This window comes from Roseobacter sp. OBYS 0001 (genome assembly GCF_019654895.1).
GTDB classification, from domain to species: Bacteria; Pseudomonadota; Alphaproteobacteria; order Rhodobacterales; family Rhodobacteraceae; genus Roseobacter; species Roseobacter litoralis.
On the sequence record NZ_BPES01000002.1, the window covers coordinates 111,851 to 338,965 of the forward strand.

A 227,115-nucleotide genomic window follows, 5' to 3' on the forward strand; every position below is an offset into this window, starting at 1 on the left:
CCCAACCCAGTGCGATGTTGAGACCAACAGCCGCCAGTGCGAAGATCACCGCGCGCGTGGCCAGCGTGATTGTGAAGGGTTCATCCACCAGCAGCGCCCAGATCGGCACGGCGCACAGGCCGATCAGCACGACACTATTGACCCCACGTTCAGAAATCACGCGCGCGCCCCATATAGCCCCGTGGGTCGCCAGATCAGCACGGCGCCCATCAAAATGTAAATCGCCATGGAGGCCAACGCCGACCCCGCCGACGTGGCAGTGGAAGCATCGGTAAAGAGCTTGAACAGCTCAGGCAGGAAAATACCGCCCAACGTGTCCGTCAGGCCCACCAGCAAAGCACCGACAAATGCCCCCTTGATAGAGCCGATACCCCCGATCACGATGACCACAAACGCGAGGATCAGCACGGGTTCGCCCATGCCGACCTGCACGGATTGGATCGCCCCGACCAGTGCGCCCGCCAGCCCGGCCAACGCCGCGCCAAGTGCAAACACCAGCGTGTAAAGACGCGAGATATCCACCCCGAGGGCCGCGATCATCTCGCGGTCATTCTCGCCCGCCCTGATCTGAACACCGATGCGCGTGCGGTTAATGAGCAACGCAAGCCCCAACCCCACGCCAAGCCCCACGGCAATCAGAACAAGCCGGTAAAGCGGATATTGAATGCCACCCGGCAGGGACACAGGCCCCGACACGGCATCAGGAATATCCAAAAACAGCGGAAAAGAACCGAAGACCCACCGCGTTCCTTCTGAAAAGATCAGGATCAGCGCAAAGGTGGCCAGCACCTGATCAAGGTGATCCGTGGCGTAAAGCCTGCGGATGACAACGGTTTCGATCAAGACGCCCGCCATCGCAGCAGCGGCCATCGCGGCGATCAGTGCAAGCAGGAACGACCCCGTCAGCCCGGCCACAGCCGCCGCCGCAAAAGCCCCGATCATATAGAGCGATCCGTGCGCAAGGTTGATCAGCCCCATAACGCCAAAGATCAGCGTCAGGCCAGCCGCCATCAAAAACAGCATTACGCCGAATTGCAGACCGTTCAGGACCTGTTCAATGATCAGAATTGTGGACATGGTTATTTATACCGGTCCGGGTGCAAGGTCACACCCGGACCAAGGCGTTGCTTACATCTTGCACTCAGCCGCATAGGCATCTGCATGGTCTTCAAGGGCGACGCCGATGATCTTGTTGGTAAAGACATCGCCTTCCTTGATGACCTCGCGGGCATAGATATCCTGAATGGGGTGGTGGTTGGGCCCAAAGGCAAAGTCACCGCGTGTGCTGTCGAAGTCCGCCGCCTTGAGTGCTGCGCGGAAGGCATCCGCATCCGCAGGGCTGGCCGTTGCGAGCGCAGAGATCAGCAGGTTTGCCGTGTCAAACCCTTGGCTGGCATAGAGTGACGGCAAACGCCCGTATTCCGCCTGAAATGTCTCGACAAAGGCGGCATTGGTCGGGTTGTCGATGTCCTTGCTCCACTGCGATGTGTTCACCACACCAAGGGCTGCATCACCAACGGCCTGCAGGATGCCCTGATCAAAGGAAAACGCAGGACCAACCACAGGGATATCAATGCCACTGTCGGCATATTGCTTGAGGAATGAAATCCCCATGCCACCGGGCAGGAAAAAGAACACGGAATCCGCCCCGGACGCGCGGATTTGCGCAATCTCGGCGGCGTAATCGGTTTGACCCAGTTTGGTGAACAACTCCCCAGCCAATTCACCGCCAAAGGTCCGCTTGTAGCCCGTCAGCGCATCCTGACCGGCGGGATAGTTTGGAGCGAGGATAAAGCTGTTGGAATAGCCCGCAGAAGTGGCATAGGCACCAGCGGCCTCGTGCAGGTTATCGTTTTGCCACGCGACGTTGAAATAGTTCGGATGGCATCCCTTACCCGCCAGTGCGGATGGACCCGCATTGGGCGACAGGTAAAACTTGCCCTGTGCGACAGTCGCCGGGACGACGGCCATGGCGAGGTTCGACCAGATGATACCGGTCATTACATCGACCTTCTCGGACTGGATCATCTTGTCGGCCAGTTGCACGGCGATATCGGGTTTGCGCTGATCGTCTTCGATCACGACCTCGATGTCGTCACGGCCCGACTGTTTCACCGCGAGCATGAAGCCGTCGCGCACGTCGATACCAAGCCCGGCGCCGCCCCCCGAAAGGGTCGTGATCATGCCGACCTTGACGCCTTCTGCCGATACGCTGCCTGCCATTGCAGCCAATGCCGCAGACAGAATGAGTGATTTCACCTTCATCTTGATTTCCCCTGTTTTTCCCGGGTGGTTTTTGGTCGTCTGACGCATCGCATCCACCCCTGCAACTGCGTCGATTGTTCATATCCCGCAAGACTTGAGCAGAAACAACAGGGATTTGCCAGCCACCGCAGGACAGAATTGGCCAAAAACTGCGCGCACGACTGCGAACGTGAGATGAAACTGCGTGCACCGACCCCATCCTGCCATGCACACACGTTTCCCAAGAACACGTCATATCCAGATATTCAAAGGTCGCACACAGGCTTGTCTTGCGTTTCTATTCGCGTAAAGATTGCAGGGATGGCGGCCTCTGAGAACGGGCCTTAATTGGGAACCGGGTGCAAGACCCGGACTGCCCCCGCAACTGTAAGCAGCGAAAACGGCCAGAGCGCCAAAAGCTGCAAGTCAGGATACCAACCATCATTCTGCAACTGCCGGAACATTCCGGCCATATAAATGCGTCGGGTGGACGCGAAAGGAAGTAAACATGCATATCGAACCGGGCGTCATGGACGGCGCAAAAATGGTACTGGCCTATGGGACGGCGGCTGCTGCTGCGGGCTATTCCCTCAAACTGATCAATGATGATCTTAAGACCCATTCGGTGGTCTCCTTTGCCCTGCGCTCCGTGATTGCCGCGATCGGGGTGTTTATCTTCTTTGAGATCTTTCCGCATTTCGCGGTCGGTATCTCGGAAGTGCACATCATTCTGGGCACGACGCTGTTTCTGCTGCTTGGGTCCGGTCCCGCCGCGCTTGGCCTGGCGGGCGGTCTGGCGATCCAAGGATTGTTTTTCGCACCTTCCGATGTGCCGATGTATTTCGTCAATGTCTCGACGCTGCTGTTCCCACTGTTTGCGGTGGACGCGCTGGCCAAACGGGTCATTCCACAGACAACGGCCTATGTCGATCTGCGCTATATGGATGTGCTGAAAATGTCGGCTGTCTATCAGGGCGGCGTTGTCGCCTGGGTGGCCTTCTGGGCGATCTACGGGCAAGGCGTCGGGGCCGACAACCTCTCGGCGGTGACAAGCTTTGGCGTGGCCTATCTGCTGGTCATCCTGATCGAACCCTTGGCCGATCTGGCAGCGCTTGCCGGTGCCAAGGGCCTGCGCGCAATGACCGACCGGGGTATCTTTACGCACCGTCTGCATAACGCGGCCACATAACAATGCCTTTGGACCGTGGCGCAACGGCGCGCCGCGGTCCCTTCTCTGCACTGACCTGTTGCACGGTTTCTATCCATGTTCAGAAATGGCCAGCAACCCAAGTGCCGCGATGGTTGGGGCATCCTTGATCTGCCCAGCGCGGATCATGTCATGTATCGCCTCAAGACTGAACGACGCGGTCTGCATATCCTGTTCTTCTTTGTCGCGATTTACGCGCCCCTCTTGCAGCCCAGTTGCCAGAAACGCGTGAAATCCCTGATTTGAAAACCCACATGCTTCGAAAAGATGCCCCAATCTCGTGAGGGAGTGTGCAAGATAACCAGTCTCCTCCTCCAACTCGGCAAGGGCGACCTTTTCCGGGTCCGTGCCCGGCTTGGTTTCCCATGACCCTTGCGGAAATTCCCAATAACGCCCGCCCACCGGATAGCGAAACTGCTGCACCAGCTGAAACCGCCCATCTGCATGCTGCGGGACAATCAGGACAAAGTCATCCTTGTCAACGACGCCGTAAATCCCGTTTGATCCATCAGGGAAAGTCACCACATCTTCATGGACTTTCATCCATCTGTTTTCATAAACGGTGCGGCGTGACTGCCTTTTTATATCACTCATCGCAACACTCCCCTTCAGGTGCATATGCCATATCTTGAACCGGCCCTGCGGGCAGTGATTTGAAATCCGGCACACTCAGGTCTTTCCAATAGATCACACCCGCGATTTGATCCTGCCCGACGCGGCAGCCCACATGCAACGTCAAACGATAGCGTGATCGCCAATTGCAATTTCACCGCCTCATGGTAGGCAAAGTCTGATCACACCTGACCCGGAGCCATCCATGGATTTGCATGCTGACTTTTCGCAACGTGTTGTTGTTCATTCCAACAAGGTTGAGTGGCACCCCTCTCCGATGCCCGGTGTTGACCGGCGAATGCTGGACCGGATCGGGGGTGAGGTCGCGCGCGCCACGACAATCGTGCGGTACGCGCCCAACAGCCGCTTTTCGGAACATACCCATACCGGCGGCGAAGAATTCATTGTCCTGGACGGGGTGTTTTCCGACGAGCACGGCGATTTCCCGGCGGGGTCTTACGTGCGCAACCCGCCGACATCGGCCCACTCCCCTCATTCCGACGCAGGCTGCACGATCTTTGTGAAACTATGGCAATTCCAGCCGGACGATCGCACCCATGTCGTCGTCGACATGAACAAAATGGAATTTATCCCCGATGCGACCCGCGCGGGGGTGGGCGTCATGACCCTGTTCCACGACGATCAGGAAACGGTGCGCGCAGAAAAATGGGCCGCAGGCACTGCAGTTTCGATGGACTTGCCGGATGGTGGCGAGTTTCTGGTGCTGGAGGGCAGCATGACCGAGGGCGGCGATCAGTTGCAACAGGGATCATGGCTGCGCCTGCCCTGCGCAAGTACCCTGAACGCCACAGCGGGCCCGAAAGGCGTGCGCCTCTGGGCCAAACTGCGCCACATCCAACACGCAAAGCCCCCGGCCCCGTGACACCTCGGCATCGCGCCGATGTTGTGATCGTTGGCGGCGGCATTGCCGGGCTTTACCTCGCGGAACAGCTGCATCAGGCGGGCCGCGATTATCTGCTGATTGAAAGTCGGGACAGGCTGGGCGGTCGGGTGCTGAGTGAAACGGTCAACGGTGCCGCCTATGACCTTGGTCCGGCGTGGTTCTGGGCGGGCCAGCCGCGCATTGCAAGTCTGATATCACGCTTTGACCTGCCGGTTTTTGAACAATACGCGCAGGGTGAATTCCGCTTTGAGGATGCGCAGGGTCGCATACAGCAAGGGCGCGGCGCAGCGTCCACGCAGGGTTCATTTCGAATTGACGGCGGTATGGGCACGCTTTGCACTGCGCTCGCGGGTCAGATTGATCCGTCGCACATCCTGCTGAACACCAAAGTGCAGCATCTGTCGCGATCAGATGGCGACATCCTCATAGGCTGCGAGGCAGGCGCAGAGATCCAAGCGCGGTCCATGGTTCTGGCGATACCGCCGCGCGTCGCCGCATTCCTTGATTTCTCCCCTGCTCTGCCCACAGCGGCGACAAAAACGATGGCCGCTATTCCGACATGGATGGCAAGCCAAGCGAAAGCCGTCATTTTATACGATGCGCCGTTCTGGCGTGACATGGGGCTGTCTGGTGATGCGATGAGCCACAAGGGACCGATGGTGGAGATCCACGACGCAAGCACCGCCACGGGCAGTGGCGCAGCCCTTTTTGGTTTCATCGGTGTGCCCCCGGACCGCCGCGATCAGCAGGTGCTCAATTCAGCTATTGTTGATCAGCTCATCCGCCTTTTTGGATCACGAGCCGCATCCGCGAATGCGGTTCTGATCAAGGATTGGGCAGCTGACACCAACACCGCGACACCGGCGGACCACGCGCCACTGACAACACATCCGCAATACGGCCTTCCCCCTGCACTTGCCGGGCTTTGGGATGGCAGGTTGATCTTTGGAGGAACCGAGTTCGCCGCCACGTTTGGCGGATACCTCGAGGGCGCATTGGAAGCTGCGGATGCCGCTTTGGTTGAAAGCATGCTACACTGACCATAACTGGCATGCACGGCCCCGCAACAAGGATCATGGAATGCAAAAGCTCAAGATATCTGCCGCTGATCTGGTCAGCGCCGCCCGCGCGCGGATCAAGGAGATCGAAACCCCCGACCTGATCGCCATGATGCATGACCCGGATGTGGTGATCGTCGATATTCGGGATCCGCGTGAAAGAGAGCGGTCCGGCTTTATCCCCGGCAGCTATCACGCGCCGCGCGGCATGATCGAGTTCTGGGTCGATCCTGAAAGCCCGTATTTCAAGGACATCTTTGGCCAGTCCAAGACCTATGTGTTCCACTGCGCGTCGGGCTGGCGCTCCGCACTGACGGTCGCGCAGTTGCAGGACATGGGGTTTGACGCCGCCCATCTGCGGGAGGGGTTTTCCACATGGGAGAAGCAGGGCGGGCCGGTCGCCTTTGCCGATAAGAAAGATTGACCGAACGATGGATTGCCAGGCATGGTCCGGCAAAGGATCCGCCCGCATGAAGGTCCGCATAAAGGATAGACAATGACCGCTGTGAATTTAGACCAACACCCCGACGTGACGGCCTTTTTTGACGCGCAGTCCAATACCATCAGCTATCTCGTCAAGGACCCGGCAAGCACCGCCTGCGCCGTTGTCGATGCGGTCATGCAATTTGACTACGCCTCTGGCCGTCTGAGCTATGACAGCGCGGATGAGATCATCGCGGCGATCAAAGCGCAGGGGCTGACGCTTGAGTGGATCATCGAAAGCCACGTGCATGCAGATCACCTGTCGGGCGCACCCTATATTCAACAAAAACTCGGCGGTAAGATCGGCATCGGTGAGCACATCACCGAAGTGCAGGACACCTTTGGCAAAGTGTTCAATGAGGGCACTGAGTTTGAACGTGATGGCTCGCAATTCGACAAGCTGTTTAAAGATGGCGACCGGTATCGCGTGGGGGAGATGACGTGTTTTGCCCTCCACACGCCGGGGCATACGCCAGCCTGCATGGTGCATGTGATGGGCAATGCGGCCTTTACGGGCGATACGCTGTTCATGCCGGACGGTGGTTCGGCGCGCGCGGACTTTCCCGGCGGGGATGCGGGCCAGCTCTATGATTCCATCCAGCGCGTGCTGAGCCTGCCGGATGATTTACGCCTGTTTGTGTGTCACGACTATGGGCCCGGCGGCCGCGCGATTTCATGGGAAACGACCGTGGGGGAACAAAAAGCCGGCAATATCCATATCGGCGGCGGCACCTCGCGCGATGAATTCGTGAAAATGCGTGAAGCGCGCGATGCGCAGCTCTCCATGCCCTCGCTGATCATTCCGTCGCTGCAGGTGAATATCAGGGCGGGTGAAGTGCCGCGGGATGCAAACGGTAACATGACGCTGAAAATACCGGTCAACAAACTTTGACAGGGCACCGGACCTAGACTTTTAGACCATTTCATTTGAAGGAAAGATATGCTCATCTACGCGTCAACAGTGGCGTGGATGAAGGAAAAGACCCATGGATCTCAAAGATGAAATCGTGATCAATGCACCGAGACAGGTGGTCTATGACGCGCTTAATGACGCTGAAATCCTGAAGGAGTGCATCCCGGGCTGCGAGGAATTACACAAACATTCCGACACCGAGCTTGAGGCCAAGGTCGTGCTGAAAATCGGCCCGGTGAAGGCAAAATTCAAAGGGAATGTGACCCTTTCACCGGATGCACCACCTGAGCACTTTTCACTCAAAGGCGAGGGCAATGGCGGGGCCGCAGGTTTTGCCAAAGGGGGGGCCGATGTCACCCTTGAAGAGCACGAAGAAGGCACGCTGCTGCGCTATGACGCACATGCAGACATTGGCGGAAAGCTCGCACAGCTTGGCAGTCGACTGGTTCAGGGGACCGCCAAGAAACTGGCAGGAAAATTCTTTGCCAACTTGGCCGAGCATGTCGGCGAAAAATCATAAACCTTTGATCCGTATGTGTTAACTTTGCGATGAACCCACATGCTGATCCCAGTAACGCAATTTAAAGGCGACAAAGCCTCGGGTTTTCTATTTCAAACGTTGGATAATGCGTGCATTATCACGAGCGTGTGACCACAAATCACGATATAAAGGAGAAGCCTTTTGCGATTTACGAAACAGCTTACCATCAAAGCACTTGCCGTCGCTGCTGTGACGCTCGCGTCAAGCGCTGCAATGGCACAAGATGAAAAGCCGAACATTCTGGTCATCTGGGGTGACGACGTAGGGCAATCAAACATTAGCGCCTATACGATGGGTCTGATGGGCTACCGCACGCCAAACATCGACCGGATCGCTGATGAAGGTATGATTTTCACCGACTATTATGGTGAGCAATCCTGTACGGCGGGGCGTTCTTCTTACATCATGGGCCAATCTGTGTTCCGGACGGGGCTGTCAAAAGTCGGTCTGCCCGGTGCAGAGCTTGGCATGCAGGAAGAAGACCCGACAATCGCGGGCCTGCTCAAGGCGCAAGGCTATGCAACAGGTCAGTTTGGCAAGAATCACCTTGGTGATCGCGACGAGCATCTGCCAACCAACCACGGTTTTGATGAGTTCTTTGGTAACCTTTACCACCTGAACGCAGAAGAAGAGCCAGAGAACATCGACTATCCGGGTGATGCAGTCATGCCCGATGGCCGGACGTTCCGTGAAACATTTGGCCCGCGCGGTGTGATCAAATCCTCTGCCGATGGCGAGATTGAAGACACCGGACCGCTGACCAAAAAGCGGATGGAAACCGTAGATGACGAAACGGTCGCAGCCGCGATTGATTTCATCAAACGCAAAGAAGCCGAAGGCACCCCTTGGTTCCTTTGGTGGTCCGGGACGCGCATGCACTTCCGCACACATGTCAGCGATGAGCGTCAGCAGGCGGCCAACGAGTTGGTTGGCAAACCCGTTGATGAATATACTGCGGGTATGATCGAACACGACATGCATATTGGCCAGTTCCTTGACGTACTGGACGAGCTTGGAATCGCAGATAAAACCATCGTGCATTATTCAACGGATAATGGCCCGCATATGAACACATGGCCGGATGCGGCGATGACACCCTTCTTTGGTGAGAAAAACACCAATTGGGAAGGGGGATGGCGTGTGCCCTCCATGGTGCGCTGGCCCGGTCTGATTGAGCCGGGATCGGTGTCGAACTCCATCATGCACCATATGGACTGGTTGCCGACCTATCTGGCAGCCGCCGGACGCCCGACGGTCAAGGAAGAGCTGCTTGACGGCATCACCGTGGCCGAAGTGGGCGGTGGTCGCGAATATCGCGTGCATCTGGATGGCTACAACTTCCTGCCGTATTTCTCGGGTGAGGTGGATACAGGACCCCGTCAGGAGATTTTCTATTTCTCCGATGATGGCGACCTGACGGCATTGCGCTTTAACGACTGGAAGTTGATCTTCCTTGAGCAGAAAGCCTACACAACTCTGCGTGCATGGGCCGAACCATGGACCGAATTGCGTCTGCCGCTGATCTTCAATTTGCGGCGCGATCCCTATGAGCGCAGCTACCGCACGTCGAATACATATTGGGACTGGTTGATCGACCGCGCCTATATGTTGGTGCCGGCGCAGGCCTATGTGGGTCAGTTCCTTGAGACCTTCCAGGAATACCCGCCACGCCAGAAAGCGGCGAGCTTCAGCCTCGAACAGGTCATGGAAAAGCTGACCGCATCACCGGGTAATCCGTAAGAAACCGGATGTTTGCAGAAATCAGGTCGCGCAGGAAACTGCGCGGCCTTTCTTCACCTTGAAATCACCAATCACGAGGTAACCGCTATGCGTGGACTTCTGTTTTCAGCCGCGATTTGTCTGGCCACATCGCCTGCCCTGTCCGACCCTTTGCCGTCATGGGGATCGACCGAAAACAAATCGACTATCATCTCATTTGTGGATTCCGTAACGGACCCAACGTCGCCGGACTATGTCACCCCTGCCGACCGGATTGCGGTATTCGACAACGACGGCACGCTCTGGGGCGAACAGCCGGTCTATTTTCAGCTTATCTATGCGCTTGATCGGCTGAAGACCAAGGCCGAAGCAGACCCGTCGATTCTAACGTCGGACATCCTGAGGGCAGCTGCCGAGGGCGATCTGGAAACCGTCGCTGCAGGCGGTGTCGAAGGTTTGCTGGAAATACTCGCGGTCAGCCATTCGGGCATGTCGGTCGAGGCGTTTCAGGACGATGTCCGCGCTTGGTTGGACGAGGCGCGCCATCCGACAACCGACATGCGCTATGATGCGATGATCTACCAGCCGATGCTGGAATTGCTAAGCTACTTGCGTGACGAAGGGTTCCAGACGTGGATCGTTTCCGGTGGCGGCGTGCATTTCATCCGTGCCTTTGCCGAAAGTGCCTATAACATCCCGCCCGAGCAGGTAATCGGCAGTGCGGGGCCAACGGAATATGTCGATGGCCAGGTGATGAAACTGCCCGGCATTGATTTTGTTGATGACAAAGAGGGCAAGCCCGTGGGCATCGACAGCCGCATCGGCAAACGCCCCATCATCGCGGGAGGCAATTCTGACGGCGATTTCGCGATGCTGGAATATACCACGGCAGGCGACGGGCCGCGTCTGGGGATACTCGTGCATCACACAGATGCAGAACGGGAATTCGCCTATGACCGCGAGGGTCATATCGGCGTGTTGAACCGGGGGTTGGATGAAGGTCCGGACCGGGGTTGGGTCATTGTCGATATGGCCAGAGACTGGGAACAGGTCTGGCCAGAATGAGCGCGCGCAGTGATATCGACGCGCTGATTGAGCGGATGGGCGAGGCCATCATCGGTCAGCGCGATGTGATCGAGCGGTTGGTCATCGGCTTGTTGGCCAACGGCAACCTGCTGGTCGAAGGGCTGCCGGGGCTGGCAAAGACGCGCGCAATCAAGGCGCTGGCCAAGAACCTGCAGTGCGATTTCAGCCGCATTCAGTTCACGCCGGATTTGCTGCCATCTGACGTCACGGGCACCGAAGTCTACTATCAGAAAGAGGGCGGGTCAGAGTTCAAATTCGAACCGGGGCCGATCTTTGCCAACATCGTGCTGGCGGATGAGATCAACCGCGCACCTGCCAAGGTGCAGGCGGCCCTGCTTGAGGCCATGGAAGAACGACAGGTGACGGTTGCCGGCACCACCCACCCGATGGAGCCGCTGTTCATGGTGATGGCCACCCAGAACCCGGTCGAGCAAGAAGGCACCTATCCGCTGCCCGAAGCGCAGATGGACCGTTTTTTGATGCATGTGAACATCACCTACCCCCCCGTCGAGGACGAAGTTCTGGTGATCCGTCTGGTCCGCGGCGAAGAGGCGGCGGCCTCAGCAACGCCTGACGACAAGGTCAAGGCCGAGAAACCCGCGCCGATCTCGCAATCGAGCGTGTTTGAGGCGCGCCGCGAGATTGTCGCCATTCATGTCTCTGACGCGATGGAGCGGTACATGGCCGATCTGGTGAATGCCACGCGCATTCCGGAAGCCTTTGGCGATGACCTCAAACGATGGATAGAAATCGGGGCGAGCCCGCGAGCATCTCTGGCGCTGGATAAATGCGCGCGCACTCATGCTTGGCTCAAAGGTCGTGATTATGTCGATCCGCAGGACGTTCGGGCGATTGCACCTGATGTGTTTCGCCACCGCCTCGGCCTGACCTATGAGGCGCAGGGCGAAGGGGTCTCCCCCGATCAGGTCGTCGCGGAGATACTGGCGCAGGTGGCCTTGGCCTGAGGGGGTATGCATGAGGGATATTCCGGCACGCATTCGCACCAATACCCTGCCCGACCCTGCTCCCGTTCCGGCGGGCTTGGATACGCGCATTCATGTGACACTGCCCCATCTGCGCGGGCTGGAAGGCCCTGCGCGCGGGCTACATTTCCTGCCCCGACAACCTGCGCGGTCGGTCTTGAACGGGCGGCACACATCGCGCTTGCGGGGCCGGGGCCTCAACTTTGAAGAGCTGCGCGATTACATGCCTGCGGATGACGTGCGTTCCATCGACTGGAAGGTCACGGCGCGCACCGGCAAACCCTATGTGCGCGTCTTCACCGAGGAACGCGACCGCCCCACCCTGATCGTCGTTGATCAGCGCATGTCGATGTTCTTTGGCTCCGTGTTGAACATGAAATCAGTGACCGCCGCCGAATGTGCAGCCCTTGCCGCCTTTGCCATTCTGGAACAGGGCGACCGCGTGGGCGGTATCGTCTTTGGTGACGACCTGCGGGCAGAGATCAAACCTGCGCGCAGCCGTGCCGCATTGAACAGGTTTCTAAGTGCCATTGCCTCGGCCAATCAATTGTTACGACCCGAGGCTCCGACCGTGCCACCGCAATCGATCAATCAGGTGCTGGGCGCGGTTGCCCGGATCGCGCCGCGCAACCATCTTATCATCGTACTCAGCGATTTTGACGTGATCGACGACCAGACCCGCAAACTGGTTAGCGGTCTGTCGCGCCACAATGACCTGATCCTTGGGTTGGTGACGGACCCGTTTGCCGACGACCTGCCGCCGGATGCAAAACTTGTGATCACCGATGGGGTTTTGCAGGCGGCGGTGGATATGTCGGACTCCCAAGTGCATCGGGACTTGTCTGAATTTGCCAAACGCCGGATTGCTGAAATCGTTGACTGGCAACGGCAATTCGGCATTTCCGTTTTGCCGCTGACCTCGGCGGAGGACAGCTTGGTCCAGATGCGCCGTCTCATGGGACTTGGTCGGCGATGAGTGAAGAGACCCCATCCACCGACGCACCGACCAGCCTTGTCGACCTGATCAATAAACTGGTCGAACCGGTCGAACCAGCGCCCATTTCCATGGTCCCGCAAACCGGCGGATGGGTGGTGCTGGCGGTGGTGTTGATCTTGGTCGCACTTTATGTCGTCCTTCGCACCCGCGCCCATTTGCAACGCAACGCCTACCGCAAGGCAGCCTTGTCCGCGCTTGAGCAGGCAGGCGATGACGCGGCCGCAATCGCGACCATTCTGCGCAGCACGGCATTGGCCGCCTTTCCACGTGCGCAGGTCGCCAGCCTGAGCGGCCCCGAATGGCTGGCGTTTCTGGATCGTTCTGCGGGTATGGATGACTTCAGGAACGGCGCAGGGCAGGTCTTGGCCACCGCCCCCTACGCATCGCCTGCGCGCGCCGATCCCGCACTGCGGGAGGCTGCGAAGAACTGGGTGCGACGACACCAACGGCAGGTTTCGGCATGATCTCATTCGTCTTCCCATGGGCGTTTCTGGCCTTGCCACTGCCGTGGCTCATCTGGCGGTTCGTGCCCGCGCATAAGGAAACCGTCCCTGCCATCCGCTTCCCGTTTTTCCGGCAAGTGATCTCTGAGGCGCAGCTGACCCCGGCAAAGGGCGCGGTGATCATGCGTCGCAGTTGGCTTCAGGTCATCGCCGCCAGCCTGATCTGGATCCTGCTGGTGATCGCCATCTCGCAGCCCGAACGATTGGGCGCACCGATTGAGACCTCTAAATCCGCACGGGACCTGATCTTGGCGATTGACATATCCGGTTCGATGGACACGCGCGATTTCACCGACGCAAGCAACGAAAACGTGCAACGGCTGGCCGGGGTGCGCGATGTGGTGCGGGCTTTTGTCGAGGGGCGCGAGGGTGATCGCATGGCGCTGATCGTTTTCGGCAGCAAGGCCTATCTGCAAAGCCCGCTGACCGAAGACACCGGCACCATCGTAGAATTGCTGGACCAGACCGAGGTGGGCATGGCCGGGCCGCACACCGCCATCGGGGATGCCATTGGCCTGTCGATCCGCACGTTCGAGGCCAGCGAAATTGAACAGCGTCTACTGATCCTCCTGTCGGATGGTGCGGATACAGCCAGCCGGATGAGCCCGCTGAATGCCGCTGAAATCGCGCGCGGTGCCGGGGTGGAGATTTTCACGATTGCCGTCGGTGATCCCGATGCGACCGGGGAAAACCGCGTGGATGTGGCCGCCTTGCAAGATATCGCAAACCGCACTGCGGGGTCCTATTTCTTTGCTGCGGATCAGGCGGCGCTGGACGAAATCTATGCGCGGATTGATGAACTGGCCCCGCGCCTGACCGAGACACAATCATTCCGTCCGCGCCAGACGCTGCACCACATTCCCCTGATCCTTGCCATGTTCATCGGGATCGGAACAGTCGCGCAGTTGCAACTCGCGTCACATCGAAAGATGCGGGCATAATGGGCGACTTCCTTTTCATAACACTGGCCGAAATGCTGCGGGCGTTTCATTTCATCCGACCCTTTTTCCTGCTGGCCCTTCCGGTGGTTCTGGGGCTGTGGTGGATGGTGCGCAGGGGAGCCGTTCGCAAGGATCAAGACACGGACGGCATCAGCCCGCACCTGAAGAAAGCGCTGACAGTGGGCGAGGCGCAGGGCCGTCGTTTTACGCCCATCGATGGTGTTGCCGCGGCCATGATCCTCACCGTTCTGGCATCGGCGGGGCCCACGTGGTCGCGCATGCCTGATCCGTTTGTGTCCCCGACAGCGCCCGTGGTCATCGTGCTGAAAAACGCCGCCAGCATGGAACAGACGGATGTGGCCCCGTCGCGGCTTGAACTGGCAAAATTCAAAATTCGTGATCTGCTTGAGATGCGGGCGGGGGCGCGCACGGCATTGATTGCATATGCGGGTTCGGCGCATCGCGTCGTCCCCTTGACCGAAGACGCGCAGATCATGGTGCCGTATCTCGAAGGGCTGACGCCTGATGTGATGCCGCAGGAAGGCAATAATGCGCAGGATGCACTGGCATTGGCGATGGAAATCCTTGCGACTGAGGACGCGCCGGGCGGTATTCTCTTTCTTCTGGATGACCTTGATCCGCAAGACGTGAGTGCCATTACACAAGCGGGTGCAAATGCGGTTGTGCTGCATCAGATCCTGCCCAGCGGCACAAACAGCCGTGGCCTTGATATGGTGGACGGCGCCCCGGTGATCCCGGTCACCGTCGATGATGCAGACCTGCGCCAGATTGATCGCACGCTGAACGCGGCCTACCGCGCGGCCGTACTCGAAACCAGCACCCAGCCCTGGCATGATCGCGGATGGATCTTTGCCATTCCGGCGGCTTTGCTCTGTCTGATCTGGTTCCGCCGGGGGTGGACAATGAAATGGGCCGTTGTTGTGCTCGTCACGATGACCGGGGTACTTCAGCCGCAACGCGCCGCCGCCGAGGGTGTCGCGGACTGGTTTCTGACCCCGGATCAACAGGGCCAGCGCGCATATAACAGGAACGAATTCAAACGCGCTGCAGAGCTTTTTCAGGACCCGATGTGGCAGGGATATGCCATGATGCGCGATGGGCAATACGACAAGGCCGTTGAAGTTCTCGCCCGCATTGAAACAGCAGAAGCCGCGTTTGCGCAGGGTTTGGCGCACATCCGAAACCGCCAGTACCGCGATGGGGTACGTGCCTTTGAAACCGTGCTTGAACGCGATCCGGACTATCCGGGTGCGGCAGAAAATCTCGCGACAGCACAGGAAATTGTCGACTACATTGAGACTGTGCAAGAGCAATCAGATACAGGCGAAGAGGCAGGCATTGGCGCGGATGATACCGTGTTCGATAACGAATCCGAGCGGGGCGCCGAGACGCAGATTGAGGCTTCGGACCCGGATGAATTGGGAATGCTCTCGGCTGAACAGTGGATGAACACGGTTGATACGCGCACCGGAGATTTCCTGCGCCAGCGGTTTCTGATCGAGCAAAACAGGAGCATCGAATGACGCGGCTTCGCTCTTTGCTCTTCAGCCTTGTTTTAGGGTTCTGCGCTGGGACGGCTTTGGCACAGGATCCTCTGGTTGAAGTTGATTTTGAAGAGAACACGACCATCCCGGGCCAACCGCTGTCCTTGCGTGTGACGGTCCTTGTGCCCACGTGGTTGCCCAAACCAGTAGTGTTTCCTTCGCTCGAGGCACCCAACATCCTTGTGCAATTGTCGGAAGGGTCGACCAGCCCGGTCAGCCGCACGATTGAGGGTGAGACATGGTCCGGTGTCTCCCGGCGCTACCACGTGACGCCCATGGTGCCCGGTCGGGTGCAAATCCCGGCTCAAGAGTTGAGCGTGACATGGGCCGAGCCAGGTAAGACAGACCCGTTGCAACAGAGCTTCACCCTTGAGCCCATCGTGATCGAGGGGCGCGTGCCAGAGGGGGCGGAAGACCTGTCCCCCTTTATCGCGGCACAGAACCTGACGCTGACGCAGGAGGTGAGTGAGGCAGAGATGCCGCTTAAGGCGGGCGAGAGTGTTACCATTACGCTGAGCGCCGAGATCGAGGGGACCTCGGCGATGTTTCTGCCGACCCTTCTGCCAGTGATTGACCTCAAGGGCGTCGCTGTTTACCCGGCAGAACCGATCATTCAGGATAAAGAAGAGCGCGGAAAACTGAGCGGTACGCGCACGGAAAGCGTCACGCTTGTTGCGCAAAGCAGTGGCGGCGGGACGTTTCCAACGATTGAGCTGGCTTGGTTCAACCTCGGGTCAAAGGACATCGAAACAGCCAGCACAGATGGGTTTGAGGTAACGGTCGATGCGCCCCCTGCGCTGGTTCAAAATGCTGATCCGCGTGTTCTGGTTCTTTTTGCTGTGGCGGGATTGATAACTGTTGCCCTGTGTTTTGCGATCTTTCGTCGTATATCCCCAAAGCTGCGCGCGGTTCTGGAGGCTCGACGGGTGCGCACAGAGGCGTCGGAACCCTCGGCCTTTGCCAAAGTACTTCACGCGGCGAAGGCCCACGATTATGATGAGCTACTGCGTCATCTTGATGTCTGGGCGTCGCGGTCTCACGCCGATCCGCGCGCACAGGTGGCCTTGCAGTCCGCTCTTTGCGCATTGGGTGCGGCGCGGTATGGTCCAACGCAGACCTCACAGAGTGATGCCTGGAAAACGCTCAGCGCTGTCTTGCCGCAAGTGCGGGCCAAAGTTCTCAAGGCTGATCAAAGAAACCACAATCTGCCCCCACTGAACCCCACAGAGTCTCAGAGCCAAAGACTGGCCTAACCTGAAAGTTACCTGTTTCATGTTGCGATTTACGCTCAGTGTTTTGATATTGGCGGTGCTTTCTACAGGGGCCAGCGCGCAAGCGGTGCCGGATCAGACACCCGCCTATGTCGGATCGATGGAATGTCGCGATTGCCATACCGACGCGGCAAAGGCCTGGGAGGGATCGCATCATGCCAAGGCATGGACGGCACCCACGGCTGACAACATCCTGGCCGATTTCAACGATACCGAATTCCGTCATGACGGGACCCTGACCCGGTTCCGTGTCGAGGATGGCAGGCACCACATCACAGTGACGGAAAAAGACGGCGTGACCACCGATTATACCGTTCATTCCGTCGCGGGGATCGAACCCTTGCAGCAATATCTGTTGGAAACAGAGCCGGGCCGCATCCAGAGTTTCGATGTGGTCTGGGACACGGTCAAACAGGAATGGTTTCACCTTTACCCCGATCAGGACCTGCCGCCGGATGACGGGTTACACTGGACCGGGCCCTACAAAAACTGGAATGCGCGCTGTGCAGAGTGCCACGCGACCGGCTTTGAAAAGAACTATTCGCCGGTGACGCGCAGCTATTCATCAATCCCGGTCGAGATCGGTGTGGGATGCGAGGCATGTCACGGACCCGGCAGTGCCCACATCGAGTGGGCCGCAGGCAAGAGCCTCGAAGAACCTCTGACCGGGCTAAGCGAGTATCGCCTGACCATTGATTACAATGCGGGAACGGAAACCGTCTTGCAGCAATGCGCCAGTTGCCATTCCCGTCGCGAGGCGCATTTCGATGGTAACCCCGTGCCCGGCATCCCGTTCGATGATGCCTATGCCCTCGCGCTGCTGCGCCCCGGAGCCTACCACGCAGATGGCCAAATTCTGGATGAGGTCTATGTCTACGGCTCTTTTCTGCAATCCAAGATGTATCAACAGGGTGTAAGCTGCTCAAACTGTCACGAGGCGCATTCGGCTGAACTCAAGGCGGAAGGGAACGGCGTCTGCACGCAGTGCCATTCGCCAGCGGGAAACCCTAGTTTCACGACGCTTGATCCCAAGAATTACGATGATCCCTCCCATCACTTTCACGAGGTGGGAACCGAAGGCGCACAGTGTAAAAGCTGCCACATGATCGAGCGTGTTTACATGGGTGTGGACGGGCGGCGCGATCACAGTTTCCGCATACCGCGTCCGGATATATCGCTTGAGACCGACAGCCCGAATGCCTGCACAGATTGTCACAGTGATCAGTCCTCCGCCTGGGCGGCGGCCGCGATCGAGGAATGGTATCCCGACAGTGAAAATCGCGGTTTGCACTACGGGCAGGTGCTGGCCGCAGGGCGCGCCAATGCGGTTGCGGCGCGTGGTCCCCTGACCAATCTGGCTGGTGACGCCACGCAGCCGGGCATCGCGCGCGCCACGGCACTCTGGTTGCTGGAACAATCGGGCGACGAAACTCTTGGGGCGGAACTTTCCCCCATGCTGAATGATCCGGACCCGCTTGTCCGCGCCGCAGCGGCCAGCGCCCATGGGCTTTTGCCACCCACCGAACGCGCCGCTCAGCTGGCACCTGCGCTGGATGATCCACGCCGGATGGTTCGGATCGAAGCGGGAAAAACGCTGCTGGATGTACCGCGATCTGCCCTGACGCCAAGCGCGTCTGAGAAGCTCGGCGCGGCGTTGCGGGGATGGCAGGCAGGCCTGCTGAACCGCGCGGATTTCCCGGAGACGCATATCATTCTGGCAGGCACCGCGTTGACGATGCGTAATTTCGAAGGTGCCGAAAGGGCCTTTCGCGAGGTCGTCCTCATGGACCCGCAACGCGAAGAGGCTTGGGTGATGCTCGTGCGGATCGCTGATGCTGTGCGCGGCCCGCAAGCCGCCGCACAAGTGTTGGATGAAGCGTTACAAGCTGTGCCGGGCAGTGACACGCTGAATGGCATGCGATCGGAGTCGCTCTTGCCACCACAATAGAGGCCGACCTTACATAAAAGTGGTGACATACGCCCCAAAATGGCAACACTTCGGTGAGAGCGCGAAACCCGCGTGTCTGACAAACTGGCTTGACAGGCGCGCGCCTATTCGCCTCTATGACCTAAGTAACCGAATGGTGCATTTTGGGAGGACATCATGAAGAAAATGATAAAAGGCGCTTTGATCGCCAGCACATGCCTTATGGGTGCGGCACAGATCGCGCAGGCAGAAGATGTAGAAGTTCTGCATTGGTGGACGTCGGGTGGTGAAGCCTCCGCCCTGAATGTCCTCAAGCAAGACCTTGAAGGACAGGGGATCGGCTGGACCGACATGCCCGTTGCGGGCGGCGGCGGCGAACAGGCGATGACCGTTTTGCGCGCACGGGTTACCGCAGGAAACGCCCCCACGGCGGTGCAGATGCTGGGTTTCGATATTCTGGACTGGGCCGATCAGGGTGCATTGGCGGATCTGAACGCCACTGCTGCTGAACAGGGCTGGGATGACGTGGTGCCGGACGCATTGAAAGCCTTTGCCAAAGTCGACGGCAAATGGGTTTCGGCCCCGGTCAATGTGCATTCGACCAACTGGGTCTGGGCCAATAAATCCGTGCTGGATGCCAATGGTATCGCCGTGCCGGAAACATGGGATGATTTCGTCGCGGCTGTGAACACGCTGAGCGCTGCAGGCATCACACCGATCGCGCATGGCGGACAAGCCTGGCAGGACGCGACCGTATTTGACGCGGTGGCCATGTCCACGGGCGGACCCGAATTCTACAAAGCCGCCTTTGTCGATCTTGATCCCGACACGTTGAACAGCGACACGATGGTCGAAACCTTCAACCGGATGGCTTTTATCCGCGACAATGTGGATGATAACTTCTCGGGCCGTGACTGGAACCTTGCCACCGCCATGGTCATGAATGGCGAAGCTGGTTTCCAGATGATGGGCGACTGGGCCAAGGGCGAATTCCTGAATGCGGGTAAAGTGCCGGGCGAGGATTTCCTCTGCTTCCGCTTCCCCGGCACACAGGATCAGGTCACCTTCAACGCGGATCAGTTCGCGATGTTTGATCAGGGGGGCGAAGTCTCTGCTGAACAGGCTGCCTTGGCCAGCGCGATCCTGTCGCCGTCCTTTCAGGTGGCGTTCAACAAGGTCAAAGGCTCCGTGCCTGCGCGGACCGACGTCGATGGCAGCGATCTGGATGCCTGTGGTCAACAGGGGATGAAAGACCTTGCAGCCGCCGCGTCCAGCGGCAATCTGTTCGGCTCCATGGCGCATGGCCATGCCGCACCAGCATCTGTGAAAAACGCGGTATACGATGTGGTCACCGCGCACTTCAATGGCGAATATGATGCGGCCACCGCTGCAGAAGAACTCGCCACCGCTGTAGAAATCGCTCAGTAATACGAAATGGCCTGATCCCTGACTGGGGTCAGGCCTTTGCCAACGGGGGACCCTATGGCGGACACGTCCAGCCCGGACATGCGCACGCGTTTGCAGAACTGGTTGCCCAAACTGGTTCTTGCGCCGTCTTTTGCGTTGGTTCTGTTCTTTGTCTACGGGTTCATCGTTTTCACGATCTATCTGAGCTTTTCTGACAGCCGGTTGTTGCCATCCTATGGGCTGGTCGGCTGGGAAAACTATTCCAAACTTTTCCGGCTCAGCCATTGGGAAACCGCGATCACGAACCTCGCGATTTTTGCCACGCTATATATCGTGATCTGCTCAGTCATCGGGTTGCTTCTTGCGATCCTGCTGGATCAGAAAATCCGTGGCGAAGGGATGCTGCGCCCCATTTACCTTTATCCGATGGCGTTGTCTTTTATTGTCACGGGCACGGCGTGGAAATGGATGCTGGACCCCGGCATCGGCATCGAGAACACGATGCATCTGTGGGGCTGGGAAAGTTTTGCCTTTGACTGGATCAAGAACCGGGACTACGCGATTTACACGGTTGTGCTGGCGGCGGTCTGGCAAAGCTCCGGCTTTACCATGGCGATGTTTCTGGCGGGGCTGCGCGGCATCGACAATGAAATCCTCAAGGCGGCGCAAATGGATGGCGCCTCCAATTGGCAGCTATACCGGCGCATCATCATTCCGCAATTGCGCCCGGCGTTCTTGTCGGCCTTTGTCATCCTGAGCCATCTGGCGATCAAATCTTACGACCTCGTGATTGCCCTGACCGGCGGTGGGCCGGGTCGCGCCACCGAACTGCCTGCCACGTTCATGTATTCCTATACCTTCAGCCGCAACCAGATGGGCATCGGCGCATCCTCAGCCGTGATCATGCTGATGACGGTCGCGGCGATCATGGTGCCCTATCTCTATGCCGAACTGAAGGAGAAGAAGTAATGGCCATCGCTTCTTCTGAAAACGCCATGCGCAGCGGGCGCTTTTCCCGAACCTTGATTTACCTGCTGCTGCTGCTCTTTGCGCTCTTCTACCTCTTGCCGCTCTTCGTGATGTTGGTGAACTCACTAAAACCGCTGAGCGAAATCACCGGGGGCAATATGATGGCCCTGCCCGATGTCTGGACGATCCAACCGTGGCTGTCTGCGTGGTCCACCGCTCAGATCGGGGTCGATCCGACGGGGTTGAAACCCTATTTCCTCAATTCCATCGCGATGGCTTTGCCCGCTGTTTTGCTCTCGACTTTTTTCGGCGCGTTGAACGGTTATGTCCTGACCAAATGGCAGTTTCGCGGCCATAATATCGTTTTTGGCTTGCTGCTCTTTTCCTGCTTCATTCCGTTTCAGATCGTTCTTATCCCAATGGCGCAAAGCCTCGGTGTGCTGGGTCTTGCAGGGTCCACTGCTGGCCTGATACTTGTGCATTTTGTATACGGCATCGGTTTTACCACACTCTATTTCCGCAACTACTACGCCGCCTTTCCGACGGAACTGGTGCGGGCCGCGCAAATTGATGGCGCGGGGTTCTTCCGTATCTTCTGGCGCATCCTGTTACCTTCGTCGGGTCCGATCATCGCGGTCAGTTTCATCTGGCAGTTCACCAATATCTGGAACGACTTTCTGTTCGGGGCCAGCTTTGCGGATGCCGACAGCCAACCGATGACCGTGGCGCTGAACAATCTGGTCAGTTCTTCGACTGGGGTGAAAGAATACAACGTGCATTTTGCCGGTGCGATCATGGCGGCCCTGCCGACGCTGGTCGTCTATGTTGTTGCCGGGCGATATTTTGTCCGCGGCCTGATGGCCGGGTCAGTAAAAGGATAAGACATGGGTTTTCTGGATATCGAAAACGTCACAAAATCCTATGGGAGCACCGAGGTTCTGCATCAGGTGGATGTCTCCGTGGCTGAGGGCGAATTTCTGGTCCTGGTGGGCCCATCCGGCTGCGGAAAATCGACACTGTTGAACATGATTGCAGGGCTGGAAGACATCACCAGCGGGACCATCGCGATCAAGGACCAACCGATGAATGGCGTGCATCCGTCCAAGCGCAACATCGCGATGGTGTTTCAGTCTTACGCGCTTTACCCGAATATGACCGTTGGGCAGAACATCACCTTTGGTCTTGAGATGCATGGCGTCCCCAAGGATGAACGCGCCGCTGCGATGGATAAGGTCGCGGATATGTTGCAGATCACGCCATTGTTGAACCGCAAACCCGGTCAGTTGTCCGGTGGGCAACGCCAAAGGGTTGCGATGGGTCGTGCGCTGGTGCGCAACCCGGATGTGTTCCTGTTTGACGAACCGCTTTCAAATCTGGATGCCAAGCTGCGCGTCGACATGCGCACAGAGATCAAGAAACTCCATCAGCGGCTTGGCACGACCATCGTTTATGTCACCCATGACCAGATTGAAGCGATGACCCTGTCCACGCGGATTGCCGTGATGAACGGTGGTTATGTTCAGCAACTGGGCACCCCCAAAGAAATCTACGACGATCCTGCGAATGTGTTTGTGGCCAGCTTCATGGGCTCACCTTCGATGAATCTCATACCGGCAATTTTGCGCCGGACGGGTGGGGCCGCAGTGGCCGAAATCACGGATGCCACCGGCGCACCAGTGTTGCTGCCCGTTGCGGTCGATCAGGGGCAGGACGGCAGCGCAGTCCTGTTGGGCATTCGCCCTGAAGCAGTGACGGACCCGGACGGGGCTGACAAAAAGGCACGTAATGTGGTGTCGTTGAAGAACCGCATCGATGTAACCGAGCCTGCAGGTTCAGATACTTTCATCACGACCCGTTTTGGCGGCAAAGATGTGGTCGGCCGCATGCGCGCCGATGCAGAGGCATACCCCGGCGAAATTGCAGAATTGGCGCTCAACATGGACAAAGCGGTGCTTTTCGATCCCAAGACCGAAGACCGGTTGCGGTGATGCACCAGAGCCAGCAAGCGATCAGGGGTCAAAGAACGGCATGACGCTGAGCTATTGGAATAAGCAGTTTCAGTTTTCCAAGCTGCTGCCGGACTTTCAGAACTGTCTGGACGGTATGCAAACCCGCAGCGAAAGCATCGCCGACGTTCTTTCATTGCAGCGGCACGCCTATGGGAGACACCCGCGACAATGGGTCGAACTCTCGGGCCAACCGACGCGTGGTAATGTGTTACCGGTGTTCATCCACGGTGGTTATTGGCGCGCGCTTGAAGCAGAGCGGCATCGCTTTGTCTTGCCACCGCTCAAGACATTGAACGGCGCCGTAGCCAATGTCGAATACCGCCTGATGCCGGAGGTCGGCCTCAAAGATATAGTTGAGGACGCTTGCGCCGCCCTCCAACTCCTTAAGCAGCAAACAGGGTGCCAGCTGTTTCCAATTGGTCATTCAGCGGGCGGCCACCTTGCTGTTATGGCGGCGCGGCTGCTGCCGGATGACGTGGTCGGGGCGATGGCAATCAGCGGGCTATACGAGCTAGAGCCCCTGCACTGGTCGTTCCTGCGCGACGAAATCGGGCTGACCACGGACAGTTTCGAAGGGTGTGAGCCACAAAAGTTGTGGGCAGGGCACGATGCGTCACATCTTGTTTTGGCTGTCGGCGCAAACGAAACCGCAGAATTCCACCGTCAGGCGCAGGTGTTTGCCGCATCTCATGGTGCGCAGGTTATGCAGGTTCCCGGCGCACATCACATGAGCGTTCTGGATGATCTGGCGCAAACGGACGGAGTTTTGCACGAGGTTTTGCGCGCGCTTGACACTTTCAAGGCAGACCGGGGCCTATAGGGTATCAGCGCGAACCAGCCGCATGATCGTATCGAGGTTAAAGGCCAACCGCTCTTTCAGTGCCTCAGGCGTCATCAGATCACGTTCAAACACAATCGTTCCGGTGAAACGGTTGGTCAGGTAGTAATAGCCAATCGCGGCAATCGTGATGTTAAGCTGCGTGGCATCAATACCCGGACGGAAAACGCCCTCCTTCACACCGCGATCCAACAGGGATTGCATCATGGCAACGAATTTGCGACTGGCGACGGCGATCACTTCGGACTTCTTGAGGTGGCGCGCGCGGTGCAGGTTTTCGCTGTTCACCAGCGTGATGAACTCGGGGTGCTTCAAGTAGTAATCCCAGGTGAACCGCACGAGGTGTTCCAGCGCTTGTTCCGCAGGCATGCTTTCGAGATCCAGCTTTTGCTCAGCGTTCCTGATGTCGAGGTATGCCGCTTCGAGTACAGCTTTGAACAGCTTCTCCTTGGAGCCGAAGTAGTGATAGATCATGCGTTTGTTGGCTTTGGCACGCTCTGCAATCTCGTCCACGCGCGCTCCGCCCAGCCCATGCTTGGCGAATTCCTTTTTTGCAGCCTGCATGATGCGGAGTTTGGTCGCATCTGCGTCACGTGTTTTGCGCTTTTCGGTCACTGCTGTTTTTACCCTGATCATTGGTGCGAAACACGATGTCACCCTATGACAAACTGCGACGAGCGTCAAAGACCAGCAGGTGTGTCGCGCGGCTTCACTATTCCTCGTTGTTTATGTTCTTTTTGCACTGAAAGGTAACTGATAAGTGCATTGCATATCGGTTACTTTGGACCGGACCGGCCGGTGCGAAAAAACGTTCAAGGCTTGTGGAACGGGGGCGAATATATGATGCGTGCAGCAATATTGATGAGACCGGGACGTTTTGAACTGCAAGACAGGCCGGTCCCGACCCCGGGCACGGGCGAGGTTTTGATACGCATCGCGCGTGTGGGCATCTGTGGCACCGACATTCATATTTTTAACGGGCATTATGCGGCGGATAGTCTGCCAATGATTCCGGGTCATGAATTCACGGGTACGATTGAGGCCCTCGGTCCTGACGTGACCGGGCTGCGTATCGGTGACAAGGCAGTCGTTGATACAAATGTTGGCTGTGGCACCTGTTACTGGTGTCGCCGCAATGAAATTCTGAACTGCCCTGAGATGCGCCAGATGGGGATCAGCATGGACGGGGCCTTTGCCGAATACATCGTGGTTCCTGCCCGGCTGGTTATCCCGGCACCTGCGCATATGCCGTTTGAGGTGCTCGCGCTGACCGAACCGCTGGCCTGCGTTGTGCGCGCTGCGCGGAAAGCCAATGTGACCTTTGGTCAATCCGTCGCCGTGCTGGGCGCGGGTCCGATCGGGCATTTGCATGTGCAACTGCTGCGCACCATTGGCGCGGCGCCCATCATTGTGACGGATATTTCGCCGGACCGCGTGGCGCTTGCGCTCAGACACGGTGCAGATGTCGGGGTCAGTGATCCCGCCGACGTCAAGGCCTGCGTGATGCAAGCGACCGAGGGGCGCGGCGCAGATATCGTGATTGAAAGCGTGGGGCTACCAGCGCTTTACCAACAAGCGTTGCAGTTGATCCGCAAGGGCGGCCATGTGGCAGCCTTTGGCCTGACCGGCGCGGGCGCGGTATTGCCTGTCGATATTCTGACGACTATTTTGCAGGAAAACTCGATCAAGGGGTCCGTTGCAGGCTCCGGGCAGGATATGCATGACGCGCTGAATTTTCTGGTGCATGGTCGGATTGATCCCACGCCGTTTCTGGGGGCGGAATACGCGCTGGACGACATTCAGACCGCATTTGACACATTCAAGGATCGACCGGATGATCTGAAAACGCAAATTGTCCTGTCGGATTAAAAAGGGAAAACGATCATGTCCATCACCACCGAAAGCTACACCTCCGCCCCGAATGGCAAGATACCCAACAGTCGCTTTCCCCTGCTGGTGCATCGCAATGCCGTGCCAGGTGGCAGTGCCGAGGCGATCAAAACGCGCTTTCGTGAAAATGGATGGTCGAACAACTGGGACTATCCAGGCGTATACGAATATGCCCATTTCCATTCGACAACGCATGAATGCCTTGGCTGTGCGCGGGGATGGATGGAATTTAACCTCTCGGTGGGCGATGGCGGTTGGACACAGGTGCGTATCGAAGCGGGCGACGTGATTGTCATGCCTGCCGGTGTCAGCCACGAAATGATCGGCCAGTCAGAAGATATTCACATGTGCGGTGGCTATCCCGATGGGCGCGATTGGGATGACATACAAGAAGAATTCCTCAGCGACGAAGATTACAAACGCGCCTGCAAGCGGATCATGATGCTGCCCATTCCGGCCCGCGATCCGGCGACAGGCAAGGCGATGCCTGAATGGCACGGCGCACCCTCCTCTGTCGATGGTGGCTGGAACGACTGGCGGCATGCGCTCGACAAACGGGAGTGAGCACCGGACTTGATTATGTCCAGTATTGCCTGTACCAAATAACCATGTGGTTACTTATAGGCACCCCTGATCATGAGCGCTTTCTGCATAAAAGGCCGCACAGTGTGGGCATGGGTCGCCTTGCCTGACCCTGATGTCGACATTGACCTTCAAACGCGCAGTATGGGGGCCGCATAAGGTGGCGCAGGGCTATGACTATATCATCGTGGGCGGTGGATCAGCCGGGTGCGTTCTTGCCAACCGTTTGACGCAAGACGCAAGCGTCCGGGTGTTGTTGCTGGAGGCAGGCGGCAATGATCGCCATCCGTTCATCCATATGCCCGTCGGGTTCGCAAAGATGACGACCGGCCCGCACACCTGGGGCCTGACGACCGCGCCGCAGAAACACGCCAACAACCGCGAAATTCCATATGCGCAGGCGCGTGTCATCGGCGGTGGATCGTCGATCAATGCCGAGGTTTTTACCCGTGGCCACCCCAGCGATTACGACCGCTGGGCGCAGGAAGAGGGCTGCGACGGCTGGGCATTTGACGATATCCGCAAGTATTTCATCCGCTCCGAAGGCAACACGGTTTTTGCAGGTGAGTGGCACGGTACGGAAGGTCCCTTGGCGGTATCGAGCCTGAATGCGCAACCGATGACCCTTGCATTCGTGCGCTCCTGTCAGGAACGGGGCATCCCCTTCAACCCCGATTTCAACGGCGCGGTGCAGGAAGGCGCTGGCGTCTATCAGACCACCACAAGGAATGCGCGGCGCTGTTCTGCAGCGGTGGGGTATCTCAAACCGGTGATGCATCGGCCCAATCTGACCCTGCGCATGAATGTTCTGGTCAAGCGCGTTGTCGTTAATAAGGGGCGTGCGACGGGCGTCGATATCTGGTCCGCCAAAACCGGCGCTGAGACGGTGCACGCGGATCAGGAGGTCATCGTCACGACAGGGGCAATCGGCACGCCGAAGCTGATGATGTTGTCGGGGCTGGGACCGGCGGCGCACCTCAAGGCCCATGGGATAGACGTGCAGGCGGACTTGCCGGGCGTTGGCGAAAACCTCACCGATCATTTTGGTATTGATATCGTGGCGGAATTGAACGGACACGACAGCCTCGACAAATACAACAAACCGCATTGGGCGCTTTGGGCGGGCTTGCAATACATGGCTTTTCGCACCGGTCCCGTGGCGTCCAATGTGGTTGAGGGGGGTGCCTTCTGGTATACGGATCCCACCGCCGCAACGCCCGATTTGCAGTTCCATTTTCTGGCCGGGGCCGGGGCTGAAGCGGGTGTGCCATCTGTGCGACCCGGCGCGTCCGGCATTACCCTCAACAGCTATACGCTACGGCCCAAATCCAGAGGGACGGTGCGGCTGCGCTCGGCTGACCCAAAGGATACGCCGATCATTGACCCGAATTTCCTGAGCCATCCGGATGATCTGAAAACCTCTGTCGAGGGCGTTAAAACAAGCCGGGAGATTTTCGCGCAACCCAGCCTGCAAAAGTACATCCGCGCTGTGCGCTTTCCCGATGACAGCGTGCAAACACAGGCAGAGTATGAGGCCTATGCGCGCGCCTTTGGTCGCACCTCATATCACCCGACGTGCACGTGCAAAATGGGGTCTTCCGATGACCCGATGGCGGTGGTTGATCCACAGTTGCGGGTGCGCGGCGTGGACGGTCTGCGCCTATGCGACAGTTCAGTCATGCCGTCCCTGATCGGATCAAACACCAATGCCCCGACGATTATGATTGGCGAGAAAGCCGCAGATATGATCCGCGGCAATCACTGACATCGGCAGAGCATCCGGGTCAGTCGAAATCGGGAGCCCATGGCACGATATCCTTGCTCACGATGCGGTAATTCATATGCGTCATCCGCTCGATCCGCGTCATATCGACCGAGGACAACGTGAAATCCATCACATCGAAGTTCGCCGCGATATTCTCGGGTTTGGTGGACATCGTGTTGATGCTGACACCCTTTTGCAGGATCCAGCGCAGCACGACCTGTGCCGCGGTTTTGCCATAGCCTGCGCCAATCTCGGCAAAGATCGGATGTTTGAACACCTCACCTCGCGCAACTGAACAGTAGGACGACAGCGGGATGCCGGTTTCGGATGCGGCGGCCAGCATGACGTCTTGGTTCAGCAGCGGGTGGAATTCGATCTGATTTGTCACAAGGGGCGTTTCGATAATCTTGGTCGCATCGCGCATCATCTGGACTGTGTAATTCGACACGCCAATGTTGCGGGCCATGCCCCGTTTATGTGCTTGTTCCAGCAAGGTCAGCGAGCCTTCGATCTGGAAATCCGCAGGCGGCCAATGCAGCAGCAAAACGTCCACGTAATCCAACTGCAAGGCTTTCAGGCTTGCCTCCACAGAGGCGAGGAATTTCCCCTCATCAAAGTTATCATTCTCCACCTTTGTCGTCACGCAGAGCGTATCACGCGGAATGCCCGTTTCTTTCAGAGCGGCACCGGTCTCGGCTTCATTCCTGTACATCTGCGCGGTATCAAACGCGCGATAGCCAACTTCGGCGGCAGTGAGAATGGCGTCTCTGCATGCGGCACCTTTGAGAGGATAAGTACCAAAAGACCGTTGGTTTGTATTTTTGAAATAGATGTTCATGACGCGCCTTTCATATCGAGGATATTTGTAACTTAATAGTTACTTATTTGAAAGTATGAAAGAGTCTTGATCGTATGGTGGATTGTGGGCATAGTCTTTTAACCAAACAGTTACTTAAAATACATCGCTGCAATGCCACGGAAGTTTCTATGCCCAAGATTATGACAGCACGCGATGCGGCTGACCTCATCCCCGATGGTGCCACTGTGGCAGTTAACTCCTCCAGCGGGCTGTGCTGTCCCGATGCCGTTCTGAAGGGCATCGGCGAGAGATTTGACGTGGTCGGGCACCCACGGAACCTGACCACGATTCACCCCATCGCGGCGGGTGATTTCTTTGGCACCAAGGGCGTGGATCACATCGCGAAAAAGGGCTGTCTATCGCGGATTATTGGTGGCTCCTATCCGTCGGGTCCGACCAAGGCGGAACCCCCGTTGATATGGCAGATGATCGTGGCCGAAGAGGTCGCAGCCTATAACGTACCGTCCGGTATTGTCTTTGACATGCTGCGCGAGGGGGCGGCAAAGCGGCCGGGTGTCTTGACCAAAGTGGGTATGGAAACCTTTGTCGATCCGCGGCTTGAAGGCTGCGCGATGAACGGTGAGGCGCGCAAGACACCGATCGTTCAGCTGCGCGATTTTGAGGGCGAGGAATGGCTCTATTTCAAATCGATCCAGGCTGACGTGGCGATCATCCGCGCTACAACCGCCGATACACGCGGCAACCTCAGTTTCGAACACGAGGGGGCCTACCTTGGGGCGATGGAAATGGCACTGGCCGCGCGCAACAGCGGGGGCACGGTCATCGCACAGGTCAAGCGGATTGCGGCGGCGGGGTCCATTCGACCCCATGATGTGACAGTACCGGGCATTCTGGTCGATGTGATCGTTGAGGCGCCGGATCAGTTACAAACCACCGCAACGGAATATGACCCGGCGATCTCAGGCGAATTGACCCGACCGATGGACAGTTTCAGCGCTGTGGATTTCAACATCGGCAAGGTGATCGCGCGCCGTGTTGCGCTCGAGATGCAACGCGGCTGGGCAGTGAACATCGGGTTCGGGATATCGGCAAATGTACCGCGTATTTTCGTTGAAGAGGGCTGCCACAATGACGTCACCTGGATGATCGAACAGGGCGCAGTCGGGGGTGTGCCGCTGCTTGATTTCAAATTCGGCTGCGCGGCCAATGCCGAGGCCTTTGTCTCCTCACCGCATCAGTTCTGCTATTTTCAGGCGGGTGGCTTTGATTGCTCGCTCTTGTCATTCCTCGAGGTTGGCGCGGATGGGTCGGTGAATGTCTCGCGCCTGTCAGCGGTGCCGCACCGCACTGCGGGGGCGGGCGGGTTTGTGGACATCACCGCACGCGCAAAGAAAATCGTCTTTTCGGGGATGTTCAATGCCGGGGCCAAAATGCGGATCGAGAACGGCGAAATCGTGATCGACCAAGAGGGCAAAGTAGCCAAATTTGTTGATCAGGTGGATCAGGTGTCTTTCTCAGGCAAACGCGCCATCGCGCAGGGGCAGGACATCACCTATATCACCGAGCGCTGCGTGATGAAGCTGGACGAACAGGGTCTGATCGTGACCGAAATTGCACCCGGCCTCGATATTGACCGGGATGTGGTTGGTCAGGCGGCGACGCCTCTGCGCGTGGCACCGGACCTCAAGGTCATGGATGCCGGTTTGTTCCGCGACGCGCCGATTGATCTGGCCGGGCGTTTGTCGGCATGATTGATCTAAGCGTTCAGGATGGCATCGCGCGATTGGTTTTGAACCGACCGGACAAACTGAACGCGCTTACCGCTGAAATGTGCGATATGCTGGCCACCAGATGCCGGGAAATCGAACGCAGCACCGCCCGCATCGTGATCCTGTCGGGCGCGGGCAAAGCGTTTTGTGCAGGTGGCGACATCGAAGCCTGGGCCGGTGAAACGCCCGAAGCCTTCGGGGATCATTGGGTGCGGGATGGGCACATCGCGTTCGATGCGCTGGCCCGATTGACCGTGCCGGTAATCGCACAACTGGACGGTCACGCGCTCGGTGGCGGCCTAGAACTGGCTGCCTGCGCCGACCTGCGCATCGCGGAGCAGCACATCAAGATCGGTCAGCCGGAAACCGGGCTTGGTATCATTCCGGGGTGGTCTGGCACACAACGTGCGGTACGCCGGTTTGGTGGCCAAGTCGTCCGTCGCATGGCGCTCTTCGGTGAAGTTTTTGACGCTGAAGAAGCCCACCGTCTGGGCCTCGTCGATCATGTGACTGCCACGGGTGCGGCGCATGTTCTGGCAGAAGGTCTCGCCGCGCGTGTGCTGAGCCGTGGGCCGCAGGCGACGAAACTGACCAAGATGCTGATCAATGCCGCAGATCGCGAAGACCCGGAGCGTATCGCTGAGGCTTTGGCAGGGCGTATCGCAGCGGGCACGGATGAATTGCGCGAGGGCCTGTCGGCTTTTCGCGAAAAACGAAAACCAGATTTCTCCTGAAAGGACACAGATATGATCCGACATTTTGTTCACCTGCGTTTTCGCGCGGATGTTACCGAGGCTGAAAAGATGTCTCTCTATGATGCTCTCTCGGGCCTTTCGGGTCATATAGACGGCATCGTGGATTTTCAGCACCGCAAGAACGTCTCGGTCGAAACCCCGCTCGTGCGCGGATTCCTCGACATGTTCTGGTTCGACTTTCGCGACATATCTGTGCGGGACGCATATCTGGTCGATCCGGAACATCAGGCCATCGGGGCACGCATCGTCGCAACACTTGAGGGTGGCGCAGAAGGCGTGTTTGTCTGTGACGTCGAGCTGTAAACGGGCCCAAAGCGTCATGCGAAAAACCTGAATCACGTAACGCTGCCTGAAACCAAAGATTTCAACGCGTTACGTGATACTTGATGTTTCAGGTATTTCGTCAAACGCTCTAAAGGTCGAAAATAAGACCGTTTTCGCCTTCCTGAACAATGTCACCATGCTGGTTCATGGCCTGTGCCGTGATCTTTGTAATGCCGCGCTTACCGGTTGCGGTCAGGCGTTTTTCACGGATTACAAACTTTGCAGAAATCGTATCACCGGCCAGAACCGGCGCGACGAACCGCCATGTCCAGCCCAGTGAGGCCAGCGCGTCAAAACGGGCTGGCGCGTTGTTTTTCAATCCATCAATGACGGCCAGAACCAACAATCCATGGGCGACGCGCCGTTCGAACCCTTTGGCCTGCGCAGCCGCGTCCGACATATGGATTTCGTAGGTATCGCCGCTGACACGCGCAAAATCGTCTATTAACTCCGTCGTAATCACCCGTGCGCTTGTCACGAGGCAATCACCGCTTGCCAGATCGTGATACCCGTACCTGCCCGGCGAGAGGTTCATACCGGCACCGGCGCGTCGGTGCGCAGCAGCCCTTCGTGTTTTAGCTCGGCCCAGAAATCGGCAGGAATTTCATGGCGGAACCAATTCAGGTTCTGCTCCAACTGCGCGATGGTCCGCGTGCCTGCGATAAAGGATGGAATTGCGGGGTGTGCGACAACGAATTGCAAGGCCGCTGCGGGCAATGGCACCTGATGGTCCGCACATACCGCCTCGATCTTTGCGACGCGCTCCATGATCTCTGCAGGGGCGGGCGCATAGTTGTATTTGGCACCCTCACGAGCACCCGTTGCCAGAATTCCGGAGTTGAAGCCACCACCGACAACGACTGCGGCACCGCGCGCTTCACACATCGGCAAGAACGTATCCTGCGCCTCTTGCTCCAGCAGTGTGTAGCGCCCGGCCAGCAGGAAACAGTCAAAATCACGCGCCTCAAGGGCCGCCTGACAGACCTGCCATTCGTTTACGCCGACGCCAATCGCTGAAACGACACCCTCATCGCGCAATTTGGCCAACGCTTTCCACGCGCCATCCATGGCCTGTTTAAAGACGTCTGGCTGCGCGTCGCCACGGGTAAAAACGTCGATATCGTGGATAAAACAGATATCCATCCGCTCAAGCGCCAACCGTTGCAGGCTGTCTTCAAAGGCGCGCATTGTGCCATCATAGGTATAGTCAAATTCAAGATTGAAAGGGGCCGCGTTCGTCCATGGCGCAAAGTCGATATCACTCCGCTTTGCGGGAATGAGGCGGCGCCCCACCTTTGATGACAGCACCAGATCATCGCGGTTTTTCCACCGCAGCGATTGGCCTGTTCGCAGTTCGGCAAGGCCGTGGCCGTACATGGGGGCTGTGTCATAATACCGGACGCCTGAATCCCATGCCGCCTGAAACATGCCGTCGGATGTCTCTTCGTCAATCTCGCGGAAAATGTTGCCCACCGGAGCTGTGCCAAACCCGAACGCGGTGACCTCAAGATCAACCCGGCCGAATTTATTCTTTGTCGCGGGGTCCATCCCATATCCTTCCGACTAAGTAACCATATGGTTAATTGTGGCGGCGCAGGCAGCGCAAATCAAGTCTTGAATCGCTTGACGCCTGTTGGCTGACTTCCTAATAGTAACTGAACGGTTACTATTTGACGCAGGAAAGGGGCCCTAATGTTTTCGACTGAAGTACACGCCCAGGTGCGTCAGATGACACGCCAGTTTGCCGATGACGTGATCCGTCCCGTAGCCGAAGAACTGGACCGCGACGAACGCTTTCCAGCCGAGATTTACGCGCAGATGGCGCAGCTGGGATTGTTCGGCATTTGTGTACCCGAAGCGATGGGCGGCCCCGGCATGGATACGCTGGCGTATGCTATCGTGATGGAAGAACTGTCGCGCGGCTATGCCTCTGTTGCGGATCAATGCGGGTTGGTCGAACTGATTACCACGCTCTTGGTCGCGCATGGCACACAGGCACAGCGCGACATGTGGCTGCCTGATATCCTCGCGGCAAAAACCAAGGTTGCCTACTGCATTACCGAACCCGAAGCGGGCACCGACGTGTCCGGCATCCGCACAACAGCCGTGCGGGACGGGGAGGGATGGCGGCTCAACGGCGGCAAGATATGGATTCACAACGCGCCTGTCGCCGATCTGGGTTTTGTTCTGGCCCGCACCGATCCTGAGGCCGGGCATCGCGGCATGTCGATTTTCGCGGTGGATCTGCACGCTGATGGCGTGGCGCGCGGTCCCAAGGAACATAAGATGGGTCAGCGTGCATCACCGGTGGGGCCGCTGCATTTCGATGATGTGAAACTGCCAGCTCACGCCCTTTTGGGTGCGGAGGGGCGTGGTTTCCACATGATGATGTCTGTCCTTGATAAGGGCCGTGTGGGTATCGCGGCTCTGGCGGTCGGGATCGGTCAGGCCGGTCTTGACGCTGCGGTTGAGTATGCAGCACAGCGCAGGCAATTCGACAAGGCGATCTCGGAATTTCAGGGGGTGCAGTGGTTACTTGCGGATATCGCCAAAGACGTGGAGGCGGCGCGATTGCTCGCCCATTCGGCGGCCCATAAAATCGACATCGGCGCGGATGCGACCAAGGCCTGTTCCATGGCAAAGTGTTTTGCCGGTGACATGGCGGTTGCACGTTCTGCCGATGCGTTGCAGGTTTTCGGAGGCTCAGGCTACATCAAGGGGTTTGAGGTGGAACGGCTGTATCGCGATGCAAAGATCACCCAGATTTACGAGGGGACAAACCAGATTCAACGCATGATCATCGCGCGTGAGCTTTTGGCAAAAGGGGCGGATGCATGAGACAGGTTGCATTGGTCACCGGGTCATCCCGAGGGATAGGGCTGGCCGCCGCCAAGGCGCTGGCCCGCGAGGGGTTTGCAATCGCCCTGAACGGTCCGGAGGATGACGATGAACTGGCCGCAGCCATCGCAGCGATCAAAGAGATAGGCGTGCCAAGTGTCGCCGTCCCGTTTGACGTCAGCGATCTGACCGCGCATCAAGCGGCCCTGACACAGGCCGAAGAAGCGCTTGGGCCTTTGACGACACTGATCAACAATGCGGGTGTCGGTGTGATCAATCGGGGTGACATGCTGGACGTCACAGAAGAAAGCTATGATCGCTGCATGGCCGTGAACACGAAAGCGGTGTTCTTTCTGTCGCAGTGCTTTGCCAAGCGCCTGTGCGCCCGGACCCGGCCTGCGCAGCTGTTTCACTCCATCGTCAATATCAGCTCTGCCAATGCCATTGCCGTGGCGACACCCCGGTCGGAATACTGTGTGTCCAAAGCCGCTGCCGCGATGGTGACGAAAACGCTGGCCGTGCGCCTCGGGCCTGAAAACATCGCCGTTTACGATGTGCAGCCCGGTTTGATTGAAACCGAGATGACAGCCCCGGTGATCGCGCAATATGAGGCGCGCGCGCGCGAGGGTCTGACGCTCTTTCCCCGCGTGGGTCAACCCGATGAAGTGGGCATGATCATTGCGTCGCTCGCGTCCGGGAAACTTCCCTATACCACCGGTCAGGTGATTTCGGCTGATGCAGGCATGCTCGTTCCCCGTTTTTGAGGTTTTCCATGAAAATTGCGCTTCCTGATCCTGATGGTACCCTGAGCGATTACGCCCTGCATGGCACGCCAATTGCACAGGCAACGCTGACACCCGATGCGGCGCGCGTGGTGTTTTCGGCGGCGCATGTGGTGGCGGATCCGTTTACATCAAATGACCCACTGGGACCCGCGACCGTGGATTGGGACGCAACAATGGCATTTCGTCGCCACCTTGCCGGGTTGGGCATGGGCATCGCCGAAGCGATGGATACCGCCCAACGCGGGATGGGTCTTGATTGGCCGGGCGCGTTGGAACTGATCGCGCGCACAAAATCCGAACTCCCCGACGCGCTGGTCTTCAATGGCTGCGGCACGGACCAGCTTGCCCCGCAGGACGCGAACACCCTTGATGATGTGATCGCCGCTTATCTGGAGCAGGTCGAAGCGATCCAGAAACTGGATGGTCGCATCATTCTGATGGCAAGCCGCGCGTTGGCCCGTGTCGCGCAAAGCCCTGATGATTACCTGAGCGTTTACGCCAAGGTGCTTGATGCCTGCGATCACCCGGTGATCCTGCATTGGCTGGGGCCGATGTTTGATTCGCAGCTGGCGGGGTATTGGGGGGGCAGCACGTTTGAGGGTTGTCTGGACACCTGCCTGAACATGATCGCCGCGAACACGTCCAAAGTGGACGGGATCAAGATTTCACTGCTCGACAAGGACAAGGAAATCACCATGCGGCGACGCCTGCCGGAGGGCGTCAAAATGTACACGGGCGACGATTTCAACTACCCCGAACTGATCGAGGGCGACGAGATGGGGTATTCGCACGCGCTGCTGGGCATCTTTGACCCGCTTGCCCCCGCTGCGACCCATGCTGTGTCGCAGCTGACGCAGGGCAATGCCGCGCAGTTCCGGGCCACGCTGGACCCGACCGTGCCGCTGGCGCGCCAGATTTTCCGCGCCCCCACGCAGCATTACAAAACCGGTGTGGTTTTTCTGGCGTGGCTGAACGGGTTTCAGGATCACTTCATCATGCTGAACGGGGCGCAGGCGGCGCGGCCCCTGCCTGATTTCGTGACGATTTTTAAACAGGCCGATGCCTGTGGGTTGTTGCAGGACCCGGAATTGGCGGTGGCACGAATGAAAAGACTGCTCGCCATCTATGGAGTCCTGTGATGCGTGATTTTTCGAAAGACCTTTCGGCGCTGGCGCTCAATACCGCAACGCTGGGTCACAACCTCGACGGCTATGGGGCCGGGTGGTCGACTGAAGCCGTCATTGATGCCTGTGGCGCGCGCGGCTTCGGTGGCATTGTGTTTTGGCGGCGCGAAATTGGTGCATCCGCGCAGCAGATCGGTGATCGCGTCCGCGCTGCCGGGCTGGAGGTGGCGGGGCTGTGCCGCTCGCCATTTTTGACAGGACCTTTGGTACCGGGCGATGACGCCGCGATCATGGATGATTTTCATGCGTCCATCGACATGGCCGCCGGGCTTGGCACCGAAGTGCTAACGGTTGTCACGGGCGGGATCGACCCCGGCACCAAAGGGCCGTTGGAAAGCCAAAAGCGCGTGGCGGATCGGGTGGCGCGCGCCGCTGAATATGCCGCCGCGCGCGATGTGAAACTGGCGCTTGAGCCGCTCAATCCGATGTTTGGTGGAAACCGAAGCTGCATATTCACCGTCAGGGATGCCCTGCAGGTGTGCGACTGGATCGGATTGGATAACGTAGGGCTTGCGATCGATGTCTACCACGTCTGGTGGGACAGCACGTTGGCCGAAACGATGCCGCGCGCCAAGGGCAAGGTGCTGGGATACCACCTATGTGACTGGCGGGTTGAGACGCGGGATACGCTGTTGGATCGCGGTATGATGGGCGATGGTGTGGCCGACCTCAAAGCGCTGCGCCAGCTGGTCGAGAATACCGGGTACAAAGGATATTGCGAGGTCGAGGTATTCAGCGCCGAAGACTGGTGGAAACGGGACCCAAATGAAGTGCTGGATGTGATTGCGCAGCGGTTCCGCAGCCTCTGCTAGGACCTTTCCAGCGCGTCTGCGGCCCAGACTAGCACCTGCACGCGCCCATCGCGTCCGCGAATGGTAACATCAGTGGTATAGGCTGACCCCTGCGGACCGCCATCCGTCAACCCGACGGCAAAATCGCTGCTCGCAACCACAACGGCCTTTTCCGTCTTGGCCACTTCCATCAAACGGCTGGCAAGGTTCACATTATCCCCTGTCACGGTCACCTGCTGGTGGCTTTGCGCGCCAAGACGCGACAGAGTCACCGGTCCGCTGTGTAACCCGATGCGGCAGGACAATGCCTCATCAGGCGTTTGCGGCAGCGATTGGCGCGACAGCGCATGTACCAGATCAAAGGCACTGGCCAGAGCGTCGTCGGCGTATGATTTGTGCCGGTCCGGTTCCAGCCCGAACACCGCCAAAGCCCCATCGCCCATATAGTTGAACACACTGCCGCCGCGCGCCTCAACCGTTTGGGCGGTCAGCTTGTGAAACATCGCCAGCAGGTTTCGCGTGCCATCCTGCCCAAGGCGCTGCGAATGGCCTGTAAAACCCGTTAGATCTACGAAGAGCACCACAAGATCCCGTTCAATAGGTTCCATCAAATAATTGGGGTCACTTTCAATTCTCGCCGCAAGGGCGGGCGATTGAAACTGGCGTAACGAAGCGACAGATCGTTCAGATTTCCGGGCCTGCAGGTTTTCCTGCATATAGCGCAGGCCGGACGCGGCCATCGCGGGCGGCAATGCGGCAGCAAGCGGTAGCGCCCCGCTGAGCCAAAGGCCCGATGCAAACGCCAGCGTGATGGACGCAAGGAACATCAAGACAAACACGGCAGCAACGGGGACCCCGCGCGACAACGGCCAGAATAGCACGCTGGCCACACAGAAGAGTGTCAACGCAATCGCCAACGCGGCGTCCCACTGACGCGTTTGCGCGTTGCGCCTCAGCGTTTCACCGCCGTTAAGCTGTGAAATCGCGGTCGCGATCACCTCCATGCCCGGCGTGTTCTCATCAAAGGGGGTCGCAAACCTGTCCCCCATGGCAGAGGCCGAAAAGCCCAGCACCACCAGCTTGTCGGACAAAGCGTCCGGCGCGGTGCCACTGATCAGATCGCGCGCGCTGTAGGTGGGCACGGACCCTTCAGGCCCGAGATAGCGCAGCGGCATGTTAAAGCCGAAATCCAAGGGGATATCCCGTGCACCCAAAGTCAGCTGCGTCTCACCGAAAACCGCATTCTCGCCGCTGAAGGAAAGCGTTGCGAGCAGAGGAAGAGAGGGGACAAGGCTGCCCTCCACTTCGATCAACAGGGGCGCATATCGCGGTGTGCCGCTGGCGTCGGTGGACAGGTTGACCAGACCTGCCTCGGCGACCACACCAAATGCAGCTTGCGGCCAGATGATGCTGTCGGCGGTCGTGCCTTCTGATCCAAAGCGTGCCGCCGCCGCGATAGATGAAGGGATTTCACCCAGCGCCGCCGCAAGCGCTGCATCATCAAGCGCGGGTCCCGGATCGGCAAGCAAAACATCCAAGGCCAAAGCCCGCGCATCGCTTTGGGCAATATTCGAAATGATCCGCGCCAAAAGCTGCCGCCGGCTTTGCAGTTCCGCCGGAGCGGCAGCGAGCGTTTCATCATCTATGGCGACAATCACGATGTCTGACGCGGCTGCGCGTGGTCCAACCAGGACGTGCCGTACATCCAAAAGGCGATGTTCGAGCGGGTCAAAAAAACCCGCGCGGCCGGACATATAGGGGATGATCAGGGTCAACACCCAGAACAGCGCCAAAGTCACAGCACCAAGGGGCAAGGCCCATTGGCGCACCCGGCCCGATGTCATCTGCCAAATCGGGAGAGCAAGGATGCCGCGCGGTCGCTGGGCCACGCGGTAACGGCAAACTCAACCGCATCCCCGACATCAACACCTTCGCCCGGGCCAAGCGTTACGGTTGACGCATCGGACGCCTTGCTGACAGACACGCTGCCTTCGATCACGAAAACCGATGTACTGTCTTGGCTTGCATCCACAACATAGGTGGTGCCCCGCACAGCAGCGATAGCATGGGGCGTGCGAATTTGGGTTGGCGCACTGCCGGGCGTGACCTCGATCAGGATTGCGCCGTTTTTCAGTTCAATTTCCCGTGGCGGCGCATCCCCTGCCCGCTCAAAAATCGTGACCTCTGCGCCGGATTCGCGTTCTACCACCAGCGCATCGCCGCAGGTGATCTGTTGCCGGTTGGGACTGGTGAGCGCGGACCACGCGCACGCCTGATCGGCCTGCACCGGCACCGCTGCAATCATCAGGCTGATACAGGCCAGAGCAAGGGCGATGGTTGGGCGCGCGGATTTCCATCTGTAATACATACGCATTTCCTATTGGTCTTTTGAAATCAAACTACGGACGTGCAAACCCAAAACCGTTTTCGGGTTCATAACCTGTGATCTGTTCAGCCTAATGCAAAGCAGCCCTGCCAGCCAGTTCAATTCGCGTCAGACGAGAAGGGCATCCATCAGTTGGGCAACTATGCAGCATTACCTTCGAAATTGCGGGCTTGGCGTGTATAGATCGCACAGCGCGCCGCTTTGGAGACCCTTTTGACCGGATCAGAGAAAAAACCACTGCGCGTTCTGAGCTGGAACGTTTTTAATGAAAACCCTGACGCCGCACGTATTGCAGACGCTTTGACAGCACTCAATCCTGACATCGCGCTTTTTCAAGAGGCGTTGCCTGCGCATATCGCCGTGATCAAAGCCAGTTTTCCATATGTGAGTGTCGCGCGGGATTATGCGTTAAAAGGCGAGTTATGCCATCTTGTGATCGCGAGCAGGTTTCCCACGAGACGCGAAACCATCCTGTTTCACTCAGATACGTCCAAACCTGCGCCAACCCGTTGGGCGCGCCATGCGGGCTGGGTCGAGTTTCTGGACAGCCTATCGGTCGATGTGATGGCCCCCGACGCGCGCCCCTTCAGGGTTGTCAATCTCCACACCAGTGCGGGTGTGTCACCTTCGGCCCGGCAAGCGGAACTGGCTGAAACGCAAAGTCATTTTGATTGCGAAGGCCCCTGCCTCGTCGCAGGTGATTTCAACAGTTACGCCGTGCCATGGCTCGCGCCGCTTCTGGCCATCCCCCTGCATTATCGTCCCAAGGACTGGCTGATTTTCGAACGCAGAGCGCTGAACGCATGGTTTCAGCGGCGGGGTTTCGCGCCTGCGGTACATGGAGTCACTTTTCCTAAATTCCGCCTGCAAATGGATCAGCTGTTTACTCGCGATATCACGGTGGAAACTGCGGTCATAGAAAGACGCCTGTGGGGGTCCGACCACAGACCTCTCTCGCTGGAAATCAACCCATGAGGATGGCGGCTTACCCTTCCACTTCGCGTCCGAGTTTCCCTTTGAGCATCTGGATCAGCATCAACCCTGCCCAGATAAACGCCACCTGATAGAGCACAAAACACACCACGCCCAAGATCAACATCCTGATGGATTGCTGCATTTTCGGCCAACTCAACGGCCAGACTTTCATATCACCAAGTTTGTCGCGCAGCGCTGCCTCATCAAGCCCATAGAAATTAATCACGGCCTGTTTTTTATCCGGATCGTCCAGCGCACGGCTCACCCTGTCGCGCGCCTCTTTTGCGGTATCTCGCAGAACAACCGCCAGCACGACGGTGACCATCGACAAAACGATCAGAACGAGAGGGCCGCCGACTAGGGAATTGGGGTCCCGAAAACCGGTCACATCAATCGCAGAGGTAAAGGTTTGGATGTCCCCGAAGAGATCGGCGAAAAACCCTGCGAAACTCTCCAAAGACGGGGTGAACATGTCCCTCAATGCAACGATGAAATCCTGAAACAGGAACTGATAGATGTTTTCAAACTCAGTCTGGCGCAGAAACTCATTCTGAATGCGCATCGCAAAAGCGACCAGAAAACTGATGATCGTGACATAGATGCAGGGGCGAAAAATCTGCTCAAGGTTTTCGAACCCCATACGCCCATTCGGGTCCTGCGAGGACAGTTTTGGCACCAACCACAGGTCAAACGCACCGTTTCTGAGGCGTTGAATCGTCAGCGCGAGCGCAAGCACGTAACAGTAGTAGATCATCAGCAGGCATAACTCGACCAGCAGCAAGGCGTATACGTAAGCGGAAAACCCCCAGTTCATTGCGAACGACGGGCTGCGCATGTCGGTAGGGGCTGTGATCTGCGTGGCTTGCGCAAAAATGGCCGCTATGGACCAGTCGACTTCCTGCCCGGATGTATCCTGACAAACAGCAGGAATCGTGATCCCCGATGCCGTGAGCAAATCACCCGTCATCAGCGGCATATGCACCACACAATACCAGTCCAGAACAACGACCGTGCCGACCAGCAAGGCAACGACCATCCCGGCAAGCGAGAAACACGTCCAGATCAAACGCACCATCCGGGATACTCCCCGGTTCATCTCACTGGATGTGTCTGACAGATCAAACTGCCAGTCCCGGTTACAGAACATACGGTCCTGGATCATCTGACGAAATGTGCGCTGGAGGTTTTGCACCGAGGTGAACGCAAAGAAAAACGCCAAGGGCATCATGATGGACAGGCTTGGCCACCAATTCAGCGCGTGACCATAGCCGACCTGTTTCTCAAGACACTGGTCGGTTCCAACAAGATCGTCCGGACAAGGCGCTGCCTCGACCGTACCCCTGAGAATATAATGCGTCACATCCCCAAGGTTCAGCACGTAAACAGCAGCAACGATCGGCACAACGCCCAGAAACAGCGCAATGAACAGCACGACAAAAGGGTCAACACCCCAGAAACGACGTCCAATGCGCACAAACCATGGCTGGGTGTCAAAGATGTTTTGCAGCGCTTGCGTCTGATCCGCAGGTTGTGCCTGATCCCTGCTCATCATCGGTCCTTTGCCGTGCGGCGGACAATCTCGGTAATGCGTTTGCGCAAGGCAAAACGCGGCTTCATCAGGTGGAAAGTTACTACCATAAGATCTGACCAAAAATGTCTTTACGTGTAGCTATTGCCTTAGGATTGAATAGAATTATCGTAATACACCTCAGAGCATAGCATAAATTGCAATCACGTGTTTATTTTTTACCGAACCACGCAAACACATCAGAATTTCTTGACGGCGGGGCAAGACGCTTTGATAAACAACATAGTATTTGAATATAACTTGAGTAATGCAAAATAGCGCCGCTGAATCCATCGCCGAAGAACTGCTCTACATCACAGGGAAAGCCTTGCTTGAGGCGGATTTTCAGATGTTCAGTGAGTGTTTCAGGCTCCCCCAGATGATGGAAACCGTTGACGGGCGGCGATTGATCACGACCGAGGCTGAGTTTCAGTATACGTTCAACTCGGTGCGGCGCCATTTACATGACTGCGGCGTGGTCGATTTCGCTCGTACCGTGGTATCGGCAAAGTTTCTGGATGCTGACACGATCGGCTCAACGCATGTCTCCAGCCTGCTTGGCGCGAATGGACAAGAACAGGCACAACCCTATCCCGTTTATTCGGTGATCCGACGGCATGGCAACACATGGCGGATTGTCTCGTCTCTTTATGCGATTCTCGATAACCCAGCTTACAACGAAGCCCTCATGGCCAAGCCGGATTACTCTTCCACCGAACAATAAAGGGCGGGTTTTTTCGTGAGCGACCACCGGGGGGGCAACGTGACCTTAGAGTGACCGGCAAGGACACGTGCCTCACCCCCTAATCCCACAAAACTGCATTGAAGCGTTCCCACGGGACTGACCCATATTTACCCCCGGACGCATTCGCAAAGTTGCGATCCTTTGCCAAAGACTTTCGAACAGAAGACAGATTCTGCGCCCTGCGCTATCTCAATGGTCTCTAAGGGGGGAATGGCGCAGGCACGCTACAAAAAACCGAAGCCCCAGACGGAGGCTTCGGCAAAAAATAGCTGCTATGATGCACGCTTTTTTACAAGGAACGGACTGAACCACAAAGACTTGCGGGTCAGTCATTTGCCCCCAGCGTGTCATTGCACTGGCATTTTATTTTGACGTCTTGGCCCAAAGGCATCCTGCGCCATGCCAAAAGGGTCATATCTTGATCAGCTGGGCAGCAAAACACCGTCAATGACGTGGATGATACCGTTGGACGCCATAACATCCGGGCTGATCACTGTCGCCTTGTTGATCTTGACGCCATTACGGCCGTCATAGTGCAGATCGCTGCCTTCGACGGTGGCAACGGATCCGCGCTTGCCAATGATATTAGCCGCCGGAACCCGACCTGAAACGACATGATAGGTCAAAATTTGGACCAGCTTATCTTTGTTCTCAGGCAGGAGCAGGTTTTCAACAGTACCAGCAGGCAAAGCAGCAAATGCCTCATCCGTCGGCGCAAAGACAGTGAAAGGTCCGGGAGATTTCAACGTCTCGACAAGTCCTGCGGCTTGGACCGCGGCAACCAGCGTCGTGAACGATCCGGCGGCCACAGCCGTATCAACAATATCGGGTGTCCTGCTTGTCGTCATGCCGCAGGCCGACAGACCCGCCAGCCCTGCAAAGCCAACTCCTGCTTTCAGCGCGCCGCGCCGTGAAATCATGTGTACCATTCGTCATTTCCTTTCATTCCAACTGCATAAAACAGTGCGTGTGTAATTTTCACACAAAACCAAATAACGCGCATACTTCAACAATCAACGATCTTGTGGAATTTTTTTACACTGGGTAGTCTCACGTGATGAACGCGACCGGATCAGATGGGTTTTTGCTGCTGCTCAAAGGGCTGATGCGCCCGCTTGTGCGCACGTTGATCAGTCGCGGCGTTACAGCCCCTGCATTTTATAAGTTGCTCAAGTCGGTTTATGTCGATGTCGCCTATGAGGAGTTTCGCCTTGGCGGCACGGCCCCGACAGACAGTCGGGTGTCGCTTTTGACCGGAGTCCATCGTCGGGATGTGCGTGCCATTCTATCAAGCGATGATGATGCGTGGAAAACGGCGCGCGGCAAATCCGCGACTTTCGCGACAGTCCTAAGCCAATGGATGACGCGCCCTGAGTATCAGGATGACACAGGCCAGCCCATAAGCCTGCCCAAGACATCCGATAACAGCCCGAACTTCGAAGCACTCGTTCGCGAAATCAATACGGACATCCGACCGCGCACGATTCTTGACGAACTCACCCGACAGGATCTGGTCCATGAAAGCGCCGACGGACTGTTGAGAATAAGTGAGGGTGCGTTCGCAGGGCCAAGGTCTGATCACGACAAACTGGTGTTTTTTGCCGCCAATGTTGGTGATCACCTTGCAGCCGCCTCACAAAATCTGCTTTCGGAGGATGCGCCCTTTCTGGAACGTGCCGTGTTTTACAATCGGTTGTCGCCCGCGTCTGTGGACCAGATCGAAGAACACGCAGGTCAACTGGCGCAAAATATGCTCGAGACGCTCAATGCACAAAGCAGTGTGTTGCAGCAAACCGACCAAGATGGGACGGGAGCAAAAGAACGATACCGGTTAGGCGTTTACTTTTACCGGGAACCATCAGGCGCTGATCCATCCAAACCAAAGGACGAAACAAGTGAGACAGAAAACTAGAAGGGACATCCTTTCGCTTCTGGGGTCGACAGTCCTCTTGGCCTCTTGCGCACCAGCCGTGGTCACGCGCGCCGGCAATGATCCCTTTGAAGGTGGCATCGGAGGCACCGGTATCGTTGGCGTTCTCACGGGTTTTGGCAGTCTGCTGATCAATGGCGTCACGGTCGATGTGGCCCGCACAACCAGATACACCACCAGCTTTGGCGCGACCTCACTCGACGCTCTGGTGCCGGGCATGTCCCTGACCGTTTATGCACAGCGACGTGGTGACAGGCTTGTGGCAAAGGATGTCTTTGTCAACCATCTTTTGATCGGCACGTTGCGCGCGCATCAGGGCGCTCTGCATGTGAATGGCGTTTCCGTGCAAGCGCCCAGTGCGATACATGCCCATACACTGACAGGTACTCGCGTCGCTGTCAGCGGTGTGTGGTCAGCATCTGGTGTCATCGCCAGCCGGATTGACCCGGCAGGGATGGACAAAGACATGATCGCGGGCACCATCACCCCTGTGGACGAGGGCATCAACGGGATTGGCAGCGTGCGCCTTGACGCACAAGGGGTCAGGCTCATGACCGGGCAATATGCGGCAGTTATGGGAACCTCCAACGACGAGGGATTTAATGTCCAGAGTATCGGGAATGGACGATTTGCCCGTGCCACCAGTCTGAGAAACCTGTCCGTTGAGGGGTATCTCGAACCCATCAACACCCAACCAGGATTCAGGATTGCGGGGCTCGGTCATAGTTTCGCCCGCGATGTTTCCCTCGGATCTATCGGCGCTCGGCGCGCGGTGTATTTCGGACGCTATGACGGTCTGTTTGGCGCGTCCAGAGGGTATATTGTGCCCGAAGACATGGATGCGCGGCGCAAACTGCTGAACCGTGGCATTTCTGAAGGGTTCGACGGACCGGTTATTGAGATTTGAATGGGCTCGGAGCGGGGCTGTCTGTGCACAAACCGGACGGTTTCCCTTCAACAAATGGTGATGCACAGGCCAGACCCGGTTGCTGTATCCGGTTGAAACCGCCACACTCTGGTCGGTGCAAACAGCATCTGAACCGGTGACCCTATGTAACGGACCGACGCATTCAAAAGGAAATACAATGAGTAAACCAAATCCGGGCACTGCCGTTGCACAGATAACAATTCCTACCGTCGATGGCGGAACGATCACGCTGGGACAGCCCAAAGACAGGTGGAGCATGCTGTTTGTCTATCGCGGACGTCATTGCCCCCGGTGCAAGCGGTTCCTCAACAAGCTGAATGCGGTATTGCCAGCATGGACCGACAGAATGGATGTCGCCGTGGTTTCTGCCGATACACGGCAAAAAGCGCTGGACGATCAAAAAGAATTTGGCTGGAACTTCGAATTGGGTTTCGATTTGAGCGAAGACCAGATGCGCGCCTTGGGCCTTTACGTGTCAGAACCCTTGTCAGAAACCGAAACAGATCGTGTTTTCGCAGAGCCGGGCGCATTTGCAATCCGACCCGATGGCACCCTGATGCTGGTTGAAATTTCGAACGGACCCGCGGCACGGCCTGATCTTGAAGAATTGCTGGACGGCATGATCTTCAACATTGAGAACGACCGCCCGGTGCGCGGCACGGCATGATCAAAAGTAGCAGAAACGCACTTCTGTGTGATACGTGTTTCTGCCCATTCCACAATCGATTTAGCCAGTGTAAATTATTTTGGTTTACACCCGCACAGAGTTTTAATGAGGGGATATTTTGAGATGCTGACACGGCGACATTTTCTGCAGACGTCTACGGCGTTGTTTTCGACGTCAGTCTTGGGGGCGGCCAGCGCTACCGCTGCATCGGCAAGCAGCAATTGGTCGGCATGGGATGCGCGGGTCACACCGGCAAATTACAACCCTGCCACAACGAACCCTTGGGGTTTGCATCCACGCTTTTTGCCCGTTCGGGTTGAGGCAAACAGCGGGCTTGTGCCCGGCGATATCCACGTTGATGCAGTTGCGCGCTATTTGTACCACGTTCAGGGCGATGGTACTGCGATGCGCTACGGCGTCGCGATTGCGCGGGGCAATCTGTATGAACCGGGCGTTTTTACAATCCGGCGCAAGGCGCGCTGGCCCAAATGGACGCCAACGGCTGATATGATCCGCCGCGATCCGGAGCTTTATACTGAGTTTGCCGACGGAATGCCCGGTGGACCGGGCAATCCGCTTGGGGCGCGGGCGCTGTATCTATACGAAGGGAACCGTGACACCTATCTCAGAATTCACGGCACGCCGTCACCCAGATCCATCGGCAGCAGGGCGAGTTCCGGATGCGTGCGTATGGTCATGGCGCATATCATCGGTCTTTACGAAGAGGTGTCGCCGGGCGCTACTGCACATCTCTATCCTGCCGAATCCTATGTAACGGCAAACAGCTAGGCCTGCGGTCTGGTGCAAATGGGCCGCCCTTCGGCGGTGCGCAAAGGCAGCATTGTCGTCTCAACCGGGCCGGAATGTCGGTACCAGTAACAGCCGTCTGCTTCTTTCAGCTGAACCGAATTCAAATCCTGGTTCGGGGCTGCCATTGCAACGATTTCTTCGGGCAGGTTTCGAATGAAGCCGGCATTTCCGCCAGTCGTAGCGGTACAGGCACCAAGGCCAAACAATCCAATAATCAGCAAAATAAGCCTGCTTTTCATAGCTCTTTCCTATAACCGCTCTGTACGCAGAGTACCTGCGCAACATCAGACTACCAGCCCAAAATTAAAGGAACTGCTCGCCTGTCCTGCGATCAATTTGACACAAAATGCGTTAAGATTGAATTGTCAGCGCATGTAGAGCGAAAAATAACGGCGCGCGCGCAGTTTCACCTGATTCCACCATCCGCCCCTACGGCAGGGCGCGCAACGTACCCCGCTCAATGATTTCGCAGGCAAAAAGCCGGGCCTCGGGGTGACGGTCAGGTTGCTCCAGCATTGCCATGACCAGCTCGACCGAGCTGTCGATGATCTGAGGGATGGGCTGACGGATCGTCGTTAAATCTATGTTTTGCCAGCGCGACATTTCCATGTCGTTTAAGCCGATGATGCCAATGTCCTCGGGGACGCGCATGCCGCCCTCGCGGATTGCGGTTAATGCGCCGATCGACAAAACGTCGTCGCCACAGAAATAGGCCTCGGCAGGGGCATTCTGCAGTAATGAAAGCATCTCATTGCGCCCGGCGTCAAAGGAATAGGCAGTGGCAAAGCTGTCTGAGACGGTGACATCATCTGCCGTCCGGATCACCTCCAGAAAACCTGTGCGGCGGTCTATTGTCGACGTTGCATCAGCCGGACCGCCAAGAAAGCCCAGCCTCTTGTAACCACGCGCGATCAGGGTGCGCGCTGCCATACGTCCGCACTCGATATTATCGATGCCGACAACATGGACGCGGGGCGCATGAGCAAATTTACCAAATGAATGCACCACGGGTATTTGCGATTTCTGAAAGGCCAGCGAGAATTCTTGGGAAAGGGTGGACGAGGCGACAATCACCCCATCAACCGAATATTGCCGCAAAAGCCGCAGCGAATTGGCCGGATCCGTTTCATCGGTAAGGTTGACCAGCAGCGGACGCAGGCCACGGTCCTGCAGGCACCGCGTAAAAAGGTCAAAGACCTCCAGAAACACCGGGTTGTGAAAATTGTTCGAGATCAGACCAATGAGTTTGGTGCGCCCGGTGGTCAAGGACGAGGCCAGCGCGTTGGGGCTATAGCCCAAATCGTTTGCGGCTTTCTCAACTTTGGCCCGGGTTTTTGGCGAGACCGATGCCCCCACGGTAAACGTGCGCGACACCGCAGAGCGCGAAACACCGGCCCGTTCGGCCACATCTTTTAAAGTTACACTCATTCCGACCTTTTACTCTCAGCAGCACGGCTCAATCTGATCACAGGCTTTGATTTCTTGCAACCGGTTGCAAAAATATTGAACCTGTGCTTTCTTCCTGCCGAAGGCGTAGGAAAACGTCCTTTGTTTAGGCTCAAAATTGCCAGTTCTGGGAGGAACAATGAAACATTTCTTGAAATCCACACTTGCCGCGGCCGCTCTGGCCATTGCGACGCCTGCGCTCGCGACAGACATTATTGTCGTCAGCCACGGTCAGGCCTCTGATCCGTTTTGGTCCGTTGTCAAAAACGGTGTTGAGAAAGCAGCTGCCGATACGGGTGCGAATGTTGAATATCGCGCCCCGGAAACATTCGACATGGTGGCGATGAGCCAGTTGATCGACGCGGCGGTGAATCAGGAACCCGATGGCATCGTGGTGTCGATTCCCGATGCGGATGCGCTTGGCCCATCCATCGAAAAGGCCGTTGCAGCGGGTATCGCCGTGATTTCCATGAACTCCGGCTCTAACGTGTCCAAAGGTCTGGGCGCGCTGCTGCACGTCGGACAGGAAGAATTCGACGCGGGCAAGGCCGCCGGAGAAAAGATGGCAGAAATGGGCGGCACCAAGGCCCTCTGCGTGAACCATGAGGTTGGCAATGTATCGCTTGATGATCGTTGCGCCGGGTTTGCCGAAGGTTTCGGTGGTGAAGTCATCGTACTGCCAACAACGAACGATCCATCAGAAATCGAAGCCAAGGTTAAGGCCTCGCTTGATTCCGACGAATCCATCGACACGGTCATGGCACTGGGCGCATCACTTGCTGGCGAGCCTGCGGTTGCAGCCGTCAAAGCCGTTGGCGGTGAAGGCAGCATCCGGGTTGGGTCATTCGACCTTTCCGCTGGTTTCCTTGAATCCGTCGCAGCAGGCGAAGCCGCCTTTGCAATCGACCAACAACAATACCTGCAGGGCTATCTGCCGGTCGCGTTTCTGGCGCTGCATGCGCAATACGGTCTGATCCCGGGCGGCAACGTCCCATCGGGTCCAAACCTGATCACGGCTGACAAGGCCGCACAAGTGGTTGAGTTGTCCGCCAAGGGCATTCGCTAAACGCACTTAAAGCGGGGCCCACACGGCCCCGCTTTTTTCAATACATACATTTTTCGGGAGGGAAAAATGCCCACAGATGCCGCCGTTGACGAGCGCATAAAGGAAGAGTCCTTCTTTTCGCGTATGATGAAACGTCCTGAACTGGGTGCAATTGCCGGGGTCATTCTGGTCACGGTGTTTTTCCTGATTACCGCTGACCCGGCCATGTTCACTCTCGCTGGCTTTATGAACTTCATGTCCCCTGCATCGCAGCTTGGAATTCTCGCGATTGGCGCGGCCCTGCTTATGGTTGGCGGTGAGTTCGACCTCTCCGTAGGGTCCATGGTGGCCTTTACGGGTCTGTTTTTCGGGGCCTGTGTTGTGACCTTCGGACTGCCCCTGATCATCGCCATTCCCGCCACGCTGATCTTTGCAGCCGCCGTGGGCGCGGGGAACGGGCAGATCGTTCTGGCAACGGGCCTGCCCTCCTTCATCGTGACACTGGCGTTTCTGTTTATTTTTCGCGGGTTGTCTCTCGTCGGGCTGAAATGGGCGACCGATGGATCCACCCAATTGCGCGGTGTGCGCGATGCGACAGAAAACGACTGGCTGACGCCGATCTTTTCGGGTGACGCCTTTCCCGGCTTTTTCACCAAGCTGGCAGAGATGGGCATGATCGATACCTTCCGCAACGGCACGCCAAAAGTCACCGGTATCCCGGTTGAGATCATCTGGTTTGTCATCATCGCTTTGCTGGCCACATATGTGTTGCAAAAGACACCTTTCGGAAACTGGATCTTTGCATCAGGCGGGGATGCCAATGCGGCTTCCAATTCCGGTGTTCCGGTCAAACGCGTCAAGCTGATCCTCTTCATGGTGACTGCAACCTGCGCGGCGCTTGTGGCCATCATCACCGTGCTCGACAGCGGATCAACCGACGCACGGCGCGGGTTCCAAAAGGAATTCGAGGCGATCATCGCGGCGGTCATCGGGGGCTGTCTGCTGACGGGTGGGTATGGTTCCGCGATTGGGGCCTTCTTTGGCGCGATCATTTTCGGGATGGTACTGATCGGGTTGACCTACACGGACATTGATCAGGATTGGTATCTCGTCTTTTTGGGCGGCATGCTTCTGGTTGCTGTTCTCTTCAACAACATGATCCGCAAACGCGTCACGGGGGAGCGTTGATATGAATACGCAAACAACAGACGCACCCATCGTTCAGATGGAAGATATCGAAAAACACTTCGGCAATGTGATTGCCCTTGCCGGGGTTTCTTTCAACATCCTGCCCGGGGAATGCCACTGCCTGCTGGGGGACAATGGCGCGGGGAAATCCACCTTCATCAAGACCATGTCCGGCGTTCATAAACCCACCAAAGGCCGGATCATGTTCGAAGGGTCGGAAATGAGCTTTGCCAGCCCGCGTGATTCTATGGAAGCAGGCATTGCCACGGTCTATCAGGACCTCGCGATGATCCCGCTGATGTCAGTGACGCGGAACTTCTTCATGGGGCGCGAGCCGACAAAAGGCGCAGGGCTTTTCAAACGCTTTGATACGGATGAAGCCAACGACATCACCATGGCCGAGATGAAAAAGATGGGCATCAACCTGCGTGCGCCGGATCAGGCGGTTGGCACTCTGTCGGGCGGGGAACGCCAGACGGTGGCCATCGCACGTGCGGTTTATTTCGGGGCCAAGGTGCTGATCCTTGATGAACCCACATCCGCGCTGGGGGTGCGTCAGACGTCCAATGTTCTTGCGACCATCGACCGCGTGCGCAAGGACGGGATCGGCGTGGTCTTCATCACCCACAACGTCCGTCACGCGATGGCTGTGGGTGATCGCTTCACCGTGCTGAACCGGGGAAAGACTCTCGGCACGGCAAAGCGGGGCGACATCACACCGGATGAGTTGCAGGACCTGATGGCGGGCGGTCAGGAAATGGCCAAACTCGAAGGGTCGCTTGGCGGGACCATATGAGCGCACTCCTGCACAAACCAATGGGCCGTTCCGGAAAGGTGCATGACATCACGCCGGAACGCGCGGGCTGGGGCTATGTTGGCTTTGGTCTTTACCACCTGTCTCACGGGGAGACTGCGGCAGAGGAAACGGGTGATCGGGAGGTTATTATCGTCCTGGTCGAAGGCAAAGCCCGCCTCTCTGTCGCGGGGTCCGATTTTGGTGAGATGGGTGAGCGAATGTCGGTGTTTGACCGCACGCCGCCGCATTGCATTTACGTGCCCGGACAAAGCGACTGGACCGCCACAGCGACAACCGATTGCGTCGTGGCAATCTGCAGCGCACCTTGTATCGCGGATTATCCAGCGGCGCGCTTGGGACCTGAGGGGATTGAACTGACACCACGCGGCAAGGCCCAGAATACCCGGTTTATCAACAACATCGCCATGGAAGGTCGCGACGTGGCCTCCAGCCTGCTGGTCACCGAAGTCTTTACCCCCGCTGGCAACTGGTCGTCCTATCCCAGCCACCGCCATGACGAAGACGACTATCCCCGCATGACCTATCTCGAAGAGACCTATTACCACCGCCTGAACCCCGCGCAGGGATTTGGCGTGCAGCGGGTTTATACCGACGACCGCAGCCTTGATGAAACCATGGCCGTCAGCGATGGCGATGTGGTCTGTGTGCCGCGCGGGCACCATCCCTGCGGCGCGCCCTATGGCTATGACATGTATTACCTGAACGTGATGGCAGGTCCCTTGCGCAAGTGGCGGTTCGAGAATGATCCTGACCACGACTGGATCGCGCAAAAGGACGCGGACTAGTGCTCAAAGGAGCATGGCAATGACCCAAGTATCCAAAAGTACCGTCGGTTTTTACACCGAAGCGGACTGTGACCTGAACGATTTCGCTTCGCTGACAAGCCAACAGACCACTCCCGATACTGTGCCGTTGGCCTCTGAGGTTTGCAAAAATATCCCCGTTTATGACATGGCGCTCCGCGGCGGTATGCTGGAAACTGTGCAAACCCGTCGTGAATTGATGGCGGAATGGGCGCAGGTTCTGCAGCGTGGCGCCGGTGTCATTGTATTGCGAAACGCTTGTGCGGACACCTCTGCGATTGATGATGCGACTGTGATCTATGAACGCATCATTGCGGATGAAAAAGCCGCGCAGGGAGGGGCGGCAGATCACTTTGCGGCCGCAGGGTCCAATGATCGGATATGGAATTCCCTGCAAAAACTCTGCGAGGCAGACCCGGATGTCTTTGTGCGGTATTTTGCAAACCCCGCCATCGATGCCGCCTGCGAGGCATGGTTAGGGCCGAAGTATCAAATGACGGCGCAGGTCAATGTCGTTCATCCCGGTGGGTCGGCACAGCAGGCGCATCGCGACTATCATTTGGGGTTTCAGACAGCTGAAATCAGCGCCGCCTATCCTGCCCATGTGCACGACCTGTCCCCGCTGATGACCCTGCAGGGCGGGATAGCGCATGGGGACACACCGCTGGAGAGCGGCCCGACCAAATTGCTCCCGTTTTCGCAGCTCTACCGTCCCGGATATGCAGCGTGGCGGCGGGCTGATTTTCGCGCCTACTTCGAAGAGAGCTACGTGCAATTGCCCTTGGCCAAGGGGGATGCGCTCTTTTTCAACCCGGCCCTGTTTCATGCCGCGGGAGCCAACGGTAGTCGTGACATCCACCGCATGGTGAACCTTTTGCAGATTTCCTCCCCTTTCGGTCGCGCGATGGAAACGGTTGATCGCACAAAGATGAGTTTGCTTGCCTTCCGGTCCCTGAAAGAACTGTCGTTGGCTGATGCTGCATTGCATGCTGCGATTGCGGCGACCGCCGAGGGATATTCCTTTCCCACAAACCTCGACAATGACCCGCCCACGGGTGGTCTGGCACCACCAAGCCAGCAGGATCTCCTGAAAACAGCGCTTGGCGAAAATTGGAACCAGCACCGTTTCGAAGCGGCGCTGACGGCGCAAGACGCGCGTAAAGATGCCTGACTGACAGATCAGAGTGCCAGATACCCAACACCAGCAAATGCGATAAGACAGCCGGACCATTGCGGGGGTGTCATGCGTTCTTTCAGGAAGGTCCAGGCCAGCAGGATCGTCAAAAGCCCGAACATGGACGAGGTAACAGAGGCATATTCCGGATTTGGCATCTTACCTGCAGACAAGACGGACAACAGCGCGACGCCGTCAAGTATGCCCATCCCCACCAAAGGCAGCAGCGCTTTGCGTCCCGGCCAGAAGGTGGCGCGCCGCATCATGATCACGCCCATCAAAAGGCTCAGCGCAGTGAGGCGGGCAATGAGCGTTGTGGGCAGTTCACCGGATAAATCCGCCGCAAGCTGTCCCAGTTTGAAGGTCGTTGCAAAACCAAAGGCCGACACCAGCGACAGAATAATGGTGCGCTTGATCGGCGGAATGTCATCGTCACTTTGATCGGACAAGGCTGCAACCAGACCCACACCAACAACAATCGCCAAAACCGCGAGGCCCTGCGCGGGCGTGACTGTGCGACCGCTGGCAACGGCATAAACAAGCGACAGAATGGGAAAGGACGCGATGATCGGGGCAACAAGCCTGACCGGGCCCCGCTCGAACGCATAGTACAACCCAAGGCTGGCGATCAGAAAGGCGACACCTGCGCCCAGCGACAGCAAAACGCCTGTGCCAGAGACGAAAAAGCCGCCTCCCAGTATCAAAATTGCCGTCAGCTGGAACAAGGCTCCGACGCAAAGCACCACAAACAGCGCTGCCAACAAGGGCACGGACCGGCTAAGATAACGGATGGCAATATCGTGCAGGCCCCAGCAAAAGGCGGCGATCAGACCCAAGCCTAACGCTGTCATATCGGGCCGTCCAATGTGGCAGAGATGTTGGTCAAAATGCGCACTGCTTGTGTTCCGCCCCTTAGCTTTCTGCTGCCTAGACCTGTCGCATGACAGAACAGACTGCAAGAGATTATCGGAATCGAGGGCGGATGGCTCTTTCTGAGTGGAACGCCCTGACCATTTAGCGTTGGTTTATATGTGCAATGCAGTACTCAAACCAAAGATTGTTGCCATATGGCATTAATATGTGTATAAGTTGCCAAAAAGGTGTTGATATGTCTTTGCAGCCACTTGAAACAAAGGCGCAGGAATTTGCGCCGCAGCCGATCACCGCTGAGGAAGGGGCCGCACTGTTGCGCGCCGTTCTGCGTCTGTTTGGCAAATGGGCCATCACGGATGAAGACGCGGCAACGCTGCTGGACCTGCCCGTGCGAACCTACCGTCGCTGGAAGGCGGGACAGCCCGGCCGGTTGGACCGCGATACAAAGGCGCGGCTTTCCAACATCCTTGGCATTCACAAAGCACTGCGCATTATTTTCCGGGATACGGACCGGGTTTACGCGTGGGTCAAGGCCCCGAACACAACCTTTGCCGGACACTCCGCACTGGAGGTCATGCTGGGGGGTGAACTTACGGATTTGATGCGCGTGCGCCGCTATCTGGATGCGGAGAGAGGTGCTTGGTAGAGCCATCCATCACGCATGTGGACTGGCCCCGTGGCGTGCGCATCATCCGCAGCACCTATCCCCCCATCGACCTGTTCGAAGACATCGCAGATCCCGAAGACTGGCCCCTGTTGATCTCGGCTGAGCAAAAGACGAACCCGAGACTGATGGAAAGCATCGGCACCCTTGATCTGATCCCACCGGACCGGCGTGTTGGTGGACCCGGCGCAAGCTACCTGATGGCCCCGTTCACGCACAGCAGTACCGATCGCCCAAGCCGGTTTTCCGATGGCAAGCTGGGCGTACTATACATCGCCAGTGATTTTGAAACTGCGGTCAGGGAGACGACATACCATCATGCGGCTTTCATGTCGGCCACGGCTGAACCACCGGGCTGGACATCCCAGTTTCGCGAACTGTGCATGGCTGTGGATGCAGATCTGCACGACATCCGAACTGTGAACGAAACCATCCAACCGTTTTTGCATCCCGACAATTACCTGCCCGCACAAGGTTTCGCCGCGCAACTCAGAGCGTCGGGTAGTCAGGGAATTGTCTATCCCAGTGTGCGCGGTGACGGGGAATGCGTTGGACTTTTCTATCCCGACCTCGCCCATTCACCGGTTCAGGGACGCCATCTTGATTATCATTGGAACGGGTCATGCGTCGATCTGGTCCGTGATGCAGGAAGTGGCGATGTCTATCGCGTGGTGAGGTAGGTCGCCTGCCACTACCGCTTAGATTTAAAAGAAGACTGGCATTGATCCGGGTCTTTCAGCAAGGAACCGCTGAACTGTGCACGGCCCGAGCATGAAACCACTGTTACACTGCTGAAAAACCGCGCAGCCAAGCAAAAAACCGCCCCTCGTAAAACAAGCCCATTTGCCAATTAGGAATTCCCGCATTACGGGAATTTGTATCCGTAAGAGATATCGACGCTTAGCCCACGCAACGGGTGAAAGCCCGCCTAATGCAGGGAGAATACAAATGGCCACCGCTATAACCGGAACAAATCTCAATGATACAGCGCGTATCGGCAGCGGCGCGCAGGCCGTTGAAATGGGGACCGGAGACGACCGCATCATTTCCTATGGCGATAGCGGTGAGCCTGATCCCGCCCAGACCAACGGTGCGCAGGGTCGCGTCACGCCGCCGAATACGCAGTCCGGCGATGATATTCTGACCGGTGGCGCAGGCGCTGACATTTTCGAATTCAGGGCCTTGCTGAATGCCACAACCGAGGTGATCACGACCCATACCTGGCCATCCGGTCAGGTGGATTGGGCCGGGGTCGCGGGCGAAAACGACAATGTGCATGACCATTGGGTCGAAGGCTTTGGCCTCGATACCATCACCGACTACAGCAGGGCCGAAGGGGACCAGATCAAGATATCCGGCCACACCATGACGCTTGAGGGTATTACATATGGCACAGATGCGGGCGGTTCCTATTCGCTGATCACTTTGTTCAGCCAGCAAGGCAATGGCGGGGCTGGCGGGGCAAATACGGCAACCGGCGCCCATGACGAAGACCCTCTGGGCCAGATCAAGGTCTATGGCGACCGCATTTTTCGCGGGGATCTGGACATAGAGCGCACCAATGACGGCATTGACCGGCTTACCCATGCTGACAGTGTTTTTGCCCCTCTGAACGCGGGCGTGACCCGGATCGTGGCCAGCAATACCGATGACACCGACTATACGGGTTCTGCCTATACACAGATGGATCGCGTGACCATCGGTCAGGGCTCACAGGTCGTGGATACCGGCGGCGGAAATGACGTGATCTTCAGCTTTTCCGACGGGGATGAACCTAATCCGGCACAGACAAATGGAGCCGCCGGGCGCGTCACTCCTGCGATTGGCGCGGGGCAGTCAAACGACGTGATCTCCGGCGGTCAGGGGCAGGATACCTTTGCCTTTCGGCTGCTGCTGAACGCCAAAGATGACGTGTTGGACGCATATACCCGCACGGATGGCTCCGTGAATTGGCGCGGGGTCGCGGGCGAGAACGACAATGTGCACGACCACTGGGTTGAGGGGATTGGCAAGGATGTGATCCTTGATTTCTCGGATCAGGATGGGGACAGCATTGATATTCGCGGCCATACGGTCGAGGTCGCGACCATCACCTACGGCGCTGACACGCTTGGCGATTTCAGCCTGATCACCCTGCGCTCTCAACAGGGCGACGGGGGCGCAGGCGGGACCAACACTGCAACCGGCGCCCATGACGAAGACCCGCTGGGCACGATCAAGGTCTATGGCGACAAGGTGACGATGCAGGATATTTCTGTCAGGGCAGATGTTTTTTACGGCATCGATGCGCTTGAGGATATCAAAGCCTCTGAACGCGACGGGTTTGCAGACAATACCCTGCCAGATCTGGCAAATCCGCTGTGGGGGTTGGACAGCCCATGGACCATCAACAGCACATTCACCGGCACGCAGCACAGCAACCAGTTTCACGCCGGGAGCGGGACGCAAACCATTCTGGCAGGCGACGGCAATGATCGGATTATCTCATACGGCGATGCGGGCGAACCCGACCCGGCACAGACGGATGGCAGCGTCGGGCGGGTGAACCCGAAACTGGGCAGCGGCGCGTCAGATGACTATCTCAGCGGGGGTGCGGGTGCCGACCGTTTCGAGTTTCACGCGCTGCTCAACGCGACCGCAGAGGTCATCGCACAGCACACATCGGTCACTGGCAATATCAATTGGCGCGGCGTGGCGGGTGAAAACGACAACGTGCATGATCACTGGGTAGAAGGGTTTGGCAACGACACAATCCTCGATTATTCCAAAAGTGAGGGCGACAAGATCGTGTTGCGCGGGCATACCGTCGAAATTGACGGCATCACCTATGGGCAAGACGCGCGCGGCACCTTTTCGACCATCACTGTGATCAGCCAGCAAGGCAACGGCGGGGCGGCAGGGGCGAACACTGCCACCGGCGCGCATGACGAAGACCCCCTTGGCACGATCAAGGTTTACGGGGATCGCGTGAACACGTCAGACATCACCGTACAGCGCGATGGTATTTTTGATGGCGGTGAACGATTGACGATGGCTGACCAGCTGCTGGAGTACAACGGCGGCGCGCAGGTTTTCCAAAGCGCGCGACATCAGGAAGAAATCATCACGGCCCCGGTCGGTATTCTAACGGTGGACCGGGTCGAGATAGGCTCCGGTGCGCAACAGGTTAACGCGGGGCCCGGCAATGACGTGATCCGTATCTACGCCGATGGCGGAGAACCCGGACCGGCGCAGACAGGTGGTGCCGGACGCGTGACAAGCCCGGTGGCCCCTGCCCTGTCCAAGGATGTGGTAAGTGGCGGGCAAGGCAGCGACAAATTCATCTTCAACTATCTGCTGGACGCCACGGATGTTGTTCTGGCGCGCCATACTACGGATGATGGAACGATCAACTGGCGTGGCGTCGCGGGTGAAAATGACGCCGTGCATGACCATTGGGTCACAAGCGGCGGTAATGATGTGCTGCTGGATTACTCAAAACAGGATGGTGACGCGATCGAACTGCGCGGCCACACGGTCGAACTTGCGCGGATCACCTACGGCGAGGATGGCGGCGGTGATTTTTCAACGCTGCACATCCGCTCGCAGCAAGGACCCGGTGGCGGCGCACATGACGAAGATCTTTTGGGAACCGTCAAAGTCTACGGTGACAAGGTCAGCAAATCCGATGTCACAGTAACCGCCAGCGGCGTGTTCGATGGGGTCGATATCTTTGAACCGATCCTGAACCAGCCCAACCATATTGTCGGCAACGACGGTGCCAACAAGCTGTCAGGCACCGGAAATGCCGATAACATCCATGGCAAAAAGGGCAGCGATTTCATCACCGGGGGGGACGGGAACGATTTCATTTTTGGCGGTGCTCAGAACGATACGCTCTTCGGTGGGAACGGCAACGACTGGATCGAGGGCGGACAGGGTATGGACGCCTTGTTTGGAAAGCTCGGAGCGGACACGCTTGTGTCGACCAACGGCCGTGACGACATGACCGGCGGGGGCGGGTCCGATACCTTCTTGTTCATGGAAACATCGCGCGGTGGGCAGATTCTCGACTGGCAAGATGGCGCGGACACCATAGATTTTTCGCGTATGGACGCTGTTCAGAGCCTCGGCGATCTCAATTGGGACCGTCTTTCTGACAGTTCCATTCGAATTGAGTTCACCAATGATGGCGGCGTTGCCAGTGGTGTCACTGTTTTCAGCACGAACAATTTCTCCCTGACCGCGGAAGATTTTGCGTTCTAGGGTGATAGACAGTGTGGTGTGTCCAAACCTGTGCAGAGGGGTATTTCTGAGACCTAAAACCACGGGGGATCAGGTGAATTCCTCAGCATGGCTGTCCTGATCCGTGTTCATATTGTCCTTGATGGCCGTTCTCGCATGGGCGTGGGCGTCGAGGTTAGCGTCAATAAATGCATCATCGAACACCGCACCTGCAGCCGCATCCGGGGATTCAAGTTTCAGCGCCTTGGCCCGAATGCGGTTGAGAATATTCACGGCCTTGGCAAGATCGGTCCACTTGCCTGCCGATATCCTGAAGTCATTCCGCGTAGCCGCCGCGCCGTTGTTTGTCCAATTGCTCCATTGTGCCGCAAGCTGGTCAGCGCCAGCGGTAATGTGGGTTCTCATTTGCGAGAACTTGACAGATGCGAATGGCAGATCGCCGCCCGGGTTGACGGACGGAATCGCGAATAACGTATTTTTCACCTCTTCATGAAAGCGCACCACGGCATCAAAGGTCGGCCCTTCTCCATCGGGATCATAGGTCAGCATCAAATTATCAAAGTTCGCACCAGCTGCAAGATCAAGATCTGAGTTGAACGCGTTGACGATTTCATTCGCTTTGAGTTTGTTCTGGGACAAAACCTCTGTGTTGACCCCTCCAAAAGCCCAGATCGCGCCTGCCCTACCATGCTTTACCAGATAATTCTTTATCGGTGAGTTCACCAAGGCCGCCGCCATGAAGCCCGATGTGATCGTAAAGTGGTAATCCGGTGTATCGGCATTCTGCGCATTCAGGGCACCATGGGTCAGACCTCCGGCATCGATAAGACCGGCGCCTGCCATTTTGATTTTCTTTGTCAGATGGACCGGCGCGTATTTCCCACCGTGGGACCTGCCGGGTTCCAGAAAGGCCAGAGTTTCGGCAGCACCGCTTTGATCAGCGCTCACAGTTTGCTCGCCAAGTCTTGTACTGACGCGGTCACGTTGCAGAACAGGTTGCGATGACATTTGCCGTTGTGCGACCTGCTGTCCATTCGGTGCAGATCGCGCAGCACTCAGGCCAGTGCTGTTGTTGGCCAGCGCCTGCAGTGTGGCCAAACGTGACACAAGCGGGCTGGTATTTGCGCGTTGTTGCAGGGCTGTCTTCACGGGAGGTGCCGGTCGTCTGTCGACATCGCCCGACTTGAAGGGCTGCCGCGTTGTTTTCTGCGGGGTCGTCGTTTGCGTATCTTTTACGTTGGCGTGCATTTGCCTGTCATTATGCGCGCGCTGTCACGCAAAGCAAGCTTCACCTCATAGTTGATTTATTTTCGCGCATTGCATGCAAAGGGGGAAATCCATCCGAAAATCCTAACAAAACTTTAAGACTTCGGCCGATGGCATAAGCCGGCGGCAAGGCTTTTGAGGAAGGATGCAGGCTGTTCAAACCTTTCTCATGGGAATTCACATGGCCGATATCTCAAGCAGCTTGTCAATGCCGTTCATCCAGCCAAGCCAAGCCCAAAAACACGTCACCCACAATGAAGCGCTGCGTATTCTTGATGTCGTGACGCAACTGGGCGTCGCGGCCGATGATCAGACAACACCGCCGACGTCTCCGACCGACGGAACACGCTATATCATCGATGCAGGCGGGATCAATGAATGGGCCAATCATGAGGGCGAAGTTGCCCTGTTTGAAAACGGTGCCTGGCGGTTCTTTGTCCCGCGGGCCGGGTGGCGCGCCTACGTGATCAACCGCGATGCGCTGGTGGTCTATGACGGCGCGGAGTGGATCGATCTGGACAGTCCCGAGCTGGAAGAAATCGAAACCTTCGGGTTGGGAATGAATACGCTTCCCGGCACACCGTTTTCTGCCAAACTCAACGCCGCGCTCTGGACGGCCCTGTACCGTGCGGATGGCGGCACTGGCAGTCTGTTGAAAACACTCAACAAGGAAACCAGCGCTGATGACAGCGGTTTTGTTTTCCAACAGGGTTTTCAGACCCGTGCGCTGTTTGGCCTGTTTGGGTCAGACAATCTGCGCGTGGCGACAACGTCCGATGGCACCAATTTTCTGGATGCGCTGATTGCGGACAACGCCACGGGAATTGTCGATCAGCCACGCTTGCCACGCTTCAAGGGTGTTACGAATTTCGACAATTTCTGCCCGGCCGGGACATGGACCAAAATTGCCATCAACGATCTGGAATATAATGAACAGGCCGTATTTGACGCTGCAACAAATCAGTTCATCGTGCCGGTCGATGGTACGTATCAACTTGGCGCTTTACTGACCTTCAAGGCCGATTCCAGCAGCGCTGCGCGCATGGGCGCCCAGTTGCTGATTGATGGTATCACCCCCATCACAGGGTCGGAGGTTGAGAACACAGCCGCCCATTTCAACGGGCGCACAACGATTTCGATCCAGACACTGGCCAGCCTGAGTGCGGGCAGCACCGTTGAACTGCACGGGATCATGCGGTCTCAGCCGGGCTATTTCATGGCGGACCGTACGGATTTCTGGGGCTTCAAGGTGGGCTAACCCACCCGGTTTGAGCAGAGTGTGGCGGGTATACAGGCAAAATAGTGCTCGCCATACGGCGTTTGAGGCCTATTCGCCGGTCCAATCCGGCATTGGCTTTTTGTCAATAAACGCGTTGATCCCTTCGGTCGCATCCCGCGCCAGCATGTTTTCCGCCATGGCTGCACCTGCGTAGGCATAGGCCGCATCAAGGGGCATATCACACTGCGCATAGAACGCTTTCTTGCCGATTTTGATCGCTACAGGTGACTTATCGACGATGGTCTGCGCCATCTGACGTGTCGCCGTTTCGAGGGCGTCGGCTGGAACAACACGGTTTATCAGGCCGATCTCCTCAGCCCTTGATGCGGGTAGAAACTCGCCCAGCAAGAGCATTTCCATTGCTTTTTTGCGCGGCACGTTGCGCGACAGGGCGACCATCGGCGTGGAACAGAACAGGCCGATGTTGACGCCCGACGTGGCAAAGCGGGCATCCTCAGCCGCGATGGCCAGATCACAGGTTGCAACCAGCTGGCATCCGGCGGCAGTGGCGATCCCTTTCACTTCGGCAATCACAGGCTGCGGCAGATTTACGATCGACAGCATCATTTTCGAACAGGTCGCAAAGAGCGTATTGAAATACGCGGACCCCTTGTCGGCATCTGCGCGGCGTGCGCTCATTTCCTTGAGGTTGTGACCGGCACAAAAGTGGTTTCCCGCCCCGCGCAAAATCACGACCTTTACGTCATGGTTCACGGCAATACCGTCCAAGGTGCTTTGCAACCCTGCCAGCATATCTTCGGAAAGCGCGTTCAGCGTTTGCGGTCTGTTCAGCGTTATCGTCGCAATACCACCCTCGACTTGCAGTTCAACGGGCGTGTTCTGGATGTCTTTCATCGATGCCTCCCTGACGTATACCGCCATCAAAGCGGATCATCCGGTCAAGTTGCAAGCAGTGATATCGCGCGCCGCAGTGGTTTTTTGTAGATTTTGGATCTGAGGCACCTGTTCATGCCCGGTAATCCATTGGCTATGCGGCACAGGGTCCTTGGCTTTCAAAAGGAACAGCGACGCAACCTGCGCATAAGATCCATACACATACCCGCCATTGCGCGTCAGAACCACATCGCGCCGCTTGTCGTAAAACCCCTGTAACCGATACCACGGCAGCGTCGGATAAGCATGGTGCACTGCATGCAGGTTATTTTTCAGAAACAGGACAGACAATGGCCCGCGATCTTCGATGATCACACTGCGACAGCGGGCCTTTTCATGGGCCTGATGCTCCAGAAACGTGCGGATCTTGAGGATAGCGTGGCTGAAATACACCGCCGTCGCATAGAGCCAGAACGGCATCTCACTCATCCAGATCAACCACAGCACAACGGGGACAAGCCCTGCGAAGTGAAACAGATAGGCGACCAGGATTTCACGGTTTCCATTTTTGATCTGCTGTGCGTCATGCTTGTAAAAGGTGATCAGACCAATAACGGGGCCAACCGACATGCGGCCCAGCAAAGTATTGTTCCATTTATATAATTTCTGACGAGCCTCCGACCATGTATTCCACACGGCAGGATCAGTGTAATTCGTTTCCGGATCATCATAAGGGTCGGTGAGCGACGGATCGTGGTGATGGGCCAGATGCGTCGTTTTGAACCTCAGATACGGGATCAGCAAGCCCATGGCCGGAAAAACCAAGGCTGTGTTTGCGGCCGTATTTCGAAACGGATGACCATGCAGCACTTCGTGATTGAAAGAGGAATACAGCGTCAGTGCAACGGTCAGCACCACCCCCGAAAGGCCCAACCCAAGCACGTCCGCGTAGAATGTAGACCCTGTGACACCGCCATAGCAACAAAGACAGACAAGTAGCGTTTGCCATTGGACATGGATTTTTCGAGGTGTCAAAACAACCCTTTCTCAGTGCGGATTTTCGGCTTTCTGGTCCGTATCTTTTGAGAAATGGTGCTGTGCGACAAGCGCGTGTTTGTGCATGATTAGTGTAACATACGAAGCGTTCACAAATTTTTGTTGTGTTTTCACAACATTTGTATTCCTTTATCACAATGGATAAACGCGACCTTTCCCGATTGTTCAAAGAACGCCTCAGCAGCCTGATCGACTCGCATACCGAGGGGCGCGGCCATTTCATGCGCTCGGTTGGCATTGACCGCTCTGCCATGAGTCAGTTTTTGAACCCCGACACGGATCGTTTGCCGCGCGCGGAAACGCTGCGCCGCATTGCGACGGTCAGCGGAGTCTCCGTCGATTGGCTTCTTTGTCTGGAAAACGCGCAAGAGGGTCGGCAAGAGGTTGCAGAAAGCGTTCAAATCGAGAAAGAGACTCAAGCCGACGGCTCAACCCCACTGGATCAATGGCGTAATGAGGCAGCGGGTTTCAAACTGCGCACGGTGCCCTCTACCCTGCCCGATATCATCAGTATTGCGCCCGATGTTTCGGACAGGTCCAGCGTGGAAGACGCCCGTGGGGGTGGCGTTGAAAATGTGCTGGAACGTATATCGCTGAACGACATGGATATTGAAGTCGCGATGCCGCTGCAAACGCTGCAGGATCTGTCGGCGCGTACCGGTCTGTGGCGCGGCACATCGCGAGACCGGTGTCACAGCCAGTTGGCCCATATGGCCCGCATCTGTGCCGACCACTACCCGGCCCTTCGCCTGCACGTTTATGACGGCGCAGAGGTTTTTTCAGCACCATTCACCGTCTTTGGGAATCAGCGTGTGGCTCTCTATATCGGCGGCGCTTATCTGGTGGTGAGCAGCGCGGATCAGGTACGTGGCTTTGCCCGGCAGTTCGATCGGTTGGTGCGGCGCGCGGTCATAAGCTCTGACAAGGTACACGTGACGCTTAAGGAACTTGCCGACGCTGTCTGATACGCAACCGTGCGACAGATCACAGCGTATTCAAAGAACCACCCATTCACAGTGTTGGCGTGGCGCGTTACGCACCTGCTGCGCCAGCGCTTTCACCTTGAAATGCGACAGGGCAAACAAACTACTTGGTCAGGTGGCTTTGCTCTGCTCCGGTGCTTCATGCGCGTTGCTGCCCATACCGTCGGGGATGATTTCAGCGTCTTCGATGATATCGCCCGTCTTTTCTTCGGGCTTCTCTTCCAAAGCACCCACGATCAGCGGTAACATCTGTACCCCGCCTGGCATGGCCATCTCTGACAAAGGCGGTGCTTTCCACGCCAAAGTATCAAAACTCTCGCAATTTTCGCAGAACGGGCCCCATTCCTGATGGATATGCTGGCAATTGTCACAGATCCACTGTGGTCCGCGCGACACGGTCAGCGCTTTGGCCAGCCATCCGCGCACAACGGTATCGGGTGCCCCCTCGCCCCGCTCAATCGCAGCCATCAAGGTAACGGAGCGCGCCGTTGCATCCGTTTCCGCCAGATCGCCCAAGGCACGCCGCGCTTCGGGGAAATCCTCATTGGCGATATGAAGTTCAGCCAAAAGCATCTTGGTTTCCGGATTTTCAGGCTTGATCCGCGTGATCGCCATAAAGCGCTTGATGCGTTCCGCCGGTGTTTCATTCGGCTCAATCGCAGCGAAAGCCGCTGCAAGGTCAGGGTGCGGATGCACTTCCCACGCTTTTTTCAGCAAACGCACAGCAAGACGCGGACGGTTCTGTTCAACATAACCGCCAGCGGCCATCACGGCTGCCGGGATCAGATCTGGCGACAGCTTGTTCGCCTCAATCGCCTTTTCCTGCACGTCGATGGAACTCTGATCAGACAGGATATCCTTGGCCTCCGACAGGGCCAGCACCGCATCGCGCCTTTTGTGCACATCACGCGGCAGATTTCCGTATTTCAGCTTTGCGCTCAATGTCTTGCGCGCACCGGACCAATCCTCTTTCTGAGCTTGCAGACGCAAAAGAACATCCTGCACTTCTTCGTGCTTTGGCTTGATCGCAAAGGCCTTTTCAGCCAACTGCAACGCGGTATCCGTGTCACCATCCGCCAGCTTTTGTTTCATGATACCGCGCACGCCGACAAAGCGCGTCGCGTCTGTCGTCACCAGCTTTTTATATGTTTCCTCAGCCTTGCGACGATCGCCAGCCATTTCAGCCGCCTGTGCCACAAGCAGGTTGGTGAGTTCCGGCTTATTGAGGTAACGCTCGGCTTTCACGGCCTTGGTCATCGCAACGCGACCCTCGCCACTGGCCAGCGCCATCAACCCTTCGGACAACGCCTGAAACCCTTTGCGTTCGCGGCTGCGGTCGAAATAGCGCGAAATCGCGGTCTCATCTCCCGATAAGAACCGCAGACATGCCACCAATAACGACAGGAGCTTGAGGAACAGCCACACCGCAAAGACCAAGACGGCCGCGGCGATCACGGATTGGATCGGGCTAAAGGTAAATTCGGTGCCCATCACCTGAACCTGAACGCCACCTTCGCTTTCCAAAAGATAAACCGCGCCCAACGCCAGAGCGGCGACCGCGACAACGAACAGGATAATCTTTATCAGGGACCAAAGCATCAGTGTCTTCCTTAATTGCTGTTCAGGCTATCAGCCAATTCGTTTGCCGCGTCCTGAGCAGCTTTGCGCGACTGTGCAGCATCCAGCCAGTCGGCCATGACCACCTTAGCCGCTTCGGGCAGCCCATCCGCTTCGGTCAGCGCCGTTTCAAGATCGCCGTTTTCAACAGCAGCCTGCATTCTCGACAAAACCGCATCGGGGTCAGACCCTTCGCGTGGCGTCACGGAGCGCATATTCAACTGGCGCTGAAAAAAGCCCGTGATCCCAACAACCTCGGATTCCGGTGTTTCCGAACGCGCTGCCGTCAATGCCGAGCGGGCAACATCGGGAAAGTCCTCTCTCAAGACCCCCATTGTCGGCACGCCATTTTCCGCAGCTTCCTGCAGCGGTGAAGGCACCTCAACAGGCGTCACCGCCTCAAGATCGGCCAGAGCAGTGCCAAACGGCTGGCCACTGTCGACAGCGGTTACGACCCGCGTCAATGCCGCGCGCGCCAATATCTGCGCCGCTTCCTTGGCAGCACCTGCCTCGGCAGCCTCTGCACGTTCGGCCAGTGCTGCGATCTCTTCATTCTGCGCTTCAAGCGCCGTCTGCAAGGATGCGATGGCTTCGTTTGCCTCAGCATTATCGGTCTGGATCGTCACCGGTTCCTGATTTTCCAAAGCGGCGATTGTCGCAGTCAGGGCAGCGATATCTGCTTCCAGCTCGGCGATAACATCAAGCGTCTCGGTCGTGTCCACTGCTTCAAGGGCATCCAGTCGCACCGCTTGCGCCTCAATCAAGGCCGCCTGCGCGGCAGCACGTTCAGATGCTTCAGCCGACGCCGCTTCAAGTGCGGTGATATCAACCACAGTACGCTGCATGGATGCTGGCAAATATGCATCCAACGTGTCACCACGCCCCGCGATAAAGCCGATCAATGCGGCAACCACACCGCCAAAAATCGCGGGCCACATACTGCCACGCACAACTTCGGGCTGCGGCTGAACGACTGGCTTTTGCACCGCTTCCGGTTCAGGTTCCTCGGGTTTTTCCTCGACCGGGTTCGCATCGGTTTCCTTGTCCCAAGGACTTTCGGATTTCTCAGCGGTATCTGCTTCCAGCTCTTTCTCGTTGGATTTGTCCGTGTCGAGCCAAGCCTCGTTTTCCACAGCATCGGATTTTTCATCCGTTTTGTCCTCGGCGTCGTGTTCTTTCAGCGCATCAACCGTCTCGACGGGATCGACCGTTTCGCTTTCGGTCGTCGCTGCGGCAATTTCCGCAGGCTTCTCGTATTCGGTCAGGTCATCCTTGGCATCCACATCAGACGGAGTTTCGTCCAACACAGGCTCTTTTTCCGGGAGCTCCTGCGCCTCTGGTTCTTGTTTCAAAACACCGTCAGCGTCTGGAATGTCGGTGGCGGTGGTGACGATTTCCTCCGCCTCAATTGGTTTCTCGACGCCTTGTTCAACCGTTTCAGTTGCCTTGTTGGGCTTTCGTGATTTTGCCAAATCTTCCACCTTTTCGAATCTTCACAGGCGTATGCTGTTAAGGAACCTTACCCCTGCCGCTCTGGCCTCTCAACCCAAGCTGTCGTTTAGTATAAGGTATTCCACACAAACTGCCATGGATTTTGCGGTGGGTTCCTGCGCAACCATCAGCTGCGAAACCGCTATTTCTTCTAAAGAATCCGCGACCGCCGAACTCATTGCAATAATATACAACTTCGGATGAGCCGGTGCCATCGCTCCAAAATGTGCAGCGGTACGTGGCGAAAAAAGCGGCACTATGACGGGCGTTTTTGCCTGCAGAACCGCTAACGCCTCCGCCGAAAAGGGTAAAAGACGTTGGTCATAGAGCGGCACATTCATGACATTCAAACCCGCAGCCGACAGCTCTTTGGCGACGTTTCCACGCACGAAAACCCCTGAATAGTGATGAATTTCACCTTGGGGCTGTTGGGTCAGCACGTATTCTTTCAAACCCGTGACTGTCGCACCTGCAAAAACACCATCCCATCCATGTGATTGCGCCAGTTCGGTCGTTTTTCGCCCCACGCAAAACGCGCGCCGCCCGTTTCCGTTAGGCGCAAGTTTCACGCCATTGGCAGAGGTGAAAATCGCATGCTGCGCGCCAGAGCAGTCAGCGCTTTGCTCTATCGGCGTGATCTCAAGAAGCGGGCTGCGAATGAATTCCAGACGATCGCGGACATTTGGTGCAATGCCCGCTTTAAACACGGAGTTCGATCCCTTTGGTCGCGTCAGGATCACAGGAATTTTTTGCACCGCCTTTGCCACCCCCCGGCATTGTTTGCGCCTCGCTTCGGTGTTACCTGCCAAGTCAAAGGCATGCAACGGGGGCTTGAATGGGCCACACTCAGACAGTTCTTGCGCTGGAAAGCAGTTGTGATGACACAGCCGCCGCCGTGCTGCGTAAAAACGCATCCGGCGAGACACAGATTTTATCCTCGATTGTGCGCGGACAGGATGGCCTGCATGCGGCCTACGGTGGCGTTGTCCCCGAGATTGCGGCCCGCGCGCATGCGGAAATTTTGGACCTCTGTGTCGAGGAAGCACTGGATGTTGCGCAGACGCCCCTGCAGGACATTGACGCGATTGCTGTCACTGCGGGTCCCGGCCTGATTGGCGGTGTGGTGTCAGGCGTCATGTGCGCCAAGGGCCTCGCTCTGGCGACGGGCAAACCGCTTTATGGCATCAACCATCTTGCGGGCCATGCGCTGACCCCTCGATTGACGGATAGTGTCCCGTTTCCCTATCTGATGCTGCTCGTATCGGGGGGGCATTGTCAGTTCTTGCTCGTCAAAGGGCCAAATGATTTCAAACGCATCGGTGGCACGATTGACGATGCACCGGGGGAAGCCTTTGACAAGATCGCGCGGCTGCTGGCTTTGCCGCAACCGGGCGGCCCTTCGGTGGAACAGGCGGCACTGCGGGGGGATGCGAAACGGTTTTCCCTACCGCGCCCGATGCTGGACCGCCCGGGGTGCGACATGTCATTCTCAGGCTTGAAAACCGCAGTTCTGAGGGCGCGCGACGGGTTGGTGCGGGATCAGGGCGGGCTTTACCCACAGGATCAGGCAGACCTGAGCGCGGGCTTTCAGGCCGCAGTCGTTGATGTTCTGGCGGAAAAAACGAGCCGCGCGATGCAGCAATATCATCAGCTTTCACCGAGTACGGCGACACTATGTGTCGCTGGTGGTGTCGCAGCAAATATGGCAATTCGTGCCAGATTAGAGACGGTTGCGCGGGACAATGGGGCCGGTTTTGTTGCGCCGCCGCTTGCCTTATGTACCGATAATGCCGCAATGATCGGCTTTGCCGCACTTGAGAGAATGGCAGACCATCCGCCCGATGATCTGACACTTGCCGCCCGTCCAAGATGGCCGCTTGATGCAAAAAGCCCCGCAATGCTCGGCAGCGGCAAAAAAGGGGCAAAGGCATGAGTGTCGGCGTATTGGGTGCGGGCGCTTTCGGCACGGCTTTGGCCATCTCGCTTGGTCAAACCGCCCCGGTCCTGTTGTGGGCGCGCGATGCCAAACAGGCGCAGTTGATGCACCAAAACCGCGAAAACAAAGCGCGTCTGCCCGGATTTTTTTTGCCGGCAAATGTCGTTGTCACATCAAACCTCGCCGACCTGCAAAAATGCGACGTGCTTCTGTTGGCCGTGCCAGCGCAAAAGCTGCGCCAGTTCCTGCGTGGCGTTGACCAGATGGTTGCCGGAAAAACGCTTGTCGCGTGCTGCAAGGGCATTGAGCTTGAGACCGGCATGGGGCCCGTCGATATCGCGCGTGAAATCTGCCCGCAGAGCGAACATGCGATCCTGACCGGCCCAAGTTTTGCCAATGACATTGCAAAAGGGCTGCCGACCGCGCTGACGCTGGCCTGCGCCAACCCGAATCGCGCGCGCGATTTGCAGCAAGAGCTGTCAAACAGCACGCTGCGCCTGTATCGCACCACCGATGTGACCGGCGCGCAATTGGGCGGGGCGCTGAAAAACGTCATCGCCATTGCCTGCGGTGCCGCCATCGGTGCGCGGCTCGGCGAAAGCGCGCGCGCCGCGCTGATGACCCGTGGAAATGCGGAAATGCAGCGTTACGCGCAATTCAAAGGCGCAGATCCAGCCACTCTGTCCGGGCTGTCCGGGTTCGGCGATCTGGTGCTGACCTGCACATCGGACCTGTCCCGGAATTACCGGTTTGGGTTATCACTGGGTGCGGGTAAGGCGTTTGATCCCGAGACGACTATTGAGGGTGCCGCGACCGCTTGCGCTGTGGCGCGTGATGCCCGTGAGAACGCCCTTGATTTGCCAATCTTATCCGTGGTTGCGGCACTTGTGGAAAACAGGTTGGATGTCGCAGATGCCATGGCCACACTTTTGTCCCGTTCACTGAAGGAAGAATAACATGCTCGTCGCTCTCATTGCTCATGACAAACCGGGTGCATTGCCCATTCGTCAGGAAAACCGCCCCGCGCATGTGGAATACCTCAAATCCAGCGCGGCCGTGCAACAGGCAGGCCCCTTGCTGAATGACGCCGGCGAGATGTGCGGTTCTCTGATCATTCTGGATGTGGCGGATATGGATGAAGCGCGAGCCTGGGTCCAAGGTGACCCCTATGGCGCCGCTGGACTATTTGCGTCGGTCGATCTGATCCCTTGGAACCGGGTGATCGGCTGATGGCCTATTGGTTGTTCAAATCGGAACCGTCGACCTGGAGTTGGGACGATCAAATGGCCAAAGGTGAGGCGGGCGAAGAATGGGATGGCGTGCGCAATTATCAGGCCCGAAATTTTATGCGCCAGATGAAGGTTGGCGATCTGGGTTTCTTTTACCATTCGCAAAAAGAGAAATCCATTGTTGGGATTGTTGAGGTGATCGCAGAGGCGCATCCGGACAGCACAACCGAGGATGAACGCTGGGACTGCGTGGACATCAAGGCCGTGCGGCCCGTGAAGACACCTGTGAGTCTGGAGGCGGTAAAGCAAGACGAGAGGCTGGCCGACATGGCGCTGTTGAAAATGTCCCGGTTATCGGTGCAGCCCGTTCAGCCCGAGGAATGGGCGGTCATTTGTGACATGGCGGGTGTGCCTGACGCCGGTCAAGGAAGCCAGCAGGGTTGAATAAGGCTTGGGTCCAGTACGGTACATTATGAGTGGTTGCGGCTCGAAGCAGTGCGAAGGTCCTGATGAGGGTGATCGGCGCATTTCGCGATAGTGTCGGAACTCACAACTGTCTGAAATGCGAATTCGCTTTCGCGCATCCGGCGCGTTCATCTAGGCACAATGTGAAAGGTGTTTTTACCGGGCTTGGTCCTAAACAGGTTCTTAAACTGAAAAAGGGTCCTGCGCATAAGCCAGAACCCTTCTTCACCCCACGTGCTCCCTAGTCCACCACACGTGTTTGAATTTGGTCCTGGCCATACTGGCCGGGTGCTTTATTGATAGCCCAGCACATAAATAAGTGCAATTCTTCAATAGTTTAAAAGCCGTACAAAAAAGAAACGCCTCTTTAACAAAAGAGGCGTTCAACAGATCAATATCGGTTTTGACTATCCGTAGACAGCCTCTTTTCCAAAATGCTTGGTCAACATGTAATACACCACAGCGCGGTATTTATTCCGCTCGGATTTACCATAGGTCTCGATGACTTTATTGATGGCTTCCATCAACTCAGGACCATCGGCAAGACCAAGTTTTTTCATCAAAAACTTTTCTTTGACGGTTTCCAGTTCCGATGCCTGACTGCTGGCGACCGTTGATGCATCCGCGTTGTAAATCGCAGGCCCACACCCAATGGTCACTTTGGTGAGGAGGTCCATATCAGGCTCCATCCCGCATTTGTTCTTCAGATCTTCTGCATATTGCGCGATCAGATCGTCCCGCTTACCCATAATAAAATTCCCTCGTTGGTTAAAAGGCCGTCAAACTTGGGCCTCAACCGAAATGATAGGACCTGATGGACCATCGAAAAAGGGATAATTTACCACAGTTTTCCCCATAAGCGGATTTTCCCGATCCTTGGGGTCACAGGATGTGTCTCCCGGGCAGCATAAAAACGCCTCCCGGAAACCACTTGGCCTATTCTGCATGCCGGTCTGAAGTCAGTACCGGTAGTGTTCCGGCTTGAAGGGACCTTCCGGTTTCACACCGATATACGCCGCTTGCTCCGCGTCCAGCGAGGTTAGTTTCACGCCGATCCGGTCAAGGTGCAAACGCGCAACTTTTTCATCCAGATGTTTGGGCAGGATATAGACCTCGTTGTTATACGCATCCCCACGGGTCCAGAGTTCGATCTGGGCGAGCACCTGATTGGTAAAGGACGCGGACATCACGAAAGACGGGTGCCCGGTCGCGTTGCCGAGGTTCAGCAAGCGCCCCTCGGAGAGCAAAATGAGACGATTGCCATTCGGCATCTCGATCATGTCTACCTGCTCTTTGATATTAGTCCATTTGTGGTTCTTGAGCGACGCAACCTGAATTTCATTGTCGAAGTGGCCAATGTTCCCGACGATCGCCATGTCTTTCATGGCGCGCATATGTTCAATGCGGATCACGTCCTTGTTGCCGGTCGTGGTGATAAAGATATCGGCGGAATCGACCACATCTTCGAGCAAGACAACCTCAAAACCGTCCATGGCCGCCTGCAAGGCGCAGATCGGGTCAACTTCGGTGACTTTTACACGGGCACCCGCACCGCTCAAGCTGGCGGCGGAGCCTTTGCCCACATCGCCATATCCCATGACGACCGCGACTTTGCCCGCCATCATCGTATCTGTGGCGCGGCGGATGCCATCCACCAGAGATTCCTTGCAGCCGTATTTGTTGTCAAACTTCGACTTGGTGACAGAATCGTTCACATTGATCGCAGGGAACGGCAATTGCCCTTGTTTGACGAGATCGTAAAGACGATGCACGCCGGTTGTCGTCTCTTCGCTGACGCCCTTGATCTGATCGCGGATTTTCGTAAACCAACCCGGGGACGCGGTCATACGTTTTTTGATCTGCGCCTTGATCGCCTCTTCTTCTTCTGATGTCGGCACAGGGATAATTTCTTCGCCTGCCTCGGCGCGCGCACCAAGCAGAACATACAACGTAGCATCGCCGCCATCATCAAGGATCAGGTTCGGACCATCCTCAAACATGAATGACCGGTCCAGATAGTCCCAGTGTTCTTCCAGGGACTGCCCTTTAATCGCAAATACCGGCGTCCCACCCAAGGCGATGGCTGCAGCGGCGTGATCCTGCGTGGAAAAGATATTGCACGACGCCCAGCGCACATCAGCCCCCAAGGCAACAAGCGTTTCGATCAGAACTGCGGTCTGGATCGTCATATGGAGCGAGCCAACAATGCGTGATCCTGCCAGCGGTTTGCTTTCGCCGTATTCCTCGCGCAGCGCCATCAGGCCCGGCATTTCGGTTTCGGCGATATCAAGCTCTTTACGGCCAAATTCAGCAAGGGCGATATCTTTTACGACATAGTCTTTGGTCACGCGGGCACTCCAAGGCTCTGAATGATCTTTGCCGCTGCTCTACCACCCGTTGCAGGGCGCTGCAACAGAACGAATACCAACAATTATCCACATCCTGTGAACCAGCATAATCTTCATGGGTTTGCCCTGCGTCTGTGACACTGAAAAGCTGAGTGCTGGACAATATCTTTCACTTCTTTAGGAATAAGCGCAGAGTGTCCTGAGCCCGACCCCGCCAGCGACATATTTTGAAAAAGCAACGAGCAAACGCCCGGCTATGTCCACAGCACCCACAGAGTCATTTCAGGTCAGGTTAACGGCATCGCGCCCGCCGCGCCACAAAAGGGCGATTGTCTTTTGTTGCGACCAGAATTACCTCGCTTTTGCGTCACATGCTGCGGCGCAGATTGCATCGCTTGTGGAAAAGCCGGCATTCGACATCTGTATCTGTTACGGTCAGCAGGCAGTTGTGCTTCCGGAAAGTCTTGCCGGATTGGGAATACGGCTTTGTCACATAGATGTCGGCGACGTCTTTGATGGCCTGCGTCTGGATAAGGGCAAGACGCATGACGTATACTTGCGCATCGCCCTGCCGACCGCTTTTGCCGGTGAATATGATAAAATACTTTATCTGGGTTCGGATATTTTCATTCGAGGTGGTGATTTCAATGCGCTTCTTGATATTGACGTCGCACCACATTGCATCGCATCGGTTCGCGACAACGTGCAATGGCGCACACCGAACCGGCAAAACAAACGGAATACAATCAAGGGGATAGTTCCGTCTGCATACTTTAATGCAGGGATAATGCTAATGGATGTGCATGCCTATACCGAACAGGAGCTGATGCGGCGTTGCATCGAATTTGGCCGCGCGCGCCGTCAGGATTTGAAACGTCATGACCAGAACCTTTATAATGCGGTGCTGCAAGACGATTGGGCCGAAATAAGCCCCGTCTGGAACTGGCAGTATTCATGGTCAACGCGACTTTTTGCAGTTTTCGCATATCCGAACATCATACATTTCATCGGGCCCGCGAAACCATGGAAGGACCAGAGCGGACAGTTCGAACCGCGCTTTGCTGACTCATTTGCCCGTTTTATCAGGACACACTTTCCAGACTCCAAGCAAGTGGAAACGGGGGGTAGAAGGCTCGCACCAGACAGTATGAAAATGACGAAAATGCTAATCAAACATCTGATATCGGCGCGAAAGATAGCGCGCTTTCTCTCGAGATTTCCTGATGAATTGACGGTCCACCGATGAAGCGGGCCTGGCAAAGAATGCTGTCGGGGCGCAGGCTGGATCTACTCGACCCCACGCCCGTTGACGTCGAGATAGAAGACATCGCGCGCGGTCTTGCCTTTGTGGCACGCTGGAATGGTCAGACCAATGGCGTGCATGCCTATTCCGTTGCGGAACACTCTCTATTGGTAGAGACGCTTTTTACCCGCATCACCGGCAAGGCACCCCCCAAATGGCAGTTGGCCGCCCTTTTGCATGATGCCCCTGAATACGTGATTGGCGATATGATCTCGCCGGTGAAAGCCGCCGTTGGACCGGGGTATGAAGCGCTGGACGTACGGTTGATGGCAGCCATCCATCTGCGGTTTGGTCTTCCCGCTGTCATCCCTGTTGCAGTGAAGCGTCAGATCAAGAAAGCCGACAAGATCAGCGCCTGGATGGAAGCCACGCAGATCGCCGGTTTTTCCGAAGACGAAGCCAGCAAGTTTTTCGGCAAACCAGATCACAAGGTCATGCAGGGGTTGGAAATTACCTTGCGCGCCCCGGCTGAGACGCGGCACGCCTTTACCGCGCGCCACAACGAATTGCTGGCGGCGATGCCATGATAGATGTACGGCGTGCGATGGTTCTTGATTGCAGGTCAATGGCGCGCCTGCTGAACGCCATCATTGAAAAAGGCGGCACCACCGCGTTGACGCGCCCAGTCACAGCCGATGACATTGCAGAACGAATGGAAAGCAACGCAGATCGTTCTGCCTGGCATGTAGCCCTAGATAGCGAGGAACAGGTTGTCGGGTTTCAATGGATCATGCCGAACCTCAAGCTGCCATCTGAAGCGGTTGATATTGCGACTTTCGTGCAACTTGGACAAACTGGGCTTGGCATCGGTTCTGCGTTGTTTACCGCAACTGCGGGTGCCGCCAAGGACCTCGGCTATGAATGGATCAACGCGACGATCCGCGCGGATAATGACGGCGGGTTGACCTATTATCAAAGCCGCGGCTTTCGCGATTGGGCATTTGACGAAAACGTGGCATTAGCCGACGGTCAGCGCGTCGACAAAATCAGCAAGCGTTTTGACCTGACCTGAGAGCTCAGCGCGGGCTGCGCTTGGCCAGAATGCGTTGCAGCGTCCGGCGATGCATGTTTAACCGTCGCGCCGTTTCACTGACGTTACGGTCGCAAAGCTCATAGACCCGCTGAATATGTTCCCAACGCACTCTGTCCGCACTCATCGGGTTTTCGGGCGGTGGCGGCAGATCGTCACCCGTCGCCAGCAATGCGTTCACGATATCCGTCGCATCCGCCGGTTTCGACAGATAATCAACGGCACCGATTTTTACGGCAGCCACAGCCGTTGCAATCGCACCATATCCCGTCAGCACGACGACCCGCGTATCCGGGCGTTTTTCGCGCAGAACTTCGACCACATCGAGGCCATTGCCATCCTCAAGCCGCAGGTCGACAACGGCAAAGGCCGGAGGCCGCGCGGTCGCAATGGCACGCCCGGCAGCGACCGAGCCTGCTGTTTCCACCTGAAAGCCGCGCTTTTCCATCGCTTTTGCCAGACGGCGCAGGAAAGGTTCGTCGTCATCCAACAAAAGGATGCTCTTGTCGTCACCTAACTCAATCGGGTTCATATCCGGCATATCCGCTCTTTCCTGCACACTTAGTGTCCGTTCGGATATATATGTGGCGCAAAACCCCACAGGTCAAATAAGTTTAACCGATAAGGCTATGACGGTTCACGCATTCTCTACGAAACAGGCGACCGTTTCGGCCATTTGTTCTGGTGCAACCTCGCGGCGAAAGAACTCCACGAAACCGTGTTCTGGCAGGACGAGGTAACTGAACGTCGAATGATCCACGAGGTAAAAATCCTCATCGCCCTCGTGCGCTTTGTAATACGTCCGATATGCGGTGCTGGCTGCTTTGACTTGCTCCGGTGATCCCGTCAGCCCAATCATCCGTTCATGCATATTGGCTGCAAAATCACCGACAACCTCCGGCGTGTCCCGCTTGGGGTCGATCGAGATGAAAACCGGGGTCACGGACATGCCGTTCTCCTCCAGAACCTCCACGGCCACTGCGTTACGTGCCACATCCAGCGGGCAGACATCCGGGCAGAATGTATAGCCAAAGTAAAGGATGGATGGTTCCGTGATGACATCGGCGTCCGTGACCACGTCACCCTGCGCATTCACCAGCTCAAAAGGTCCGCCCAAAGCACCTGCACCCCCTGCAACGGTGCTTGATCGGCATTGCGCAAACTGATCGTCACTTTTGGACGACTGCGTTGCAATCCACAGACCACCCAAAACGCCGACCACACCAGCGACAGAAATCAAAGCGATGAAACGCGTATTCATGAGCATCTCCTTCAGAGGCAAGGGTTGATCCTAGATAGGTGCAGTCCTACCGTGTTTGAAGGACAGTGCAACTCAACAACCGGTGATATTTTGGCAGATCTGAACCTCAGGCCCTTTTCTGACGATAGGCGCGCGAATTGGATCAGACTTCGGACGCTTATCTTGTTGCGCTGGTTCGCCATCGCCGGGCAACTGGCTGCCATCACCGTGGCGCAAAAGATGTATGGGTTACAGCTTGAACTGGGCTTGTGCTATCTGGCAATTGGGGCCTCCGCCATCGCCAATCTTGTGGCCACCTTTATCTTTCCGGAAAACAAGCGCCTGACCGAAAGTCAGAACATGCTGACGGTCCTTTTCGATCTGCTTCAGCTGAGTTTTCTGTTGTTCCTCACCGGCGGTCTGCATAACCCGTTTGCCCTGCTGATGCTTGGGCCCGTCACGATTTCAGCCGCTGTTCTGACATTGCGCTCGACAGTATTTTTGGGCGGTACGGCCATCATTCTCGTGTCGCTTCTGGCACAATTCAATTTCCCGCTGCGCACCGAACAGGGGTTCATCCTTGCGATGCCTGACGTGTTTTTGTTCGGGAACTGGATCGCGCTGATCATCGCGATTGTCTTTATTAGTGCCTATTCCATACGGATCACCTCCGAAATTCACTCCATGTCTGACGCCTTGTCCGCCACACAGATGGCCCTGTCGCGCGAACAAAAGCTGACGGATTTGGGCGGTGTTGTTGCCGCCGCTGCGCATGAACTTGGGACTCCTCTTGCGACCATAAAACTGGCCAGTGGCGAATTATATGACGAACTTTCCGACCGCTCGGACTTGCAAGAGGATGCCGCGTTGATCCGCGAACAGGCGGATCGATGTCGCGACATCCTGCGCGATATGGGGCGCGCCGGAAAAGATGATCTGCACCTGCATCAGGCCCCTTTGCGCGCAGTCCTCGAAGAAGCCGCAGAACCCCATATGGACCGCGGCAAGGAGATTATTTTCCAGATCATCGGGCCGGAAATTGCGCAGCCCACAATCCTGAGGAAGCCCGAAATCATTCATGGCGTGCGCAACCTGATCCAGAATGCGGTTGATTTTGCAAAGTCTCAGATTTGGGTTGAGGCCAGTTGGGCGCAGGACACGATCTCGCTCAGGATCATGGACGATGGGAATGGGTTTCCGCCACATTTGCTTGGTAGAATCGGCGACCCCTTCATGAAACGGCGCAGGTCGGCATCTGAAAAAGGCGCGCGACCGGGGTATGAGGGCATGGGGTTGGGGCTTTTTATCGCCAAAACGCTTCTTGAGCGCTCGGGCGCTGAACTCAGCTTTGCCAATGGGCGCGAGGAATCATCCTCGCAGGGGGGCGGGATCGGTGCCGTAGTCGAGGTCAAATGGCTGAGGCGACAGATTGATGCACTTGAAGGAGATCGCCCTGTGACCAAGGGTGAAAACCAACGTTTCGCCGTTTAGAGGCGCGGCACAGACGGCTTCATTAACCGTGAATTAACCAAGCCGTGGGAAGCCTGTAGTGTACTTTTGCACGGGGCTGATTATCGATGGAAGTCTTTGACATTGCTGCAGTCGCGGGTGCCGCTGTCTTAAGCATCTTGGTGGCGGTTTATTGGATGTTCAGCAGGCAGCAACAAACTGCTTCTGACAATAGCGTCCTGCCGGGCAATGCTGAGCACTGTGTTTCTCTCCTGTTTGAAGATGAAAACCTTGAGCATGCCTCTGATACAGCGGCAAAACTCTATAAATTGATACCCGGGCGGGACGATTGGTCCGGCATGCGGGAACGGCTGATCAATCGCTTTCCAAACCTGCCGGAACGCCCCCTGCTGGCCCAGGCGGGTCAGACGACCGTGCCCGCGCGCGACCTTGAAGACGCAGCCGTTCTTGAGCTGACGCGCACAGGCACATTCACGCGAATCAACATGATCGAAAGCGAAGTACAAACATCAGCACAATCACTGCGTTTCAAAAACCTTCAGCAGGAAATAGAAGACCTGCGCAGGGCCAGCGACACAACACCGCATGCAATCTGGCAGGTCGACTCCGAAGGGTCGGTAACATGGCACAATGCGGCATATACCGCTCTGTACAAACGGCTGCACCAGACAGAACCGGACCCCTGCAAACCGGTTTTTGACATTGCACCCTCCTTTCATGAAACAGCGGGGCGGCAACGTGTGTCGGCCCAATTGCCGGATAATGACCACAAAGACTGGTATGACGTGAACGTGGCCAGCGTTGGTGACATCATGATTTTTCACGCGGTCGATGTGAATGCTGTGGTCAAATCCGAGGCCGCCCAGCGCAATTTTGTTCAGACGCTGGCGAAGACCTTTGCGCAGCTATCCATCGGCCTGGCGATCTTTGACCGGAATGGACAATTGGCGCTGTTCAATCCTGCACTGATTGATCTGACCGAATTGCCTGCGGATTTCCTGAGCGGGCGTCCGACGCTTATGTCTTTTTTTGATCGGATCCGCGAAAACAGGCGGATGCCGGAACCCAAAAACTACCACTCATGGCGTCAACAGATCACCGAGGTAATTGCCGCTGCAACAGATGGTCGCTATCAGGAAACCTGGACGCTTGAGACCGGGCAGACATATCGTGTCAGTGGCCGTCCGCACCCGGATGGTGCCATTGCGTTCTTAATCGAAGACATCAGCGCCGAAGTCTCTCTGACGCGAAATTTCCGCGCAGAGCTTGAGCTTGGCCAATCGTTGATGGACACGTTCGACGAGGCAATCGTTGTCTTTTCTTCAACCGGCGTCCTGACATTCTGCAATCTGGCGTACCGTGAACTTTGGGGCCTTGATCCTGACAATTCGTTTGCGGATGTGACGATCAACGATTCAGTCGGCGCTTGGCAAGAAAACTGCGCGCACAACAAACTCTGGGAGGGGTTGATCGATTTTGTCCTCGATTTTGGCGAAAAAACCTCCTGGCACATGACAGCATCACTGCTGTCCGGCGCAGAGGTCAAATGCACTGTTTCGCGCATCTCCTCTGGTGCTACTGTCGTTCGGTTCGCCGTCATGGGGAATGGCACGCCGCCCGCCTTGGAACATCTGTCAGACGCGCATTCTGACTAAACCGCAGCAAATCCGCTTGCAGCCCGCACCCCGCGCGGTAAGCATGCGGTATGGCTTGTCACACCTGCTCATTCACCGTTGGTTCTGCTGAACAAACCGCGCAACGCGCTGTCGCGCTGGGCGCATTGTTACGGCCCGGTGATACCATTTTACTCGATGGCGTTGTTGGCGCCGGGAAGACCCATTTTGCCCGGCATTTGATTCAATCGCTTTTGGACGTAGCAGAAGACGTGCCGTCCCCTACCTTCACCCTTGTGCAAACGTATGACACGCGGTCAGGGTCGCTGTGGCATGCGGACCTGTATCGGCTTTCATCCGTTTTCGAGATTGAAGAGCTTGGCCTCACCGAAGCCTTTGAAACAGCAATTTGCCTGATCGAATGGCCTGACCGTTTGGCACAACTCACGCCGAATGACGCACTGACCATCCGGTTTGCCCAAGGCGCACCTGAAAACAGCCGCACCCTGACGGTTGATTGGACAGATCCGAAATGGGAAGCCGTGGTATTGAGCTGGAAAGCGTCATGACACGCGCAGCACAAGCCAAAGCGTTTATCGCACAGGCGGGCTGGCAAGACGCCCATGTCACGCCCCTTGCCGGTGATGCATCAAACCGCAGATACGACAGGCTGATCCGCCCAGATGGCGCAACAGCCGTCCTGATGGATGCGCCGCCAGCCAACAACACGAATGTCAGCGCTTTTGTGCAGATCGCGACCTACCTTCAGACGTTGGGGTTGAGCGCGCCACGTATCATGCATGAAGATTTCGACGCGGGTTTCCTGTTGATCGAAGACTTGGGCGATACCCTCTTTACACATCAGATCGCGGACAACCCTGCCCTTGAAGAGTTGCTGTATGAAACATCTGTGGACGTGCTGACACACCTTCACCAAGGCGCACCCCCAAAACTCGGTTCATACGCGTCCGCAATCACCATACCTCTCGCTGCGCTGGCCTATGACTGGTATCAACTTGGCGCAGTGGGCACCTTGGACCACGACGCAAAACGTGACTTTATATCAGTGTTAGAGCCGCTTCTTGCACAATATGACATCGACCTGACCGTCCTGATCCAGCGTGATTACCACGCCGAAAACCTGTTGTGGCTGCCAGACAGAACTGGCGTTGCACGGGTTGGATTGCTCGACTTTCAGGATGCCGTTCTGGGTCATCGCAGTTATGATCTGATGTCGGTCCTGCAGGACGCACGACGCGATGTTGATCCTCAGCTTGCGACGGATATGAAAGCACGCTTTGTCGCGCAAAACGCCTTGGATCCGCAGGCGTTTGACGCAGCATATGCCGTCTTTGGCCTGCAAAGGAACATGCGCATTCTGGGTGTATTTTCACGTCTTTGCATGCGGGATGCGAAAAGCCACTACGTCGATTTCCTCCCCCGCGTTTGGGGTCACCTCATGACCAACCTGAACCATCCGATGCTTGAACCTGCAGCGGAATTGATCGGAGCCACCTTACCAGAACCGACCCGCGACATCTGTGCCACACTCAAATCAAAGAGCGGTCAATGGGCTGGTCGGTAATGCTCTTTGCGGCAGGCTTCGGGAACCGGATGAAGCACCTGACCGCTGATCGCCCCAAGCCGATGGTTGAAGTTGCGGGCCGCCCTTTGATTGATCATGCACGCGCGCTGACCGACGCATTGCCTGCCGAGACAGTCGTTGCAAACCTGCATTACAAGGCAGAGATACTCCAAGCACATCTGCACAACACAAATGTCCAGACGATTGCGGAAACGCCAGATATTCTCGAAACCGGAGGCGGTCTGCGCAATGCGTTGCCCTTGCTTGGGCCCGGTCCGGTCATGACGCTGAACACCGATGCCATCTGGCAAGGCCCCAATCCACTGGACCAGTTGCAAAAAGCGTGGGACCCTGTCCGTATGGACGGTCTTTTGATGTGTATCCCGCCGCAAAACGCTGTTGCCTATGACGGGCCCGGCAATTTTCTGATCGGGCCGAGCGGTCAAATCAAACGAGGGGACGGCGGCATCTACAGCGGCGCGCAGATTGTCAAAACCGAACGGCTGGCCGAAATTGATCGCGCATCGTTTTCGCTGAATATTCTATGGGACATGCTAATGGCCGAAAACAGGCTCTACGCAGTTGAATATGAGGGTCTGTGGTGTGATGTCGGCCATCCACAGGGTGTGACTAACGCCGAGACGCTGCTTGGATATAGACATGTTTGAAGACAGCGACACGCCCCGTGTCTTCGGTCTGGCACCGGGCGTTGATTTCCCCAAAGGTCTGATGCAGGGGCTTCTGGAACGGGTCAGCCAAACAGCACCGGAAGAGCTCGCGCGGGTGCAGGTAATCGTCAACACGTCACGCATGCAGCGGCGATTGCGCAGTCTTTTCGATGCAGGCCCCGCCCGTTTGCTGCCGAAAATTCATCTGGTGACGCAGTTGGATCAACTGGCGCCCGGCATCGCCGTTCCGCCTGCTGTCAAACCTTTGCGCCGACGGCTTGAGCTGATCGCACTCGTGGCGCGTCTCATCGAGCAGCAAAAAGAGCTGGCCCCGCGCACATCGCTTTACGATCTCACCGACAGCCTCGCGGCGTTGATGGATGAAATGCAGGGTGAAGGCGTCACAGCCGACACGATCAACGGCCTCGATGTTTCTGATTTATCCGGCCACTGGCAGCGCACCCAGACTTTCATTCGCATTGCGCAAGACTACCTGTCGCGGACAACCACGACCCCAGACAAAGAAGCGCAGCAACGCCAGTTCGTCTCTGCGCTGGCCGATCGCTGGGCCATAGATCCGCCCCGGCACCCCGTTATTCTGGCCGGATCGACGGGATCACGCGGCACCACGATGTTGTTGATGGAGGCGATTGCCCGGTTGCCTCAGGGTGCGCTGGTCTTGCCGGGGTTTGATTTTGACATGCCACGCCAACAGTGGCTGCACCTTGATGATGCGCTGCTTTCAGAGGACCACCCGCAATATCGGTTCTACAAACTGATGCAGCATATCGGCGTTGGACGCTCAGATATCTCCCCTTGGCACAACGCACCGCCGCCTTCCCCTGCGCGCAACGCGCTGGTGTCGCTTTCGTTGCGCCCGGCTCCGGTAACCGATGCGTGGCTGACCGAAGGACCCAAACTCCACACCCTGAACGAGGCCACCCAACAGGTCACATTGCTCGAAGCCCCCAGCCCCCGCAGTGAGGCGCTGGCCATTGCCCTGCGCCTGCGCAAGGCGGTCGAAGACGGACAAAAAGCTGCTGTCATTACACCGGATCGGATGCTGACGCGGCAAATCACGGCAGCGCTGGATCAATTCGACATCCTGCCCGACGATTCCGCTGGCGCGCCCCTGCACCTCAGCCCACCCGGCCGGTTTCTGCGGCATGTCGCAGCGCTGTTTCATCGCCGTCTTGATGCCGAAGCCCTGCTGACCTTGCTCAAACATCCGTTGACACATAGCAGCACAAACCGTGCTGAACATATTCTGAACACGCAACGTCTGGAGCTTCGCATCCGGCGGGATGGACTGCCCTACCCCGACGCGGACAGCATTCAGATTGCCCTGTCAGGCGTTTCGCCGAACCCGGAACATCAAAACGCGGTTGATGTCTGGGGCACATGGGTCGGGCAAACCTTTGCCTCGGTGCAGACCAGCGGTGAGCAACCGCTAACCCATTGGGCGCAAGCCCATATGGCGCTGGCGGAGGCAATTTCCAGCGGTCCCTTCGGTCACGATACCGGTGAAATCTGGAAACAGAAAGCTGGACAAGAAGCCCTTAAGGTCATGACAAACCTCGCTGATCTGGCGCATCACGGCGGCCCGATGACTGCGTCTGATTACGGTAACCTTGTGGGCGCGCTGCTGTCCGAAGGCGAAGTGCGCGACCGTGATGCCCCGCATCCTGACGTTATGATCTGGGGGACGCTAGAAGCGCGCGTGCAGGGGGCTGATCTCGTTATTCTTGCGGGTCTTAATGACGGGACATGGCCCGAAGCGCCAACGCCAGATCCATGGCTGAACCGCGCGCTGCGTCATCAGGCAGGCTTACTTTTGCCGGAACGTCGGATTGGGCTTGCTGCGCACGATTATCAGCAAGCCATCGCCGCACCTGAAGTCTGGCTTACGCGCTCAATCCGCTCTGATGATGCGGAAACTGTCGCATCGCGTTGGGTCAATCGACTGTGCAACCTGCTGTCGGGTTTGAAGGGTCAGGACGGCCCTGCCCTGCTTGAAGCGATGAAGAATCGCGGCACCTTCTGGCTTGATCAAACGGTACTGCTTGAAAAGGTCGAACCCGCAGCCCCGGCCGCGCGCCCCGCCCCGCGCCCGCCGTTGGACGCGCGCCCGAAACGTCTGGCCGTTACGGACATCAAACACCTGATCCGCGACCCTTACACGGTCTATGCCAAACACGTTCTGAGGCTGCGTAAACTGGGCCCGCTGGTGCAAAGCCCGGATGCCTTGTTGCGCGGCACGGTTTCGCATCAGGTCATGGAGGACTTTGTACGACGCACGCTGGCTGACCCGGCGACTCTGACCGCACAAGACCTTGTCGATGTCGCGCATGAAGTTCTGATGCGCGATGTACCCTGGCCCGCCGCGCGTGCCTTGTGGCTGGCCCGGCTGACGCGCATTTCCGAGTGGTTCGTTGTGAATGAGCGCGCGCGCCAACACATCGGCATGCCCGTCGCTTTTGAGGAAGGCGCAGTCGGTAAGATGGTCTGGCCGGATATCAAATTCACCCTGACCGCGCGCGCCGACCGCATTGACCAGACAGAGGATGGCGATGTTTTGATCTACGACTACAAAACCGGATCGCCGCCTACGGTCAAACAGCAGACACTTTTTGATAAGCAGTTGCTGATCGAAGCTGCGATGGTGGAACAGGGCGCGTTTGAAAAGCTGGGGCCGCAGAATGTGGCACAGGCGACTTTCATCGGGTTAGGCTCGAATCCAAGTGAAGTTCCTGCGCCCTTGGACAGCGAACCGCCCGCACAGATACTGGCCGAATTACGCAAACTGGTGCTGGCTTACAAAGAGATGGATCAAGGGTTCACAGCCCGCCGCATGATGGAAAAAGATCAATACGGCAGCGACTATGACTTGCTGTCACGCTACGGCGAATGGGATGTCACGCAAGACCCTGTTCCGGAGGATTTGTCGTGAGCCCCCGTCACCCGGCCACACAGGCGCAGGTCGATGCAGCGCGACCGGATGCCTCTACCTGGCTTGCGGCAAATGCCGGGTCGGGCAAAACGCGCGTGCTGACGGATCGAGTGGCACGACTGTTGCTCGATAAGGTCGAACCGGAACATATTTTGTGCCTGACCTATACCAAGGCGGCGGCCTCCGAGATGCAAAACCGCCTGTTCAAACGCTTGGGCGAATGGGCGATGTTGGAGGACGCGGCGCTGGCCGAAGCGCTACGCGATCTTGGGGTCGAAACGGCGGTGGATGCCGAGAAATTGCGCAAGGCCCGCACCCTTTTTGCGCGCGCCATTGAAACCCCGGGTGGTCTGAAAATTCAGACGATCCATTCGTTTTGCGCGTCACTGTTACGGCGTTTTCCACTGGAAGCTGGCGTAAGTCCCCAGTTCAGTGAAATAGAAGAACGCGCGGCGGACCTGCTGCGCGCTGAAATCATCGACACGATGGCGCAAGGGCCGGATGCTGGCCTGATTGCAGATCTGGCACGACACTACACAGGTGAGGATTTCGAAAAACTCGCAAAAGCCGTGGTTCAGAACAAAGACGGCTTTCGAAATCCCTTGTCATGGGCTGAGACACTGGCGCTCTTTGATCATCCCGCGGACCTCACGACACAGCAGATCGAAGATCAGGTCTTTCTGGGTGGCGAGGACGCACTTCTTGATGCGCTCATTGCGCCCATGCTGGCAAAGGGCGGCAACGATGCCAAAGCAGCCGCTAAGCTTCAACAGATCCCTGCCCTGAATTTCCGGTCGCTGCCGGCGTTGGAGCAGGTATGCTTAACCGGACCCACGGCAAAATCGCCCTTCAGTGCCAAAATCGGCACTCTGCCGACCAAACCAACGCAGGCCATCGTTTCTGACGCAATGCCCGCGTTCGATGATTTCATGGGACGTATTGAAATTGCGCGTGATGCACGCATCGCCTTGCTGGCGGCGCAAAAGACCCATGCGCTGCATCGGTTTGCCGCGTCGTTTCTACCGCTTTATGAAGAACAGAAAACCCTGCGCGGGTGGCTGGATTTCGATGACCTGATCGACCGGGCGCGGGCCTTGCTCAATGACGAAAAGGTGGCCGCCTGGGTCCTGTTTCGCATCGACGGGGGCATTGACCACATTCTGGTGGACGAGGCACAGGACACCAGCCCAGCGCAGTGGGACGTCATTCGTAAACTCGCCGCCGAGTTCACCACAGGCGAGGGCGCGCGCACCGAAACGCGGCGCACTGTCTTTGTTGTGGGCGATAAAAAACAGTCGATCTATTCGTTTCAGGGTGCGGACCCGCGTGAGTTCGATCGGATGCAGTCAGAGTTCGAATCGAAGATCCGAGCCGCCGAACAGCTGTTTCAAAACAAAACCTTGGCATTCTCATTCCGGTCGGCCAGCGCCATTCTCGACGTGGTTGACCGCACTTTTGACGGGCAGGGAGACGCCGGGTTTTCGACGGACGAACAGCATATCGCCTTTAAGGATACACTGCCCGGTCGCGTGGACATCTGGCCCGTCATCGAACCTCAACCCGCCGAGGAAGATCCCGCCTGGCATGACCCGATTGATCGCAAGGCCGCGCATCATCACAGCGTCATTCTCGCCGAGCGCATCGCGACGCAGATCAAGGCGATGATCGCACACGATACCATTCCAGACGATCAGCATTCGGATGGTGAAATCACCCGCCGACCGGTCCAGGCTGGCGATTTTCTGATCCTCGTGCAGCGTCGCTCGGTCCTGTTCACTGAAATTATCCGTGCCTGCAAAAACGCTGGTTTGGACATCGCCGGGGCAGATCGTCTCAAGGTCGGCGGTGAACTTGCGGTTCGTGATCTAGCTGCGCTCCTGTCTTTTCTGGCGGTGCCCGAAGACAGTCTTTCTTTGGCATCCGCACTCAGATCACCCCTGTTCGGCTGGTCCGAGAAAGAGCTGTTTCAGCTTGCCCATTACAGGGAAAAGGACCACCTGTGGCAGGCTCTGCGCACCCAAGCAGACGCCTATCCTGAAACCCTCAAGGTGCTGCGCGATCTGCGGGCGAATGTGGATTTTCTGCGGCCCTATGATCTGATCGAACGTATCCTGACCCGCCACAAGGGGCGTCGCAACCTGCTGGCCCGCCTTGGGGTTGAGGCAGAGGACGGCATCAACGCACTCCTGTCGCAAGCCCTTGCTTATGAGCGAAACGCAGTGCCCAGCCTCACCGGGTTTCTGGTTTGGATGGAAACGGATGATCTGGAAATCAAGCGACAGATCGACAGCGCGTCCAATCAAATCCGCGTCATGACCGTGCATGGCGCCAAAGGTCTGGAAGCGCCCATCGTGATCCTGCCAGACAGCGGCAAACGCAACAATCCGGTGCGCGACGATATTGTGACGCTGAACGGCAAACCCGTCTGGAAGACACCCGCCAATGATACCCCTGCAGCGTTGGCCACGAAACTCGATGACATTGCGACGGCACAGGCGGCGGAACGATTGCGGCTCTTGTATGTGGCTCTAACACGGGCGGAAAAGTGGTTGATCGTTGCCGCAGCGGGTGAACTCTCCAAGCAGAACGACACGTGGTATCAGCGGGTGGATGCGGCCGTTGATGCAGCGGGCGCGCATTTGGTGGACATGCATGGGCTTGCCGTCAAGCGGCATCAGAAAGGCGATTGGGACGCCTTACCACTGACCGCAGCAAACCCCGGCGCGCCAATGCAAACCGCCCTTGATCCCTGCTTGACGACGCAGGCCCCGGCGCGGGCGCCACTGCGCGAAACCGTGTCGCCCTCTGATCTAGGCGGCGCCAAGGCGCTGCCCGGCGAGGCCGGACAGGACGAAGAGGCCGCCAAAGCCTATGGCACATCCGTGCATCTGTTTTTGGAACATCTGTCTGCCGCTGACACTGTCGACTGGCCCGCGCTGATAGATATTCTGTCAAATAAAGGCGATCCCGGCCTGCTGCGCGCGGCAAGCGAAGCCAAAACGGTTTTGCAAAACCCGGACCTTGCGCATCTCTTCACAGCGGACAGTCTGGCCGAAGTCGCAGTGACCGCCGAGTTTGGCACCGCGCGGCTGCACGGCATCATTGATCGGCTGATCGTCTCTGACACGGCCGTTTTGGCGGTGGATTTCAAGACAAACCAGACCGTGCCCTCTCAGCCCGCCGCCTGCCCTGAGGGGATTTTACGGCAAATGGGCGCATATACACATGCGCTGAAACAGGTTTACCCGGATCGAAAAATTGAAACGGCAATCCTGTGGACACGTAATTGCACGTTGATGCATTTACCGCACGATATCGTGACGCAGGCGTTACAAAACACTCTATATCTTGACGACAGCGCTACGCCTACATAGGTTCAGCTCTCAAACCCAGCCTGTCGAGGAGAAGACAATGGCCACCCTTGCTGTTACGGACGATACGTTCGACGCCGAAGTGAAAAATTCCGATATCCCCGTCGTGGTGGATTTCTGGGCTGAATGGTGTGGCCCCTGTAAACAGATCGGCCCATCGCTGGAAGAGTTATCTGCCGAGATGGATGGCAAAGTGAAGATCGTCAAAGTGAATGTGGACGAGAACCCGAATTCCCCTGCTCAGATGGGCGTGCGCGGTATTCCGGCACTGTTCATCTTTAAGGACGGGCAGGTCGTTTCGAACATGGCCGGCGCAAAACCCAAAGCCGCCCTGCAAGGCTGGATCGAAGACAACATCTGATCTGCACCAAGTGAAATTCGAAATAGGCGTCCAGAATGGGCGCCTTTTTTGTTGCCCTTGTGCATTTCCGACCCCCGCGCCATATAACATCGCAACACCACGCAGGAGGCCAGGATGGCACGAAACGAATTTCCCGGATGGCATGGAACCACAATAATTGGCGTGAAAAAAGACGGCGAAGTCGTCATTGCCGGTGACGGGCAGGTTTCTCTGGGGCAGACCGTGATAAAAGGCACCGCGCGCAAGGTGCGCCGCCTTTCGCCCGGCGGGTTTGATGTTGTCGCGGGGTTTGCCGGCTCAACCGCCGACGCCTTTACCTTGCTGGAACGGCTGGAAGCCAAGCTTGAAGCGACACCGGGGCAACTGGCCCGTGCCAGTGTGGAGCTGGCCAAGGACTGGCGCACCGACAAATACCTTCAAAAGCTTGAGGCGATGTTGATCGTGTCGGATGGCAAAGACATCTTTGTCATCACCGGTGCGGGCGACGTGCTGGAGCCTGAACACGATGTTACGGCAATCGGGTCGGGCGGCAATTATGCACTGGCCGCCGCACGCGGCATGATGGACAGCAAGCGCACCGCCGAAGAAGTGGCCCGTGACGCCATGGCGATTGCCGCCGACATTTGCGTTTATACCAACGGGAACCTGACGGTCGAAAAAATCAGCGCATGATTGGCAAGGATGATATCCGCGCAGCGGTTGGGGCGGGTATCCTGTCTGAGGCGCAAGCCGCATCGCTCACCTCGCTGGCCGACAGCAGACGTGGCGCGCGCGAAAACCTCAAGCCCGGCGACGAACCCTTTGAGCTTTTTCGTGGGTTCAATGAGATTTTCATCGTCATTGGCCTTGGGATTCTGGCAATTGGCTGGGTGGGTATCATCAGCTTTGGCGCGCTCGAAAACATATCCTCCGTTCAGACCTACATGATTGTGACAAGTGTCTTGGGCGCAGTCGTCATCTGGCTGTTGTCGGAATATTTCATCCGGCGCAGACGCATGGTCGCCCCCGCTATTGCATTGTCTTTGATGTTTGGCGGCAATGCCCTTTATGGATTCACCAGTAGCTTTGGTGAGTTGTTCATGCTCGCTCAGGAAGACTACAGCAGCATGCCTTTGCCTTTGGCGCTTTCGACCTTTGCCTTGCTGCTTTTCTGGTTCCGTTTCCGCGTCCCCTTTGCGCTGGCTATTATCGCTCTTTGCGCCTTTTTAGTCTCTGTTTTGATCGCGGGAAACAGCGCGGGCGCGCCAGAGGGTCTGCGTTCGATGTTCTTGCTATCTGCCGGGGGTCCCTTTGCATTCATCACGCTGGGTCTGGGCCTGATCGTGTTTATGATCGCCATGGCTTTTGACATGTCTGACCCGCACCGCGTCACGCGGCGCTCTGCGAATGGGTTCTGGCTGCACGTTGTGGCCGCACCCGCCTTGGTCAACACTATTGCGCTGAGCCTTCTGGCGCAGTCGGCAGGGTGGAGCAATCTGATGCTGGTTCTGGTTCTGACCCTCATTGCCCTGATCGCAATTGTCATCGACCGGCGTTCCTTTCTGATCGCTGCCATTGGCTATATTGTCATTCTCAGCAGTACGGTCTTTGACGGACAGCAAGCAGTCTTCACGGTTTTCGGGCTTGGGGTATTTCTGGTGTTTCTGGGCGCAAGGTGGGAGCGTATCCGCACGTTCCTGATGAAACGGCTGCCCGGTTTTATCCCGCGTCACCGTTTGCCACCTGCGGACTAATAACAATTCGGATCTTTGTCAGCGGTCTAAAAAACGCAAGAAACAGCCTTCTTGGTTGCCGTTTTCGCGCTTGATCCTTACATGCCCTGTAACAAACCATCTCAGGATAGACCTTTGACTGACCTTACACCCCGTGAAATCGTTTCCGAACTTGACCGCTTTATCATTGGACAGAATGACGCAAAGCGTGCCGTTGCTGTGGCCCTGCGCAACCGTTGGCGGCGCAAGCAGCTCGGGGATGACCTGCGCGATGAGGTTTATCCGAAAAATATCCTGATGATCGGGCCCACCGGGGTCGGCAAAACAGAAATCAGCCGACGCCTCGCGAAACTCGCCCGCGCGCCCTTTCTGAAAGTCGAAGCAACAAAATTCACCGAAGTGGGTTATGTCGGCCGTGATGTGGAGCAGATCATCCGCGATCTGGTGGACAATGCCATCAGCATGACGCGTGACCTTATGCGCGACGACGTAAAAGCCAACGCGCATCTGGCTGCTGAAGAGCGGGTCATTTCAGCCATTGCAGGCGAAGATGCACGCGAAAACACACGCGAGATGTTCCGCAAGAAACTGAAATCCGGCGATCTTGACGATACCATCATCGAACTGGATGTCGCCGATACGTCCAACCCCTTTCCCACCATGGATATTCCCGGCCAGCCCGGTGGCAATATGGGGATGATGAACCTTGGTGATATCTTTGGCAAAGCGCTGGGGGGACGCACCACGCGCAAGAAACTGACCGTTTCCCAAAGCTACGACGTGCTGATCGGAGAAGAAGCGGACAAGCTGCTGGATGATGAAACCGTAAACCGCGCGGCGATCGAATCCGTTGAGCAGAATGGCATCGTCTTTCTGGACGAGATCGACAAGGTTTGTGCCAAATCCGATGCACGAGGCGCTGATGTCAGCCGCGAGGGCGTGCAGCGCGATCTGCTGCCCCTGATCGAAGGCACCACCGTCAGTACGAAACACGGTCCGATCAAAACGGACCACATCCTGTTTATTGCCTCCGGCGCTTTTCATATCGCCAAACCGTCTGACCTGCTGCCGGAACTTCAGGGTCGCTTGCCGATCCGGGTTGAATTACGCGCCCTCACCGAAGAGGATTTCGTGCGCATCCTGACGGAAACGGACAATGCGCTGACCCTGCAATACACAGCCCTCATGGGCACAGAAAAAGTCACCGTTTCCTTTACCGAAGACGGCATCGCGGCCTTGGCAAAAATTGCCGCGGAAGTGAACCAATCCGTCGAGAACATCGGCGCACGCAGGCTCTATACAGTGATGGAACGTGTGTTCGAAGAGCTGTCGTTTTCCGCGCCCGAACGCGCAGGCGACGAAATAGTCGTTGATGCAGCCTTTGTGGATGAAAACCTCGGCGCACTTGCGAAATCCACGGATGTGAGCCGCTACGTTCTTTAGCACTTCCCAAAAGCGCGCCCGCCTGCGACACCGACCCCATGGGATATCTGCGCTTTGTCATTGAAAACAGGCTGTTCCTGCTGGCGGGGTTTTTGCTGTGCTTTACCTCCTCCTTTGGGCAGACCTATTTTATTTCACTCTTCGCGGGTGAGATTAAGGGCAGCTTTTCCCTGACGGACGGGGATTGGGGGGCCATCTATACCATCGGCACCACTTTATCCGCGATCACGATGATCTGGGCCGGGGCGCTGACGGATCGCTTTCGGGTGCGGCAGCTGTCTTTTGGTGTCATGATTTTGCTGGCACTGGCCTGCATGGCGATGGCCTATGTGCCAAACGGTTTTCTGCTTGTCTTTGTGATCTACGCCTTGCGTCTGATGGGGCAGGGCATGATGTCTCAACTGGGCGCGGTTGCGATGTCGCGCTGGTTTATGGCGACACGCGGCCGGGCGATTTCGCTTGCCTCGATGGGGTTTGCTGTTGGTCAGGCCGTTCTGCCGATCCTTTTTGTCGCTCTGCTTTTGCAGGCTGACTGGCGCAACCTGTGGATCGTCGCTGCTGTCTGCATCCTCTTCCTGATCCCCGTGATGCAAATACTCCTGCGTCAGGAACGCACGCCGCAATCCATGGCGGAAACGGCGCAAAGCCTCGGGATGCACGGCAAACACTGGACGCGGGGCGAATTGCTGCGCCATCCGCTGTTTTACATGATGATCCCCCTCGTTCTTGGCCCCGCCGCCTGGGGCACGGCGCTGTTTTTCCAGCAGGTCCACCTGACGGAGGTCAAAGGGTGGAGCCTTGTGTCCTTTGTCGCCCTGATGCCGATCTATACCGTTTCAACCATCGCCTTTACCTTCATCACCGGATGGGCGGTGGATCGGTTTGGCGTCAAATGGGTCGTGCCGTTTCAGATGCTGCCGTTTGCCTTGTCTTTCGCGGTTCTGGCTTTCGCAGATACGATCTGGATGGCCGGTGTGGGTCTCGTTATTTTTGGCATCGGGCAGGGCATGCAAGGCACGGCGACCACTGCGTTCTGGGCCGTGTTTTACGGCACGAAACACCTTGGCGCGATCAAGGCCGCTGCCGCCGCGTTGATGGTGTTTGGATCTGCGATCGGGCCGGGTATCACCGGCGCTTTCATTGATCTTGGCATCGATTTCCCCGATCAAATGATACCGATTGCGCTATTTTATGTCGGGGGCGCGGTCCTCGCGGGCCTTGGCATATTGCGGTATCAGCGCGATTTGCCCCGCTAACGCCCCCGCCGTAGATAGACGTAATATGCACCACCGCCCCCGTGACTGATATGCGCCTGACTGACCTGCATCACCACCGACGCCAGCGGCGGCGTGGCCAGCCATTGCGGTGCCTGATGCCGCAGCACCCCGTGGCGCACAGGGATCGGGCCGCCTTCGTCGCGGTTTTTGCCCTTGCCGGTGATGACCAGAACCAACCGCTTGCCCGCGCCATGGGACGACAGGATAAAACGTGACAACGCCGTATGCGCACGATCCAGCGTCATCCCATGCAAATCAATGCGGCCTTCGGGTTTTAATTTACCCCGGTTCATCTTGCCAAACGTCTTGCGGTCCATCTGCACCGGTGCAGTTTTCAAGCGGTCCGGCAAAGAGGGCGCAAGATCATATTCAGTCTTGCGCGACGCCGGTTTTGGGGGTGTTTTACCATCAAGCTTTATTTCAACGGGCAGATGCACATCCCGTTTTACCGGCTGAGGCGCATAGGCCTCGGGATCAAAGGTTTGCGTGCGCCGCAGGGCTTGCGTGTTTTCGGTCACTTTCTGCCAAAGCTCGACCTCATCTGGTTTCAGACGCCGCCGGGTCATTGGAGCGCTTCCGGTACCATTGCATATGCGCGTTGGATCGGCAGCAGGACAATCATGCGACCGGGGTCCCTGAGCCGCCCCGCTGCCCGACCGGCCTGATCCCCTGTGCCAAAGAAAATATCGGCCCGTTGCGCCCCTTTGATCGCGGATCCCGTGTCTTGTGCGATCATGAGGCGACGCAGCGGGTCAGCCCCGTCTTTCTCGATCCAGACCGGCGCGCCCAGCGGCACAAAAGCGGGATCAACTGCAATCGTGCGCAACGTCGTAACCGAACGGTTCATCGCGCCCAATGGGCCAAGGTGCCCCGGCACCTCACTGACTTCGCGGAAAAACACATAAGATGGATTGTGGTACAAAAGCTCTTTGCCGATGTCAGGGTTGCGCCGAACCCAGTTTTTGATCACCTGCGCACTGACCTGATGTGGCTGGTAGACACCGCGCCGAACCAATTCTGCCCCGATGGATCTATATTCATGGCCATTCTTGCCACCATATCCGACCCGCAATTTGGACCCGTCTGACAAGTTTATCCGACCTGAGCCCTGAATTTGGAGAAAGAACAATTCCACAGGGTCATCGACCCATGCGATTTCGAGGCCGCGGCCTTCCAGCTTGCGCTCCTCAAGAAGCTCGCGGCGGCTGTACCATTTCTCAACCTCGCGGGCTTCGGGAGGCAATGCGTAAAGCGGGTAGCGATATTTGGCGGAGGGTCGACGTGCGCCGTCCAGTTCCGGTTCAAAATACCCGGTAAACATCCCGTCTTTGCCGTCTTCAATCAGGACGGGACGAAACAGTAATTCAAAAAAACTGCGGGGGTCGGGGTTGGAGGTGGCGTAGGCGCAAACGGCTTGCCAGTCAGGGTCGTCCAAATCAGCGCAGGTGTTCTGGAAAACGTCCAATGCAGCGGCGTGATCGTCTTCGGCCCATCCCTGCATCTGATCGAACGACAAAACAGTGACGCGCGTATCAGACAAAACCGGGCCCATCATGGAAAGGAGCCCGGCGCTGATGGCAGCGCCAAAGGTTCGCCACCTCACCCGTCTGTTGAAACAAGTATCCAATTTGGGTCGTCCGACCCCATGGGGCGCGCAAAGCTCCATGTGTCTTTCTGGCGTTTGACCTCGGTGAGGCTTCCTTCGATGATCTCGCCTTCGCTGTTGCGCACAGCAGACGTCAGTTCGGCCGTGAAGCGGATCGTCAATTCACCTTCGTTGGTCTCAGGATCAAGCGTCGCATCCATCAGTTTCAATTCCCGCACACCGATGAACGACGCTTCGATCGTCAGCCCCTGATCCTCGCGCGCCGCAACACCGTCAACGAAAGATTCGTATATATCCTCGGCGAGGAAGGGTTGGATGTCGGCCAGCTCACCGTTTTCGTAGCCCATCACGATCATCTCATAGGCACCGCGCGCGCCACCAAGGAATTCGGTCACATTGAATCCCGGCTCAAGCCGTTTCATATTCGCCAACGCCTCGGCTGCATCGCTGTTTTCCTCGACATGGTCCGTGATATCCAGATCCGGCCCACCTTCTATGACCTCGAAATCACGCATCGGTGCGCTGTCCGACATCGGCGTCTGTGACGGCCCCGGCTCGAATCCATCTCGTGTTCCCAGCACGTTTTTCAGGCGAAAAATCAGAAAGACAGCGATACCGGCCAAAACCAGAAGCTGTATTAAAGGCGAAGAGTTCATAACGACCTCGAGTCAGACGAAGATGGAAACAATGTGCTAGACGCCTTATGTAGGTGCACGAGTGCATCAAGTCCACTGTCCGTCGTACGAAAGGGAGTACCAAAATGTGGCTGTTTATAGCCTTTCTCGCGATACCTTTGTTAGAAATCGCTTTGTTTATCCAGATCGGCGGCGCAATTGGCCTTGGCTGGACGCTGGCAACGGTGGTCGTCTCCGCTGTTCTCGGGACGTTTCTTGTTAGGAATCAAGGGGCTTTGGCCCTTGGGCAGGTGAAATCGTCCTTTAACCAGATGCAGGACCCGACAGAGCCTTTGGCGCATGGTGCAATGATTCTGTTTTCGGGCGCCTTATTGCTAACGCCGGGATTTTTTACAGATACGATTGGATTTTTATTGTTGATCCCCGGCGTTCGCGCCAGTGCCTTTCGCGCAATTAAGGCCCGTATGAACATCACAACCTTTGAAGCGGCGAACCGTTCGCATGGCCCGAAGCACCCCGGACGCGGCCAGCCAGACAATGTCATCGATGGCGATTACACCGAAGTTAAACCTGAGGCAGATCAAAACAAACGCCCCTCAGGCTGGACCGACCATTGAGAACCACAGACCAAGCTGGTAAGCGTCTTCAAAATTTATTTTAGGAGCGCGCAATGGCTGAAGAAGATGAAGTGAAAACAGAAGCGAACGGACAACAACAGGCCCCGCAAATGCGGGTTCTTGGCCAGTTCATTCGCGATATGTCCTTTGAAAACATTATGGCACAAAAAGGGGCGCCATCTGACGCACAGCCTGACGTGCAAGTGCAGGTCAATCTGGATGCGAAAAAACGCACTGCCGACAATCAATACGAATCCGCCATCAAGCTGAATGTGACATCAAAGGTCAAAGACGGCGACGCGACACTCTTTGTTCTGGAACTCGACTATGTCGGTATTTTCCACGTGGACAATGTGCCGGATGAGCAATTGCACCCGTTCCTGCTGATCGAATGCCCCCGGATGATTTTCCCGTTCCTGCGCCGCATCGTCAGCGACATCACACGGGACGGTGGCTTTCCACCGCTCAACCTCGAAAACATCGACTTTTTGTCGCTTTATCGCAACGAGCTGGCCCGGCGTCAGACGAGCGAAACACCCAAGATGGACGCCTGAACTCAGGCTTTCAACCAAACAGCGTCGTCGCCCAGTTTCGCAACAAATTCAGCGTGGGCGGCGGCTTCTTCCTCGGTCATCCGTGAAGGCAGAGGGGTCGGGCGTGGGCGCGGCGTCCAATCGACCGATGTATCCCCGGCGCTTTTCTGTGGAATATTCGACAGACCAAAATCCGGCTGCCGACCCCCGATGAGCTCAAGATAAACTTCCGCCAGAATTTCACTATCGAGCAACGCGCCATGCAGCGTTCGCGAGGCGTTATCAATACCAAAGCGTCGGCACAATGCGTCGAGCGAAGCAGGAGAGCCGGGAAAGCGTTTGCGTGCAATGGCAAGCGTATCGATGGCCTGTTCCCACGGGATTTGCGGCAGGTTCATCCATTTCAATTCAGCGTTCAGAAACTTGATGTCAAAAGCTGCGTTGTGAATGACCAGCTTGGCATCACCGATGAAATCCAGAAATGCCTGTCCGACCTCGGCAAATTTGGGTTTATCCCTCAGAAACTCATCGCCCAGACCATGCACCTGAAAAGCTTCGTCCGGCATCATACGCTCCGGATTGATGTACTGGTGATACGTTTTGCCGGTTGCCACATGGCCCATCAGTTCCACCGCACCAATCTCGACGATCCGATCGCCGGATTCCGGGTCGAACCCGGTTGTCTCTGTATCGAGCACAATTTCACGCATCTGCCAGTCCCTGTCGTATCTGATCCGTTATAGTCTGGACCTGCTGTCTTGCATGTTCAAGCGTATCAGTAACAATCACAAAGTCCGCCCGCGCGCATTTTTCCACATTTGGCATCTGCTTGTGCCTGATCTGATGGAACTGATCTGCCGTCATCTTGCCGCGCGCCAGAACGCGTCTTTCCTGTTCCTGATCGGTCGTGCTGACACAGGCGACCGCATCCATCTCCTTGTCCCCGCCAGTTTCAAACAGAAGCGGTATATCGAGGACCGTAATGTCATGTGTCGTCCGGTTCAGAAGGTCAGCCCGATCCGCGGCGACCAATGGATGCACAATCTTTTCAATCCGGGGCAAGACAGACGGATCCTGTTGGATCAACTCGCGCAAGACATCACGTGACACGCAATCGTTTTGAACGACGCTTGGGAAAACCGCGCCTATTTCGGCAACCGCTGCGCCGCCTTTTTCGTAGAGCCGATGAACGGCCTTGTCTGCGTCCCAAAGCGCGCAGCCAAGTTCCACAAAGAGGTCTGCGGTGGTCGATTTGCCCATGCCGATTGAACCGGTGAGCCCAAGTTTAAAGGTCACTTCAACACCGCTGATCGCGTTGCCTCTGTCACGGTCGGGCGTCGTCCAAACCATCGTTCAAATCCCGGCACGCCCTGATGCAACAACATGCCCAAGCCATCAACCGCCACGCAGCCTTTTTCCTCGGCCACCTCAAGAAGTTTTGTTTTCAAGGGGTTATATACCAAATCAGTTACAATTGTGTGTTCCTGCAACCCATCCAACGAGAGCTGCAATTCCGGTTTGCCAACCATACCGAGCGATGTCGTGTTCACCAATAGGTGCGCCTGTCGGACAGCATCCGATACCTGCGCCCAATCGACCACACGCACACGGGTGCCAAAATCCGATTGAAGCTGCTCTGATCGGGCGCGGGTACGGTTGCTCAGAACGATCCCTGGCACACCAGCGTCAAGCAATGCGACGATCACAGCGCGCGCCGCACCACCAGCCCCCAGAACCACAGCGGGACCTTGCGAAGGATTCCAATCCGGCGCACCTGATTTCAGGTTTTCGAGAAAGCCGTACCCGTCGGTGTTATCCGCGTGAATTTTGCCATCTTCTCCAAATGTCAGCGTATTGGCAGCACCAATCAGCCCCGCACGGTCTGTGACGTCATCTGCGAGCTTCAACACTGCTTCTTTGTGAGGGAGCGTGACGTTCAGCCCAACGAAACCCACCTTGGGTAGCGTGCGCAACACCTGTTCGAGGTCTGCGGCGGAAACCTCCATAGGGACGTAGAAACCGTGTATTTTATATGTGTCCAGCCAGTGGCGATGCAGTTGAGGCGACTTGGAATGCGCGATGGGGGAGCCGATCACGCCTGCCAGTGGGACATTCTTTTCGCTCATCTCGGTAAATCTCCGCGTAGGGTGAGGTAGGACAGTAATTCGAGCAGAGGCAAACCAAGCACCGTGAAATAATCCCCATCTATGCGTGAAAACAATCTCACACCTTCTTCTTCCAGCTTATAAGCACCGACCGAATGACGAATGCTGTCCCAATTGCGCGCAACATAGTCCTGCAAGTATGCATCCGAGGCGTCGTGCATCCGCAATCTTACAACACCGACATGCCGCCAGACCGGTTTACCATCTTCATAAACAACAGCGGCAGACAAAAGCGTGTGGCGGTCGTTTCTCAATCCCTGCAGCTGCGCAAGAGCGTCCTGTTGATCCGCTGGTTTCGACAGCAATTCCCCGCGATGATCCAGCACTTGATCGCAGCCCAGAACGACTGATCCAGGGTTCTTGTCGCTGACTTTGCGCGCCTTCATTTCAGCCAGGGTATCTGCTATATCTCTGGGTGGCGCATTCTCTGCCAGCAGGGCTTCCTTTACCATTCCTTCATCTATTCGTGCAGGTATTATGATATGTGGAACGCCCGCATTGCTGAGCATTTTCGCGCGGATCTCCGAGTTAGACGCAAGGATCAGGGGTTGGGTCATGTGTATAAGCCTGGGGGCAAGGTTAAGGATTTGTTAAGGGATACTTCTGCGGAAATCCCAAGCACGGTTCAAGGCAGTTCATAACGTGGTCTCCCCGTCACCCGCCAGCGAAACAGTCCATCACGGAACAAGGATAAGAGTCATTCTGGTATAAAACCATTCTGCCGATCTATCCACAGCTTTATCCTATGCTTCTCGGGATATCAGTATTTTAATACATTGATATATTTATCTTTTATTTCTTTCAGGGAATCCAGTAACACGCTGCGCGGAAACATATCCATTGTGTATAAGACGGGTGATAAAACAATAAACCACAGAAGTTGGCTTCGCTACATCATCATCATCTTTCTATCTTTACTTATTTATTTATAAGGAGGCATCGACAGGGGAGCGCGTGATGACTGATCTTTTGACCATTGGCTACCCTTGGATCAAATCGTTTCATATTATGTCGGTGATCGCGTGGATGGCGGGTCTGTTTTACCTACCGCGTCTTTACGTTTATCACACGGAGCAGGTCGGACAATCTGGTGAAACCCATCTGTTATTCCAGACGATGGAATTGAAACTGCTCAAAGTGATCATGAACCCGGCAATGATTGCGACATGGATTCTTGGAATTTGTCTGGTTTTAACGCCCGGGATCGTGGATTGGTCGTCTGCCTGGCCTTGGATGAAACTTCTCGGTGTGGTTGGCATGACCGTGTTTCACATGTGGCTTGCTAAAAAGCGCAAGGTTTTTGCTGCCGGTGAAAATCAGCTGACCGGACGACAGTACCGGATGATGAATGAAGTACCGACAATTCTAATGGTGGTTATTGTCATCTCGGTTGTCGTCAAATTCTGATTTGATTGACTCTGTCGTGCCGGCGGCTTATGTGATCGGCACCGTCCCGTCCGGGACCGGCGCAGACCCACACATTAGCACAGACAAAAAACCGATGTATTCCATCCGGTTTAGGCGAGTTCCTTATGACATCTCAAGACACTGATACCGAAATGGTTATAGAAACGCTGAACCTGGCGGACCTTAAGCGTAAGAGTCCGAAGGATTTGTTGTCGATGGCTGAAGATCTGGAGATCGAGAACGCCTCGACGATGCGCAAAGGCGAAATGATGTTCCAGATTCTGCGCGAACGTGCGGATGAAGGGTGGGAAGTTTCTGGTGACGGCGTGCTCGAAGTTCTTCAGGATGGGTTTGGCTTTCTGCGCTCACCAGAGGCGAATTATCTGCCGGGCCCTGATGATATTTACGTCTCACCCGAGATGATCCGAAAGTACTCCCTGAGAACGGGGGACACGATCGACGGGCTGATTAAAGCGCCCGATGATAACGAGCGGTATTTTGCGCTGCTTGGCGTTACGCAGATCAACTTTGAGAACCCCGAACAGGCGCGCCATAAGGTCGCTTTTGAAAACCTGACGCCGTTGTATCCGGATGAGCGTCTGACGATGGAAACTGAGGATCCAGCAACAAAAGACCGTTCTGCGCGGATCATTGATCTGGTGGCACCAATCGGGAAAGGGCAACGGTCCTTGATCGTCGCACCACCTCGTACAGGTAAGACGGTTTTGTTGCAAAACATCGCAAATTCAATCGAGCGGAACCACCCGGAGTGTTATCTGATTGTGCTGCTCATTGATGAGCGGCCTGAAGAAGTCACCGATATGCAGCGGTCCGTGAAGGGCGAAGTCGTGTCTTCCACCTTTGATGAACCTGCAACACGCCACGTTGCGGTGTCCGATATGGTGATCGAAAAAGCAAAACGCCTTGTGGAGCATAAGCGAGATGTTGTGATACTTTTGGATTCGATCACAAGACTTGGTAGGGCGTTTAACACAGTTGTGCCATCCTCGGGTAAGGTTTTGACTGGTGGTGTTGACGCAAACGCCTTGCAACGCCCTAAGCGTTTCTTTGGCGCGGCGCGTAACATTGAAGAGGGCGGTTCGCTGACGATCATCGCAACCGCGCTGATTGATACGGGCAGCCGCATGGATGAAGTCATCTTTGAAGAGTTCAAAGGGACGGGTAACTCTGAAATCGTGCTTGATCGCAAGATCGCAGACAAACGCGTATTCCCGGCCATGGATATTTTGAAATCTGGTACGCGGAAAGAAGACTTGCTGGTTGATAAGATTGATCTGCAGAAAACCTTTGTTCTACGTCGCATTTTGAACCCGATGGGTACAACGGACGCCATCGAGTTCCTGATTTCGAAGCTGAAACAAACAAAAACGAATTCCGACTTCTTCGATTCAATGAACACGTAAATTATTGTTTAATTACAATGGTTTAAATCATGGACACTGTTTTTGCACTTGCCTCCGCTCAGGGTCGCGCCGGCGTGTCGGTCATTCGCATATCCGGACATACTGCTTGGACGGTCGCTGAGCATCTGTGCGGCGCATTGCCGGAACCGCGCAAGTCTGCGGTTAGGTTTATCAGGTCTCAGGACGGGACGGTTATTGATCAAGCGCTTGTTCTAGCCTTCAAGGGCCCACATAGTTTCACCGGAGAAGATGTGGTAGAGTTTCACGTACACGGTAGCATTGCCGTGGTGCGGGCCATTCTAGCTGAATTGTCCGACCAAGGGTCTGCAAGACTGGCCGAAGCTGGCGAATTTACCCGCCGTGCTTTGGAAAATGGAAAGCTGGACCTTTCACAGGTTGAAGGGTTGGCGGATCTCATAGATGCGGAAACTGAGGCGCAACGCAAGCAGGCGGTTCGCGTGTTAACCGGGTCTCTGGGTGACAAGGTTGAAATATGGCGAACGAAGCTGATCCGTGCCGCAGCGTTGATCGAGGCAACTATAGACTTTGCTGACGAAGATGTGCCCGTTGATGTGACGCCTGAAGTTACATCGCTGCTGAAAGATGTTTCTTACGACATTGAATCTGAAATCGCCGGAACGCATGTTGCTGAACGCATCCGATCTGGGTTTGAGGTGGCCCTCGTCGGAGCGCCAAATGCGGGGAAATCTACGCTATTGAACAAGTTGTCCGGTCGAGACGCGGCAATTACATCAGAAATTGCTGGCACCACACGAGATGTGATCGAAGTACGGATGGACTTGGGCGGGTTGCCAGTCACCTTTTTGGACACAGCAGGTTTGCGCCAAAGCACGGACGAAATCGAAAAGATCGGTATAGTGCGTGCAGTTGCACGCGCGCGGGACGCGGACCTACGTGTATTCTTGTCGAAACCAAGCGAGAAGCTGCTGATTGATCCGGTGGAAGACGACATTCAATTGATACCAAAGGTAGATTTGTTGCCAGAGACAGATCTGGGTATTTCAGGAAAGACTGGCCAGGGGATTCCAGAACTCCTTGAAAAAATTGGAACTATTTTTGGAAAGCGTGTTTCTGGTGTTGGGTTGGCAACGCACGAGCGGCATCGTTTCGCGATGCAACGGGCCTTAAAAGATCTCGACAATTCGTTCGACGCTCTTCTTCGAGGCCCCGAGTTTTATGATATAACAGCGCAGGAGCTTCGATCAGCGATTCGATCACTTGAAACGCTTGTCGGCCGTATTGACGCAGAAAACCTGCTGGATGAAATCTTTTCAAGTTTTTGCCTTGGAAAATAGTGGAGTGTTTCACGTGAAACATTTTGATGTCTTGGTGATTGGTGGTGGGCACGCTGGTACAGAAGCTGCACATGCAGCTGCGCGTATGGGTGCAGTCACTGGCCTTATTACCATGTCGAAATCCGGAATAGGGGTGATGTCCTGCAATCCAGCGATTGGCGGCCTTGGAAAGGGCCATTTGGTACGAGAGATTGACGCCTTGGACGGTGTCATGGGCCGTGTTGCTGACTTGGCGGGTATTCAATTCAGACTGCTAAATCGGCGGAAGGGTCCAGCAGTACAGGGTCCTCGGGCCCAGTCTGATCGTGCAATCTACCACCACAAAATGTTGGAAGAGACGGAACAGCAACAAAATATAGATATTATGGTTGGAGAAGCCGTCGATTTTGTAATGGATGGTGATCGTGTCGCTGGCGTCGTTTTGGACGATGGCAGTCACATTCTGTCGAGAACCGTGATTTTGACGACGGGAACGTTTCTACGTGGAGTTATTCATATTGGTGATGTGTCGAAGTCTGGTGGGCGTATGGGCGACAAAGCGTCTGTTCGACTTGCGGACAGGATTGATAGTTTCGCTTTACCGATGGGGCGTTTAAAAACCGGCACACCGCCAAGATTAAGCAGTAAATCAATCCGATGGGATATTCTTGAAGAACAGCCCGGCGATGAAGAGCCGACTCTTTTCTCCTTTATGTCAAAGGGGGTCACCGCGCGACAAGTCTCTTGCGGAATTACGCACACCAATGAAAAAACGCATGATATCATTCGAGAAAACATAACATTGTCAGCGATGTATGGCGGTCACATTGACGGTGTCGGTCCTCGCTATTGTCCATCCATCGAAGACAAGATTTTGCGTTTTGCGGATAAGGACTCTCACCAGATATTTTTGGAACCAGAGGGGCTTAGCACTGATGCGGTATATCCGAACGGTATTTCGACGTCACTTCCGGAAGATGTGCAGACAGCTTATGTGCATTCCATTTCAGGCCTTGAGAATGCGGTGATTTTACAACCTGGGTACGCAATCGAATACGACTACGTTGATCCCCGCGCGTTGGATTCTTCGCTGTCCGTCCAGTCGGTTCCGGGGTTGTATCTCGCTGGGCAGATTAACGGAACGACAGGATATGAAGAGGCTGCTGCGCAGGGTTTGGTGGCGGGGTTGAATGCATCATTGGAGGCGCGAGATCATGATCCGGTCGTTTTCTCACGGTCTGATAGCTATATCGGTGTGATGATAGATGATTTGACGACCCGTGGTGTGACGGAGCCGTATCGAATGTTTACCTCCAGGGCTGAATTTCGTTTGTCTTTGCGTGCGGACAACGCTGATCAACGGCTAACACCCTTGGGTTTGGACCTAGGCTGCGTTTCTGATGAAAGGAAACGGGCCTTTGAGGAAAAATCGACGGCGCTCGACGGTGCACGTCGTATCTTGTCGGGGCCATCATACACGCCGAAACAGGCGGCGGAGGTTGGAATTTCTATCAGCAAAGATGGCTCCCGTCGAACGGCAATGCAGTTGCTGGCGTTTCCGGACACCACATTTAAAGACATTGCTTTACTCGACCCATCTTTGCACAGCATTGATCCTGAGGTGCAGCGTCAGATGGAGCGTGAAGCGCTGTATGCCAATTATATAGATCGGCAGCAAAAAGACGTTGATTTGCTGAAGAAAGATGAAGCGCACAAAATTCCAACCGATTTTGATTATGATCAGCTTGGCGGACTGTCGAATGAATTGACGGCAAAACTGAACCAGACAAGGCCAACGTCCTTGGCGCAGGTGAGCCGTATTGATGGGATGACTCCCGCAGCTTTGACGCTCATTTTGGCGAAATTACGGCAAAATGCGAGAAAGCGGTCTGCTTGATGAGCATGGGCATGGACGCTTCGACTGTTTCACGTGAAACATTGGACGCTCTGCGCGCTTACTACGAATTGCTGTTGAAGTGGAATTCGCGGATAAATTTGGTATCTAAATCTAGTATTGATGATGTGTGGCAAAGGCACATTTGGGACTCAGCACAAATTGTTGATTATGCTGAGGACGTGAAAACCTGGGTTGATTTGGGCAGTGGGGGTGGGTTGCCGGGTCTTGTTGTTGCAATTATGGCTAAAGATGCGGACCCCAATTGGAAGACTATCCTTGTTGAAAGTGATCAACGAAAGGCCGCGTTTCTGCGTACTGTCATCCGTGAGCTATCGTTAAATGCGCGCGTCATCGTTGACCGCATTGAGACTGTCGCGCCCTTGCGCGCGGATGTTGTTTCTGCGCGCGCCCTTGCGGATTTGTCGGTCTTGCTCTCCTTTGCACATCGCCATCTTTCCCCACAGGGTACTGCGCTGTTCATGAAGGGTCAAAGCTGGGAAAAAGAGGTTTCAAGCGCACAAGAAACGTGGTCTTTCGATCTCAAGGCCCATAAAAGCAAGACAAGCCCGACGGCGGCCATTCTTGAAATAAAGGAAATACAGCGTGTCTGATTTGTCGCGTCCAGCTGGCCCAAAAATTATCGCGGTGGCAAACCAGAAAGGCGGCGTGGGCAAGACAACGACCACGATAAATCTGGCTGCGGCGCTGGCCGAAGCGGGGCGGCGGGTCCTGGTGGTTGACCTTGACCCGCAGGGCAATGCGTCGACTGGTTTGGGCATTGAAGTCGAAGATCGGAAATACACCACCTACGATATATTACTGGGTGACGTTGATATTAAAGCCGTTGTTCTTCAAACAGTTACGCCGAACTTGCTTATTGTTCCCGCCACTGTTGACTTGAGTTCTGCTGATCTGGAATTGATGTCCAGTGAGAAGAGAAGCTTTCTGCTTCATGATGCGTTGCGGCAGATTCAGATGGATGATTTTGACCTTGATTACGTCCTTATCGATTGCCCGCCATCGCTCAATCTGCTGACAGTCAACGCTATGATTGCCGCGCACTCCGTACTGGTGCCGCTGCAAAGCGAGTTTTTTGCGCTTGAAGGGTTATCGCAGCTTATGCTGACGATCCGCGAGGTCCGGCAGACCGGGAACAAAGACCTGCGCATTGAGGGCATCCTTCTTACGATGTACGACAAGAGGAACAATTTGTCATTGCAGGTTGAGCAAGACGCCCGCGATAACTTGGGCGACATGGTGTTCAACACGCGCATACCGCGAAATGTACGTGTAAGCGAAGCGCCATCATTTGCGATGCCCGTGCTCACCTATGATACGCTGTCCAAGGGCGCGCAGGCATACCGCGCCCTGGCAAAAGAACTGATACAGAAAAATCGGGTAAAAGTGGCTTAGGGGGCGGATATGGCAGGCGGGACAGATCGGAAGCGCGGATTGGGGCGAGGGTTATCGGCTCTGATGTCGGATGTGGCGGAGGCGGAAACCGCTGCAGGTCCCGGTGCGCCCGGTTCAAATCACAAGATACCAATCGATCAGATTTCACCGAATCCGGATCAACCTCGGAAACTATTTGAAGACCGCGATCTTGATGATCTGACAGCCTCCATCAAAGAAAAGGGCGTGATCCAGCCGCTGATCGTTCGAAAAACCGGCGCGGATCAGTTTGAGATTGTCGCGGGTGAACGTCGCTGGCGGGCGGCCCAACGTGCACAGCTTCACGAACTGCCAGTGGTTGTGCGCGAATTCACGGATGTTGAGGTCCTCGAGGTTGCGATTATCGAGAACATTCAGCGCGCTGATCTCAACCCCATTGAAGAGGCTGCGGGGTACCGCCAGCTTATGGATCGATTTGGTCATACGCAGGAAAAGATGGCCGAAGCTTTGGGTAAGAGCCGCAGCCATATCGCAAACCTTCTGAGGTTGTTGGGCCTGCCGGAGGCCGTTCTGCAGATGGTGCGCCAGGGCGCGCTCAGCGCGGGGCATGCGCGGGCGCTGATCCCGGCGCAGGACCCTCTCAAACTGGCGCAACAGATCGTCAAGGGCGGTCTTTCGGTGCGTGCAGCGGAGGCCTTGGTCAAGAAAGAGCGCTCAGGCCCTGCTGAAACACCACGCGCCGCGGCAAGCCCGACCCCGGAGAAGGATGCGGACACGAAGGCACTTGAGGGTGACTTATCTGCGAATCTTGGCATGAAGGTTGAGCTTTCTCACAAACCGGGTGCTGAAAGCGGGCAGATGACGCTGCATTACAAATCATTGGATGATCTGGACGAGTTATGCCGGATTCTAGGCGGTTCTTAACCTTCCAACAGGCGGGAAATGACAGCGTTTAAAACTATAAACCCTTGATCTAAAACAACTAATCTGTTTTCAGAGTCTGAAATCATGCCAAGATTTACGAGGTCTGAAATCGCATTCGCATCCAGCGGTTTACCCGACAGCGCCTCATAGCGGTTCTTGTCGATACCTTCTTTCAGACGCAGCCCCATCAGCAGGAACTCGCTGGCCTGATCTTGTGACGTGAGGGCCGCGCGTGGATTTTCAGCATCTTTGCCCGCGACACTATTGAGCCATCTGTTTGGATTGGAATGACATTCCGTCGCCCATCGCTGGCGGTTCACCGTCAGGCGCCCATGCGCACCGGGACCGATCCCAAGATAATCACCATAGCGCCAGTAAATCAGATTGTGCCGCGATTGCGCCCCGTCGCGCGCGTGGTTGGACACCTCGTAGCCCGGCATGCCCGCCGCACCACAGAGATCTTGCGTCAGTGTGTACAGATCGGCGCTGAGGTCCTCATCAGGCAGATCACGCAATTTTCCGGCGTTGTAGCGGTCACCGAATGCGGTGCCTTGTTCTATGGTAAGTTGATAAAGAGACAGATGATCCACCGCCATATCCAGCGCCTGTTTCAATTCCTGCTCCCAAGCCTGCAGACTTTGACCCTGCCGCGCATAGATCAAATCAAAGCTGACACGCTCAAATGTTGAACGCGCGATATCAAACGCTGTCTGCGCCTCTTTGACCGTATGGATGCGGCCGAGGCGGCGCAGGTCATCATCGTTCAGTGCCTGAATGCCCATCGAAATCCGGGTAATACCGCCTTCACGGAATGCGGCAAAGCGACCAGCTTCGACCGAGCTTGGGTTTGCCTCCAAGGTGATTTCCAGATCATTCGCAACGGGCCAGAGCGCGCGAATTTCTCGGATCACATCCGCAACCGTATCCGGGTCCATCAGGCTGGGGGTGCCACCCCCGAAAAACACGGACCGCAGGACACGACCCCGCGTTTCAGCCGCCGCACGGCGAAGCTCAACCAGATAGGCATCGCGCCATGCTGCCTGATCAATTTGACGCACAACGTGGCTGTTAAAATCACAATAGGGGCATTTGGCTTCACAGTAAGGCCAATGGATATAGAGGCCAAACCCACCGTTTTCCCAATCTTCAGCCAAAACAGCCTGCGATCAGTTTTTGAAAAGCGTCCGCACGATGGCTGATGCGGTTTTTCTGTTCCGGGTCCATTTCCGCAAAGGTGATGTCATGGCCGCCAGGCTGAAACATCGGATCATACCCGTGACCGGTTTTCCCGCGTATTGGCCAGACGAGGGTGCCGTTGACGCGCCCGTCAAACACCTCGTCATGCCCGTCGGGCCATGCCAGCACGAGCGTGGCTCTGAAACGGGCGCGGCGCGGGTGGGGGGCGTTGATTTCTTCCAGCTTGGTATGCGTTTTGGTCATCGCCATGATAAAATCCCGACCGTTGGGGGTTTCTGCCCAATCGGCAGTATAGACCCCCGGAGCGTCATTCAGGGCTTCGACCTCGATCCCTGAGTCGTCGGCCAAAGCCGGCAACCCCGTGGCCGCAACAGCAGCACGCGCCTTGATGCGCGCGTTGCCGATAAAGGTGGTCTCGGTTTCCTCCGGCTCGGCCAGACCCATCTCTGCCGCACCGACGACATCCACACCATAGGGCGCAAAGAGTTGCTGCATCTCTTCGAGCTTGCCCGCGTTATGCGTTGCAATCAGAATGCGGGTGCCGTCGAATTTCCGCGTCATGCAGTCGCAGCGCGTTGCGCGGTCACCAGTTCCCCGACGCCTTTTTCAGCCAAATCCATCAACTGGTTCATCTGATCGCGTGAAAAGGTGGACCCTTCGGCGCTCATCTGCACTTCGATCAGCCGTTTTGTGCCGGTCATGATAAAGTTACCGTCCACGCCAGCTTCTGAATCTTCGGGGTAATCCAGGTCCATGACGGGCTGACCTGCATAAATGCCACAGCTGATCGCAGCAACCGGATCAACCAGCGGATCACTGATCACATCGCCCGCTTTCATCAGTTTGTTGACCGCCAGACGCAGTGCGACCCAGCCACCTGTGATAGAGGCGCAGCGCGTGCCGCCATCCGCCTGTAAAACATCGCAATCCACCGTGATCTGACGTTCGCCCAAGGCAACACGATCAACACCGGCGCGCAGGCTGCGCCCGATCAGACGCTGAATTTCAACGGTACGCCCGCCTTGCTTGCCCGCCGTGGATTCGCGCCGCATCCGCGTGTTCGTCGCCCGGGGCAGCATGCCGTACTCTGCCGTGACCCAACCTAAACCGGATCCCTTGATGAAAGGTGGCACGCGGTCTTCAATCGTAGCTGTACACAAAACATGGGTATCCCCGATTTTGATCAGCGCCGACCCTTCGGCGTGCTTGGTGAAACCAGTTTCAATAGAAACGGCGCGCATTTCGTTCAGTTCTCGACCAGAGGGACGCATTGGAATTCCTTTACATGTGCGTCATGTCGATACAGGGCCGAACGGTCCCGATGCAACCCCGATTGAAAACTCTGTGGTTTATGCTTTTATCAAATTTGGTATAGGGATCAGCTATGAATGATGTGCCGAATATTCTGGGAGAGATGAACGAACGCTCGCGCGAGGTTTTCCGGCGCGTGGTTGAGGGCTATCTGGCAGATGGCGCCCCGGTGGGGTCGCGCACCCTGACGCGTGATTTCAGCGAAAAGGTAAGTGCCGCAACCATACGCAATACGATGCAGGATCTCGAATACCTCGGTCTGCTGGATAGCCCGCATATCAGCGCGGGGCGAATTCCGACGCAGATGGGATTGCGCATGTTTGTTGATGGCCTGTTGGAAATCGGTGACCCGGATGAGACGGACCGCGAGAAAATCGACGCGACCATGTCGTCAAACGCCGAAGACGTGAGTGGTCTTCTGGATCGTGTCGGCTCCGCGCTGTCGGGTGTGACGCAAGGCGCGTCGCTGGTGATGACCCCCAAACACGAAGCGCCGATCAAGCACATCGAATTTGTATCGCTGTCGCCTGAACGCGCGTTGGTGGTGTTGGTCTTTGCCGATGGTCACGTTGAGAATCGCCTCTTTTCGCCGCCTGCAGGTCAGACACCCAGCTCCATGCGCGAGGCGGCCAATTTCCTGAACGCGCTGATTGAGGGCAAGACGCTCAGCGAAGTGCATGGCGCGATAAAAAAGGAAATTCGGAACCGGCGACAGGAAATTGATTCGCTGGCGCAGGCTCTTGTGGAAAGCGGTATGGCCGTTTGGGAAGGCGAGGGCGATCAGAATGAGCGTTTGATCGTGCGGGGTCGGTCCAATTTGCTGACCGAGGATGGCGAAGGAGAGGATTTCGAGCGCATTCGCCTGTTGTTTGATGACCTTGAACGCAAGCGTGATATCGCCGAATTTCTTGAGCGAACCGAAGAAGGCGACGGTGTGCGCATTTTTATTGGCTCTGAAAACAAACTTTTTTCACTTTCGGGTTCCTCTCTGGTGGTTTCCCCATATATGAACGCTGATCGAAAGATCATTGGTGCCGTCGGTGTCATTGGTCCGACGAGATTGAATTACGGCCGTATTGTTCCAATTGTGAACTACACGGCGCAACTGGTTGGTAAATTGATCGCTGATCGGAGCTAGAGGGTTAAGATGGCAGAGCCGAAGAACGAAGATTTCCTGGATGACATCGAAGATGCCGAGGCGGACGCCTATGCGGAAGAGATGGAAGAGATTGATGAAGAGGCGCTTGAGGTCGAACAGCTGCGTGCTGAGCGTGATCAGCTAAAGGATCGCTTCATGCGGGCCTTGGCGGATGCCGAAAACGCACGCAAGCGCTCGGACAGAGACCGTCGCGAAGCTGAAAACTATGGCGGATCCAAGCTGTCCCGCGACATGCTGCCTGTGTATGACAACATGAAACGCGCGCTTGAGGCCGTCACCGATGAGCAGCGGGAACAAAACGCCGCCCTGCTGGAGGGCATTGAGCTGACCATGCGCGAATTGCTCAGCGTGTTCAAAAAGCACGGTATCGAAGTGATCGCGCCAGAGGTTGGGGACCGGTTTGATCCGCAGCACCATCAGGCGATGTTTGAAGCCCCTGTGCCCGGCACCAGAGCCGGTGATATCATTCAGGTCGCGGCCGAAGGCTTCATGCTGCACGACCGACTGCTACGTCCAGCGCAGGTTGGGGTTTCTTCCACACCTGCGGGCTAAACATCGGCGACGAGTTTCAGGGGGCGGTCAGGATTTGGCCGCCTCTTTCAATTGGTACAGCAGTTCAAGCGCTTGTTTGGGTGTTAGTTCATCCGGGTGAATCTCAGCCAGTTGCGCATCAACCGCCGAAGCTTTCGCCGGAGTTGGTGCAGGGGCGGGGGCTACGGAAAACAGCGGAAGATCGTCGATCAGCGTCTTATGTGTCGCGCCACCCTCGCGCTCGCCTTTTTCAAGGATCTCAAGCACGGCGCGTGCGCGTGTGATGACCGCAGGCGGCAGACCTGCAAGCTGCGCCACCTGCACACCGTAAGATCGATCCGCTGCGCCCATTTTGACCTCATGCAGGAAAATGACATCCCCCTCCCACTCTTTTACGGTCACCGTTGCATTTTCAACGCCGGTCAGCTTGCCCGCCAGCGCGGTCATTTCATGGTAATGCGTGGCGAACAGCGCGCGGCTTTTATTCACATCATGCAGGTGCTCAAGCGTGGCCCAGGCGATGGACAGGCCGTCATATGTCGCCGTCCCGCGCCCGATTTCATCGAGGATCACCAGCGCGCGGTCGTCCGCCTGATTTAGAATGGCAGCGGTCTCAACCATTTCGACCATAAATGTCGACCGCCCACGTGCCAGATCATCCGAAGCACCCACACGGCTGAACAGTTGGCTGACCAGACCGATATGCGCGGATGAAGCCGGAACAAAACTGCCCATTTGCGCCAGTAGCGCGATGATCGCATTTTGCCGCAGATACGTCGACTTACCCGCCATATTCGGACCGGTCAGCAGGTATATTTGCGCAGTGTCCCCTTCGGCAGAAAGGTCGCAGTCATTAGCGATGAAGGGATCACCGGATTGCTGGCGCAGCGCGTGTTCCACAACAGGGTGACGCCCGTTTTCAATGGCAAAGGCCCGGCTGTTATCGACCTTGGGGCGCACCCATCCGTCTGTCGTGGCAAGGGTCGCGAGAGCCGCAGTCAAATCAAGCTCTGCCAGTGCGGATGCGGTCTGCGCGATCCGGGCGGAACAGGCCAGAATATCCGATTTTAGCGTTTCATAGAGACGCTTTTCGATTTCCAGCGCGCGCCCGCCCGCGTTCAGGATCTTTGTTTCAAGCTCAGACAATTCAACCGTGGTGAATCGCACCTGATTGGCGGTTGTCTGCCGGTGGATGAAGGTTTCCGACATGGGCGGGGACAACATCTTTTCGGCATGTGTGGCCGTCGTTTCGATAAAGTAGCCCAAGACATTGTTGTGTTTGATTTTCAGCGATGTGATGCCGGTCAGCGCGGCAAATTCCTGCTGCATCTTGGCGATCACGCCGCGCCCTTCGTCCCGCAGGCTGCGTGCCTCATCCAGTTCTGCGTCGAACCCCGCAGCGATAAAGCCGCCATCGCGGGCCAGTAACGGTGGCTCCGCGACCAGCGTGGTGTCGAGCCGATCAATCAGCCGCTCGTGGCCGGACAGATCATTGACCGAACCGGCCAAAAGTATGGGCAGATCATCCGATGACAGGGTGGCAAAGAGGACCGCGGCCTGCGTCAACCCGTTGCGTATCGCTGCCATGTCGCGAGGTCCACCACGATCCAGTGACAGGCGTGACAGTGCGCGATCAAGGTCGGGCACCTTGCGCAGGTGATCGCGCAGGGTGCTGCACAGATCGTGCCGATCTTGCGCAAAAGAAACAGCATCATGCCGGTTAGTGATTGTTTCAAGGTCGCGCGACGGGCTGGCAATGCGTGCCGACATCAGACGGCCACCGCCGGCGGTGATCGTCCGGTCAATCACGGCCAATAAGGACCCGGCCCGCCCCCCCGACAGCGCCTGCGTCAGTTCGAGGTTGCGACGGGTGGCGGCGTCAATCTGAACGGTTCGGTTTTCGGTTTCCCTTTGTGGGGGTCGCAGCAGCGGCAGTTTACCCTTTTGCGTGATGTCGAGGTATTGGATAATCCCGCCCATCGCCGCGACCTCAGCGCGCGTGAATGCGCCGTAGGAATCCAGCGTTTCCACTCCAAAGAGATCGCAGATCCGCTGCTCCCCCGAGGTGCTGTCAAAAGACGCGCGGGCAAGGCCCGTCAGTGCAATGCCAAAGTCGTCGGCAATCTCGCGCAGGTCATTCTCTGCGCTTTCCGAACAGATCAATTCCGACGGCGCGAGGCGCGCAAGCTCCGGGCCAAGTTTCAGCGTGGAGAGGGGCATGACATGAAAAGCACCGGTCGAAATATCAGCCCATGCGAGGGCCTGTGCGTCTCTAACTTGGGCAAAACTGGTCAGATAGTTGTTGCGCCGCGCCTCCAGCAGGGTTTCTTCGGTCAGGGTTCCCGGCGTCACCAGCCGCACAACATCGCGTTTCACCACAGATTTGGAACCGCGTTTTTTCGCCTCTGCCGGGCTTTCCATCTGCTCACAGACAGCAACCCGAAACCCCTTGCGGATGAGTGTCAGCAGATATCCTTCGGCGGCATGGACAGGCACGCCGCACATCGGGATGTCAGCACCGTCATGTTTGCCACGTTTGGTCAGCGCAATATCCAGCGCTTCGGCAGCGGCGACGGCATCCTCAAAGAACATCTCGTAGAAATCACCCATGCGGTAAAACAGCAGCGCATCGGCGTAGTCTGCCTTCAGGTCGAGATATTGCGCCATCATGGGCGTGACGGTCATTGAATAATCCCCCGCGGTTCGCGTGACCTTACAAATCGTCGGCAGGGGGGAAAAGCACAAACGCAGCCTGCTTGAGGCGCTGAGCTGCCTAAGATAAGGATTGATGGCTCAGATCACCAATAAAGGCGAAATTCGATGACAAAGACCCGCGTTACCGCAGAAGAGGCGCTCGCCTTCCATCTGGAGCCGACCCCCGGAAAATTCGAGGTAACGGCCACCGTACCGATGACGACGCAGCGGGATCTGAGCCTTGCCTATTCGCCCGGCGTTGCGGTGCCCTGTGAGGCAATCGCGGCCAACCCCGAGACGGCGTATGATTATACAAACAAGGGTAACCTTGTGGCGGTGATCTCGAACGGGACGGCGGTGTTGGGGCTGGGCAATCTGGGCGCGCTCGCGTCCAAACCCGTGATGGAAGGCAAGGCGGTTTTGTTCAAACGTTTTGCCGATGTGAACAGCATCGACATCGAGTTGGATACCGAAGACACCGATGCCTTCATCAATGCGGTCAAACTGATGGGGCCGACCTTTGGCGGCATCAACCTTGAAGACATCAAGGCGCCTGAGTGTTTCATCATTGAACAGCGCCTGAAGGAAGAGATGGACATCCCCGTCTTTCACGACGACCAACACGGCACCGCAGTGATCTGTGCCGCAGGTTTGATCAATGCGCTGCACCTGTCGGGCAAGAAGATCGAAGACGTGCGCATTGTCCTGAACGGGGCCGGGGCGGCGGGGATTGCCTGTCTCGAATTGCTCAAGGCGATGGGCGCGCGGCATCAGAACTGCATCATGTGTGACACCAAGGGGGTGATCTATCAGGGCCGTGCCGAGGGCATGAACCAGTGGAAGTCAGGCCATGCGGTCGCCACCGAGGCACGCACGCTGGAAGAAGCGATGAAGGGGGCGGATGTCTTTCTTGGTGTGTCCGTCAAAGGGGCGGTGACAGAGGACATGATTGCCAGCATGGCCGAAGATCCTGTGATCTTTGCCATGGCCAATCCTGATCCCGAAATTACCCCCGAAGAGGCGCATGCCGTGCGCGCGGATGCCATCGTTGCCACGGGCCGCAGTGACTATCCCAATCAGGTCAACAATGTTCTCGGGTTTCCGTACCTCTTTCGCGGCGCGCTCGACATTCATGCCCGCGCGATCAATGACGAGATGAAGATTGCCTGCGCCCACGCCCTTGCAGCGCTGGCGCGCGAGGATGTGCCGGATGAGGTCGCACTGGCCTATGGCAAAAACCTGTCCTTTGGGCGGGATTACATCATTCCGACGCCGTTTGACCCGCGTCTGATCCACCGTGTGCCGCCCGCCGTGGCCAAGGCGGGTATGAACACAGGGGCCGCGCGCCGCCCGATCATCGACATGGAAGCCTATGAGCTATCGCTCAAGACACGGATGGACCCGACGGCGAGCATCTTGCGCGGCATAAATGCGCGCGCGCGGGCAAATCAGGCCCGGATGATCTTTGCCGAAGGGGATGATGCGCGCGTGTTGCGCGCGGCGGTGATGTATCAACGCTCTGGTTTGGGTAAAGCGCTGGTCGTTGGCCGCAAGGAAGATGTGAAAGAAAAGCTGGAGCAGGCCGGCATGCCCGACGCGGTGCGCGAGATTGAAATCGTGAATGCCGCCAACACGACGCACCTCGATACCTACAAGGATTTTCTCTATAGCAGGCTGAACCGGGGCGGCTTTGACGCGCAGGACATTCACCGGCTTGCGGCGCGGGACCGGCACGTGTTTTCCGCACTGATGCTCGCGCATGGACATGGGGACGGGCTTGTCACCGGGGCGACCCGAAAATCGGCGCATATCATGGACCGGATCAACCACGTCTTTGACGCGGACGTCAAAAGTGGTGCTGCGGGGATCACGGCAATCCTGCACAAGGGGCGGATCGTTTTCATCGCGGACACGCTGGTTCAGGAATGGCCCGATGAGGTCGATCTGGCCAATATCGCCGAACGCGCAGCGACCGTTGCCCGGAACATGGGGCTGGAGCCGCGTGTCGCCTTCGTCAGCTTTTCGACCTTTGGCTATCCGGTTTCGGAACGGGCAACCAAAATGGCGGATGCGGCCAAAGTTCTGGACGCGCGCGGTGTGACCTTTGAATACGAAGGCGAGATGACCGTCGATGTTGCAATGAACGCAACGGTGCAGGCGAGCTATCCGTTTTCCAGACTGACGGGCCCTGCGAATATCCTTGTCGTGCCCGCGCGCCATTCTGCCAGCATCTCGGTGAAATTGATGCAGGAAATGGCGGGGGCGACGGTGATTGGGCCGATCCTTGCGGGTGTGGATCGGTCTATTCAGATTTGTTCAACCGGGGCGACGGCAAATGACATCCTGAACATGGCCGTGTTGGCGGCCTGCAAGGTCGGCTGATGGCGATCTATAACCTCGGGTCGATTAACGCCGACAACGTGTATCGCGTACCGCATCTGGTTGGCCCGGGTGAAACGCTGACCGCGACCGGTTTTTCCCAAGGCCTGGGCGGGAAGGGCGCGAATATGTCCGTGGCGGCCGCCCGCGCGGCGGCGCGCGTGTTCCATATCGGCGCGGTTGGTCCCGACGGTGCATGGGCGTCGGAGCGGCTGTTGGAATATGGTGTTGATACGCGCCACATCGCACGGGTGGATGAACCCACAGGTCACGCAAACATTTGCGTCGATGAAGCGGGCGAGAATGACATCGTGGTCTTCGCCGGCGCAAACCGCGTGATTACGGATGCGATGATCGGTGCGGCTTTGGCCGAGGCCTCGCCCGGCGACAGCTTTGTCACCCAAAATGAAACCAGCGGTCAGGCTTATGGCGCAGAGACAGCGCGAAAACTGGGCCTGCGGGTAATCTACGCCGCGGCCCCGTTTGATGCGACAGCCGTGAGTGCCGTGATGGCGCATCTCGATCTGCTCGTACTCAACGCAGTTGAAGCGGCGCAACTGAGCGCACAAACAGGCTCTGACATAGGCGATTTGCCGGTTTCTGATGTCATCGTGACCATGGGATCGCAGGGCTGCAAGTGGCTGTCGCGCGGGGCTGAACCTTGCCTGTTCCCGGCGCTGGATGTCACCCCCGTTGATACGACCGGCGCGGGCGATACCTTCACTGGCTATCTGATTGCGGGGCTGGATCGTGGTATGCCGATGGCGCAGGCGATTGATCTTGCCGCGCGAGCGGCGGCATTGATGGTGACGCGGGTTGGAACGGCGGATGTCATTCCCGATCTGAAAGAAATTCAGGATATGCGGCTGGGTTAGCCGCCCACGAAGGGGGCAGACGCACCCCAGAGTTCCTTGACGCGGTCGTCGCGCCCGCAGGCTTCGCGATAGGCTTTATAGGCAGACGCCTGTCGTTTGGGGCCAAAGCGGGTGATCACCAATCGCGCGCCTTTGTAGTAATCCTGATGATAGGCCTCTGCGGGATAGAAGGTCGAGGCGTCCAGCACAGGCGTCACGACGGGAACACCCAACGCGGCGGTTGCATTCGCCTTGGCGGTTAACGCAGCGGCGGCTTGCGCCGGTGTTTCTGCGAAAATTGCGGTGCGGTAGCTTTCACCCCGGTCGCAAAACTGCCCGCCTGCATCCGTGGGGTCAACTGATCTGAAGAACATTGCATAAAGCGTGTCGCGGCTGACCACGTCAGGGTCGAAGGTGATCTGCACAGCCTCGTAATGGCCGGTGCCGCCGCTGGTGACTTTCTTGTAGGTGGGATTTGAAACTGACCCCCCCATGAACCCGGATACGGCTTCTTTCACGCCGGTCACGCGTTCGAAATCGGATTCGACACACCAGAAACACCCGCCTGCGACGGTGATCGTCTCAAGCTCGGCTGCGTGGCTCTGCGTGCCTTGAACGCACAGCCCAAGGGCAATCATACCGGCCAAAGCATAGGTTTTAAGGGATGAAATGTTCAGCATTTTGTGTCTCCTTGCAGCAAGGGTGACGAGATTGCGATCATCGCGCAATGTATATTCATGCTCTTTCACGCGCAGGTGAAAACAGTTTACATCTTGATAGCCTGTACCGGCATTTTTACGGTGCTTTGCAACACTTCCAGAGGATCACATCATGGGTTTTGAAATAAAACACGACGCAAGGTTGGTGTCGTAATGCGTATTGCCATGTGGTCGGGACCCAGAAACCTCTCAACAGCGATGATGTACAGCTTTGGCGCGCGGTCTGATTTCTCGATCATGGACGAGCCGTTTTACGCGCCCTTTCTGGCTGCGACGGGTACTGAACACCCGATGCGGGACGAAATTCTGCGCGCTCATGAAAACGATCCGGAGGCGGTTGCAGCCCTGTGTCTGGCCCCGCAGACCACGCCGCATGTCTATATGAAGCACATGCCACATCATATGTTGGATGGTTTCCCGATGGATTGGGCGCGGGAATGCGTGAATGTGCATCTGATCCGTCATCCCGCACGGGTGATCGCGAGCTATGCCGCGAAATGGGACGAACTGACGCTGGAGATGATCGGCTATCCGCAGCAGTTGGCGCTGTTTCAGCAGGTGGGCGGCGTGGTGATCGACAGTTTTGACATTCGCGCAGACCCAGAACGCAGTCTGACAGCGCTGTGCGCGGCCATCAATCTGCCGTTTGATCCTGCGATGCTGAATTGGCCTGCGGGTGCGCGGCGCGATGATGGTGTCTGGGCTGCGCATTGGTATGGCGCGGTGCACCGCAGCACGGGGTTTGCCGGTCCCGAAGGGGAGATGCCGGTGTTGGCGCCCCACCTTCAGGATCTTTGCGACGCTGCCTTACCCTATTACGAGCAGCTTGCAGCGTTAAAAACCGTCTATTAGTGTCACTTTTTCAGGCGACGGTCCCGCGCTGCCAGCAGTTTGAGGCGCAGGGCGTTCAACTGGATAAAGCCTGCGGCATCGGTCTGGTCATAGGCCCCTGCGTCATCTTCAAAGGTCACGTGCGCCTCTGAATAGAGCGAATGATCAGACCAACGTCCGACGGTCCGGGCAAGACCCTTGTACAACTTGAGACGCACGGTGCCGGTGACATGGGTCTGGCTGGCGTCAATTGCGGCTTGCAGCATCGTGCGCTCGGGGCTGAACCAAAAACCATTGTAGATGAGCTCAGCATAGCGTGGCATCAACTCATCCTTGAGATGCATGGCCCCGCGATCCAGCGTGATCGATTCGATTCCACGATGCGCTTCGAGCAAAAGCGTGCCGCCGGGTGTTTCATAGATACCGCGCGATTTCATCCCGACAAAACGCCCCTCAACAAGGTCAAGACGCCCGCAGCCGTGTTTGCCGCCGATCTCATTCAGCTTGGTCAGGATCGTGGCGGGGGACATCGCCTCACCATTGATGCTGACCGCGTCGCCTTTTTCGAAACCGATCTCGATATACTCGGGCGTGTCTGGCGCATCCTCGGGGTTGACGGTCCGCTGATAGACATAGTCGGGCGCATCCACGGCGGGGTCTTCGAGAACCTTGCCTTCGGAGGAGGTGTGCAGCAGGTTGGCATCGACGGAAAACGGTGCTTCGCCGCGTTTGTCCCTGGCAATCGGAATTTGATTTTTCTCTGCAAAATCAATCAGTTTGGTGCGGCTGGACAGATCCCATTCACGCCAGGGGGCGATGACCTTGATGTCCGGGTTCAGCGCATAGGCGGCCAGTTCGAACCGCACCTGATCGTTGCCCTTGCCGGTTGCGCCATGGGCGATGGCATCCGCGCCGGTCTCTTCCGCGATTTCGACAAGACGCTTGGAAATCAAGGGGCGCGCGATCGACGTGCCCAGCAGGTACAGCCCCTCGTAAACCGCATTGGCGCGGAACATTGGAAAGACGAAATCGCGCACGAATTCTTCGCGCACGTCTTCGATGTAGATGTCGGATGCGCCCATCATCTCGGCTTTGGCGCGGGCGGGTTCAAGCTCTTCACCCTGTCCCAGATCGGCAGTGAAGGTCACGACTTCGCAACCGTATTCCGTTTGCAGCCACTTGAGAATGATGGAGGTATCAAGGCCACCTGAATAGGCGAGCACAACTTTTTTTGGCGCGGACATGGAAATCTTCCTTTTCGATTTGCCAAGCGGCCTAACGGGTTTTGAAGTCGTCGGCAAGAATGAAGCCTGCGTTGACCTGAGCAGGGGTGCGGCGTATCGACAATGGATTACCTATCAAAAGGCTCAAGATGACCACTCCGTTCCGCCAAAGTGCCGATGCTGCAACCCTTGCCATGCGCGATGTCTTTCCTGCGACGCCGTTGATGCGCAATGATCTGCTGAGCGCAAAATACGATGCTGACATCTGGCTCAAGCGCGAGGATTTAAGCCCCGTCAGATCGTACAAGCTGCGCGGCGCTTTCAACGCCATGCGCAAAGTGATCCCTGCGCATGATGTTTTTGTCTGTGCCAGCGCGGGCAATCATGCGCAGGGCGTTGCCTTTATGTGCAAACACTTCGGTGTGCACGGCGTGGTTTTCATGCCGGTGACAACGCCTGATCAAAAGGTGATGAAAACGAAAGTTTTCGGCGGCGCCTTCGTCGAAGTTCGGCTGGTGGGTGACTATTTTGACCAGACACTGGCGCAGGCGCAGACGTTTTGCGCACAGGAGAATGCGCATTTTCTGTCCCCTTTTGACGATGAGGACGTGATCGAAGGGCAGGCATCGGTCGCGACGGAAATCCTGGATCAACTGGGCCGTGCCCCCGATCGCATCGTTCTGCCGGTGGGCGGTGGCGGTTTGTCCGCCGGAACACGCAGCTATTTCCAGCAGGATACGCAATACACATTTGTAGAGCCGTCAGGCGCCAAGAGCCTTGCCGCCGCGGTGAGCGAGGGCGCACCCGTGGATGTGTCGCCCATCAACAGCTTTGTCGACGGCGCCGCGGTTGCCAAGATCGGCGCGCGTACATTTGCAAGGCTGCATGATGTTGCGCCGGACGATATTATCGACCTGTCTGAAGATCGCATTTGCGGCACCATCGTCGAAATGCTGAACATCGAAGGCATCGTTTTGGAACCTGCGGGTGCGCTCGCGGTCGAGGCGCTCGCGGAAATTTCCGATGCCATCAAAGGAAAAACAGTTGTTTGTATCGCCTCCGGGGGGAATTTTGATTTCGAACGGTTGCCCGAGGTGAAAGAGCGCGCGCAACGCTACGCCGGGTTGAAAAAGTACTTTATCCTACGCTTGCCGCAACGACCCGGGGCATTGAAAGATTTTCTTCAAACGCTGGGGGCGCAGGACAATATCACCCGGTTTGAGTATATGAAAAAGTCAGCCCGCAATTTTGGTTCCGTGCTCATTGGGATCGAAACGGATGATCCGCACAACTTCATTGATATGTTCCAGCGGATTGAGGACGCGGGATTCACCTATACGGATATCACAAATGACGAGACCCTTGCTCAGTTTGTAATTTGAGGGCTTTCATGGACTATACCGGCAAAACAGTGGTTGTAACCGGTGGCCTCAGCGGCATCGGCGCTGCGTTGGTTCGATTGTTTGAGGCGCTGGGCGCACAGGTCTGTGTGTTTGATATCGCCGGTGCGCCTGCCTCCGGGGTGAACATCGCGGCGTTTGTCAAATGTGACGTCAGCGTCCAGCAGGATTTGCAAGATGCAATCCAAAGGGTCGAACGTGAGGTCGGGCCGATTGATGTCTTTGTGTCCAACGCCGGTGTCATGAGTGCCGGGTCGTCAATGGGTGATGATGCTGATTGGGCGCGTTGTTTGTCCGTTAACCTCATGGCGCATGTCTACGCTGCGCGTTTTCTCATCCCTTTGATGGCGGCGCGCGGTGGTGGGTATCTGGTCAATATTGCCTCTGCGGCGGGGCTTTTGAATCAGATCGGCGATGCGGCATACTCGGCAAGCAAACATGCTGCGGTTAGCTTTGCGGAATCGATCGCCATCGCACATGCGCATGATAAAATTGACGTATCGCTGGTCTGCCCGCAGTACGTCGCGACGCCTATGATTGGTTTAATGAATGCAGAGGCGGCGGAGGGGCAGTCTTTGCTGACGGCGGACGACGTTGCAAGCTGCGTGCTTCATGCCATGGCTGCGCGCCAGTTCCTCGTGTTGCCACATCCTGAGGTACAAAAATATGCGCTGGCGCGTGCTGAAGACCATGACCGTTGGGTTTCGGGGATGCAAAACCTCCGCGCGCGGTCCATCAAACAGTTTGGCGATGCGCTGCCACAGAGGTTTTACAAACTCGTTTAGCACGCAAATTTTTTGGGTAGGTCGCTTAGAAAAGAGCTTCGGGAGGATTGATAGCTACTATGCAGCTCCGCCACATCAACATGTGCGGTGGGATCCTTGGCCAAGGCCGCTTCGCCATTTTGGCACAAACCAGAGAATTCGCGAAACCCCAGGCTGAGTGCGCTGCCCTTCAGAAAGTGTAGCTTTTCCGACAACCCATCCTGAGGCGACTGCGCCGCGAGGGTCTCAATCTCCTCGTCGACCTCTTGCAAGAAAAGCTCGACAACTTCATCGAAGTCTTCCTCGCCGACTTCTTCTCGCAATGCGGCAACACGGTCCCAATCGATCATCTCGTTATCCTATGCATGATTTCGCGGGTATGACGTTGAATTCCTAAATCTGTGTTTAGAACCTGTCTGTTTTGCGTTCAATTTTACCGTTCACTTCACCTTAAGGGTCCGCAGATATTTCTGGACGGGATTCCAAGAAATGGTATGCAAATGTCCGCTTCGCTTTCCCCTGAACCCTCACAACCACCCCAGACGGAGGTCGTGGAAAAACGGCTTATTCTGGTCGTGGATGACAGTCGGCTTCAGCGGAAAATCCTGTCCAGTTCGTTGGTGCGCTGGGGCTATGACGTGATCGAAGCGGCCTCTGGCGAAGAGGCGTTGGATATCTGTATCGCGAAGCGCCCCGAATTGGTCATCAGTGATTGGGTGATGCCGACGATGGATGGCATTCAGTTTTGCAAAGAATTCAGGGCGTTGACGTCGGATAGCTACGGTTATTTCATCCTGCTGACCTCCAAGAGCGAAAAGAACGACGTCGCTGAAGGATTGGACGCGGGCGCAGATGATTTCCTGACCAAGCCCGTGAACGGTAACGAGTTGCGCGCACGGATCACGGCGGGCGAGCGTATTCTCAAGATGCAACTGGAACTGACGCAAAAGAACCGCGTCATTGGTGACACGCTGAAAGAGCTGCAACGCCTGTATGATTCGCTTGACAATGATTTGATTGAAGCAAACAAACTCCAGGAATCGCTGATACCCGAGCGGTTCAAGAAAATCGGCGATAGCCATTTGTCCCTCTTTCTCAGGTCCAGCGGTCACGTCGGCGGCGATCTTGTGGGGCACTATTCCGCTGGTGACGGGCATCTGGGTCTGTATTCGCTCGACGTTTCCGGGCATGGCATCAGCTCGGCGCTGATGACGGCGCGCTTGGCGGGGTATCTATCCGGGAGTGCGCCGGATCAAAACATCGCGCTGGAGAAGACCGAAGACGGCTCCTACCGATCACGTCCCTTGTTTGAGGCCATCGAAACCCTGAACGAAATGGTTCTCGATGAAATGGAGACGGAGCATTATTTCACGCTGATGCTGGCCGACATCAACCTCAAAACAGGCGAGGTGAGGCTTGGACAAGCCGGGCATCCGCATCCTATTATACAGCGGAAATCCGGCGACATCGTACAAAAAGGCACCGGAGGGTTTCCGGTTGGTCTGATGCCGGACGTGACCTTTGAAGAATTCGAAATGACGCTGGAACCGGGAGACCGTCTGGTAATCTTTTCAGATGGCGTGACGGAGTGTCCGAACACGACAGGTCAGATGCTGGGCGAAGAGGGGCTCGAAACGTACCTGCGCGAGATGCATCATGTGACTGGCCCAGCCTTGTTTGAAACACTGATGTGGAAACTAGGCGAGTTTGCTGGAACCTCGGACTTTCCGGATGACGTGTCAGGTATCATGTTTGAGTTTCAGCCCGATCCCAGCGAGACGTAACGTGACAAAAACAACCTGTCACCATCATTGCCCAGCGCATCTATGGCCTGATCTGCCGGTAGCAACAGTGTTTCGTGATCTTCTTCAATAGGATCGGCAATCTGCAAAACGGGCTTCGCCACATAGATATGGCAGATTTTTTCAGCCCAGAGGTCATAATCCGGCATATAGGTGAACCGCCGAAAAACACCCATCTTTTGAGGTCGCGAAATGCGCCAGCCGATTTCCTCCATCACCTCGCGGTGCAGGGCCTGCAAAGGGTGTTCGCCGGGATCAATTCCCCCGCCTGGCAGCTGAACATCAAGCCTGTCCGCGACTTGTAGCGTCAACAAAAACCGATCCTTGAGGGGTAATATGGCGTAGGTGCCGGGACGCGCGGTATAACGACGGTTTGCTTCTGGCGCATGGCCGACCCTCGGTATCATTCTGGCTTCTCCTCTTTTCATCAGGGTTGAGGCCCTTATATGGACGCGGTATGCCAATCGCCTGGCCATAAGGAAACCCCAATGACACTTGGACATAAGATCGCGTGGGACGACACTGTTCTGCCCTTCCAGCTTGATGCAAGCGATATCCGCGGGCGGGTCGCCCGTCTGGATGGTGCGCTGGACGGTATTCTCAAGCAGCATGATTACCCCGCGCAGGTCGAGGCATTGGTTGCTGAGATGGCGTTGCTGACAGCTTTGATTGGTCAAACGGTCAAACTGCGCTGGAAGCTGCAACTTCAGGTTCAGTCCAAAGGGCCGGTCCGGATGATCTCGACCGACTACTATGGTCCGGAGGAAGCCGGTGGCGCTGCCCGCATCCGCGCATACGCCAGCTACGACGAAACGCGGTTAACCGATGGCACACCTTTTGATCAGATCGGTGAGGGGTATTTCGCGATAATGATTGATCAGGGTCAGGGAATGAAGCCTTATCAAGGGATCACGCCTATTGCGGGTGACTCTCTCGCGGCCTGTGCCGAGGCCTATTTCGCGCAATCCGAACAGTTGCCCACGCGCTTTTCGCTCAGCTTCGGACGCTCGACGCAACCGCAGGTGGGTGAACACTGGCGCGGTGGCGGTATCATGCTGCAGCACATGCCCAAAGCATCGCCGTTTGTTGCGCAAGGAGACGGCAGTGGGGATGTTCTGCAACCTTCCGACCTTGTGGAGGGGGATGAGAAAGAGAACTGGAACAGAGTGAACATTTTGCTCGATACAGTTGAGGAAATGGAGTTGATCGGGCCGACAGTCGCGCCGAACGACTTGCTTCTGCGACTCTTTCACGAAGAAATACCGCGCGTCTATGACGCGCAGGTGGTGCGGTTTGGCTGCTCGTGTTCTGAGGACCGCGTGCGCCAAAGCCTGTCCATTTATTCTGCGCGTGACATTAAAACGATGACCACGGATGAAGGTCGCGTAACCGCTGACTGCCAGTTTTGTGGCGCGCACTATGATCTTGACCCGGAAACCGTTGGGTTTGAGGCCACAGATGACCAGACGGGTGACTGATCTGGCGCGAATCAGGCAATCTCTGATGCGCGCTGGGCGACCTTCGTCTGATTTTGATCTTAACCCGGATACCGTGCTGCCAGCGGGGCGGAAACTACGCCCCGCCGGGGTTCTGGTCGCGGTCTTTGAAGACCGAAAGGGTCTGCACCTTATCCTGACAAAGCGGTCTTCGGGGTTGAAACATCACCCCGGCCAGATTGCCTTTCCGGGGGGTAAACAGGATGAGGGGGACACCGATGTCACCGCCGCGGCACTACGGGAAGCCCATGAGGAGATCGGTTTACATCCGTCAAATGTAGAGGTTTTGGGTCAGTTGCCTGCACATGAAACGGTTACAGGTTTTATGGTGACGCCTGTAATCGGATACGTCCATACCGCGTTCGAGCAGCGTCCTGAACCCGGCGAAGTCGAAGAGATTTTCACGGTTCCGCTCAGCCATGTTCTTAACAAGGCCAACTTCGCCATTGAAGGCCGGATGTGGCGCGGCCAGCGGCGGTCTTACTTTGCGGTACCGTTCGGGCCCTATTACATTTGGGGCGCAACTGCGCGTATGTTGCGGGCATGGACCGATCAGATGTCATAAACCTGCCGACTGATACCGCTTGGCTGCATGACGCGGATGCGCAAGCTGTCTGCGCGGCTCTGTCGTCTGAGGGCGGCGCGGTCTACTTCGTGGGCGGCTGTGTGCGCGACGCACTGTTGGGGATTGCCGGATCCGATGTTGATCTTGCAACCGATCAGACGCCCGAAAACGTGATGCGTCTGGCCAATGCGGCGGGGCTCAGGGCGGTTCCCACGGGTCTGGATCATGGAACTGTGACCATCGTGAGCGGCGGCACTGGGTTTGAGGTCACGACCTTTCGGAGCGACACATCGACCGATGGGCGATATGCAGTCGTGTGTTTTTCAACCGATATTCGGGAAGATGCCCGTCGGCGGGATTTCACGATGAATGCCCTTTATGCCGCGCCTGATGGGCAGCTTGTGGACCCTCTGCACGGGATGCAAGACTGTCTGAACCGGCGCGTCAGATTTATCGAAGACCCGCAAAAACGTATCCGCGAAGACTATCTTAGGATCCTGCGGTTTTTCAGATTTCATGCTTGGTATGCGAATCCCGACGCTGGGTTTGACCCCGATGCGCTGGATGCAATTGCGCAAAATACCGCCGGACTGGCGCAACTTTCAGCTGAACGCATTGGCGCAGAAATGATGAAGCTTTTGCGCGCGCCCGACCCGGCGCCTTCGGTGGCAGTGATGCGGCAGACCGGGTGTCTTGGCATTGTTTTGCCGGGCAGCGATGACCAGTTTCTGGGGCCAGTTGTCCATCTTGAAGCCGCCATGTGCCATGTGCCTGATCCGGTGTTGCGGCTTTCGGCCTTGGGGGGCGATACGGCAGAAGATTCCCTGAGGCTCAGCCGGGCAGAGGCGCGAAAACTAAAGCAACTTCAGGCGTTTGGCTTTGGCCCCATGTCACTCGCTGAGATTGCCTATCGTGAAAACGCTGATGTCGCACGCGGCGCGGCGATCTTGCGCGCGGCTTTTGCCAGCCAGCCTTTGCCAATCTCAGCACTGGATGAGATTTCCAAGGGGGCTGATGCAAAATTTCCCGTCAAGGCGGCAGATCTGATGCCGACCTACCAGGGCAAGGCGCTGGGTGACCGGGTGCGCCTGTTGGAACAGCAATGGATTGCATCGGGATTTTCGCTGACGCGCGACGCGTTGCTCGCTTTGGAGTGAGGCACTCGACAACCGCCCTGATTTTCTGCTACGCCGTTCACACCACAACGGAGGAATACGAAATGTATCGCGGGATCTGGGACAACTAAGCTTGTCATAACCCTATCCTGCCGGACTTGCCGCAACGGCGTCTGGACGTTTCGTACATCTTGAATCCAAGGCCTCCGCCCATGTTCCGTTATTTCGAAAACCTTATCGACCCCTATGCTGATTATGTGGAAACCGATCAGCCGCCCGCAAAACTCTGGCCCTTTTTGTGGAGTTTCGCCGGGCAGTTTCGCAAACTTTTTTTCGTGGCGGGGTTTATGTCGATCATCGTCGCCGGGATCGAGGTCGGGCTGATCTATTATATGGGCCGCGTCGTTGATCTGATGAACGGCGATCCGGCCGTTTTCTGGGCGACGCATGCGACGGAATTGATCCTTGTGTCCCTGTTCATCCTGTTCTTGCGCCCTGCAATACAGGCGTTGGATGTTCTGGTTTTGAACAACGCTATCCTGCCCAACTTTGGAAACCTGATGCGGTGGCGCAATCATCGCCACGTTTTGCGGCAATCTGTTGGCTGGTTCGAAAATGATTTTGCGGGCCGGATTGCAAACCGGATGATGCAGGCACCGTCCGCCGCAGGCGAGGTCGTATTTCAGATCTTTGATGCGCTGTCGTTTTCGCTGGCGTATTTTCTGGGTGCTGCCATCCTGCTGAGCACCGCTGACCCGCGGCTGTTGATCCCGCTGTTGGGATGGTTTTTACTATATGGTGCGTTGGTGCGCTGGACGGTTTTGCGCGTGGGGCCTGCGTCTGAAGCTGCATCAAATGCCCGTTCCAAGCTGACGGGGCGGTTGGTGGATGCCTATACCAACATCCATTCGGTCAAGATGTTTGCCCATCACGAACGCGAAATTGATTATGCCCGCGAGGCGATCGAAGAGACCCGCGTCACATTCCAGAAAGAAATGCGCATTTTCACCAAGATGGATGTGGTTCTGGTCATGCTGAATGGTGTGTTGATCATCGGTGTTGTCGGCTGGGCGATGTTGTTGTGGGTGCAGGGAACGGCCAGCGTTGGTGTGGTCGCGGCGGCCACGGCGCTGACGCTTCGGCTGAATGCGATGACGGGTTGGATCATGTGGGCGCTGACCAGCTTTTTCCGGGAATTGGGCGTCGTCGCTGAAGGGATGCAGACCATCGCGCAGCCCATAACGCTCACCGATAATGCCGCTGCAAAACCGCTGCACCTGACCTCGGGTGAGATTTCGATCGAAGGGTTAAGCCACCATTACGGGCGCACCAGCGGTGGTCTGGACAGGATTGATCTGACCATTCGTCGCGGTGAAAAGGTCGGGCTGATCGGTCGATCTGGTGCCGGAAAATCCACCTTGGTCAAATTGCTGCTGCGCTTTTATGACGTCGAAGCGGGCAGGATCACCATTGATGGTCAGGACATCAGCACGGTCCGGCAGGACAGTCTGCGTCTGGCCATTGGTATGGTACAACAGGACAGCTCGCTGTTGCATCGTTCTGTGCGGGACAACCTGCTTTATGGCAGGGCGGGTGCAGGCGAAGATGAGATGATTGCGGCGGCCAAACAGGCACAGGCGCATGAGTTCATTCTCGACCTTGAGGATCCCGAAGGTCGTCGTGGATATGACGCGCATGTCGGTGAGCGGGGCGTCAAACTGTCTGGGGGGCAGCGTCAGCGTATCACGCTGGCACGGGTCATTCTGAAAGACGCGCCGATCCTGTTGCTGGATGAGGCGACCTCCGCGCTCGACAGCGAAGTCGAAGCCGCCATTCAGGATACGCTCTATGGCATGATGGAAGGTAAAACCGTCATTGCGATTGCGCACCGCCTCTCCACCATCGCCAAGATGGACCGGATTCTGGTGATGGATAAGGGGCGAATTGTCGAAGATGGCAGCCATGACGCGCTTTTGTCCAAAGGCGGGCTATATGCAGATTTCTGGGCCCGCCAGTCGGGTGGATTTCTGAGTGTTGAGGAAAACGTGTGAATATTGGAGGCTGGATAGACGCGTTTCGCCGTGCCGAGGGACCCCCGCCGCAGTCGCTTGGGCCGTTTATGCGCTGGTGCCTGTCAGGATCGTGGCCTGCATTGTGGTTGGCCACCATATTCTCGGCATTGGCTGGCGCGATGGAGGTCGGCACGGCCTTGATTTTGGGGCTGGTCATTGACGCCACCGCGAGTTCCACGCCGGATCAGTTTTATTCCGGTGACAACCTGCCTGTCGTGGTCGGCGCTGTGGCCTTCTTCCTGCTGGCGCGCCCGGTTCTATATGGTCTGTCGTCGGCCACGAACTCCATCGTTGTCATGCCGAATGTGAACCCGCTGGTGTTGTCGCGTTTGCACAGGTGGACTTTGGGCCAGACGGTCGGGTTTTTTGACAACGACTTTGCCGGGCGGATTGCGCAGAAACAGATGCAGGCGGCGCGGGCGGTTACGGATGTGGTGTCTGAATTGATCAATGTCGTGGCCTTTGCGCTGGCGGCCCTGATCGGTTCTGTTGCGTTGCTTTTTGCAATCGACTGGCGTGTCGCACTTTGCTTTGCGGTTTGGCTCGTTGTCTATTTCGCGCTGATCAACTGGTTCCTGCCCCGCATCCGTGAGCGTTCGGCGCGGCGTGCTGGTGCGCGGGCAATGGTGTCCGGGCAGATCGTCGATACCATTACCAATATCAAAACGGTCAAGCTTTTTGCCCATGCCGAGTACGAAGACCGGGCCGCTTTGGGCGCGATGCAGACGTTCCGCGAACGCGCCCTTGCGTTTGGGTATCTTTCAGCAGGGTTCCGCTTTGCGCTCATGTCGCTGGCGGGGCTTTTACCTGTATTGCTGATCGGCGGGACGATCACGCTGTGGCAGGCAGGGCAGGCCACACAAGGCGATATCGTTGCGGCGGGTGCCGTGGCGATCCGCATTGCGCAAATGACCGGGTGGGTCAGCTTCACGCTGATGCAGATTTACTCCAACATCGGTGAAGTCGAAGACGGGATCAAAACTCTGACACCGCGCCAGCGTATTGAGGATAATGCCAGCGCTATGGCGCTTGAGGTGCCCGCCGGGCAGATCGAACTGCATGATCTGGGCTTTGCCTATGGGCGTCAAACGGGTGGTGTGCAGGGGATCAACCTGACCATTCACCCCGGCGAGAAAATCGGCATTGTCGGGGCATCCGGGGTGGGTAAATCCACGCTCGTGGCACTTTTGTTGCGTCTTTATGATCCCGAAAAGGGCAAGATCACGATTGATGGCGCGGATATCACGCAGGTGACACAGGAAAGCCTGCGCAGAAATATCGGGATGGTCACGCAGGAAACGGCCATGTTCAACCGCTCTGCCATGGATAATATCCTCTATGGTCGACCCGATGCGACACGCGAAGAAGTGATCGCCGCGGCGCAAAAGGCCGAGGCACACGCCTTTATCCAGGACCTTGAGGATCATCGTGGCCGCACGGGCTATGATGCGCATCTGGGCGAACGGGGCGTGAAACTGTCAGGCGGGCAACGCCAGCGGATTGCTTTGGCGCGCGCCATTCTCAAGGATGCGCCGATCCTTGTTCTGGATGAAGCGACAAGCGCGCTCGACAGTGAGGTCGAAGCGGCCATTCAATCCGCGCTGGAGCGCGTGATGGAGGGAAAAACGGTTCTGGCCATTGCGCACAGGCTTTCCACGCTGACCGAAATGGACCGGATCATTGTCATGAAAGACGGCCAGATCGTGGAAGATGGCCGTCACGAGGTACTGCTGGCACAGCAAGGCCTCTATGCGCAGTACTGGGATCGGCAGTCGGGCGGGTTTATTCGCACGCAGGCGGCGGAGTAGGGCTGGCAGCGGCCCTCATTCAAACGTAAAGCAGTCCCATGACAGAACTTTTGATCAAACGCTTGGGGCTTCATGGGGATGGAATCGCCGAAGGCCCGGTCTATGTGCCGCGCGTTTTGCCCGGTGAAACAGTTGAGGGCCGTATCGACGGGCAGATGCTGCACGATGTCAAAGTGCTCCGGCCCTCAGATCGACGCGTTTCCGCACCTTGTCCGCATTACAAATCCTGCGGTGGATGTCAGTTGCAACATGCGGATGATGCGTTTGTTGCCGATTGGAAGGTGGACGTCGTCCGTCAGGCGCTTTCCAGCCACAACCTTGAGACCGTTTTTCGCGAGATCGAAACATCACCGCCTAAATCGCGTCGCCGTGCTGGCTTTGCGGCGCGGCGCACGAAGAAGGGTGCCATGGTCGGGTTTCACGGGCGCGCCTCAGACACGATCATCCCGGTCGAACGCTGCGAGATTCTGGACCCGGGCGTTTTGCAGGGCGCGCGCATCGCAGAAGAGTTGGCGATCGCAGGCGCCAGTCGCAAAACCGCACTGGCGGTCAGCGTAACGCTGGGCAAATCCGGGCTGGATGTGGCGGCATCAAAAGGAAAGCCGCTGGATGGGCCGCTGCGCCAGCGTCTTGCCGCGATTTGCGAGGCAGAAGTCATTGCGCGACTGTCGTGGGACGACGAGATCGTCGCTGTGCGGACCCCGCCGCTTTACGAATTCGACCGTATCAGTGTTTCACCCCCGCCCGGCGCCTTCTTGCAGGCGACACTCCATGGGGAGGCGGCATTGCTGTCCGCCGTGCGCGAAATCACGCGCGGCGCGGGCAGGATCGTCGATCTGTTTGCCGGTTGCGGCACCTTTGCGTTGCCCTTAGCGCGCCACAGCGAAGTGCACGCGGTTGAAGGCGACGGCGACATGATCGCAGCGCTGGATGCGGGTTGGCGTCATGCGGATGGTTTGAAAAATGTCACAACAGAAACGCGCGATCTGTTCCGCCGCCCACTCGTGCCGATGGAGTTGACCAAGGTGGATGCTGTCGTGCTGGACCCACCGCGCGCAGGGGCCGAGGCGCAGGTGGTCGAGCTTGCCAAGGCTGATGTGCGGCGACTGGCCTATGTATCGTGCAATCCCGTGACATTCGCGCGCGATGCGGCCGTGTTATGTGCTGCCGGGTATGTGCTGGACTGGGTTCAGGTGGTGGATCAATTCCGCTGGTCCGCGCACGTAGAGCTTGCCGCGAGCTTTACCGCTGCACATATGCGGTAAGCGCATAAAGGAGAGCCCGATGGGTGTAAGAGAGCAACTTGATATCTGGCTGGACAATCGTTGGGTGACGAACCTCGTGATTGCCGTGATTATCTTCAACGCCATTTTGCTGGGGATGGAAACCTCGCCCGAGACCATGTCCGTGGCGGGCGATCTGATCATCATGCTGGACAAGGCCTGTCTTACCTTTTTCGTTGTCGAGATTTTCCTGAAACTGGTCGCACGCGGGCGGCGGTTTTTCAAAAGCGGCTGGAATATCTTTGATGTCCTGATTGTTGGCGCGGCCCTCGTTCCGGGATCACAAACGATGTCGGTGCTGCGGGCCCTGCGTATCCTGCGGGTACTGCGCGTTATTTCCGTCGCGCCCAGCCTGCGCCGCGTGGTTGAAGGGTTTGTGACGGCCCTGCCGGGTATGGGCAGTGTTTTCGTTCTGATGGCGATCATCTTTTACATCGGGTCGGTCATTTCAACGAAACTGTTTGCGGCCAGTTTTCCGCAATGGTTCGGGTCGCTGCCGCAAAGTGGATATACGCTTTTTCAGATCATGACGCTGGAAAGCTGGTCGATGGGAATCGTGCGCCCTGTGATGGAGGTTTATCCCTATGCCTGGATGTTTTTCATTCCCTTCATCATGATGACGACGTTTGCGGTCGTGAACCTGTTGGTGGGTTTGATCGTGAATTCCATGCAGGACGCGCACCAGCAAGAGGCGGGCGAGCAAACGGATGCCTACCGGGATGAGGTGCTTTCCCGATTGGTGGCGATTGAAAAGAAACTGAACGACAAGCCGCCGTCCTAACGTTTTTGTGACCTTGCTTAACGTCTTGGCCATGCTAAACGTTTAAAAAAGAGCAGAATGTCGGAACGACAAAACAGGACAGCAAAAATGCGTCGACGAGAGTTATTGATGGGGACAGCCGCGTTGCTGTCCTTGAGCGCCTGCGCGACAGGATCGAAATTTAAACGATACTCAGGCCCGGAAGTGACATTTGTTGTGGTGAACAAGGGTGCGCGACGGATGCATCTTTTGCACAACGAATCGCTGCTGAAAAGTTACGATATCCATCTTGGCTTTGCGCCGGTTGGACACAAACAGTTCGAAGGGGATGGTAAAACACCTGAGGGGCTGTATCGCATTGATCGCCGCAACCCGAACAGTGATTTCCATCTGTCGCTTGGCATTTCCTACCCCAATGTGAACGACTACGCGGCGGCCAAGGCGGTCGGGAAATCAGCGGGTGGTGACATTTTCATACATGGGCAGAAATCACCCTTTAGAAATGACGACCCTGATTGGACATGGGGATGTATCGCCGTCACGAATCCGGAAATGGAAGAAATCTACGCGATGGTCCAAAACGATACGCTGATCCAGTTGAATGCCTGACGTATCAGGTCCCGAGACCTGAAGAAGCACCTGAAGATTTGCCAAGGATCAAGGTCCACCAAATCTTGCCTTTGCTCTCCTGAAACCAGGCAAAACCCAGACGGTCTGCGTCGGGGGACAGAATAACGCGCCGGGTGTCGGGCTTTTCCATCCAGGCGGCAAGTGTTTCGATCTCGGTTTCATAGGTTTCCGAGATGTTTTCACCAACAAGCGTGCCGGAAAAACCAACCCGCTGCACACGATCAATCGGCGACGAGCCATCCGATCCAAAGTGCCATGGCCTGTTTTGCACGGACATATCCCGCGAATGTGTCGCCGCGGCTGCATTTAGTTGTGCATCGAGCGCTACAGGGGCCTGACCCGAGGCGGAGCGCAAGGCGTTCACCGCATCCAGCATTCGGAACTGAATATTCGCCGTATCACGGTCTTTGATTCGGTAAAGTTGCGGCAATGGTTTACCGTCAGAGCCCAACCGCGAGCTCGATGACGTCGGCGCACAGGCAGACAGAGCGACGGTTAACGCAATAAGCAGCGATATCAGGCGGATCATTCGGTTCTCCTCAAACGGTCGTGTTGCCACATATCGCGCAATCGGCGATATATCAAACGCACTCGCATCAAGCCGGTGTGATGACATCTCTTTGATTTGCGACTGAGGCATTCTGGCCATATTGTTGCGCAAAACCAGTATTACGAAATTTATGGAGACATCTAATGTCTGAACCGAACTTCAAGAAACCCGGACGCCGGGCATTTCTGGCAGGCAGTGCTGCTTTGCTGGCGTCTCCGGTGATCGCGCAGGATCTGGGATCGGTCAATTCCTCAGGCACCACACAGGGTGAGCGGGATCTGACGGAATCGGTGCGCCGCAATATATCGAGCTTTCGCACACTTGATTGGCAGCCTTATTTCTCAGACCTGAGAAAAGGCGCGATCCTTGTCGATATCGACAGCCGGGCGCTTCATTACTGGGCGGAGGGTGGCGATTTCTATAAACTCTATCCATCAAGCGTGCCGCTCTCCGAAGAGTTGACCCGTCGTGGACGCACCAAAATCGTGCGCAAGGTCGAGGGTCCAAGCTGGCGGCCCACGCCCTCCATGTTGGAACGCAACCCGGATTGGCCAGAATTTATTGGCCCGGGACCCGATAACCCCATGGGTACGCACGCTCTTTATCTGAGCTGGACCTACTACAGAATCCACGGAACGCACGACACCCGGAAAATCGGTCGGCAATCGTCCAATGGCTGCATCGGGCTTTTCAATGAACACATTGCTGAACTTTTCGAACTGTCTGAAGTCGGCACACAGGTGTTGCTAATTTGACGACATCTCGGCGGTTTGCGGCTAAAAAAGTGGAATCTGGTTTGCAAAAACAAACCTTTGGTGCTTTACAGTCAATCACGACGTAATACTTGGGCGTGTGCTATCGCTTTGCGTGGCATGCCTTTTCTGGAGGTTTAATACATGAAAAAACTCGTTCTCGCAGCGGCTTTCGCAGCAGCAGCATCGACAGCATTTGCTGGTTCTTTGGAAGAGCCAATTGTTGAAGCACCGGTCATCGTAGAAGAAACACAAGGTTCTTCCGCGGGTATCCTGCTTCCACTGCTCCTGCTCGTTATCGTTGCAGCAGCTGTTTCCTAATAGGAATTCAAGCTATTAAAAAAGGCGGTGCTTTTCAGCGCCGCCTTTTTTTATTGTCCGATATGATCAGTTTTGTGGCTCGATCCAACCTTTGAGGTTGTCTTCGATCGTGTTGCACAGCGCGGTTATATGCGCGTCATCATCGTTCAGGCAGGGAATATAGGTGAACTGTTCACCGCCCGCCTCTTCAAAGCTCTCTTTGATTTCTTCGTTGATCTCTTCAAGTGTCTCAATGCAGTCCGCCGAGAATGCGGGCGCGCAGACAGCGATGTTCTTTTTACCCGCTTCTGCCAGCCTTGCGACTTCCTCGACGGTATAGGGCTGCAACCATTCTTCGGGGCCAAACTTGGACTGGAACGTCGTCGTGATTTCGGTATCCGCCCAGCCTAACCGCTCTTTGAGCAGTCGCGTCGTTTTCTGGCACTGGCAATGATAGGGGTCACCCTCCATCAGATAGCGGATCGGAACGCCGTGGTATGAACAGACCAGAATATCGGGTTTGATCACCATCCCGGCGTAGGCTTTTTCAATCGACTGTGCCAGCGCCTCAATATAGTCGGGGCGATCGAAATAGGGATCGACCGTGCGGGTCGTCGGTTGCCATTTCTCATAGGTCAGCGAGCGGAAAAACTCATCATTTGCCGTGGCTGATGTCGCACCCGCATAGTGCGGATAAAGCGGGAAAAACAGTATCTTACGGCACCCTGCCGCCGTCATCGCCGCAACTTTGGATCGGGTGGACGGATTGCCGTAACGCATGCAGAAATCAACCATGACTTCGTTGCCATGCCTCTTGGTCATCACCTCTTTGACCTTTTTGGTCTGGGCTTTTGTGATCGTCATCAACGGGCTTTCACCGTCTTCTTCGTTCCAGATAGATTTATACGCAGCGCCGCTGGAAAAGGGCCGCTTGGACAGGATGATCAACTGCAGCAACGGCTGCCAGATCCAGGGGCTATAATCGATAACGCGGCGGTCAGACAGGAACTCGTTGAGATACCGGCGCATCGACCAGTAGTCGTAATTGTCCGGCGTCCCAAGATTTGCCAGCAAAATGCCGATCTTGGGCTTGGCGACCTCCGGATGGTCGGTCGCTGCATGCGTGGGCCGTGCCATTGCCTTCACTGTGGAGCTGCTATCCAGCATGTTGTTTTCCTTGTCTACAGGCCATGACCGTCAGATAGACGGTTTTTGGCTCGGGTCAATCATGCAACGGCAGCTCTGGTACACTCAGGGCATCCGCAAGGCGTTGTTTTGCAGATCCCGGACGTAACGGCTTTTGCTGCGTGTCACTTGCCGCCCAGCCTGTCAAAAAGACCAGTTCAAACGTTGCATTGACCTGATCTGCCTCGGTTGCATAGTTTTCTGCATAAAGCGCTGCCGTTTGTTCAAAAAGCCTGCGCGGGGGGGCTAAACGTCGCCTTTGATCGAGCGCATTTGTCTCACCCATGTTTCGCAAATCATGCATCAGGTGAAACGCGTCGCGGTATTGTGCGCGAAGCGTCACGCTGTCAGCAACCGGCAGCGCGAATCCTGCCCGCTGCAACAGCGCACCCAGATCGCGGATTTCTCCCATTGGGACGACCCGTGGTGACAACCCCCCGGTAAGGGCAATTTCCGCCTCGCTGAGACAACTGCGCAGTTCTTGCAGGGTTTGTCCGCCCAATGTGGCTGCAATCATCAGCCCATCGGGTTTCAGGCTCCGCCGACACTGGATCAGCTGACCGACAGGATCATTCGCCCAGTGCAGCGACATGGCGTGGATGACCAGATCATGCGCGCCGACCTCAAGGTCCAGCGTCTCACTGTCCGGTACAATGAGCGCCTTGGGCATATGTTTCTGCCAGAGATCGGGAAAAGGCGTGACAACGGCAGGTGCCGTAAACGCCCTATTAACCAAGGACAGTCGATCCTGCACTTCGTCCGCTGCCGATTCTTGCAAAAACAATTCCTCCGGCACAGCGCGTGCGCGGTGGCGTTCAAGAGCCTGCGTGTCGGTTAGTTTTGTGTGTTTGGTCATGAAAGGATCAATTAAGGTGTCGCAGCTAGGTTTTCAAACGGCAGTTTCACTTGTGTACCCTCCCCGGTGTCTGGGATGCGGTGGACAGGTCGAAAGCGATTTCGGTCTTTGTGGCAGCTGTTGGCGGGATACACCATTTATCGGCGGGTCGATCTGCGACAGTTGCGGGACGCCTTTGCCGGGCGATAACCATGACGACTGCCTTAAATGCGATGACTGCATGATCACACCCAGATCATGGACGAAGGGACGCGCAGCGCTTTTGTATAAAGACAATGCGCGGCGCATGGTGCTTGCGCTCAAACACGGCGATCGTCAGGAAATAGCCGAGCCTGCCGCGCTTTGGATGTCGCGCGCGATTGAAGACCTGCCGTTGGAAAATATGCTGGTGGCCCCGATTCCATTGCATTGGATGCGCCTTTTGAAGCGTCGCTATAACCAATCCGCGTTGCTGGCGCAGGCCCTTGCCCGGCATGCCGGCTTGCCGGTCTGTCCCGACCTTTTGCAACGACAGCGGCGCACGCAGCCCATGGACGGCATGACCAAAGAAGTCAGGTTCACCTCGGTCAAGGGTGCTATTCGCGCGCATCCAAAAAGACGCCACCGGTTGGCGGGCCGACCGATCCTGTTGGTGGATGATGTCTTTACCTCTGGGGCCACTCTGTCATCGGCCACAGATGCCTGTCTTGCCGCCGGATCAGGCCCGGTTTACGTCGTCACCCTAGCGCGCGTGATAAAAAATACCTAAATGCCTTGTCAGCACCTGTGTTGAACAAGGATCGGTTAAATGAAAAACGTGGAAATCTATACCTCCCCCCTCTGTGGCTTTTGTCATGCGGCCAAGCGGCTGCTGTCGCAAAAGGGAATCACCTTTGCCGAGGTTGATGTTCTGGCGGACCCGGGCCGCAAGCCGGAAATGGTGCAGCGCGCCAACGGTAGCCGTACGGTCCCGCAAATCTTTGTGGGTGATCTCCATGTCGGTGGCTGTGATGACCTTTATGCGCTTGAGCGTGCTGGCAAGCTGGATCAGTTGCTGGCCGCGTAATGAAAACCGCCTTGTTACAGCTTAATGTTTCGGATGATCCGGCAGAAAACCTCCCGGTCACGTTGGGGTACCTGCGGCAGGCCGCTGCTCAGGGCGCAAAGTTCATACTCACGCCTGAAGTTACGAATTGTCTGTCCACAAGCCGGTCGCATCAGCGTGAGGTCTTGTCGCATGAGGCGGACGATCTGACCCTGCAAGCACTGCAACAAGAGGCGCGCGCGCTGGGTGTTTGGATTCTTATCGGGTCGCTGGCGTTAAAGACCGGGGATGCGGATGGGCGCTTTGCGAACCGGTCCTTCATGATCGACCCCCAGGGGGCCATTGTGGCGCGATACGATAAAATTCATATGTTCGATGTGCAGGTCACGCCCGAAGAAACCTATCGCGAATCGGATGGATATCGGCCGGGGCAACATGCTGTGACCGCGCAAACAGAATTTGCGACGATAGGCATGACCGTTTGTTATGATGTGCGTTTTTCGGCGCTGCATTCAGCGCTGGCGCGCGCAGGTGCGGACATCCTGACCGTGCCGGCCGCGTTTTCCCCGGTAACGGGTGCGGCGCATTGGCATGCGTTGCTGCGCGCGCGCGCGATTGAGACCGGATGTTATGTTCTGGCGCCCGCACAAACCGGCACACATCCCAGTAAACAGTACAAGACGCGGGCAACGTATGGCCACTCTTTGGTGGTTGGCCCATGGGGAGATGTGCAATTGGACGCAGGTACGCAACCGGGCGTTTACATGACCGATCTGCATATGGAACAAGTAGGGTCAGCGCGGGCGAGAATTCCAAGCCTTGCGAATGCGCGCCTTTTCGATGGTCCCTGAATGAATGACGACAAAAACGCCCTTGCGATAGCTCTTTTTACCGAAGTTATGGCGGCTGATCAGCTCGTGCGCGCCCGCCTCAGCCGTGTGCTGCCCAAGGGGATGGAAATCTCGCATTTCTCGGTGTTGAATCATCTGGCGTGGATTGCGGATGAACGCACCCCTGCGCAACTTGCGGAGACACTGCATGTGACGCGGGGCGCTATGACCAACACCTTGGGCAAGCTGGAGTGGGCAGGTTACGTGCACATTCGCCCCGATTGGGATGACGCGCGGCGCAAACTTGTCGCCATCAGCCCCGCAGGGCGTCAGGCGCGCGACTATGCGGTCGGGACTGTCACGCCTGTGATCACTCAGATGGTCGATAAAATGGGCGCAGAACAGGTGCGCGGTGCGATACCCATTCTGCGCGAGATGCGCATGCTGCTCGGGGATGAGAGCTAGGCGGGCTTGATGCTTGCCGTCACGTAGTTCACGCTCAGATCCCGATCCGACAGCTTCCACGACCATGTGATCGGGTTAAACACAAAACCTTTGCGGTCAACGGGGTCCATTCCCGCCTGACGCAAAAGGTCATATAGCTCATCAGGGGTGATGAACTTGGACCACTCATGTGTGCCTTTGGGCAGCCAGCGCATCACATGTTCAGCCCCGATGATGGCCATCACATAGGATTTCGGATTCCGGTTCAGTGTCGAACAGACCTGCAACCCACCGGGTTTAAGAAGCTGACGACAGGCGATCAGGTAGTCGATGGGGGAGGCCACATGCTCCACCACCTCCATATTGAGGACCACGTCGAATTGCTCTCCCGCCGCGGCGAGCGCTTCTGCGGTGGTGTGACGATAATCAATGGTCAGGCCTGACTGCTCAGCATGCACGCGCGCGACCGGGATATTGCGTTCTGCCGCATCTGCGCCGACGACATCCGCCCCGAGACGCGCCATGGGTTCAGCCAGCAGACCGCCCCCGCAACCGATGTCGAGGATACGCAATCCTTTGAACGGCTCTGACGTGGCCATATCCCGGTCAAATTCACCCGCAATCTGCGTGGTAATATAATCCAACCGGCACGGGTTCAGCATGTGCAGTGGTTTGAATTTCCCGTTTTCGTCCCACCATTCAGCCGCCATTGCCTCAAATTTAGCAATTTCAGACGGATCAACAGTTGTTTGTGGCGCTTGCATTCTCGGCTCCATATGATCATGTATCTTTCCGTACTATATAGGCCCCTAATGGATAAATTCTCGGACCAAAAGCGCGCAGTGCAATACCTGTACCCCCCGGTTGATCCTTTCGATCAGCGGATGCTGGATGTTGGTCAGGGACATCGCGTCTATGTTGAGCAATGTGGCAACCCCACGGGCATACCGGTGATCGTGTTGCATGGGGGGCCCGGTGGCGGATGCAGCCCGGCAATGCGGCGCTATTTTGACCCTGCAATTTTTCGCGTCATCCTGTTTGATCAACGTGGGTGCGGTCGCTCACGGCCCCATGCCAGCGTGACGCATAACACCACATGGCATCTTGTCGATGACATCGAATTGATTCGGCGCGCGCTGGATATTGATGACTGGATCGTGTTTGGCGGCAGCTGGGGCGCAACGCTGTCGCTGATCTATGCAGAAACGCACCCGGATCGCGCGCGTCATCTGGTCTTGCGCGGCGTTTTCCTGATGACCCAGGCCGAGCTTGACTGGTTCTATGGCGGCGGCGCGGGCAAGTTCTGGCCAGAGGTTTGGGCGCGGTTCACCGGACCCATCCCCGAAGACGAGCGGGGCGATCTGATCGAAGCCTACCGCCGCCGGCTTTTTTCCGGCGACATGCCGCAGGAAACGCGCTTTGCCAAGGCTTGGTCGTCGTGGGAAAACGCGCTGGCATCTATCCATTCGTCGGGATCGACGGGAGACAGTCCCGGTGAATATGCCCGCGCTTTCGCCCGGCTCGAGAATCACTATTTTTCGAACGCTGGCTTTCTGGACTTTGATGGACAGATTCTGGCGAATGTCGGTCGGATTGCACATATTCCCGGCGTCATTGTTCAGGGTCGCTATGATATGATCTGCCCACCCGAAAGCGCCTATCGCCTCGCTGAGGCTTGGGACAATTGCGAATTGAAGATCGTTCGCAATGCGGGTCATGCGCTTTCGGAACCGGGGATCAGCGCCGAACTCGTGCGCACCATGGACAGGATTGGCGGTCGATGACACGGCGCTCACATATGGACCGGCGGGCGCTTTTTGCCACGGGTGCTGCTGCGGCTTTGCTGGCGGCGACCGGTGTGTCTGCGCAGGCAAGTCCGGCGCGGCGCGGTCGGTTGCGCGCTGCCCTGTCAGGTGCGCGCCGCACAGATAGTTTTGACGCACGACAAGACCACGGTCTGTTCATGCAGGTGGCCACGGTGGGTGCCGTGTTTGACACCTTGACCGAAGTTGCTGCTGACGGAACGCTTCATGGCGAGTTGTCGACCGCTTGGGAAGGGGATGCGCGCGCGCAGGTCTGGACCCTTACCTTGCGCGAGAATGTCGATTTTCATGACGGGACGCGGTTTTCGGCACAGGATGTGATCGCATCCTTTGATCTGCACCGTCAAACGTTGCTTGCGGATGTCGCAAGGGTGTCAGTTCTTGATGCGCAACGTGTTTTGGTCGAGTTGCACGAAGGTGATCCGCATTTCCCTTACCGGCTATCCGATCCACGGCTGGTTATTTATCCGGCCGGGAACATGGCAGCGGCGATGTCGGATGGAATCGGCACGGGCCTGTACAGGGTTCAGCGCTTTCAGCCCGGGCGGCATTTTCTGGGTCAGCGGGTGGCGCAGCATTATAAAGACGGGCGCGCCGGATGGTTTGATACGGTCGAGCTTGTTGCGCTTTCCTCAAGTGCCGTGCGGGCAGAAGCGTTGAGAGACAACTACGTGGATGCTGCGGAACTGTCGGACACCTCGGATTTGGCGGACCTGTCCGGTATCACGCTTTTGCCGGAAACGGTTTCAATGACGGCCGCTGTTTCGGAGCGGCTTGCACTGCCTCATCATACCGGATCGCGCTGGCCGTTGGATAATTTACGCGCTGCTGAGCGTTGGTGGATGGCCTGAGACGATCAGGGGTTGCAGTGACTGCACACCGGGTCTATATGGATTTCAACAGTGGCGCTCTCGGGTCCAAACCGAAAGCCCAACCGGAATTTCGAACGGGCCCTGCGCCCGTTTTTTTGTGCTTGAAGCAAAACGAAAGACATATGAACAACGACCTGATTGCAAAAGCTGCCATAGATCGCCGCATGGCCGAGATCATCACCCCGGTGATCGAGGACATGGGGTTCGAACTGGTGCGCGTGCGTCTGATGTCGGGCAAATCGACCATTTTGCAGATCATGGCGGATAAGCCCGATGGCGGGATCGAGGTGGACGACTGCGCCGAGATCAGTCAGGCGGTGAGTGCGGTGCTCGACGTGGAGGACCCGATCCTTGATGAATACACGCTTGAGGTTTCAAGCCCGGGAATCGACCGGCCCCTGACGCGGCTCAAAGACTTTGAGATGTTCGAAGGATACGAGGCCAAGATCGAAACCGGCGAAATGATTGATGGCCGCCGACGGTTTAAAGGCGCGCTTGCCGGTGTTGAGAATGATGAGGTTCTGATCAATGTCGAAGAGGGCACGATCGGCCTGAAATTTGACTGGCTCAGTGATGCCAAACTGGTGCTCACGGACGACCTGATCAAAGAAATGTTGCGCCAGCGTAAGGCTGCCGGTGCACTTGATGAGACAAATTTCGACGAGGTTTCTACCGAGCTAGAGACCGATACGCCTGCTGAGGGAGACCAATAAATGGCGATTACATCCGCAAACCAGCTTGAGCTTTTGCAAACCGCTGAGGCCGTGGCACGAGAGAAAATGATCGACCCCGGTCTGGTCGTCGAAGCGATGGAAGAATCGCTCGCCCGTGCTGCGAAGTCTCGCTACGGCGCGGAAATGGACATTCGGGTGCATATTGATCGCAAGACAGGCAAGGCGACCTTTACCCGCGTGCGGACAGTGGTCGAAGATGAGCTGCTGGAAAACTATCAGGCTGAGTTCACCGTCGAACAGGCCAAGCAGTACATGGAAAACCCTGAGGTCGGTCAGCAACTGATCGAAGAAGTCCCCCCGGTTGAAATGGGCCGAATCGCCGCGCAATCCGCCAAACAGGTGATCTTGCAGAAAGTTCGTGAAGCCGAACGGGACCGCCAGTTCGAAGAGTTCAAAGACCGCGCCGGCAGCATCATCAACGGTCTCGTTAAGCGCGAAGAATACGGCAATGTCATCGTGGATGTGGGGGCTGGTGAAGCGATTCTGCGTCGCAATGAAAAGATTGGCCGCGAATCGTATCGTCCGAACGACCGTATCCGGGTCTACATCAAAGACGTGCGGCGCGAGCAGCGTGGCCCACAGATTTTCCTCAGCCGCACGGCACCGGAATTCATGGCCGAGCTGTTCAAAATGGAAGTACCTGAGATTTACGACGGCATCATCGAGATCAAAGCCGTTGCCCGTGACCCGGGATCGCGCGCCAAGATCGCCGTGATTTCTTATGACAACTCCATCGACCCTGTTGGCGCCTGTGTGGGTATGCGCGGATCGCGCGTTCAGGCGGTGGTAAATGAACTGCAAGGCGAAAAAATCGACATCATTCCATGGAATGAAGACCAGCCGACGTTCCTTGTGAACGCGCTGCAGCCAGCCGAAGTGTCCAAAGTTGTTCTGGACGAAGAAGCGGGCAAGATCGAAGTTGTTGTCCCCGAAGAGCAGTTGAGCCTCGCCATTGGGCGGCGTGGTCAAAACGTGCGTCTGGCGTCTCAGTTGACCGGCCTCGACATCGACATCATGACCGAAGAGCAGGAAAGCGCGCGCCGTCAGGCCGAGTTTGAACTGCGCACGCAACTCTTTGTCGACAATCTGGATCTGGACGAATTCTTTGCCCAGCTGCTCGTGTCCGAAGGTTTCACCAGCCTCGAAGAAGTCGCCTATGTCGAAGTGGATGAACTGCTGGTGATCGACGGGGTCGATGCGGATACAGCAAATGAACTGCAGGCCCGGGCGCGCGATGTGCTTGAGGCGCAGAATAAAGCTGCAATTGAAAGCGCACGCGCCTTGGGAGTTGAAGACAGCCTGATTGAATTTGAGGGCCTGACGCCCCAAATGATTGAAGCACTGGCCAAGGATGACGTGAAAACGCTTGAAGATTTTGCAACCTGCGCGGACTGGGAACTGGCAGGCGGTTGGACCACGGTCGATGGAGAACGGTCAAAAGACGACGGTGTTCTGGAGCCATTCGAAATGACGCTGGAAGAGGCACAGGACCTGATCATGACCGCTCGTGTCATGTTGGGCTGGGTTGATCCGGCAGATCTTGAGCCCGACGAAGAAGTGTCGGAAGACGCTGAAGCGGAGGAAGCCGAGGTCTGATTTCAGGCCTCGGTGGCACCTGATGGGTCGCGGTGGCGCTCCCAAAGACCGCGGTGACGGTCCCGACCGCAAGTGCATTGCCACAGGCGAGGTGCAGCCTAAATATGGGCTTGTGCGTTTTGTGGTTGGGCCGGATTCGGAAGTCGTGCCTGATATTCTTGGCAAACTGCCGGGGCGTGGTATGTATGTCTCTGCGGATCGTACTTCGTTGGAGAAGGCCGTCAGCAAAGGTCTCTTCTCGCGCTCTGCGAAACAACCCGTTAAAGTGGCCGAAACACTTGTGGACGAGGTTGAAACGCAATTGGCACGTCGTGTTGTCGATTTGATATCGCTTCAGCGCAAGGCGGGCCGGGCCGTTGCCGGGTTTGAAAAGGTAAAAAACTGGCTGCAAATGGAAGAGGCAGAAGTGCTTATTCAGGCAGTTGACGGCTCAGGCCGTGGGAAATCGAAACTAAGCACGCCGCATTACGGGTCATATATTGGCTGGTTGACGGCAGACGAATTGGGTTTGGCATTTGGGCGCCAAACTGTGATACATGGGGCGCTCGCCTCTGGTGGACTCACGCAACGTGTTGTAGAGGAAGCCCAACGACTTAAAGGCGTGCGCGTAAAAGAGGATGGCAGGGGCCATCCGAAAGGATAGACGAGCTACATGAGCGATACTGACGGCAAAAAAACTCTGGGTCTTCGCGGCGGTGCGCCGCGTCCAGGCAACGTAAAGCAAAGCTTTAGCCACGGGCGGACCAAAAACGTCGTGGTGGAGACCAAGCGCAAGCGCGTTGTGGTGCCCAAAGCAGGTGCGACGATGTCGGCAGGTGGTAAAGCACCCATTGGGGATCCCTCCAGACGACCCGCCGGAATTTCCGATGCGGAGATGGAGCGCCGCCTGAAAGCGGTCAAAGCGGCGAAAGCGCGTGAGGTCGAAGAAGAAGCGGCCCGTGTTGCCGAAGAAAAAGCGCGTGCCGAAGACCGTGAGCGCCGTCGTGCCGAACAGGAAGAACGCGAACGAGCGGAACGTGAGCGTGAGGAAAGCCTGAAAGCCAAGGCCGAAGAAGACAAGCGCCGCAAGGACGAGGCCGAAGCTGCTGCCAAAGCTGCCGCAGCGCCAGCCGCCGAACCTGTTGTTCAGCGCCCTGCAGCCAAAACAGGGCCAGAGCCAGCACAACGGAAACAACAAGACCGTGACCGTGAAAACAAACGGGGCGGCAAGGGCAATGACGATAGTCGCCGGTCCGGTAAACTGACGCTGAATCAAGCACTTGCCGGGGGTGAAGGCGGTCGTCAACGCTCAATGGCGGCGATGAAGCGCAAGCAGGAACGCGCACGCCAAAAAGCGATGGGCGGTCAGGTCGAGCGTGAAAAGGTCGTGCGCGATGTGCAGGTGCCTGAGGCGATTGTCGTCTCTGAACTTGCGAACCGCATGTCCGAAAAGGTCGGCGAAGTCGTCAAGGCGTTGATGAACAACGGCATGATGGTGACACAAAACCAGGCGATTGATGCGGATACAGCTGAGCTGATCGTTCAGGAATTCGGCCACAGAATCGTGCGCGTTTCCGATGCCGACGTCGAAGATGTCATCAAGGAAATCGAAGATGACGATGCCGATCTAAAGACGCGCCCACCGGTTGTTACGATCATGGGCCATGTCGATCACGGCAAGACATCTCTGCTGGACGCCATAAGAAAAGCCAAAGTCGTCGCGGGCGAAGCTGGCGGAATCACGCAACATATCGGGGCCTATCAGGTCAAAACAGACAGTGGTCAGTTGTTGAGCTTTCTCGACACACCTGGTCACGCGGCCTTTACGTCGATGCGGTCCCGTGGTGCACAGGTGACAGATATTGTCGTGCTTGTCGTTGCTGCTGATGACGCGGTTATGCCGCAAACCATCGAAGCGATTAACCACGCCAAAGCTGCTAACGTGCCGATGATCGTGGCGATCAACAAGATTGACCGCCCGGCGGCTGATCCGACCAAAGTGCGCACGGATCTGTTGCAGCATGAGGTTATCGTTGAGCAGATGTCTGGTGAGGTTCAGGACGTTGAAGTGTCTGCGATCACCGGGCAAGGTCTTGATGAGCTGCTAGAGGCGATCGCCCTTCAGGCGGAGCTTCTTGAACTCAAGGCCAATCCGAACCGTGCGGCGCAAGGTGCTGTTATCGAAGCACAACTTGACGTTGGTCGGGGACCTGTTGCGACTGTTCTGGTTCAGAACGGGACGCTGCGCCAAGGCGATATCTTTGTCGTCGGGGAGCAGTACGGCAAGGTGCGCGCGCTGATCAACGATCAGGGTGAACGCGTCAAGGAGGCCGGTCCATCCGTTCCGGTTGAGGTGCTTGGCCTAAATGGCACGCCTGAGGCTGGCGATGTTCTGAACGTGACATCAACCGAAGCGCAGGCGCGCGAAATCGCGTCTTATCGTGCCAATGCAGCCAAAGACAAACGTGCGGCGGCGGGTGCTGCAACGACGCTTGAACAGTTGATGGCGAACGCCAAGGCGGACGAAGACGTCAGCGAGCTGCCGATTCTGGTGAAAGCGGATGTGCAGGGCTCTGCCGAAGCGATCGTTCAGGCGATGGAGAAAATCGGTAACGATGAAGTGCGCGTGCGGGTTTTGCATTCGGGCGTTGGTGCGATCACCGAAACCGACGTGGGTTTGGCAGAAGCGTCGGGCGCACCGATCATGGGCTTCAACGTGCGTGCGAACACGTCTGCCCGAAACACAGCTAACCAGAAAGGCGTCGAGCTGCGCTATTATTCAATCATCTACGATCTGGTCGATGATGTGAAAGCGGCTGCATCCGGGTTGCTATCGGCGGAAATCCGCGAGAATTTCATCGGGTATGCGACCATCAAAGAGGTGTTCAAGGTGACCGGCGTCGGCAAAGTCGCGGGCTGTCTGGTGACCGAAGGTGTCGCGCGCCGTTCGGCAGGTGTGCGTTTGCTGCGTGACAACGTGGTGATCCATGAAGGAACGCTCAAAACGCTCAAGCGCTTCAAAGACGAAGTAGCTGAGGTCCAGTCTGGTCAGGAATGCGGTATGGCGTTCGAGAACTACGACGATATCCGGCCCGATGACGTGATCGAAATCTTCGAGCGTGAAGAGATTACGCGGACCCTGACCTAAAAGACCGTCAACTAAATACAAAAAGAGGCAGCTTTTACGCTGCCTCTTTTCGTTTCTATTCTGTACCCTTCTGTCCTAGTCAGGCGGCTTTTGTGACCGGCATGCCTGCGTAGGTGGTGTTATTTACTCTTACGACAATCCTACCATCAGGCAGCGCCCGCACATAGGTTCCTTGAACAGATATCGTACTGCCTTGAGTTATTGTCCGTAGCATGTCTCTCCTCCCCAGGATAATGACACGATTCAAATCTAGGTTGTATCTCAAAACTTGTCACACATTTGATTCAAATGTGTTAACAAATTTATCTTTTTCGGCACTTTTTTACCGGAATCTTAAAGAAGATCTCGCAAAACCGGGATCAGCGGTAGGTCTGCGGCGGGCATCGGGTAGTTTTTAAGGTCTTTTGCAAAAACCCATTTCAAGGATTGATTCTCTTTGGGCATGGGCGTGCCTTCCCATTTTCGACAGGCGAAAAGGGGCATGAGCAAATGAAAATCATCATACCTATGGCTGGCAAAGGTTAAGGGTGCCAGACAGGATTGCCATGTGTTGATCCCCAGTTCTTCTTCCAACTCCCGGATCAAGGCGTGTTCAGGTGTCTCACCCGACTCGACTTTGCCGCCGGGGAATTCCCACAGACCGGCCATTGATTTACCCTCTGGCCGTTGCGCCAGTAAAATGCGTCCGTCAATGTCGATTAACGCGACGGCGGACACCAGAACAGTTTTCATGTCGTAACCTTTGCAGTGTCAGGACCGATAGTCCGCGTTTATTTCGATGTATCCATGGGTCAGATCACATGTCCAAACGGTCGCCTCGCCAGACCCTAACCCGATATCGGCGTGAATGCGGATATTTTGCCCCTTCATATGCGCGGCAGCATCCGCTTCGACATAATCCGGGTTAACCCAGCCCTCCTTGGCGACCATAATATCGCCAAAATTGATCGACAGCCGGTCGCGGTCCGCCGGAGCGCCTGATTTGCCAATCGCCATGACAACGCGCCCCCAATTGGGGTCTTCACCCGCGATGGCAGTCTTGACCAAAGGCGAATTGGCGACCGACAAGGCATGCGTCTTTGCATCCCTGTCTGACGCGGCTCCAGTTACGGTGATTTCGACAAACTTGGTTGCGCCCTCCCCGTCCTTGACGACCAAGTGGGCGAGTTCTTGCATTACGCCGTGCAACGCATCGCTGAACGTCTGGCTGTCATCCACGGCGACGCCCGATGCACCCGTGGCACAGACCAACAGGCTGTCTGATGTGGATGTGTCGCTGTCTACGGTGATGCAGTTGAAGGTGTTTTCGTTGTGGGCGGCGACGAGTGTCTGCAGGTTGGCCTGATCAATTTTGCCATCCGTAAAGATATAGACCAACATGGTTGCCATATCGGGCGCGATCATCCCTGAACCCTTGGCAATGCCCGCAATAGAGACTGTTTTTCCTGCGACTTCAACGGACGCCGTTGCGCCCTTGGCGAAGGTGTCGGTCGTCATGATTGCCGAGGCGGCGGCCTCCACGGCGGCAGGATCGAGCGTCGCGGCCAGTGTTTCGAGGCGGTCGGTAATGCGCTCAAAGGGCAACGGCTCACCGATCACCCCGGTTGATGCGGTGAACACGCGGGCCTCTGGCAGATCACACGCGCGCGCCGAAGCACTCACGATCCGGGCGACCGCGTCCAGCCCATTGCGCCCGGTGAACGCATTTGAATTGCCCGAGTTCACCAGAATGGCCGCACCATCATGCGTTGGCCCTCCCAATTTACGCTGGCAGTCCAGAACGGGCGCTGAGCGGGTTGCCGACTGCGTAAAGACACCGGCAACCGCCGTTCCGGGTGCCAATTTGGCCAGCATTACGTCGGCGCGACCTTCGTATTTGACCCCGGCAGCAACGGTTGAAAACGAAACACCGTCGATGATCGGCATCTTTGGAAACGCCTCAGGCGCCAATGGCGAAACAGCGGTAATCTTGGCCATGCGCTGCTATTCCAACAGATCCATTCGGTTGATCAATTCGACCTTCTCATCCGTGTTCTCAAAAGGGCTGACCTGAATGTCTGCTTCATCGGCTGCGGCGGCTATGATGGTTGCGGCAGCTTCGCTTGCAAGGCGTGACTGTATGCCTTCCCGCGCTTGCTCAAGTGTCGGAATCTCTTTCTTCCGCGTGTCATTGAGGACAATCACGTGCCAGCCAAACTGTGTTTCAACCGGATCAGAGACTTCTCCGACTTCCAGCGCAATGGTAGCGGCTTCAAAGCTCGGGACCATCATGCCGGTGCCGAACCATCCCAACTCGCCGCCATTCGGTCCGGACGGGCCTGTCGATTTTTCCCGCGCGGTTGCCGCGAAATTCGCACCGGCGTCGATCGCCTCTTTCACCGCAATGGCTTCTTCTTCGGTTTCGAGCAGAATATGTGAGGCGTTGAATTCTTCTTCGGGGTCGATGTTGCCAAATTCTGCATCATAGGCCGCCTGAATATCCTCTTCGGTGATGGCCTGTTCCAGCGCGATCTCGATTGCCTTGGCGGCCTTCAGTGAGCGTTCTTGATTGTCCAGCGCCATCGCCTCCCCTGCGGATAGGCTTTCAATTCCCTGTGCCAGTGCCGTTTGCTGAACGAGCTGTTCAAGAAGACCGTTCCAGAGTTGATCAGCAGGTATTTGATTGTACCGTTCATCCAGCGTGGCGCGCGCCGCGATCATGTGACCCAGCTTGATGTCTTCGCCGTTCACCGACGCGACAACCGTGTCCGCCGTGTAGGTAACTTCATCTTGTGCAACCACAGGGGCAGCAATCGCTGCGGTCAACGCGGAAAAAGCCAGAATTCTGAGATGTTTTTGCATGTAATCGTCCTATGAGGGGGCCGCGACGGGGCGCGACATTGACACGGTTTGGCGCGACCCTTACATCCCGCGTGTGGCGCTGCAAGAGTGTAGCGTTTAATAACTTTCTATGGGCTGCGTCGCAGACGAGCAAGCAGATCAGCACCTGCCCGTATCACTTCGGCTGGAGAACGCATGCTGGGCATCGGAACTATTTCAAAAAAGATCTTTGGCTCGCCCAACGACCGTAAAGTTAAAGCGACCCGTCCTGTCATTGCCCAGATCAATGCGCTTGAACCTGAGTTTGAAAAACTCAGTGATGAGGGGATCAAGGAAAAGACCGAAGAGCTTCGCAAACGTGCGCTGGCGGGGGAAAGCCTCGATGCGCTGTTGCCCGAAGCCTTTGCCAATTGCCGGGAAGCAGCACGCCGCGCCTTGGGGCTGCGTGCCTTTGATACCCAGTTGATGGGGGCCATGTTCCTGCATCAGGGTAACATCGCCGAACAGAAAACGGGTGAAGGTAAAACGCTGACCGCGACATTTGCCGCATATCTCAACGGTCTGACGGGCCGTGGCGTGCATATTGTAACCGTCAATGAATATCTGGCAAAACGCGATGCCGCATGGATGGGCAGCGTCTTTGGCGCGCTGGGTCTGACAACCGGTGTGGCTTATTCCGAGATGCCGGAAGATGAAAAGCGCGTCGCCTACGCCAGCGATATCACCTACGCGACCAATAATGAGCTTGGGTTTGACTATCTGCGCGACAATATGAAATCCGAGCTGGATCAGATTTATCAAAAACAGCATAACTTCGCCATTGTGGATGAAGTTGACAGCATTCTGATCGACGAAGCGCGCACGCCTTTGATCATTTCAGGACCGTCTCAGGACCGTTCCGAGATGTACAAGACCGTCGATGTGGTGATCCCTCAGGTCAGTGATGAGCATTTCGAGCTGGATGAGAAAACCCGCAACGTCACCTTTACCGATGAGGGCAACGAGTTTCTCGAAGAAATCCTGCACGCGCAGGGCCTCTTGGAGGAGGGTCAGTCGCTCTATGATCCGGAAAGCACAACGGTCGTTCACCACGTTAATCAGGGTCTGCGCGCGCATAAACTGTTTCAGCGCGACAAGGATTACATTGTGCGCGATGACAACATCGTTCTGATTGATGAATTCACGGGCCGTATGATGCCCGGACGTCGCTTGTCCGACGGGTTGCATCAGGCGATTGAGGCCAAGGAAGGCGTTGATATCAAGCCGGAAAACATCACGCTGGCCTCCGTCACTTTCCAGAACTATTTCCGCCTGTATGACAAGCTGTCCGGCATGACCGGAACGGCGTTAACCGAAGCCGAAGAATTCATGGAAATCTATGGGCTTGGCGTGGTCGAAGTGCCGACGAACAAGCCCATCGCGCGGGTTGACGAAGACGATCAGGTCTATCGCACCGCACGCGAAAAATACGAAGCGATGCTGGAAAAAATCAAGGACAGCAACGCGAAAGGCCAGCCGGTTCTGGTTGGTACAACCTCGATCGAAAAATCCGAGATGTTGAGCAATATGCTCAAAGAAGCGGGTATTACCCATAATGTTCTGAATGCGCGCCAGCACGAGCAGGAAGCGCAGATTGTGGCCGATGCGGGTAAATACGGCGCGGTTACGATTGCGACGAACATGGCGGGCCGTGGGACTGACATTCAGCTCGGCGGTAATGTTGATCTGCAGGTCATGAATGCGCTGACGGAAGACCCCGATGCGGACCCCGAAGCTTTGCGCGCCAGCATCGAGGCGCAGCACGCCGATGAAAAGGCCAAGGTGCTGGCGGCGGGTGGTTTGTATGTTCTCGCCTCGGAACGCCACGAAAGCCGGCGAATCGACAACCAGCTGCGTGGTCGGTCCGGTCGTCAGGGGGATCCGGGTCGGTCGTCCTTCTTTCTGAGCCTCGAAGATGACCTTATGCGTATCTTCGGGTCAGAACGGTTGGAGAAAGTCCTCAAGACGCTTGGCCTCAAAGAGGGCGAGGCGATTGTGCACCCTTGGGTCAATAAATCACTCGAACGGGCGCAATCAAAGGTCGAAGGCCGCAACTTTGACATCCGCAAACAGCTGCTGAAATTCGACGACGTCATGAATGAGCAGCGCAAGGTGATCTTTGGTCAGCGCCGCGAGATCATGGAAGCCAAGGACCTGTCCGAAATCACGACGGATATGCGCCATCAGGTCATCGACGATTTCATCGAACAATATCTGCCGCCGAACACCTACGCCGATCAATGGGATTCCGACGGTCTCTATGCGGCGGTTCAGGAGCAGTTGGGCATTGATGTGCCCGTGATGGACTGGGTCGAGGAGGAAGGCGTGGATGACGAAGCCATCCGCGAACGTCTGGTCGAGGCGACAGACAACATGATGACTGAAAAGGCCGGACAATTCGGCGCGGAAAACATGCGCAACATCGAAAAGCAGCTCTTGTTGCAGGCGATTGACACAAAGTGGCGTGAACACCTGCTGACGCTTGAGCATTTGCGCTCGGTTGTTGGGTTTCGCGGCTACGCGCAGCGTGACCCGCTTAATGAATACAAAAACGAATCTTTCCAGCTTTTTGAAACCATGCTGGACAGCCTTCGTGAGGACGTAACGCAAAAACTGTCGCAAATCCGCCCGATGACCGAAGAAGAACAACAGGCCATGATTGAACAGATCCGCGCGCAACAAGCTGCTGCGCAGGCAGCCGCCGCGGGTCCCACAATTTCGGCAGAGGCCGGGCCCGTCGCGGCGACGGCGGATACGGCTGTCGCATTTGACGAAAGCGATCAGTCAACCTGGGGCAATCCGGGCCGTAACGAACCTTGCCCCTGCGGATCGGGCAAGAAATTCAAACACTGTCACGGGCGGTTGATCTGAGCGGTCTGATTTGGGTGCTGAAGTCACCTGTTGGGCCGCTCCCTGATTGGATGTACGTGTCTTTCCGGTGTTGAATAATTCGGCGCCAAGCCTGAAAGTCGCCCTTAAGTAGAAACTGCACAGGGCGGCCCAATATGGCGATGAAAACTGCGGTACTCGGCGCAGTGTTGTTCCTTTTCGGCAGTGCGGTCATTGCCGCAGCGCAGGACGTCACCCTAACGTCGCGCGACGGTCGTATTGAGATCATGGGCGCTTTGATGGGTTATGACGGCGAATTCTATCGCCTTGATACGATTTATGGTGAGCTTACGATCGACGGGAGCGGTGTGACCTGCGAGGGCCCCGGATGCCCGCAACTCGAAGACTTCGTCGCGGAGTTGTCGATATCAGGCTCAGCAACGATGGGTTCCGTACTGATGCCCGCGTTGGTGGAGGGGTTTGCACAGCGCAATGGCTATGAAGCGCAGCGTGAAACCCTTGATGCCACGCATTTTATCTATTCTCTGACTGACCCCGGCACGTCAAAGCGGGCCGCTGTTTTCAGATTTCGAATCACAACCACCGACGAAGGTTTCGCGGATCTCTTGGCCAATGAGGCGGATGTGGTGATGTCCTTGCGCGAAATAACCGCAGATGAAAAGCAGCGCGCCTACGAGGCTGGTATGGGGGATATGACGGACCAGAACCGGTCCCGTGTGCTTGCCCTGGACGCCATCCTGGCCATTGTTTCGCCGCAAAACCCGGTGCAAGAGATCTCTCCGTTAGATCTGGCGCTGTCGTTTGCGGGTGAGATCGACAATTGGGCGCTTTTGGGCGGCCCTGATGCGCCGATATCCGTGTATGCGCCTGACGCGCAAACAGGTCTCGCCCAGGCGGCCAACGATGGCATTCTGTCGCCTGCCGACCTTGGCATGTCTGATGATGTGATCCGCGTGACAGGCGGGGATGCCATGGCTGTTGCCGTCGCCAGTGATCCCTTTGCCCTGGGCCTTGCGAGTTTCGCTGAGATTGGAAACGCCCAACCGTTGGTCTTGAAAGGCACCTGTGGGGGCGTGTTGCGCGCGACGCGGCGCTCGATAAAAACTGAGGATTATCCGCTTACGGCGCCGATGTTTTTATACACGCCCGCGCGTCGCTTGCCCAAAGTCGCGCGGGAATTTCTGGCTTTCGCGCAAAGCTCTGCAGCGCAGGCTGTGATCAGGCGTTCTGGGTTTGTGGATCAGGCACCCGAAGAGGTTCCGATCACGCAGCAAGGTGACCGCCTTGCCAACGCAATTGCCGCCGCCGGGGCCGAGATACCGTTGTCAGAATTACAACGGATTGTTCAGCGGTTGGGTGGAATGAAACGCCTAACCACCTCGTTTCGTTTTGAGGCCGGGTCGGCGCGATTGGATGCACAATCGCGTTCAAACGTCGTTCAACTGGCCCATGACCTTGAACAGGGTCGGTTTGACGCGCGCCAGATGATTTTTGTGGGGTTCAGTGATGGGCAGGGATCGGCAGAGGCCAACATGGAAATTGCATTATCGCGCGCCAATTCCGTTGCGGATGCTGTTCGTACCAAGGCCGAAACGGCGGATTTGATGCAGATTGATATGCAGGTGGATGCGTTCGGCGAGGCCATGCCTCTGGCCTGTGACGATAGTGTTTGGGGACGTCAGGCGAACCGCCGGGTCGAAGTCTGGGTGCGGTAAGGGGTCAAAGATACCCTTCGGCGCGAAAGCTCAATTCGGTCGATTTGCCGATGATCAGGTGGTCGTGCAACGTCAATCCTAAGGTTTGGCAGGCTGCGTTGATCTGATCCGTCATCGAGATATCCGACTGCGACGGCGTTGGGTCGCCGGAAGGATGGTTGTGCACAAGAATGAGCGCGCTGGCGTTGAGTTCCAAGGCGCGTTTTGCGACCTCTCTTGGATAAACGGGAACGTGATCCACGGTGCCTTTGGCCTGTTCCTCATCCGCGATCACGGTGTTTTTCCGATCCAGAAAAAGAACGCGAAACTGTTCCGTTTCGCGGTGCGCCATCGTCGTGTGGCAGTAGTCAAGCAAAGCGTCCCATCCACTGAGCACATGGCGTTGCAGAACACGCGACCGGGCCATGCGATGCGCCGCAGCTTCAACGATTTTCAACTCGGTGATGATGGCTTCCCCAACGCCTTTGATGTCGCGCAAGCGCTGCGGGGAGGCGGTGACCACCCGATTGAAATCTCCGAAACGTTCAAGCAGCGTTCGCGCCAGCGGTTTCACGTCGCGGCGGGGAATGGCGCGAAACAAGACGAGTTCGAGCAGTTCATAATCCGGCATAGCATTTGCCCCGCCTTCCATGAAACGCGTCCGAAGCCGTTGCCGGTGATCGACCATGTAGGACGGGGTTTTTCCCGGAGGTACGGCGACCGGCTCGGCCTCATCAAACAGGAATGCTTGCGGCGCCTCGGCGAAGGTATTTGGGTCCTGGCTCATCGGAGCAGGGTAGCGGCATCATGGTTTCTGATTGGTTAAAGCATCAGGATTCTGGAGCGAACTTGATCTGTCCGCTCCAATTAGGAAAACCACCGGTGAACCTAGCCCTTCATGCTGTCCCAAAAGCTCTTCACGGACGAGAAAAAGCTTGATGATTCCGGGTTGTTGTTTTCGGACAGCTCATCAAATTCCGCCAATAGTTCCTTCTGGCGCGACGTCAGATTGACCGGCGTTTCGACTGCAAGCTCGATAAACATATCACCGGCAGACCCGCCCCTAAGGGCAGGCATACCCTTGCCCCGCAACCGCATCTGTCGCCCTGATTGGCTGCCGGATGGAATCTGAACACGGCCACGGCCGCCGTCGATCGTTGGCACCTCTATGGAACCACCAAGCGCTGCTTTGGCCATGGACACGGGAACGCGGCAAAACAGGTTTGTGCCATCGCGTTGGAACAATTCATGTTCCGCAACTTCGATGAAGATATACAAATCGCCCGACGGGCCGCCGCGCATGCCTGCTTCACCCTCACCGGCGAGCCTGATGCGCGTGCCCGTTTCAACCCCTGCCGGGATATTGACGGAGAGTGCGCGATCCTTTTCAACCCGCCCTGCGCCTTGGCAGCTTTTGCAGGGGTTCTTGATGATCTGACCAAGACCGGAGCATGTCGGGCAAGTGCGCTCGACCGTGAAAAACCCTTGCTGCGCCCGTACTTTTCCCATGCCCGAACATGTGGGGCAGGAGGTTGGTTCAGAGCCACCTTCGGCACCCGAACCGTTGCAGGTTGTACACCCTATCGAGGTTGGAACGTTGATGGTTTTCTGCAATCCGCCAAAGGCTTCTTCGAGGCTGATTTGCAGATTGTACCGCAGATCTGAGCCGCGCGAGGCACGGTTTCCGCCGCCACGCTGACCACCACCTGCAAAATTCCCGAACAGATCGTCAAAAACATCTGAAAAAGCCGACGAGAAATCCTGATTGCCGCCAAAGCCGCCACCGGGACGTCCGCCACCGCCGCCGCCCATACCACCTTCAAAGGCTGCGTGACCGTAGCGGTCATAGGCGGCTTTTTTTTCAGCGTTCTTCAGAACTTCATAGGCCTCGTTCGCTTCTTTGAACTGGGCTTCGGCGCTCGGGTCATCCTTGTTCCGGTCGGGATGCAGCTCTTTGGCTTTGCGGCGATACCCCTTTTTTATGTCATCGCTCGAAGCGCCCTTGGAGACGCCAAGCACCTCGTAATAATCACGTTTTGCCATGAAAATATCCCCTATATGGAACGTGACGGGCCGGCCCGTAAGGCCGGCCCGTTCGGTGGCTCCGGGTTTCGCAGAGCCTTAGGCCCGTTTGTCGCCGTCGAGATCCTCGAACTCAGCGTCTACGATGTCATCCTGACCATCATGCGGCGCATCGGCAGGTTCGGCGAGATCTTCGTTCTCTTCCTGCGACGCCTTGTAGATCGCCTCACCCAGTTTCATGGCAGCTTCGGTGACGTTCTGGATGCCGGATTTGATCTTATCGGCGTTTTCTGTCTCCATCTCGTCCTTCAGGGCGGCAATTGCGAGTTCGATCGCTTCCACGGTGGTTGGATCAACCTTGTCGGCATGCTCTTCCATCGACTTTTCGGTCGAGTGGATGAGGCTTTCGGCCTGGTTTTTCGCTTCGATCAACTCGCGACGTGCTTTATCCGCATCTGCGTTTTCTTCGGCGTCCTTGACCATTTTATCAATGTCGTCATCGGACAGACCGCCAGAGGCTTGGATCGTGATCTTCTGCTCTTTCATCGTGCCTTTGTCGAGCGCGCCAACGGATACGATACCGTTTGCGTCAATGTCGAAGGTCACTTCGATCTGTGGCATCCCGCGCGGTGCCGGTGGGATATTTTCCAGATTGAAAGCACCAAGGATCTTGTTGTCCGAGGCCATTTCGCGCTCACCCTGGAAGACACGGATTGTCACCGCATTCTGATTGTCTTCGGCGGTTGAGAAAATCTGCGATTTCTTTGTCGGGATGGTCGTGTTCCGGTCGATCAGGCGTGTGAAAACACCGCCCAGCGTTTCGATGCCCAGCGACAAAGGTGTCACGTCAAGCAGAACGACGTCTTTTACGTCACCTTGCAGAACACCCGCCTGAATCGCGGCACCCATGGCCACAACTTCATCCGGGTTCACGCCCTTGTGCGGCTCTTTGCCGAAGAACTTTGTGACTTCTTCGACCACTTTTGGCATCCGGGTCATACCGCCGACCAGAACGATTTCGTCGATGTCGGAGGCAGACAGGCCCGCATCCTTGAGCGCATCCTTGCAGGGCTTCAGCGACGCCTTGATCAGATCACCCACGAGGCTTTCCAGCTTGGAGCGGGTCAGCTTCATCACCATGTGCAGGGGCTGGCCGGTTGCACCCATCGAGATGAACGGCTGGTTGATTTCTGTCTGGCTGGAGGACGACAATTCAATCTTGGCCTTTTCTGCCGCTTCTTTCAGACGCTGCAGTGCCATCTTGTCTTGTGTCAGATCGACGGAATGCTCTTTCTTGAACGTATCCGCGAGGTAGTTCACGATCCGCATGTCGAAATCTTCACCGCCGAGGAAAGTGTCGCCGTTTGTGGATTTCACTTCAAACAGACCGTCGTCGATTTCCAGAATGGTGACGTCGAATGTGCCGCCGCCGAGGTCATAGACCGCGATTGTCTGTGTCTGCTCTTTGTCCAGACCGTAGGCCAACGCCGCAGCGGTTGGCTCGTTGATGATCCGCAACACTTCGAGACCGGCAATCTTACCTGCGTCTTTGGTGGCCTGACGTTGTGCATCGTTGAAATACGCAGGCACAGTGATCACGGCCTGCGTGACATCTTCGCCAAGATAGCTTTCGGCGGTTTCTTTCATCTTGCCGAGGATAAAGGCCGAAATCTGGCTCGGCGAATATTTCTCGCCTTTCGCTTCGACCCAAGCATCACCATTGCCACCGTCAATCACGTTGAAGGGCAGGTTCTTCTTGTCTTTTGCGAGGGCCGCGTCGTCATTGCGACGACCGATCAGGCGCTTGACGCCGAAAATTGTGTTGTCCGGGTTGGTCACGGCCTGCCGTTTTGCAGGCTGTCCTACCAGACGCTCATCATCTGTGAACGCAACGATGGACGGCGTTGTGCGCGCGCCTTCTGCGTTTTCGATTACGCGTGGCTGCGATCCATCCATGATGGCGATGCAGCTGTTGGTCGTTCCAAGGTCGATACCGATAACTTTTGACATTTTTTGATCCCTTTTGCTTAAGGCGAAGACACGGAGCGTTGGCCCGTTATGGCGCCGCTGCCCCATATATGATCACATGAAAGCGCTACGCTTCATGCGGTTCGCAGCGTATATAAGGAGGGGGTTCGTATGCTGCAACCTTTCACTTCTTTATGCAGGCGGATTCTGCATGTAATTTTCTTTATTGCGGCAACAAAGGCGTATTGCGGGATGCATTTGGGTGTTTTGGGCTTTGATATTTATAAAGGTTACCTTGATGTCGCCGCCCAACAGCGCCTGCTGGATGATGTGCGCGACGTTGTGCGTGCGGCCCCGCTTGTTCACCCGGTAACCCCGCGTGGCAAGCAGATGTCAGTGCGTATGACGGCGGCAGGTAACTATGGATGGATCACGGATCGTCAGGGCTATCGCTATGCGACGACGCATCCCGACGGGCAGGAGTGGCCAGCGATCCCGGCGTCGGTGCTGCAGGTGTGGAAAGACCTGAGCAGTTCCGCGCGCGAGCCTGAATGCTGCCTTGTGAACTTTTACGGCGAGGGCGCGCGCATGGGACTGCATCAGGACAAAGATGAAGGCAGCTTTGAATTCCCGGTGGTTTCGATTTCACTGGGGGATGAGGGGCTGTTTCGGATGGGCCATGCAGAACGGGGCGGCAAGACACAATCGGTGTGGCTTCGGTCGGGTGACGTGGTGGTCATGGGCGGCGTGGCGCGACTGGCCCATCATGGTGTTGATCGCATTCGATTTGGCTCTTCCAGTCTGCTTGAAAAGGGCGGGCGTCTGAATTTGACGCTGCGCGTTGTGACCTGATCTGGATGTGGATCGCACGTTCGGCAAGCGGGTTGTAGTGGGATTAACGCACTGAGCGTGGGGCCGATTGATAGATCAGATCGACCAGCGTGAATGCCGAAACAAAACCGCCCCCTTGGACGCGCGATGTTCAGAACAGGACAGGCAGACCTTTTCAAAGCTGGCAGGGCGTCATGGAATTCTTGCTGTTCCGTTACTCTCGCCGCATAAGGGGCGGCATAAAGTTAAACGCCAGGGCTGCGAAAAGGTAAATTCATGTTTGATTACAACAAGCTGACACAGGTCATGCGACGTCTTTCGATTGAGGCGGGCGCAAAGATCATGGAAATTTACGAGTCAGATGACTTCGATGTGCAGACCAAATCAGACCAAAGCCCCGTCACGGCCGCCGATGAGGCCGCCGATGCGATCATATCGGCGGGACTCCGCGCAGCGTTTCCGGACGTTATGTTGGTTACTGAGGAACAGGCGGCATCCCACAGCCAAACAGGCGATACATTCCTGATCGTGGACCCGCTGGATGGCACCAAGGAATTTATCCAGCGCCGCGGCGATTTCACCGTCAATATCGCGCTGGTCGAAGGTGGTGTGCCGACACGCGGCGTGGTCTACGCGCCTGCACGTGAGCGGATGTTCTTTACGGATGCAAGCGGTCAATCCGTCGAGGAAACAGGAAGTTTTGCCCCCGAAACCATCGGCGACACCAAAGCCATGTCCGTTTCTGCCCCGGACAACACTGCGTTGATGGTCGTTGCATCAAAATCCCATCGGGATCAGGCGACGGATGATTACATCAACAAATACGCCGTGCGCGACATGAAAAGTGCCGGAAGCTCGCTCAAGTTCTGTCTGGTGGCGACGGGTGAAGCGGATCTGTATCCCCGTCTGGGCCGCACGATGGAATGGGATACCGCTGCGGGTCATGCGGTTCTTGCGGGCGCAGGCGGCGATGTTGTTCGATTCGATGATCTGTCACCGCTGCGCTATGGTAAATCCGGGTATGCGAACCCGTTTTTCATCGCCTATGCCCCCGGTGTTGAGCTGACCAAAGCCTGATGTCTGTCCTGATCGCAATTCCGGCGCGCTATGCCTCGTCGCGGTATCCGGGCAAGCCGCTGGTCGGTTTGCGTGGCGCATCTGGCGAAACGCTCAGTCTGATTGAACGCAGCTGGCGCGCGGCCATGGACGTGTCAGGGATCGACCGCGTTGTCGTGGCCACGGATGATACCCGTATTCAGGACGCGGCGCAGGCCTTTGGCGCAGAGGTCGTGATGACATCGCCTGATTGCGCCAATGGTACCGAAAGATGCGCCGAAGTACACGCAACGCTGGGTGGCGGTTTTGAAATTGTCGTGAATTTACAAGGTGATGCACCGCTCACGCCTGCATGGTTTATCGAGGATCTGGTCGCGGGTCTGTCGAACGCTCCCACGGCCGAAATCGCCACGCCGGTGTTGCGATGTGACGGCGAAACATTGCAGGGGCTTCTGAACGACCGCAAGGCGGGCCGGGTTGGTGGCACCACGGCGGTTTTTGCGCAGAACAATCATGCGCTCTACTTCTCCAAGGAAGTCATCCCCTTCACGTCGCAAGACTATTCGGAAGATGCGCAAACGCCGGTTTTTCATCACGTGGGCGTCTATGCTTACCGTCCTGCGGCCCTCGCGGCCTATCCGGGGTGGCAAGTTGGTCCGCTGGAACAGCTGGAGGGGCTTGAGCAGCTTCGCTTCATGGAAAACGGCAGGTCTGTTCTATGCGTTGAGGTCGAGGCGAAGGGCCGGCAATTCTGGGAACTCAACAACCCTGAGGATGTACCGCGCCTTGAGACAATGATGGCTGCGATGGGATTGGAATGATTCGGGATGTTTACCGTCTTCTCCCTGAGCGGTGGTCATTTGGGTGCAAATAACCTAGGGTAAAGTCGATGTTATGCCTGTTATCTAAGTGTTTCAATTTAAAAGGTATAACAATCCGCGACTTATTAGAATGGTAAATGGACATCCTGCATGGCCCTTCGGCTAGGATGAAAATTGGTAAGAAAGAACGAATATGGCAAACGAGGGTGGCGAGATGACGCGCAAAGTAACGAAAGCAATTTTTCCTGTTGCAGGAATGGGCACGCGGTTCTTGCCCGCGACAAAATCTGTCCCGAAGGAGATCATGACGCTCGTTGATCGACCGCTGATTCAATACGCAATCGACGAAGCGCGCGCCGCCGGGATCAAGGAATTCATCTTTGTGACGTCTCGCGGCAAAGGTGCGCTGGAAGACTATTTCGACCATGCGCCGCAGCTCGAGCAATCGTTGCGTGACAAAGGCAAGACAGAGCTGTTGGAAATGCTCGAAAACACCAATATGGAAAGCGGTGCAATTGCCTATATCAGACAACACAAAGCGCTGGGGCTGGGTCACGCCGTTTGGTGCGCGCGCCGCCTGATTGCCGATGAACCTTTCGCGGTTATCTTGCCGGACGATGTCATTGCCGGTGACAAACCGTGCCTGCAGCAGATGGTTGAGGCATATGAGGAAACGGGCGGCAATATGGTCGCCGCGATGGAAGTGCCTCCGGAAAAAGCATCTTCTTACGGCATGTTGGATATCGAAACGGACATGGGGTCGATGGTGCGCGTCAAAGGCATGGTCGAGAAACCACCAGCCGGTAAAGCGCCGTCAAACCTTGCCGTCATAGGTCGCTATATTCTGGCCCCTGCGGTTTTGACAAACCTCAACGACATGAAGAAAGGTGCCGGCGGTGAGGTTCAGCTGACGGACGCGATCGCGACCGAGATCAACAAGGAAAGCGGTGTCTATGGGTACCGGTTCCAGGGTCAGAGATTCGATTGTGGCTCAAAGTCGGGCTTTTTACAGGCGACCGTTTCATTCGGCCTGGCCCGTGACGACCTTCGGGATGATCTGTCAGAATACATCCATGATATCGTCAGCATGAGTAAGGCAGCGCAGTAGCGCGGCCATACTGCCTTAGGCCTGATTGCTTGTGTCCCGCAGTCAGGCTTCATCTGCCATAAATAATGAAATCAAAAAGCGTCCATGCCTGAGGCTACGGAAAACTGTGTCCTGACCGCAGGCAATTTCCATTGTCGCGTCTATTATTCGTCAGGTCTTAGTTTCATTTGACGCTGTCCCAAAGTTCGGCCTTGTCGGCGCAAAAGAGGATGGCCGCGGCAACATCACTTTGGATTTCTCGGATCAACAGTCCAGTGTCAGGCGGCTTGCTCAGCTTCGACTGATGTCAGGATCGTATAGAGCGTGGCTGCGTTGCGATTTGCCCGCAGCTTCGTACACACGGAAGCGTCACGCAAGGTCCGCGAGACCAGCGCCAATGCCTTGAGATGATCGACACCCGCATCCTCGGGGGCGAACAGTGCGAAAGCGATATCAACGGGCTGGCGGTCAACTGATCCGAAGTCGATTGGTTTATCGAGAAGAACGAAAACACCCAGAACCGAGTCAAGATCGTTCAACCGCGCATGTGGCAGGGCAATGCCATGCCCCACACCCGTCGGCCCAAGTGCTTCGCGTGCCAGCATCGCATCAAGGACCACATCTGCATTCAAATCATAGACTTGCGCAGAGAGGTCGCTGATGTCTTGCATCAAGCGTTTTTTGCTGGAGGCCGAGTTCAGCACCTTTACGGCCTCCGGCTTCAGGAGTTCAGAAAATTCCATATCGCCCGCACTTTTTTGACGCGCCCTGCGCCGTTAAACTTTATTGAGGATCGATCCAGCCGATGTTTCCGTCATCCCGACGGTACACAACGTTTACGCCTTCCTTGCCTTCGTTTCGGAACACCAGAACAGGAGCGCCTTGAAGCTCCATCTGCATTACTGCTTCGCCTACGGAAAGAGATGGGATTTTAGTTTCCATTTCAGCCACGATGATCGGTTGCAGTGTTTCAGGTTCCTGATCCTCCGACTCAACCTCTGATGCGAGGATATATGAGGATGCGCCGTAGATTTCAACAGGCTCCACCCGATCTTTGTGATGATCTTTCAACCTACGCTTGTATCGACGCAGTTGCTTTTCCATTTTCTCGCGACATGCATCAAAGGCTGCGTATATTTCAGTCTGGTGCGCTTTGGCCTGTGCTGTCAGCCCCGTGGACAAATGTACGGTCGCCTCGCAAACAAACTCATGTGCCGATTTGGAGAAAACCACGACGGCCTCGGTCGGGCGCTCGGCATACTTCTTGACCGCTTCGCTGAGTTCATCGCGTACATGGGTCTGAAGCGCTTCACCAATATCGATCTGTTTGCCGCTGATTTGATACCGCATAGGTTCTCCTTTTAAGTCAGACACTTCCAAAAATCACTCGCGTGAGCGTCATTGCTGAACTTTTGGCAGGTTACGGAAAATGGCTGCTCTTCAGGTTGTTGTTTTTTGTGCTCTGACGAGCCGTCTGACACAGTGAAACACAAGGACTGATCTTTGCCATACACCTATTCAGCCCGACAATTGGGGCGGGAGTCAAACAAAAGAAACACGCATAAGCGGAAAAAAGGTAAAGGTTAACAAAGGGTATATCAGGAAATCCTGAATTTATCGCCCAAGTAAACTCTGCGCACGTTTTCGTTGTCGACAACATCTTGCGGCGTGCCTGACATCAGCACTTTGCCTTCGTGCAGGATATAGGCCCGATCCACAATTTCCAGTGTTTCACGCACATTGTGGTCTGTAATAAGCACACCGATGCCGCGCTTTTTGAGGTCGGACACAAGCGTGCGAATGTCATCCACCGAAATTGGGTCCACGCCTGCAAACGGCTCGTCCAGTAGCAGGTATCGCGGGTTGGCCGCAAGACAGCGGGCAATTTCCACGCGCCGTCTCTCGCCACCCGACAGGGCAAGTGCCGGAGCGCGGCGCAGGTGCTCGATGGAAAACTCCGACAATAATTCCTCGAGCCGCTCACGCCGTTTGTGGCGGTCGGACTCGGTAATGTCGAGGATTGCGGCGATGTTGTCCTGTACGGAAAGGCCGCGAAAGATGCTCATTTCCTGAGGCAGATACCCGATCCCAAGCTGCGCGCGGCGATACATGGGGAACGTCGTCACATCCTGCCCATCGATCCGCACGCTGCCGCCTTCCGGTGTGACCAGCCCTGCGATGGCGTAAAATGTCGTTGTCTTGCCCGACCCGTTTGGCCCCAGCAAAGCGACGACTTCGCCCCTGTCCAACTCCATCGAAAAATCGCGGATGACGGTTTTCTTGCGGTATGATTTGCGCAAATGCTCCACCCGTAGCCCGGCAGAGCCCTCTGCGACTGTCAGCTTGGGGCGTGCCATCTACTGATCACCGGTTTGCAGCACGGTTTTAACCCGGCCTGACATTTGCGCGGTGCCGTCGGATATCTGAACGGTCATCGTGTCAGCACTTATTGCCGAGGGGCCTTGCGCAACAAGAACACTGCCGCTCATCACGATTGTCCCATCGTCGACATTATAGTCTGCCCGCTCAGATTCGGCAGCATCCTGTCCGGAAATCAGCACGACATTGCCGGTGGCTTCAATGCGGTCTATCGCCTGTGCCGTCGTGTCATAGATCACCAGCACATTGTCGGCGGACAAACGCATTTCGCCCTGAATCACGATCACATTGTCCGTAAACAGCGCAGTTCCGGCGTTTTGATCGACTGCGAGGCTGTCTGCTGTGACCTCAACCGGCAGCCCGCTGTTTTCCTGAATCGTGCCAAAAGCCACCTGAGTGCCTTGTGCAAACAGTCCAGTGGCCGCAAAGACAAGCGATAGGGAAAAAACGAAGGTTTTGAAAAAAGTCACAGATTATTCTTTCACATTATCCGGATTGTGTAACAGTTTTACGCCCTTTGTAAAAACCCATTGGCCATCTTCTTGCCCTTCCGGGACAAAGAAGCGCATGGCACCGGCCTCCAGATCACCCAAGGGTGTTGTGGCGCGCACTGCACTTGGTGATGTCACATCCGTGACGGACATGCGCAGCAACAACTCATCGGAATACAGGACATAACCGGTTGAAGTCGTAATTTTCACATCCCCATTGAGCGTTGAGCGGTCATTTGCGATGTCAATCAGGGCATCGTTACCATAGGCGGTAATGTTCGAACCGCTGGCCATCTTCATCTCAATATCGACGTTTTTGCCTTTGTTGGTTCCACCGACACCAGTTGGCCCTGTCATGGTTTCAGCAATCACGGCAATCTGATCGCCATTCGCGGACATGCTGGTGTAATATGGGCCGGTGACTTGCTGGTTGGTCAGGCGTTCCTGCACTTCGCTGTCGGCAAAAGGAATCGTGCTGGGCGGATCAACGGCACGCGAAATCAAAAAGAGCGTCGACAACATACCAAGCGCTACCAGAGGCAGGGTCACCTTCAACCATGCCACCATCCGTGAGTAACGATCGGTATGCATCAAGATCATCCGAGCCCAACGCGCAAACAGTCGTGAATATGGATCAGCCCGATCAGTTTCTGTGGGACTTCTGGATCAACAACCAGCAGGCAGGTGATCTTTTTATCGTTCATGATGCCAACGGCTTGTTCGGCCAAGGCGTCGGGCGTGATCGTAATGGGCGATGGTGTCATGACGTTATGCGCCTCAAAGGACGCCAAGCCGTCCATATGCCGGCTGATATCGCCATTTGTGATAATGCCCTGCAGCCGCCCTTGCGGGTCAGATACGGCCACGACCCCAAACCCTTTCTGGCCGATTTCGCGCAACGCTTCGGACATGGGGGCGTTTCCTGATACGACCGGTACGGCGTCGCCTGTGTGCATAAGATCCGCGACTTTGCTCAACTGTGCGCCGAGCTTTCCCCCGGGGTGAAAATTTCTGAAGTGTTCTGGTGTGAACTGGCGGTGTTCCATCAATGCGACGGCCAGCGCATCCCCCAAGGCCAGCGTCATCGTCGTCGACGACGTCGGCACGATGCCGGTTCCGCAGGCTTCCTGCGCGCGGGGTAAAACCAATGCGACGTCAGATTGCCTCAGCAACGTGGACTCCGGGCGGCTTGCCACACCGATCATGGGGATCGCAAAGCGGCGCGTATATGCAATGACATCTGCCAGTTCCGGTGTTTCGCCGGAGTTGGACAGGACGATCACAACATCGCCCGCCCCCATCATCCCAAGATCGCCATGGCTTGCCTCGGCGGGATGTACGAAATGGGCAGGCGTGCCGGTACTGGCCAGAGTCGCGGCGATCTTGCGTGCGATATGGCCCGATTTGCCCATGCCACAGACGATAATGCGACCCGTGGCTGCAATCATCAGATCAACGGCCTTGGCAAAGCTGTCATCAATGCTTTGCTCAAGCTGTTGCAGGGCGTCTATTTCAATGCGGATCACACGGCGTGCGGTGTCTTGAAAAACCTGGCTCATGAGTGGGCAAAGATGTCCGTGTCGGGCCACCCCATCAAGTCCAGTTTTGCCCGCATTGGCAAAAAGTCAAAGCAGGCTTGCGCTGTTTCCATGCGGCCTTCGCGCGTCAGCATCGTGTTCAGGGCCTCACGCAATTGATGCAGATAAAGCACGTCTGATGCCGCATAGTCGATTTGCGCATCGGTCAGGGTGTCAGCACCCCAGTCGCTCGATTGTTGTTGTTTCGAGATGTCGATGTTCAAAAGCTCCTGCAGCAGTTTGGCCAGACCGTGACGATCTGTATAGGTGCGCACCAGACGACTGGCGATTTTCGTGCAGTAAACGGGGGCGGCTGTCGCGCCAAAAGCGTTCAGCATGGCGGCGATATCAAATCGCCCGAAATGAAACAGCTTGAGCACATTTGGGTCTTCCAGCAGTTTGCACAGGTTCGGCGCTTCTGTCTGGCCTTTAGCGATCTGGATCAGATGCGCTTTGCCATCCCCGCCTGACAGTTGCACGACACACAAGCGGTCGCGGTGCGGGTGCAGGCCCATTGTTTCGCAATCAATCGCGACCATCGGCCCAAGGTCGAGCCCATCCGGCAGATCATTCTTATACACTTTATGGGTCATGGGTTTCCTATATCCTGCTGGCCGTCGTCGGCATAGCCTGTTGGGTCGTTGGTGTTTCAATGCGCTGCGTGTTAGCGCCGGAAACGATACGGCACAAGCCTGCAGCATATGTGGGCTTTTATGGCTGCGCATTAAAGGGGAGACTGCGCAGGCGTTTCACCCTGATCGCAATTGTCTTTCGCGCCAAATGATCATTAACCCGCCCGCTGCAATAAGCAAAGCACCGGGGAAGAGTGTGTTCCAGGGTGTTTCGTCAAAGAAAACCCACCCCAGAACAAAGGCCATCGGTATGCCAAAGTAGCTGAACGGCGCGAGGTTGCTTTGTTCCGTCATGCGGTAGCTGGACACCAGAAACAAAACCGCCGTGCCCCCGAAACCGCCCATAGCAATGATCCAGCCCATGTCTGACCAACTGGCGATGGGCGTAAAACCGCCCCAGAACAATGCGATAATGGCTGATGTGACCAACGCGGTTGCTGCGGAATAGAGGCTGATCAAGGGGCTGGGCACGGTATCATCAAAAAGGCGCGAGGTGACGCCAACCAATGCATAAAGTGCTGCAGCCGCCAGTGGCAGCAGCGCGTAGGGGGTGAACGCATCTGTGCCCGGTTTCATAATCAGCATGACACCCACAAATCCGATGAGCACCGCACCCCACCTGACGGGTCCGACCTTTTCACCCAAAAGAGGCACGGCAAGCGCGGTCATGAACAGTGCGTTGGCATAGGTAATCGTCGAAGCGGTGGCAAAAGCCATCAATCCAAGGGACAGATAGAAACACATCTGGGCGAAGGTCACGATAAACCCCCGCATCAGCGCCAGCTTCCATTGTCTGATCTTCACCGGTTGCCCTGCGGCGCGCCACGTGGGGGACAGATACATGGCAATGATTGCCGGGATTAACCCAAATATATTGCGCCACGCAGAAAGCTCCATCGCGGAATATCTCTCAGAGAGCAGCTTGATCACCAGCCCCATGGCGTCGAAAAGCAGCAAAGCAATCAGGCTTAGACCGATGGCAAGCGCCGTTTTGTCTTTCGCTGGCATGTTGTGAAATCCTGCATTTCCGCCCGCACAGTAGAAGCGTCACGACTAGAGCGTCTGACGAAATACCTGAAACATCAAGCATCACGTAACGCGTTGAAATCTTTGATTTCAGGCAGCGCTATGTGATTCAGGTTTTTCGCATGACGCTTTAATGTCACGTATTTCCTGCAAATGCTGCCGCGATCACCCGGCGCTATTTTTCCGGGTCGACCCGTCCCCGCAGGGATTTGACCTCGCCACGTTGCTTTTTGGCTTTCAGTCGCCGCTTTTTCGACCCCAGTGTGGGTCTGGTTGCGATCCGCCGTTTGGGGGCCACCAGCGCCTTTTGAATGAGTTCCGACAATCGTTCGCGTACAATCTCCCGATTGCGGGCCTGACTGCGGGTTTCCTCGCATTGCAGGACCAGCGCACCGTCGGTTGTCCAGCGCCGCCCGGCAAGGCGTTTGAGGCGGGTTTTGACCGGTGCGGGCAAATTCGGCGAACGCGCGGCCTCAAACCGCAATTCAACGGCCGATGAAACCTTGTTGACGTTCTGCCCGCCCGGACCGGAGGAGCGCATGAAGCTCTCTGTCAGTTCCCAATCCTCAATGGTAATGTTGTCGCTGATTTTCATGATGACCTCAGGCAAGCCGCCCTGAAACGCTGACTGAATTGCCGGATGGATCTTTGGCGCATGGCGATCTCCGCTCAGGTGTTCACATGGATAGGCCTATCAAAAAGGGCCGCACTTTTACAGTGCGGCCCAATCGAATGGTTGCGGAGGTGGGATCGGTTAGACGATCACGTCCACCTTGTGGTCTGCCCGGTAAGGGCTGCCTTAGCAGGCGACCTCCAAAGCTGTTCCGACACCTCGCTCCAATACCTTTCTTGACACTGGATCACCTCCTTTACCTATCTGTTTCTGATATTAGAATCGTCGCATAGGTTCAGAAATTTGCCAAGCTTTTTTTCGTTAAAAATCTGTTACTGCGCGGCGGTCATCCGCGCAGTGATCATACGGAACGGCACCAGCGCCAGCAGCGCAAGGCTGAGTTTGACGCCCCAGTCCGCGATGGCAAGCGACACCCATAGCGGGGCCTGAGGGCCAAATCCAAGGATCGGCAGAACCTCGCCCGCCCAGGATACGTCATTGGCAGGTTCGATAAAGCTGAGGCTTGCAGAAAACGCGATGCTGAAAAATAAGGCAGTATCGACGGTGCTACCGATCAGCGTAGAGGCCAGCGGCGCGCGCCACCATGTCCCGCCGCGCAGTGCGGAAAAGATCGACACGTCCAACAACTGCGCCGTCAGGAACGCGATGCCGGACCCGATTGCGATCCGAAGCGTGACCAGCGGCCCATATTCGCCCATGATCTGCGTGCCGATCAGCGAACAGATGATCCCGACGACAAAGCCGGTGAACACAACGCGCCGGGCGGCCTGCGCGCCATAGACGCGGTTCATGATGTCGGTGATCAGAAAGGCGAGCGGGTAGGTGAAAGCCCCCCACGTCAGCCAATTCCCGAACAGGAACTGGACAAGAATATTGGAGGCAACAACGATGGCAGCCATGGCAATGATGCCGGGGAGGTGAGCGCGTGTCATGTGAATAATCCGTTTTGGCAAGGGTGCGGCACTTGGTCGGCAACCATCGCCGACGCCGCGTCTTTAGGCCTATTGCGGCTGCGTGGCAACCCTTTGCGTCAGAGCGTATTCGACAATTTCACCGCGCATGAAGGGATAGAAATTATCGTCAGACACCATGGTGAGCCTGAGGGTTCCGGCGTCGTCGCGCCAAACGGCAATCCCTTCGAGGTTGCCATGCGCCCCCAGTTTGGTTTGCAGAACAGTTTCGATATCCGTCACACCGTCTTCCTGCACCGTCATGGCCCGCACACGGCTGTAAAAGGCGAAGGGATACAGGCCGCGCTCAAGCACATAGAGCCGTCCATCGGGGCCAAAATCGGCACCAACCGGGGAGAATTCGTCCGTGACCGGAAGGGTAAAGGCCTGTTGCCACGCCTCCCCCGGTTTGCGTCGATAGACCAGTGCGGCCCATGCACCGGGGTGGACATGCTCTGGGATCGCGAACAGTGATCCACCGTCCTGAATGGCGAGCGCTTCGAGCCCGCCGTTTTGTTTCAATGCGCCCCATGCATGGGTGTAGGATGGCAGTTTCTCGGGCGTGTCCAGCGTCGGATAGGCGTGCACGCGGTGGGCGTGTTCAAAGGACACGAAAACCGAACCGGACGCCGCCCAGGCAACCCCCTCCGCATCCGTCTGCAGTGTTTCCCAGACACGACCGCGCGGGTCGACCAACACACGTTTCGTGTCGATCTCGATACCCGTCAGTTGCCCGCCCCTGCGCAGGAGCTTGCCGCGCGCCACATGCCCGCGGTCCGTAACAAAGACAAATTCCGCGCCATCCGGCGTCAGATCAATGCCGGACAGGCCGCCGATCCAATCTTCGTCGCGTGGAATGTCTGTCACTGACAATAGATGTGCGGATTGATCCGTTGGCGCGACTGGCTTGAACCAGAACCACGGCGCAAACGCCACAACGCCAATTACTGCGACTGTAAAACGTCGGCGCATTGTGCAGGCAAATCGGCAAGGCGAATGGGGGGTCTTGGCTTTCTAGGTTTCGCATTGGGGTTCGGTGGCGGCGGGTTCAGGATATTGTTCACCCACGCCTGCGCATCTGCGCATCCGTCCCCTGCGGGTGGCGGTGTTTGATCCACACAACCTGTCGATCCGCTGGGGCAGGCCAGACGCACGTGAAAATGGTAGTGATGGCCATACCACGGTCTGATTTTGCGCAACCATGACCGGTCACCTGTTGCAGTCTCACAAAGCTGAACCTTTGCGCCGGGAAAGATAAAGATACGTGCAACGCGCGGGTCCGATGCGGCGGCCTTGAGAATCTCGGCATGTTGCGGGGTCCAGTTGTCGTTGACAAAAGCCCCGGCGTTGCGCCGCAGCGAAATGGATGAGATGTTTTCGCGTTCCGCCACGCTCAGCGACAGATTTGTGGCGGGGCGCAGCCAGATGTCCGCGTCCAGACCAATCTGGTGACTGGCATGACCCGACAGCATGGGCCCCCCGCGCGGCTGGCTCAAATCCCCTACATAGAGACCATTCCATCCCGGTTGCTGCGCTGCTTTTCGGCTGAGGTCTTCGACAAAGCTCACGGTCTCGGGATGCGCCCAGTTTCGGTTGCGCGACAGGCGCATTGCCTGCCACGTCGGGCCGGTTTCGGCCAGTTGCGCTGCCCCTGCGACACAGCCTTTTGCGTAGCTGCCAAAGGGGGCGGCGGCGCTTTGCGAGGCTGCTGATTTCGCCCCAAACAGCTGTTTTGCAGGCTTGAGGCTGTCTTTGTGTCCGGAGGTTCCGATGGTTGCCAGCGGCGCGACCTGCGCGGGCGGCGCGCCTTGCTCGGAACAGGCCGACAGGCCAAATGCAAGCACGGATGTCAGGATAAGTTGTGCAGTCTTCATGCGTAATCCCCTTTGGGTTTGACCCATATGAGCAGGATCAGACCCAGAATGAAAAGCACGACAATCGGCGTGATCCCCATGCGCTGGCTTCCGGTGAGGTCTGATACAATTGCAATGGATGCAGGTGCAAGGAACGATGTTGCCTTGCCGGAAAGCGCGTATAAGCCAAAGGCTTCGGTCATTCGTTCCGGGTTGGCCTGATGGGTCATCATGGTACGGGACGATGACTGCAGTGCGCCGCCTGCCGCCCCGATGAGTGCGCCAGCAATATAAAACGCAATGTCCGGGATAGCAGAGCCTTCAGCCAGCCCAATTCCCAGAATTGACGTGGGCGTCAGCGACAAAATCAGCCCTGATGTCAGGATCAGGGTCACACAGCAGAAAACGATCACGGGCATTGGGCCGATGCGACGATCGATCCGGCCCCCGACCCAGCAAAAAACTGCGCCACTGATGGCCGCAAGAATGCCAAAAACGCCAATGTCCATGATGCTCCACCCGAGGACGCCCAACGCGTAAATGCCGCCAAATGTGTAGAGGCCATTCAGTGCGTCGCGGTAAAACATCGAAGACCCCAGATAGGCGAGCAAAGACGGCGTTTGTGGGAGTTTTGCAATGGTTTTCCACAAACCATTCAAGCCGATGCGAAGATGGTTTTTCTGTGCGCGTTTTGGCCCGGTGTCGCGGAAATGCAAAAAGAAGGGTATAATGAAGATCATAAACCACGCAGCGGTAAGGGGCCCGACGATGCGTGTATCTGCGCCTGTTTCGGGGTTCAGGCCAAACAATGGCGAAAGGCCAGCGAGCGTGCGCCCCGTCTCACCAGCCTGAAACAGCACAAGCATGATGACCAGCGCAACTACACCGCCAAGGTAGCCAAACGCCCATCCAGAGCCTGATATGCGACCGCGTTCGTCGCTATTTGGGTGAAGCTCGGGGAGGAAGGAGTTGGTGAAAATCGTGGCAAACTCCATGCCAATCAGACCAATACCGAAAAAGAACAGGGCCCAAAGGATCGAAAAATCCGCAGGCGCTGTCCACCACAAGCCAGCGGACCCAACGACGTAAAGCGTGCTGAACAGAACGATCCACGGCATGCGCCGCCCGCTGCCATCTGCGATTGAACCCAAAAGCGGCGCGAGTATTGCGATTGAGATCCCAGCCGCCGTCAAACCATAGCCCCAATAGGCCTGCGCCTGCGCGCGCGCCGCGTCGGCCGCCATGCCATCAGCGATCAATGTTTCGGTTGCCGTCTGCGCGAAATAGGGGCCGAAAATGAAGGTCAGCAACAGGGTGTTGTAGGGCTGGCTTGCCCAATCAAAGAAATACCAACCCCAAATGCGTTGACGCGTTGAACTCATCCAGCTGCCTGCTCTGCCTTGTTTCCTTAAGGTAGAACAGGCCCTTTGTGAGCAGGCAAGTAAAGGTTTTTTAAATCGCACCCTCTACGACAAGCGCAGCCTTGCCCTTTGTGCGCCGCTTGCTTAACTGGACAAGGCCCAACGAAAGGTATTCTGATGCAATCGATCTTTGAAATTCTGATGCTTCTGTTGAATGTTGTGTGGTTCCTTATCATCGCGCATGTGATCATGAGCTGGCTGATCAATTTTCAGGTGCTCAACACGCAGCAACCTCTCGTTGCGCAAATCTGGTACGGGCTGAACCGCTTGCTGGAACCGATCTACGGCCCTGTGCGTCGGATTTTACCGCAAATGGGTGGGATTGATCTGGCACCTCTGGCCGTGCTTTTGATCGTTGCCATCCTGCGCATTGTACTGGTCAACAACTACGCGCTCTTCATCTAGTTGTGGGCTGACGCCGGCATTTTTCACAAATGCGCAGGATAGCCCTTGTCCGCGATTCGTGACTGTGGGAGTCTGCCCCGCAAAGCAGAAATAAAGAACAGGATCGACATGACCGGCGCGCCCCAGATGCTTCGCGATGTCTTTGGGTTTGATGCATTTCGACCCGGGCAGGAAGAAATTGTCGATGCGGTGGTTGCTGGCGAAAACGTGCTGGCGATTATGCCAACGGGCGGTGGAAAATCGCTGTGTTTTCAATTGCCTGCACTGCTGCGCGATGGTGTCACCGTTGTGATTTCACCTCTCATCGCGCTGATGCGCGATCAGGTGCGGGCCCTGCAAGAAGCAGGCGTGGCCGCAGGGGCGCTGACGTCCGGCAATACGCCCGAGGAAACCGACGCGGTATTCGATGCGTTGGATCAAGGGAAACTCAAACTTTTGTACATGGCGCCCGAGCGTCTGGCGGCAGGGTCGGCGCTGGGCCTGCTACGGCGCATCGGTGTATCGCTCATTGCCGTAGACGAAGCGCATTGCGTGAGCCAATGGGGGCATGACTTCCGGCCCGACTATTTGCGCATTGGTGAACTGCGGCGCGCGTTGGCTGTGCCTTTGGCCGCCTTCACTGCGACAGCAGATGCGGAAACCCGCGCCGAAATTGTTCAGAAACTGTTTGATGACGGAAATCCGCAGATTTTTCTTGGCGGGTTTGATCGCCCGAATATTCATTTGTCTTTCGCGGCCAAGGATGGCCCTCGACGCCAGATTTTGGATTTTGCGGCAGCACGCCCCGGGCAGTCAGGCATTGTCTACTGTGGCACACGCGCAAAAACCGAAAGCCTGTCTGCGGCCCTGCGCGATGCGGGTCGCACCTCGTTGCACTATCACGGTGGTATGGAGGCGGAGGATCGCCGGATCGCGGAGCGCCGCTTTCAGCAAGAGGACGGGCTGATCGTTGTGGCGACGGTCGCTTTTGGCATGGGCATTGATAAACCGGATATCCGCTGGGTGGCGCATGCGGATCTGCCAAAGTCGATCGAGGCCTATTATCAGGAAATTGGCCGGGCCGGGCGCGATGGCGCACCGGCTGAAACGCTGACCCTCTTTGGACCGGATGATATCCGTCTAAGGCGCAACCAGATCGACGAAGGGCTGGCGCCCCCCGAACGCCGTACTGCGGATCATGCGCGGCTCAATGCGTTGCTGGGATTGGCCGAAGCGATGAAATGCCGTCGCGCGACGCTCTTGGGCTACTTTGGAGAGACCGAAATCACCTGCGGCAAATGCGATCTCTGCGATGCGCCGCCCGAAACATTTGATGGCACCGTTGCAGTGCGCAAGGCCCTGTCGGCCATCCTGCGCACAGAGGAATGGTTCGGGGCGGGGCATCTGATTGATATCTTGCTGGGCGTTTCAACCGACAAAGTCATGCAGCGCGGCCATAATTCGCTGCCTACTTTCGGCGTTGGTAAGGAATACGACAAGCGCCAGTGGCAAGCCGTTTTTCGGCAAATGATGGGGCATGATCTGGTGCGCCCGGACCCCGCGCGCCATGGTGCATTGAAGATGACGGATGCAGCGCTGCCGATCCTGCGCGATCAGGCGACGATTGAATTGCGGCGCGACAGTATCCGCAACGCAAGCACGCGGCGTCCGGCAGTGAAGTCCATGGTTGCCGAAGAAGACGCACCGCTGCTTTCCGCGCTCAAGGCCAAGCGTCGCGCGTTCGCTGAGAATGCCAAGGTCCCGGCATATATTATCTTTACCGACCGGACCCTGATTGAAATGGCTGAAAACCGACCCCGGACCCTCGATGATCTGGCAGGTATTGGCGGTGTGGGGGCCAAGAAGCTCGAACGCTACGGCGCGGCCTTTCTCGAAGTGATCAATGGCGAAGCGGAGCATATGCACCCGAACCGACGGAAACTGGCGGGTAAAACCGCAGGTACAGTCTACGACCGCCTTCTCGAAGTACAGGCCGGGTTGACGCGGGGCGAGGCGGGTCAGGACAAGCCGCTGAGTTGTTCCTCGTCGCAGTTGGCTAAACTCGCGCAGATGCACAACGCCGACGAAAAAGCGGTCGAGAGTTTACTGGGCGATCGCCGTGCAGAACGTTTTGGGTCGGCCTTTCTGGACGTCCTGCGAGAGGCGGGCTAGATACAGCAGCAGAGAGATTTCCGGGGGATGATGTATGTTGGTGGTGATTTCACCCGCTAAGCGGTTGGATTGGGCGGAACGGGACGTTTTGGTCACGCAACCTGACTTTCAGGACGATGCGGTGCGCCTTTCAAAAACAGCCCGCAACCTCAGCCTTGGAAAACTGAAATCATTGATGGGATTAAGCGATGATCTGGCGCGTCTTAACCGCGACCGGTTCAATGCGTTTTCGGAAGAGCCCGCGCCAGAGGCCACGCGACCCGCCGCTTTGGCGTTTGCGGGAGATACGTATCAGGGGTTGGAAGCGACAAGCCTAAATGAAGATGAACGCGCATGGGCGCAGGATCATCTGCGGATTTTGTCGGGTCTTTACGGGGTTTTGCGCCCTCTGGACGCCATTCAACCGTATCGGTTGGAAATGGGAAGCCGCCTGAAAACGCGACGCGGGTCGAACCTGTATGAGTACTGGCGCGATGACCTGTCCAAAGCACTGAATGCGCAGGCACAAAGCGTCGGGACGGATGTGCTTATCAACTGTGCAAGTCAGGAATATTTCGGTGCCGTTGCGCCCAAAGCCCTGAAGTTGCGGGTTATTACCCCGGCGTTCATGGAAGACAAAAATGACGGTAAAGGCCCGAAGATCGTCAGCTTTTTCGCCAAAAAGGCGCGTGGTGCCATGGCCCGCTTCGTGATCCAAAACCGCCTGTCTGACCCGGAGGCACTGACCAGTTTCGACACGGGCGGATACGTGTATCAGCCGGAGCAATCGACGCCGGACAAGCCTGTTTTCGTACGGCCCTATCCCGCTGCCTGATCCAATTCATCAGGGCAGGGATGATCGGCGTCGGCCGGACGGAAGTCCACGATCTTTCCAATGATTTCGTTCTTGCGCAGTGGCTTTGTCATATAGTGGTCAAGTCCCGCCTCTAGGATTTCCTTGTCATCGCCGCTCATCGCGTGGGCGGTCAATGCAATGATCGGCACATGGACATCCGTCCCTTTTTCCATGTCGCGGATCGCGCGGGTTGCCTCTTTGCCATCCAGACGTGGCATTGAGATATCCATGAAAATCAGATCGGGTTTGAACACCGGATAAGCATCGACAGCCTCTTGCCCGTCATTTGCAAATTGTAGCTCGATATCAAGGGCTTTGATCATTTTGCCAAAGACCAGCCTGTTGGTTTTATTATCCTCGGCTGCAAGGATACGCATTTTGCGTGGTGCTGTTGGTTCAACGGGTTGCGGTTCAGGCGGTGAGGCCGCCTTGCGATGTGAAAATACCGGTGGTGTCTTGGTTTTATCGGCGGTTTCAGGAATTTCCTCATGGTCCGCCACAGGTTTTACCGCTTCAAGCCAGCCAAACAAGTCACTGCGCAGATAGGGTCGCTGGGCAATAACGTCGACTTTGTCGCTCAGCGGGTCCTTGCTGGCATGCCCGTGGTTGCTGCTAAGCAAAACGATTTGCTGGGTATGACCGGCCAGCCGCGCTGTTTCAGCAAATTGTAACCCATTCATATCTGCCATGATGTGGTCAACGATTACGAGGTCGACCGAACTGTCGAGCATGGCAAGAGCGCTGGCTGCATCCTGACAGGCCGTGACCTTAAGGCCCAATTCCTCAAGGTGCCGCTGCAATATGTCGAGGTTCAGCGGGAAATCGTCGACCACAATGACATGTCGCAATGCGGGGTCCAAAACCGGATGCGTTAGCGTGACCGGGCCCGGCGGCTCGAGTGCGATTTCAAACCCAAAGCAGGAGCCAACGCCCTCTTCCGAGGTGAGCCAGATCTGCCCATCCATCATTTTTATCAGCTGTTTGGTGATCGCCAGACCCAGACCCGTACCATCAAATTGACGGTTGCGTTCACTTTCAACCTGATTGAACTCGCCAAAGACGTGGTCGATCATGTCCTCCGGAATGCCAATGCCGGTATCTTCCACCCTGACCTGCACAATCACCTTTCCAGTGGCCTCGTCAGGTTTACCCGACACGCGCACAGTAACGGACCCCTCGGTCGTGAATTTGACCGCATTGCCGAGCAGATTTGTGAGAATCTGGCGCAGGCGGCCAGGATCGCCAATGAAATCAGAGGTAAGGAGCAAGGAATAATCGACACAGAGCAAGATACCCTTGTCGCGCGCGATGGACTGCAGCAGCCTTAGCACCTCATGGATGGATTTTTCGAGGTTAAACGGCTCTGGGTGCAGTTGAAGTTTTTCTGCCTCAATCTTTGAGTAATCCAGCACGTCGTTGATGATAACAAGCAGCGCCTCACCAGAGTTCTTGATGGTGTCTACATATAGCCTTTGCTCTTCGCTCAGCGGGGTTTCGGTCAAAACATCCGCCATGCCCACCACGCCGTTCATCGGCGTTCTGATTTCATGGCTCATATTGGCGAGGAAGGCCGATTTCGCGCGGCTTGCCGCCTCTGCGCTGGCGCGGGCTGCTTTTAGTTGTTCTTCGTATTGCACAGCCGCGGTGATGTTGATGCCGAGTGAGATGATGTCACCGTCAGGTCCCCGACGATCAATCATCCTGATATACTCGTTATTCCACAGCTTGATAATGACGGCTTCGGGCTCGGCGGATTGAACGCGTTCAATCATTTTCTGCCGCCACTCTGCCGGTTGCATATCGCCAATATTGACGATGCCCTCTTCCGTCAAAAACTGCAGCACGGTGACATAGCTCACGCCGGGCTGCATGTCTTCGAGCCCGTCAAAGACAGCAAGATACGAGTTATTTGCCATGATGAGTTCTAAGTCAGGTGAGTAGAACGCGAATCCGTCATTTATCGTTTCAATGGACTGCCACAGCCTGCGTTCAACGCGCTCGATCTGTTTATGCGCCGCAGAAAGGTCTGATTTGACCCGTTTGTTTTCATCCCGCACATTGGCGACTTCGGCGCGTGTTTCGACGATTTCATTCGACAGCTGACGCGCATGAAGCCCCAGTTTCCGGTTCGCAGCGAAAAGCTCGGCCTGCTTGAGTTCAAGCAGCCGCTCCGCAGCAAGTCTGCTACGCCTTTCCTGGGCCAGTTTATTGGCAATGCTCATTCAGATATTCGCATGGATTAACAACACCGATCTGTGCTGCAAACTGCCGCTTTTGGGTGAATATCTGTTTAACCGGACGCGATAACCGTCAATTCACGCCTTAACGACGCCCTTCGCGCAGCCACGCGGCGGTTATCAGACCGGCAGAAAGCAACAGAACCAGCCACCCCGGCAGGATGGCGGTCTGGCGCACATCGCGGGTTTCATATGCGTTGCGCGGGGTCAGACCGATCCAGCCGCGCCCGGCGGCTGGTCGCCCTTCGCGTACATCACGCAGTCGGGGCAGCCCGTCTTCCAGCATCACCGTGCCACCGCGCAGCCCCGCGAGAACTGGTGCCAGAATATCCGGCGTCGCTATGGTTTGCTCAAACTCGCGCGGTGCAGCGGGGCCAAGGCCGATGACGGCCATCTGATCGCCATTCTCTAGTCGGTAAAGGCCGATTTCCGGACCGTCGAAAACGGTCTCAAAAACGCCGGGGCTGGATTGTAGCAGGGGCAATTCGGTGACGTTCCCCAAGGGATCAGTGATCACGACAGGCGGCACGGATTCTTGCAAGGTACGGCGCAAAATGCGCATGGTTTGGCCCGTGGCTTCGGCGGTGAGCGCTTCTTCTTCGAGTTCGGGTTCACGCATCATCCAATGCGCGAGCCTGCGCAAAAGCTCCAATTGCGGCCCGCCGCCTTCATACCCGCGGTTCCACAGCCATGCATGATCCGAGGCCAACAAGGCAACGCGCCCCTCACCAACGCGATCAAGCACGAGCAAAGGTCTGTCCCCAGCGCCGGTCATGACGACATTGCCTTTTGGGTCGGTGATGTCGATATGGCGCAACCATCGGCCCCAATCGCCGCCACCGGGCAGGTCGGTCGACACGGGGTGGCGGTTGCCGATTTCCGTCACGGTGGGTCGAAACGGCTGATCAAGGACGCGGGCGGTCGGGGACGCGGGCAGAACTGGCCCCAAAGGCGAGCGATAGATGCTATCCGCGCCCGCAAAATCAGGGCCCGCCGCAACCAGAACGGCACCACCCTGCCGGATGTAATTGGCGACATTGTCGAGATAAAGCGCGGGTAAAATGCCCCGGCGTTTGTAGCGGTCAAAGATGATCAGATCAAAATCGTCGATCTTTTCCAAAAACAATTCGCGTGTGGGGAAAGCGATCAGGGACAATTCGCTGACCGGCACGCCGTCCTGCTTTTCCGGAGGACGCAGGATCGTGAAATGCACCAGATCCACGGAACTGTCGGATTTCAACAGGTTGCGCCATGTGCGCCCGCCGGGGTGTGGTTCACCCGAGACGAGCAGCACGCGCAGCCGGTCGCGCACGCCATTCATCTGGATCAGGGCTTTGTTGTTACGATCGGTCAATTCGCCGTCAGCCTCTGGCACGGTGAATTCGATCACATTGCGCCCGCCGTGGGGCAAGGTCACGGGCAGGTCGATGTCCTGACCCAAAGGCACCTGAAATTCCTGCGGTTCCGCCCCATCGACCGAGATCAGCAAGGGCGCTGTGGAGGCTTCAGCCGGGCCATTCCCCATGTCCTCGATACGCAGGGTCAGGGTGACAGGTTCACCGATGATCGCAAAGGCGGGTGCGTTTTTGATGCTGAGCCGACGGTCCCAGTCGGTGCTTTTACCCGTCATCAGCAGATGCATCGGCGCGGGCAGGTTTACCGGCAAGTCCGCGTCATGCACACGACCATCCGATACGGCGATGATGCCTGCCACACGGCTGCGCGGTTCTTCGGCGAGGGCCTTGGACAGCGCCGTCATAAGCTGTGTGCCCGCATCCCCATCGCCATCAGCGACGGTTATCCGCCGCACTTCGGTATTGCTGCGTGCCGCTATGCTGTCCGCCAGTTCATCGGCAGCGCTTTGTGTTTGCGCGGCGCGGTCCGACAGGTTCTGACTGGCACTTTCATCTTCGAGCAGCAGCACGATGTCGCTAAGTTCTGCGCGGTCCTCTTGCTGGTAACTCGGGCCTGTCAGCGCCGCGACGACGACGAGAGCCGCAAGACCGCGCAGGGCCCAACCGCTCAGCCCGCGCAGGGCGGCAAAAACCACACCCGCCATTGCAAGGACCGCAATCGTCACCAAAAGCGTCCATGGGATCAGCGGGTCAAAAATCATCTGTCCGGTCATTGGCCCAACCTGTCCAGCAGCGCGGGTACATGCACCTGATCTGACTTATAATTGCCGGTCAGCACATGCATCACGAGGTTCACGCCAAAGCGGTAGGCCAGTTCCCGTTGCCGTTCGCCAGTAAACCCGCGCCCAATTGGCACCAGCGGCGCGCCGTTCTCCGCCATCGCCCAGGCCGCTGCCCAGTCGTTGCCACCGATCACAACCGGCGTCACGCCGTCATTGAGGTTGCGAAACGGCATGCCTTCGATTTGTTCGGCATCCGGGGGGGCCGCTTCGACCCAGACATCGCGGCTGGTGTGGCGTCCCGGATAGTCCTGCAACAGGTAGAAGGTGCGGGTCAGGACATGATCCGCAGGCAGAGGTTCCAAAGGCGGTATATCGAGCGGGGCGGCCAGATCGCGCAGTTTGCGACCGTTCGGGCTGGCCGCACCGAACCGTGCGATATCTGCGTCTTTGGTATCAAACAGGATCAACCCACCTGAGCGCAGATAGGCGTTCAGCTTGGCGTAGGCCTCTGACGAGGGGCGGGGCTGATCCACCGTGATCGGCCAATAGAGTATCGGGAAAAACGCCAGCTCATCGCGTTCAAGGTCAACACCGACGGGGCTTGCAGGTTCGACCGAGGTGCGGAACGTCAATGTTTGCGACAACCCGAACAGCCCGGCGCGCGACAAATCATCTACGCGCGCATCGCTGGTGATCACATAGGCGAGCACCATCTCTTCGGTCGATTGCAGGGCAAATTCGTCAAGCTCAGTACTTTGTGCGGCGCTTTGCGAGGGCATGGCGAGTGGTACGCCCAAGGCGATGACGATGGCCGCCGTGCGACCGGCCGCGCCTGTCAGACGCCCCGTCAGCGCGAGCGACGCAATCACATCGGCAATGAGGGTCAGCAGCGCAAGGCTTAGCAGCAAACCCGCGATGGGTTGTTCGGGTGGCACGAAAAACCCGCGCACGGGAATGCGCGCAGGCCAGACGGCGGGTTCCAGCAGGGTTTCATCCGTCACAACGTTGCGCGCGAGGCGACGATCACCGGAGGCATAGATGCCCGGCTGCATCTCAGGGCTGGGCGGGGCTTTGACAAGGTCAGGGCCGGGCACACCGGGCAGATTACCCGCGTCGGAGAGTGTTCCAAATCCATCCATAACCTGTTCTGGTGTCCATGTTGTGCCGTCCAATTGGGTCGCATCAGGGCGCGTGCCCGAGGACGCAACGGCCAGACGTTCCAGCATCTGCACAAACAGACCCGAAAGCGGCAACGTAGACCAATCCGCCGTGGCCGTCACGTGAAAGAGCACAATCTGTCCCTGCTCACGGGTCTTGCGCGTCACCAGCGGCGTACCATCCGTCAGTTCGGCAATCACGCGTTCGGCGAGTGTCGGGTCAGGTTGGGCCATGATCTGGCTTGTGACCTGAACATCACCGGGGATGGGCAGGCCAAAGAACGGTGAGTTTTCGCGGAACGGGGCCAGGGTCTTGGGCTCGCCCCAACTCATGGCACCGCCGACGGTCCGACCTCCGGTGCGCAGCCGCACGGGCATCAGCGGGTCTTCGTCCACGCGGCTGACATCACTTGCGGCGACGCGCGGGCCGGCAAAGCGCACCAGCATACCGCCCTGATCCAGCCATTCGCCCAAGTCCTCCGCCTCGCCACCTGACAGGGTGGCGATGTCGGCAAGGATGATCACATCCGGGTTGGCGGGCAGGATATCGGACAGGCTGCCCTTGATCAGATCAGCGCTGGGCGCGAGCGCCTGTTCGAGATAATGCAGCGGGGATAAAAGCTCCAACCCCTCGCGGTCCTCGCGCCCGGCGATCAGGGCAATCTCACGGCGGCGCAGCGCATCATCCGCCAAGGTCGTTGCCCCGGCAGAACGCTGGCCCTGAATATCAAACCGCGTGATCCGCGCGCGCAGCTCAGCGGGCAGCGTCAATGCGGTGTCCGCGGTTGTTTCCCCGGCCTGAAAGGTGGCGGTTGCCGTGGCGAGTAATGTCGCATTGCCCACCGGATCACGGCCCTGCACCTGCAATGCGACTTCACGTTCTGGCCCGGGCGCGGCGCGCAATGCTGTCAATAGAATAGCGCCGTCTTCAAAGTCCGCAGGCGCAAGGGCGACGACATTGGCGGCGGTCTGATATACATCGACCGCGCCTTTCGCCTCAAACGCGGCGAGTGCCTCATCGCGACCCGGATAGTCGAGCCCGTCACTGAACCACAGCGTGTCGAAGGCACCGGTTTCGTTCAAAGATGAGGTCGCCTCTGCGATGCGGGCTGTATCAGGTTGCCATCCGGAGGGCGTAAATCCCGGTAAACGGCTGCGCCATGTATCAGCGGCCTGAAAAACGGGGGCTTCGGGTCTGGCCAGATCAAGGAATGCAACCGGGCGTGACGCACGGCTGGCGCGGCTCAACTGCGCATCAATAGCCTCTATCTGCTCGTCCCAGCGGGTCGCACCGGCCCAGCTGCCATCCAGTACAATCATCAGCGGGCCACTGCCATCGGCCTGATCCTCATTCGGGTTCAGGATGGGTCCTGCAAGGCCCAGTATGATTGCCGCGACCGCCAGTATCCGCAGCAATAGCAGCCACCACGGCGTGCGGTCAGACACGCTTTCATCGTCCTGCAAACCCAAGAGCAAGGCAACGCCGGGAAACATGCGTTTGATCGGTGCTGGCGGGATCGCGCGCAGGATGAGCCAGAGTATCGGCAAGGCCAGAAGCGCCAGCAAAAGCCATGGTGCGGTAAATCCGATGCCACCCAGAACAGTCATCGAAAGCCACCTGTATCCAGCGCAGAATAAAGCCACAGCAACGCAGATTGCGCAGACATATTCGTGTGATGCTGCCCGTATTGCCAGCCGGTCACCGCACAGAGGTGCTGCAATTCGGCTTTGCGGGCGGCCAGTCGGTCCAGATAGCGCGTGCGCAAGTCGTTGGCTTTGAGCGTTTCATGGCTGATCGTGCCGCCGACGCTTTCGAAAATGGTACGACCTGAGAAGGGGAATTCCTCTTCGGAGGGATCAAGCACATGCAACAGCACCCCGCGCACCCCACGGTCGGCGGCTTTGGTCAGGGCCAGTTTCACCTCTGACACGTCGCCCATGAAATCGGAAATAAACACGGCACGCGCTGACGGGATCATCGCGCGGTGTTCGGGCGGCGCATAATCGTCCTCTGCATCCTTGGTGAACATATCTGCGAGCCGCAGTATCTGGGCATTTCCGCGCCGTGGTGGCAACGTCGTGCCAGTCAGGCCGACCCGTTCACCCCCGCGTACCAGCAGGATCGCGATGGCCAGTGCCAACACCCGCGCGCGGTCCGCTTTTTGCGGCACGTCGCTGGTGCTGGAAAACCGCATGGATGCGCCCTGATCCACCCAAAGCATGACCGATTGCGCAATTTGCCATTCGCGTTCTCGGACGAACTGCGTGTCGCCCATCGCGGAGCGGCGGTGATCAATCAGGCGGCGGCTGTCTCCGGGTTGCGCGGGGCGGTATTGCCAAAAGTCGTCTCCCATGCCTGCGCGACGCCGACCGTGATCGCCCAGCAGAACGGCGCCCGCCAGATGCTCAGCCCGGGCGAGCAAGGCAGGCAGCATCGCGGCCTGCGTTTCGGCAGTCGCGCGCAGCGCGGTTGGTCGCGCGTCCTGCGGCAGGGAAGACAAGGGACTCACGCGGCGGCCTTTGTCCCGGAAAGTGTCACCGCAGTGCTTTCAATCAGATCCGTCAGGCTGTCCCCGCGCGCCCGTGCTGCGAAATTCAGCGCCATACGGTGGCTGAGAACGGGCCGGGCCATATCAATCACGTCTTCGGCGGAGGGTGCAAGCCGCCCTTCCAGCAGGGCCTTGGCACGTACCGTCAGCATCAGCGCCTGTGCCGCGCGCGGGCCGGGGCCCCATGCCACGGTCTCACGCACCTGCTGGCTCGCGGTTTCTTCTTCGGGGCGGAAGGCCCGCACCAGATCAAGGATCATCTCAACCACGCTTTCGCCCACCGGCATACGGCGCAGCAGCCGTTGCGCAGCCAGCAACGCGTCTGCGGAAAAGACTTCGGTTGAGGCTTCTTCGACCTCCCCGGTGGTTGCCAGTAGAATGTCACGTTCCGTGTCGCGGTCCGGATAGGCCACGTCGATCTGCACAAGGAAACGGTCAAGCTGCGCTTCGGGCAACGGATAGGTGCCTTCCTGCTCAATGGGGTTTTGTGTGGCCAAGACGTGGAATGGCACGCCAAGGCTGCGGTTTTCGCCGGCAACGGTCACTGTTTTTTCCTGCATCGCCTGCAACAGGGCGGATTGCGTCCGCGGCGAGGCGCGGTTGATTTCATCCGCCATCAGCAGCTGGCAAAAGATCGGCCCTTCGATGAAGCGGAACGCGCGGCTGCCGTCGGAGGCTGTATCCAGCACTTCGGAGCCGAGGATATCCGCAGGCATCAGGTCGGGCGTGAACTGTACGCGGTTGCCATGCAGCCCCATCACGGTCGACAACGTCTCAACCAGACGTGTCTTGCCCAGCCCCGGCAAACCGATCAGCAGGCCATGCCCACCGCAAAGCAGCGCGGTCAGCGTCAGCTCAACCACACGTTCCTGACCGATAAAGCGTTTGGTGATCGATGACTTGGCCTCAGCCAGTTTCTCGCCCAGTGCTTCGATCTCGGCGACCAAATCCTCTGCTTCGCTCATGACAATCCGCTCCGTTGGGTTATATGCTTCACTGTAAATCTATGGCGCTCTAATGAAATGGCAAAAGCAATGAGTGGACAAAAAACCGTTACCCCATCGGCAGAGGGCCTTGCAGCGTCAATAAATGCAGCAAAAACACGCGGCTTACCGCCCGTTCATTTGTGGGATCCGCCGTTTTGTGGCGATCTGGACATGCGAATTGCCCGCGATGGCACGTGGTTTTACGAGGGAACGCCGATCGGCAGGCCCGGTTTGGTCAAATTGTTTTCATCGATTCTCAAAAAAGAAGGTGAAGATTACTTTCTCGTCACCCCGGTGGAAAAGGTCGGGATCACGGTGGACGATGCGCCCTTTGTCGCCGTTGATTTCGAAGCGCGCGGCACCGGCAAAGATCAGGTGTTGAAATTCTTCACCCATGTGGATGACAGCGCCGTGGCCAGCGCTGATCTGCCCATCCGCGTTGAACGCGATCCCGAAACCGGCGAACCGTCGCCCTATATCAGGGTGCGCAGTAATCTGGACGCGTTGATTGACCGCAAGAGCTTTTACCGGCTGGTTGATCTTGGCGCGCATCATGACGGCTGGTTCGGCCTGTGGTCGTCCGGAGCTTTCTTTCCGGTGATCCCCAGCGCGGATTTGCCGTGACGTTGGCATTTTAAGGGCTTTCCGCTTGGGTCTTGAGGTCGCGATTGATAGCGTGATCCGAAGGGGAGAACGATCATGCCGAAACTTGCCGCCAACCTGAGCACCCTTTGGGCTGAGTTGCCCTATCTTGACCGATTTGAAGCGGCGCAGGCGGCAGGGTTTGAGGGCGTCGCGGTGCCGCTTCCCTACGAAATGCCTGCCAAAGAGACGCAACGCGCCGCCCTGCGATCGGGACTTCCAGTGGTGCATATCTGCGCACCGCCCCCCAACTACACGGGTGGAGATCGTGGATTCGCCGCCGTGCCGGGCCTGGAAAAGCGGTTTGAATATGATCTGCGCCGCGCGCTGCGCTATTGTGAGGCGCTGCGGGTGCCAGTGCTGCACATCATGGCGGGTGTCGCCTCTGGCGCGGCAGCGCGCCAAACGCTTGTGGCAAACCTGCGCCATGCCTGTGACGCAGCACCCGACGGGATCACGCTGACGCTGGAACCCAAGGCACAAGCCGATGCGTTTCTATCCGATTTTGAGGTCACGGCGGGGGTGATCCATGATGTTGGTGCGCCCAACCTTGGTTTGCAGTTTCACAGCCAACACGCCGCAGCCCTAGGCGGTGATGCCGTGTCGGTGTTCGAGACCTATGCCGACCTCGTACGGCATATCCAACTGGCGGATACTGAAGGCGCCGCGCCCGGCACCGGTGCGATTGATTTTGGAGCTTTCGCGGAGGCGATCAGCTGTGCGCAATATGCCGGGTGGCTGGTTGCCGATTACACCGTTGATGGGCGCACCGAAGAACATCTGGACTGGATGGCCCTGTTTCAGACCTAGAGCGTGTGACGAAATGCCTGAAACATCAAGTATCACGTAACGCTTTGAAATAATTGATTTCAGGCAGCGTTACGTGATTCAGGTTTTTCGCATGACGCTTTAATGCGCCACGGCCCAGTTCGGCCCCTCGCCCGCATCCACGGTCAGTTTCACATCAAGGTGTACAACCGGGTCGGCGGCGCTTTCCATGACGCTGCGTGCGGCGTCGATCAAGGCGCCCTGCGATCCCTGATCGACCTCGAACAACAGCTCATCATGCACCTGCAGCAGCATCTTTGCGGGCAGATCCACGATGGCGGCGGGCATGCGGATCATCGCCCGGCGGATCACATCGGCGGCGGTGCCCTGTATCGGCGCATTGATCGCTGCGCGCGCGGCAAACCCGGCCTGAGGCCCCTTTGCCCCGATGTTTGGTGTGTGAATCCGACGGCCAAACAGTGTCTCGACATAGCCGTGCTCTTTGGCGAATGCCTTGGTGTCGTCCATATAGGTGCGGATGCCGGGGAATCGTTCGAAATACCGGTCGATAAAGCCCTGCGCCTCGCTGCGCGGGATACGCAGGTTGCGCGCCAGACCAAAGCCCGAGATGCCGTAGATTACGCCAAAATTGATCGCCTTGGCCTGTCTGCGAATCTCCGGCGTCATTTCATCGAGGGGGACATCGAACATCTCTGACGCGGTCATGGCGTGGATGTCCTGCCCCTCGTCGAAGGCGGCTTTCAGGGCCGGAATGTCGGCGATATGCGCAAGAATGCGCAACTCAATCTGGCTGTAGTCGAGTGCTACCAGCGTTTTGCCCTCTTCGGCGACAAAGGCTTCGCGGATGCGACGGCCTTCCTCAGAGCGAATTGGGATATTCTGCAGGTTTGGGTCGGTTGAGGCCAGCCGCCCGGTCGAGGCCCCGGCAATCGAATAGGATGTATGCACACGGCCCGTGTCCGGGTTGATGTGGTCCTGCAACGCGTCCGTATAGGTCGATTTCAGCTTGGACAGTTGCCGCCAGTCAAGGATGCGGCGCGGCAGTTCATGCTCGGTCGCCAGATCCTCAAGCACATCGGCACCGGTTGCATAGGCCCCGGTTTTGCCCTTCTTGCCACCCTGCAAGCCCATTTCATCAAACAGGATTTCACCCAGTTGTTTTGGGCTGCCCACATTGAATTTACGCCCGACCAGCGTGTAAATCTCATCTTCCAGCGCGGCCATTTTCTGGCTGAAGGCATTGGACATCCGGCTGAGGGTATCACGGTCCACCTTAATCCCTGCACGCTCCATATCCGCAAGCACGGCCACCATCGGACGTTCAAGCGTTTCATAGACCCGTGTGACCTGTGCGCGGTGAAGGGCCGGTTTGAACTGCTGCCACAAGCGCAGGGTGACATCCGCATCCTCAGCAGCATAGGGCACCGCATCGTTGAGCGGCACCTTGTCAAAGGTAATCGCAGACTTACCAGAGCCTAACAGCGGCTTTATGGGCAGGGGCGTGTGGCCCAGATACCGTTCCGACAAGGCGTCCATGCCGTGCCCGTGCAGACCGCCGTGCATGGCGTAAGACATCAGCATTGTGTCATCGATGGGCGCGACGGTGATCCCCACCTGCGCGAATATCTTGGCATCATATTTCATGTTCTGCCCGATCTTGAGGATGCTCTCATCCTCCAGAACGGGTTTGAGCATTTCCAGCGCCGTCTCCAGCGGCATTTGCCCTTCCGCCAGATCGTCAGAGCCAAAAAGGTCATCGCTGCTGGCCGCTTTGTGAATTAGCGGGATATAGCAGGCCTTGCCCGGCTCAACGCAGAGCGAAACCCCGACCAGATCCGCGGTCATGTCATTCAGTCCGGTTGTTTCGGTATCCACGGCGACATAGCCACGCTCGTAAATCTGATCGATCCACTCTTGCAGGGCTTCCGCACTGTCGACCTGAGAGTATCCGGCCTTGTCAAAAGGCACATCGGCGATTTCAAGCGCCGCCGGCGCATTGGCGGGCGTGTCGTTGATTTCCGGCATCTCGACCTTAAGCTGGTCGGCAATGCGTTTGGTCAGCGTTCGGAATTCCATTTCGGCCAGAAACGGCATCAATTGGTCTGGATTGGGGTCGCGCACCTCAAGGTCTTCGAGGGTGAAGTCCAACGGCGTGGCCTCATCCAGCAAAACCAGCCTGCGCGACAGGCGGATCTGGTCCGCGTGATCTATCAGTGTCTGTTTGCGTTTGGGCTGTTTGATTTCGCCTGCGCGTTCCAGCAGGCTGTCCAGATCGCCGTATTCATTGATCAGCAGGGCGGCGGTCTTGATGCCGATCCCGGGCGCACCGGGTACGTTATCGACAGAATCGCCCGCCAGCGCCTGAACGTCGACCACCCGTTCCGGATAGACGCCAAATTTCTCAAAGACACCGTCGCGGTCAATCCGCTTGTTTTTCATCGCGTCCAGCATGTCGACCCCGTCGCCCACAAGCTGCATCAGATCCTTGTCAGAACTGATGATGGTGCAGGTGCCACCGGCCTTGCGGGCCTGAACGGCCAATGTCGCGATAATGTCATCTGCCTCAAAGCCTTCTTTTTCCTTGCAGGCGATGTTGAAGGCTTCCGTCGCGCGTCGGGTCAGCGGGATCTGCGGGCGCAAGTCTTCGGGCATTGCGTCCCGGTTGGCTTTGTACAGATCGTACATGTCGTTGCGGAACGTATGGCTGCCTTTGTCGAAAATAACGGCGACATGGGTTGGCGCATCAGGGCCGGTGTTTCCCTCAACATAGCGGTGCAGCATGTTGCAAAACCCCGAAACGGCTCCAATCGGCAGCCCGTCGGATTTGCGCGTCAGAGGGGGCAGCGCATGATAGGCCCGAAAGATAAACGCCGACCCGTCGATGAGGTGAAGGTGATGCCCTTTGCCAAAAGTGTTTGTCATCGAACCGCTCCCTCAAGATGTCTCAAGACATGACAAATGCGTCACCTGTCTTTGGCTTACACATAACCCCAAGGCAGGTGCAATGCGTGCAAGCGCTCATGTTTTGTCTGCGTAATCCTTGTGGATATATTTGCAGTCGCAATAGCCACATTCCACCCAGCCGGTGTCTTTTGGAATTTGCAGCCACACGCGCGGATGCCCAAGCGCGCCTTCGCCACCGTCGCAGGCAATACGAAAGCGATCGACAATCTTTGTCTCAGGGGGCTGCTGCATGGGAAAGTTTCCTTGACTCTACACGGCTGCTTTATGGCCAAAGCCGCGTCTCGGGGCAAGCCCATCTGAACAGCGATCCGCTATCCTTTATCGGCACGTGCCTGATAGCAATTGTTGCGTGCGGATCGAATGTGCACAAATGCGACGGCTGGGTTTTCAAGGATCGCGTCGATACTGGCCGATAGAGTTATGGCAGGCACGACTGTGCCCGTTCCATAGACAATCCGCTCCGCCGCATCGTAGCCTTTGATCAGGTATTCAGGCGAGGTGGCGAGAATGGGGGGCAGATTGCTGACGCTTTGCCATCGGTCACACTGGTCTGAGCACAGAAAAACCGGTCCTGTTTCCGCATAGGGATGCACCCGGGCAAAAGGACGATAGGCGAGAATCAACATGCCGTGACCTTGTGGGATGTCTTGCAGGCAGTGTCGGCAGGGGTTGGAAGACCCATCCGAGGTGCTGAATTCGGCGATCTGACCGTTCGCGTCAACTCCCCCGGCCTGAAGGGCGCGCACCATCTCTGTTGGTAAGGCACTGTAAAGCGGCATTTTGACTTCCCTCATCGTCTGGATGACGCGCCCTGAATGGCGGATTTCATGTTTTTGCCGCAATCCGTTTCCTGCGCTTTCGAATGGGACTCCAAATGAGAACAAAAAGGGAATATGGTGATCTGTAACCATGTTTGCTGAACTCAATATCACCTCTAATTTCTCTTTCCTCAAAGGTGCCTCCCACCCGGAGGAATACATGTCCCGTGCGGCGGCGCTGGGTATCGGAGCCATTGCAATCGCAGATGAAAACACGGTGGCGGGAATCGTCCGTGCCCATGCGCAGGCGCGCGATATCGCCCGGCAGGTGCGCGAGCGGCAGGCATGGGAGGCCGCAAATGGCCAGATCGGCCCTGCCCTGCCGGCGGGGTTGCGGGTGACGCCCACGTTCCTTTACGCAATGCCGCGCCTGATCCCTGCGGCACGGCTGGTTTTCTCGGATGCTTGCGAAATCACGGCCCTGCCGGAAAACCGGGCAGGATGGGGCACCCTGTGCCGTCTTCTTTCAATGGGACGGCAGCGTGCCGAAAAAGGCTCTTGCGAATTGCGCCTGCAAGATCTGTTGGAAGGGGGCAGCGGGCTGCAATTGATCCTCTGGCCACAGGCGCAGGAGGTGCCGTGCGGCGCGGGTGGATGGGCGCAAACCGCGCGACAGTTGACGCGCTGCTTTACCGGGAAAATTCATATCGGCCTTTTCCCACAGTATGATGGTCGCGACCCTCAGCGCTTTGCAGACCTCACCGAACAGGCGCGGCGTCTGGGTTTGCCGACGGTGGCCAGTGCGGCCCCTGTCATGCATCACGGCGCGCGCCGCAAACTTGCAGATGTTGTGACCGCAATCCGAACCGGATGCCGCGTCGACGATCTGGGCCGCGTGGCCTTGCCCAACAGTGAGGCACGCCTGCGTTCAGAAGCCGAGATGCGCCGCCTTTTCAAAGGGTTTGACGCTGCCGTGGACCGCGCCCACACCCTTGCCCAAAGCCTGAAGTTCTCACTGGATGAACTGCGCTATGAATACCCGTCAGAGATTGCGGAGAATGAAACCCCCTCGGACCGGTTGCGCCGTCTGGCCTATGAGGGGCTCGCATGGCGCTACCCGGCAGGGACCTCTGACAAGGTTCACCGTCTGCTGGAACATGAACTCACCCTCATCGGAAAGTTGAAATACGAGCCCTACTTCCTGACCGTACGCGACATTGTGGCCTTTGCCCGGTCGCGCGACATTCTGTGTCAGGGGCGCGGGTCCGCGGCCAATTCGGTGGTCTGTTATTGTCTGGGCGTCACCTCCGTGTCCCCCGAGATCGGCACGATGGTGTTTGAGCGTTTCGTGTCAGAGGCGCGCAACGAACCCCCTGATATCGACGTGGATTTCGAACATGAGCGCCGCGAAGAAGTCATCCAGCATATCTATGAACGCTATGGTCGCCACCGCGCGGGGCTTTGCGCGACGGTCGTGCACTACCGGGGCAAACGCGCGATCCGCGAGGTGGGCCGCGCCATGGGGCTGAGCGAAGATACGATCTCTGCGCTCTCCTCACAGCTTTGGGGGTTCTTTTCCACCAAGGGGATCGAGGCGGAACGCATGGCCGAAATCGGGCTGGATGCAAACGACCGCCGCCTGCAACAAACCCTTGCATTGGTCTATGAGATCAACGGCTTTCCCCGCCATCTGTCCCAACACGTGGGGGGCTTTGTGATCACCGAAGGGCGGCTTGACGAACTGGTCCCCATTGAAAACGCCACGATGGAAGGGCGCACGGTCATTTGCTGGGACAAGGATGACATCGAAACGCTGGGCATCCTCAAGGTTGATGTGCTGTCACTGGGCATGCTCACCTGTATCCGCAAGGCGTTTGATCTGATGCAGATGCACCATAACGTCAGCCACACGCTGGCCTCCCTGCCGCCTGAGGATCCGGTGGTCTATGATATGCTCTGCCGCGCGGACAGCATCGGGGTGTTTCAGGTGGAAAGCCGCGCGCAGATGAATTTCCTGCCGCGCATGCGCCCGCGTTGTTTCTATGATCTGGTCATCGAGGTTGCGATCATCCGCCCCGGTCCCATTCAGGGCGATATGGTGCATCCCTACATCCGCCGCCGCAATGGAGAAGAAGAAGTCTCCTTCCCCTCGGACGAGTTGGGCGAGGTGCTGGGCAAGACACTGGGCGTGCCGCTGTTTCAGGAACAGGCGATGCAGATCGCCATTGTCGGCGCGGGCTTTACCCCCGATCAGGCGGACCGTCTGCGCCGTTCGCTGGCGACCTTCAAAAAGCACGGCAACGTCAGCGAATTCAGAAACCTGTTTCTGCGGGGCATGAAAAACAAGGGCTATGATGATGATTTTGCCGAGCGCTGTTTCAGTCAGATCGAAGGATTCGGATCGTATGGTTTCCCCGAAAGCCACGCGGCCAGTTTTGCGCTGCTGGTCTATGCCTCGTCTTGGATCAAATGCCACCACCCCGGCATCTTTGCCTGCGCGCTGCTGAATTCGCAGCCCATGGGGTTTTACGCCCCTGCCCAGATCGTGCGGGACGCGCGCGAACATGGGGTCGATGTGCGGCCCATCTGCATCAACGCCAGTTTTTGGGAAAACGTGATGGAGCCGGATGGTCAGGGTGGCCTCGCGCTGCGGCTGGGGTTCCGGCAGATCAAAGGCGTCAGCGAAGAGGACGCCACGTGGCTGACGGCGGCGCGCGGCAACGGCTATCGCTCCGTGCGGGATGTGTGGCGACGGGCCGGGCTGCAGCCAGTGATGATCGAACGTCTTGCCGAGGCAGATGTTTTTGCAGCCCTTGACCTTAATCGCCGCGCCGCCCTGTGGGAGGCCAAAGCACTTGTGCCGGGCGCGCCGCTGCCGCTGTTTGCAGGCGATATCGACGGTGAAGCCATTGATGAACCCGCAGCCCTGTTGCCCGAAATGACATTGGGCGAAGAGGTGGTCGAGGATTATGTCGCCATGCGCCTGACGCTCAGGGCGCATCCGATGGCGTTGCTCAGGCACCGGTTGACCCCACAGCCGGGAGCAAAACCTGTGTCCCTTGCACCCGCAGAGGGCAAAGCACCCGATCTGTCCAAACTGAGCTATACACGCGGTAATCCGGACTAGGGCATCTGTGCCCTTCACCCCGCGCCTGCCAAGCGTTACAAGGCCCGAAACAAGGCAAAACAGCAGGCGCACATATGACCGGACCTAAACCAGTGGTACTTTGCATCCTTGATGGCTGGGGATTGAGCGAGCGGCGCGAAGGCAATGCGCCCTTGCTGGCCGATACGCCCAATATGGACCGCCTCATGGCGACCTGCCCGCATGCGACGCTCACGACCTTTGGACCCGATGTCGGGCTGCCCAGCGGCCAGATGGGCAACTCCGAAGTCGGTCATACCAATATTGGCGCAGGCCGCGTGGTGGCCATGGATCTGGGCCAGATTGATCTGGCGATCGAAGAGGGGCTGTTTGCACAAAACTCCCGTCTCAGGGCCTTCATCGTGACCCTTCAAGACAGCGGCGGCACGGCGCATCTGATGGGCGTCGTCTCGGACGGTGGGGTGCATGGGCACATCAACCATATGGTTGCCGCCGCCAAAGCCCTCGCCGACGAAAATATTCCCGTGGTCATTCATGCGCTGACAGACGGGCGCGACGTGGCCCCACGCTCTGCCCTTGGGTATTTTGAGACGCTGCAGGCGGCTTTGCCGGACGGCGTTGAGATTGCAACCGTCACCGGGCGTTATTTTGCCATGGACCGCGACAATCGCTGGGACAGGGTATCCAAAGCCTATCAGGCCATCGTCACGGGCACGGGACGCAAGGCCGCGTCCGCATCTGATGCGGTGGATCAGGCCTATGCGCAGGGTGAAAACGATGAATTCATCTTACCCACAGTTCTGGACGGATACACGGGTGCAAAAGACAACGACGGATTCTTTTGCCTGAACTTTCGCGCCGACCGCGCCCGCGAAATCATGGCGGCAATCGGCGATCCCGATTTTACCGCCTTTGAAACGGGGGCCCGCCCGAAATGGGCACGGTTGATGGGTATGGCGCAGTATTCGCAGGCGCATGCGGCCTATATGGCGACCATGTATCCCAAACCGGAAATCGTGAACACGCTGGGGGATTGGGTGGCGCAACAGGGCTTGCGTCAATACCGGCTGGCGGAGACTGAAAAATACCCGCATGTCACGTTTTTCCTGAACGGCGGGGAAGAGGTGTCTTTCGCCGGTGAGGACCGTTTGATGCCGAAATCCCCTGATGTGGCGACCTATGATCTACAGCCTGAGATGTCATCCAAAGAGGTCACGGATGCCTTCGTCGCGGCAATTGAGGAAGGCTATGATCTGATCGTCGTGAACTACGCCAACCCCGACATGGTCGGGCACACAGGCGATTTGCAGGCCGCGATGAAAGCCTGCGAGGCGGTTGATCACGGGCTTGGCCGGGTTCTGGCCGCGCTGGAAAAGGCGGGTGGTGCGATGATCGTCACGGCCGATCATGGCAATTGCGATGTGATGATTGACCCTGAAACAGGCGGTCCGCATACCGCCCATACTCTGAACCCTGTGCCTGTGGTTGTGGTTGGCGCGCCAGAGAACACGACCCTCAGCGACGGACGGCTGGCCGATCTGGCCCCGACCATCCTGCATTTGATGGGATTAGAACCACCAAAGGAAATGACCGGCAAATGCCTGATGTCATAAAGCTGCTGGCCCTTTTGACGGTGCTATTGCTGCCTGCATTCGCTGTCGCACAAACCGCGCCTGCCGAGCGTGCGCGACTGGCTGTGGAGATGCTGGATGAGGCGAGCGGTAAACTGGAAGCCGCCCAGTCTGCACGCGACCGGGTGCGCGCCCTGACAGAAACCGTCACCGCATTCGAAGAAGGCCTTGGTGCCTTGCGCAGTGGCTTGCGGCAAGCCTCCGCCCGTGAAGCGCAGTTATCCGCGCAACTCATCGCGCAGGAACGGGAGATCGCGTCCCTCTTGGCTGTTTTGCAGCGGGTTGGGCGCGCGTCCTCGCCGGTCATACTGCTTCACCCCGGTGGCCCGACGGGGGCAGCACGCGCTGGTATGCTCGTGGCCGAAGTGACCCCGGCGCTCAGTGCCAAGGCGGCTGATGTGCGCCGGGATCTTGAGGAATTGCAGGCGCTTGCGGCCCTTCAAACGGATGCATCAACCCGTCTGGAAGCGGCCCTGCAACAGGTGCAGGAAGCGCGCGCGGCGCTCAATCAAGCCATGGCCGATCGTACAGATTTGCCCAAACGCTTTGTGAGCGATCCTATCAACGAGGCCATCCTTATCGACACGGCTGAAACGCTGGATGAATTCGCGGCCGGTCTGGACCGCGTCATTCTCGAAGAGATCGCCATCGTCCCGCCTGATCTGGCCGGAGACAAAGGCGCGCTTGATCTGCCCGTGCGGGGTCGCCTTTTGCGCGCCGCCGGAGAGGCAGATGCGGCTGGTATCCGCCGCCCGGGCATCATTATGGCAACGCAACCCGCTGCCCTTGTTACCAGCCCCGTTCCTGCAACAATCCGCTATGTCGGGCCGTTGCTCGATTTCGGACAGGTGGTGATTCTCGAGCCGCAGGCCGAAGTTCTCTTTGTCTTCGCGGGGTTGGAGACCGTATACGGTGCGGCCGGTGACGTGATTAAAGCGGATGCACCGCTGGGTCTTATGGGCGGTGTTGGCGACAAAATTGCCGCAGAGTTGTCAACAGATGGTGATCAGACTGGTACAGGGCGTTCAGAAACGCTCTATATAGAGGTAAGAGTGAATAATACGCCTGAGGATCCGAGCGATTGGTTCCGGACAGAAAAGGATGGATAGAGATTTATGAAAAAATTTGCCATGGCGGCATTGGGCGGAACCCTGGCTGGTGTCATCGCGACAACCCAGATCGCAGGTCCCTTGCTCGCGCAGGATTCCGCAAAGTCGAGCAACGTATACGAGCAGCTTGATCTTTTCGGGGATATTTTTGAACGCATTCGTGCGCAATATGTTGAAGAGGTCGACCCCGGAGAGCTGATTGAAGCTGCGATTGATGGTATGCTGACCTCGCTTGATCCGCATTCCAGCTATCTCAGCCCGGATGACGCAGCACAAATGCGGGTTCAGACACGCGGCGAGTTTGGCGGCCTTGGCATCGAGGTCACGCAGGAAGAAGGCTTTGTCAAAGTCGTCTCGCCCATTGATGGCACCCCTGCGGATGAGGCGGGAGTCGAAGCAGGTGATTTCATCACGCATGTTGACGGCGAATCCGTTCTGGGCCTGTCGCTCGACGAAGCGGTCACGATGATGCGCGGCCCCGTTGGGTCCGAGATCATCATCACATTGGTGCGCGAAGGCGAGCCAGAGCCGTTTGATGTCTCCATCATTCGCGACACGATCAAACTGACCGCTGTGCGCACGCGGACACAGGGTGATACGGTTGTGCTGCGGGTAACGACGTTCAACGACCAGACCTACACCAACCTGCAATCCGGTCTCAAAGAGCAGATCGAAGAAGCAGGCGGCATTGATGCGATCAACGGGATCGTCATTGACCTGCGCAACAACCCCGGTGGTTTGCTGACGCAAGCGATCCGGGTGTCAGATGCCTTCTTGGAAAAGGGTGAAATTGTATCCACCCGTGGTCGTGAAATTCAGGACGGAGAGCGGTTCAACGCAACCGCTGGCGATCTTGCCGAAGGCAAACCGATCGTGGTTCTGATCAATGGCGGCTCTGCCTCTGCCTCCGAGATCGTCGCGGGTGCTTTGCAGGATCACCGCCGTGCGATTGTTGTCGGTACCAAGAGTTTTGGCAAAGGCTCCGTGCAAACAGTGATGCCCCTGCGCAGCGATGGTGCGATGCGCCTGACGACTGCGCGGTATTACACGCCGTCAGGTCGTTCGATCCAGTCTCTGGGCGTTTCCCCCGACATCGTTGTTGAGCAGCCACGCCGCAGTCTGGCAGAAGAAGAAGAGGACGAGACAACAAACCGTCCGTCCCGCTCTGAAGCGGATCTGCGCGGTTCTTTGAACAATGACAGCCTGTCGGAAGATGAGATCAAGCAGATCGAAGCAGACCGCGCCAAAGCCGAAGCTGCAGCGGCCCTGCGCGAAGAGGATTACCAACTGGCCTATGCCATTGATATTCTCAAAGGTCTGTCGGCCATCGGAACCAGCAACCGCTAGGTTATTGAAGCGCCCCGCCGTGTCAGGCGGGGCACTTCAGGCGCAATATCCAGCTTGGACATTGGGCATTTGGTTTTGTGAGAGAGGGTGGGTTTTGATGCGATGAAGGCCGGATAGTGCCCTCATAGTGTCAAAATATGCCGGATCAGAACCTGCTTTTGACCGCCTTTGGTCCCAAAAAAAGCCTCACGCAGCACCGGGCCGCGTGAGGCTTTTTTCGTTGTATCTTGGGCATTCGTATCGCAAGACGCGCGCCCCAAGCGAAAGGCAGCGACCTGTGATACGAATCACAGGCAAAGTGCTTTACAGTTCCATGTACTCGTGGCCTTCGTCTTTAGCGCCCGGATGGGTCACGGCCCCAAGATAGGTCGGCCCCACGAGTTGTGCGTACTTCCACAAGGCACCAGCACCATAGATCGTCGGGCGCGCGCCCTTCCAGTTGGCTTTGCGCTCGGCCATGTCCTCTTCGGACACGTCAACGGAGATTGTCCCCTCAATCGCATTCAGGCTGATCATATCGCCGTCTTCAAGCAGCGCGATTGGACCACCATGGGCAGCCTCTGGACCGACATGGCCGACACAAAAGCCACGCGTGGCCCCCGAGAAACGCCCATCTGTGATCAGCGCCACTTTCTTGCCCATGCCCTGACCGGAAAGCGCCGCGGTCGTCGCCAGCATCTCGCGCATGCCGGGGCCGCCTGCTGGACCTTCGTTGCGAATGACAAAGACATCGCCTTCTTCATAGGTGCGGTTCTGGACGGCTTCAAACGCGTCCTGCTCACATTCAAAGATGCGCGCAGGGCCGGTGAACAGCAAATGCTGCGGTTCCATCCCGGCGATTTTCACGATGGCCCCTTCGGGGGCAAGATTGCCCTTGAGACCGACGACGCCACCGGTTTTCGACAGCGGTGTTTCAATCGGATAGACAACGCGCCCGTCCGCCTCAAGGCTGACCTTGTCCAGTTCCTCGCCGATGGAATAGCCGGTGACGGTCATGCAATCCTCGTGCAACAGACCCGCCTTGCGCAGCTCTTTCATCACCACGGGCACGCCGCCCGCTTCGTACATGTCCTTGGCGACATACTGCCCGCCCGGTTTCAGATCGACGAAGTAGGGCGTGTCGCGGAAAATCTCGCAGACGTCTTCGAGGAAGAAATCGATGCCCGCCTCATGCGCCATGGCAGGCAGGTGCAGACCGGCGTTGGTCGACCCGCCCGTACAAGCGACGATCCGGGCTGCATTCTCAAAGGCCTGCCGCGTGCAGATGTCGCGCGCGCGGATGTTCTTTTCGATCAGGTTCATGACGGCCGCACCCGAGGCTTCGGCATAGGCGTCACGGGATTCGTACGGCGCAGGCGCCCCGGCAGAATTGGGCAACGCCAGACCGATGGCCTCGGATACACAGGCCATGGTGTTGGCGGTAAACTGCCCGCCACAGGCTCCGGCCGAGGGGCAGGCAACCCGTTCGAGCACTTCCAGCTCTGCTTCGGTCATCGTGCCGTTTTGCTGATGGCCCACCGCTTCGAACATGTCCTGAACGGTCAGATCGCGGTCAACGTATTCCGCAGGCACGGACGCCCCCTTGGGCGCACGTCCCGGCAGGATCGACCCGCCATACAAGAAAACCGATGGCACATTCAGACGGATCATCGCCATCATCATGCCTGGCAGGGATTTGTCGCAACCCGCCAGCCCCACAAGCGCATCATAGCAATGCCCGCGCATGGTCAGTTCGACCGTATCGGCAATCGCCTCGCGTGACGCCAGTGACGACCGCATGCCCTCATGGCCCATGGCGATGCCGTCGGTGACGGTGATGGTGGTGAATTCACGTGGTGTGCCGCTTTCGCGTTTCACACCCATCTTGACCGATTGCGCCTGACGGTTCAGGGCGATGTTACAGGGGGCTGCCTCGTTCCAGCAGGTGGCCACGCCAACAAGCGGTTGATGGATTTCTTCCTCCGTCATGCCCATCGCGTAATAGTAGGACCGATGCGGCGCGCGTGAGGGCCCCTCGGTCACATGGCGGCTGGGCAGCTTGGATTTATCAAAGCGCTGGCTGGACATGGTGTCTCTCCGTAACAAAAACCTTGAACAGGCATAGCCAACCGCCCTGCGGGCCGCAAGGCTCAAGCGTAACGGCAGCCCACACATGCGTCCTTGTATTGATGTGCCCACAGACCTAAGTTGCACGTCAGGCAGGGACACTCACTGCTGTCGCCCTGCGGGTCCAGTCGGCCTGTCCTCAGGCCTATGACGAAAGCCGGTATATGGAATCCTCGATTTTTTCTTTCATCTGGAAGTATTCCAGACGACAGCAGATTGTTCTGCTGTTGTTTACTGTTTTCACCTTCCCGTTTCTCTATGCCACGCTGGAGTTGCCCAAGCGGATCATCAACGACGCCATCGGTGCCACGTCTTCGATCGTTGAAATCTGGGATGGTATCCAAGTTTCGCAGGTCGAGTTCCTGATGATCTTGTGTGGGCTTTACCTGTTGTCAGTGCTGGTCCACGGTTTGCTCAAGATGCGCCTGAACACCATGAAAGGTGTGCTGGCGGAACGCCTTTTGCGCAGGTTCCGTTTTCAATTGGTGAGCCGCATGATGCGGTTTCCGCGCGCCTATTTCCGATCGACCTCGCAGGGTGAGCTTGTGTCGATGGTCACTTCCGAGGCCGAGCCGATGGGCGGTTTGATGGGGGACGCCGTGGCGCAGCCGGTCTTTCAGGCCGGGCAGATGTTGATCATCGTGGCCTTTTTGTTTGCGCAAAGCGTCTGGTTTGGCCTTGCGGGGATCGCGCTTATTCCCCTGCAGGCGTGGCTGATCCCCATGTTGCAACGGCAAATCAACCAGTTGAACAAAAGGCGGATTGTCGAGGTCCGCCAGTTCGCTGCTGAAATCGGCGAAACCGCTGCCGGTGTGACGGATTTGCGAACCAATGGTGGCTGGCGTTTTCGTCTGGCCGGATTCACGGACCGGCTGGGCCGCCTGTTCGACATTCGCTTTCAGATCTACCAGAAAAAATTCTTCATGAAGTTCCTCAACAACTTCATCACGCAGCTGACGCCATTCTTTTTCTATTCGGTCGGCGGCGTTCTGGCCATTCGCGGTGATATTACCGTGGGCGCGCTGGTGGCGGCACTCGCGGCGTATAAGGACCTCAGCTCGCCGTGGAAGGAGTTGCTGACCTACTACAATCAGGTGCAGGACATGTCCCTGCGATGGGAAATCGTGGTCGAGCGTTTCGCGCCAAAGGGCATGATCGAGGAAAGCCTGTTCGAAGGTGAACCCGACGAAATGCCGCGCCTTGATGGCGCAATCTCGATGAAGAATGTGACTGTGCGCAATGCTGATGGCAATGCGGTGCTGGAAAACATCAATCTTGAGATTCCAGCAGGTGCGCGCGTTGCTGTCAAATCCACCAACCAGTCCGAGCGTATAGCTTTTGCCGAACTGTTGACGCGAGAGGTCATTCCCGCGCGGGGCGATATCACAATTGCCGGCAGGCATCTGAATGAATTGCATCAAGCTGTTGTGGCCGCGCGCATCGGGTATGCACACTCGCGGCCCTACCTGTTTAACGGCACTTTGGGTGAAAACCTGTTCATGCCGCTCAAAACCAGCCCGAAAACCGTTTTGTGGGACCCACAGCACAAAGACAAAGCGACAATCGAGGCGCAACGTTCCGGCAACAGTCTGGACAGCACCAAGGCGGACTGGCTCGACCCGCAGCTTGCCGGTCTGAATACCGCCGAAGAAATACGCGGATGGTGGTTCCATCTTGTCGAAGCCATGGGCACGGATGACATCATGTTCCGCCGCATGCTGGATGCGCGCATGGACCCGGCGAAACACCCAGAACTTGCGCAGCAGTTGGTTGATTTACGCGATGACGTGCATGCGCGGCTACAGGAACGGGGGCTTGCGTCGCTGGTCAATCGCTTTGACCCGGACGAGTTCAACCCGTCGGTCCCATTGGGGGGGAACCTGATGTTCGCCTCGCCCAGAAAACACATCACGCAACAGAACCTTGCATCAGAGAGCAACTTTCTGCGCCTGTTCACCGAAATTGGCCTCGCAGAGCAAGGGATCGCCATTTCCCAGACGCTGATCGAAACGTTGCACCAGACCTTTGGCATGGATGGCACGAGCCACCCCCTGTTTACCGCACTGGGGATCGAAGAAGAACTGTATGAAAAGCTGGTGGATATCGCCATGCGCCGAAAGGACAGAGGCGATCAGGCGATCAGCGAAGAAGAATTCGCACTGTTGCTGACAGTGCCATTTGCCTTCACCGCAGAGCAGATAGGCCCGGGTTTTCCCGAAAGCTTCAAACAGGAAATCGTTGAAATCCGTAAAACCAAGAGCGAGGAAATTCGCAACCGCCTGAAGGACTTGTTTGTTCCTGTCGCGCCGGAGAATTACCTGCCGCGTCTGACGTTGATGGACAACGTTCTTTATGGGCGAATTGCGGCCTTCGCGGGTGTACAGGGCGAATTGATCGAGGACATCGTCGCCGAGGTGCTCGCGGAAAAAGGCCTGAAACGGCTCGTCGCAGAGACGGTCCTTGATGTTCCAACCGGGTTGGCGGGCTCGAATATGACGAACATCTTTCAGGAACGTGCAGCTTTCAGCAGGGCAGGCATCAAGCGGCCCGATATTCTCATCCTCGATACGGTTTTGGCCAGCCATGATGCAACGTCCCGCCAGCGCACCCGGGCGCGCCTTCAGGAGCTGCTGCCCAAGACCACCATGATTTTCCTTGAGGACAATTTTGAAAACCCGCAGGCGTATGATCTGCATATCGAAATCAAAAATGGCCGGATTGACGGCGAATCCGATGTGGAAGAGGTTGAGGATGATGCCTCTGGCTCGGACGATCTGAGGCGTAAAATCCGGGTGATCTCGCGCACTGCGTTATTTTCTGATCTGGAGGCGCGCAGTCAGCGGCTGCTGGCTTTCGCTGCTCAGTGGTATGACGCGCCCAAGGGCAAACAGATATTCTCAATGGGTGAGCGGGCGGATGCGGTCTATCTATGCCTCTCCGGCAACGCGATGATGAGCTATGTCGACAACTCCGGCACCCGTCAGGAAGTGACAAAGGTTGAGCCGGGGCGGTTGATTGGCGACCTCGCGATTATTCTGGATGAGCCGCGCCAGCTTGACCTGATCGCCCAGACAGACAGCCAGTTCCTGCGGATCGGCGCAGAGCAGTTTCGCGCCGTGATCGGGGACGATCCCGACGTGCTGATGAGCCTTTTGAAAACAGTGGCAAGCCATCTGTCTGGTGCTGCGGAAGTGCTGCGTGCATCAGGGGTGAGCATTCGCGAAGTTGCCGAAGAGCAGCAAGCCGCAGGGCGCTCGGATCAGCAGCGTTCAAAGGCAGCGGAATAGAGAGTTTGCGTGTCCTTGTTTAGAGCATACCGCGCACATGAGGCGCTGATTACACCGGCGCGGTCCAAGGCACAGGTTTGGCGGTTGGTGATTGGCGTAATCCTGATCGCAGGTGTTTTCCTGCTGGCCAATCAGTTTTTGCATCAGTCTCTTTTTACGCTTCTCGGCTCTGAAACCTATGGGGCGTTGACTGGCAGAGATGGCCAGATGTCACAGCTATCGGTTGTGTTCTTGTTGTTATCGTTCGGCCTGCTGACGGTGGCGGTTACCGTCGCGCTGAAGGTCGCCCATAACCGGGGCATATCCGCCGTCTTTGGGAACGCCACCCTGTTTCGCAGCCAGTTTATCGTGGTTCTGCTGATGCTTGTGATCCTTAACGCTGCGGTATTTGCGCTGCCGCCTTGGGACATGGGCGCGCCGTTGGTGCCCAATGTGAACTTCGGGGCGTGGCTTGTGGTGCTCCCTTTTGCGATCGTTGCGATCATCGTGCAGGTCAGTGCCGAGGAAATCCTGTTTCGCGGGTATCTGCAGCAACAACTGGCCGCACGCTTCAGATCGCCGCTGATCTTTCTTTTGGTGCCGTCGGTGTTGTTTGGTCTGGGACACTATATGCCTGAAGAGGCCGGGGAAAACGCCAATATCATCATGGTCTGGTCAGTGATTTTCGGCGTTCTGATGGCTGATCTGACGGCGCGTGCTGGCACGCTGGGACCAGCGATTGCCGTGCATTTCGTCAATAACGTCATCGCTATCCTTTTTGTCTCAATGCCCGACAGCCTGTCTGGTCTGGCGCTCTATCTCAGCCCCTTTGCCCTGACTGACACCCAAGAGCTGCGCGCTTGGCTGCCGGTGGAATTCGCCATGATGGTGGTCACGTGGCTGGCGGCCCGATTGGCGATCCGGCGCTGATTGCACTTTCCCGCGAGGGCGATTATCTAAAGCTGAACAAGGCCACAGGGGCGTCGCTATGAACTGGATCACCAATTACGTCCGCCCGCGGATCAATTCGATTTTTTCGCGCAGAGAGACACCAGACAATCTTTGGACCAAATGCCCGGAATGCGGCACGATGCTTTTTCATCGCGAGGTGTCGGACAATCTGAATGTCTGCACCAGTTGCGATCATCATATGAACATCACCGCCCGCGATCGGTTGACTGCATTGTTCGATGGCGGTGTTTTCACGGATGTTGAAGTCACGCCGCCAACCGTTGATCCGCTCGGGTTTCGGGATCAGAAAAAATACCCAGATCGTTTGAAGGCGGCCCAGAAAGAAACATCGGAAGCCGAAGCAATGCTTGTCGGCTGTGGGGAAATCGGTCGCACACCCATTGTTGCCGCTGCGCAGGACTTTTCGTTCATGGCGGGATCCATGGGCATGTATGTGGGCAATGCCATCATTGCAGCCGCGCAGGAAGCGGTCCGGCTCAAGCGCCCGTTGATCCTGTTTTCCGCCGCCGGTGGCGCGCGCATGCAGGAGGGCATTTTGTCGCTGATGCAGATGCCGCGCACGACAGTTGCGGTGCAAATGCTCAAAGAGGCGGGTCTGCCTTATATCGTCGTGCTGACCCATCCGACCACGGGCGGTGTGACAGCCAGCTATGCCATGCTGGGGGATGTGCATATTGCCGAACCCAATGCGCTGATATGTTTTGCCGGTCCGCGTGTGATCGAACAGACAATCCGTGAAAAGCTGCCCGAGGGCTTTCAGCGCGCTGAATACCTGCTGGATCATGGCATGCTGGACCGGGTGACACACCGCATGAAAATGCGGGATGAACTGATCACCATCACGCGCATGTTGCTGGGCCTGCCACCCGCTGTGCGGGGGGATTTGCCGCCGCCTGATCCGAATGCAGCACCGTTGAGCGAAGGCGCGTCAGAGACTTCATCGGATAGTGCCGGGAAATGAACGCTCAGTCGTCTGACGTTATTCTTGAGCGGATGATGGCGTTGCATCCCAAGGTGATCGACCTCACGCTGGACCGCGTCTGGCGGCTGTTGGATGCGCTGGGCAATCCGCAACGCAATCTGCCGCCTGTGATCCACATCGCAGGCACGAATGGTAAAGGCTCGACACAAGCGATGATCCGCGCCGGGCTGGAAGCTGCGGGAAAGTCTGTTCACGCTTATACCAGCCCGCATCTGGCGCGCTTTCACGAACGCATCCGTGTGGCGGGGGATTTGATTTCCGAAGCAGACCTCACGGCAGTGCTCGATGAATGCTACGCCGCAAATGGGGGTGGCGACATCACCTATTTCGAAATCACAACCTGTGCCGCCCTGCTGGCGTTTTCGCGCACACCCGCCGATTTTACGCTGCTTGAGGTTGGTCTGGGCGGGCGGCTGGATGCGACGAATGTGGTGGATGACCCGGTGCTGACCATGATCACGCCGGTCTCCATGGACCACGAGCAGTTTCTTGGGGATACGCTGCGCAAGATTGCTTTTGAAAAGGCGGGCATTATCAAACCGGGCGTGCCCTGCATCGTGTCGCGTCAGGCCGATGATGGCATGGAGGTTATCGAAGAGGTCGCACAACGTCACGCAGCGCCGCTGCTGGCCTATGGGCAGCAGTGGCACGTGGGGCCTGATCGCGACCGGATCAGCTATCAGGATGATACCGGCTTGCTGGATTTACCGATGCCCAACCTGCCCGGCGCGCATCAGATTATGAACGCGGGCGCGGCACTGACCGCTCTGCGCTATCTCGGGTTTGACGAACACGCCGCCGAAGCTGCGGTCACAACCGCCTTCTGGCCCGCCCGTATGCAGCGCCTGAAAACCGGCCCGCTGAGGGATGCCGCACCGCAGGCGGAACTTTGGCTGGATGGGGGGCATAACCCCGCTGCCGGTGAAGCACTGGCCGCGCACCTTCAAACCCTGTCTGAGCGGCCAACGCGTCTGATTTGTGGGATGTTGAACACCAAGGATATCGACGGGTATCTGCGCCCGCTGGCCGCTGTGACGCAGGATCTGACCGCCGTGTCCATTCCCGGTGAAGCCAGCACACTACCTGCCGAGGCCACCGCCGAAGCGGCACGAAATGTCGGATTTTCGGCGGATGTGGCGGATGATGTGGGGGCGGCGCTGGCGAAAATCGTCGCAACCACGCCACAGGCGCGGGTGCTGATTTGCGGCTCGCTCTATCTGGCAGGGGCGATCTTGCGCGAGAATGGTTAGGGGCGCTATTGCCCCCAGTCGCTCCCCTGCATCTCGCGCAGTCTTGAGGCCGTGCGTTCAAACTCAAACGTGCCCTCGCCCTCGACATAGAGCATTTCCGGTTTCGCCGCTGCCGAGCAGATCAGGCGCACCTTGGCCTCGTAAAGCGCATCAATCAGCGTCACGAACCGCTTCGCCTCATTGAAGTTCGAGCGGGACAAAGAGGGAATACCGTCGATCATCAGCACTTTTACAGCTTCGGCCAGGGTCAGGTAATCGGCAGGCCCTAATGGCTTGCCGCAAAGGTCGTGAAACCCGGCGCGCGCCACGCTGTTGCGGAAGGCCGGGAGTTCGACATCCCGACCTTTGACCTTGAGGATAAGCGGGGTGCCCGGCCCCCCGGCCAGATCGTCCCAAACCGCATCCATGGCCTTGCGCGCGTCAGAATTGACCGGCGTGAAATAGACCTGCTGCCCCCCAAGGCGGTCCTGTCGGTAATCGGTCGGGCTGACCAATTCATGCACGACCATGCGCTCTTTGATCAGGGCGATGAACGGCAGGAAAAGATCGCGGTTCAACCCATTTTTATAAAGCTCATCCGGATGCCGGTTCGACGTGGTGATGACCACGACGCCCGCGCTGAACAGCGCTTCAAACAGACGGCCGACGATCATCGCGTCGGTAATATCGCTGATCTGCATCTCGTCAAAGGCGAGCAAGCGCACGGAGGCGGCAACGTCCGCGGCAACCGGGCTGATCGCGTCTTCGACGCCGGATTTGCGCACCTCATGCATGGCGGCGTGTATTTCCTGCATGAAGGCATGAAAATGCACGCGCCGCGCTGGAATACCGTCAAGGTGCTCCACGAACAGATCCATCAACATGGATTTTCCGCGCCCCACGCCCCCCCAGAAATAGACACCCTTTGGCGGTTCCGGTGCCTTGCGGAACAGCCCTTTCTTGACGGGCTGCAACAGGGCGTCATGCACACGTTCAAATTCGGGCAAAGCCGCAATCTGCGCCGGATCGGCGATGAGCGTGCCGTCTTGCGTGAGGCTCATGTAATGTTGCGACAGGCTGGTCATAATCCCCAATAGCGACTGTGGCTGCGCGAGAAAAGAGGCGGGTGATATCAAGAATTGTGCGGTGGGCATAAAAACTGCTGATTTGACGTTTTGATCCGACATCGTAGTCTGCCCACACATCAAGGATCACATTTTGCCCAAACCCACCCCACTTTTCACGCCGGTTCTGATTGTTGGCTGCGCGATCATCATCGTCAGCTTTGCGATCCGGTCGACCTTTGGCGTGTTCCAGATTCCAATTGCTGAGGAGTTTGGGTGGCTGCGGGCCGAATTCTCCCTTGCGATTGCGATCCAGAACCTGGCCTGGGGGATCGGTCAGCCGCTTTTCGGCGCGCTGGCAGAGAAGATTGGCGACAGAAAGTCGATCGTGCTCGGTGCCATCATTTACGCGCTGGGGCTTTTGCTGTCGGCAGGGGCCAGCACGCCTATTGAGCATCAGCTTTATGCGTGGCTCTTAGGCTTTGGGATTGCGGGCACCGGGTTTGGCGTGATCCTCGCCGTTGTGGGGCGTGCGTCCTCTGCCGAAAACCGGTCCATGTCGCTGGCGATTGTCTCTGCGGCAGGCAGCGGTGGGCAGATATTTGGACCGCCCATCGCGGAATGGTTGCTGTCTTTCATGTCGTGGCAGGCGACTTTTGTGGTTTTTGCTGTCGCGATCCTCGCCATTCTTTTGACGCTACCGATGATGCGCGCACCGGCCATGGCCACGAAAACCGACCTTGAGGAAAGCCTCAAGGAGATCCTTGGCAAGGCCTTTCGGGACCCGTCTTTTACCTTCATCTACCTCGGGTTCTTTTCCTGCGGGTATCAGCTTGGGTTCATCACGGCGCATTTACCCGCCTTTGTGACCGAGCTATGCGGTCCGATCATGCCGGGTGGTATGCTCGACAGTATGGGGATCAGTACGACCTCTGCATTGGGGGCGGTGGCTATTTCCCTCATCGGGCTTGCCAATATCGCGGGTACGTTGCTGGCCGGTTGGGCCGGTAAATACTATTCCAAGAAATACCTGCTGGCCGGAATTTATACGGCGCGAACGGTTGTCGGGGCGCTGTTCATCATGTTCCCGATCACACCGACGAGCGTCATTCTTTTCTCGCTCGCCATGGGGTCATTGTGGTTGGCGACCATTCCGCTGACCTCGGGGCTGATCGCGCATATCTACGGGCTGCGCTATATGGGCACGCTTTATGGTATCGTGTTCCTGAGCCATCAGTTGGGGGGCTTTCTGGGCATCTGGCTGGGTGGGCGCATGTATGATGTCTACGGGGATTATACGCTGGTGTGGTGGATCGGTCTGGCCGTCGGGGCGTTCAGCGCAGTCATACATCTGCCGATACGCGAACGGCGGCTGGAAGGGTTGCAGACCGTTTAGGCATCCTTTGCAAGAAAAGGCGCAAGCAGGGCGTCAATTTCATCGCAATGCGTATAGGTCAGCCCATGGCCTGCGTCCGGGATCACCCGTTGCGCGGCGTTTGGGTTCCATTCAGCAAGCTGATCCTTGGCGACCAAGGGGATCACATCATCCGCTGCACCCCAGATCGCCATGACCGGAATCTTCTGCTGCGCCAGTGAGGCATGTTCAGCCGCAAGGCCATCGCTCAGCATACCAAGCAGGCTGGAGTGGACCGCCGGGACAAAGCCACGCCACGTCAACTCGGCATGCTGCAGCGCATTGATCCCCGGCACGCTGGATGGCACATGCGCCTCTGCGCGCAGGCCCTTGCGCAGGATCGACGGGTAAAGGGACAGCATGACCCAGCGTCCCAGAACGGCGTTTTGCACCGCCGCTTTGAACAGGCCCGACCCGACCGGGCGCATCCCGGCAGGGGCCAACAGGACCATCCGCCGGATACCCTGCGGTCGATCCGCCGCAAAAAGGGTCGCAATCGCCCCGCCCATCGAATAGCCGATCACGGTTATGTCCGTTCGCACGTCTTGGCTGGCCAGCAGGTCGTTCAGCTGTTGCAGGAAAAATGCCGGGTTCTGCACGCCTTTGGGGCGGTCGGAGTAGCCGCGCCCGTATAGGTCATAGGTCAGGACACGAAACCCCCGCCGCTCAAGCATGGGGCGCAGACCCTGCCAAACAAAGCTCGGCGTTGTCAGCCCGTGAATACAGACGATAACAGGCCCGTCTGCCGGGCCGGACCACTGATAATGCGTGACCCCTTGCGAGAGGTCAATAAACGCGCCCGGGGCCGATTTGCGCGCGGCGGCGTTCATGGGGCGGCGCAGGGCCTCGATCACGAAGGGTGCTGCCGCAATGCCCGCCAGTAGCAGCAGTGCCCAGATCATGCGGCCTGTGCCTGCCAGCGCTCCAGAATGAAGCGGCTGGTCATGAGGTCCAGATGCGCGCCACCGCCATTCTTGAACAGGGTGATTTCATCGTCGCTTTGGCGTTTGAACGGTCCGGGTGCATAGTAATCCGCCACGATCTGATCGGCGCTGAACGCGCCAGCCACAATCGGAATTTTCAATTCGCCAATGTGATCGACGGTCGTATCAAGGCTGTCGACAAAAACGCGGGCCCGCTGCAGGGCATCGTCATCGACCTCGCGCATATCGGGTCGATAGGCCCCGATCAGATCAATGTGCTGACCCGGTTGCAGCCATGCGCCACGGATCAGCGGCGTAGTCGTCATGGTCGCCGCCGTGACGATATCTGCGGCCCTGACCGCTGTTTCCAGATCCTCTGCGATGGCGATGTCGGGGATGTCGCGGGCAAGCTGCTCTGCGTTCTGCGCGGTGCGGTTCCAGACGGTAAACTGCGCGTGCGGGAACAGCGCTGAATAGGCGCTGTGCAGTGCACGCGCCTGTGTGCCTGCGCCCACGATCAGAATGGTGCGGCTGTCGGCCCGTGCCAGACGGCGCGCGGCCAGCAGGCTGTCCCCGGCGGTTTTCCATTTGGTCACAAGGTGGAAATCGACAATCGCCTCCAGCGTGCCGGTCTTGTCGCAATAGAGCGTGACGCCGCCATTGACGCTCGACAGCCCCTGCGCCGTGTTGCCGGGGAAGATCGTGGCCGACTTGACCGCAAGGCCCAGACCGTCGATCCACGCCGCCCGGTTCAGCAGCGTATCAGGGTCGCGGTACAAAAACGTGTCGGCAATTTCAGCCTTGGGCAACAGGTGGCCTGCGGCCAAGGCATCCGTCAGCCCAATCCAGTCCAGCACTGCCTCCCCTTCAGAAAAGGGGATGATGGGAATGGTGGTCATGCGGCTTCTCCGGGGTCGAGCAATCCCGATGCCACCAGCCGGTCGGCCCAGCCTTGCGGCCCTTCAAACAGATGGGTTTGCCAGCCAAAACCCTGTGCGGCGGCGATATTGTCATCGCGATCATCCGCAAACAGCAGTGCGTCGCCCTTGATGCCTGCGGTCGCCTCAACCTGAGCGTAAATTGCGGGGTCGGGCTTGATCATGCGCATATGGCCCGAGATGAAATCGCGGTCAAACTCGCGCAGGAACGGGTAATGCGTTGCGGCATGATCATAGCTTTCCACGCCAAAATTCGTCAGCGAAAACACCGGCACCCCCTTGGTCTTCAGTGCTTTCATCAACCTGACGGAATGGTCGATCACGGGTGAGGCCATCTCGATCCACCGATCGTGCCACATCCGGATTTCCGCCCGCCAGTCGGGGTATTTATCGGCCTCGGCATAGATCGTGTCGGTGAAGTGTTCGCCGAGGTCGATACGCTCGTTCATCGCATGCAGGTCCAACGCCTCGAACATGGCGCGACGGCGGTCCTCGCCGATGGCACGGTCGTAAAATCGGTCCGGATCCCATTCGATCAATACATTCCCCACATCGAAAATGACGGCCTGTGGTGTCGGGTTATCGCTCATATCGGCTTTCTTTCCTTGGGTTAGGCCAGCGTGGCGGCCTTGCGCAAAGTGCGTTCCAGCCCGTCGAGGAACCGGGACCGATCCGCCTTGCCAAAGCTCTTGCCACCGCCTTGCCGGAATGGATCAGCGGCGCGCAGGTCTGTCATCAGATCGCGGCTGGCCAGCACATTGCCTATATTGGCCGAGGTGAGCGCTTCGCCATTGTGTTTCAGCACCAGCGCGCCCGCCTCGATGCACTTTGCGGCCAGTGGAATGTCGCCTGTCACGACCACATCCCCGGTGCCGCAGCGATCCGCGATCCACATGTCTGCCACATCCGGCCCGTCCGGCACGATCACGGTTTCCACCAGCGGGTTTTGCGATGGCCTTAACCCGCCATTGGACACGATATACATCTTGACCCGGTGCCTTGTGGCAACGCGCTCGGCTTCGGATTTGACCGGGCAGGCATCCGCGTCGATGTAAAGCGCTGTCATGCGTAAAGCGCGTCGGCGTGAAAGGCGATGTGTTCCTCCATGAAGGTGGCGATAAAGAAATAGCTGTGGTCATAGCCCGGTTGCAGCCGCAGCACCGCCTGTTGACGGCGTGTATTGACCGCTTCGGCCAGCGCTTCGGGCTGGAGCAGATCAATGAACTGATCCTTGGTGCCGGTATCCACCAGCATCGGCCCGTCAAAGCCCTTTTCGCGCATCAAAAGCGTCGAATCATGTGCGGCCCATGTGCTTTGATCATCGCCAAGGTAGGCGCCTAGCTGTTTGCGGCCCCAGTCACTGGCGGTCGGATGAGAGATCGGCGCGAAGGCAGAGACGGAGCGGAAACGCCCCGGCAAGGACATCGCAATCGTCAAAGCGCCATGCCCGCCCATGGAATGGCCCGTGATGGCCTGCCGCTTCATGTCGAGCGCAAAATTCTGCTCCAGCAGATTTGGCAGTTCCTCGGTCACATAATCCCACATCTTGAAATGCGATGACCAAGGGGCTTGCGTGGCGTTCACGTAAAACCCCGCACCCTGTCCCAGATCATAGGCGTCATCATCGGCCACACCCTCACCGCGTGGTGAGGTGTCGGGAAAGACCAGCGCTATTCCGTGCTCTGCCGCCCAGGACTGCGCACCGGCCTTGATCATCGCGTTTTCATGCGTGCAGGTCAGGCCCGACAGGAACCACAACAGCGGCACGGGGCCGTCCTGTGCTTCCTCCGGCAGAAACAGACCGAACGTCATGTCACAATTGCAGCTGGCGGATGTATGAGAATAGACACCCTGTGTGCCGCCGAAACAGGCGTTTTCAGAAATCGTTTCCATTGCGGGTCTCCCTTTTGTGTTCGCTCATTGGCTATCGCGTGATCCGCCCGTCGGCAAGCCCCCGAGCTTTCATATCGGTGCCACGAGGCCAATGACAAAGCTAACGGATACGATGCTGATCACGGTAGATACCAGAATGGCGGCGGATACCCGGTGCGATGCAACGCCGTAGTGCTGCGCCAGAATATAGACATTGCCTGCAACAGGCAGCGCGGACGCTGAGATGACAACGGCGGCGGTGTAGGGATCGACCGGGAACAGGATGATCACACCGATGGCCACAAAAAGCGGGTGCAGCACCAGTTTGCAAAAGCTGAGCCAGCCCGCGATCACAAGCCGCTCTGCCGATTTTGAGGCCAGCGAGGCACCGATGGCGAACAGGGCACCGGGGGTCGCGGCCCCACCCAATATGGTCAGAAAGTCGTTCATCGGTGTGGGGATCGGAATGGCAAGGGCGGACCACAAAAGCCCGGATGTGATCGCGAGGATCATGGGGTTTTTGACAAGCCCCAGCGCAATCGTGCGCAGGATACGCAGGCTGAAGCGCCCGTCGCGTGACCCGGTGATCAGGATGACGATCAGGCTGGAAAATACGATCAGATCAACGGCAAGCGCCATCATGATGACGCCAATCGCAGCCTCGCCCAGCAACAAAGCAAGCATGGGAATGCCAAGAAATCCGACATTGCCGATGGCTGCGCATTGCGCTTCGACCGCGACCGTTGCCACATCAAGCCGGCGGATCATGCCCACGATGGTCGCGATCAGATAGACAGCAACGGTGCCCAGCAGATAGCCGCTGACAAGGTTCGTGTCCCACACATCCGCGAAAGAGAGATTCGCGGAAAACCGGAACAACATCGCGCTGAGGGCAAAGTAAAAGACGAATTTCGTCAGATAGGCGGTCGCCTCTTCGGTAAAGAAGCGAATGCGACCGGCCCAATAGCCCAGGCCGATCAGCGCAAAGAACGGGACTGTCTTAAAGAAGATTTCAATCATACCGACACGCCGGGCGTGTTTCCCTTTCTGTGGTCTGGTCCGGTCAGGCAAACTGCTTTCTGTGTCTTATCACTTGATGCGTGATGCGCCAGAACGATGTGCTCATTATTCTGATCACATCCAACGGATTGTCCCAAACAGAACGGGCGCACAGGGTCCAGCACCAGCGTTGTTAACAGATGCAAATAGGTCGCCAGACATTCAGACACTAAAGCAATTTGTATTTTCTCCTTGGGAACTGAACCGTTCGGTTTATAGTTGAGGCCTCTGGCATCCGAGGACCCTATGACTGTTGCAACTCTGGCGATCCGCAAGGGACGAAAATTCGATCAGGTTCTGGATGGGGCGCGCGACGTCTTTATGGCGGATGGCTTTGAGGGGGCCAGCGTGGATGAAATCGCGCGCGTGGCCAATGTGTCAAAAGCAACCTTGTACAGCTATTTCCCGGACAAACGACTGCTGTTCATGGAGGTTGCAACCGCCGAATGTCAGCGTCAGGCCCGCGGCGCGATGGACAAGATTGATATGGAGGCCTCTCCGCAAGATGTGCTGGCGCAGACGGGGCAGCATTTCCTGCGGTTCATCACGTCAGATTTCGGACAAAAGATTTTCCGGATCTGCGTGGCTGAATCCGAGCGGTTCCCGGATCTGGGGCAGAAGTTCTATAATTCGGGCCCTGCGATTTTCCGCACCGAGATGGCGGCCTATTTCAAGCACGCCGAAGCGCGCGGGCAATTGCGCATGTCTGACCCTCTCATGGCGGCGGATCAGTTCGGCGAATTATGCAAATCAGACGTCTGGCCGCGTCTGATCTTTGGTGTGATTGACAAGGTCAGCGAGACGGAAATCATTCGCGTGGTGGACAGTGCTGTCGAAACCTTCATGGCGCGATACGGCGCTTGAGCGGACTCGACTCGCCCCTGTCACAGGGCTAGATATGTTTAGAACAAAATAAGAACAAACGAATCTGTCTGGTCGCTGCTGCCATGAAAACCCGACGTATCCTCTCCATCTGGTTTCCGCATTTCGGGGCGGATCGGCTTATGCGGCGCAATCCGCAACTGGCCACTGTGCCTTTGGGTGTGGTCGAGGAACAGCATAACAGCCAGGTGCTGACCTCTTTGAGCGCGGCAGCCGCGCAGGCCGGTCTGCGTGTGGGTCAGCCGGTGCGCGATGCCCATGCCATGTGTGAAAAACTGGTGACACGGGCGCGCAGCCAGCCAGCCGAGGCTGCATTTTTAACTGCATTGCAACGCTGGGCCGGAAAATTCAGCCCATGGGTCGCGCCCGAAGGGGATGACGCGCTGGTGATTGACCTGACCGGATGCGCGCATCTTTTCGGGGGCGAGGAATCGTTGTTGCAGGTGGTGCAACAGGATTGTGAGGATCTGGGGCTGTCGGTGCGGATGGGGCTTGCGGATACCCGTGGGGCGGCGTGGGCATTGGCGCGCTTTGCCGGGCAATCCGCAGGGTCGCACCGCACAGGCGACGCCATTGATCAGGAAGCCCGCGCCACACGCTCACGCGCCAGCAAGCGCCGGCATTGGACCAAAGGTGGTGCGGCCCCTGTTGTCACGCCGGGATCTGCGGCAGGGGCACACCCTATTTCGGCCCCGGGGCAGACCTATTGCGCGCTGAGCCCTTTGCCTGTGGCGGCGCTGCGGCTTGATGCTGAGATGACATCGCAGCTGTCCCGTCTTGGTATCCGGCGCGTCGGTGATCTGCTGGGCCAACCGAGGGCCGTGCTGGCCCGCAGGTTTGGCCGGGGTCTTGTGATGCGGATGGATCAGGCGATGGGCTCTGCCCCCGAACCGGTTTCGCCCGCGCGCGCGCCTGCGCATTTTGCCGTCCGCATGACCCTGCCGGACCCCATCGGGCTGGAAAGTGATTTGCTGGCGGGGCTTGACCGCTTGCTGCCCCGGCTGTGCGAAAGTCTTGAGAAAAAGGGGCGCGGGGCGCGCCGTGTTCTGTTTCAGGCCTATCGGACGGATCACGACATACAATCGGTTGAGGTGGGGCTGGCGCGTGCCGCGCGCGAACCTGCGCAGATCAAACCGCTGATTGCGCTCAAGCTGGGCAGTATCGACGCAGGCTTCGGGATCGACATGCTCCGGCTCGAAGCGGTGCAGACCGAACCGATCCACGCCCGCACCCCGGTGGGGCATCTTGAGGCAGGTGCCGCAGTGAGCACCCGTCTGGCCAGTAACACGTCGATGGACGATCTGATCGGGCGGATTGGCGCGCGCGTCGGGCTTGAGGCGATCACGCGGCTTAAACCCGCCTCCAGCCATATCCCTGAAAAGGCCTCAACCGTCCACGCCGCGGCATGGTCGACCCCTTTTGACGGGCCATGGCCCGACCCGCCCAACCCGCGGCCCCTGCTGATCTGGCAGCCTGAACCCGTACAGGCCCCGGACAGCCCGAAAGTACCCGATGTCTTTCGCTGGCGCGGGCAGCGCCTGCGCGCTGTCCGGGCGATCGGGCCAGAACGTATCGCGCCCGAATGGTGGCTGGATGATCCCAACTGGCGCAGTGGTGTGCGGGATTACTGGAGCACTGAGACCGAAGACGGCCAGCGGTTATGGTTGTTTTATGCCCATGGGCATCTGATGTCTTCGGGATGGTTTTGCCAAGGTACCTATGCCTGAGAGGATGTTCTGACGCGCCTGCGAATTTCAGAGCTTGATTCGCGTGGAAAAGGGCGCAACTCTGGCCATATGAATTACCATGTCCCCCCGACCAGCACCCTTCATCAGATGCCGCCCAGTCAGGTTGCTTTTCACCGCACAGAGTTATCCGTGATCCTGTCGCTTTACGGACGGTTTGTGGCAGCGGGCGAATGGCGTGACTACGGAATTTCCTGTCTCAAGGATGTTGCCATCTTTTCGGTGTTCCGTCGCACCGCCGAGACGCCGCTCTATCGTATCGAAAAACGTCCAAAGATGCGCGACAAGCAGGGGATGTATGCTGTTGTCGGGATGGATGGGCAGATCATCCGCCGGGGTCATGATCTGAAAAAAGTACTGAGGGTGCTGGAACGCAAACTCATTCGCGCAGTCGAGTGACCATTGCCCCCGTCAGGTGGGCACTTCCAGCCTTTTGAACTCTGTCGGGACCCCGTCGCCTTGCATTTCAATTCGCGCCAAGGCGTCTGTGATGGGTTCAGTTGTCACCAGCATATGCCCGGCATTCGCATGGATCAGCGTATCCTTGTCCAGAACCAGCGCCACATGACCTTTCCAGAAAATCACGTCATTGCGTTGCAACGCTGAACCGGGCGGCAACGTTACGCCAAGCTGTTTTTCCTGTTGGTCGCTGTCACCGGGACAGGCGATGCCACAAGCCAGACAGGCCGCCTGCACCAGACCGGAACAATCAATCCCGAGATGCGCGTTTCCGCCCCAAAGATAGGGCACCCCCAAAAAGAGTTCCGCGATTGTGGCCGGGTCGGTGGCGCGCGCTTCTGCTGGTCGCACATGTTGCCTCGGCACAAACCCCTGCGGCGTCTCAACAAAGGTTGCGGTTTCTGCAACGACATTCAGCCCGGCACCAAAACCCACATGCATCAGGTCTGGTGATTTGAAATTCGCCTCCGCATAGACATGCGTGGCACGGCTTGTGACACGGTGCGTCACCGGATGCACCGACCCTAAAGCAATATCGGATACCCATCCGCAATACCCGTCCTTTTGCGCCCGGATCAGGCTGTGATTTTCCATACGACCTAGTATGGTCATGCGCTCGCCAAACAGAACCTGCCTGTCGCGCGGTCCCGCAGGGCTTTGACGCAAATCGGCGACGGGCACCGTAATTTGCGCCGGTATGTCGAGGGTCACATGGGCCGGATCAGGCGTCACGCGACGATCTGTCATGACGTTTGCATGGCTTCGATGACCTCCAGCAAGGCGCGGGTCGCCTGACCTGCGCCACCCTTCGGGCGTCCCGGCGCATCGCTCGGGTTCCAGCCATAAACGTCAAAATGCGCGTAGGCGCTTTCGCCCACGAATCGTCGCAGGAAAAGCGCTGCGGTGATGGAACCGGCAAACCCGCCTTTTGGCGCGTTGTCCAGATCCGCAATTCCCGGTTCAATCATCGATTCGTAAGGAGTGTGAAAGGGCATGCGCCAAACCGGGTCGCATTGGCGCGTGGCAGCGTTTTCAAGCGCGGTAACAAAATCAGGATCGTCGCAGTAATAAGGTGCCAGATCAGGACCCACAGCAACACGGGCCGCCCCGGTTAGCGTCGCCATCGAGATGATGAGGTCTGGCGCGCCTTCCTGTGCGTAGGTCAGCGCGTCGGCCAGAACCAGACGCCCCTCTGCGTCGGTGTTGTTGATTTCAACGCTCAGACCCTTGCGCGACGGCAGGATATCGCCCGGTCGAAACGCATTACCAGCCACTGAATTTTCAACAGCCGGAATAAGAACGCGCAGGCTGATGTCAGGCTTGGACGCCATAATCATATGCGCCAGCCCCAGCACATTGGCCGCCCCGCCCATGTCCTTTTTCATCAGCCCCATCGACGCGCCCGGTTTCAGATTCAGCCCGCCGGTATCAAAACACACGCCCTTGCCAACCAAGGTGATCTTGGGTCCGCTGTCGCCCCATTTCATGTCAATCAGGCGTGGCGCGCGATCTGCCGCGCGCCCGACCGTGTGGATCAGCGGAAAATCCTGCGCCAGCAAGTCATCGCCAAGAATAACCTCGATCGATGCGCCATGCTGTTGGGCGAGGTCTTGCGCTGCGGCTTCAAGATCCGGGGGGCCCATGTCATTTGCGGGCGTATTGATCAAATCCCGGGTCAGTATTTCAGCCTGCGCAAGGATTTCCAGCCGTGCGGTATCCAGCCCCTCAGGCCGCGTGAGCTTCGCCCCCATGGCGGTGGTTTCGCTGTAGCGGCCAAACCGATAGGCGGCCAAAAGCCATCCCAGAACTTCCATGTCGGCATTGGTTTCCGGCAGGCCCGATGCGATCTTATAGCACGCTGCGGGCAGTTTGCTTGCGGCAGCCGCCAGATGAAAACGTCCCCGTGCGCGCGATTTCGCTGTGCCATATCCCGCAAGCGCCATCAGTGGTAAACCAGCATCATTCGGGATCAGTAAAACCTGCCCGATCCGCGCCGCGAACCCATTCGCGGATACCCATGCCTGAACCGCTTGGGGCTGGTCGCCCAACCACACCTCAAGCGAGTCTTCATCTATGATGTGTAGCGGAATTGTCTGATCGTCAGCATCGGCAAACAGGGAAGTCATAAGAGGGCGCCTTTCAAAAAATCGCCCTCGCAGCCTAGTCTGATCTGATGGCGGCGCAAGGGATCAGATCGTGATGTCCTGCAAGTCCCAAATGGCGCTTAACGATTGCTCGCCGATCCGCAACAGCCTGCCGAGCGTCGCTGCCACGGCTGGACCATCATTGCCATCCAGCGCTTCGATGACGTCGGCCGCGACGCGGGCCAGCACCAACATGCCGATCTGTTCTGATATCGCGATCAGGGAACGGGCGCATTTGCGTAGATCGTTCGCCTCGCCCGCCGCGTGCAGCCGGCTGCAATGCGAAAGCCGCAGTGCCAGCTCTTCCATCGCGCGGCAAACAACGTCCTCTGCACCGGCCTCACCGAGCTGCGCATATAGCGCGCTGAGCCTGTCCTGGCAGACATGCACCTTTTCATTTAGCCTGATCTTCAGGACATGATCCATTTTTCTCACCCTTTATTGCCCCCACGGCACGAAGAGTTTTCGCGCGAAATTCTGACTAAAGAGTTGAGACAGATCAATGTTTCCTCTCGAATTTTTGGATAATTGCAGGTAATCCTCGTGGGACAGAGGTTGAAAGTCGTAAAATATGGATCAAGCCAAACCGCTTCCAGGCTATCTGGTGCAGCGTTATCACGGGTGGAAGGCCACCGGGTATCAAGAAAACCAATCATGGTACAAGCAGCTGGCGCGTGGTGGTCAACACCCCCGTGCGATGGTGATTTCCTGCTGTGACAGCCGTGTGCATGTCAGCGCCCTTTTTGGTGCCGATCAGGGGGAGCTGTTTATTCACCGCAATATCGCCAGCCTTGTTCCGCCCTATGAACCGGATGGGGATCCGCATGGGACGTCGGCGGCAGTAGAATATGCCGTCACCATGTTGAATGTGGCGCATGTGATCGTTCTTGGGCATTCGGGCTGTGGCGGCATACAGGGATGCATCGATATGTGTCAGGGTAATGCACCGGACCTCGAAGAAAAATCGAGCTTTATCGGCCGGTGGATGGATATCCTCAGGCCAAGCTATTCTCTTGTTGCCGCAGAAAACGATCCTGAAATACAGGCGCAGGCGCTGGAAAAACAATCGGTGCTCGTCAGCCTGCGCAACCTGATGACTTTCCCCTTTATCAGCACCCGTGTCGACGGCGGTTTGCTCACGTTGCATGGGCTTTGGACCGACATCGGCGAGGGCAGCCTTGAGGTGTTTCACTCCGATGATCAGGCCTTTCATGCAATTTGAAAGATGGTGAATACAGATCAGGACCTTGATCGTACCGGCAAACAGTCCTAAACGCCTCAGGACCAGCAACGGAGGCGCTCGTGGACCAAATTTTATCACTGGCAGCCAACAACCTGTTGTCTCCGATCATTTTGTCGTTTGTTCTGGGCGTCGCTGCCTCTTTGGCCCGCTCTGACCTCAGCGTGCCAGAGGCCGCCGCCAAGGCCCTGTCGATCTATCTGCTGTTCGCCATCGGCTTTAAGGGTGGGGTCAGCGTTGCGGCACACGGGGTGGATGCAAAGCTTGGCCTGACCCTGCTGGTGGGAATCATCCTTTCCGCGGGCCTGCCACTGATTGCTTTTGGTTTGCTGCAGGTCATGACCGGGCTCAGCCGTCTGGATGCTGCTGCGGTCGCGGCGCATTACGGGTCGATTTCTATTGTGACCTTTGTGGCCGCCACCTCGGTGCTGCAAAGCAGTGGCATCGCGTACGAGGGGTATATGGTGGCGGTTGCTGCGGCCATGGAAGCCCCGGCGATCCTTTCGGCGCTTTGGCTGATTTCGCGCGGCGGAGATGGACGCCGCATGGACAAGGATCTGTGGCGCGAAATCATGCTGAACGGGTCCATCGTACTGCTGGTCGGCGCGTTCTTTATCGGCTGGATCACCGGTGAGGATGGTCTGAGCGAAATCTCAAGCTTTATTGTCGCGCCGTTCAAAGGGGTGTTGTGCCTCTTTTTGCTGGATATGGGCCTTGTTGCGGGGCGTGGTTTGCGCAGCCGCAGCGGCGTTCTCACATCCGGTGTGTTGGCGTTCGGCCTGCTGATGCCTGTGGTCGGCAGCAGCCTTGGGGCGGTCTTTGGCCTGTTGCTCGGGCTGTCTACGGGGGGGGTCGCGCTGTTGATGGTACTGTCTGCGTCGGCATCCTACATCGCTGTGCCAGCGGCCATGCGCGTGGCCTTGCCAGAGGCTGACCCCTCCATCTACCTGACGCTTTCTCTGGGCGTCACATTTCCCTTTAACCTGACGCTGGGCATCCCGTTATATGTGGCCGTTGCCTCTGCGCTGACAGGAGTCTGAGCCCGTGAAAACACATCAAGCCAAACGCGTCGAAATCACGATAGAAGCGATCATGCAGTCGCGCCTCACGGATGCGCTGAGTGCTGCGAAGGTCACAGGCTACACGGTTTTGCCTGTTCTGGGTGGGTCCGGGCGGTCTGGTGAGTGGGTGCGTTCCGGCGAGATCGGTCGCGCCAGTGGCATGGTGCAAGTTGTGTGCATCATTCGACCGGAGCGTCTGGATGGGCTGTTGGAAGCTGCTTTTGCCGTGGTGGACAAGCATATCGGCGTCGTTTCGATAATGGATTGCGACGTCGTGCGCGCAGAGCGTTTTTAACCCTTTGTAAACTATGTTTAAGCAAATCTGCCCGCTATGACGAAGCACGCCATTACCCTCCAGCTTTCTGATGATCTCTTCAAAGCCGTCCACGACCTTGCCACGGAGCAACAGGGGACGGTTGCCGAGGTCGTCGAACACCTTGTGACCGAACATCTGGGGAGCCCGAAAAGCCCGGCCCGCAAACTGCCACGCGCGGGTGATAAGCTCATATTTGCCCTGCAAAAGCTGCTTTTTCGCGACATGGCTGAGGCCCGCGACTGGGCTGATCTGGATGATCGGATGCGCAAGCACGGGTACTATATGAAGATCACGTTGGGTGGGTTGGCCTTGCATACCGAAACCAGCGGCAAGCGGGTCTGCCATACGCATGACCTTGGTTTTTCCTATGGAACTTTCGTGCGCCGATTCGGACCCGGCAAACCCAAGGACCCGCGTGAGCTATAAAGACGTGGCACGCGTGATCGGGATATCGCGGTGATTCCGAATATTATCCTGAGCAGTGCTTGCTTATTGGGCATGTTCCTGTTGTGCTGTTTTCAAAGTTCGGGATTTTTATCAGGCGAGGTATGACCTTGGTTTGGGACGCTGTGATCAGCTACAGGCAGGCGCTTGCGCTGTGGTTCCCGCTGCTGTGTGTTCACATGTTCGTGCGGTTGATTATCGCGGCGGTCTTGGTCCCGTTGATTGCGGCACTGCTTGCGATCACATTGTCCTTTTCCGACCAATCCGCCCTCACGGATCAGGATATCGCCCGGTTTTTATTGACGCCGGTAGGGGCAATCGGAGCTGTCGTGATTGCGTCACTGGTCATCGTTGCTGCGACCATTGATATCGCCGTCATGACCGCCGTCTTGCGATCTGATCAGCGGGGTGCTGGCAGGGCATTGGCGGCTGCTTTCGGGTTCCTGACCAGATCACTGCCGCGACTGGCTGTATTTGCCGGCCACCTTCTGATGCGCGTTTTGATAATATCTCTGCCGTTTCTGCTGGTCGGTGGCGCTATTGCGCTGTTTCTGCTGCGCGACTTTGACATCAATTACTATCTGGCCAACCGCCCCCCTGCGTTTATGACCGCCATCGCCTGCGGTGGTGTGATTGCCGTAGCACTGGGTCTTTTACTATTGGAGCGGTTATCCGCATGGGCGGTTGCGCTGCATATGAGCGTGTTTGATCTTGTGTCGGCAAAAAAAGCCTTTCGAAACAGCCGTGAAAAGATGCGTGGCCATCGGTTTGATCTCCTGAAACGAATTATGTCCTGGCTTGTGCTTCGGGCTGGGGTGGCTTTTGTCCTGATTGGGTTCACCGGGTTTCTGCTCGCTGAAATTCCTCCGTTTTTTAGTGGAAACCTTGCCCTGTTCTTTACCGTCACAGCGGTTCTGATCGGCGTATGGGTGTTTGTGAACTCCGCTTTGAACGCGATTGCCAATGGGGCCTTGGCCGATATCCTGAACGAGGAGTTTGAGCGCTGCCTTGAGGCGCGCGCGGCCAAAGATGATGCCAGAGCCGAAGCCTTTTCACCCCGCCTCGCCCTGTTGCCTGCGTTGGCTGTGCTGCTCGCGGTGGGCAGTCTGTTTGTCGGGGGTACGGCGTTCAATCAGGTCGGCGGTGTTGAGCAAGTGGATGTGATCGGGCACCGGGGTGCCGCGGCGAGCCGTCCGGAAAACACGATGGCGGCCGTGATCAAGGCGATTGAGGACGGGGCCGACTGGGTCGAAATCGATGTGCAGGAGACTGCCGACGGTGAGGTTCTGGTAGTCCACGACAGTGATTTCATGAAAGCGGCAGGTGTTAATCGCAAGGTCTGGGATGTGACCATGGAAGATGTCGCGCAGATTGACATCGGCACGTGGTTCGATCCGGTCTATGCGGATGAACGGCCCCCCTTGTTGCGCGATGTGCTTGAGGTGGTCAAAGACCGCTCCAAGCTGATTATTGAGCTGAAGTACTATGGCCATGACGTCGATCTGGAAAACCGCGTGATCGCCTTGGTCGAAGCGGCTGGTATGCAGGATCAGATTGCGACGATGTCACTGAAATACCCGGCGGTGCAGAAAATGCGGGCATTGCGCCCGGATTGGCGCAGCGGTGTTCTGGCAGCGACCGCTGTGGGTGATCTGTCTGGCCTCGACGGTGATTTTCTGGCCGTGAGCGCGGGGCGCGTGTCAGCGCGTTTGCTGGCGCAGGCGCAAAGCGTGGGCAAAGACGTATACGCATGGACGGTCAATGACGCGGTATCGATGTCGCGGATGATCTCGCTCGGTGTGGACGGGTTGATCACAGACAAACCCAAACTCGCGCGCGAGGTCATCGCCTATCACAAAACACTCAGCACCCCGGAACGTCTGATGCTGCGCCTTGGCGACACGATCGGATTTGCCTTTGACCTGACCCCCGAAACTGGGGACGAAATATGAGAGCTGCCGTTTTCATCTTAGGGCTCGTGGTGCCTCAGGTTGGACTGGCGCAAGAGGATAACGCAATGGCCAAGGTACAGCGCGGGCTTGAGATGCCATCCCACCGCGCCCTGCAATCGGTGATCTCTGACTCCGAGTTGTCTGTTTTTGAAACGGATGGATGCAGCGGCGGCATGTCATGGAGCTGGCGCGTGGTGGCCGATCTCTTTCCTGACTTTGAAGCAGCGCAAGGCGCGCACCCCCCTTGGGAGCAATGCTGCGTCATTCACGACCGCGCCTACCACAACGCGGCCGGGGCCAAGTCCGCAGACCAGAGTTTCGAGGCGCGTCTATCGGCAGATCAGGCGTTGCAGACCTGTGTCGTCGAACAGGGTGAGGCGCAGGTCAAAGACCTCGCCCTGCGCTATGATGTCGGCGAAGACAACATCCGGCTCGCCTATGACATGATTGCCACATCTATGTTCAACGCCGTCCGTTTTGGGGGCGGGCCATGTTCCGGCCTGCCTTGGCGTTGGGGGTTCGGATATCCGGGGTGCATTCCGGGGCTTTGATCCGGCGCGCAGGTTCGAAGCTGGCGAAAAAAACCGCCGGTTTGATCCGACGGTTTTTCCAAGTGCCTTGGGTAAATCAGCCCTTTTTCAGGACCCGGTTGCCCAGTAGTTCAGCGATCTGCACCGCGTTGAGTGCCGCGCCCTTGCGCAGGTTGTCGGACACGCACCACAGGTTCAGACCATTATCAATCGTGGAATCCTGACGGATACGGCTGATGAACGTCGCGAAATCGCCAACGCATTCGACGGGCGTCACATAGCCGCCGTCCTCGCGTTTATCGATCACCATGACGCCCGGTGCTTCGCGCAGGATTTCGCGGGCCTCGTCTTCGTCGAGGTGGTCTTCGAACTCGATATTGATCGCTTCGGAGTGGCCGACGAATACGGGCACGCGCACGCAGGTTGCAGTGACCTTGATCTTGGTGTCGATGATCTTCTTGGTTTCAACGACCATTTTCCACTCTTCTTTGGTGGTGCCGTCTTCCATGAATACATCAATATGCGGGATCACG

214 protein-coding genes and 1 riboswitch (2 of these 215 only partly in view) are annotated in these 227,115 nt (G+C 57.1%); of the genes, 131 read left to right on the forward strand and 83 right to left on the reverse strand.

The annotated features are described in order from the left end of the window. The 3 genes in view from K5Q35_RS06045 to K5Q35_RS06055 are tightly spaced (at most 51 nt apart) and all read right to left on the reverse strand, a layout consistent with a single transcriptional unit that may run on beyond the window. Positions 1-160 carry the 5' end (the start) of a branched-chain amino acid ABC transporter permease gene (locus tag K5Q35_RS06045; RefSeq protein WP_220798869.1) on the reverse strand. It extends 824 nt beyond the left edge of the window, so the window shows 160 of its 984 coding nt (coding positions 1-160); its start codon is at positions 158-160; the stop codon falls past the left edge of the window. Next, positions 157-1,077 (reverse strand): branched-chain amino acid ABC transporter permease, encoded by a 921-nt coding sequence (locus tag K5Q35_RS06050; RefSeq protein WP_013963842.1) that lies wholly within the window; start codon positions 1,075-1,077, stop codon positions 157-159. Before K5Q35_RS06050 ends, K5Q35_RS06045 begins: the two co-directional genes overlap by 4 nt. A 51-nt stretch (positions 1,078-1,128) precedes the next feature. Continuing rightward, the gene (locus K5Q35_RS06055) at positions 1,129-2,265 is read right to left on the reverse strand and encodes an ABC transporter substrate-binding protein (RefSeq protein WP_220798870.1); all 1,137 of its coding nucleotides are present in this window, start codon (positions 2,263-2,265) and stop codon (positions 1,129-1,131) included. A 284-nt stretch (positions 2,266-2,549) separates the two neighbouring features. Further along, positions 2,550-2,702: riboswitch (cobalamin riboswitch) on the forward strand. 50 nt (positions 2,703-2,752) lie between these two features. Here K5Q35_RS06055 and K5Q35_RS06060 point away from each other — a divergent pair. After that, positions 2,753-3,433, forward strand: a complete 681-nt coding sequence (locus tag K5Q35_RS06060; protein WP_220798871.1) for an energy-coupling factor ABC transporter permease — start codon at positions 2,753-2,755, stop codon at positions 3,431-3,433. Between the two features lie 69 nt (positions 3,434-3,502). Here K5Q35_RS06060 and K5Q35_RS06065 read toward each other — a convergent pair whose 3' ends face one another. After that, positions 3,503-4,045: an NUDIX hydrolase gene (locus tag K5Q35_RS06065; RefSeq protein ID WP_220798872.1), complete on the reverse strand. Its 543-nt coding sequence runs from the start codon at positions 4,043-4,045 to the stop codon at positions 3,503-3,505. A gap of 223 nt (positions 4,046-4,268) precedes the next feature. Between K5Q35_RS06065 and K5Q35_RS06070 the strand changes: the two genes are divergently transcribed. The 19 genes from K5Q35_RS06070 to K5Q35_RS06160 all read left to right on the forward strand — a co-directional run bounded on the left by K5Q35_RS06070 (position 4,269) and on the right by K5Q35_RS06160 (position 24,159). Then, complete coding sequence (locus tag K5Q35_RS06070; RefSeq protein ID WP_220798873.1) at positions 4,269-4,946, forward strand: cupin domain-containing protein; 678 nt, start codon at positions 4,269-4,271, stop codon at positions 4,944-4,946. Then, positions 4,943-6,007 (forward strand): FAD-dependent oxidoreductase, encoded by a 1,065-nt coding sequence (locus K5Q35_RS06075; protein WP_220798874.1) that lies wholly within the window; start codon positions 4,943-4,945, stop codon positions 6,005-6,007. The genes K5Q35_RS06070 and K5Q35_RS06075 overlap by 4 nt, the downstream gene beginning before the upstream one ends. A 40-nt stretch (positions 6,008-6,047) precedes the next feature. Next, on the forward strand, positions 6,048-6,449 hold the full coding sequence (locus tag K5Q35_RS06080) for a rhodanese-like domain-containing protein (protein WP_220798875.1): 402 nt from the start codon (positions 6,048-6,050) through the stop codon (positions 6,447-6,449). 72 nt (positions 6,450-6,521) lie between these two features. After that, entirely contained in the window at positions 6,522-7,400 is an 879-nt protein-coding gene (locus K5Q35_RS06085; RefSeq protein ID WP_220798876.1) for an MBL fold metallo-hydrolase, read from the forward strand. Positions 7,401-7,494: 94 nt separating this feature from the next. Continuing rightward, positions 7,495-7,941 carry a carbon monoxide dehydrogenase subunit G gene (locus K5Q35_RS06090; protein WP_013963851.1) on the forward strand — a complete coding sequence of 149 codons (447 nt, stop codon included), beginning with the start codon at positions 7,495-7,497 and terminating at the stop codon, positions 7,939-7,941. Positions 7,942-8,175: 234 nt separating this feature from the next. Next, positions 8,176-9,702 (forward strand): arylsulfatase, encoded by a 1,527-nt coding sequence (locus K5Q35_RS06095; protein ID WP_245538188.1) that lies wholly within the window; start codon positions 8,176-8,178, stop codon positions 9,700-9,702. 87 nt (positions 9,703-9,789) lie between these two features. After that, on the forward strand, positions 9,790-10,746 hold the full coding sequence (locus K5Q35_RS06100) for an HAD family phosphatase (RefSeq protein WP_220798877.1): 957 nt from the start codon (positions 9,790-9,792) through the stop codon (positions 10,744-10,746). Further along, positions 10,743-11,732, forward strand: a complete 990-nt coding sequence (locus tag K5Q35_RS06105) for a MoxR family ATPase (RefSeq protein ID WP_013963854.1) — start codon at positions 10,743-10,745, stop codon at positions 11,730-11,732. The genes K5Q35_RS06100 and K5Q35_RS06105 overlap by 4 nt, the downstream gene beginning before the upstream one ends. A 10-nt stretch (positions 11,733-11,742) precedes the next feature. Then, a complete protein-coding gene (locus K5Q35_RS06110) occupies positions 11,743-12,726 on the forward strand; it encodes a DUF58 domain-containing protein (protein ID WP_220798878.1) in 984 nt (327 codons plus the stop codon). Continuing rightward, positions 12,723-13,211, forward strand: a complete 489-nt coding sequence (locus K5Q35_RS06115; RefSeq protein WP_220798879.1) for a DUF4381 domain-containing protein — start codon at positions 12,723-12,725, stop codon at positions 13,209-13,211. The genes K5Q35_RS06110 and K5Q35_RS06115 overlap by 4 nt, the downstream gene beginning before the upstream one ends. Further along, positions 13,208-14,191: a VWA domain-containing protein gene (locus tag K5Q35_RS06120; protein ID WP_220798880.1), complete on the forward strand. Its 984-nt coding sequence runs from the start codon at positions 13,208-13,210 to the stop codon at positions 14,189-14,191. The genes K5Q35_RS06115 and K5Q35_RS06120 overlap by 4 nt, the downstream gene beginning before the upstream one ends. Further along, positions 14,191-15,735, forward strand: coding sequence for a VWA domain-containing protein (locus tag K5Q35_RS06125; protein WP_220798881.1), 1,545 nt, complete (start codon positions 14,191-14,193; stop codon positions 15,733-15,735). The genes K5Q35_RS06120 and K5Q35_RS06125 overlap by 1 nt, the downstream gene beginning before the upstream one ends. Continuing rightward, positions 15,732-17,009 (forward strand): hypothetical protein, encoded by a 1,278-nt coding sequence (locus K5Q35_RS06130; RefSeq protein WP_220798882.1) that lies wholly within the window; start codon positions 15,732-15,734, stop codon positions 17,007-17,009. The genes K5Q35_RS06125 and K5Q35_RS06130 overlap by 4 nt, the downstream gene beginning before the upstream one ends. Before the next feature lie 19 nt (positions 17,010-17,028). After that, the gene (locus K5Q35_RS06135; RefSeq protein ID WP_220798883.1) at positions 17,029-18,975 is read left to right on the forward strand and encodes a multiheme c-type cytochrome; all 1,947 of its coding nucleotides are present in this window, start codon (positions 17,029-17,031) and stop codon (positions 18,973-18,975) included. 156 nt (positions 18,976-19,131) lie between these two features. After that, entirely contained in the window at positions 19,132-20,382 is a 1,251-nt protein-coding gene (locus K5Q35_RS06140) for an ABC transporter substrate-binding protein (protein WP_013963861.1), read from the forward strand. Between the two features lie 54 nt (positions 20,383-20,436). Further along, positions 20,437-21,330: a carbohydrate ABC transporter permease gene (locus K5Q35_RS06145; RefSeq protein ID WP_013963862.1), complete on the forward strand. Its 894-nt coding sequence runs from the start codon at positions 20,437-20,439 to the stop codon at positions 21,328-21,330. After that, on the forward strand, positions 21,330-22,211 hold the full coding sequence (locus K5Q35_RS06150; protein ID WP_220798884.1) for a carbohydrate ABC transporter permease: 882 nt from the start codon (positions 21,330-21,332) through the stop codon (positions 22,209-22,211). Before K5Q35_RS06145 ends, K5Q35_RS06150 begins: the two co-directional genes overlap by 1 nt. Before the next feature lie 3 nt (positions 22,212-22,214). Further along, positions 22,215-23,318: an ABC transporter ATP-binding protein gene (locus K5Q35_RS06155; protein ID WP_220798885.1), complete on the forward strand. Its 1,104-nt coding sequence runs from the start codon at positions 22,215-22,217 to the stop codon at positions 23,316-23,318. A 40-nt stretch (positions 23,319-23,358) separates the two neighbouring features. Next, entirely contained in the window at positions 23,359-24,159 is an 801-nt protein-coding gene (locus K5Q35_RS06160) for an alpha/beta hydrolase (RefSeq protein ID WP_220798886.1), read from the forward strand. Here the strand turns inward: K5Q35_RS06160 and K5Q35_RS06165 are convergent. Beyond that, positions 24,154-24,792 carry a TetR/AcrR family transcriptional regulator gene (locus K5Q35_RS06165; protein WP_013963866.1) on the reverse strand — a complete coding sequence of 213 codons (639 nt, stop codon included), beginning with the start codon at positions 24,790-24,792 and terminating at the stop codon, positions 24,154-24,156. The genes K5Q35_RS06160 and K5Q35_RS06165 overlap by 6 nt on opposite strands. A 246-nt stretch (positions 24,793-25,038) precedes the next feature. On the opposite strand from K5Q35_RS06165, the gene K5Q35_RS06170 reads away from it, so the two are divergent. From K5Q35_RS06170 to K5Q35_RS06180, 3 genes are all read left to right on the forward strand, one after another. Continuing rightward, on the forward strand, positions 25,039-26,046 hold the full coding sequence (locus K5Q35_RS06170; protein ID WP_259650479.1) for a zinc-binding dehydrogenase: 1,008 nt from the start codon (positions 25,039-25,041) through the stop codon (positions 26,044-26,046). Positions 26,047-26,061: 15 nt separating this feature from the next. Further along, entirely contained in the window at positions 26,062-26,631 is a 570-nt protein-coding gene (locus K5Q35_RS06175) for a hypothetical protein (protein WP_220798888.1), read from the forward strand. A gap of 178 nt (positions 26,632-26,809) precedes the next feature. Beyond that, the gene (locus K5Q35_RS06180) at positions 26,810-28,414 is read left to right on the forward strand and encodes a GMC family oxidoreductase (protein ID WP_220799133.1); all 1,605 of its coding nucleotides are present in this window, start codon (positions 26,810-26,812) and stop codon (positions 28,412-28,414) included. A gap of 19 nt (positions 28,415-28,433) precedes the next feature. Here K5Q35_RS06180 and K5Q35_RS06185 read toward each other — a convergent pair whose 3' ends face one another. Beyond that, positions 28,434-29,252 (reverse strand): aldo/keto reductase, encoded by an 819-nt coding sequence (locus K5Q35_RS06185; RefSeq protein WP_220798889.1) that lies wholly within the window; start codon positions 29,250-29,252, stop codon positions 28,434-28,436. Between the two features lie 149 nt (positions 29,253-29,401). Here K5Q35_RS06185 and K5Q35_RS06190 point away from each other — a divergent pair, with 149 nt between their 5' ends. From K5Q35_RS06190 to K5Q35_RS06200, 3 genes are read left to right on the forward strand one after another with little or no spacing between them, the layout of a single operon-like run. Then, positions 29,402-30,985 carry an acyl CoA:acetate/3-ketoacid CoA transferase gene (locus K5Q35_RS06190; protein ID WP_220798890.1) on the forward strand — a complete coding sequence of 528 codons (1,584 nt, stop codon included), beginning with the start codon at positions 29,402-29,404 and terminating at the stop codon, positions 30,983-30,985. After that, positions 30,982-31,737: an enoyl-CoA hydratase/isomerase family protein gene (locus tag K5Q35_RS06195; RefSeq protein ID WP_220798891.1), complete on the forward strand. Its 756-nt coding sequence runs from the start codon at positions 30,982-30,984 to the stop codon at positions 31,735-31,737. The genes K5Q35_RS06190 and K5Q35_RS06195 overlap by 4 nt, the downstream gene beginning before the upstream one ends. A gap of 12 nt (positions 31,738-31,749) precedes the next feature. Then, positions 31,750-32,061: a Dabb family protein gene (locus K5Q35_RS06200; RefSeq protein WP_220798892.1), complete on the forward strand. Its 312-nt coding sequence runs from the start codon at positions 31,750-31,752 to the stop codon at positions 32,059-32,061. Positions 32,062-32,170: 109 nt separating this feature from the next. Here K5Q35_RS06200 and K5Q35_RS06205 read toward each other — a convergent pair whose 3' ends face one another. Together K5Q35_RS06205 and K5Q35_RS06210 are read right to left on the reverse strand one after the other, a co-directional pair. After that, positions 32,171-32,617 carry a MaoC family dehydratase gene (locus K5Q35_RS06205; protein WP_220798893.1) on the reverse strand — a complete coding sequence of 149 codons (447 nt, stop codon included), beginning with the start codon at positions 32,615-32,617 and terminating at the stop codon, positions 32,171-32,173. Next, on the reverse strand, positions 32,614-33,630 hold the full coding sequence (locus K5Q35_RS06210; RefSeq protein ID WP_220798894.1) for an aldo/keto reductase: 1,017 nt from the start codon (positions 33,628-33,630) through the stop codon (positions 32,614-32,616). Before K5Q35_RS06210 ends, K5Q35_RS06205 begins: the two co-directional genes overlap by 4 nt. 144 nt (positions 33,631-33,774) lie before the next feature. On the opposite strand from K5Q35_RS06210, the gene K5Q35_RS06215 reads away from it, so the two are divergent. The 4 genes from K5Q35_RS06215 to K5Q35_RS06230 are packed head-to-tail and all read left to right on the forward strand — an operon-like array spanning position 33,775 to position 37,701. Beyond that, positions 33,775-34,920: an acyl-CoA dehydrogenase family protein gene (locus tag K5Q35_RS06215; protein ID WP_220798895.1), complete on the forward strand. Its 1,146-nt coding sequence runs from the start codon at positions 33,775-33,777 to the stop codon at positions 34,918-34,920. Then, positions 34,917-35,684: a 3-ketoacyl-ACP reductase gene (locus K5Q35_RS06220; protein WP_220798896.1), complete on the forward strand. Its 768-nt coding sequence runs from the start codon at positions 34,917-34,919 to the stop codon at positions 35,682-35,684. The genes K5Q35_RS06215 and K5Q35_RS06220 overlap by 4 nt, the downstream gene beginning before the upstream one ends. Positions 35,685-35,692: 8 nt before the next feature. Further along, entirely contained in the window at positions 35,693-36,844 is a 1,152-nt protein-coding gene (locus tag K5Q35_RS06225; protein ID WP_220798897.1) for a dihydrodipicolinate synthase family protein, read from the forward strand. After that, the gene (locus K5Q35_RS06230; protein WP_220798898.1) at positions 36,844-37,701 is read left to right on the forward strand and encodes a sugar phosphate isomerase/epimerase; all 858 of its coding nucleotides are present in this window, start codon (positions 36,844-36,846) and stop codon (positions 37,699-37,701) included. Before K5Q35_RS06225 ends, K5Q35_RS06230 begins: the two co-directional genes overlap by 1 nt. Here K5Q35_RS06230 and K5Q35_RS06235 read toward each other — a convergent pair. Together K5Q35_RS06235 and K5Q35_RS06240 are read right to left on the reverse strand one after the other, a co-directional pair. Then, a complete protein-coding gene (locus K5Q35_RS06235; protein ID WP_259650481.1) occupies positions 37,698-39,569 on the reverse strand; it encodes a CHASE2 domain-containing protein in 1,872 nt (623 codons plus the stop codon). The two genes, K5Q35_RS06230 and K5Q35_RS06235, sit on opposite strands and share 4 nt — an antisense overlap. Then, positions 39,521-40,048, reverse strand: coding sequence for a FecR domain-containing protein (locus K5Q35_RS06240; RefSeq protein WP_013963881.1), 528 nt, complete (start codon positions 40,046-40,048; stop codon positions 39,521-39,523). Before K5Q35_RS06240 ends, K5Q35_RS06235 begins: the two co-directional genes overlap by 49 nt. A 231-nt stretch (positions 40,049-40,279) precedes the next feature. On the opposite strand from K5Q35_RS06240, the gene K5Q35_RS06245 reads away from it, so the two are divergent. Next, positions 40,280-41,041 carry an endonuclease/exonuclease/phosphatase family protein gene (locus K5Q35_RS06245; protein ID WP_220798899.1) on the forward strand — a complete coding sequence of 254 codons (762 nt, stop codon included), beginning with the start codon at positions 40,280-40,282 and terminating at the stop codon, positions 41,039-41,041. A 10-nt stretch (positions 41,042-41,051) separates the two neighbouring features. Here K5Q35_RS06245 and K5Q35_RS06250 read toward each other — a convergent pair whose 3' ends face one another. Beyond that, positions 41,052-42,590, reverse strand: coding sequence for a hypothetical protein (locus K5Q35_RS06250; RefSeq protein WP_220798900.1), 1,539 nt, complete (start codon positions 42,588-42,590; stop codon positions 41,052-41,054). Positions 42,591-42,876: 286 nt separating this feature from the next. Here K5Q35_RS06250 and K5Q35_RS06255 point away from each other — a divergent pair, with 286 nt between their 5' ends. Next, positions 42,877-43,332, forward strand: coding sequence for a hypothetical protein (locus K5Q35_RS06255; RefSeq protein ID WP_220798901.1), 456 nt, complete (start codon positions 42,877-42,879; stop codon positions 43,330-43,332). A gap of 443 nt (positions 43,333-43,775) precedes the next feature. Here K5Q35_RS06255 and K5Q35_RS06260 read toward each other — a convergent pair whose 3' ends face one another. Further along, positions 43,776-44,282 carry a fasciclin domain-containing protein gene (locus K5Q35_RS06260; RefSeq protein WP_220798902.1) on the reverse strand — a complete coding sequence of 169 codons (507 nt, stop codon included), beginning with the start codon at positions 44,280-44,282 and terminating at the stop codon, positions 43,776-43,778. 128 nt (positions 44,283-44,410) lie between these two features. On the opposite strand from K5Q35_RS06260, the gene K5Q35_RS06265 reads away from it, so the two are divergent. From K5Q35_RS06265 to K5Q35_RS06280, 4 genes are all read left to right on the forward strand, one after another. Further along, the gene (locus tag K5Q35_RS06265) at positions 44,411-45,265 is read left to right on the forward strand and encodes a DUF6502 family protein (RefSeq protein ID WP_220799135.1); all 855 of its coding nucleotides are present in this window, start codon (positions 44,411-44,413) and stop codon (positions 45,263-45,265) included. After that, entirely contained in the window at positions 45,249-46,190 is a 942-nt protein-coding gene (locus tag K5Q35_RS06270) for a DUF5666 domain-containing protein (protein WP_220798903.1), read from the forward strand. Before K5Q35_RS06265 ends, K5Q35_RS06270 begins: the two co-directional genes overlap by 17 nt. Before the next feature lie 178 nt (positions 46,191-46,368). Further along, positions 46,369-46,878: a peroxiredoxin gene (locus K5Q35_RS06275; RefSeq protein ID WP_220798904.1), complete on the forward strand. Its 510-nt coding sequence runs from the start codon at positions 46,369-46,371 to the stop codon at positions 46,876-46,878. Positions 46,879-47,001: 123 nt separating this feature from the next. Further along, positions 47,002-47,667, forward strand: a complete 666-nt coding sequence (locus K5Q35_RS06280) for a L,D-transpeptidase (RefSeq protein ID WP_013963889.1) — start codon at positions 47,002-47,004, stop codon at positions 47,665-47,667. Here K5Q35_RS06280 and K5Q35_RS06285 read toward each other — a convergent pair. Beyond that, a complete protein-coding gene (locus tag K5Q35_RS06285; protein WP_220798905.1) occupies positions 47,664-47,927 on the reverse strand; it encodes a hypothetical protein in 264 nt (87 codons plus the stop codon). The two genes, K5Q35_RS06280 and K5Q35_RS06285, sit on opposite strands and share 4 nt — an antisense overlap. A gap of 190 nt (positions 47,928-48,117) precedes the next feature. Beyond that, the gene (locus K5Q35_RS06290) at positions 48,118-49,116 is read right to left on the reverse strand and encodes a LacI family DNA-binding transcriptional regulator (RefSeq protein ID WP_220798906.1); all 999 of its coding nucleotides are present in this window, start codon (positions 49,114-49,116) and stop codon (positions 48,118-48,120) included. 157 nt (positions 49,117-49,273) lie between these two features. On the opposite strand from K5Q35_RS06290, the gene K5Q35_RS06295 reads away from it, so the two are divergent. The 5 genes from K5Q35_RS06295 to K5Q35_RS06315 all read left to right on the forward strand — a co-directional run bounded on the left by K5Q35_RS06295 (position 49,274) and on the right by K5Q35_RS06315 (position 54,158). Then, positions 49,274-50,200: a sugar ABC transporter substrate-binding protein gene (locus tag K5Q35_RS06295; protein ID WP_013963892.1), complete on the forward strand. Its 927-nt coding sequence runs from the start codon at positions 49,274-49,276 to the stop codon at positions 50,198-50,200. 66 nt (positions 50,201-50,266) lie between these two features. Further along, complete coding sequence (locus K5Q35_RS06300; RefSeq protein ID WP_220798907.1) at positions 50,267-51,367, forward strand: ABC transporter permease; 1,101 nt, start codon at positions 50,267-50,269, stop codon at positions 51,365-51,367. A 1-nt stretch (position 51,368) separates the two neighbouring features. Continuing rightward, positions 51,369-52,163 (forward strand): ATP-binding cassette domain-containing protein, encoded by a 795-nt coding sequence (locus tag K5Q35_RS06305; protein WP_013963894.1) that lies wholly within the window; start codon positions 51,369-51,371, stop codon positions 52,161-52,163. Then, positions 52,160-52,969 carry a 5-deoxy-glucuronate isomerase gene (gene iolB, locus K5Q35_RS06310; RefSeq protein ID WP_220798908.1) on the forward strand — a complete coding sequence of 270 codons (810 nt, stop codon included), beginning with the start codon at positions 52,160-52,162 and terminating at the stop codon, positions 52,967-52,969. Before K5Q35_RS06305 ends, iolB begins: the two co-directional genes overlap by 4 nt. A gap of 19 nt (positions 52,970-52,988) precedes the next feature. Continuing rightward, the gene (locus K5Q35_RS06315) at positions 52,989-54,158 is read left to right on the forward strand and encodes a phytanoyl-CoA dioxygenase family protein (RefSeq protein WP_220798909.1); all 1,170 of its coding nucleotides are present in this window, start codon (positions 52,989-52,991) and stop codon (positions 54,156-54,158) included. Between the two features lie 8 nt (positions 54,159-54,166). On the opposite strand, the gene K5Q35_RS06320 is transcribed toward K5Q35_RS06315, so the two are convergent. Further along, positions 54,167-55,012 (reverse strand): DMT family transporter, encoded by an 846-nt coding sequence (locus K5Q35_RS06320; RefSeq protein WP_220798910.1) that lies wholly within the window; start codon positions 55,010-55,012, stop codon positions 54,167-54,169. Between the two features lie 257 nt (positions 55,013-55,269). Here K5Q35_RS06320 and K5Q35_RS06325 point away from each other — a divergent pair, with 257 nt between their 5' ends. From K5Q35_RS06325 to K5Q35_RS06335, 3 genes are all read left to right on the forward strand, one after another. After that, a complete protein-coding gene (locus K5Q35_RS06325; RefSeq protein WP_220798911.1) occupies positions 55,270-55,680 on the forward strand; it encodes an MbcA/ParS/Xre antitoxin family protein in 411 nt (136 codons plus the stop codon). Further along, a complete protein-coding gene (locus tag K5Q35_RS06330) occupies positions 55,674-56,378 on the forward strand; it encodes an RES family NAD+ phosphorylase (RefSeq protein WP_220798912.1) in 705 nt (234 codons plus the stop codon). Before K5Q35_RS06325 ends, K5Q35_RS06330 begins: the two co-directional genes overlap by 7 nt. Positions 56,379-56,646: 268 nt before the next feature. Beyond that, a complete protein-coding gene (locus K5Q35_RS06335; protein ID WP_220798913.1) occupies positions 56,647-59,943 on the forward strand; it encodes a calcium-binding protein in 3,297 nt (1,098 codons plus the stop codon). Between the two features lie 69 nt (positions 59,944-60,012). On the opposite strand, the gene K5Q35_RS06340 is transcribed toward K5Q35_RS06335, so the two are convergent. Beyond that, a complete protein-coding gene (locus K5Q35_RS06340) occupies positions 60,013-61,170 on the reverse strand; it encodes a hypothetical protein (protein WP_220798914.1) in 1,158 nt (385 codons plus the stop codon). Positions 61,171-61,369: 199 nt separating this feature from the next. Between K5Q35_RS06340 and K5Q35_RS06345 the strand changes: the two genes are divergently transcribed. After that, positions 61,370-62,446: a DUF2793 domain-containing protein gene (locus tag K5Q35_RS06345; RefSeq protein WP_220798915.1), complete on the forward strand. Its 1,077-nt coding sequence runs from the start codon at positions 61,370-61,372 to the stop codon at positions 62,444-62,446. A gap of 69 nt (positions 62,447-62,515) precedes the next feature. On the opposite strand, the gene K5Q35_RS06350 is transcribed toward K5Q35_RS06345, so the two are convergent. Further along, positions 62,516-63,322, reverse strand: coding sequence for an enoyl-CoA hydratase (locus K5Q35_RS06350; RefSeq protein WP_220798916.1), 807 nt, complete (start codon positions 63,320-63,322; stop codon positions 62,516-62,518). Positions 63,323-63,358: 36 nt separating this feature from the next. Next, positions 63,359-64,336 (reverse strand): fatty acid desaturase, encoded by a 978-nt coding sequence (locus K5Q35_RS06355; RefSeq protein ID WP_220798917.1) that lies wholly within the window; start codon positions 64,334-64,336, stop codon positions 63,359-63,361. A gap of 158 nt (positions 64,337-64,494) precedes the next feature. On the opposite strand from K5Q35_RS06355, the gene K5Q35_RS06360 reads away from it, so the two are divergent. Continuing rightward, positions 64,495-65,322, forward strand: coding sequence for a transcriptional regulator (locus K5Q35_RS06360; protein ID WP_220798918.1), 828 nt, complete (start codon positions 64,495-64,497; stop codon positions 65,320-65,322). Positions 65,323-65,451: 129 nt separating this feature from the next. Here the strand turns inward: K5Q35_RS06360 and K5Q35_RS06365 are convergent, their stop codons facing one another. The 3 genes from K5Q35_RS06365 to K5Q35_RS06375 are packed head-to-tail and all read right to left on the reverse strand — an operon-like array spanning position 65,452 to position 69,362. Further along, a complete protein-coding gene (locus tag K5Q35_RS06365; RefSeq protein ID WP_013963906.1) occupies positions 65,452-66,939 on the reverse strand; it encodes a heme biosynthesis protein HemY in 1,488 nt (495 codons plus the stop codon). An 11-nt stretch (positions 66,940-66,950) separates the two neighbouring features. Beyond that, complete coding sequence (locus K5Q35_RS06370) at positions 66,951-68,438, reverse strand: COG4223 family protein (RefSeq protein WP_220798919.1); 1,488 nt, start codon at positions 68,436-68,438, stop codon at positions 66,951-66,953. A 60-nt stretch (positions 68,439-68,498) separates the two neighbouring features. Further along, a complete protein-coding gene (locus K5Q35_RS06375) occupies positions 68,499-69,362 on the reverse strand; it encodes a uroporphyrinogen-III synthase (protein ID WP_245538090.1) in 864 nt (287 codons plus the stop codon). Between K5Q35_RS06375 and tsaD the strand changes: the two genes are divergently transcribed. The 4 genes from tsaD to K5Q35_RS06395 are packed head-to-tail and all read left to right on the forward strand — an operon-like array spanning position 69,284 to position 72,057. After that, complete coding sequence (tsaD, locus tag K5Q35_RS06380; protein ID WP_220798920.1) at positions 69,284-70,381, forward strand: tRNA (adenosine(37)-N6)-threonylcarbamoyltransferase complex transferase subunit TsaD; 1,098 nt, start codon at positions 69,284-69,286, stop codon at positions 70,379-70,381. The two genes, K5Q35_RS06375 and tsaD, sit on opposite strands and share 79 nt — an antisense overlap. Next, positions 70,378-71,340, forward strand: a complete 963-nt coding sequence (locus tag K5Q35_RS06385) for an NAD(P)H-dependent glycerol-3-phosphate dehydrogenase (RefSeq protein ID WP_220798921.1) — start codon at positions 70,378-70,380, stop codon at positions 71,338-71,340. The genes tsaD and K5Q35_RS06385 overlap by 4 nt, the downstream gene beginning before the upstream one ends. 1 nt (position 71,341) lies before the next feature. Next, the gene (locus tag K5Q35_RS06390; RefSeq protein ID WP_220798922.1) at positions 71,342-71,614 is read left to right on the forward strand and encodes a YciI family protein; all 273 of its coding nucleotides are present in this window, start codon (positions 71,342-71,344) and stop codon (positions 71,612-71,614) included. Then, the gene (locus tag K5Q35_RS06395; RefSeq protein WP_220798923.1) at positions 71,614-72,057 is read left to right on the forward strand and encodes an EVE domain-containing protein; all 444 of its coding nucleotides are present in this window, start codon (positions 71,614-71,616) and stop codon (positions 72,055-72,057) included. Before K5Q35_RS06390 ends, K5Q35_RS06395 begins: the two co-directional genes overlap by 1 nt. Before the next feature lie 428 nt (positions 72,058-72,485). Here K5Q35_RS06395 and K5Q35_RS06400 read toward each other — a convergent pair whose 3' ends face one another. Together K5Q35_RS06400 and ahcY are read right to left on the reverse strand one after the other, a co-directional pair. Then, positions 72,486-72,827: a DUF2853 family protein gene (locus K5Q35_RS06400; RefSeq protein WP_013963913.1), complete on the reverse strand. Its 342-nt coding sequence runs from the start codon at positions 72,825-72,827 to the stop codon at positions 72,486-72,488. 210 nt (positions 72,828-73,037) lie between these two features. Then, the gene (gene ahcY / locus K5Q35_RS06405) at positions 73,038-74,426 is read right to left on the reverse strand and encodes an adenosylhomocysteinase (protein WP_220798924.1); all 1,389 of its coding nucleotides are present in this window, start codon (positions 74,424-74,426) and stop codon (positions 73,038-73,040) included. Between the two features lie 256 nt (positions 74,427-74,682). Between ahcY and K5Q35_RS06410 the strand changes: the two genes are divergently transcribed. Genes K5Q35_RS06410 through K5Q35_RS06420 form a run of 3 tightly spaced genes read left to right on the forward strand, consistent with a single transcriptional unit; the run spans position 74,683 to position 76,741 of the window. Beyond that, positions 74,683-75,672 carry a glycosyltransferase family 8 protein gene (locus K5Q35_RS06410; RefSeq protein ID WP_220798925.1) on the forward strand — a complete coding sequence of 330 codons (990 nt, stop codon included), beginning with the start codon at positions 74,683-74,685 and terminating at the stop codon, positions 75,670-75,672. Further along, positions 75,669-76,256 carry a YfbR-like 5'-deoxynucleotidase gene (locus tag K5Q35_RS06415; RefSeq protein WP_220798926.1) on the forward strand — a complete coding sequence of 196 codons (588 nt, stop codon included), beginning with the start codon at positions 75,669-75,671 and terminating at the stop codon, positions 76,254-76,256. Before K5Q35_RS06410 ends, K5Q35_RS06415 begins: the two co-directional genes overlap by 4 nt. Beyond that, positions 76,253-76,741 (forward strand): GNAT family N-acetyltransferase, encoded by a 489-nt coding sequence (locus tag K5Q35_RS06420; RefSeq protein WP_220798927.1) that lies wholly within the window; start codon positions 76,253-76,255, stop codon positions 76,739-76,741. The genes K5Q35_RS06415 and K5Q35_RS06420 overlap by 4 nt, the downstream gene beginning before the upstream one ends. 4 nt (positions 76,742-76,745) lie before the next feature. Here the strand turns inward: K5Q35_RS06420 and K5Q35_RS06425 are convergent, their stop codons facing one another. Both K5Q35_RS06425 and K5Q35_RS06430 read right to left on the reverse strand, forming a co-directional pair. Continuing rightward, a complete protein-coding gene (locus tag K5Q35_RS06425) occupies positions 76,746-77,300 on the reverse strand; it encodes an ActR/PrrA/RegA family redox response regulator transcription factor (RefSeq protein WP_013963918.1) in 555 nt (184 codons plus the stop codon). 96 nt (positions 77,301-77,396) lie between these two features. Beyond that, on the reverse strand, positions 77,397-78,020 hold the full coding sequence (locus tag K5Q35_RS06430) for an SCO family protein (RefSeq protein ID WP_220798928.1): 624 nt from the start codon (positions 78,018-78,020) through the stop codon (positions 77,397-77,399). A 90-nt stretch (positions 78,021-78,110) separates the two neighbouring features. Here K5Q35_RS06430 and regB point away from each other — a divergent pair, with 90 nt between their 5' ends. The 12 genes from regB to K5Q35_RS06490 all read left to right on the forward strand — a co-directional run bounded on the left by regB (position 78,111) and on the right by K5Q35_RS06490 (position 94,428). After that, positions 78,111-79,490: a sensor histidine kinase RegB gene (gene regB / locus K5Q35_RS06435; RefSeq protein ID WP_220799136.1), complete on the forward strand. Its 1,380-nt coding sequence runs from the start codon at positions 78,111-78,113 to the stop codon at positions 79,488-79,490. 86 nt (positions 79,491-79,576) lie between these two features. Continuing rightward, positions 79,577-81,124 (forward strand): PAS-domain containing protein, encoded by a 1,548-nt coding sequence (locus K5Q35_RS06440; RefSeq protein ID WP_220798929.1) that lies wholly within the window; start codon positions 79,577-79,579, stop codon positions 81,122-81,124. Positions 81,125-81,174: 50 nt separating this feature from the next. Continuing rightward, complete coding sequence (tsaE, locus tag K5Q35_RS06445; protein ID WP_220798930.1) at positions 81,175-81,651, forward strand: tRNA (adenosine(37)-N6)-threonylcarbamoyltransferase complex ATPase subunit type 1 TsaE; 477 nt, start codon at positions 81,175-81,177, stop codon at positions 81,649-81,651. Next, a complete protein-coding gene (locus K5Q35_RS06450; RefSeq protein WP_220798931.1) occupies positions 81,648-82,667 on the forward strand; it encodes an aminoglycoside phosphotransferase family protein in 1,020 nt (339 codons plus the stop codon). The genes tsaE and K5Q35_RS06450 overlap by 4 nt, the downstream gene beginning before the upstream one ends. After that, positions 82,652-83,335: a nucleotidyltransferase family protein gene (locus K5Q35_RS06455; RefSeq protein WP_220798932.1), complete on the forward strand. Its 684-nt coding sequence runs from the start codon at positions 82,652-82,654 to the stop codon at positions 83,333-83,335. The genes K5Q35_RS06450 and K5Q35_RS06455 overlap by 16 nt, the downstream gene beginning before the upstream one ends. Beyond that, a complete protein-coding gene (gene addB, locus K5Q35_RS06460) occupies positions 83,328-86,285 on the forward strand; it encodes a double-strand break repair protein AddB (protein WP_220798933.1) in 2,958 nt (985 codons plus the stop codon). The genes K5Q35_RS06455 and addB overlap by 8 nt, the downstream gene beginning before the upstream one ends. Beyond that, entirely contained in the window at positions 86,282-89,659 is a 3,378-nt protein-coding gene (addA, locus tag K5Q35_RS06465; RefSeq protein WP_220798934.1) for a double-strand break repair helicase AddA, read from the forward strand. Before addB ends, addA begins: the two co-directional genes overlap by 4 nt. Before the next feature lie 37 nt (positions 89,660-89,696). Then, the gene (gene trxA / locus K5Q35_RS06470) at positions 89,697-90,017 is read left to right on the forward strand and encodes a thioredoxin (protein WP_011566786.1); all 321 of its coding nucleotides are present in this window, start codon (positions 89,697-89,699) and stop codon (positions 90,015-90,017) included. A 114-nt stretch (positions 90,018-90,131) separates the two neighbouring features. Next, positions 90,132-90,689 (forward strand): ATP-dependent protease subunit HslV, encoded by a 558-nt coding sequence (gene hslV / locus K5Q35_RS06475; RefSeq protein ID WP_013963928.1) that lies wholly within the window; start codon positions 90,132-90,134, stop codon positions 90,687-90,689. Beyond that, positions 90,686-91,750 carry a hypothetical protein gene (locus K5Q35_RS06480; protein WP_220798935.1) on the forward strand — a complete coding sequence of 355 codons (1,065 nt, stop codon included), beginning with the start codon at positions 90,686-90,688 and terminating at the stop codon, positions 91,748-91,750. The genes hslV and K5Q35_RS06480 overlap by 4 nt, the downstream gene beginning before the upstream one ends. 114 nt (positions 91,751-91,864) lie before the next feature. After that, complete coding sequence (hslU, locus tag K5Q35_RS06485; RefSeq protein ID WP_220798936.1) at positions 91,865-93,172, forward strand: ATP-dependent protease ATPase subunit HslU; 1,308 nt, start codon at positions 91,865-91,867, stop codon at positions 93,170-93,172. 38 nt (positions 93,173-93,210) lie between these two features. After that, the gene (locus K5Q35_RS06490; RefSeq protein WP_220798937.1) at positions 93,211-94,428 is read left to right on the forward strand and encodes an MFS transporter; all 1,218 of its coding nucleotides are present in this window, start codon (positions 93,211-93,213) and stop codon (positions 94,426-94,428) included. On the opposite strand, the gene K5Q35_RS06495 is transcribed toward K5Q35_RS06490, so the two are convergent. From K5Q35_RS06495 to K5Q35_RS06505, 3 genes are read right to left on the reverse strand one after another with little or no spacing between them, the layout of a single operon-like run. After that, positions 94,425-95,015, reverse strand: coding sequence for a Smr/MutS family protein (locus tag K5Q35_RS06495; RefSeq protein ID WP_013963932.1), 591 nt, complete (start codon positions 95,013-95,015; stop codon positions 94,425-94,427). The genes K5Q35_RS06490 and K5Q35_RS06495 overlap by 4 nt on opposite strands. Beyond that, positions 95,012-96,001 (reverse strand): murein transglycosylase A, encoded by a 990-nt coding sequence (locus tag K5Q35_RS06500; protein ID WP_083825515.1) that lies wholly within the window; start codon positions 95,999-96,001, stop codon positions 95,012-95,014. Before K5Q35_RS06500 ends, K5Q35_RS06495 begins: the two co-directional genes overlap by 4 nt. Before the next feature lie 47 nt (positions 96,002-96,048). Then, on the reverse strand, positions 96,049-96,711 hold the full coding sequence (locus K5Q35_RS06505; protein WP_013963934.1) for a Tim44/TimA family putative adaptor protein: 663 nt from the start codon (positions 96,709-96,711) through the stop codon (positions 96,049-96,051). A 104-nt stretch (positions 96,712-96,815) separates the two neighbouring features. Here K5Q35_RS06505 and K5Q35_RS06510 point away from each other — a divergent pair, with 104 nt between their 5' ends. Beyond that, the gene (locus K5Q35_RS06510) at positions 96,816-97,307 is read left to right on the forward strand and encodes an FxsA family protein (RefSeq protein WP_220798938.1); all 492 of its coding nucleotides are present in this window, start codon (positions 96,816-96,818) and stop codon (positions 97,305-97,307) included. A 53-nt stretch (positions 97,308-97,360) separates the two neighbouring features. Continuing rightward, positions 97,361-97,861, forward strand: a complete 501-nt coding sequence (gene secB, locus K5Q35_RS06515) for a protein-export chaperone SecB (protein ID WP_013963936.1) — start codon at positions 97,361-97,363, stop codon at positions 97,859-97,861. 2 nt (positions 97,862-97,863) lie between these two features. Here the strand turns inward: secB and dnaQ are convergent, their stop codons facing one another. From dnaQ to K5Q35_RS06535, 4 genes are read right to left on the reverse strand one after another with little or no spacing between them, the layout of a single operon-like run. Beyond that, positions 97,864-98,550 carry a DNA polymerase III subunit epsilon gene (dnaQ, locus tag K5Q35_RS06520; RefSeq protein WP_013963937.1) on the reverse strand — a complete coding sequence of 229 codons (687 nt, stop codon included), beginning with the start codon at positions 98,548-98,550 and terminating at the stop codon, positions 97,864-97,866. Further along, positions 98,543-99,136, reverse strand: coding sequence for a dephospho-CoA kinase (gene coaE / locus K5Q35_RS06525; RefSeq protein ID WP_220798939.1), 594 nt, complete (start codon positions 99,134-99,136; stop codon positions 98,543-98,545). The genes dnaQ and coaE overlap by 8 nt, the downstream gene beginning before the upstream one ends. After that, positions 99,133-99,966: a shikimate dehydrogenase gene (locus K5Q35_RS06530; RefSeq protein ID WP_220798940.1), complete on the reverse strand. Its 834-nt coding sequence runs from the start codon at positions 99,964-99,966 to the stop codon at positions 99,133-99,135. The genes coaE and K5Q35_RS06530 overlap by 4 nt, the downstream gene beginning before the upstream one ends. Further along, positions 99,963-100,562, reverse strand: a complete 600-nt coding sequence (locus K5Q35_RS06535) for a nucleoside triphosphate pyrophosphatase (protein WP_220798941.1) — start codon at positions 100,560-100,562, stop codon at positions 99,963-99,965. The genes K5Q35_RS06530 and K5Q35_RS06535 overlap by 4 nt, the downstream gene beginning before the upstream one ends. A gap of 400 nt (positions 100,563-100,962) precedes the next feature. On the opposite strand from K5Q35_RS06535, the gene hemJ reads away from it, so the two are divergent. From hemJ to K5Q35_RS06570, 7 genes are all read left to right on the forward strand, one after another. Beyond that, positions 100,963-101,412: a protoporphyrinogen oxidase HemJ gene (gene hemJ / locus K5Q35_RS06540; protein WP_220798942.1), complete on the forward strand. Its 450-nt coding sequence runs from the start codon at positions 100,963-100,965 to the stop codon at positions 101,410-101,412. A gap of 152 nt (positions 101,413-101,564) precedes the next feature. Further along, positions 101,565-102,836: a transcription termination factor Rho gene (rho, locus tag K5Q35_RS06545; protein ID WP_220799137.1), complete on the forward strand. Its 1,272-nt coding sequence runs from the start codon at positions 101,565-101,567 to the stop codon at positions 102,834-102,836. Positions 102,837-102,865: 29 nt separating this feature from the next. Further along, on the forward strand, positions 102,866-104,152 hold the full coding sequence (gene mnmE, locus K5Q35_RS06550) for a tRNA uridine-5-carboxymethylaminomethyl(34) synthesis GTPase MnmE (RefSeq protein ID WP_220798943.1): 1,287 nt from the start codon (positions 102,866-102,868) through the stop codon (positions 104,150-104,152). A gap of 4 nt (positions 104,153-104,156) precedes the next feature. After that, positions 104,157-106,028: a tRNA uridine-5-carboxymethylaminomethyl(34) synthesis enzyme MnmG gene (gene mnmG / locus K5Q35_RS06555; RefSeq protein ID WP_259650492.1), complete on the forward strand. Its 1,872-nt coding sequence runs from the start codon at positions 104,157-104,159 to the stop codon at positions 106,026-106,028. Next, entirely contained in the window at positions 106,028-106,639 is a 612-nt protein-coding gene (rsmG, locus tag K5Q35_RS06560; RefSeq protein ID WP_259650482.1) for a 16S rRNA (guanine(527)-N(7))-methyltransferase RsmG, read from the forward strand. Before mnmG ends, rsmG begins: the two co-directional genes overlap by 1 nt. Beyond that, positions 106,632-107,441 carry a ParA family protein gene (locus K5Q35_RS06565; RefSeq protein ID WP_220798945.1) on the forward strand — a complete coding sequence of 270 codons (810 nt, stop codon included), beginning with the start codon at positions 106,632-106,634 and terminating at the stop codon, positions 107,439-107,441. The genes rsmG and K5Q35_RS06565 overlap by 8 nt, the downstream gene beginning before the upstream one ends. A gap of 9 nt (positions 107,442-107,450) precedes the next feature. After that, positions 107,451-108,344 (forward strand): ParB/RepB/Spo0J family partition protein, encoded by an 894-nt coding sequence (locus K5Q35_RS06570; RefSeq protein WP_220798946.1) that lies wholly within the window; start codon positions 107,451-107,453, stop codon positions 108,342-108,344. Here K5Q35_RS06570 and hemW read toward each other — a convergent pair. The 3 genes from hemW to rph are packed head-to-tail and all read right to left on the reverse strand — an operon-like array spanning position 108,341 to position 110,812. Then, complete coding sequence (gene hemW / locus K5Q35_RS06575) at positions 108,341-109,498, reverse strand: radical SAM family heme chaperone HemW (protein ID WP_220798947.1); 1,158 nt, start codon at positions 109,496-109,498, stop codon at positions 108,341-108,343. The two genes, K5Q35_RS06570 and hemW, sit on opposite strands and share 4 nt — an antisense overlap. Next, a complete protein-coding gene (gene rdgB / locus K5Q35_RS06580) occupies positions 109,491-110,102 on the reverse strand; it encodes an RdgB/HAM1 family non-canonical purine NTP pyrophosphatase (RefSeq protein WP_220798948.1) in 612 nt (203 codons plus the stop codon). The genes hemW and rdgB overlap by 8 nt, the downstream gene beginning before the upstream one ends. Continuing rightward, the gene (gene rph, locus K5Q35_RS06585) at positions 110,099-110,812 is read right to left on the reverse strand and encodes a ribonuclease PH (RefSeq protein WP_220798949.1); all 714 of its coding nucleotides are present in this window, start codon (positions 110,810-110,812) and stop codon (positions 110,099-110,101) included. The genes rdgB and rph overlap by 4 nt, the downstream gene beginning before the upstream one ends. Positions 110,813-110,925: 113 nt before the next feature. Between rph and hrcA the strand changes: the two genes are divergently transcribed. After that, positions 110,926-111,990: a heat-inducible transcriptional repressor HrcA gene (gene hrcA, locus K5Q35_RS06590; RefSeq protein WP_013963951.1), complete on the forward strand. Its 1,065-nt coding sequence runs from the start codon at positions 110,926-110,928 to the stop codon at positions 111,988-111,990. Positions 111,991-111,999: 9 nt separating this feature from the next. Continuing rightward, a complete protein-coding gene (locus tag K5Q35_RS06595) occupies positions 112,000-112,563 on the forward strand; it encodes a nucleotide exchange factor GrpE (protein WP_013963952.1) in 564 nt (187 codons plus the stop codon). 27 nt (positions 112,564-112,590) lie between these two features. Here K5Q35_RS06595 and mutS read toward each other — a convergent pair whose 3' ends face one another. Further along, a complete protein-coding gene (mutS, locus tag K5Q35_RS06600) occupies positions 112,591-115,227 on the reverse strand; it encodes a DNA mismatch repair protein MutS (protein ID WP_220798950.1) in 2,637 nt (878 codons plus the stop codon). 135 nt (positions 115,228-115,362) lie between these two features. Between mutS and K5Q35_RS06605 the strand changes: the two genes are divergently transcribed. Together K5Q35_RS06605 and K5Q35_RS06610 are read left to right on the forward strand one after the other, a co-directional pair. Continuing rightward, a complete protein-coding gene (locus tag K5Q35_RS06605) occupies positions 115,363-117,618 on the forward strand; it encodes an NADP-dependent malic enzyme (protein ID WP_220798951.1) in 2,256 nt (751 codons plus the stop codon). After that, positions 117,618-118,490, forward strand: coding sequence for a ribokinase (locus tag K5Q35_RS06610; RefSeq protein ID WP_220798952.1), 873 nt, complete (start codon positions 117,618-117,620; stop codon positions 118,488-118,490). Before K5Q35_RS06605 ends, K5Q35_RS06610 begins: the two co-directional genes overlap by 1 nt. Here the strand turns inward: K5Q35_RS06610 and msrA are convergent. After that, on the reverse strand, positions 118,487-119,149 hold the full coding sequence (msrA, locus tag K5Q35_RS06615; protein WP_220798953.1) for a peptide-methionine (S)-S-oxide reductase MsrA: 663 nt from the start codon (positions 119,147-119,149) through the stop codon (positions 118,487-118,489). The genes K5Q35_RS06610 and msrA overlap by 4 nt on opposite strands. A gap of 192 nt (positions 119,150-119,341) precedes the next feature. Here msrA and K5Q35_RS06620 point away from each other — a divergent pair, with 192 nt between their 5' ends. Next, positions 119,342-120,040 carry an HAD family hydrolase gene (locus tag K5Q35_RS06620; protein ID WP_220798954.1) on the forward strand — a complete coding sequence of 233 codons (699 nt, stop codon included), beginning with the start codon at positions 119,342-119,344 and terminating at the stop codon, positions 120,038-120,040. A gap of 2 nt (positions 120,041-120,042) precedes the next feature. Here the strand turns inward: K5Q35_RS06620 and K5Q35_RS06625 are convergent, their stop codons facing one another. Continuing rightward, positions 120,043-121,263: an argininosuccinate synthase gene (locus tag K5Q35_RS06625; RefSeq protein WP_220798955.1), complete on the reverse strand. Its 1,221-nt coding sequence runs from the start codon at positions 121,261-121,263 to the stop codon at positions 120,043-120,045. Between the two features lie 128 nt (positions 121,264-121,391). On the opposite strand from K5Q35_RS06625, the gene ilvA reads away from it, so the two are divergent. Together ilvA and K5Q35_RS06635 are read left to right on the forward strand one after the other, a co-directional pair. Next, positions 121,392-122,624, forward strand: a complete 1,233-nt coding sequence (gene ilvA / locus K5Q35_RS06630; RefSeq protein WP_220798956.1) for a threonine ammonia-lyase IlvA — start codon at positions 121,392-121,394, stop codon at positions 122,622-122,624. A gap of 8 nt (positions 122,625-122,632) precedes the next feature. Next, a complete protein-coding gene (locus K5Q35_RS06635) occupies positions 122,633-123,427 on the forward strand; it encodes an SDR family oxidoreductase (protein WP_220798957.1) in 795 nt (264 codons plus the stop codon). Here the strand turns inward: K5Q35_RS06635 and K5Q35_RS06640 are convergent. After that, entirely contained in the window at positions 123,424-123,756 is a 333-nt protein-coding gene (locus tag K5Q35_RS06640) for an Hpt domain-containing protein (protein ID WP_013963961.1), read from the reverse strand. The two genes, K5Q35_RS06635 and K5Q35_RS06640, sit on opposite strands and share 4 nt — an antisense overlap. Positions 123,757-123,900: 144 nt before the next feature. Between K5Q35_RS06640 and K5Q35_RS06645 the strand changes: the two genes are divergently transcribed. After that, the gene (locus tag K5Q35_RS06645; RefSeq protein ID WP_220798958.1) at positions 123,901-125,190 is read left to right on the forward strand and encodes a PP2C family protein-serine/threonine phosphatase; all 1,290 of its coding nucleotides are present in this window, start codon (positions 123,901-123,903) and stop codon (positions 125,188-125,190) included. On the opposite strand, the gene K5Q35_RS06650 is transcribed toward K5Q35_RS06645, so the two are convergent. After that, complete coding sequence (locus K5Q35_RS06650; protein ID WP_220798959.1) at positions 125,166-125,615, reverse strand: NUDIX domain-containing protein; 450 nt, start codon at positions 125,613-125,615, stop codon at positions 125,166-125,168. The genes K5Q35_RS06645 and K5Q35_RS06650 overlap by 25 nt on opposite strands. Before the next feature lie 81 nt (positions 125,616-125,696). On the opposite strand from K5Q35_RS06650, the gene K5Q35_RS06655 reads away from it, so the two are divergent. The 8 genes from K5Q35_RS06655 to K5Q35_RS06690 all read left to right on the forward strand — a co-directional run bounded on the left by K5Q35_RS06655 (position 125,697) and on the right by K5Q35_RS06690 (position 134,916). Beyond that, positions 125,697-126,686, forward strand: coding sequence for an Hsp33 family molecular chaperone HslO (locus K5Q35_RS06655; protein WP_013963964.1), 990 nt, complete (start codon positions 125,697-125,699; stop codon positions 126,684-126,686). Positions 126,687-126,711: 25 nt separating this feature from the next. Continuing rightward, complete coding sequence (locus K5Q35_RS06660; protein WP_259650483.1) at positions 126,712-127,269, forward strand: CoA pyrophosphatase; 558 nt, start codon at positions 126,712-126,714, stop codon at positions 127,267-127,269. Then, positions 127,248-128,426: a CCA tRNA nucleotidyltransferase gene (locus K5Q35_RS06665; RefSeq protein ID WP_220798961.1), complete on the forward strand. Its 1,179-nt coding sequence runs from the start codon at positions 127,248-127,250 to the stop codon at positions 128,424-128,426. The genes K5Q35_RS06660 and K5Q35_RS06665 overlap by 22 nt, the downstream gene beginning before the upstream one ends. A gap of 170 nt (positions 128,427-128,596) precedes the next feature. Then, positions 128,597-130,435, forward strand: a complete 1,839-nt coding sequence (locus K5Q35_RS06670) for an ABC transporter ATP-binding protein (protein WP_220798962.1) — start codon at positions 128,597-128,599, stop codon at positions 130,433-130,435. Beyond that, complete coding sequence (locus K5Q35_RS06675; RefSeq protein ID WP_220798963.1) at positions 130,432-132,264, forward strand: ABC transporter ATP-binding protein; 1,833 nt, start codon at positions 130,432-130,434, stop codon at positions 132,262-132,264. Before K5Q35_RS06670 ends, K5Q35_RS06675 begins: the two co-directional genes overlap by 4 nt. 38 nt (positions 132,265-132,302) lie before the next feature. Then, positions 132,303-133,529: a class I SAM-dependent RNA methyltransferase gene (locus K5Q35_RS06680; protein WP_220798964.1), complete on the forward strand. Its 1,227-nt coding sequence runs from the start codon at positions 132,303-132,305 to the stop codon at positions 133,527-133,529. Between the two features lie 19 nt (positions 133,530-133,548). Then, positions 133,549-134,328, forward strand: coding sequence for an ion transporter (locus tag K5Q35_RS06685; RefSeq protein WP_220798965.1), 780 nt, complete (start codon positions 133,549-133,551; stop codon positions 134,326-134,328). 87 nt (positions 134,329-134,415) lie between these two features. Further along, the gene (locus K5Q35_RS06690) at positions 134,416-134,916 is read left to right on the forward strand and encodes a murein L,D-transpeptidase family protein (RefSeq protein ID WP_013963971.1); all 501 of its coding nucleotides are present in this window, start codon (positions 134,416-134,418) and stop codon (positions 134,914-134,916) included. Positions 134,917-134,920: 4 nt separating this feature from the next. Here the strand turns inward: K5Q35_RS06690 and K5Q35_RS06695 are convergent, their stop codons facing one another. Beyond that, positions 134,921-135,466, reverse strand: coding sequence for a CAP domain-containing protein (locus tag K5Q35_RS06695; protein WP_013963972.1), 546 nt, complete (start codon positions 135,464-135,466; stop codon positions 134,921-134,923). Positions 135,467-135,630: 164 nt separating this feature from the next. Between K5Q35_RS06695 and K5Q35_RS06700 the strand changes: the two genes are divergently transcribed. Then, complete coding sequence (locus tag K5Q35_RS06700; RefSeq protein ID WP_013963973.1) at positions 135,631-136,242, forward strand: L,D-transpeptidase; 612 nt, start codon at positions 135,631-135,633, stop codon at positions 136,240-136,242. Positions 136,243-136,383: 141 nt separating this feature from the next. Continuing rightward, positions 136,384-136,560, forward strand: a complete 177-nt coding sequence (locus K5Q35_RS06705) for a hypothetical protein (protein ID WP_044025465.1) — start codon at positions 136,384-136,386, stop codon at positions 136,558-136,560. Positions 136,561-136,626: 66 nt separating this feature from the next. Here the strand turns inward: K5Q35_RS06705 and hemH are convergent, their stop codons facing one another. Together hemH and K5Q35_RS06715 are read right to left on the reverse strand one after the other, a co-directional pair. After that, positions 136,627-137,706: a ferrochelatase gene (hemH, locus tag K5Q35_RS06710; RefSeq protein ID WP_374758591.1), complete on the reverse strand. Its 1,080-nt coding sequence runs from the start codon at positions 137,704-137,706 to the stop codon at positions 136,627-136,629. 55 nt (positions 137,707-137,761) lie between these two features. Continuing rightward, on the reverse strand, positions 137,762-138,580 hold the full coding sequence (locus K5Q35_RS06715; protein WP_220798966.1) for a methyltransferase domain-containing protein: 819 nt from the start codon (positions 138,578-138,580) through the stop codon (positions 137,762-137,764). Between K5Q35_RS06715 and K5Q35_RS06720 the strand changes: the two genes are divergently transcribed. The 4 genes from K5Q35_RS06720 to K5Q35_RS06735 are packed head-to-tail and all read left to right on the forward strand — an operon-like array spanning position 138,579 to position 140,899. Next, on the forward strand, positions 138,579-139,328 hold the full coding sequence (locus K5Q35_RS06720; RefSeq protein WP_044025466.1) for a ComF family protein: 750 nt from the start codon (positions 138,579-138,581) through the stop codon (positions 139,326-139,328). The genes K5Q35_RS06715 and K5Q35_RS06720 overlap by 2 nt on opposite strands. Before the next feature lie 39 nt (positions 139,329-139,367). Next, a complete protein-coding gene (grxC, locus tag K5Q35_RS06725) occupies positions 139,368-139,625 on the forward strand; it encodes a glutaredoxin 3 (RefSeq protein WP_013963977.1) in 258 nt (85 codons plus the stop codon). Further along, the gene (locus K5Q35_RS06730) at positions 139,625-140,455 is read left to right on the forward strand and encodes a carbon-nitrogen hydrolase family protein (RefSeq protein WP_220798967.1); all 831 of its coding nucleotides are present in this window, start codon (positions 139,625-139,627) and stop codon (positions 140,453-140,455) included. The genes grxC and K5Q35_RS06730 overlap by 1 nt, the downstream gene beginning before the upstream one ends. Then, positions 140,456-140,899, forward strand: a complete 444-nt coding sequence (locus tag K5Q35_RS06735) for a MarR family winged helix-turn-helix transcriptional regulator (RefSeq protein ID WP_013963979.1) — start codon at positions 140,456-140,458, stop codon at positions 140,897-140,899. It begins immediately after the preceding gene. On the opposite strand, the gene ubiG is transcribed toward K5Q35_RS06735, so the two are convergent. Then, the gene (gene ubiG, locus K5Q35_RS06740; protein ID WP_220798968.1) at positions 140,896-141,642 is read right to left on the reverse strand and encodes a bifunctional 2-polyprenyl-6-hydroxyphenol methylase/3-demethylubiquinol 3-O-methyltransferase UbiG; all 747 of its coding nucleotides are present in this window, start codon (positions 141,640-141,642) and stop codon (positions 140,896-140,898) included. The genes K5Q35_RS06735 and ubiG overlap by 4 nt on opposite strands. Positions 141,643-141,690: 48 nt before the next feature. Here ubiG and pip point away from each other — a divergent pair, with 48 nt between their 5' ends. The 6 genes from pip (at position 141,691) to infB (ending at position 149,030) form a co-directional block, all read left to right on the forward strand. Further along, positions 141,691-142,662 (forward strand): prolyl aminopeptidase, encoded by a 972-nt coding sequence (pip, locus tag K5Q35_RS06745; protein WP_220798969.1) that lies wholly within the window; start codon positions 141,691-141,693, stop codon positions 142,660-142,662. Further along, entirely contained in the window at positions 142,659-143,552 is an 894-nt protein-coding gene (locus K5Q35_RS06750) for an ABC transporter substrate-binding protein (protein WP_220798970.1), read from the forward strand. Before pip ends, K5Q35_RS06750 begins: the two co-directional genes overlap by 4 nt. A 143-nt stretch (positions 143,553-143,695) precedes the next feature. Further along, positions 143,696-144,286: a ribosome maturation factor RimP gene (gene rimP / locus K5Q35_RS06755; RefSeq protein ID WP_220798971.1), complete on the forward strand. Its 591-nt coding sequence runs from the start codon at positions 143,696-143,698 to the stop codon at positions 144,284-144,286. Next, positions 144,287-145,903: a transcription termination factor NusA gene (nusA, locus tag K5Q35_RS06760; protein WP_013963984.1), complete on the forward strand. Its 1,617-nt coding sequence runs from the start codon at positions 144,287-144,289 to the stop codon at positions 145,901-145,903. Between the two features lie 22 nt (positions 145,904-145,925). Then, a complete protein-coding gene (locus K5Q35_RS06765; RefSeq protein ID WP_220798972.1) occupies positions 145,926-146,546 on the forward strand; it encodes an RNA-binding protein in 621 nt (206 codons plus the stop codon). Positions 146,547-146,555: 9 nt separating this feature from the next. Continuing rightward, on the forward strand, positions 146,556-149,030 hold the full coding sequence (gene infB, locus K5Q35_RS06770) for a translation initiation factor IF-2 (RefSeq protein WP_220798973.1): 2,475 nt from the start codon (positions 146,556-146,558) through the stop codon (positions 149,028-149,030). Positions 149,031-149,363: 333 nt separating this feature from the next. Here infB and K5Q35_RS06775 read toward each other — a convergent pair whose 3' ends face one another. The 3 genes from K5Q35_RS06775 to K5Q35_RS06785 are packed head-to-tail and all read right to left on the reverse strand — an operon-like array spanning position 149,364 to position 151,871. Beyond that, entirely contained in the window at positions 149,364-149,762 is a 399-nt protein-coding gene (locus tag K5Q35_RS06775) for a (deoxy)nucleoside triphosphate pyrophosphohydrolase (protein WP_013963987.1), read from the reverse strand. Between the two features lie 18 nt (positions 149,763-149,780). Continuing rightward, positions 149,781-151,007: a bifunctional glutamate N-acetyltransferase/amino-acid acetyltransferase ArgJ gene (argJ, locus tag K5Q35_RS06780; RefSeq protein WP_220798974.1), complete on the reverse strand. Its 1,227-nt coding sequence runs from the start codon at positions 151,005-151,007 to the stop codon at positions 149,781-149,783. A 6-nt stretch (positions 151,008-151,013) separates the two neighbouring features. After that, positions 151,014-151,871 (reverse strand): peptidylprolyl isomerase, encoded by an 858-nt coding sequence (locus tag K5Q35_RS06785; RefSeq protein ID WP_220798975.1) that lies wholly within the window; start codon positions 151,869-151,871, stop codon positions 151,014-151,016. Positions 151,872-152,045: 174 nt separating this feature from the next. Here K5Q35_RS06785 and secA point away from each other — a divergent pair, with 174 nt between their 5' ends. Both secA and K5Q35_RS06795 read left to right on the forward strand, forming a co-directional pair. Further along, positions 152,046-154,760, forward strand: a complete 2,715-nt coding sequence (gene secA, locus K5Q35_RS06790; protein ID WP_220798976.1) for a preprotein translocase subunit SecA — start codon at positions 152,046-152,048, stop codon at positions 154,758-154,760. A 134-nt stretch (positions 154,761-154,894) separates the two neighbouring features. After that, positions 154,895-156,454, forward strand: a complete 1,560-nt coding sequence (locus tag K5Q35_RS06795; protein ID WP_220798977.1) for a phosphate ABC transporter substrate-binding/OmpA family protein — start codon at positions 154,895-154,897, stop codon at positions 156,452-156,454. A gap of 4 nt (positions 156,455-156,458) precedes the next feature. On the opposite strand, the gene radC is transcribed toward K5Q35_RS06795, so the two are convergent. The 3 genes from radC to dnaK all read right to left on the reverse strand — a co-directional run bounded on the left by radC (position 156,459) and on the right by dnaK (position 160,531). Then, positions 156,459-157,220: a DNA repair protein RadC gene (radC, locus tag K5Q35_RS06800; protein WP_220798978.1), complete on the reverse strand. Its 762-nt coding sequence runs from the start codon at positions 157,218-157,220 to the stop codon at positions 156,459-156,461. A 101-nt stretch (positions 157,221-157,321) separates the two neighbouring features. Further along, entirely contained in the window at positions 157,322-158,476 is a 1,155-nt protein-coding gene (gene dnaJ, locus K5Q35_RS06805; protein ID WP_220798979.1) for a molecular chaperone DnaJ, read from the reverse strand. Positions 158,477-158,554: 78 nt separating this feature from the next. Then, complete coding sequence (gene dnaK / locus K5Q35_RS06810; RefSeq protein WP_259650484.1) at positions 158,555-160,531, reverse strand: molecular chaperone DnaK; 1,977 nt, start codon at positions 160,529-160,531, stop codon at positions 158,555-158,557. 144 nt (positions 160,532-160,675) lie between these two features. On the opposite strand from dnaK, the gene K5Q35_RS06815 reads away from it, so the two are divergent. The 4 genes from K5Q35_RS06815 to galU all read left to right on the forward strand — a co-directional run bounded on the left by K5Q35_RS06815 (position 160,676) and on the right by galU (position 164,239). Continuing rightward, a complete protein-coding gene (locus K5Q35_RS06815; RefSeq protein ID WP_220798980.1) occupies positions 160,676-161,275 on the forward strand; it encodes an alpha-ketoglutarate-dependent dioxygenase AlkB in 600 nt (199 codons plus the stop codon). A gap of 255 nt (positions 161,276-161,530) precedes the next feature. Further along, positions 161,531-162,331, forward strand: coding sequence for a 3'(2'),5'-bisphosphate nucleotidase CysQ (gene cysQ / locus K5Q35_RS06820; protein WP_220798981.1), 801 nt, complete (start codon positions 161,531-161,533; stop codon positions 162,329-162,331). Then, positions 162,331-163,131: a manno-octulosonate cytidylyltransferase gene (locus K5Q35_RS06825; RefSeq protein WP_220798982.1), complete on the forward strand. Its 801-nt coding sequence runs from the start codon at positions 162,331-162,333 to the stop codon at positions 163,129-163,131. The genes cysQ and K5Q35_RS06825 overlap by 1 nt, the downstream gene beginning before the upstream one ends. Positions 163,132-163,345: 214 nt before the next feature. Further along, on the forward strand, positions 163,346-164,239 hold the full coding sequence (gene galU, locus K5Q35_RS06830; RefSeq protein WP_013963998.1) for a UTP--glucose-1-phosphate uridylyltransferase GalU: 894 nt from the start codon (positions 163,346-163,348) through the stop codon (positions 164,237-164,239). 257 nt (positions 164,240-164,496) lie between these two features. Here galU and K5Q35_RS06835 read toward each other — a convergent pair whose 3' ends face one another. The 13 genes from K5Q35_RS06835 to K5Q35_RS06895 form a co-directional block, all read right to left on the reverse strand. Then, positions 164,497-164,961, reverse strand: coding sequence for a PTS sugar transporter subunit IIA (locus K5Q35_RS06835; RefSeq protein ID WP_220798983.1), 465 nt, complete (start codon positions 164,959-164,961; stop codon positions 164,497-164,499). Between the two features lie 40 nt (positions 164,962-165,001). Next, positions 165,002-165,568, reverse strand: a complete 567-nt coding sequence (hpf, locus tag K5Q35_RS06840) for a ribosome hibernation-promoting factor, HPF/YfiA family (RefSeq protein WP_013964000.1) — start codon at positions 165,566-165,568, stop codon at positions 165,002-165,004. Positions 165,569-165,816: 248 nt separating this feature from the next. Next, entirely contained in the window at positions 165,817-166,575 is a 759-nt protein-coding gene (gene lptB, locus K5Q35_RS06845; RefSeq protein WP_013964001.1) for an LPS export ABC transporter ATP-binding protein, read from the reverse strand. Further along, entirely contained in the window at positions 166,576-167,067 is a 492-nt protein-coding gene (lptA, locus tag K5Q35_RS06850; protein ID WP_220798984.1) for a lipopolysaccharide transport periplasmic protein LptA, read from the reverse strand. Between the two features lie 3 nt (positions 167,068-167,070). Then, positions 167,071-167,679 (reverse strand): hypothetical protein, encoded by a 609-nt coding sequence (locus K5Q35_RS06855; protein WP_220798985.1) that lies wholly within the window; start codon positions 167,677-167,679, stop codon positions 167,071-167,073. A 5-nt stretch (positions 167,680-167,684) separates the two neighbouring features. Further along, on the reverse strand, positions 167,685-168,647 hold the full coding sequence (locus tag K5Q35_RS06860; protein WP_220798986.1) for an SIS domain-containing protein: 963 nt from the start codon (positions 168,645-168,647) through the stop codon (positions 167,685-167,687). Beyond that, the gene (locus K5Q35_RS06865; protein ID WP_013964005.1) at positions 168,644-169,258 is read right to left on the reverse strand and encodes a ribonuclease D; all 615 of its coding nucleotides are present in this window, start codon (positions 169,256-169,258) and stop codon (positions 168,644-168,646) included. Before K5Q35_RS06865 ends, K5Q35_RS06860 begins: the two co-directional genes overlap by 4 nt. A gap of 156 nt (positions 169,259-169,414) precedes the next feature. Beyond that, positions 169,415-170,305: a DMT family transporter gene (locus K5Q35_RS06870; protein WP_220798987.1), complete on the reverse strand. Its 891-nt coding sequence runs from the start codon at positions 170,303-170,305 to the stop codon at positions 169,415-169,417. Positions 170,306-170,498: 193 nt separating this feature from the next. Further along, positions 170,499-170,918, reverse strand: coding sequence for an alternative ribosome rescue aminoacyl-tRNA hydrolase ArfB (gene arfB, locus K5Q35_RS06875; protein ID WP_013964007.1), 420 nt, complete (start codon positions 170,916-170,918; stop codon positions 170,499-170,501). A gap of 350 nt (positions 170,919-171,268) precedes the next feature. After that, positions 171,269-171,889, reverse strand: a complete 621-nt coding sequence (locus tag K5Q35_RS06880) for a queuosine precursor transporter (protein WP_220798988.1) — start codon at positions 171,887-171,889, stop codon at positions 171,269-171,271. Positions 171,890-171,958: 69 nt separating this feature from the next. Then, positions 171,959-172,879: an esterase-like activity of phytase family protein gene (locus K5Q35_RS06885; RefSeq protein ID WP_220798989.1), complete on the reverse strand. Its 921-nt coding sequence runs from the start codon at positions 172,877-172,879 to the stop codon at positions 171,959-171,961. Then, positions 172,852-173,781, reverse strand: coding sequence for a penicillin-insensitive murein endopeptidase (gene mepA / locus K5Q35_RS06890; protein WP_220798990.1), 930 nt, complete (start codon positions 173,779-173,781; stop codon positions 172,852-172,854). The genes K5Q35_RS06885 and mepA overlap by 28 nt, the downstream gene beginning before the upstream one ends. Further along, entirely contained in the window at positions 173,778-175,142 is a 1,365-nt protein-coding gene (locus tag K5Q35_RS06895; RefSeq protein ID WP_220798991.1) for an MFS transporter, read from the reverse strand. The genes mepA and K5Q35_RS06895 overlap by 4 nt, the downstream gene beginning before the upstream one ends. 156 nt (positions 175,143-175,298) lie before the next feature. Between K5Q35_RS06895 and K5Q35_RS06900 the strand changes: the two genes are divergently transcribed. The 3 genes from K5Q35_RS06900 to yaaA all read left to right on the forward strand — a co-directional run bounded on the left by K5Q35_RS06900 (position 175,299) and on the right by yaaA (position 178,551). Continuing rightward, positions 175,299-175,586, forward strand: a complete 288-nt coding sequence (locus tag K5Q35_RS06900; RefSeq protein WP_220798992.1) for a YggT family protein — start codon at positions 175,299-175,301, stop codon at positions 175,584-175,586. A gap of 108 nt (positions 175,587-175,694) precedes the next feature. Next, positions 175,695-177,737, forward strand: a complete 2,043-nt coding sequence (recQ, locus tag K5Q35_RS06905; protein ID WP_013964013.1) for a DNA helicase RecQ — start codon at positions 175,695-175,697, stop codon at positions 177,735-177,737. A 34-nt stretch (positions 177,738-177,771) separates the two neighbouring features. Continuing rightward, entirely contained in the window at positions 177,772-178,551 is a 780-nt protein-coding gene (gene yaaA, locus K5Q35_RS06910; protein WP_220798993.1) for a peroxide stress protein YaaA, read from the forward strand. Here yaaA and K5Q35_RS06915 read toward each other — a convergent pair. The 5 genes from K5Q35_RS06915 to K5Q35_RS06935 all read right to left on the reverse strand — a co-directional run bounded on the left by K5Q35_RS06915 (position 178,536) and on the right by K5Q35_RS06935 (position 187,617). Further along, positions 178,536-180,794: a response regulator gene (locus K5Q35_RS06915; RefSeq protein WP_220798994.1), complete on the reverse strand. Its 2,259-nt coding sequence runs from the start codon at positions 180,792-180,794 to the stop codon at positions 178,536-178,538. The genes yaaA and K5Q35_RS06915 overlap by 16 nt on opposite strands. A gap of 100 nt (positions 180,795-180,894) precedes the next feature. Beyond that, positions 180,895-182,937 carry a hypothetical protein gene (locus K5Q35_RS06920; RefSeq protein ID WP_220798995.1) on the reverse strand — a complete coding sequence of 681 codons (2,043 nt, stop codon included), beginning with the start codon at positions 182,935-182,937 and terminating at the stop codon, positions 180,895-180,897. Beyond that, on the reverse strand, positions 182,934-185,711 hold the full coding sequence (locus K5Q35_RS06925) for a DUF4159 domain-containing protein (protein ID WP_220798996.1): 2,778 nt from the start codon (positions 185,709-185,711) through the stop codon (positions 182,934-182,936). The genes K5Q35_RS06920 and K5Q35_RS06925 overlap by 4 nt, the downstream gene beginning before the upstream one ends. Further along, positions 185,708-186,538 carry a DUF58 domain-containing protein gene (locus tag K5Q35_RS06930; RefSeq protein ID WP_220799140.1) on the reverse strand — a complete coding sequence of 277 codons (831 nt, stop codon included), beginning with the start codon at positions 186,536-186,538 and terminating at the stop codon, positions 185,708-185,710. Before K5Q35_RS06930 ends, K5Q35_RS06925 begins: the two co-directional genes overlap by 4 nt. 71 nt (positions 186,539-186,609) lie before the next feature. Then, a complete protein-coding gene (locus K5Q35_RS06935; protein ID WP_220798997.1) occupies positions 186,610-187,617 on the reverse strand; it encodes a MoxR family ATPase in 1,008 nt (335 codons plus the stop codon). A gap of 69 nt (positions 187,618-187,686) precedes the next feature. Between K5Q35_RS06935 and K5Q35_RS06940 the strand changes: the two genes are divergently transcribed. Both K5Q35_RS06940 and K5Q35_RS06945 read left to right on the forward strand, forming a co-directional pair. Further along, a complete protein-coding gene (locus K5Q35_RS06940; protein WP_220798998.1) occupies positions 187,687-188,262 on the forward strand; it encodes a DUF1285 domain-containing protein in 576 nt (191 codons plus the stop codon). Positions 188,263-188,337: 75 nt separating this feature from the next. After that, complete coding sequence (locus tag K5Q35_RS06945) at positions 188,338-189,090, forward strand: hydroxypyruvate isomerase family protein (RefSeq protein WP_220798999.1); 753 nt, start codon at positions 188,338-188,340, stop codon at positions 189,088-189,090. 99 nt (positions 189,091-189,189) lie between these two features. On the opposite strand, the gene polA is transcribed toward K5Q35_RS06945, so the two are convergent. From polA to K5Q35_RS06960, 3 genes are all read right to left on the reverse strand, one after another. After that, entirely contained in the window at positions 189,190-191,991 is a 2,802-nt protein-coding gene (gene polA / locus K5Q35_RS06950) for a DNA polymerase I (RefSeq protein WP_220799000.1), read from the reverse strand. A 96-nt stretch (positions 191,992-192,087) separates the two neighbouring features. Then, positions 192,088-192,264 (reverse strand): zinc-finger domain-containing protein, encoded by a 177-nt coding sequence (locus tag K5Q35_RS06955; RefSeq protein WP_083825492.1) that lies wholly within the window; start codon positions 192,262-192,264, stop codon positions 192,088-192,090. A gap of 80 nt (positions 192,265-192,344) precedes the next feature. Beyond that, positions 192,345-192,812, reverse strand: coding sequence for a DUF1203 domain-containing protein (locus K5Q35_RS06960; RefSeq protein ID WP_220799001.1), 468 nt, complete (start codon positions 192,810-192,812; stop codon positions 192,345-192,347). 130 nt (positions 192,813-192,942) lie between these two features. Here K5Q35_RS06960 and K5Q35_RS06965 point away from each other — a divergent pair, with 130 nt between their 5' ends. The 4 genes from K5Q35_RS06965 (at position 192,943) to K5Q35_RS06980 (ending at position 199,984) form a co-directional block, all read left to right on the forward strand. Beyond that, positions 192,943-195,918, forward strand: coding sequence for an error-prone DNA polymerase (locus K5Q35_RS06965; protein WP_220799002.1), 2,976 nt, complete (start codon positions 192,943-192,945; stop codon positions 195,916-195,918). Between the two features lie 74 nt (positions 195,919-195,992). Then, complete coding sequence (gene gpmI / locus K5Q35_RS06970; protein WP_220799003.1) at positions 195,993-197,510, forward strand: 2,3-bisphosphoglycerate-independent phosphoglycerate mutase; 1,518 nt, start codon at positions 195,993-195,995, stop codon at positions 197,508-197,510. Then, a complete protein-coding gene (locus K5Q35_RS06975; RefSeq protein ID WP_220799004.1) occupies positions 197,495-198,637 on the forward strand; it encodes a murein hydrolase activator EnvC in 1,143 nt (380 codons plus the stop codon). The genes gpmI and K5Q35_RS06975 overlap by 16 nt, the downstream gene beginning before the upstream one ends. Positions 198,638-198,643: 6 nt before the next feature. After that, the gene (locus tag K5Q35_RS06980) at positions 198,644-199,984 is read left to right on the forward strand and encodes a S41 family peptidase (protein ID WP_220799005.1); all 1,341 of its coding nucleotides are present in this window, start codon (positions 198,644-198,646) and stop codon (positions 199,982-199,984) included. Positions 199,985-200,287: 303 nt separating this feature from the next. On the opposite strand, the gene ilvD is transcribed toward K5Q35_RS06980, so the two are convergent. After that, positions 200,288-202,051: a dihydroxy-acid dehydratase gene (gene ilvD, locus K5Q35_RS06985; protein ID WP_220799006.1), complete on the reverse strand. Its 1,764-nt coding sequence runs from the start codon at positions 202,049-202,051 to the stop codon at positions 200,288-200,290. A gap of 203 nt (positions 202,052-202,254) precedes the next feature. On the opposite strand from ilvD, the gene K5Q35_RS06990 reads away from it, so the two are divergent. The 4 genes from K5Q35_RS06990 to K5Q35_RS07005 are packed head-to-tail and all read left to right on the forward strand — an operon-like array spanning position 202,255 to position 208,560. Next, positions 202,255-205,377, forward strand: coding sequence for an ABC transporter transmembrane domain-containing protein (locus K5Q35_RS06990; RefSeq protein WP_220799007.1), 3,123 nt, complete (start codon positions 202,255-202,257; stop codon positions 205,375-205,377). A 9-nt stretch (positions 205,378-205,386) separates the two neighbouring features. Beyond that, on the forward strand, positions 205,387-206,286 hold the full coding sequence (locus K5Q35_RS06995) for a CPBP family intramembrane glutamic endopeptidase (protein ID WP_220799008.1): 900 nt from the start codon (positions 205,387-205,389) through the stop codon (positions 206,284-206,286). A gap of 58 nt (positions 206,287-206,344) precedes the next feature. Further along, the gene (accD, locus tag K5Q35_RS07000) at positions 206,345-207,289 is read left to right on the forward strand and encodes an acetyl-CoA carboxylase, carboxyltransferase subunit beta (protein WP_013964032.1); all 945 of its coding nucleotides are present in this window, start codon (positions 206,345-206,347) and stop codon (positions 207,287-207,289) included. Next, complete coding sequence (locus K5Q35_RS07005; RefSeq protein WP_220799009.1) at positions 207,286-208,560, forward strand: folylpolyglutamate synthase/dihydrofolate synthase family protein; 1,275 nt, start codon at positions 207,286-207,288, stop codon at positions 208,558-208,560. Before accD ends, K5Q35_RS07005 begins: the two co-directional genes overlap by 4 nt. A 5-nt stretch (positions 208,561-208,565) precedes the next feature. Here the strand turns inward: K5Q35_RS07005 and zapE are convergent, their stop codons facing one another. Continuing rightward, the gene (gene zapE / locus K5Q35_RS07010; RefSeq protein ID WP_013964034.1) at positions 208,566-209,624 is read right to left on the reverse strand and encodes a cell division protein ZapE; all 1,059 of its coding nucleotides are present in this window, start codon (positions 209,622-209,624) and stop codon (positions 208,566-208,568) included. Positions 209,625-209,757: 133 nt separating this feature from the next. Here zapE and K5Q35_RS07015 point away from each other — a divergent pair, with 133 nt between their 5' ends. Further along, positions 209,758-210,999, forward strand: coding sequence for an MFS transporter (locus K5Q35_RS07015; RefSeq protein ID WP_220799010.1), 1,242 nt, complete (start codon positions 209,758-209,760; stop codon positions 210,997-210,999). On the opposite strand, the gene K5Q35_RS07020 is transcribed toward K5Q35_RS07015, so the two are convergent. The 6 genes from K5Q35_RS07020 to K5Q35_RS07045 form a co-directional block, all read right to left on the reverse strand. After that, entirely contained in the window at positions 210,996-211,919 is a 924-nt protein-coding gene (locus K5Q35_RS07020) for an alpha/beta fold hydrolase (protein WP_220799011.1), read from the reverse strand. The genes K5Q35_RS07015 and K5Q35_RS07020 overlap by 4 nt on opposite strands. Then, on the reverse strand, positions 211,916-212,839 hold the full coding sequence (locus K5Q35_RS07025) for an ornithine cyclodeaminase family protein (protein ID WP_220799012.1): 924 nt from the start codon (positions 212,837-212,839) through the stop codon (positions 211,916-211,918). Before K5Q35_RS07025 ends, K5Q35_RS07020 begins: the two co-directional genes overlap by 4 nt. Further along, positions 212,836-213,468, reverse strand: a complete 633-nt coding sequence (locus tag K5Q35_RS07030; protein WP_220799013.1) for an HAD-IA family hydrolase — start codon at positions 213,466-213,468, stop codon at positions 212,836-212,838. Before K5Q35_RS07030 ends, K5Q35_RS07025 begins: the two co-directional genes overlap by 4 nt. Before the next feature lie 20 nt (positions 213,469-213,488). Further along, complete coding sequence (locus tag K5Q35_RS07035; RefSeq protein ID WP_220799014.1) at positions 213,489-213,944, reverse strand: YaiI/YqxD family protein; 456 nt, start codon at positions 213,942-213,944, stop codon at positions 213,489-213,491. Next, complete coding sequence (gene fghA, locus K5Q35_RS07040) at positions 213,941-214,771, reverse strand: S-formylglutathione hydrolase (protein ID WP_013964040.1); 831 nt, start codon at positions 214,769-214,771, stop codon at positions 213,941-213,943. The genes K5Q35_RS07035 and fghA overlap by 4 nt, the downstream gene beginning before the upstream one ends. Positions 214,772-214,840: 69 nt before the next feature. Then, complete coding sequence (locus K5Q35_RS07045) at positions 214,841-215,770, reverse strand: AEC family transporter (RefSeq protein WP_013964041.1); 930 nt, start codon at positions 215,768-215,770, stop codon at positions 214,841-214,843. Between the two features lie 285 nt (positions 215,771-216,055). Between K5Q35_RS07045 and K5Q35_RS07050 the strand changes: the two genes are divergently transcribed. The 3 genes from K5Q35_RS07050 to K5Q35_RS07060 all read left to right on the forward strand — a co-directional run bounded on the left by K5Q35_RS07050 (position 216,056) and on the right by K5Q35_RS07060 (position 218,835). Beyond that, positions 216,056-216,673, forward strand: a complete 618-nt coding sequence (locus K5Q35_RS07050; RefSeq protein ID WP_220799015.1) for a TetR/AcrR family transcriptional regulator — start codon at positions 216,056-216,058, stop codon at positions 216,671-216,673. Positions 216,674-216,756: 83 nt separating this feature from the next. Next, positions 216,757-218,418 carry a DNA polymerase Y family protein gene (locus K5Q35_RS07055; protein WP_220799016.1) on the forward strand — a complete coding sequence of 554 codons (1,662 nt, stop codon included), beginning with the start codon at positions 216,757-216,759 and terminating at the stop codon, positions 218,416-218,418. 69 nt (positions 218,419-218,487) lie between these two features. Continuing rightward, positions 218,488-218,835, forward strand: a complete 348-nt coding sequence (locus tag K5Q35_RS07060; protein WP_013964045.1) for a DUF2794 domain-containing protein — start codon at positions 218,488-218,490, stop codon at positions 218,833-218,835. 12 nt (positions 218,836-218,847) lie between these two features. Here K5Q35_RS07060 and K5Q35_RS07065 read toward each other — a convergent pair whose 3' ends face one another. From K5Q35_RS07065 to K5Q35_RS07075, 3 genes are all read right to left on the reverse strand, one after another. After that, positions 218,848-219,642, reverse strand: a complete 795-nt coding sequence (locus K5Q35_RS07065; RefSeq protein WP_220799017.1) for an NlpC/P60 family protein — start codon at positions 219,640-219,642, stop codon at positions 218,848-218,850. Next, positions 219,639-221,021, reverse strand: a complete 1,383-nt coding sequence (locus tag K5Q35_RS07070) for a M17 family metallopeptidase (RefSeq protein WP_220799018.1) — start codon at positions 221,019-221,021, stop codon at positions 219,639-219,641. Before K5Q35_RS07070 ends, K5Q35_RS07065 begins: the two co-directional genes overlap by 4 nt. Positions 221,022-221,084: 63 nt before the next feature. Next, a complete protein-coding gene (locus K5Q35_RS07075) occupies positions 221,085-221,465 on the reverse strand; it encodes a hypothetical protein (RefSeq protein ID WP_013964048.1) in 381 nt (126 codons plus the stop codon). A 145-nt stretch (positions 221,466-221,610) separates the two neighbouring features. On the opposite strand from K5Q35_RS07075, the gene K5Q35_RS07080 reads away from it, so the two are divergent. From K5Q35_RS07080 to K5Q35_RS07105, 6 genes are all read left to right on the forward strand, one after another. Next, complete coding sequence (locus K5Q35_RS07080; protein WP_013964049.1) at positions 221,611-222,261, forward strand: carbonic anhydrase; 651 nt, start codon at positions 221,611-221,613, stop codon at positions 222,259-222,261. Between the two features lie 80 nt (positions 222,262-222,341). Further along, positions 222,342-223,319 (forward strand): sodium-dependent bicarbonate transport family permease, encoded by a 978-nt coding sequence (locus K5Q35_RS07085; RefSeq protein WP_220799019.1) that lies wholly within the window; start codon positions 222,342-222,344, stop codon positions 223,317-223,319. Between the two features lie 4 nt (positions 223,320-223,323). Then, on the forward strand, positions 223,324-223,635 hold the full coding sequence (locus tag K5Q35_RS07090) for a P-II family nitrogen regulator (RefSeq protein ID WP_013964051.1): 312 nt from the start codon (positions 223,324-223,326) through the stop codon (positions 223,633-223,635). 36 nt (positions 223,636-223,671) lie between these two features. After that, positions 223,672-224,082, forward strand: a complete 411-nt coding sequence (locus tag K5Q35_RS07095) for a hypothetical protein (RefSeq protein ID WP_013964052.1) — start codon at positions 223,672-223,674, stop codon at positions 224,080-224,082. Positions 224,083-224,204: 122 nt separating this feature from the next. Beyond that, the gene (locus K5Q35_RS07100; protein ID WP_220799020.1) at positions 224,205-226,052 is read left to right on the forward strand and encodes a glycerophosphodiester phosphodiesterase family protein; all 1,848 of its coding nucleotides are present in this window, start codon (positions 224,205-224,207) and stop codon (positions 226,050-226,052) included. Next, on the forward strand, positions 226,049-226,603 hold the full coding sequence (locus K5Q35_RS07105) for a hypothetical protein (protein ID WP_220799021.1): 555 nt from the start codon (positions 226,049-226,051) through the stop codon (positions 226,601-226,603). The genes K5Q35_RS07100 and K5Q35_RS07105 overlap by 4 nt, the downstream gene beginning before the upstream one ends. A gap of 76 nt (positions 226,604-226,679) precedes the next feature. On the opposite strand, the gene K5Q35_RS07110 is transcribed toward K5Q35_RS07105, so the two are convergent. Then, positions 226,680-227,115 carry the final stretch of an aspartate-semialdehyde dehydrogenase gene (locus K5Q35_RS07110; protein WP_013964055.1) on the reverse strand. Its footprint extends 587 nt past the window's final position, so 436 of the gene's 1,023 nt are visible here — the last part of the coding sequence; its start codon lies beyond the right edge, outside the window; its stop codon occupies positions 226,680-226,682.

What these genes read in the sequence shown, in the direction of transcription:
- K5Q35_RS06050 (WP_013963842.1), bottom strand. Translation starts at nt 1,077, where the DNA reads ATGTCCACAATTCTGATCATTGAACAGGTCCTGAACGGTCTGCAATTC.
- K5Q35_RS06055 (WP_220798870.1), bottom strand. Translation starts at nt 2,265, where the DNA reads ATGAAGGTGAAATCACTCATTCTGTCTGCGGCATTGGCTGCAATGGCA.
- K5Q35_RS06060 (WP_220798871.1), top strand. Translation starts at nt 2,753, where the DNA reads ATGCATATCGAACCGGGCGTCATGGACGGCGCAAAAATGGTACTGGCC.
- K5Q35_RS06065 (WP_220798872.1), bottom strand. Translation starts at nt 4,045, where the DNA reads ATGAGTGATATAAAAAGGCAGTCACGCCGCACCGTTTATGAAAACAGA.
- K5Q35_RS06070 (WP_220798873.1), top strand. Translation starts at nt 4,269, where the DNA reads ATGGATTTGCATGCTGACTTTTCGCAACGTGTTGTTGTTCATTCCAAC.
- K5Q35_RS06080 (WP_220798875.1), top strand. Translation starts at nt 6,048, where the DNA reads ATGCAAAAGCTCAAGATATCTGCCGCTGATCTGGTCAGCGCCGCCCGC.
- K5Q35_RS06085 (WP_220798876.1), top strand. Translation starts at nt 6,522, where the DNA reads ATGACCGCTGTGAATTTAGACCAACACCCCGACGTGACGGCCTTTTTT.
- K5Q35_RS06090 (WP_013963851.1), top strand. Translation starts at nt 7,495, where the DNA reads ATGGATCTCAAAGATGAAATCGTGATCAATGCACCGAGACAGGTGGTC.
- K5Q35_RS06095 (WP_245538188.1), top strand. Translation starts at nt 8,176, where the DNA reads ATGGCACAAGATGAAAAGCCGAACATTCTGGTCATCTGGGGTGACGAC.
- K5Q35_RS06100 (WP_220798877.1), top strand. Translation starts at nt 9,790, where the DNA reads ATGCGTGGACTTCTGTTTTCAGCCGCGATTTGTCTGGCCACATCGCCT.
- K5Q35_RS06105 (WP_013963854.1), top strand. Translation starts at nt 10,743, where the DNA reads ATGAGCGCGCGCAGTGATATCGACGCGCTGATTGAGCGGATGGGCGAG.
- K5Q35_RS06110 (WP_220798878.1), top strand. Translation starts at nt 11,743, where the DNA reads ATGAGGGATATTCCGGCACGCATTCGCACCAATACCCTGCCCGACCCT.
- K5Q35_RS06115 (WP_220798879.1), top strand. Translation starts at nt 12,723, where the DNA reads ATGAGTGAAGAGACCCCATCCACCGACGCACCGACCAGCCTTGTCGAC.
- K5Q35_RS06120 (WP_220798880.1), top strand. Translation starts at nt 13,208, where the DNA reads ATGATCTCATTCGTCTTCCCATGGGCGTTTCTGGCCTTGCCACTGCCG.
- K5Q35_RS06125 (WP_220798881.1), top strand. Translation starts at nt 14,191, where the DNA reads ATGGGCGACTTCCTTTTCATAACACTGGCCGAAATGCTGCGGGCGTTT.
- K5Q35_RS06130 (WP_220798882.1), top strand. Translation starts at nt 15,732, where the DNA reads ATGACGCGGCTTCGCTCTTTGCTCTTCAGCCTTGTTTTAGGGTTCTGC.
- K5Q35_RS06135 (WP_220798883.1), top strand. Translation starts at nt 17,029, where the DNA reads ATGTTGCGATTTACGCTCAGTGTTTTGATATTGGCGGTGCTTTCTACA.
- K5Q35_RS06140 (WP_013963861.1), top strand. Translation starts at nt 19,132, where the DNA reads ATGAAGAAAATGATAAAAGGCGCTTTGATCGCCAGCACATGCCTTATG.
- K5Q35_RS06145 (WP_013963862.1), top strand. Translation starts at nt 20,437, where the DNA reads ATGGCGGACACGTCCAGCCCGGACATGCGCACGCGTTTGCAGAACTGG.
- K5Q35_RS06150 (WP_220798884.1), top strand. Translation starts at nt 21,330, where the DNA reads ATGGCCATCGCTTCTTCTGAAAACGCCATGCGCAGCGGGCGCTTTTCC.
- K5Q35_RS06155 (WP_220798885.1), top strand. Translation starts at nt 22,215, where the DNA reads ATGGGTTTTCTGGATATCGAAAACGTCACAAAATCCTATGGGAGCACC.
- K5Q35_RS06160 (WP_220798886.1), top strand. Translation starts at nt 23,359, where the DNA reads ATGACGCTGAGCTATTGGAATAAGCAGTTTCAGTTTTCCAAGCTGCTG.
- K5Q35_RS06170 (WP_259650479.1), top strand. Translation starts at nt 25,039, where the DNA reads ATGAGACCGGGACGTTTTGAACTGCAAGACAGGCCGGTCCCGACCCCG.
- K5Q35_RS06175 (WP_220798888.1), top strand. Translation starts at nt 26,062, where the DNA reads ATGTCCATCACCACCGAAAGCTACACCTCCGCCCCGAATGGCAAGATA.
- K5Q35_RS06185 (WP_220798889.1), bottom strand. Translation starts at nt 29,252, where the DNA reads ATGAACATCTATTTCAAAAATACAAACCAACGGTCTTTTGGTACTTAT.
- K5Q35_RS06190 (WP_220798890.1), top strand. Translation starts at nt 29,402, where the DNA reads ATGCCCAAGATTATGACAGCACGCGATGCGGCTGACCTCATCCCCGAT.
- K5Q35_RS06195 (WP_220798891.1), top strand. Translation starts at nt 30,982, where the DNA reads ATGATTGATCTAAGCGTTCAGGATGGCATCGCGCGATTGGTTTTGAAC.
- K5Q35_RS06200 (WP_220798892.1), top strand. Translation starts at nt 31,750, where the DNA reads ATGATCCGACATTTTGTTCACCTGCGTTTTCGCGCGGATGTTACCGAG.
- K5Q35_RS06205 (WP_220798893.1), bottom strand. Translation starts at nt 32,617, where the DNA reads ATGAACCTCTCGCCGGGCAGGTACGGGTATCACGATCTGGCAAGCGGT.
- K5Q35_RS06210 (WP_220798894.1), bottom strand. Translation starts at nt 33,630, where the DNA reads ATGGACCCCGCGACAAAGAATAAATTCGGCCGGGTTGATCTTGAGGTC.
- K5Q35_RS06215 (WP_220798895.1), top strand. Translation starts at nt 33,775, where the DNA reads ATGTTTTCGACTGAAGTACACGCCCAGGTGCGTCAGATGACACGCCAG.
- K5Q35_RS06220 (WP_220798896.1), top strand. Translation starts at nt 34,917, where the DNA reads ATGAGACAGGTTGCATTGGTCACCGGGTCATCCCGAGGGATAGGGCTG.
- K5Q35_RS06225 (WP_220798897.1), top strand. Translation starts at nt 35,693, where the DNA reads ATGAAAATTGCGCTTCCTGATCCTGATGGTACCCTGAGCGATTACGCC.
- K5Q35_RS06230 (WP_220798898.1), top strand. Translation starts at nt 36,844, where the DNA reads ATGCGTGATTTTTCGAAAGACCTTTCGGCGCTGGCGCTCAATACCGCA.
- K5Q35_RS06240 (WP_013963881.1), bottom strand. Translation starts at nt 40,048, where the DNA reads ATGTATTACAGATGGAAATCCGCGCGCCCAACCATCGCCCTTGCTCTG.
- K5Q35_RS06250 (WP_220798900.1), bottom strand. Translation starts at nt 42,590, where the DNA reads ATGAGCAGGGATCAGGCACAACCTGCGGATCAGACGCAAGCGCTGCAA.
- K5Q35_RS06255 (WP_220798901.1), top strand. Translation starts at nt 42,877, where the DNA reads ATGCAAAATAGCGCCGCTGAATCCATCGCCGAAGAACTGCTCTACATC.
- K5Q35_RS06260 (WP_220798902.1), bottom strand. Translation starts at nt 44,282, where the DNA reads ATGGTACACATGATTTCACGGCGCGGCGCGCTGAAAGCAGGAGTTGGC.
- K5Q35_RS06265 (WP_220799135.1), top strand. Translation starts at nt 44,411, where the DNA reads ATGAACGCGACCGGATCAGATGGGTTTTTGCTGCTGCTCAAAGGGCTG.
- K5Q35_RS06275 (WP_220798904.1), top strand. Translation starts at nt 46,369, where the DNA reads ATGAGTAAACCAAATCCGGGCACTGCCGTTGCACAGATAACAATTCCT.
- K5Q35_RS06280 (WP_013963889.1), top strand. Translation starts at nt 47,002, where the DNA reads ATGCTGACACGGCGACATTTTCTGCAGACGTCTACGGCGTTGTTTTCG.
- K5Q35_RS06285 (WP_220798905.1), bottom strand. Translation starts at nt 47,927, where the DNA reads ATGAAAAGCAGGCTTATTTTGCTGATTATTGGATTGTTTGGCCTTGGT.
- K5Q35_RS06290 (WP_220798906.1), bottom strand. Translation starts at nt 49,116, where the DNA reads ATGAGTGTAACTTTAAAAGATGTGGCCGAACGGGCCGGTGTTTCGCGC.
- K5Q35_RS06295 (WP_013963892.1), top strand. Translation starts at nt 49,274, where the DNA reads ATGAAACATTTCTTGAAATCCACACTTGCCGCGGCCGCTCTGGCCATT.
- K5Q35_RS06300 (WP_220798907.1), top strand. Translation starts at nt 50,267, where the DNA reads ATGCCCACAGATGCCGCCGTTGACGAGCGCATAAAGGAAGAGTCCTTC.
- K5Q35_RS06305 (WP_013963894.1), top strand. Translation starts at nt 51,369, where the DNA reads ATGAATACGCAAACAACAGACGCACCCATCGTTCAGATGGAAGATATC.
- iolB (WP_220798908.1), top strand. Translation starts at nt 52,160, where the DNA reads ATGAGCGCACTCCTGCACAAACCAATGGGCCGTTCCGGAAAGGTGCAT.
- K5Q35_RS06315 (WP_220798909.1), top strand. Translation starts at nt 52,989, where the DNA reads ATGACCCAAGTATCCAAAAGTACCGTCGGTTTTTACACCGAAGCGGAC.
- K5Q35_RS06320 (WP_220798910.1), bottom strand. Translation starts at nt 55,012, where the DNA reads ATGACAGCGTTAGGCTTGGGTCTGATCGCCGCCTTTTGCTGGGGCCTG.
- K5Q35_RS06325 (WP_220798911.1), top strand. Translation starts at nt 55,270, where the DNA reads ATGTCTTTGCAGCCACTTGAAACAAAGGCGCAGGAATTTGCGCCGCAG.
- K5Q35_RS06335 (WP_220798913.1), top strand. Translation starts at nt 56,647, where the DNA reads ATGGCCACCGCTATAACCGGAACAAATCTCAATGATACAGCGCGTATC.
- K5Q35_RS06340 (WP_220798914.1), bottom strand. Translation starts at nt 61,170, where the DNA reads ATGCACGCCAACGTAAAAGATACGCAAACGACGACCCCGCAGAAAACA.
- K5Q35_RS06345 (WP_220798915.1), top strand. Translation starts at nt 61,370, where the DNA reads ATGGCCGATATCTCAAGCAGCTTGTCAATGCCGTTCATCCAGCCAAGC.
- K5Q35_RS06350 (WP_220798916.1), bottom strand. Translation starts at nt 63,322, where the DNA reads ATGAAAGACATCCAGAACACGCCCGTTGAACTGCAAGTCGAGGGTGGT.
- K5Q35_RS06360 (WP_220798918.1), top strand. Translation starts at nt 64,495, where the DNA reads ATGGATAAACGCGACCTTTCCCGATTGTTCAAAGAACGCCTCAGCAGC.
- K5Q35_RS06365 (WP_013963906.1), bottom strand. Translation starts at nt 66,939, where the DNA reads ATGCTTTGGTCCCTGATAAAGATTATCCTGTTCGTTGTCGCGGTCGCC.
- tsaD (WP_220798920.1), top strand. Translation starts at nt 69,284, where the DNA reads ATGGGCCACACTCAGACAGTTCTTGCGCTGGAAAGCAGTTGTGATGAC.
- K5Q35_RS06375 (WP_245538090.1), bottom strand. Translation starts at nt 69,362, where the DNA reads ATGCGTTTTTACGCAGCACGGCGGCGGCTGTGTCATCACAACTGCTTT.
- K5Q35_RS06385 (WP_220798921.1), top strand. Translation starts at nt 70,378, where the DNA reads ATGAGTGTCGGCGTATTGGGTGCGGGCGCTTTCGGCACGGCTTTGGCC.
- K5Q35_RS06390 (WP_220798922.1), top strand. Translation starts at nt 71,342, where the DNA reads ATGCTCGTCGCTCTCATTGCTCATGACAAACCGGGTGCATTGCCCATT.
- K5Q35_RS06395 (WP_220798923.1), top strand. Translation starts at nt 71,614, where the DNA reads ATGGCCTATTGGTTGTTCAAATCGGAACCGTCGACCTGGAGTTGGGAC.
- K5Q35_RS06400 (WP_013963913.1), bottom strand. Translation starts at nt 72,827, where the DNA reads ATGGGTAAGCGGGACGATCTGATCGCGCAATATGCAGAAGATCTGAAG.
- K5Q35_RS06410 (WP_220798925.1), top strand. Translation starts at nt 74,683, where the DNA reads ATGTCCACAGCACCCACAGAGTCATTTCAGGTCAGGTTAACGGCATCG.
- K5Q35_RS06415 (WP_220798926.1), top strand. Translation starts at nt 75,669, where the DNA reads ATGAAGCGGGCCTGGCAAAGAATGCTGTCGGGGCGCAGGCTGGATCTA.
- K5Q35_RS06420 (WP_220798927.1), top strand. Translation starts at nt 76,253, where the DNA reads ATGATAGATGTACGGCGTGCGATGGTTCTTGATTGCAGGTCAATGGCG.
- K5Q35_RS06425 (WP_013963918.1), bottom strand. Translation starts at nt 77,300, where the DNA reads ATGCCGGATATGAACCCGATTGAGTTAGGTGACGACAAGAGCATCCTT.
- K5Q35_RS06430 (WP_220798928.1), bottom strand. Translation starts at nt 78,020, where the DNA reads ATGAATACGCGTTTCATCGCTTTGATTTCTGTCGCTGGTGTGGTCGGC.
- K5Q35_RS06440 (WP_220798929.1), top strand. Translation starts at nt 79,577, where the DNA reads ATGGAAGTCTTTGACATTGCTGCAGTCGCGGGTGCCGCTGTCTTAAGC.
- tsaE (WP_220798930.1), top strand. Translation starts at nt 81,175, where the DNA reads ATGGCTTGTCACACCTGCTCATTCACCGTTGGTTCTGCTGAACAAACC.
- K5Q35_RS06450 (WP_220798931.1), top strand. Translation starts at nt 81,648, where the DNA reads ATGACACGCGCAGCACAAGCCAAAGCGTTTATCGCACAGGCGGGCTGG.
- K5Q35_RS06455 (WP_220798932.1), top strand. Translation starts at nt 82,652, where the DNA reads ATGGGCTGGTCGGTAATGCTCTTTGCGGCAGGCTTCGGGAACCGGATG.
- addB (WP_220798933.1), top strand. Translation starts at nt 83,328, where the DNA reads ATGTTTGAAGACAGCGACACGCCCCGTGTCTTCGGTCTGGCACCGGGC.
- trxA (WP_011566786.1), top strand. Translation starts at nt 89,697, where the DNA reads ATGGCCACCCTTGCTGTTACGGACGATACGTTCGACGCCGAAGTGAAA.
- hslV (WP_013963928.1), top strand. Translation starts at nt 90,132, where the DNA reads ATGGCACGAAACGAATTTCCCGGATGGCATGGAACCACAATAATTGGC.
- K5Q35_RS06480 (WP_220798935.1), top strand. Translation starts at nt 90,686, where the DNA reads ATGATTGGCAAGGATGATATCCGCGCAGCGGTTGGGGCGGGTATCCTG.
- K5Q35_RS06490 (WP_220798937.1), top strand. Translation starts at nt 93,211, where the DNA reads ATGGGATATCTGCGCTTTGTCATTGAAAACAGGCTGTTCCTGCTGGCG.
- K5Q35_RS06495 (WP_013963932.1), bottom strand. Translation starts at nt 95,015, where the DNA reads ATGACCCGGCGGCGTCTGAAACCAGATGAGGTCGAGCTTTGGCAGAAA.
- K5Q35_RS06500 (WP_083825515.1), bottom strand. Translation starts at nt 96,001, where the DNA reads ATGGGCCCGGTTTTGTCTGATACGCGCGTCACTGTTTTGTCGTTCGAT.
- K5Q35_RS06505 (WP_013963934.1), bottom strand. Translation starts at nt 96,711, where the DNA reads ATGAACTCTTCGCCTTTAATACAGCTTCTGGTTTTGGCCGGTATCGCT.
- K5Q35_RS06510 (WP_220798938.1), top strand. Translation starts at nt 96,816, where the DNA reads ATGTGGCTGTTTATAGCCTTTCTCGCGATACCTTTGTTAGAAATCGCT.
- secB (WP_013963936.1), top strand. Translation starts at nt 97,361, where the DNA reads ATGGCTGAAGAAGATGAAGTGAAAACAGAAGCGAACGGACAACAACAG.
- dnaQ (WP_013963937.1), bottom strand. Translation starts at nt 98,550, where the DNA reads ATGCGTGAAATTGTGCTCGATACAGAGACAACCGGGTTCGACCCGGAA.
- K5Q35_RS06530 (WP_220798940.1), bottom strand. Translation starts at nt 99,966, where the DNA reads ATGAGCGAAAAGAATGTCCCACTGGCAGGCGTGATCGGCTCCCCCATC.
- K5Q35_RS06535 (WP_220798941.1), bottom strand. Translation starts at nt 100,562, where the DNA reads ATGACCCAACCCCTGATCCTTGCGTCTAACTCGGAGATCCGCGCGAAA.
- hemJ (WP_220798942.1), top strand. Translation starts at nt 100,963, where the DNA reads ATGACTGATCTTTTGACCATTGGCTACCCTTGGATCAAATCGTTTCAT.
- rho (WP_220799137.1), top strand. Translation starts at nt 101,565, where the DNA reads ATGGTTATAGAAACGCTGAACCTGGCGGACCTTAAGCGTAAGAGTCCG.
- mnmE (WP_220798943.1), top strand. Translation starts at nt 102,866, where the DNA reads ATGGACACTGTTTTTGCACTTGCCTCCGCTCAGGGTCGCGCCGGCGTG.
- rsmG (WP_259650482.1), top strand. Translation starts at nt 106,028, where the DNA reads ATGAGCATGGGCATGGACGCTTCGACTGTTTCACGTGAAACATTGGAC.
- K5Q35_RS06570 (WP_220798946.1), top strand. Translation starts at nt 107,451, where the DNA reads ATGGCAGGCGGGACAGATCGGAAGCGCGGATTGGGGCGAGGGTTATCG.
- rdgB (WP_220798948.1), bottom strand. Translation starts at nt 110,102, where the DNA reads ATGACGCGGAAATTCGACGGCACCCGCATTCTGATTGCAACGCATAAC.
- rph (WP_220798949.1), bottom strand. Translation starts at nt 110,812, where the DNA reads ATGCGTCCCTCTGGTCGAGAACTGAACGAAATGCGCGCCGTTTCTATT.
- hrcA (WP_013963951.1), top strand. Translation starts at nt 110,926, where the DNA reads ATGAATGATGTGCCGAATATTCTGGGAGAGATGAACGAACGCTCGCGC.
- K5Q35_RS06595 (WP_013963952.1), top strand. Translation starts at nt 112,000, where the DNA reads ATGGCAGAGCCGAAGAACGAAGATTTCCTGGATGACATCGAAGATGCC.
- mutS (WP_220798950.1), bottom strand. Translation starts at nt 115,227, where the DNA reads ATGACCGTCACGCCCATGATGGCGCAATATCTCGACCTGAAGGCAGAC.
- K5Q35_RS06605 (WP_220798951.1), top strand. Translation starts at nt 115,363, where the DNA reads ATGACAAAGACCCGCGTTACCGCAGAAGAGGCGCTCGCCTTCCATCTG.
- K5Q35_RS06610 (WP_220798952.1), top strand. Translation starts at nt 117,618, where the DNA reads ATGGCGATCTATAACCTCGGGTCGATTAACGCCGACAACGTGTATCGC.
- msrA (WP_220798953.1), bottom strand. Translation starts at nt 119,149, where the DNA reads ATGCTGAACATTTCATCCCTTAAAACCTATGCTTTGGCCGGTATGATT.
- K5Q35_RS06620 (WP_220798954.1), top strand. Translation starts at nt 119,342, where the DNA reads ATGCGTATTGCCATGTGGTCGGGACCCAGAAACCTCTCAACAGCGATG.
- K5Q35_RS06625 (WP_220798955.1), bottom strand. Translation starts at nt 121,263, where the DNA reads ATGTCCGCGCCAAAAAAAGTTGTGCTCGCCTATTCAGGTGGCCTTGAT.
- ilvA (WP_220798956.1), top strand. Translation starts at nt 121,392, where the DNA reads ATGACCACTCCGTTCCGCCAAAGTGCCGATGCTGCAACCCTTGCCATG.
- K5Q35_RS06635 (WP_220798957.1), top strand. Translation starts at nt 122,633, where the DNA reads ATGGACTATACCGGCAAAACAGTGGTTGTAACCGGTGGCCTCAGCGGC.
- K5Q35_RS06640 (WP_013963961.1), bottom strand. Translation starts at nt 123,756, where the DNA reads ATGATCGATTGGGACCGTGTTGCCGCATTGCGAGAAGAAGTCGGCGAG.
- K5Q35_RS06645 (WP_220798958.1), top strand. Translation starts at nt 123,901, where the DNA reads ATGCAAATGTCCGCTTCGCTTTCCCCTGAACCCTCACAACCACCCCAG.
- K5Q35_RS06650 (WP_220798959.1), bottom strand. Translation starts at nt 125,615, where the DNA reads ATGATACCGAGGGTCGGCCATGCGCCAGAAGCAAACCGTCGTTATACC.
- K5Q35_RS06655 (WP_013963964.1), top strand. Translation starts at nt 125,697, where the DNA reads ATGACACTTGGACATAAGATCGCGTGGGACGACACTGTTCTGCCCTTC.
- K5Q35_RS06660 (WP_259650483.1), top strand. Translation starts at nt 126,712, where the DNA reads ATGCGCGCTGGGCGACCTTCGTCTGATTTTGATCTTAACCCGGATACC.
- K5Q35_RS06665 (WP_220798961.1), top strand. Translation starts at nt 127,248, where the DNA reads ATGGACCGATCAGATGTCATAAACCTGCCGACTGATACCGCTTGGCTG.
- K5Q35_RS06670 (WP_220798962.1), top strand. Translation starts at nt 128,597, where the DNA reads ATGTTCCGTTATTTCGAAAACCTTATCGACCCCTATGCTGATTATGTG.
- K5Q35_RS06680 (WP_220798964.1), top strand. Translation starts at nt 132,303, where the DNA reads ATGACAGAACTTTTGATCAAACGCTTGGGGCTTCATGGGGATGGAATC.
- K5Q35_RS06685 (WP_220798965.1), top strand. Translation starts at nt 133,549, where the DNA reads ATGGGTGTAAGAGAGCAACTTGATATCTGGCTGGACAATCGTTGGGTG.
- K5Q35_RS06690 (WP_013963971.1), top strand. Translation starts at nt 134,416, where the DNA reads ATGCGTCGACGAGAGTTATTGATGGGGACAGCCGCGTTGCTGTCCTTG.
- K5Q35_RS06695 (WP_013963972.1), bottom strand. Translation starts at nt 135,466, where the DNA reads ATGATCCGCCTGATATCGCTGCTTATTGCGTTAACCGTCGCTCTGTCT.
- K5Q35_RS06700 (WP_013963973.1), top strand. Translation starts at nt 135,631, where the DNA reads ATGTCTGAACCGAACTTCAAGAAACCCGGACGCCGGGCATTTCTGGCA.
- K5Q35_RS06705 (WP_044025465.1), top strand. Translation starts at nt 136,384, where the DNA reads ATGAAAAAACTCGTTCTCGCAGCGGCTTTCGCAGCAGCAGCATCGACA.
- hemH (WP_374758591.1), bottom strand. Translation starts at nt 137,706, where the DNA reads ATGCTGGATAGCAGCTCCACAGTGAAGGCAATGGCACGGCCCACGCAT.
- K5Q35_RS06720 (WP_044025466.1), top strand. Translation starts at nt 138,579, where the DNA reads ATGAAAGGATCAATTAAGGTGTCGCAGCTAGGTTTTCAAACGGCAGTT.
- K5Q35_RS06715 (WP_220798966.1), bottom strand. Translation starts at nt 138,580, where the DNA reads ATGACCAAACACACAAAACTAACCGACACGCAGGCTCTTGAACGCCAC.
- grxC (WP_013963977.1), top strand. Translation starts at nt 139,368, where the DNA reads ATGAAAAACGTGGAAATCTATACCTCCCCCCTCTGTGGCTTTTGTCAT.
- K5Q35_RS06730 (WP_220798967.1), top strand. Translation starts at nt 139,625, where the DNA reads ATGAAAACCGCCTTGTTACAGCTTAATGTTTCGGATGATCCGGCAGAA.
- K5Q35_RS06735 (WP_013963979.1), top strand. Translation starts at nt 140,456, where the DNA reads ATGAATGACGACAAAAACGCCCTTGCGATAGCTCTTTTTACCGAAGTT.
- ubiG (WP_220798968.1), bottom strand. Translation starts at nt 141,642, where the DNA reads ATGCAAGCGCCACAAACAACTGTTGATCCGTCTGAAATTGCTAAATTT.
- pip (WP_220798969.1), top strand. Translation starts at nt 141,691, where the DNA reads ATGGATAAATTCTCGGACCAAAAGCGCGCAGTGCAATACCTGTACCCC.
- K5Q35_RS06750 (WP_220798970.1), top strand. Translation starts at nt 142,659, where the DNA reads ATGACACGGCGCTCACATATGGACCGGCGGGCGCTTTTTGCCACGGGT.
- rimP (WP_220798971.1), top strand. Translation starts at nt 143,696, where the DNA reads ATGAACAACGACCTGATTGCAAAAGCTGCCATAGATCGCCGCATGGCC.
- nusA (WP_013963984.1), top strand. Translation starts at nt 144,287, where the DNA reads ATGGCGATTACATCCGCAAACCAGCTTGAGCTTTTGCAAACCGCTGAG.
- K5Q35_RS06765 (WP_220798972.1), top strand. Translation starts at nt 145,926, where the DNA reads ATGGGTCGCGGTGGCGCTCCCAAAGACCGCGGTGACGGTCCCGACCGC.
- infB (WP_220798973.1), top strand. Translation starts at nt 146,556, where the DNA reads ATGAGCGATACTGACGGCAAAAAAACTCTGGGTCTTCGCGGCGGTGCG.
- K5Q35_RS06775 (WP_013963987.1), bottom strand. Translation starts at nt 149,762, where the DNA reads ATGAAAACTGTTCTGGTGTCCGCCGTCGCGTTAATCGACATTGACGGA.
- argJ (WP_220798974.1), bottom strand. Translation starts at nt 151,007, where the DNA reads ATGGCCAAGATTACCGCTGTTTCGCCATTGGCGCCTGAGGCGTTTCCA.
- K5Q35_RS06785 (WP_220798975.1), bottom strand. Translation starts at nt 151,871, where the DNA reads ATGCAAAAACATCTCAGAATTCTGGCTTTTTCCGCGTTGACCGCAGCG.
- secA (WP_220798976.1), top strand. Translation starts at nt 152,046, where the DNA reads ATGCTGGGCATCGGAACTATTTCAAAAAAGATCTTTGGCTCGCCCAAC.
- K5Q35_RS06795 (WP_220798977.1), top strand. Translation starts at nt 154,895, where the DNA reads ATGGCGATGAAAACTGCGGTACTCGGCGCAGTGTTGTTCCTTTTCGGC.
- radC (WP_220798978.1), bottom strand. Translation starts at nt 157,220, where the DNA reads ATGAGCCAGGACCCAAATACCTTCGCCGAGGCGCCGCAAGCATTCCTG.
- dnaJ (WP_220798979.1), bottom strand. Translation starts at nt 158,476, where the DNA reads ATGGCAAAACGTGATTATTACGAGGTGCTTGGCGTCTCCAAGGGCGCT.
- dnaK (WP_259650484.1), bottom strand. Translation starts at nt 160,531, where the DNA reads ATGGGGCAGCGGCGCCATAACGGGCCAACGCTCCGTGTCTTCGCCTTA.
- K5Q35_RS06815 (WP_220798980.1), top strand. Translation starts at nt 160,676, where the DNA reads ATGCATTTGGGTGTTTTGGGCTTTGATATTTATAAAGGTTACCTTGAT.
- cysQ (WP_220798981.1), top strand. Translation starts at nt 161,531, where the DNA reads ATGTTTGATTACAACAAGCTGACACAGGTCATGCGACGTCTTTCGATT.
- K5Q35_RS06825 (WP_220798982.1), top strand. Translation starts at nt 162,331, where the DNA reads ATGTCTGTCCTGATCGCAATTCCGGCGCGCTATGCCTCGTCGCGGTAT.
- galU (WP_013963998.1), top strand. Translation starts at nt 163,346, where the DNA reads ATGACGCGCAAAGTAACGAAAGCAATTTTTCCTGTTGCAGGAATGGGC.
- K5Q35_RS06835 (WP_220798983.1), bottom strand. Translation starts at nt 164,961, where the DNA reads ATGGAATTTTCTGAACTCCTGAAGCCGGAGGCCGTAAAGGTGCTGAAC.
- hpf (WP_013964000.1), bottom strand. Translation starts at nt 165,568, where the DNA reads ATGCGGTATCAAATCAGCGGCAAACAGATCGATATTGGTGAAGCGCTT.
- lptB (WP_013964001.1), bottom strand. Translation starts at nt 166,575, where the DNA reads ATGGCACGCCCCAAGCTGACAGTCGCAGAGGGCTCTGCCGGGCTACGG.
- K5Q35_RS06855 (WP_220798985.1), bottom strand. Translation starts at nt 167,679, where the DNA reads ATGCATACCGATCGTTACTCACGGATGGTGGCATGGTTGAAGGTGACC.
- K5Q35_RS06860 (WP_220798986.1), bottom strand. Translation starts at nt 168,647, where the DNA reads ATGAGCCAGGTTTTTCAAGACACCGCACGCCGTGTGATCCGCATTGAA.
- K5Q35_RS06865 (WP_013964005.1), bottom strand. Translation starts at nt 169,258, where the DNA reads ATGACCCATAAAGTGTATAAGAATGATCTGCCGGATGGGCTCGACCTT.
- K5Q35_RS06870 (WP_220798987.1), bottom strand. Translation starts at nt 170,305, where the DNA reads ATGCCAGCGAAAGACAAAACGGCGCTTGCCATCGGTCTAAGCCTGATT.
- arfB (WP_013964007.1), bottom strand. Translation starts at nt 170,918, where the DNA reads ATGAAAATCAGCGACAACATTACCATTGAGGATTGGGAACTGACAGAG.
- K5Q35_RS06880 (WP_220798988.1), bottom strand. Translation starts at nt 171,889, where the DNA reads ATGACACGCGCTCACCTCCCCGGCATCATTGCCATGGCTGCCATCGTT.
- K5Q35_RS06885 (WP_220798989.1), bottom strand. Translation starts at nt 172,879, where the DNA reads ATGCGCCGACGTTTTACAGTCGCAGTAATTGGCGTTGTGGCGTTTGCG.
- mepA (WP_220798990.1), bottom strand. Translation starts at nt 173,781, where the DNA reads ATGAAGACTGCACAACTTATCCTGACATCCGTGCTTGCATTTGGCCTG.
- K5Q35_RS06895 (WP_220798991.1), bottom strand. Translation starts at nt 175,142, where the DNA reads ATGAGTTCAACGCGTCAACGCATTTGGGGTTGGTATTTCTTTGATTGG.
- K5Q35_RS06900 (WP_220798992.1), top strand. Translation starts at nt 175,299, where the DNA reads ATGCAATCGATCTTTGAAATTCTGATGCTTCTGTTGAATGTTGTGTGG.
- recQ (WP_013964013.1), top strand. Translation starts at nt 175,695, where the DNA reads ATGACCGGCGCGCCCCAGATGCTTCGCGATGTCTTTGGGTTTGATGCA.
- yaaA (WP_220798993.1), top strand. Translation starts at nt 177,772, where the DNA reads ATGTTGGTGGTGATTTCACCCGCTAAGCGGTTGGATTGGGCGGAACGG.
- K5Q35_RS06915 (WP_220798994.1), bottom strand. Translation starts at nt 180,794, where the DNA reads ATGAGCATTGCCAATAAACTGGCCCAGGAAAGGCGTAGCAGACTTGCT.
- K5Q35_RS06920 (WP_220798995.1), bottom strand. Translation starts at nt 182,937, where the DNA reads ATGACCGGACAGATGATTTTTGACCCGCTGATCCCATGGACGCTTTTG.
- K5Q35_RS06925 (WP_220798996.1), bottom strand. Translation starts at nt 185,711, where the DNA reads ATGACTGTTCTGGGTGGCATCGGATTTACCGCACCATGGCTTTTGCTG.
- K5Q35_RS06930 (WP_220799140.1), bottom strand. Translation starts at nt 186,538, where the DNA reads ATGCTGCCTGCCTTGCTCGCCCGGGCTGAGCATCTGGCGGGCGCCGTT.
- K5Q35_RS06935 (WP_220798997.1), bottom strand. Translation starts at nt 187,617, where the DNA reads ATGAGCGAAGCAGAGGATTTGGTCGCCGAGATCGAAGCACTGGGCGAG.
- K5Q35_RS06940 (WP_220798998.1), top strand. Translation starts at nt 187,687, where the DNA reads ATGAGTGGACAAAAAACCGTTACCCCATCGGCAGAGGGCCTTGCAGCG.
- K5Q35_RS06945 (WP_220798999.1), top strand. Translation starts at nt 188,338, where the DNA reads ATGCCGAAACTTGCCGCCAACCTGAGCACCCTTTGGGCTGAGTTGCCC.
- polA (WP_220799000.1), bottom strand. Translation starts at nt 191,991, where the DNA reads ATGACAAACACTTTTGGCAAAGGGCATCACCTTCACCTCATCGACGGG.
- K5Q35_RS06955 (WP_083825492.1), bottom strand. Translation starts at nt 192,264, where the DNA reads ATGCAGCAGCCCCCTGAGACAAAGATTGTCGATCGCTTTCGTATTGCC.
- K5Q35_RS06960 (WP_220799001.1), bottom strand. Translation starts at nt 192,812, where the DNA reads ATGCCGCTTTACAGTGCCTTACCAACAGAGATGGTGCGCGCCCTTCAG.
- K5Q35_RS06965 (WP_220799002.1), top strand. Translation starts at nt 192,943, where the DNA reads ATGTTTGCTGAACTCAATATCACCTCTAATTTCTCTTTCCTCAAAGGT.
- gpmI (WP_220799003.1), top strand. Translation starts at nt 195,993, where the DNA reads ATGACCGGACCTAAACCAGTGGTACTTTGCATCCTTGATGGCTGGGGA.
- K5Q35_RS06975 (WP_220799004.1), top strand. Translation starts at nt 197,495, where the DNA reads ATGCCTGATGTCATAAAGCTGCTGGCCCTTTTGACGGTGCTATTGCTG.
- K5Q35_RS06980 (WP_220799005.1), top strand. Translation starts at nt 198,644, where the DNA reads ATGAAAAAATTTGCCATGGCGGCATTGGGCGGAACCCTGGCTGGTGTC.
- ilvD (WP_220799006.1), bottom strand. Translation starts at nt 202,051, where the DNA reads ATGTCCAGCCAGCGCTTTGATAAATCCAAGCTGCCCAGCCGCCATGTG.
- K5Q35_RS06990 (WP_220799007.1), top strand. Translation starts at nt 202,255, where the DNA reads ATGGAATCCTCGATTTTTTCTTTCATCTGGAAGTATTCCAGACGACAG.
- accD (WP_013964032.1), top strand. Translation starts at nt 206,345, where the DNA reads ATGAACTGGATCACCAATTACGTCCGCCCGCGGATCAATTCGATTTTT.
- K5Q35_RS07005 (WP_220799009.1), top strand. Translation starts at nt 207,286, where the DNA reads ATGAACGCTCAGTCGTCTGACGTTATTCTTGAGCGGATGATGGCGTTG.
- zapE (WP_013964034.1), bottom strand. Translation starts at nt 209,624, where the DNA reads ATGACCAGCCTGTCGCAACATTACATGAGCCTCACGCAAGACGGCACG.
- K5Q35_RS07020 (WP_220799011.1), bottom strand. Translation starts at nt 211,919, where the DNA reads ATGATCTGGGCACTGCTGCTACTGGCGGGCATTGCGGCAGCACCCTTC.
- K5Q35_RS07025 (WP_220799012.1), bottom strand. Translation starts at nt 212,839, where the DNA reads ATGACCACCATTCCCATCATCCCCTTTTCTGAAGGGGAGGCAGTGCTG.
- K5Q35_RS07030 (WP_220799013.1), bottom strand. Translation starts at nt 213,468, where the DNA reads ATGAGCGATAACCCGACACCACAGGCCGTCATTTTCGATGTGGGGAAT.
- K5Q35_RS07035 (WP_220799014.1), bottom strand. Translation starts at nt 213,944, where the DNA reads ATGACAGCGCTTTACATCGACGCGGATGCCTGCCCGGTCAAATCCGAA.
- fghA (WP_013964040.1), bottom strand. Translation starts at nt 214,771, where the DNA reads ATGGAAACGATTTCTGAAAACGCCTGTTTCGGCGGCACACAGGGTGTC.
- K5Q35_RS07045 (WP_013964041.1), bottom strand. Translation starts at nt 215,770, where the DNA reads ATGATTGAAATCTTCTTTAAGACAGTCCCGTTCTTTGCGCTGATCGGC.
- K5Q35_RS07050 (WP_220799015.1), top strand. Translation starts at nt 216,056, where the DNA reads ATGACTGTTGCAACTCTGGCGATCCGCAAGGGACGAAAATTCGATCAG.
- K5Q35_RS07055 (WP_220799016.1), top strand. Translation starts at nt 216,757, where the DNA reads ATGAAAACCCGACGTATCCTCTCCATCTGGTTTCCGCATTTCGGGGCG.
- K5Q35_RS07060 (WP_013964045.1), top strand. Translation starts at nt 218,488, where the DNA reads ATGAATTACCATGTCCCCCCGACCAGCACCCTTCATCAGATGCCGCCC.
- K5Q35_RS07065 (WP_220799017.1), bottom strand. Translation starts at nt 219,642, where the DNA reads ATGACAGATCGTCGCGTGACGCCTGATCCGGCCCATGTGACCCTCGAC.
- K5Q35_RS07070 (WP_220799018.1), bottom strand. Translation starts at nt 221,021, where the DNA reads ATGACTTCCCTGTTTGCCGATGCTGACGATCAGACAATTCCGCTACAC.
- K5Q35_RS07075 (WP_013964048.1), bottom strand. Translation starts at nt 221,465, where the DNA reads ATGGATCATGTCCTGAAGATCAGGCTAAATGAAAAGGTGCATGTCTGC.
- K5Q35_RS07080 (WP_013964049.1), top strand. Translation starts at nt 221,611, where the DNA reads ATGGATCAAGCCAAACCGCTTCCAGGCTATCTGGTGCAGCGTTATCAC.
- K5Q35_RS07095 (WP_013964052.1), top strand. Translation starts at nt 223,672, where the DNA reads ATGACGAAGCACGCCATTACCCTCCAGCTTTCTGATGATCTCTTCAAA.
- K5Q35_RS07100 (WP_220799020.1), top strand. Translation starts at nt 224,205, where the DNA reads ATGACCTTGGTTTGGGACGCTGTGATCAGCTACAGGCAGGCGCTTGCG.
- K5Q35_RS07105 (WP_220799021.1), top strand. Translation starts at nt 226,049, where the DNA reads ATGAGAGCTGCCGTTTTCATCTTAGGGCTCGTGGTGCCTCAGGTTGGA.